The 214,918-nt window shown below is 60.5% G+C and carries 235 protein-coding genes, 11 tRNA genes, 3 rRNA genes, 4 pseudogenes and 1 riboswitch (1 of these 254 only partly in view); of the genes and pseudogenes, 87 read left to right on the top strand and 166 right to left on the bottom strand.

Annotated features, from left to right (window positions below; all coding sequences use genetic code 11):
• A protein-coding gene (locus SynTAK9802_RS01445; RefSeq protein ID WP_255487802.1) for a bifunctional 4-hydroxy-2-oxoglutarate aldolase/2-dehydro-3-deoxy-phosphogluconate aldolase crosses the window boundary here: on the top strand, positions 1-335 show its 3' portion. 310 nt of this gene lie to the left of the window's left edge; 335 of the gene's 645 nt are visible here — the last part of the coding sequence; the start codon falls outside the window, past its left edge; its stop codon occupies positions 333-335.
• Positions 336-397: 62 nt separating this feature from the next.
• Positions 398-859, top strand: coding sequence for a hypothetical protein (locus SynTAK9802_RS01450; RefSeq protein WP_186496958.1), 462 nt, complete (start codon positions 398-400; stop codon positions 857-859).
• 19 nt (positions 860-878) lie between these two features.
• Here the strand turns inward: SynTAK9802_RS01450 and aroC are convergent, their stop codons facing one another.
• The 3 genes from aroC to psbA (SynTAK9802_RS01465) form a co-directional block, all read right to left on the bottom strand.
• Positions 879-1,973, bottom strand: a complete 1,095-nt coding sequence (gene aroC / locus SynTAK9802_RS01455) for a chorismate synthase (protein WP_186496959.1) — start codon at positions 1,971-1,973, stop codon at positions 879-881.
• A 39-nt stretch (positions 1,974-2,012) separates the two neighbouring features.
• Positions 2,013-2,471, bottom strand: a complete 459-nt coding sequence (locus SynTAK9802_RS01460) for a cupin domain-containing protein (RefSeq protein WP_186496960.1) — start codon at positions 2,469-2,471, stop codon at positions 2,013-2,015.
• A 313-nt stretch (positions 2,472-2,784) separates the two neighbouring features.
• The gene (psbA, locus tag SynTAK9802_RS01465) at positions 2,785-3,864 is read right to left on the bottom strand and encodes a photosystem II q(b) protein (RefSeq protein ID WP_006850357.1); all 1,080 of its coding nucleotides are present in this window, start codon (positions 3,862-3,864) and stop codon (positions 2,785-2,787) included.
• 171 nt (positions 3,865-4,035) lie between these two features.
• Here psbA (SynTAK9802_RS01465) and SynTAK9802_RS01470 point away from each other — a divergent pair, with 171 nt between their 5' ends.
• The gene (locus SynTAK9802_RS01470; protein ID WP_186496961.1) at positions 4,036-5,625 is read left to right on the top strand and encodes a photosystem II high light acclimation radical SAM protein; all 1,590 of its coding nucleotides are present in this window, start codon (positions 4,036-4,038) and stop codon (positions 5,623-5,625) included.
• Here SynTAK9802_RS01470 and SynTAK9802_RS01475 read toward each other — a convergent pair.
• The 3 genes from SynTAK9802_RS01475 to SynTAK9802_RS01485 are packed head-to-tail and all read right to left on the bottom strand — an operon-like array spanning position 5,565 to position 8,036.
• Positions 5,565-6,437, bottom strand: a complete 873-nt coding sequence (locus SynTAK9802_RS01475) for a CPBP family intramembrane glutamic endopeptidase (protein WP_186496963.1) — start codon at positions 6,435-6,437, stop codon at positions 5,565-5,567. The two genes, SynTAK9802_RS01470 and SynTAK9802_RS01475, sit on opposite strands and share 61 nt — an antisense overlap.
• 4 nt (positions 6,438-6,441) lie before the next feature.
• A complete protein-coding gene (clpS, locus tag SynTAK9802_RS01480; protein WP_115161566.1) occupies positions 6,442-6,762 on the bottom strand; it encodes an ATP-dependent Clp protease adapter ClpS in 321 nt (106 codons plus the stop codon).
• A gap of 47 nt (positions 6,763-6,809) precedes the next feature.
• Positions 6,810-8,036, bottom strand: coding sequence for an LL-diaminopimelate aminotransferase (locus SynTAK9802_RS01485; RefSeq protein ID WP_186496965.1), 1,227 nt, complete (start codon positions 8,034-8,036; stop codon positions 6,810-6,812).
• 53 nt (positions 8,037-8,089) lie between these two features.
• Between SynTAK9802_RS01485 and SynTAK9802_RS01490 the strand changes: the two genes are divergently transcribed.
• The 3 genes from SynTAK9802_RS01490 (at position 8,090) to SynTAK9802_RS01500 (ending at position 13,556) form a co-directional block, all read left to right on the top strand.
• Positions 8,090-10,753, top strand: coding sequence for a TIGR03960 family B12-binding radical SAM protein (locus SynTAK9802_RS01490; protein WP_186496967.1), 2,664 nt, complete (start codon positions 8,090-8,092; stop codon positions 10,751-10,753).
• 257 nt (positions 10,754-11,010) lie between these two features.
• Positions 11,011-12,951: an Rne/Rng family ribonuclease gene (locus SynTAK9802_RS01495; protein WP_186496969.1), complete on the top strand. Its 1,941-nt coding sequence runs from the start codon at positions 11,011-11,013 to the stop codon at positions 12,949-12,951.
• A 5-nt stretch (positions 12,952-12,956) separates the two neighbouring features.
• The gene (locus SynTAK9802_RS01500; protein WP_115080444.1) at positions 12,957-13,556 is read left to right on the top strand and encodes a ribonuclease HII; all 600 of its coding nucleotides are present in this window, start codon (positions 12,957-12,959) and stop codon (positions 13,554-13,556) included.
• Here SynTAK9802_RS01500 and SynTAK9802_RS01505 read toward each other — a convergent pair.
• Positions 13,503-14,099, bottom strand: a complete 597-nt coding sequence (locus tag SynTAK9802_RS01505) for a DUF1997 domain-containing protein (RefSeq protein WP_186496971.1) — start codon at positions 14,097-14,099, stop codon at positions 13,503-13,505. The two genes, SynTAK9802_RS01500 and SynTAK9802_RS01505, sit on opposite strands and share 54 nt — an antisense overlap.
• A gap of 31 nt (positions 14,100-14,130) precedes the next feature.
• Here SynTAK9802_RS01505 and pheA point away from each other — a divergent pair, with 31 nt between their 5' ends.
• Positions 14,131-14,973 (top strand): prephenate dehydratase, encoded by an 843-nt coding sequence (gene pheA, locus SynTAK9802_RS01510; RefSeq protein WP_186496973.1) that lies wholly within the window; start codon positions 14,131-14,133, stop codon positions 14,971-14,973.
• Between the two features lie 3 nt (positions 14,974-14,976).
• Here the strand turns inward: pheA and SynTAK9802_RS01515 are convergent, their stop codons facing one another.
• From SynTAK9802_RS01515 to SynTAK9802_RS01555, 9 genes are all read right to left on the bottom strand, one after another.
• Entirely contained in the window at positions 14,977-15,909 is a 933-nt protein-coding gene (locus SynTAK9802_RS01515; RefSeq protein WP_186496975.1) for a methyltransferase domain-containing protein, read from the bottom strand.
• Positions 15,909-16,544, bottom strand: coding sequence for an LON peptidase substrate-binding domain-containing protein (locus SynTAK9802_RS01520; RefSeq protein ID WP_115010442.1), 636 nt, complete (start codon positions 16,542-16,544; stop codon positions 15,909-15,911). Before SynTAK9802_RS01520 ends, SynTAK9802_RS01515 begins: the two co-directional genes overlap by 1 nt.
• Before the next feature lie 56 nt (positions 16,545-16,600).
• Positions 16,601-16,921 (bottom strand): 30S ribosomal protein S10, encoded by a 321-nt coding sequence (gene rpsJ, locus SynTAK9802_RS01525; RefSeq protein ID WP_011363346.1) that lies wholly within the window; start codon positions 16,919-16,921, stop codon positions 16,601-16,603.
• Between the two features lie 121 nt (positions 16,922-17,042).
• Positions 17,043-18,242, bottom strand: a complete 1,200-nt coding sequence (gene tuf / locus SynTAK9802_RS01530) for an elongation factor Tu (protein ID WP_115080435.1) — start codon at positions 18,240-18,242, stop codon at positions 17,043-17,045.
• A 44-nt stretch (positions 18,243-18,286) separates the two neighbouring features.
• The gene (gene fusA, locus SynTAK9802_RS01535) at positions 18,287-20,362 is read right to left on the bottom strand and encodes an elongation factor G (protein WP_114987193.1); all 2,076 of its coding nucleotides are present in this window, start codon (positions 20,360-20,362) and stop codon (positions 18,287-18,289) included.
• Positions 20,363-20,451: 89 nt separating this feature from the next.
• Positions 20,452-20,922, bottom strand: a complete 471-nt coding sequence (rpsG, locus tag SynTAK9802_RS01540; RefSeq protein ID WP_006849937.1) for a 30S ribosomal protein S7 — start codon at positions 20,920-20,922, stop codon at positions 20,452-20,454.
• A 41-nt stretch (positions 20,923-20,963) separates the two neighbouring features.
• The gene (gene rpsL / locus SynTAK9802_RS01545) at positions 20,964-21,338 is read right to left on the bottom strand and encodes a 30S ribosomal protein S12 (RefSeq protein ID WP_006850614.1); all 375 of its coding nucleotides are present in this window, start codon (positions 21,336-21,338) and stop codon (positions 20,964-20,966) included.
• 72 nt (positions 21,339-21,410) lie between these two features.
• Complete coding sequence (locus tag SynTAK9802_RS01550; RefSeq protein WP_186496977.1) at positions 21,411-21,737, bottom strand: iron-sulfur cluster assembly accessory protein; 327 nt, start codon at positions 21,735-21,737, stop codon at positions 21,411-21,413.
• Positions 21,738-21,771: 34 nt separating this feature from the next.
• Positions 21,772-23,457, bottom strand: coding sequence for a phosphodiester glycosidase family protein (locus tag SynTAK9802_RS01555; RefSeq protein WP_186496979.1), 1,686 nt, complete (start codon positions 23,455-23,457; stop codon positions 21,772-21,774).
• Between the two features lie 102 nt (positions 23,458-23,559).
• On the opposite strand from SynTAK9802_RS01555, the gene gltB reads away from it, so the two are divergent.
• Positions 23,560-28,161: a glutamate synthase large subunit gene (gene gltB / locus SynTAK9802_RS01560; RefSeq protein ID WP_186496981.1), complete on the top strand. Its 4,602-nt coding sequence runs from the start codon at positions 23,560-23,562 to the stop codon at positions 28,159-28,161.
• A 15-nt stretch (positions 28,162-28,176) separates the two neighbouring features.
• A complete protein-coding gene (locus tag SynTAK9802_RS01565) occupies positions 28,177-28,485 on the top strand; it encodes a YciI family protein (RefSeq protein WP_186496983.1) in 309 nt (102 codons plus the stop codon).
• Here SynTAK9802_RS01565 and lipA read toward each other — a convergent pair.
• Entirely contained in the window at positions 28,463-29,332 is an 870-nt protein-coding gene (gene lipA, locus SynTAK9802_RS01570) for a lipoyl synthase (protein WP_115010447.1), read from the bottom strand. The genes SynTAK9802_RS01565 and lipA overlap by 23 nt on opposite strands.
• Before the next feature lie 86 nt (positions 29,333-29,418).
• Here lipA and SynTAK9802_RS01575 point away from each other — a divergent pair.
• Positions 29,419-29,492 (top strand) — tRNA-Pro (locus SynTAK9802_RS01575).
• A 67-nt stretch (positions 29,493-29,559) separates the two neighbouring features.
• On the opposite strand, the gene cobJ is transcribed toward SynTAK9802_RS01575, so the two are convergent.
• Positions 29,560-31,299, bottom strand: coding sequence for a precorrin-3B C(17)-methyltransferase (gene cobJ, locus SynTAK9802_RS01580; RefSeq protein WP_186496985.1), 1,740 nt, complete (start codon positions 31,297-31,299; stop codon positions 29,560-29,562).
• A gap of 69 nt (positions 31,300-31,368) precedes the next feature.
• Positions 31,369-32,712 carry a hypothetical protein gene (locus tag SynTAK9802_RS12710; RefSeq protein ID WP_186496987.1) on the bottom strand — a complete coding sequence of 448 codons (1,344 nt, stop codon included), beginning with the start codon at positions 32,710-32,712 and terminating at the stop codon, positions 31,369-31,371.
• A 404-nt stretch (positions 32,713-33,116) separates the two neighbouring features.
• Between SynTAK9802_RS12710 and psaA the strand changes: the two genes are divergently transcribed.
• The 3 genes from psaA to SynTAK9802_RS01600 all read left to right on the top strand — a co-directional run bounded on the left by psaA (position 33,117) and on the right by SynTAK9802_RS01600 (position 38,552).
• A complete protein-coding gene (gene psaA / locus SynTAK9802_RS01590) occupies positions 33,117-35,420 on the top strand; it encodes a photosystem I core protein PsaA (protein WP_186496989.1) in 2,304 nt (767 codons plus the stop codon).
• A gap of 22 nt (positions 35,421-35,442) precedes the next feature.
• Positions 35,443-37,656: a photosystem I core protein PsaB gene (gene psaB, locus SynTAK9802_RS01595; RefSeq protein ID WP_114987216.1), complete on the top strand. Its 2,214-nt coding sequence runs from the start codon at positions 35,443-35,445 to the stop codon at positions 37,654-37,656.
• 176 nt (positions 37,657-37,832) lie between these two features.
• A complete protein-coding gene (locus SynTAK9802_RS01600) occupies positions 37,833-38,552 on the top strand; it encodes a DUF3598 family protein (RefSeq protein WP_255487803.1) in 720 nt (239 codons plus the stop codon).
• Between the two features lie 11 nt (positions 38,553-38,563).
• Here the strand turns inward: SynTAK9802_RS01600 and SynTAK9802_RS01605 are convergent, their stop codons facing one another.
• From SynTAK9802_RS01605 to SynTAK9802_RS01620, 4 genes are all read right to left on the bottom strand, one after another.
• A complete protein-coding gene (locus tag SynTAK9802_RS01605; protein ID WP_255487804.1) occupies positions 38,564-39,544 on the bottom strand; it encodes a cupin in 981 nt (326 codons plus the stop codon).
• Between the two features lie 17 nt (positions 39,545-39,561).
• Entirely contained in the window at positions 39,562-42,678 is a 3,117-nt protein-coding gene (locus tag SynTAK9802_RS01610) for an efflux RND transporter permease subunit (RefSeq protein WP_186496993.1), read from the bottom strand.
• 108 nt (positions 42,679-42,786) lie between these two features.
• A complete protein-coding gene (locus SynTAK9802_RS01615) occupies positions 42,787-43,278 on the bottom strand; it encodes a photosystem I reaction center protein subunit XI (RefSeq protein ID WP_011363361.1) in 492 nt (163 codons plus the stop codon).
• Positions 43,279-43,321: 43 nt separating this feature from the next.
• Entirely contained in the window at positions 43,322-43,438 is a 117-nt protein-coding gene (locus SynTAK9802_RS01620) for a photosystem I reaction center subunit VIII (protein WP_006851672.1), read from the bottom strand.
• Positions 43,439-43,528: 90 nt separating this feature from the next.
• On the opposite strand from SynTAK9802_RS01620, the gene SynTAK9802_RS01625 reads away from it, so the two are divergent.
• On the top strand, positions 43,529-43,996 hold the full coding sequence (locus SynTAK9802_RS01625; protein WP_186496995.1) for a HEAT repeat domain-containing protein: 468 nt from the start codon (positions 43,529-43,531) through the stop codon (positions 43,994-43,996).
• On the opposite strand, the gene SynTAK9802_RS01630 is transcribed toward SynTAK9802_RS01625, so the two are convergent.
• Both SynTAK9802_RS01630 and SynTAK9802_RS01635 read right to left on the bottom strand, forming a co-directional pair.
• The gene (locus tag SynTAK9802_RS01630; protein WP_186496997.1) at positions 43,954-44,916 is read right to left on the bottom strand and encodes a glycosyltransferase family 2 protein; all 963 of its coding nucleotides are present in this window, start codon (positions 44,914-44,916) and stop codon (positions 43,954-43,956) included. The two genes, SynTAK9802_RS01625 and SynTAK9802_RS01630, sit on opposite strands and share 43 nt — an antisense overlap.
• Before the next feature lie 60 nt (positions 44,917-44,976).
• The gene (locus SynTAK9802_RS01635; protein WP_186496999.1) at positions 44,977-45,705 is read right to left on the bottom strand and encodes a C40 family peptidase; all 729 of its coding nucleotides are present in this window, start codon (positions 45,703-45,705) and stop codon (positions 44,977-44,979) included.
• Between the two features lie 17 nt (positions 45,706-45,722).
• On the opposite strand from SynTAK9802_RS01635, the gene SynTAK9802_RS01640 reads away from it, so the two are divergent.
• Positions 45,723-46,637 (top strand): serine hydrolase, encoded by a 915-nt coding sequence (locus tag SynTAK9802_RS01640; RefSeq protein ID WP_186497000.1) that lies wholly within the window; start codon positions 45,723-45,725, stop codon positions 46,635-46,637.
• A gap of 16 nt (positions 46,638-46,653) precedes the next feature.
• On the opposite strand, the gene SynTAK9802_RS01645 is transcribed toward SynTAK9802_RS01640, so the two are convergent.
• Positions 46,654-46,742 (bottom strand) — tRNA-Ser (locus SynTAK9802_RS01645).
• Positions 46,743-46,779: 37 nt separating this feature from the next.
• Positions 46,780-47,910, bottom strand: coding sequence for an alanine racemase (gene alr / locus SynTAK9802_RS01650; protein WP_186497001.1), 1,131 nt, complete (start codon positions 47,908-47,910; stop codon positions 46,780-46,782).
• Between the two features lie 69 nt (positions 47,911-47,979).
• On the opposite strand from alr, the gene SynTAK9802_RS01655 reads away from it, so the two are divergent.
• A complete protein-coding gene (locus tag SynTAK9802_RS01655) occupies positions 47,980-48,480 on the top strand; it encodes an HNH endonuclease (RefSeq protein ID WP_114987236.1) in 501 nt (166 codons plus the stop codon).
• 3 nt (positions 48,481-48,483) lie between these two features.
• On the opposite strand, the gene prfA is transcribed toward SynTAK9802_RS01655, so the two are convergent.
• The 30 genes from prfA to rplC all read right to left on the bottom strand — a co-directional run bounded on the left by prfA (position 48,484) and on the right by rplC (position 64,924).
• Positions 48,484-49,581 (bottom strand): peptide chain release factor 1, encoded by a 1,098-nt coding sequence (prfA, locus tag SynTAK9802_RS01660; RefSeq protein ID WP_186497002.1) that lies wholly within the window; start codon positions 49,579-49,581, stop codon positions 48,484-48,486.
• A 15-nt stretch (positions 49,582-49,596) separates the two neighbouring features.
• Positions 49,597-49,848 carry a 50S ribosomal protein L31 gene (gene rpmE / locus SynTAK9802_RS01665; RefSeq protein WP_006851595.1) on the bottom strand — a complete coding sequence of 84 codons (252 nt, stop codon included), beginning with the start codon at positions 49,846-49,848 and terminating at the stop codon, positions 49,597-49,599.
• 11 nt (positions 49,849-49,859) lie between these two features.
• Positions 49,860-50,261 carry a 30S ribosomal protein S9 gene (rpsI, locus tag SynTAK9802_RS01670; RefSeq protein ID WP_006849745.1) on the bottom strand — a complete coding sequence of 134 codons (402 nt, stop codon included), beginning with the start codon at positions 50,259-50,261 and terminating at the stop codon, positions 49,860-49,862.
• Complete coding sequence (gene rplM / locus SynTAK9802_RS01675; protein WP_114987243.1) at positions 50,258-50,710, bottom strand: 50S ribosomal protein L13; 453 nt, start codon at positions 50,708-50,710, stop codon at positions 50,258-50,260. Before rplM ends, rpsI begins: the two co-directional genes overlap by 4 nt.
• Before the next feature lie 155 nt (positions 50,711-50,865).
• Positions 50,866-51,747, bottom strand: coding sequence for a tRNA pseudouridine(38-40) synthase TruA (truA, locus tag SynTAK9802_RS01680; protein ID WP_186497003.1), 882 nt, complete (start codon positions 51,745-51,747; stop codon positions 50,866-50,868).
• A 25-nt stretch (positions 51,748-51,772) separates the two neighbouring features.
• Entirely contained in the window at positions 51,773-52,123 is a 351-nt protein-coding gene (gene rplQ / locus SynTAK9802_RS01685) for a 50S ribosomal protein L17 (RefSeq protein WP_006851925.1), read from the bottom strand.
• Between the two features lie 49 nt (positions 52,124-52,172).
• Complete coding sequence (locus SynTAK9802_RS01690) at positions 52,173-53,111, bottom strand: DNA-directed RNA polymerase subunit alpha (RefSeq protein ID WP_114987249.1); 939 nt, start codon at positions 53,109-53,111, stop codon at positions 52,173-52,175.
• A 47-nt stretch (positions 53,112-53,158) separates the two neighbouring features.
• Positions 53,159-53,551: a 30S ribosomal protein S11 gene (gene rpsK / locus SynTAK9802_RS01695; RefSeq protein ID WP_006850182.1), complete on the bottom strand. Its 393-nt coding sequence runs from the start codon at positions 53,549-53,551 to the stop codon at positions 53,159-53,161.
• Between the two features lie 35 nt (positions 53,552-53,586).
• Positions 53,587-53,952: a 30S ribosomal protein S13 gene (rpsM, locus tag SynTAK9802_RS01700; RefSeq protein WP_186497004.1), complete on the bottom strand. Its 366-nt coding sequence runs from the start codon at positions 53,950-53,952 to the stop codon at positions 53,587-53,589.
• 71 nt (positions 53,953-54,023) lie between these two features.
• Positions 54,024-54,137: a 50S ribosomal protein L36 gene (rpmJ, locus tag SynTAK9802_RS01705; RefSeq protein WP_006850859.1), complete on the bottom strand. Its 114-nt coding sequence runs from the start codon at positions 54,135-54,137 to the stop codon at positions 54,024-54,026.
• A gap of 46 nt (positions 54,138-54,183) precedes the next feature.
• Positions 54,184-54,735, bottom strand: coding sequence for an adenylate kinase (locus tag SynTAK9802_RS01710; RefSeq protein ID WP_186497005.1), 552 nt, complete (start codon positions 54,733-54,735; stop codon positions 54,184-54,186).
• 52 nt (positions 54,736-54,787) lie between these two features.
• Positions 54,788-56,107: a preprotein translocase subunit SecY gene (gene secY, locus SynTAK9802_RS01715; protein WP_186497007.1), complete on the bottom strand. Its 1,320-nt coding sequence runs from the start codon at positions 56,105-56,107 to the stop codon at positions 54,788-54,790.
• A gap of 104 nt (positions 56,108-56,211) precedes the next feature.
• Positions 56,212-56,667, bottom strand: coding sequence for a 50S ribosomal protein L15 (gene rplO, locus SynTAK9802_RS01720; protein ID WP_115010467.1), 456 nt, complete (start codon positions 56,665-56,667; stop codon positions 56,212-56,214).
• 6 nt (positions 56,668-56,673) lie between these two features.
• The gene (rpsE, locus tag SynTAK9802_RS01725) at positions 56,674-57,318 is read right to left on the bottom strand and encodes a 30S ribosomal protein S5 (protein WP_011363379.1); all 645 of its coding nucleotides are present in this window, start codon (positions 57,316-57,318) and stop codon (positions 56,674-56,676) included.
• A 14-nt stretch (positions 57,319-57,332) separates the two neighbouring features.
• Positions 57,333-57,701, bottom strand: a complete 369-nt coding sequence (gene rplR / locus SynTAK9802_RS01730) for a 50S ribosomal protein L18 (protein ID WP_114987264.1) — start codon at positions 57,699-57,701, stop codon at positions 57,333-57,335.
• A 33-nt stretch (positions 57,702-57,734) separates the two neighbouring features.
• On the bottom strand, positions 57,735-58,274 hold the full coding sequence (gene rplF / locus SynTAK9802_RS01735; protein ID WP_114987267.1) for a 50S ribosomal protein L6: 540 nt from the start codon (positions 58,272-58,274) through the stop codon (positions 57,735-57,737).
• A 14-nt stretch (positions 58,275-58,288) separates the two neighbouring features.
• Positions 58,289-58,690, bottom strand: coding sequence for a 30S ribosomal protein S8 (gene rpsH, locus SynTAK9802_RS01740; RefSeq protein WP_006850769.1), 402 nt, complete (start codon positions 58,688-58,690; stop codon positions 58,289-58,291).
• 19 nt (positions 58,691-58,709) lie between these two features.
• A complete protein-coding gene (gene rplE, locus SynTAK9802_RS01745; RefSeq protein ID WP_186497009.1) occupies positions 58,710-59,249 on the bottom strand; it encodes a 50S ribosomal protein L5 in 540 nt (179 codons plus the stop codon).
• A 40-nt stretch (positions 59,250-59,289) separates the two neighbouring features.
• Positions 59,290-59,646: a 50S ribosomal protein L24 gene (rplX, locus tag SynTAK9802_RS01750; protein ID WP_006852039.1), complete on the bottom strand. Its 357-nt coding sequence runs from the start codon at positions 59,644-59,646 to the stop codon at positions 59,290-59,292.
• Positions 59,647-59,648: 2 nt separating this feature from the next.
• Positions 59,649-60,014, bottom strand: a complete 366-nt coding sequence (gene rplN / locus SynTAK9802_RS01755; RefSeq protein ID WP_114987269.1) for a 50S ribosomal protein L14 — start codon at positions 60,012-60,014, stop codon at positions 59,649-59,651.
• Positions 60,011-60,307 carry a 30S ribosomal protein S17 gene (gene rpsQ / locus SynTAK9802_RS01760; protein ID WP_006850241.1) on the bottom strand — a complete coding sequence of 99 codons (297 nt, stop codon included), beginning with the start codon at positions 60,305-60,307 and terminating at the stop codon, positions 60,011-60,013. The genes rplN and rpsQ overlap by 4 nt, the downstream gene beginning before the upstream one ends.
• Before the next feature lie 17 nt (positions 60,308-60,324).
• Positions 60,325-60,534 carry a 50S ribosomal protein L29 gene (gene rpmC / locus SynTAK9802_RS01765; protein WP_115010469.1) on the bottom strand — a complete coding sequence of 70 codons (210 nt, stop codon included), beginning with the start codon at positions 60,532-60,534 and terminating at the stop codon, positions 60,325-60,327.
• Positions 60,535-60,536: 2 nt separating this feature from the next.
• Positions 60,537-61,013 (bottom strand): 50S ribosomal protein L16, encoded by a 477-nt coding sequence (gene rplP, locus SynTAK9802_RS01770; RefSeq protein ID WP_006851743.1) that lies wholly within the window; start codon positions 61,011-61,013, stop codon positions 60,537-60,539.
• A gap of 16 nt (positions 61,014-61,029) precedes the next feature.
• Positions 61,030-61,758: a 30S ribosomal protein S3 gene (gene rpsC / locus SynTAK9802_RS01775; protein WP_011363386.1), complete on the bottom strand. Its 729-nt coding sequence runs from the start codon at positions 61,756-61,758 to the stop codon at positions 61,030-61,032.
• Positions 61,759-61,778: 20 nt separating this feature from the next.
• Positions 61,779-62,144 carry a 50S ribosomal protein L22 gene (rplV, locus tag SynTAK9802_RS01780; RefSeq protein WP_186497010.1) on the bottom strand — a complete coding sequence of 122 codons (366 nt, stop codon included), beginning with the start codon at positions 62,142-62,144 and terminating at the stop codon, positions 61,779-61,781.
• 3 nt (positions 62,145-62,147) lie between these two features.
• The gene (rpsS, locus tag SynTAK9802_RS01785; RefSeq protein ID WP_006849645.1) at positions 62,148-62,423 is read right to left on the bottom strand and encodes a 30S ribosomal protein S19; all 276 of its coding nucleotides are present in this window, start codon (positions 62,421-62,423) and stop codon (positions 62,148-62,150) included.
• Positions 62,424-62,458: 35 nt separating this feature from the next.
• Positions 62,459-63,322 (bottom strand): 50S ribosomal protein L2, encoded by an 864-nt coding sequence (gene rplB / locus SynTAK9802_RS01790; protein WP_006851794.1) that lies wholly within the window; start codon positions 63,320-63,322, stop codon positions 62,459-62,461.
• Between the two features lie 15 nt (positions 63,323-63,337).
• Complete coding sequence (locus SynTAK9802_RS01795) at positions 63,338-63,640, bottom strand: 50S ribosomal protein L23 (protein ID WP_006850625.1); 303 nt, start codon at positions 63,638-63,640, stop codon at positions 63,338-63,340.
• Positions 63,633-64,268 carry a 50S ribosomal protein L4 gene (gene rplD, locus SynTAK9802_RS01800; RefSeq protein WP_114987276.1) on the bottom strand — a complete coding sequence of 212 codons (636 nt, stop codon included), beginning with the start codon at positions 64,266-64,268 and terminating at the stop codon, positions 63,633-63,635. The genes SynTAK9802_RS01795 and rplD overlap by 8 nt, the downstream gene beginning before the upstream one ends.
• Positions 64,268-64,924: a 50S ribosomal protein L3 gene (rplC, locus tag SynTAK9802_RS01805; protein WP_115010470.1), complete on the bottom strand. Its 657-nt coding sequence runs from the start codon at positions 64,922-64,924 to the stop codon at positions 64,268-64,270. The genes rplD and rplC overlap by 1 nt, the downstream gene beginning before the upstream one ends.
• A gap of 381 nt (positions 64,925-65,305) precedes the next feature.
• Between rplC and SynTAK9802_RS01810 the strand changes: the two genes are divergently transcribed.
• The 6 genes from SynTAK9802_RS01810 (at position 65,306) to recA (ending at position 70,572) form a co-directional block, all read left to right on the top strand.
• The gene (locus SynTAK9802_RS01810; protein ID WP_186497011.1) at positions 65,306-65,767 is read left to right on the top strand and encodes an NAD(P)H-quinone oxidoreductase subunit N; all 462 of its coding nucleotides are present in this window, start codon (positions 65,306-65,308) and stop codon (positions 65,765-65,767) included.
• Complete coding sequence (locus tag SynTAK9802_RS01815; protein WP_186497012.1) at positions 65,734-66,765, top strand: LdpA C-terminal domain-containing domain; 1,032 nt, start codon at positions 65,734-65,736, stop codon at positions 66,763-66,765. The genes SynTAK9802_RS01810 and SynTAK9802_RS01815 overlap by 34 nt, the downstream gene beginning before the upstream one ends.
• A gap of 22 nt (positions 66,766-66,787) precedes the next feature.
• A complete protein-coding gene (locus SynTAK9802_RS01820) occupies positions 66,788-68,428 on the top strand; it encodes an AAA family ATPase (RefSeq protein WP_186497013.1) in 1,641 nt (546 codons plus the stop codon).
• A 102-nt stretch (positions 68,429-68,530) separates the two neighbouring features.
• A tRNA-Gln gene (locus tag SynTAK9802_RS01825) sits at positions 68,531-68,602 on the top strand.
• Between the two features lie 9 nt (positions 68,603-68,611).
• A complete protein-coding gene (locus SynTAK9802_RS01830) occupies positions 68,612-69,361 on the top strand; it encodes an HAD family hydrolase (protein WP_186497014.1) in 750 nt (249 codons plus the stop codon).
• Between the two features lie 86 nt (positions 69,362-69,447).
• Positions 69,448-70,572 (top strand): recombinase RecA, encoded by a 1,125-nt coding sequence (gene recA / locus SynTAK9802_RS01835; RefSeq protein ID WP_025362062.1) that lies wholly within the window; start codon positions 69,448-69,450, stop codon positions 70,570-70,572.
• Positions 70,573-70,574: 2 nt separating this feature from the next.
• Here recA and SynTAK9802_RS01840 read toward each other — a convergent pair whose 3' ends face one another.
• The 3 genes from SynTAK9802_RS01840 to SynTAK9802_RS01850 form a co-directional block, all read right to left on the bottom strand.
• Positions 70,575-70,919: a DUF1815 family protein gene (locus SynTAK9802_RS01840; RefSeq protein ID WP_186497015.1), complete on the bottom strand. Its 345-nt coding sequence runs from the start codon at positions 70,917-70,919 to the stop codon at positions 70,575-70,577.
• A 70-nt stretch (positions 70,920-70,989) separates the two neighbouring features.
• Positions 70,990-71,238, bottom strand: a complete 249-nt coding sequence (locus SynTAK9802_RS01845) for a DUF2839 domain-containing protein (protein ID WP_114987291.1) — start codon at positions 71,236-71,238, stop codon at positions 70,990-70,992.
• A gap of 35 nt (positions 71,239-71,273) precedes the next feature.
• Positions 71,274-72,719, bottom strand: a complete 1,446-nt coding sequence (locus tag SynTAK9802_RS01850; RefSeq protein WP_186497016.1) for a helicase — start codon at positions 72,717-72,719, stop codon at positions 71,274-71,276.
• A gap of 83 nt (positions 72,720-72,802) precedes the next feature.
• On the opposite strand from SynTAK9802_RS01850, the gene SynTAK9802_RS01855 reads away from it, so the two are divergent.
• On the top strand, positions 72,803-73,684 hold the full coding sequence (locus SynTAK9802_RS01855) for a prephenate/arogenate dehydrogenase (protein WP_186497017.1): 882 nt from the start codon (positions 72,803-72,805) through the stop codon (positions 73,682-73,684).
• Here the strand turns inward: SynTAK9802_RS01855 and crtD are convergent.
• On the bottom strand, positions 73,668-75,170 hold the full coding sequence (gene crtD, locus SynTAK9802_RS01860; RefSeq protein WP_186497018.1) for a C-3',4' desaturase CrtD: 1,503 nt from the start codon (positions 75,168-75,170) through the stop codon (positions 73,668-73,670). The genes SynTAK9802_RS01855 and crtD overlap by 17 nt on opposite strands.
• Positions 75,171-75,220: 50 nt before the next feature.
• On the opposite strand from crtD, the gene SynTAK9802_RS01865 reads away from it, so the two are divergent.
• A complete protein-coding gene (locus tag SynTAK9802_RS01865; RefSeq protein WP_186497019.1) occupies positions 75,221-76,108 on the top strand; it encodes a fructosamine kinase family protein in 888 nt (295 codons plus the stop codon).
• Positions 76,109-76,111: 3 nt separating this feature from the next.
• Here the strand turns inward: SynTAK9802_RS01865 and SynTAK9802_RS01870 are convergent, their stop codons facing one another.
• Entirely contained in the window at positions 76,112-76,498 is a 387-nt protein-coding gene (locus SynTAK9802_RS01870; RefSeq protein WP_114987298.1) for a CAAD domain-containing protein, read from the bottom strand.
• Between SynTAK9802_RS01870 and SynTAK9802_RS01875 the strand changes: the two genes are divergently transcribed.
• Positions 76,497-77,015: a M67 family metallopeptidase gene (locus tag SynTAK9802_RS01875; protein ID WP_186497020.1), complete on the top strand. Its 519-nt coding sequence runs from the start codon at positions 76,497-76,499 to the stop codon at positions 77,013-77,015. The two genes, SynTAK9802_RS01870 and SynTAK9802_RS01875, sit on opposite strands and share 2 nt — an antisense overlap.
• The gene (gene moeB / locus SynTAK9802_RS01880) at positions 77,008-78,144 is read left to right on the top strand and encodes a molybdopterin-synthase adenylyltransferase MoeB (protein ID WP_186497021.1); all 1,137 of its coding nucleotides are present in this window, start codon (positions 77,008-77,010) and stop codon (positions 78,142-78,144) included. Before SynTAK9802_RS01875 ends, moeB begins: the two co-directional genes overlap by 8 nt.
• A 9-nt stretch (positions 78,145-78,153) precedes the next feature.
• On the opposite strand, the gene SynTAK9802_RS01885 is transcribed toward moeB, so the two are convergent.
• On the bottom strand, positions 78,154-79,302 hold the full coding sequence (locus SynTAK9802_RS01885; RefSeq protein ID WP_186497022.1) for a cob(I)yrinic acid a,c-diamide adenosyltransferase: 1,149 nt from the start codon (positions 79,300-79,302) through the stop codon (positions 78,154-78,156).
• Positions 79,303-79,355: 53 nt separating this feature from the next.
• Here SynTAK9802_RS01885 and larE point away from each other — a divergent pair, with 53 nt between their 5' ends.
• The gene (larE, locus tag SynTAK9802_RS01890) at positions 79,356-80,183 is read left to right on the top strand and encodes an ATP-dependent sacrificial sulfur transferase LarE (RefSeq protein ID WP_186497023.1); all 828 of its coding nucleotides are present in this window, start codon (positions 79,356-79,358) and stop codon (positions 80,181-80,183) included.
• Between the two features lie 16 nt (positions 80,184-80,199).
• Here the strand turns inward: larE and speD are convergent, their stop codons facing one another.
• Positions 80,200-80,667 carry an adenosylmethionine decarboxylase gene (gene speD / locus SynTAK9802_RS01895; protein ID WP_115010551.1) on the bottom strand — a complete coding sequence of 156 codons (468 nt, stop codon included), beginning with the start codon at positions 80,665-80,667 and terminating at the stop codon, positions 80,200-80,202.
• A gap of 31 nt (positions 80,668-80,698) precedes the next feature.
• Complete coding sequence (recF, locus tag SynTAK9802_RS01900; protein ID WP_255487891.1) at positions 80,699-81,793, bottom strand: DNA replication/repair protein RecF; 1,095 nt, start codon at positions 81,791-81,793, stop codon at positions 80,699-80,701.
• A gap of 103 nt (positions 81,794-81,896) precedes the next feature.
• Here recF and SynTAK9802_RS01905 point away from each other — a divergent pair.
• Positions 81,897-81,970, top strand: a tRNA-Arg gene (locus SynTAK9802_RS01905).
• A gap of 17 nt (positions 81,971-81,987) precedes the next feature.
• Here the strand turns inward: SynTAK9802_RS01905 and SynTAK9802_RS01910 are convergent.
• The 8 genes from SynTAK9802_RS01910 to SynTAK9802_RS01945 form a co-directional block, all read right to left on the bottom strand.
• Positions 81,988-82,443, bottom strand: coding sequence for an N-acetyltransferase (locus SynTAK9802_RS01910; protein WP_115160563.1), 456 nt, complete (start codon positions 82,441-82,443; stop codon positions 81,988-81,990).
• A gap of 6 nt (positions 82,444-82,449) precedes the next feature.
• Complete coding sequence (gene ppc, locus SynTAK9802_RS01915; protein ID WP_370586369.1) at positions 82,450-85,479, bottom strand: phosphoenolpyruvate carboxylase; 3,030 nt, start codon at positions 85,477-85,479, stop codon at positions 82,450-82,452.
• Complete coding sequence (gene gshA / locus SynTAK9802_RS01920) at positions 85,476-86,618, bottom strand: glutamate--cysteine ligase (RefSeq protein ID WP_186497025.1); 1,143 nt, start codon at positions 86,616-86,618, stop codon at positions 85,476-85,478. Before gshA ends, ppc begins: the two co-directional genes overlap by 4 nt.
• On the bottom strand, positions 86,615-88,132 hold the full coding sequence (locus tag SynTAK9802_RS01925; RefSeq protein ID WP_186497027.1) for an anthranilate synthase component I family protein: 1,518 nt from the start codon (positions 88,130-88,132) through the stop codon (positions 86,615-86,617). The genes gshA and SynTAK9802_RS01925 overlap by 4 nt, the downstream gene beginning before the upstream one ends.
• A gap of 60 nt (positions 88,133-88,192) precedes the next feature.
• Positions 88,193-88,624, bottom strand: a complete 432-nt coding sequence (locus SynTAK9802_RS01930; RefSeq protein WP_011363412.1) for a photosystem I reaction center subunit II PsaD — start codon at positions 88,622-88,624, stop codon at positions 88,193-88,195.
• 102 nt (positions 88,625-88,726) lie between these two features.
• Positions 88,727-90,076 (bottom strand): sensor histidine kinase KdpD, encoded by a 1,350-nt coding sequence (locus SynTAK9802_RS01935; RefSeq protein ID WP_186497029.1) that lies wholly within the window; start codon positions 90,074-90,076, stop codon positions 88,727-88,729.
• Positions 90,073-91,311 (bottom strand): rod shape-determining protein RodA, encoded by a 1,239-nt coding sequence (rodA, locus tag SynTAK9802_RS01940; RefSeq protein ID WP_186497032.1) that lies wholly within the window; start codon positions 91,309-91,311, stop codon positions 90,073-90,075. The genes SynTAK9802_RS01935 and rodA overlap by 4 nt, the downstream gene beginning before the upstream one ends.
• A gap of 2 nt (positions 91,312-91,313) precedes the next feature.
• Positions 91,314-92,390, bottom strand: coding sequence for an Mrp/NBP35 family ATP-binding protein (locus SynTAK9802_RS01945; protein WP_186497034.1), 1,077 nt, complete (start codon positions 92,388-92,390; stop codon positions 91,314-91,316).
• 115 nt (positions 92,391-92,505) lie between these two features.
• Between SynTAK9802_RS01945 and hemF the strand changes: the two genes are divergently transcribed.
• On the top strand, positions 92,506-93,594 hold the full coding sequence (gene hemF / locus SynTAK9802_RS01950; RefSeq protein ID WP_186497035.1) for an oxygen-dependent coproporphyrinogen oxidase: 1,089 nt from the start codon (positions 92,506-92,508) through the stop codon (positions 93,592-93,594).
• On the opposite strand, the gene SynTAK9802_RS01955 is transcribed toward hemF, so the two are convergent.
• Genes SynTAK9802_RS01955 through SynTAK9802_RS01965 form a run of 3 tightly spaced genes read right to left on the bottom strand, consistent with a single transcriptional unit; the run spans position 93,591 to position 95,416 of the window.
• On the bottom strand, positions 93,591-94,424 hold the full coding sequence (locus tag SynTAK9802_RS01955; protein ID WP_115080361.1) for an N-acetylmuramoyl-L-alanine amidase: 834 nt from the start codon (positions 94,422-94,424) through the stop codon (positions 93,591-93,593). The genes hemF and SynTAK9802_RS01955 overlap by 4 nt on opposite strands.
• Before the next feature lie 3 nt (positions 94,425-94,427).
• Positions 94,428-94,982 (bottom strand): cofactor assembly of complex C subunit B, encoded by a 555-nt coding sequence (locus tag SynTAK9802_RS01960; RefSeq protein ID WP_186497036.1) that lies wholly within the window; start codon positions 94,980-94,982, stop codon positions 94,428-94,430.
• 50 nt (positions 94,983-95,032) lie between these two features.
• Positions 95,033-95,416 carry a helix-turn-helix transcriptional regulator gene (locus tag SynTAK9802_RS01965; RefSeq protein ID WP_115010493.1) on the bottom strand — a complete coding sequence of 128 codons (384 nt, stop codon included), beginning with the start codon at positions 95,414-95,416 and terminating at the stop codon, positions 95,033-95,035.
• 115 nt (positions 95,417-95,531) lie between these two features.
• Between SynTAK9802_RS01965 and SynTAK9802_RS01970 the strand changes: the two genes are divergently transcribed.
• A complete protein-coding gene (locus tag SynTAK9802_RS01970; RefSeq protein ID WP_186497037.1) occupies positions 95,532-96,176 on the top strand; it encodes a ribonuclease D in 645 nt (214 codons plus the stop codon).
• Between the two features lie 9 nt (positions 96,177-96,185).
• On the opposite strand, the gene SynTAK9802_RS01975 is transcribed toward SynTAK9802_RS01970, so the two are convergent.
• A complete protein-coding gene (locus SynTAK9802_RS01975) occupies positions 96,186-96,443 on the bottom strand; it encodes a hypothetical protein (RefSeq protein ID WP_186497038.1) in 258 nt (85 codons plus the stop codon).
• Positions 96,444-96,462: 19 nt separating this feature from the next.
• Positions 96,463-97,683 carry a lipid-A-disaccharide synthase-related protein gene (locus tag SynTAK9802_RS01980; RefSeq protein ID WP_186497935.1) on the bottom strand — a complete coding sequence of 407 codons (1,221 nt, stop codon included), beginning with the start codon at positions 97,681-97,683 and terminating at the stop codon, positions 96,463-96,465.
• Between the two features lie 54 nt (positions 97,684-97,737).
• Between SynTAK9802_RS01980 and SynTAK9802_RS01985 the strand changes: the two genes are divergently transcribed.
• Positions 97,738-97,808 (top strand) — tRNA-Cys (locus SynTAK9802_RS01985).
• An 11-nt stretch (positions 97,809-97,819) separates the two neighbouring features.
• Here SynTAK9802_RS01985 and SynTAK9802_RS01990 read toward each other — a convergent pair.
• Together SynTAK9802_RS01990 and SynTAK9802_RS01995 are read right to left on the bottom strand one after the other, a co-directional pair.
• Entirely contained in the window at positions 97,820-98,278 is a 459-nt protein-coding gene (locus SynTAK9802_RS01990) for a hypothetical protein (RefSeq protein WP_186497039.1), read from the bottom strand.
• Between the two features lie 14 nt (positions 98,279-98,292).
• On the bottom strand, positions 98,293-98,451 hold the full coding sequence (locus SynTAK9802_RS01995; protein WP_170950470.1) for a hypothetical protein: 159 nt from the start codon (positions 98,449-98,451) through the stop codon (positions 98,293-98,295).
• On the opposite strand from SynTAK9802_RS01995, the gene SynTAK9802_RS02000 reads away from it, so the two are divergent.
• Positions 98,450-99,466, top strand: coding sequence for an aldo/keto reductase (locus SynTAK9802_RS02000; protein WP_186497040.1), 1,017 nt, complete (start codon positions 98,450-98,452; stop codon positions 99,464-99,466). The two genes, SynTAK9802_RS01995 and SynTAK9802_RS02000, sit on opposite strands and share 2 nt — an antisense overlap.
• Positions 99,467-99,475: 9 nt before the next feature.
• On the opposite strand, the gene SynTAK9802_RS02005 is transcribed toward SynTAK9802_RS02000, so the two are convergent.
• Positions 99,476-100,108, bottom strand: a complete 633-nt coding sequence (locus SynTAK9802_RS02005) for a histidine phosphotransferase (RefSeq protein ID WP_114987317.1) — start codon at positions 100,106-100,108, stop codon at positions 99,476-99,478.
• A gap of 115 nt (positions 100,109-100,223) precedes the next feature.
• A complete protein-coding gene (purM, locus tag SynTAK9802_RS02010; RefSeq protein WP_186497042.1) occupies positions 100,224-101,261 on the bottom strand; it encodes a phosphoribosylformylglycinamidine cyclo-ligase in 1,038 nt (345 codons plus the stop codon).
• A gap of 320 nt (positions 101,262-101,581) precedes the next feature.
• On the opposite strand from purM, the gene SynTAK9802_RS02015 reads away from it, so the two are divergent.
• The gene (locus SynTAK9802_RS02015) at positions 101,582-102,121 is read left to right on the top strand and encodes a septal ring lytic transglycosylase RlpA family protein (RefSeq protein ID WP_186497044.1); all 540 of its coding nucleotides are present in this window, start codon (positions 101,582-101,584) and stop codon (positions 102,119-102,121) included.
• Positions 102,118-103,635 (top strand): bifunctional pantoate--beta-alanine ligase/(d)CMP kinase, encoded by a 1,518-nt coding sequence (locus SynTAK9802_RS02020; RefSeq protein WP_186497937.1) that lies wholly within the window; start codon positions 102,118-102,120, stop codon positions 103,633-103,635. The genes SynTAK9802_RS02015 and SynTAK9802_RS02020 overlap by 4 nt, the downstream gene beginning before the upstream one ends.
• On the opposite strand, the gene SynTAK9802_RS02025 is transcribed toward SynTAK9802_RS02020, so the two are convergent.
• The 10 genes from SynTAK9802_RS02025 to SynTAK9802_RS02070 form a co-directional block, all read right to left on the bottom strand.
• A complete protein-coding gene (locus SynTAK9802_RS02025) occupies positions 103,619-104,098 on the bottom strand; it encodes a low molecular weight protein-tyrosine-phosphatase (protein ID WP_186497046.1) in 480 nt (159 codons plus the stop codon). The genes SynTAK9802_RS02020 and SynTAK9802_RS02025 overlap by 17 nt on opposite strands.
• The gene (locus SynTAK9802_RS02030) at positions 104,095-104,727 is read right to left on the bottom strand and encodes a HEAT repeat domain-containing protein (RefSeq protein WP_186497047.1); all 633 of its coding nucleotides are present in this window, start codon (positions 104,725-104,727) and stop codon (positions 104,095-104,097) included. The genes SynTAK9802_RS02025 and SynTAK9802_RS02030 overlap by 4 nt, the downstream gene beginning before the upstream one ends.
• Positions 104,727-105,500 (bottom strand): HEAT repeat domain-containing protein, encoded by a 774-nt coding sequence (locus tag SynTAK9802_RS02035; protein WP_186497048.1) that lies wholly within the window; start codon positions 105,498-105,500, stop codon positions 104,727-104,729. The genes SynTAK9802_RS02030 and SynTAK9802_RS02035 overlap by 1 nt, the downstream gene beginning before the upstream one ends.
• Complete coding sequence (locus SynTAK9802_RS02040; protein WP_186497049.1) at positions 105,500-106,093, bottom strand: chromophore lyase CpcT/CpeT; 594 nt, start codon at positions 106,091-106,093, stop codon at positions 105,500-105,502. The genes SynTAK9802_RS02035 and SynTAK9802_RS02040 overlap by 1 nt, the downstream gene beginning before the upstream one ends.
• Before the next feature lie 74 nt (positions 106,094-106,167).
• Positions 106,168-106,656: a phycocyanin subunit alpha gene (gene cpcA / locus SynTAK9802_RS02045; RefSeq protein WP_115010503.1), complete on the bottom strand. Its 489-nt coding sequence runs from the start codon at positions 106,654-106,656 to the stop codon at positions 106,168-106,170.
• Positions 106,657-106,697: 41 nt separating this feature from the next.
• A complete protein-coding gene (locus SynTAK9802_RS02050) occupies positions 106,698-107,216 on the bottom strand; it encodes a phycocyanin subunit beta (protein WP_114987333.1) in 519 nt (172 codons plus the stop codon).
• A 134-nt stretch (positions 107,217-107,350) separates the two neighbouring features.
• The gene (locus tag SynTAK9802_RS02055; RefSeq protein WP_186497050.1) at positions 107,351-108,166 is read right to left on the bottom strand and encodes a phycoerythrobilin:ferredoxin oxidoreductase; all 816 of its coding nucleotides are present in this window, start codon (positions 108,164-108,166) and stop codon (positions 107,351-107,353) included.
• Entirely contained in the window at positions 108,163-108,867 is a 705-nt protein-coding gene (locus SynTAK9802_RS02060) for a 15,16-dihydrobiliverdin:ferredoxin oxidoreductase (RefSeq protein ID WP_186497051.1), read from the bottom strand. Before SynTAK9802_RS02060 ends, SynTAK9802_RS02055 begins: the two co-directional genes overlap by 4 nt.
• On the bottom strand, positions 108,867-109,478 hold the full coding sequence (locus tag SynTAK9802_RS02065; protein ID WP_114987340.1) for a phycobiliprotein lyase: 612 nt from the start codon (positions 109,476-109,478) through the stop codon (positions 108,867-108,869). The genes SynTAK9802_RS02060 and SynTAK9802_RS02065 overlap by 1 nt, the downstream gene beginning before the upstream one ends.
• A gap of 3 nt (positions 109,479-109,481) precedes the next feature.
• Complete coding sequence (locus SynTAK9802_RS02070; protein WP_114987342.1) at positions 109,482-109,697, bottom strand: hypothetical protein; 216 nt, start codon at positions 109,695-109,697, stop codon at positions 109,482-109,484.
• Positions 109,698-110,068: 371 nt separating this feature from the next.
• Here SynTAK9802_RS02070 and cpeB point away from each other — a divergent pair, with 371 nt between their 5' ends.
• The 3 genes from cpeB to SynTAK9802_RS02085 all read left to right on the top strand — a co-directional run bounded on the left by cpeB (position 110,069) and on the right by SynTAK9802_RS02085 (position 111,963).
• Positions 110,069-110,623 carry a class 1 C-phycoerythrin subunit beta gene (gene cpeB, locus SynTAK9802_RS02075; protein ID WP_114987344.1) on the top strand — a complete coding sequence of 185 codons (555 nt, stop codon included), beginning with the start codon at positions 110,069-110,071 and terminating at the stop codon, positions 110,621-110,623.
• Positions 110,624-110,679: 56 nt separating this feature from the next.
• Positions 110,680-111,174, top strand: coding sequence for a class 1 C-phycoerythrin subunit alpha (cpeA, locus tag SynTAK9802_RS02080; RefSeq protein ID WP_114987347.1), 495 nt, complete (start codon positions 110,680-110,682; stop codon positions 111,172-111,174).
• A 171-nt stretch (positions 111,175-111,345) separates the two neighbouring features.
• Positions 111,346-111,963, top strand: coding sequence for a HEAT repeat domain-containing protein (locus tag SynTAK9802_RS02085; RefSeq protein ID WP_114987348.1), 618 nt, complete (start codon positions 111,346-111,348; stop codon positions 111,961-111,963).
• A gap of 111 nt (positions 111,964-112,074) precedes the next feature.
• Here SynTAK9802_RS02085 and SynTAK9802_RS02090 read toward each other — a convergent pair whose 3' ends face one another.
• On the bottom strand, positions 112,075-112,995 hold the full coding sequence (locus tag SynTAK9802_RS02090) for a HEAT repeat domain-containing protein (protein ID WP_114987350.1): 921 nt from the start codon (positions 112,993-112,995) through the stop codon (positions 112,075-112,077).
• 46 nt (positions 112,996-113,041) lie between these two features.
• Here SynTAK9802_RS02090 and SynTAK9802_RS02095 point away from each other — a divergent pair, with 46 nt between their 5' ends.
• Positions 113,042-113,476, top strand: a complete 435-nt coding sequence (locus tag SynTAK9802_RS02095; protein WP_186497052.1) for a DUF2656 family protein — start codon at positions 113,042-113,044, stop codon at positions 113,474-113,476.
• 2 nt (positions 113,477-113,478) lie between these two features.
• On the opposite strand, the gene SynTAK9802_RS02100 is transcribed toward SynTAK9802_RS02095, so the two are convergent.
• The gene (locus tag SynTAK9802_RS02100) at positions 113,479-113,766 is read right to left on the bottom strand and encodes a hypothetical protein (protein WP_186497053.1); all 288 of its coding nucleotides are present in this window, start codon (positions 113,764-113,766) and stop codon (positions 113,479-113,481) included.
• A gap of 137 nt (positions 113,767-113,903) precedes the next feature.
• On the opposite strand from SynTAK9802_RS02100, the gene SynTAK9802_RS02105 reads away from it, so the two are divergent.
• Positions 113,904-115,208: a HEAT repeat domain-containing protein gene (locus SynTAK9802_RS02105; protein ID WP_186497054.1), complete on the top strand. Its 1,305-nt coding sequence runs from the start codon at positions 113,904-113,906 to the stop codon at positions 115,206-115,208.
• Between the two features lie 62 nt (positions 115,209-115,270).
• On the opposite strand, the gene mpeA is transcribed toward SynTAK9802_RS02105, so the two are convergent.
• The 3 genes from mpeA to SynTAK9802_RS02120 form a co-directional block, all read right to left on the bottom strand.
• Positions 115,271-115,768: a class 2 C-phycoerythrin subunit alpha gene (mpeA, locus tag SynTAK9802_RS02110; protein ID WP_043695066.1), complete on the bottom strand. Its 498-nt coding sequence runs from the start codon at positions 115,766-115,768 to the stop codon at positions 115,271-115,273.
• A 39-nt stretch (positions 115,769-115,807) separates the two neighbouring features.
• Positions 115,808-116,353, bottom strand: coding sequence for a bleomycin hydrolase (locus SynTAK9802_RS02115; RefSeq protein ID WP_114987359.1), 546 nt, complete (start codon positions 116,351-116,353; stop codon positions 115,808-115,810).
• Between the two features lie 151 nt (positions 116,354-116,504).
• The gene (locus SynTAK9802_RS02120; RefSeq protein ID WP_186497055.1) at positions 116,505-117,698 is read right to left on the bottom strand and encodes a HEAT repeat domain-containing protein; all 1,194 of its coding nucleotides are present in this window, start codon (positions 117,696-117,698) and stop codon (positions 116,505-116,507) included.
• A 75-nt stretch (positions 117,699-117,773) separates the two neighbouring features.
• Here SynTAK9802_RS02120 and SynTAK9802_RS02125 point away from each other — a divergent pair, with 75 nt between their 5' ends.
• Together SynTAK9802_RS02125 and SynTAK9802_RS02130 are read left to right on the top strand one after the other, a co-directional pair.
• Positions 117,774-118,079 (top strand): hypothetical protein, encoded by a 306-nt coding sequence (locus tag SynTAK9802_RS02125; protein WP_186497057.1) that lies wholly within the window; start codon positions 117,774-117,776, stop codon positions 118,077-118,079.
• A complete protein-coding gene (locus tag SynTAK9802_RS02130) occupies positions 118,079-118,669 on the top strand; it encodes a Nif11-like leader peptide family natural product precursor (protein ID WP_255487805.1) in 591 nt (196 codons plus the stop codon). Before SynTAK9802_RS02125 ends, SynTAK9802_RS02130 begins: the two co-directional genes overlap by 1 nt.
• Before the next feature lie 5 nt (positions 118,670-118,674).
• On the opposite strand, the gene SynTAK9802_RS02135 is transcribed toward SynTAK9802_RS02130, so the two are convergent.
• From SynTAK9802_RS02135 to SynTAK9802_RS02190, 12 genes are all read right to left on the bottom strand, one after another.
• Positions 118,675-118,983 carry a CpeR family transcriptional regulator gene (locus SynTAK9802_RS02135; RefSeq protein ID WP_114987367.1) on the bottom strand — a complete coding sequence of 103 codons (309 nt, stop codon included), beginning with the start codon at positions 118,981-118,983 and terminating at the stop codon, positions 118,675-118,677.
• A 28-nt stretch (positions 118,984-119,011) separates the two neighbouring features.
• Positions 119,012-119,626, bottom strand: a complete 615-nt coding sequence (locus tag SynTAK9802_RS02140) for a chromophore lyase CpcT/CpeT (RefSeq protein ID WP_114987369.1) — start codon at positions 119,624-119,626, stop codon at positions 119,012-119,014.
• A 10-nt stretch (positions 119,627-119,636) separates the two neighbouring features.
• Entirely contained in the window at positions 119,637-120,173 is a 537-nt protein-coding gene (locus SynTAK9802_RS02145; protein ID WP_186497059.1) for a phycobiliprotein lyase, read from the bottom strand.
• Positions 120,170-120,340, bottom strand: a complete 171-nt coding sequence (locus SynTAK9802_RS02150; RefSeq protein ID WP_170950981.1) for a hypothetical protein — start codon at positions 120,338-120,340, stop codon at positions 120,170-120,172. The genes SynTAK9802_RS02145 and SynTAK9802_RS02150 overlap by 4 nt, the downstream gene beginning before the upstream one ends.
• A 121-nt stretch (positions 120,341-120,461) precedes the next feature.
• On the bottom strand, positions 120,462-121,193 hold the full coding sequence (locus SynTAK9802_RS02155) for a phycobilisome rod-core linker polypeptide (protein ID WP_115132300.1): 732 nt from the start codon (positions 121,191-121,193) through the stop codon (positions 120,462-120,464).
• A gap of 106 nt (positions 121,194-121,299) precedes the next feature.
• Positions 121,300-122,946: a phycobilisome rod-core linker polypeptide gene (locus tag SynTAK9802_RS02160; RefSeq protein ID WP_114987375.1), complete on the bottom strand. Its 1,647-nt coding sequence runs from the start codon at positions 122,944-122,946 to the stop codon at positions 121,300-121,302.
• 115 nt (positions 122,947-123,061) lie between these two features.
• On the bottom strand, positions 123,062-123,946 hold the full coding sequence (locus SynTAK9802_RS02165; RefSeq protein WP_114987441.1) for a phycobilisome linker polypeptide: 885 nt from the start codon (positions 123,944-123,946) through the stop codon (positions 123,062-123,064).
• 150 nt (positions 123,947-124,096) lie between these two features.
• Positions 124,097-124,792: a pentapeptide repeat-containing protein gene (locus SynTAK9802_RS02170; RefSeq protein ID WP_255487806.1), complete on the bottom strand. Its 696-nt coding sequence runs from the start codon at positions 124,790-124,792 to the stop codon at positions 124,097-124,099.
• 5 nt (positions 124,793-124,797) lie between these two features.
• Complete coding sequence (locus SynTAK9802_RS02175) at positions 124,798-125,556, bottom strand: phycobilisome rod-core linker polypeptide (RefSeq protein ID WP_186497061.1); 759 nt, start codon at positions 125,554-125,556, stop codon at positions 124,798-124,800.
• 72 nt (positions 125,557-125,628) lie between these two features.
• Entirely contained in the window at positions 125,629-126,204 is a 576-nt protein-coding gene (locus SynTAK9802_RS02180) for a phycobilisome polypeptide (RefSeq protein ID WP_186497063.1), read from the bottom strand.
• Positions 126,201-126,626, bottom strand: coding sequence for a hypothetical protein (locus SynTAK9802_RS02185; protein ID WP_186497065.1), 426 nt, complete (start codon positions 126,624-126,626; stop codon positions 126,201-126,203). The genes SynTAK9802_RS02180 and SynTAK9802_RS02185 overlap by 4 nt, the downstream gene beginning before the upstream one ends.
• Before the next feature lie 109 nt (positions 126,627-126,735).
• A complete protein-coding gene (locus SynTAK9802_RS02190; protein ID WP_115010524.1) occupies positions 126,736-127,392 on the bottom strand; it encodes a TVP38/TMEM64 family protein in 657 nt (218 codons plus the stop codon).
• Positions 127,393-127,511: 119 nt separating this feature from the next.
• Here SynTAK9802_RS02190 and SynTAK9802_RS02195 point away from each other — a divergent pair, with 119 nt between their 5' ends.
• Complete coding sequence (locus SynTAK9802_RS02195) at positions 127,512-127,940, top strand: hypothetical protein (RefSeq protein WP_255487807.1); 429 nt, start codon at positions 127,512-127,514, stop codon at positions 127,938-127,940.
• Here SynTAK9802_RS02195 and SynTAK9802_RS02200 read toward each other — a convergent pair whose 3' ends face one another.
• Entirely contained in the window at positions 127,941-128,180 is a 240-nt protein-coding gene (locus SynTAK9802_RS02200) for a hypothetical protein (protein WP_115160618.1), read from the bottom strand.
• Between the two features lie 215 nt (positions 128,181-128,395).
• Between SynTAK9802_RS02200 and SynTAK9802_RS02205 the strand changes: the two genes are divergently transcribed.
• From SynTAK9802_RS02205 to SynTAK9802_RS02215, 3 genes are all read left to right on the top strand, one after another.
• The gene (locus tag SynTAK9802_RS02205) at positions 128,396-129,829 is read left to right on the top strand and encodes a hypothetical protein (RefSeq protein WP_186497066.1); all 1,434 of its coding nucleotides are present in this window, start codon (positions 128,396-128,398) and stop codon (positions 129,827-129,829) included.
• On the top strand, positions 129,826-130,203 hold the full coding sequence (locus SynTAK9802_RS02210) for a hypothetical protein (protein WP_186497067.1): 378 nt from the start codon (positions 129,826-129,828) through the stop codon (positions 130,201-130,203). The genes SynTAK9802_RS02205 and SynTAK9802_RS02210 overlap by 4 nt, the downstream gene beginning before the upstream one ends.
• 332 nt (positions 130,204-130,535) lie before the next feature.
• Positions 130,536-130,841 (top strand): hypothetical protein, encoded by a 306-nt coding sequence (locus tag SynTAK9802_RS02215; protein ID WP_186497068.1) that lies wholly within the window; start codon positions 130,536-130,538, stop codon positions 130,839-130,841.
• A gap of 883 nt (positions 130,842-131,724) precedes the next feature.
• On the opposite strand, the gene SynTAK9802_RS02220 is transcribed toward SynTAK9802_RS02215, so the two are convergent.
• The 3 genes and pseudogenes from SynTAK9802_RS02220 to SynTAK9802_RS02230 form a co-directional block, all read right to left on the bottom strand.
• On the bottom strand, positions 131,725-131,910 hold the full coding sequence (locus SynTAK9802_RS02220) for a hypothetical protein (RefSeq protein WP_186497069.1): 186 nt from the start codon (positions 131,908-131,910) through the stop codon (positions 131,725-131,727).
• A 127-nt stretch (positions 131,911-132,037) separates the two neighbouring features.
• The gene (locus tag SynTAK9802_RS02225) at positions 132,038-132,424 is read right to left on the bottom strand and encodes a bifunctional adenosylcobinamide kinase/adenosylcobinamide-phosphate guanylyltransferase (protein WP_255487808.1); all 387 of its coding nucleotides are present in this window, start codon (positions 132,422-132,424) and stop codon (positions 132,038-132,040) included.
• Positions 132,411-132,761, bottom strand: a pseudogene (locus SynTAK9802_RS02230) (proton extrusion protein PcxA); the annotation flags it as partial. The pseudogene SynTAK9802_RS02230 and the gene SynTAK9802_RS02225, both read right to left, overlap by 14 nt.
• A gap of 605 nt (positions 132,762-133,366) precedes the next feature.
• On the opposite strand from SynTAK9802_RS02230, the gene pstS reads away from it, so the two are divergent.
• Positions 133,367-134,341 carry a phosphate ABC transporter substrate-binding protein PstS gene (gene pstS, locus SynTAK9802_RS02235; protein WP_186497942.1) on the top strand — a complete coding sequence of 325 codons (975 nt, stop codon included), beginning with the start codon at positions 133,367-133,369 and terminating at the stop codon, positions 134,339-134,341.
• Positions 134,342-134,534: 193 nt separating this feature from the next.
• On the top strand, positions 134,535-135,170 hold the full coding sequence (locus SynTAK9802_RS02240; RefSeq protein ID WP_186497070.1) for a Crp/Fnr family transcriptional regulator: 636 nt from the start codon (positions 134,535-134,537) through the stop codon (positions 135,168-135,170).
• 868 nt (positions 135,171-136,038) lie between these two features.
• On the opposite strand, the gene SynTAK9802_RS02245 is transcribed toward SynTAK9802_RS02240, so the two are convergent.
• Positions 136,039-136,140 (bottom strand): DUF4278 domain-containing protein, encoded by a 102-nt coding sequence (locus tag SynTAK9802_RS02245; RefSeq protein ID WP_186497071.1) that lies wholly within the window; start codon positions 136,138-136,140, stop codon positions 136,039-136,041.
• Positions 136,141-137,547: 1,407 nt separating this feature from the next.
• Between SynTAK9802_RS02245 and SynTAK9802_RS02250 the strand changes: the two genes are divergently transcribed.
• Positions 137,548-137,742 (top strand): hypothetical protein, encoded by a 195-nt coding sequence (locus SynTAK9802_RS02250; protein ID WP_186497073.1) that lies wholly within the window; start codon positions 137,548-137,550, stop codon positions 137,740-137,742.
• 705 nt (positions 137,743-138,447) lie between these two features.
• Here the strand turns inward: SynTAK9802_RS02250 and SynTAK9802_RS02255 are convergent.
• The 4 genes from SynTAK9802_RS02255 to SynTAK9802_RS02270 form a co-directional block, all read right to left on the bottom strand.
• Complete coding sequence (locus SynTAK9802_RS02255) at positions 138,448-138,621, bottom strand: hypothetical protein (RefSeq protein ID WP_186497075.1); 174 nt, start codon at positions 138,619-138,621, stop codon at positions 138,448-138,450.
• Between the two features lie 83 nt (positions 138,622-138,704).
• A complete protein-coding gene (locus SynTAK9802_RS02260) occupies positions 138,705-138,983 on the bottom strand; it encodes a DUF3764 family protein (RefSeq protein ID WP_186497077.1) in 279 nt (92 codons plus the stop codon).
• A 490-nt stretch (positions 138,984-139,473) separates the two neighbouring features.
• Entirely contained in the window at positions 139,474-139,638 is a 165-nt protein-coding gene (locus SynTAK9802_RS02265; RefSeq protein WP_255487809.1) for a DUF3721 domain-containing protein, read from the bottom strand.
• Between the two features lie 404 nt (positions 139,639-140,042).
• Positions 140,043-140,423 carry a hypothetical protein gene (locus SynTAK9802_RS02270; protein ID WP_255487810.1) on the bottom strand — a complete coding sequence of 127 codons (381 nt, stop codon included), beginning with the start codon at positions 140,421-140,423 and terminating at the stop codon, positions 140,043-140,045.
• Positions 140,424-140,714: 291 nt separating this feature from the next.
• Here SynTAK9802_RS02270 and SynTAK9802_RS02275 point away from each other — a divergent pair, with 291 nt between their 5' ends.
• Entirely contained in the window at positions 140,715-140,999 is a 285-nt protein-coding gene (locus tag SynTAK9802_RS02275) for a c-type cytochrome (protein ID WP_186497083.1), read from the top strand.
• Positions 141,000-141,184: 185 nt separating this feature from the next.
• Here the strand turns inward: SynTAK9802_RS02275 and SynTAK9802_RS02280 are convergent.
• Positions 141,185-142,105: pseudogene (locus SynTAK9802_RS02280) on the bottom strand (metal ABC transporter substrate-binding protein).
• A 97-nt stretch (positions 142,106-142,202) separates the two neighbouring features.
• Positions 142,203-142,352: riboswitch (cobalamin riboswitch) on the top strand.
• Positions 142,353-142,469: 117 nt separating this feature from the next.
• Between SynTAK9802_RS02280 and SynTAK9802_RS02285 the strand changes: the two are divergent.
• Together SynTAK9802_RS02285 and SynTAK9802_RS02290 are read left to right on the top strand one after the other, a co-directional pair.
• Positions 142,470-142,994: pseudogene (locus SynTAK9802_RS02285) on the top strand (HupE/UreJ family protein).
• Positions 142,995-143,062: 68 nt separating this feature from the next.
• Complete coding sequence (locus SynTAK9802_RS02290) at positions 143,063-144,646, top strand: iron uptake porin (RefSeq protein ID WP_186497085.1); 1,584 nt, start codon at positions 143,063-143,065, stop codon at positions 144,644-144,646.
• A gap of 38 nt (positions 144,647-144,684) precedes the next feature.
• On the opposite strand, the pseudogene SynTAK9802_RS02295 reads toward SynTAK9802_RS02290, so the two are convergent.
• The 3 genes and pseudogenes from SynTAK9802_RS02295 to SynTAK9802_RS02305 all read right to left on the bottom strand — a co-directional run.
• Positions 144,685-145,355: pseudogene (locus SynTAK9802_RS02295) on the bottom strand (hydantoin utilization protein A); the annotation flags it as partial.
• Positions 145,356-145,662: 307 nt separating this feature from the next.
• Positions 145,663-145,845 carry a hypothetical protein gene (locus tag SynTAK9802_RS02300; protein WP_186497087.1) on the bottom strand — a complete coding sequence of 61 codons (183 nt, stop codon included), beginning with the start codon at positions 145,843-145,845 and terminating at the stop codon, positions 145,663-145,665.
• Positions 145,839-146,423: a recombinase family protein gene (locus tag SynTAK9802_RS02305; protein WP_186497089.1), complete on the bottom strand. Its 585-nt coding sequence runs from the start codon at positions 146,421-146,423 to the stop codon at positions 145,839-145,841. Before SynTAK9802_RS02305 ends, SynTAK9802_RS02300 begins: the two co-directional genes overlap by 7 nt.
• A gap of 197 nt (positions 146,424-146,620) precedes the next feature.
• Between SynTAK9802_RS02305 and SynTAK9802_RS02310 the strand changes: the two genes are divergently transcribed.
• Both SynTAK9802_RS02310 and SynTAK9802_RS02315 read left to right on the top strand, forming a co-directional pair.
• Positions 146,621-146,866, top strand: coding sequence for a DUF1651 domain-containing protein (locus SynTAK9802_RS02310; RefSeq protein WP_186497091.1), 246 nt, complete (start codon positions 146,621-146,623; stop codon positions 146,864-146,866).
• Between the two features lie 675 nt (positions 146,867-147,541).
• Positions 147,542-147,787 carry a hypothetical protein gene (locus tag SynTAK9802_RS02315; protein WP_186497093.1) on the top strand — a complete coding sequence of 82 codons (246 nt, stop codon included), beginning with the start codon at positions 147,542-147,544 and terminating at the stop codon, positions 147,785-147,787.
• Between the two features lie 909 nt (positions 147,788-148,696).
• Here SynTAK9802_RS02315 and SynTAK9802_RS02320 read toward each other — a convergent pair.
• Both SynTAK9802_RS02320 and SynTAK9802_RS02325 read right to left on the bottom strand, forming a co-directional pair.
• A complete protein-coding gene (locus SynTAK9802_RS02320) occupies positions 148,697-149,128 on the bottom strand; it encodes a hypothetical protein (protein ID WP_186497095.1) in 432 nt (143 codons plus the stop codon).
• 640 nt (positions 149,129-149,768) lie between these two features.
• Positions 149,769-149,903 carry a photosystem II protein Y gene (locus SynTAK9802_RS02325; protein ID WP_186497097.1) on the bottom strand — a complete coding sequence of 45 codons (135 nt, stop codon included), beginning with the start codon at positions 149,901-149,903 and terminating at the stop codon, positions 149,769-149,771.
• Between the two features lie 158 nt (positions 149,904-150,061).
• Between SynTAK9802_RS02325 and SynTAK9802_RS02330 the strand changes: the two genes are divergently transcribed.
• Complete coding sequence (locus tag SynTAK9802_RS02330) at positions 150,062-150,364, top strand: hypothetical protein (protein ID WP_186497098.1); 303 nt, start codon at positions 150,062-150,064, stop codon at positions 150,362-150,364.
• Between the two features lie 667 nt (positions 150,365-151,031).
• Here SynTAK9802_RS02330 and SynTAK9802_RS02335 read toward each other — a convergent pair.
• The 10 genes from SynTAK9802_RS02335 to psbB all read right to left on the bottom strand — a co-directional run bounded on the left by SynTAK9802_RS02335 (position 151,032) and on the right by psbB (position 159,182).
• Positions 151,032-151,104, bottom strand: a tRNA-Phe gene (locus tag SynTAK9802_RS02335).
• A 30-nt stretch (positions 151,105-151,134) separates the two neighbouring features.
• Positions 151,135-151,779 carry a ComF family protein gene (locus SynTAK9802_RS02340; protein WP_186497099.1) on the bottom strand — a complete coding sequence of 215 codons (645 nt, stop codon included), beginning with the start codon at positions 151,777-151,779 and terminating at the stop codon, positions 151,135-151,137.
• Between the two features lie 54 nt (positions 151,780-151,833).
• On the bottom strand, positions 151,834-152,109 hold the full coding sequence (locus SynTAK9802_RS02345) for a DUF2470 domain-containing protein (RefSeq protein ID WP_011363472.1): 276 nt from the start codon (positions 152,107-152,109) through the stop codon (positions 151,834-151,836).
• A gap of 180 nt (positions 152,110-152,289) precedes the next feature.
• Positions 152,290-153,528: an FGGY-family carbohydrate kinase gene (locus SynTAK9802_RS02350; RefSeq protein WP_186497100.1), complete on the bottom strand. Its 1,239-nt coding sequence runs from the start codon at positions 153,526-153,528 to the stop codon at positions 152,290-152,292.
• Between the two features lie 4 nt (positions 153,529-153,532).
• Positions 153,533-154,768 carry a methionine adenosyltransferase gene (gene metK / locus SynTAK9802_RS02355; protein WP_114987395.1) on the bottom strand — a complete coding sequence of 412 codons (1,236 nt, stop codon included), beginning with the start codon at positions 154,766-154,768 and terminating at the stop codon, positions 153,533-153,535.
• A 23-nt stretch (positions 154,769-154,791) separates the two neighbouring features.
• Positions 154,792-155,565, bottom strand: coding sequence for an HAD family hydrolase (locus SynTAK9802_RS02360; protein ID WP_186497101.1), 774 nt, complete (start codon positions 155,563-155,565; stop codon positions 154,792-154,794).
• Between the two features lie 5 nt (positions 155,566-155,570).
• Entirely contained in the window at positions 155,571-156,662 is a 1,092-nt protein-coding gene (locus SynTAK9802_RS02365) for a 30S ribosomal protein S1 (protein ID WP_115010536.1), read from the bottom strand.
• Positions 156,663-156,809: 147 nt separating this feature from the next.
• Positions 156,810-157,292, bottom strand: coding sequence for a transcriptional regulator NrdR (nrdR, locus tag SynTAK9802_RS02370; protein WP_115010537.1), 483 nt, complete (start codon positions 157,290-157,292; stop codon positions 156,810-156,812).
• Between the two features lie 213 nt (positions 157,293-157,505).
• Entirely contained in the window at positions 157,506-157,601 is a 96-nt protein-coding gene (locus tag SynTAK9802_RS02375) for a photosystem II reaction center protein T (RefSeq protein WP_011128841.1), read from the bottom strand.
• A 21-nt stretch (positions 157,602-157,622) separates the two neighbouring features.
• The gene (gene psbB / locus SynTAK9802_RS02380) at positions 157,623-159,182 is read right to left on the bottom strand and encodes a photosystem II chlorophyll-binding protein CP47 (RefSeq protein ID WP_114987403.1); all 1,560 of its coding nucleotides are present in this window, start codon (positions 159,180-159,182) and stop codon (positions 157,623-157,625) included.
• A gap of 182 nt (positions 159,183-159,364) precedes the next feature.
• Here psbB and SynTAK9802_RS02385 point away from each other — a divergent pair, with 182 nt between their 5' ends.
• Together SynTAK9802_RS02385 and psbM are read left to right on the top strand one after the other, a co-directional pair.
• Entirely contained in the window at positions 159,365-159,841 is a 477-nt protein-coding gene (locus SynTAK9802_RS02385; RefSeq protein ID WP_115080260.1) for a 2Fe-2S iron-sulfur cluster-binding protein, read from the top strand.
• Between the two features lie 59 nt (positions 159,842-159,900).
• Positions 159,901-160,005, top strand: coding sequence for a photosystem II reaction center protein PsbM (gene psbM / locus SynTAK9802_RS02390; protein WP_025362091.1), 105 nt, complete (start codon positions 159,901-159,903; stop codon positions 160,003-160,005).
• Between the two features lies 1 nt (position 160,006).
• On the opposite strand, the gene SynTAK9802_RS02395 is transcribed toward psbM, so the two are convergent.
• A complete protein-coding gene (locus SynTAK9802_RS02395) occupies positions 160,007-160,855 on the bottom strand; it encodes a universal stress protein (RefSeq protein WP_186497102.1) in 849 nt (282 codons plus the stop codon).
• 82 nt (positions 160,856-160,937) lie between these two features.
• On the opposite strand from SynTAK9802_RS02395, the gene SynTAK9802_RS02400 reads away from it, so the two are divergent.
• The 6 genes from SynTAK9802_RS02400 (at position 160,938) to SynTAK9802_RS02420 (ending at position 164,151) form a co-directional block, all read left to right on the top strand.
• On the top strand, positions 160,938-161,342 hold the full coding sequence (locus tag SynTAK9802_RS02400; protein ID WP_186497103.1) for a thioesterase family protein: 405 nt from the start codon (positions 160,938-160,940) through the stop codon (positions 161,340-161,342).
• 109 nt (positions 161,343-161,451) lie between these two features.
• Positions 161,452-162,246, top strand: coding sequence for a DNA-processing protein DprA (locus SynTAK9802_RS02405; RefSeq protein ID WP_370586370.1), 795 nt, complete (start codon positions 161,452-161,454; stop codon positions 162,244-162,246).
• A gap of 70 nt (positions 162,247-162,316) precedes the next feature.
• Positions 162,317-162,469, top strand: a complete 153-nt coding sequence (locus tag SynTAK9802_RS12740) for a hypothetical protein (protein ID WP_370586386.1) — start codon at positions 162,317-162,319, stop codon at positions 162,467-162,469.
• Complete coding sequence (prmC, locus tag SynTAK9802_RS02410; protein WP_186497104.1) at positions 162,448-163,353, top strand: peptide chain release factor N(5)-glutamine methyltransferase; 906 nt, start codon at positions 162,448-162,450, stop codon at positions 163,351-163,353. The genes SynTAK9802_RS12740 and prmC overlap by 22 nt, the downstream gene beginning before the upstream one ends.
• A 13-nt stretch (positions 163,354-163,366) precedes the next feature.
• A complete protein-coding gene (locus SynTAK9802_RS02415) occupies positions 163,367-163,981 on the top strand; it encodes an L-threonylcarbamoyladenylate synthase (protein WP_255487811.1) in 615 nt (204 codons plus the stop codon).
• Complete coding sequence (locus tag SynTAK9802_RS02420) at positions 163,978-164,151, top strand: hypothetical protein (RefSeq protein ID WP_186494614.1); 174 nt, start codon at positions 163,978-163,980, stop codon at positions 164,149-164,151. Before SynTAK9802_RS02415 ends, SynTAK9802_RS02420 begins: the two co-directional genes overlap by 4 nt.
• A 9-nt stretch (positions 164,152-164,160) precedes the next feature.
• Here the strand turns inward: SynTAK9802_RS02420 and SynTAK9802_RS02425 are convergent.
• From SynTAK9802_RS02425 to ctpZ, 7 genes are all read right to left on the bottom strand, one after another.
• Positions 164,161-164,232: transfer RNA gene (locus tag SynTAK9802_RS02425), tRNA-Thr, on the bottom strand.
• Positions 164,223-164,477, bottom strand: a complete 255-nt coding sequence (locus tag SynTAK9802_RS02430) for a response regulator transcription factor (protein ID WP_186497105.1) — start codon at positions 164,475-164,477, stop codon at positions 164,223-164,225. The genes SynTAK9802_RS02425 and SynTAK9802_RS02430 overlap by 10 nt, the downstream gene beginning before the upstream one ends.
• A complete protein-coding gene (gene minE / locus SynTAK9802_RS02435; protein ID WP_006851856.1) occupies positions 164,474-164,782 on the bottom strand; it encodes a cell division topological specificity factor MinE in 309 nt (102 codons plus the stop codon). The genes SynTAK9802_RS02430 and minE overlap by 4 nt, the downstream gene beginning before the upstream one ends.
• A 4-nt stretch (positions 164,783-164,786) precedes the next feature.
• Positions 164,787-165,599, bottom strand: a complete 813-nt coding sequence (minD, locus tag SynTAK9802_RS02440; RefSeq protein ID WP_006849989.1) for a septum site-determining protein MinD — start codon at positions 165,597-165,599, stop codon at positions 164,787-164,789.
• Between the two features lie 56 nt (positions 165,600-165,655).
• The gene (minC, locus tag SynTAK9802_RS02445) at positions 165,656-166,294 is read right to left on the bottom strand and encodes a septum site-determining protein MinC (protein ID WP_186497944.1); all 639 of its coding nucleotides are present in this window, start codon (positions 166,292-166,294) and stop codon (positions 165,656-165,658) included.
• A gap of 7 nt (positions 166,295-166,301) precedes the next feature.
• Positions 166,302-167,567 (bottom strand): HD domain-containing protein, encoded by a 1,266-nt coding sequence (locus SynTAK9802_RS02450; RefSeq protein ID WP_115132279.1) that lies wholly within the window; start codon positions 167,565-167,567, stop codon positions 166,302-166,304.
• Complete coding sequence (gene ctpZ / locus SynTAK9802_RS02455; protein WP_186497106.1) at positions 167,564-168,841, bottom strand: carboxyl-terminal processing protease CtpZ; 1,278 nt, start codon at positions 168,839-168,841, stop codon at positions 167,564-167,566. Before ctpZ ends, SynTAK9802_RS02450 begins: the two co-directional genes overlap by 4 nt.
• A gap of 67 nt (positions 168,842-168,908) precedes the next feature.
• Between ctpZ and petB the strand changes: the two genes are divergently transcribed.
• The gene (petB, locus tag SynTAK9802_RS02460; protein WP_011363493.1) at positions 168,909-169,565 is read left to right on the top strand and encodes a cytochrome b6; all 657 of its coding nucleotides are present in this window, start codon (positions 168,909-168,911) and stop codon (positions 169,563-169,565) included.
• A 39-nt stretch (positions 169,566-169,604) separates the two neighbouring features.
• Positions 169,605-170,087, top strand: a complete 483-nt coding sequence (petD, locus tag SynTAK9802_RS02465; protein ID WP_006851144.1) for a cytochrome b6-f complex subunit IV — start codon at positions 169,605-169,607, stop codon at positions 170,085-170,087.
• A gap of 76 nt (positions 170,088-170,163) precedes the next feature.
• On the opposite strand, the gene SynTAK9802_RS02470 is transcribed toward petD, so the two are convergent.
• A complete protein-coding gene (locus SynTAK9802_RS02470) occupies positions 170,164-171,621 on the bottom strand; it encodes a glycoside hydrolase 100 family protein (protein WP_186497108.1) in 1,458 nt (485 codons plus the stop codon).
• 683 nt (positions 171,622-172,304) lie between these two features.
• Between SynTAK9802_RS02470 and SynTAK9802_RS02475 the strand changes: the two genes are divergently transcribed.
• From SynTAK9802_RS02475 to rrf, 5 genes are all read left to right on the top strand, one after another.
• Positions 172,305-173,790, top strand: a 16S ribosomal RNA gene (locus SynTAK9802_RS02475).
• 184 nt (positions 173,791-173,974) lie between these two features.
• Positions 173,975-174,048: transfer RNA gene (locus tag SynTAK9802_RS02480), tRNA-Ile, on the top strand.
• Positions 174,049-174,057: 9 nt separating this feature from the next.
• Positions 174,058-174,130: transfer RNA gene (locus SynTAK9802_RS02485), tRNA-Ala, on the top strand.
• A 435-nt stretch (positions 174,131-174,565) separates the two neighbouring features.
• Positions 174,566-177,433, top strand: a 23S ribosomal RNA gene (locus tag SynTAK9802_RS02490).
• 110 nt (positions 177,434-177,543) lie between these two features.
• Positions 177,544-177,660 (top strand): 5S ribosomal RNA (gene rrf, locus SynTAK9802_RS02495).
• The 16S, 23S and 5S rRNA genes sit together here with 2 tRNA genes alongside, the layout of an rRNA operon.
• Positions 177,661-177,761: 101 nt before the next feature.
• Here rrf and mtnC read toward each other — a convergent pair.
• Together mtnC and mtnB are read right to left on the bottom strand one after the other, a co-directional pair.
• On the bottom strand, positions 177,762-178,511 hold the full coding sequence (gene mtnC, locus SynTAK9802_RS02500) for an acireductone synthase (protein WP_186497109.1): 750 nt from the start codon (positions 178,509-178,511) through the stop codon (positions 177,762-177,764).
• Positions 178,511-179,179, bottom strand: a complete 669-nt coding sequence (mtnB, locus tag SynTAK9802_RS02505) for a methylthioribulose 1-phosphate dehydratase (protein ID WP_186497111.1) — start codon at positions 179,177-179,179, stop codon at positions 178,511-178,513. The genes mtnC and mtnB overlap by 1 nt, the downstream gene beginning before the upstream one ends.
• Here mtnB and mtnA point away from each other — a divergent pair.
• Positions 179,179-180,192 (top strand): S-methyl-5-thioribose-1-phosphate isomerase, encoded by a 1,014-nt coding sequence (gene mtnA / locus SynTAK9802_RS02510; protein ID WP_186497112.1) that lies wholly within the window; start codon positions 179,179-179,181, stop codon positions 180,190-180,192. The genes mtnB and mtnA overlap by 1 nt on opposite strands.
• On the opposite strand, the gene SynTAK9802_RS02515 is transcribed toward mtnA, so the two are convergent.
• Together SynTAK9802_RS02515 and SynTAK9802_RS02520 are read right to left on the bottom strand one after the other, a co-directional pair.
• Positions 180,183-181,019 (bottom strand): DNA-formamidopyrimidine glycosylase, encoded by an 837-nt coding sequence (locus tag SynTAK9802_RS02515; protein WP_186497113.1) that lies wholly within the window; start codon positions 181,017-181,019, stop codon positions 180,183-180,185. The two genes, mtnA and SynTAK9802_RS02515, sit on opposite strands and share 10 nt — an antisense overlap.
• 5 nt (positions 181,020-181,024) lie before the next feature.
• Positions 181,025-181,234 (bottom strand): photosystem I reaction center subunit IV, encoded by a 210-nt coding sequence (locus SynTAK9802_RS02520; protein WP_006851563.1) that lies wholly within the window; start codon positions 181,232-181,234, stop codon positions 181,025-181,027.
• A gap of 98 nt (positions 181,235-181,332) precedes the next feature.
• Between SynTAK9802_RS02520 and SynTAK9802_RS02525 the strand changes: the two genes are divergently transcribed.
• Positions 181,333-182,379: a hypothetical protein gene (locus SynTAK9802_RS02525; protein ID WP_170950461.1), complete on the top strand. Its 1,047-nt coding sequence runs from the start codon at positions 181,333-181,335 to the stop codon at positions 182,377-182,379.
• A 69-nt stretch (positions 182,380-182,448) separates the two neighbouring features.
• Complete coding sequence (locus SynTAK9802_RS02530; protein WP_186497945.1) at positions 182,449-183,909, top strand: ATP-dependent DNA helicase RecQ; 1,461 nt, start codon at positions 182,449-182,451, stop codon at positions 183,907-183,909.
• 6 nt (positions 183,910-183,915) lie between these two features.
• Here SynTAK9802_RS02530 and SynTAK9802_RS02535 read toward each other — a convergent pair whose 3' ends face one another.
• Together SynTAK9802_RS02535 and SynTAK9802_RS02540 are read right to left on the bottom strand one after the other, a co-directional pair.
• Positions 183,916-184,929, bottom strand: a complete 1,014-nt coding sequence (locus tag SynTAK9802_RS02535) for a LysM peptidoglycan-binding domain-containing protein (RefSeq protein ID WP_186497114.1) — start codon at positions 184,927-184,929, stop codon at positions 183,916-183,918.
• A 99-nt stretch (positions 184,930-185,028) separates the two neighbouring features.
• Positions 185,029-186,408, bottom strand: coding sequence for an aldehyde dehydrogenase family protein (locus tag SynTAK9802_RS02540; RefSeq protein WP_186497115.1), 1,380 nt, complete (start codon positions 186,406-186,408; stop codon positions 185,029-185,031).
• A 54-nt stretch (positions 186,409-186,462) separates the two neighbouring features.
• On the opposite strand from SynTAK9802_RS02540, the gene SynTAK9802_RS02545 reads away from it, so the two are divergent.
• Positions 186,463-188,124, top strand: a complete 1,662-nt coding sequence (locus tag SynTAK9802_RS02545; RefSeq protein ID WP_186497116.1) for an alpha-amylase family protein — start codon at positions 186,463-186,465, stop codon at positions 188,122-188,124.
• Here SynTAK9802_RS02545 and SynTAK9802_RS02550 read toward each other — a convergent pair.
• Both SynTAK9802_RS02550 and glpK read right to left on the bottom strand, forming a co-directional pair.
• Positions 188,067-189,644 (bottom strand): glycerol-3-phosphate dehydrogenase/oxidase, encoded by a 1,578-nt coding sequence (locus SynTAK9802_RS02550; protein WP_186497117.1) that lies wholly within the window; start codon positions 189,642-189,644, stop codon positions 188,067-188,069. The two genes, SynTAK9802_RS02545 and SynTAK9802_RS02550, sit on opposite strands and share 58 nt — an antisense overlap.
• Positions 189,637-191,142 (bottom strand): glycerol kinase GlpK, encoded by a 1,506-nt coding sequence (gene glpK, locus SynTAK9802_RS02555; RefSeq protein ID WP_186497118.1) that lies wholly within the window; start codon positions 191,140-191,142, stop codon positions 189,637-189,639. The genes SynTAK9802_RS02550 and glpK overlap by 8 nt, the downstream gene beginning before the upstream one ends.
• Before the next feature lie 51 nt (positions 191,143-191,193).
• Between glpK and SynTAK9802_RS02560 the strand changes: the two genes are divergently transcribed.
• Positions 191,194-192,624, top strand: coding sequence for a glycoside hydrolase family 13 protein (locus tag SynTAK9802_RS02560; RefSeq protein ID WP_186497119.1), 1,431 nt, complete (start codon positions 191,194-191,196; stop codon positions 192,622-192,624).
• Between the two features lie 32 nt (positions 192,625-192,656).
• On the opposite strand, the gene SynTAK9802_RS02565 is transcribed toward SynTAK9802_RS02560, so the two are convergent.
• Both SynTAK9802_RS02565 and SynTAK9802_RS02570 read right to left on the bottom strand, forming a co-directional pair.
• A tRNA-Thr gene (locus SynTAK9802_RS02565) sits at positions 192,657-192,728 on the bottom strand.
• 9 nt (positions 192,729-192,737) lie between these two features.
• Positions 192,738-192,819: transfer RNA gene (locus tag SynTAK9802_RS02570), tRNA-Tyr, on the bottom strand.
• Positions 192,820-192,903: 84 nt separating this feature from the next.
• On the opposite strand from SynTAK9802_RS02570, the gene aroQ reads away from it, so the two are divergent.
• Positions 192,904-193,344: a type II 3-dehydroquinate dehydratase gene (gene aroQ, locus SynTAK9802_RS02575; protein ID WP_115010304.1), complete on the top strand. Its 441-nt coding sequence runs from the start codon at positions 192,904-192,906 to the stop codon at positions 193,342-193,344.
• Positions 193,341-194,030: a tRNA-(ms[2]io[6]A)-hydroxylase gene (locus tag SynTAK9802_RS02580; protein ID WP_186497121.1), complete on the top strand. Its 690-nt coding sequence runs from the start codon at positions 193,341-193,343 to the stop codon at positions 194,028-194,030. Before aroQ ends, SynTAK9802_RS02580 begins: the two co-directional genes overlap by 4 nt.
• On the opposite strand, the gene SynTAK9802_RS02585 is transcribed toward SynTAK9802_RS02580, so the two are convergent.
• The gene (locus SynTAK9802_RS02585) at positions 194,018-195,694 is read right to left on the bottom strand and encodes a SulP family inorganic anion transporter (RefSeq protein WP_115080221.1); all 1,677 of its coding nucleotides are present in this window, start codon (positions 195,692-195,694) and stop codon (positions 194,018-194,020) included. The genes SynTAK9802_RS02580 and SynTAK9802_RS02585 overlap by 13 nt on opposite strands.
• Before the next feature lies 1 nt (position 195,695).
• A complete protein-coding gene (locus SynTAK9802_RS02590; RefSeq protein WP_186497122.1) occupies positions 195,696-196,097 on the bottom strand; it encodes a vitamin K epoxide reductase in 402 nt (133 codons plus the stop codon).
• Positions 196,098-196,222: 125 nt separating this feature from the next.
• Here SynTAK9802_RS02590 and SynTAK9802_RS02595 point away from each other — a divergent pair, with 125 nt between their 5' ends.
• The 4 genes from SynTAK9802_RS02595 to SynTAK9802_RS02610 are packed head-to-tail and all read left to right on the top strand — an operon-like array spanning position 196,223 to position 201,069.
• Positions 196,223-197,224, top strand: a complete 1,002-nt coding sequence (locus SynTAK9802_RS02595) for a DnaJ C-terminal domain-containing protein (protein ID WP_186497124.1) — start codon at positions 196,223-196,225, stop codon at positions 197,222-197,224.
• A gap of 39 nt (positions 197,225-197,263) precedes the next feature.
• Entirely contained in the window at positions 197,264-198,265 is a 1,002-nt protein-coding gene (gene hemB / locus SynTAK9802_RS02600) for a porphobilinogen synthase (protein WP_186497126.1), read from the top strand.
• A 4-nt stretch (positions 198,266-198,269) separates the two neighbouring features.
• Positions 198,270-198,668 (top strand): VOC family protein, encoded by a 399-nt coding sequence (locus tag SynTAK9802_RS02605; protein ID WP_115010309.1) that lies wholly within the window; start codon positions 198,270-198,272, stop codon positions 198,666-198,668.
• A complete protein-coding gene (locus SynTAK9802_RS02610) occupies positions 198,631-201,069 on the top strand; it encodes an endonuclease MutS2 (RefSeq protein ID WP_255487814.1) in 2,439 nt (812 codons plus the stop codon). Before SynTAK9802_RS02605 ends, SynTAK9802_RS02610 begins: the two co-directional genes overlap by 38 nt.
• A 22-nt stretch (positions 201,070-201,091) precedes the next feature.
• Here SynTAK9802_RS02610 and SynTAK9802_RS02615 read toward each other — a convergent pair whose 3' ends face one another.
• On the bottom strand, positions 201,092-202,270 hold the full coding sequence (locus tag SynTAK9802_RS02615; protein ID WP_186497130.1) for an ABC transporter ATP-binding protein: 1,179 nt from the start codon (positions 202,268-202,270) through the stop codon (positions 201,092-201,094).
• 58 nt (positions 202,271-202,328) lie between these two features.
• Here SynTAK9802_RS02615 and obgE point away from each other — a divergent pair, with 58 nt between their 5' ends.
• Complete coding sequence (gene obgE / locus SynTAK9802_RS02620; RefSeq protein ID WP_186497132.1) at positions 202,329-203,318, top strand: GTPase ObgE; 990 nt, start codon at positions 202,329-202,331, stop codon at positions 203,316-203,318.
• 93 nt (positions 203,319-203,411) lie between these two features.
• Positions 203,412-203,594, top strand: a complete 183-nt coding sequence (locus tag SynTAK9802_RS02625) for a hypothetical protein (RefSeq protein ID WP_114988937.1) — start codon at positions 203,412-203,414, stop codon at positions 203,592-203,594.
• 30 nt (positions 203,595-203,624) lie between these two features.
• Here the strand turns inward: SynTAK9802_RS02625 and SynTAK9802_RS02630 are convergent, their stop codons facing one another.
• From SynTAK9802_RS02630 to SynTAK9802_RS02645, 4 genes are all read right to left on the bottom strand, one after another.
• On the bottom strand, positions 203,625-203,843 hold the full coding sequence (locus SynTAK9802_RS02630; RefSeq protein WP_114988936.1) for a CP12 domain-containing protein: 219 nt from the start codon (positions 203,841-203,843) through the stop codon (positions 203,625-203,627).
• 138 nt (positions 203,844-203,981) lie between these two features.
• A complete protein-coding gene (locus SynTAK9802_RS02635) occupies positions 203,982-205,883 on the bottom strand; it encodes an ABC-F family ATP-binding cassette domain-containing protein (protein WP_186497133.1) in 1,902 nt (633 codons plus the stop codon).
• A complete protein-coding gene (locus SynTAK9802_RS02640; RefSeq protein WP_186497134.1) occupies positions 205,880-206,518 on the bottom strand; it encodes a DUF2301 domain-containing membrane protein in 639 nt (212 codons plus the stop codon). The genes SynTAK9802_RS02635 and SynTAK9802_RS02640 overlap by 4 nt, the downstream gene beginning before the upstream one ends.
• Positions 206,515-207,489 carry a glutathione S-transferase C-terminal domain-containing protein gene (locus tag SynTAK9802_RS02645; RefSeq protein ID WP_186497135.1) on the bottom strand — a complete coding sequence of 325 codons (975 nt, stop codon included), beginning with the start codon at positions 207,487-207,489 and terminating at the stop codon, positions 206,515-206,517. The genes SynTAK9802_RS02640 and SynTAK9802_RS02645 overlap by 4 nt, the downstream gene beginning before the upstream one ends.
• 70 nt (positions 207,490-207,559) lie before the next feature.
• On the opposite strand from SynTAK9802_RS02645, the gene SynTAK9802_RS02650 reads away from it, so the two are divergent.
• The gene (locus SynTAK9802_RS02650) at positions 207,560-208,474 is read left to right on the top strand and encodes an aspartoacylase (protein WP_186497136.1); all 915 of its coding nucleotides are present in this window, start codon (positions 207,560-207,562) and stop codon (positions 208,472-208,474) included.
• On the opposite strand, the gene SynTAK9802_RS02655 is transcribed toward SynTAK9802_RS02650, so the two are convergent.
• Together SynTAK9802_RS02655 and SynTAK9802_RS02660 are read right to left on the bottom strand one after the other, a co-directional pair.
• Positions 208,471-208,731 (bottom strand): hypothetical protein, encoded by a 261-nt coding sequence (locus tag SynTAK9802_RS02655; RefSeq protein WP_255487815.1) that lies wholly within the window; start codon positions 208,729-208,731, stop codon positions 208,471-208,473. The two genes, SynTAK9802_RS02650 and SynTAK9802_RS02655, sit on opposite strands and share 4 nt — an antisense overlap.
• A gap of 93 nt (positions 208,732-208,824) precedes the next feature.
• Positions 208,825-208,992, bottom strand: coding sequence for a hypothetical protein (locus tag SynTAK9802_RS02660; protein WP_170950919.1), 168 nt, complete (start codon positions 208,990-208,992; stop codon positions 208,825-208,827).
• Between the two features lie 165 nt (positions 208,993-209,157).
• On the opposite strand from SynTAK9802_RS02660, the gene psbA (SynTAK9802_RS02665) reads away from it, so the two are divergent.
• Complete coding sequence (gene psbA / locus SynTAK9802_RS02665) at positions 209,158-210,237, top strand: photosystem II q(b) protein (protein ID WP_006850357.1); 1,080 nt, start codon at positions 209,158-209,160, stop codon at positions 210,235-210,237.
• 156 nt (positions 210,238-210,393) lie between these two features.
• Complete coding sequence (locus SynTAK9802_RS02670; RefSeq protein ID WP_255487816.1) at positions 210,394-210,612, top strand: YqaE/Pmp3 family membrane protein; 219 nt, start codon at positions 210,394-210,396, stop codon at positions 210,610-210,612.
• A gap of 8 nt (positions 210,613-210,620) precedes the next feature.
• Here the strand turns inward: SynTAK9802_RS02670 and SynTAK9802_RS02675 are convergent, their stop codons facing one another.
• The 3 genes from SynTAK9802_RS02675 to SynTAK9802_RS12515 all read right to left on the bottom strand — a co-directional run bounded on the left by SynTAK9802_RS02675 (position 210,621) and on the right by SynTAK9802_RS12515 (position 212,920).
• Positions 210,621-211,694 carry a DUF389 domain-containing protein gene (locus tag SynTAK9802_RS02675; RefSeq protein WP_255487817.1) on the bottom strand — a complete coding sequence of 358 codons (1,074 nt, stop codon included), beginning with the start codon at positions 211,692-211,694 and terminating at the stop codon, positions 210,621-210,623.
• Between the two features lie 151 nt (positions 211,695-211,845).
• Entirely contained in the window at positions 211,846-212,640 is a 795-nt protein-coding gene (locus SynTAK9802_RS02680; RefSeq protein WP_186497138.1) for a prohibitin family protein, read from the bottom strand.
• A gap of 103 nt (positions 212,641-212,743) precedes the next feature.
• The gene (locus SynTAK9802_RS12515; protein WP_255487818.1) at positions 212,744-212,920 is read right to left on the bottom strand and encodes a hypothetical protein; all 177 of its coding nucleotides are present in this window, start codon (positions 212,918-212,920) and stop codon (positions 212,744-212,746) included.
• 668 nt (positions 212,921-213,588) lie between these two features.
• On the opposite strand from SynTAK9802_RS12515, the gene SynTAK9802_RS02690 reads away from it, so the two are divergent.
• Positions 213,589-213,882: a hypothetical protein gene (locus tag SynTAK9802_RS02690; protein WP_115081636.1), complete on the top strand. Its 294-nt coding sequence runs from the start codon at positions 213,589-213,591 to the stop codon at positions 213,880-213,882.
• Positions 213,883-213,888: 6 nt separating this feature from the next.
• Here SynTAK9802_RS02690 and SynTAK9802_RS02695 read toward each other — a convergent pair whose 3' ends face one another.
• Positions 213,889-214,185: a hypothetical protein gene (locus SynTAK9802_RS02695; RefSeq protein WP_115010336.1), complete on the bottom strand. Its 297-nt coding sequence runs from the start codon at positions 214,183-214,185 to the stop codon at positions 213,889-213,891.
• An 80-nt stretch (positions 214,186-214,265) separates the two neighbouring features.
• Between SynTAK9802_RS02695 and SynTAK9802_RS02700 the strand changes: the two genes are divergently transcribed.
• Positions 214,266-214,781, top strand: coding sequence for a hypothetical protein (locus tag SynTAK9802_RS02700; RefSeq protein ID WP_186497141.1), 516 nt, complete (start codon positions 214,266-214,268; stop codon positions 214,779-214,781).
• The last annotated feature ends 137 nt before the right edge of the window (positions 214,782-214,918 follow it).

Consider the following 214,918-nt stretch of genomic DNA (forward strand, 5'->3'; position numbering starts at 1 on the left):
GCCCGGAGCTCGTGGAGCAGGCCAGAGAACTTGGTGTCTTGCTGGTGCCTGGGGTTTTCAGTCCCACCGAGGTTCATCAGGCCATGCGGTTCGGCTGTCGTGTCGTCAAGCTGTTTCCCGCTGCCAATCTGGGGCCTTGTTACTGGAGCCGCTTGCAGGCGCCCCTTGGTCTCCTGCCCTTTGTGATTGCCGCTGGTGGTCTCGATGTAAGCGACCTCCCCGTATGGCTGGAGGCTGGGCATGGCGCCGTGGCTCTGGGCCGCAGGGTGGTGGGATCGCCTCCTGCCTTCCAGGCACTTCTCGATTGGTTGCGTCAATCGACAAGCCAGCGTTGACGCCAACGGCTGGTCGACATGCGTCCAAAATGCTACAGATGAGATAGCTATCCAACTGCGTCATGTCGCAGCTCACGATCAAGCTCAGCGACAAGGCCGATGCCCTGATCGCTCAGCTTCAGAAGGAGATTTTCAATCGTCGGCGCAAGAAGGTTTCGGCTGCTGGAGTAGTGGAGACCCTGGTGGAGAGTGGTGCGAAATCGCAGTCTGACAAGCGTTTTGCCACGTCCTGGACGAACCTGATCAAGGACATTGAAAAGGCGGCCAAGCTCTCCTACGCCCATGGCAGCAAGCCATCCACCCTCAGTGATGAGGAGTGGGCCCTGGTGTTGAGTCATCGCAGCCGTGGGACCACCGGTCGTGCACGCCGGACGGTGAAGAAAACGTTGGCTGCCAAGAAGCCAGCCTCAGCCAAGGCTCAGGCCAGCAAAAAGCCCGCCCGTCGCACCCGGACCCGCAGCGCGGCAAAGACGAAAACGGCCGCAGCGGCGGTGAGCTCCAGCTCAGCGGTGGGTTCCGTCTGAACTGATTGAAGGGTGGTGCTTACCAAAGGCTGCATTGCCCCTGCTGCCTCAGCAGGTGATCAGCCAGAACGAGTGCCACCATTGCTTCCACCATCGGTACGGCCCGCGGCAGAACGCAGGGGTCGTGCCGTCCTTTCCCAGCGAGTGTGGTGGCCTTGCCATCGGAATCGATGGTCTGCTGCTCTTTGCGGATCGTGGCTGTTGGCTTGAAGGCCACTCGGATCACAATCGGCTCACCATTGCTGATCCCTCCTTGGATGCCCCCTGAGTTGTTGGTGGCGGTCTTCAGCCGTCCATCGTCGGTCGGCACAAAGGCGTCGTTGTGCTCGCTGCCTTTCAACAGCGTTCCATCGAAACCAGACCCAATTTCAAATCCCTTGGTGGCCGGCAACGACATCACAGCTTTGGCGAGGTCGGCTTCGAGTTTGTCGAACACCGGCATGCCCAGACCAATGGCGGGATGGCGCACCACGCATTCGATCACCCCGCCGCAGGAATCACCCTCGCGGCCAATGGCTTCGATGCGCTCAATCATCCGCTCGGCGATCGCTGGCTCGGGACACCGAACGATGTTGGCCTCCACATCACTCAGCTGAACCTGCTGTGGGTCGATGCCGGAGGCTTCGATGGTGTGGATCCGCTTCACCCAGGCCAGGATTTCAGTGCCTGCTGCTTGTTTCAGAAGTTGTTTGGCGATCGCGCCTGCAGCGACACGGCCGATGGTTTCCCGCGCTGATGCACGTCCACCACCGCTGCGGGCCTGGATTCCATACTTCGCCTGGTAGGTGGCATCGGCATGGGAGGGCCGAAAGGCGACCGCCATGTCCTTGTAATCCCCGGGCCGTTGGTCCTTGTTCCGCACGACCATGGCAATCGGGGTGCCAAGTGTGGTTTCGCCATCCAGCAGGCCACTGAGAATTTCCACCTGGTCCGCTTCCTTGCGCGGTGTGGTGATGTGGCTTTGGCCTGGCTTGCGTCGGTCCAGTTCGGCCTGAATCGACTCAACGTTGAGATTGAGCCGTGGCGGACAGCCCTCAACGATGACACCCACCCCTCCCCCGTGGGATTCACCGAAGGTGCTGATCCGGAAGAGGTCGCCGAAGCTGCTGCCCATGGCCATTGATCGATGTGGTGAGGCTACGAAGCCATCGGTTCAGATCAGCTCCGGATGGGGCAATTTCGGACGTTCTGTCGCGGGATGCTGCCGGGCCATCTCGAAATCACAGAACTCAAATCCCGGCCCGACACAACAGCTCATCAATGAGTAGTCACCAAGACTCCGCGCCGCCTGCCAGGTGTTGGTGGGAACCACCTGGATGGGGTTGGACGCATGCAAAGCATCACGTCTCAGCCCTGTGCCATCGCCCTGGCATTGAAAGAGCTCCAGCGGGGCCCCGTCAATGTGCGTCCAGACTTCGTCTCCACCGATCACCCGATGCCAGCAACTGACGGCACCGGCGGGCAGCAAAAACAGAATGGCCGTCAAGGCAGATCGCTCGGCACCGTCCTGTCGTTGAACTTGGTCTGGACTGCGATGCAGCTCTCGGTACCAGCCCCCCTCTGGATGGGGCTTTAAGCCGAGGTGCTGGATCAGGGTTTGCGTCTGATTCATTGCAGTCCGGCGCGTTGTCTCATGCTTTTCAGTTGCTGCTAGTCCCAGCCCATCCATAGGACTGCTCAGTCAATGCTCACTAGCAAAAGCGGTTGGTTCTTGCCATGTCGAGGTTGTCTTGCTTCCACATTGCTGAGTCCACCCTGAGGGGTTGGCAACCTCTGCATCGCACCGAGTTGTGCAGAGAGGATCTCAGATGGCTCCTCGCACTTGAGGGTTGATCGGACCCAACAAATTGCATGCACAACAAAAAGCCCCCTCCTAGGAGGGGGCTTTCCGATTCAGTTGATCTGAATCGTTTGTTGATTCCAGATCAACCGATGGCAGGAGCCTGCAGAGCCACAGGAGTGGACTCAGCAGCAGCCAGGTCGAGGGGGAAGTTGTGAGCGTTGCGCTCGTGCATCACTTCCATGCCGAGGCCGGCACGGTTCAGCACATCAGCCCAGGTGTTCAGGACGCGGCCCTGACCATCAAGGATGGACTGGTTGAAGTTGAAGCCGTTCAGGTTGAAGGCCATGGTTGACACGCCGAGGGCAGTGAACCAGATGCCGACAACAGGCCAGGCAGCCAGGAAGAAGTGAAGGCTACGGCTGTTGTTGAAGGAGGCGTATTGGAAGATCAGGCGACCGAAGTAACCGTGGGCAGCCACGATGTTGTAGGTCTCTTCCTCTTGGCCGAACTTGTAGCCGTAGTTCTGGGACTCGCTCTCGGTGGTTTCACGCACCAGGGAGGAGGTCACCAGGGAGCCGTGCATGGCGGAGAACAGGCTGCCGCCGAAAACACCTGCGACGCCCAGCATGTGGAAGGGGTGCATCAGGATGTTGTGCTCGGCCTGGAACACCAGCATGTAGTTGAAGGTGCCAGAGATGCCCAGGGGCATTGCGTCAGAGAAGGAACCCTGACCGAAGGGGTAAACCAGGAAGACAGCGGAGGCTGCAGCGACAGGTGCGCTGTAGGCAACGCAGATCCAGGGGCGCATGCCCAGGCGGTAGGAGAGTTCCCACTCACGACCCATGTAGGCGTAGATGCCGATGAGGAAGTGGAAAACAACCAGCTGGAAGGGGCCGCCGTTGTACAGCCACTCATCGAGGGAAGCAGCTTCCCAGATGGGATAGAAGTGCAGGCCGATGGCGTTGCTGGAAGGAACAACAGCACCGGAGATGATGTTGTTGCCGTAGATCAGGGAGCCAGCGACGGGCTCACGGATGCCATCGATGTCGACCGGAGGAGCGGCGACGAAAGCGATGACGAAGCAGATGGTGGCAGCCAACAGTGTGGGGATCATCAGCACACCGAACCAACCGACATACAGACGGTTGTTGGTGGAGGTGACCCACTCACAGAAGGCCTGCCAGCTGGAAGCGCCGGAGCGCTGCTGGAGGGTGGTGGTCATGAGAACGGAAAGAAATGTTCCCGAAGGAACGGTTTAAGGAAGGGCAGGAGAGCCCTGCCTGATCGGGAGTGTAAAGGAAGTTTGCGCTGTGTGTTGCTGGCTTGATGAAGTTGTTGTGAAGAGGCTCTCCGCCCCTTTGGCGGCAGCGCTTGTTAGCGTCCCGAAAGCCTCATGGCAGCTGACGTGGCACCACAACAAGAACGGGTGTTGCTGGTGCGGCTGCCCTGCAATCCGATCTTCCCGATCGGGCCGATCTACCTCGCCGACCATCTGCACAAATGCTTCCCGGAGATGTCTCAGCGCATCCTGGATCTCGCTGCTCTGCCGGTGCTGGATGTCCATCGCGTGCTGGACGCCACCGTTGACCAGTTCCAGCCGACGCTTCTGGTGTTCTCGTGGAGAGACATCCAGATCTATGCGCCGGTCGATGGGCGGGGGGGCAACCCTCTTCAGAATTCGTTCGAGGTCTTCTACGCCCGTAACCCTCTGAAGCGTCTGCATGGAGCCTTGGGTGGGCTTCAGTTAATGAGCAGTCACTACGGCGAGCTGCGCAGGAACCAGCGTCTGGTGCGTCAAGGCTTGAAACGTGCACGCCGCCACCAGCCGACGGCCAGAGCAGTGCTTGGCGGGGGAGCTGTCAGTGTGTTTTACGAGCAACTCGGCAAATCGCTCCCCAAAGGAACGGTGGTTTCCATCGGTGAGGGGGAGCCGCTGCTCGAGAAGTTGATTCAGGGCCACTCCCTCGAGGGCGAACGATGCTTCGTGGTTGGCGAGAAGCCGCGTTCAGGCCTGATCCATGAGCAGCCGGAAAGTCGGCCCAAAACCGCCTGCAATTACGACTACATCGCTTCGATCTGGCCCCAGCTCGACTGGTACCTCGAAGGCGGTGACTTTTACGTTGGAGTTCAGACCAAGCGCGGCTGCCCCCACAACTGTTGTTATTGCGTTTACACGGTGGTGGAAGGCAAGCAGGTGCGCCTCAACCCCGTGGATGAGGTGGTGAAAGAGATGCGCCAGCTGTACGACCGCGGGGTTCGTGGTTTCTGGTTCACCGATGCTCAGTTCATACCCGCGCGGCGCTACATCGAAGACGCCAAGGAACTGCTGCGGGCGATCAAAGCCGAAGGGCTGACCGGCATTCGTTGGGCCGCCTACATCCGCGCCGACAATTTGGACCCCGAATTGGCTCAGCTCATGGTGGAGACGGGCATGAGCTATTTCGAGATCGGCATTACATCCGGCTCACAGGAGCTGGTCCGCAAGATGCGCATGGGCTACAACCTCCGCACCGTTCTGGAGAGTTGCCGGATGCTGGCGAATGCGGGCTTCCGGGATCACGTGTCGGTGAACTACTCCTTCAACGTGATCGATGAACGACCGGAAACGATCCGCCAGACCGTGGCTTATCACCGAGAGCTGGAGGCCATTTTTGGCGCTGATTTGGTGGAGCCAGCGATCTTTTTCATCGGTTTGCAGCCCCACACCCACCTTGAGCAGTACGGGTTTGATCAGGGTCTGATCAAACCGGGTTACAACCCGATGAGCATGATGCCGTGGACGGCACGCAAGCTGCTCTGGAACCCCGAGCCGATGGGGAGCACCTTTGGCCGGGTGTGTCTTGAGGCCTTTGATCGCAATCCTGCGGATTTCGGTCGCACGGTGATGTCACTCCTCGAAAGGGATTACGGAGTGGCTTCGCTTCAGGACGCTCTTCGTGCTCCGCTGGAGGGCCGCAAGGCGTTGGCAACGGCTGTGCGCTGAATTAGCAGAAGGATCAGCAAACTGAGGATTCCGATGAGTCCGCCCAGAGGATTCGGGGAATGGCCTCCTGGTCCCACTAACCACGGGGGGGCATTGGGCGATAGCTGAAGCAAGCCGTTCTGAAGCAGAAACCATCCAGCCACAAGCCCGCCATGCAGACCGACGCAACCCCAAAGTGACCCCCGGTCCGATTGACGCTGTCTGGCCAGCACCATTCCCAGAAGAAAAAGGCCGATCAGCAGGCCACCCATGGCCACCAGCCCCAGGTTGAAGCGTGTGTGCACAAGGCTGAAGATGCCTGCTTGAGCCCAAGCTGCACGACGCGAGCCAATCATTTCTTGCAGTTCCGTCCAGAGCCAGCTTCGGAAAATCAATTCTTCAGCGAAGCCAACGCCGAGGCAGAGCAACACGGCATTCGTCAGCTGAGTTGCATCCACTTCGCCCCGCCAATTTCCCGATCCATCGATCAGAACAACACTCGTGATCACCATCAGCAGCCCTGCGGCAATGAGCAGACCCTTGAGAAGAGCAGCTGCTGGCGCGGGTTGTTTCTGTGGTTTGGCTTCGCGGATGCCCAGGGCCGCCCAAGGCCGTGATTCGGACCACCGCAAGGCTGCCCATCGGGGCATCACCAGGAGGAACAGCACAAAACTCAGCACCGTTCCGATTAGTGAGAGCTGATCCGTTGGAAGGCCAAGCAGCGTCAGCGGAACAGCGGCAAGCCAGCCCAGTGCATAGAGCAGAGGGATGAACAGAACCGTGGGCAGCCAGGCTGGCTGAAGCAGGAGGAACCTGTTCAGCGGTTGCTGCATCGCTCTAGTTCTCAGGCTCGATGGAGCTGGTCAAGCCTTTTGATTTCAGCGTCTCGCAATAGAACTCAGCCGGTTCGATGTCGCAGACGATCACCAAGCCCACTCCAGTGTTGTGGGCTTCCAGCATCACGGCCATGCAGTCCTGCTCGCTGAGTTGAGGCACAACCTGCTGCAGGGTGGCCACCACGTATTCCATGGAGTTCACCGGATCGTTGTGGAGCAGCACCTTGTAGCGAGGCGAGCGCTTGCGAACCCGTTCCGGCGCTTTGTCCAGAACAGCTGCACCACCTGGTTTTTGGCTGGGAGAGTCCACCGCCATGGCCATTGATCCGAAGCAATTGAAATCTAAAGGCAATGCGAACGGGGAGCGTCTCACAGGGCTTTGATGCGGGCCATGGCCTCATCCACATTGGCCCGGCTGTTGAAGGCCGACAAGCGGAAATACCCCTCGCCAGCGGCGCCGAAACCGCTGCCGGGTGTGCCCACCACGTTGGCTTTGTTGAGCAGATGGTCGAAGAAGCCCCAGGAATCCATGCCCTCAGGGGTCTTGATCCAGACGTAGGGAGCGTGTTCGCCGCCATAGACGGTGAGGCCTGCAGCACTGAGTTCGCGACGAATGATCGCGGCGTTCTCCATGTAGAAGCTCACCAAGGCCTTCACTTCGGCCTGACCGGCTTCGGAGTAAACAGCCTCAGCTCCGCGCTGAATGATGTAGCTCACACCGTTGAACTTGGTGCTCTGACGTCGGTTCCACAGTCCCCAGAGTTCCACCGCTTCGCCGTTGGCCGCTTTGCCTTTCAGCCCTTTGGGCACCACGGTGAAGGCACAGCGGGTGCCGGTGAAGCCAGCGTTTTTGGAGAAGGAACGGAATTCGATGGCACAGTCCCGTGCTCCTTCGATCTCGAAGATGGAGTGGGGGAGTTCAGTGTCCTGGATGAAGGCCTCATAGGCAGCATCGAAGAGGATCAGTGCGCCATTGGCGCGGGCGTAGTTCACCCAGGCCTGGAGTTGTTGCCGGGTGGCGACGGCACCGGTGGGGTTGTTGGGGAAGCAGAGGTAGATCAGGTCGACCGGTTCACTGGGAATCTGCGCTGCAAAGCCGTTGTCTGCGCTGATCGGTAGGTAGGTCAGTCCCGCGTAGCGACCGATCTCTCCGGCTTCCCCGGTGCGGCCAGCCATCACGTTGCTGTCCACGTACACCGGGTAGACGGGGTCCGTGACGGCCACCTTGTTGCCCTCGCCGAGGATGTCGAGGATGTTGCTGCTGTCGCACTTGGAGCCGTCGGAAACAAAAATTTCCTCGGCACTGATGTCGCAGCCTCGGGCTTGGAAGTCGTTTTTGGCGATGGCCTCCCGCAGCCAGCCATAGCCCTGTTCCGGGCCATAGCCATGGAAGCCTTCGGCGGTGCCCATCGCATCGATGGCGGTTTTCATGGCTTCACGGCAGGCCAGCGGCAGGGGTTCCGTGACATCACCGATGCCCAGGCGGATCAGCGCTGCCTCGGGATTGGCGCTGCTGAATGCTTTGACGCGTCGACCGATCTCAGGGAACAGGTAGCCCGCTTTGAGCTTGAGGTAGTTGCCGTTGACCTGAACCACGGAATCGGGAGCTATTTCTGCGGGGCATCCTGCCGTGTCGGCAGCTCCATACGATGACCTCAGGAGTCAGGACATCCGACGTGGTCGTCTCATCCCTGGATCACCCGGTTGATTTTCATGCCCTGGTGGACAGCGGCATCAACAAACCGGCCCGCTACATGGGGCACGAGTTAGGGGTTGAACCACGGGACTGGCAGACAGCGTCGGTTCGCTGGGCGCTCACCTACCCCGAGATCTACGAGGTTGGCTCCAGCAACCTGGGCCACATCATTCTCTATTCGATCCTCAATGCCGTCCCCGGGCAGTTGTGTGATCGCGCCTATCTTCCAGCGGCCGATCTGGCAGGCCGCTTGCGGGAACGTACCCAGGCGTTGTTTGCCGTGGAAAGCCGTCGGCCTTTGCCGGCCTTCGACATCCTGGGTTTCAGCCTCAGTTACGAACTCGGCGCCACCAACATCCTTGAGATGCTGGATCTGGCGCAGGTGCCCATCCGCGCCGCTGATCGGGGCGACTTGCCCCTGAGTGATCCTGCAGCACCTCCTCTGATTTTCGCTGGTGGGCCCACCGCCACCAGCAATCCAGAGCCCTATGCCCCGTTTTTCGACTTCATCGCTCTGGGTGACGGTGAGGAGCTGTTGCCCGAAATCGGTCTGGTGGTGGCGCAAGCCAAAGCGGATGGATTGACGCGATCGCAATTGCTGCGGGATCTGGCCCAGGTTCCCGGCGTTTACGTGCCTGCGCTCTATGGAACGGGCGCCGATGGGGTCACCCTCGAGCCGCTTCATCCTGATGTCCCGGCACGGGTTCTTCGCCGTGTGGCGACACCAATGCCCCACTACGCCATGGGTCTTGTGCCCCATGTGGAAACGGTGCATGACCGTCTCACGGTGGAGATTCGCCGCGGTTGCACCCGGGGTTGTCGCTTCTGCCAGCCCGGAATGTTGACGCGACCGGCTCGGGATGTGGAACCCGAAGCGGTGATCGAGGCAGTGGAGACCGGCATGAAACAAACCGGCTACAGCGATTTCTCGCTGCTCTCCTTGAGCTGCAGCGACTATCTGGCGCTGCCGGCGGTGGGGGTGGAGTTGCGCAACCGCCTGGCGGATCAGAACGTCACGCTTCAACTGCCCAGCCAGCGGGTGGATCGCTTCGATGAAGACATTGCCCACATCCTTGGCGGCACGCGGAAAGCGGGTCTCACCTTCGCCCCGGAGGCCGGGACACAGCGACTCCGCGACATCGTCAACAAGGGCCTCACCGATGATGACCTGCTGCATGGCATCCGCACGGCCATGCAGAACGGATACCGAAAGGTGAAGCTGTACTTCATGATCGGCCTCCCCGGTGAGACGGATGCCGATGTTCTCGGCATTGCCGAGACCTGCGTGATGCTCCAGCAGCGTTGCCGTGACCTGGGTCGGCTGAACCTGAACATCACGATCAGCAATTTCACGCCCAAGCCCCACACCCCTTTTCAGTGGCACAGCGTCTCCACGGCTGAGTTTGAGCGGCGCCAGGTGCTGCTCAAGGAGGCCTTCAGGCGTTTGCGCGGCGTGAAGGTGAATTTCACCGATGTGCGGCTTTCGGCCATGGAGGATTTTGTCGGCCGCAGCGATCGGCGCCTTGCCCCGGTGATCGAGGCGGCCTGGCGAGCTGGTGCCGGCATGGATGCCTGGTTCGAGTCGCTGGATCGCACCTACGCCGCCTGGACCGGAGCCATCGCGGATGCCGGCCTGGAGGGGCGTTACCGGGAGATGGAGGTGGGGGGCTGGAGTGCTGTGGCTGCGCTGGATCGGGAGGATCTGGAAGCGTTCTGTGCTCAGCCGCTCCCCTGGGATCACATCGACACCGGCATCGACAAAGCCTGGCTGGCGGATGATCTGCAACGGGCTCTGGCAGCGGCGGTTGTGCCCGACTGCTCCTTTGATGGTTGCAGCAGTTGTGGGGTCTGCGGCCCGGATCTCGGGCACAACGTGGTGGTTCCCGCTCCTGAGGTGCCAACCCAGGTGCCGACCCAGGCGCCGCCCAGTGAACGGGTGTGCCGGATCCGGGTGCAATTCGCCAAAACGGGATCGATGGCGCTGCTCAGCCATCTTGATCTGATGCGCATGCTCGAGCGGGCCTTGCGTCGCAGTGCGCTTCCGATCAGCTTCACCGGTGGGTTTCATCCACTGCCGCGGATTCAGATCGCTTTGGCACTTCCCCTCGGTGCTGAAGCCCAGAGCGAGTGGATGGATCTGGAATTCACCGAGGCTCTGGATCCCAACCACTTCCGCAAGACGCTTCAGCCGTTGCTGCCGGAGGGCATTCAGCTGCTGGCGGCAGCCGAGGTTCCCGTCAGTGGCAAGAGCCTTTCGCAAGAACTGACGGGGGCCATTTGGTGTTTTGATCTCGTGCCGCAGGAGCAGGCCCCGATGTCATTGGATTGGAATGTGGCGGTGGATCAGCTCCTGCAGGCCACAACCTTGGTGTGGCACGACACCGACAAGAAGGGCCGCCCTCGGGAGCGGGATTGCCGCCCCGCGTTGAAGGCGCTGCAGGTGACGGATCAGAACGCCAATGGATCCGTTCGGCTTCGCTTGGAAGCGGCGGTGGATGAGATGGGCCGAAGCTTGCGCCCTGCTCAGATTCAGCACTGGCTGGCTGAGACCGTTGGTCAGCCCTTGCAGGTGCAACGCTTGGCGCGAGAGGCCCTGCTCCTCAGCGCGCAGTGCTAATTTGGCTACAGAACAGGTGTTTCGTCCGTCGGGACCAACCTTGTTCCGGTCTTGTCTGATCCAACACGGATATCGAGGTCCACATCACGGCTTGCACGGCGGTCTTTTTTGGAACCCCCAAGCCTGAGTCATAGGAGTTTTTGCTCCGCAACCTTTTGGTCTTGCTGACCAGTTCAGATCTTTCCATCAACCCGTGAGGGAGAACCGGCAGGTTCCTCAACGGATTTGGCCCTCAATCGGGCTCAACCAGTCCTCTTATGCCCCAGCAAATTGTCATCGCGGAGCAGCTGCGCATCGCAGCAGTGCTGACCGATGAACGTGTTGATGAACTCATCGTCGCGCAGGGTCGTTATCAGATCGGAGATGTCTATTTAGGAACGGTAGAAAATGTCCTGCCAGGCATTGATGCCGCCTTCGTCAATATTGGTGAGAGTGAGAAAAATGGGTTCATTCATGTCACCGATCTTGGGCCGTTGCGTCTGAAGAAAGGTTCGGCTGGGATCACTGAACTTCTGGAGCCTCGCCAGAAGGTTCTGGTTCAGGTGATGAAAGAACCGACCGGCACCAAAGGCCCACGGTTGACGGGAAATCTTGCTCTGCCAGGTCGCTACCTGGTGCTTCAGCCCCATGGGCAGGGGGTCAACATCTCCCGGCGCATCAGTTCTGATGCAGAACGGAACCGACTGCGTGCCCTTGGTGTTCTGATCAAGCCGCCTGGAGCCGGTCTGCTGATCCGTACGGAAGCCGACGGCATCAGCGAAGAGCTGTTGATTGAGGATCTGGAATCCTTGCTGCGCCAGTGGGAGGCGATTCAGCAAGCCGCTGAAACGGCTGCACCGCCGGTGCTGCTCAACCGCGATGAAGACTTCATCCATCGGATTCTGCGGGACCACATGGGCCCGGATCTGGCCCGGGTAGTGGTGGACGATGCCGCCGCTGTGAACCGTGTGAGCAGTTTCCTTGGTGCCGAAGCCGGCAATGTGCTGGTGGAGGCTCACAGTGAACCCAGCGAGTTGCTGGAGCACTACAAGGTCAATGCCGCCATCCGCGATGCGCTGAAGCCGCGGGTTGATCTGCCGTCCGGTGGCTACGTGATCATCGAGCCCACCGAAGCACTCACGGTGATCGATGTGAACTCGGGCTCGTTCACACGGTCGGCCAATGCGCGCGAAACCGTTCTGTGGACCAATTGCGAGGCGGCGATCGAAATTGCTCGCCAGCTCAAGCTTCGCAACATCGGTGGGGTGATCATCATCGACTTCATCGATATGGATTCCCGTCGTGATCAGCTCCAGCTGCTGGAGCATTTCACGACAGCCGTCCGTGACGACTCAGCCCGCCCGCAGATCGCACAGCTCAGCGAACTGGGCCTGGTGGAACTCACCCGCAAGCGTCAAGGGCAGAACATCTATGAACTGTTCGGTCGGGCTTGCCCCAGCTGTGGTGGTCTTGGCCATGTGGCCGTTCTTCCCGGCAAAGACCTGCTTCAACCTCTGGCAACGGCCACAGGATTGGTTCGCTCGGCGGCCTCTGCCCGCGCCGAAGTTGTTGCGCCAGGAGAGAGCGGTGGCAATGGCCGGCGGCGGCGCGGTGGTCGAGGGCGTGGCAGTCAGGATGCCGTCCTTCCTGTCGAGACGTCCGACACCTCTGCCCCTGAGGTGTCGACCCAAGAGGCTCAGGAGCCAGCGACCGCCCGTCGTCAGGACCCTGAATTGGTTGCCGTCCCGATGACCGACGAGCAACAGCAGTTGTTTGGTTGGCTGGGATTGAACCCTGCCCTGTTGCTGGAGGAGCCCCCTGCATCCGACAACGTCGTGGTCCGGGTTGTGCGTCCTGGCGAGAACGAGCAGGAGGTGCTGGAGGCGGCGCGTCAGCAATTGGCGGCCAGTTCCGGACGCCGCCGCCGTCGTGGCGGACGGGGTGGTCGTTCAGGGTCACGCAACGGGGCGAGTCAGCCCACTACGACTCCTGCCGCTGAGACGCCTGTTGTCGTCACTTCATCTGCTCCGGATGAGTCGGCTCCCCTGATGGTGGAGATCACCCCCTTGGAGGCGGTGACCAACCTGACGATCACCGAACCAGAACCGGCCCCCATCAGTGAACCGGCTGAGCCCGAGCCTGTGGCCGTGGTGGAAACAGCTGAGCCTGATGAGCCTCGCCGTCGCCGTCGCCGCTCCTCGGCTGTCGCCACGGTCTGAGTCGGATGACCGCGCAGGACTCCCTCCCCCTCGGGCGGGACGTGGCTGGTGTGGACGAAGTCGGTCGCGGTTGCTTGTTCGGTCCTGTCTTTGCGGCTGCTGTTGTGCTCGAGACCGCAGCGGCTCAAGAGCTGTTGAAGGCAGGGCTGACCGATAGCAAAAAACTGTCAGCCAAGCGTCGGGCTGCTCTGGTTCCGGTGATCCAGTCGCTGTGTGCGGCATCCGGTCTGGGCCAGGCATCAGCGCGCGAAATTGACGCCTGCGGCATCCGCGTTGCCACGGAACGCGCCATGTTGCGGGCGCTGCAGCGACTGCCGCAGCGCCCTGGGCTCGTGCTGGTGGATGGCAACCTTCCCCTTCGGCTATGGCAGGGCCCGCAGCGCACGGTGATCGCAGGGGACAGCCGATCAGCGGCCATTGCTGCGGCGAGTGTTCTGGCCAAGGAGGCCAGGGATGCACTCATCCGGCGCTTATCGGCTCGATTCCCTGGTTACGGCCTCGAGCGCCATGCGGGCTATGGCACGGCGCAACATCGTCAGAGCTTGATGGCCTCAGGCCCCACGCCCCTGCATCGGCACACGTTCTTGAGGCGTCTGCTCGGTTGAGCCTTGCCCGTCGGTTTCCCGGCACCAGCTTCGGTAGTCGTCGATCAGTTGCTGGCCAACCCGGGCTTTGATGCCAATGAGGATGCCACTCAAGATTGATTCGCCCGTTGATTCCAGCACCCGTTTGGGGATCAGCTTCAGCAGCGATGGCTGGCTGACGCTCACCGACAGATGGGCATGTCCCTGAAGTCCGTCGGGTGTGGACGTCAGCCGTGCTTCAAGGTTCAGGGCGAAGTCATCAACAATCCCCAGACCCTCCAGTTCGCAGTCGAGGGCCTGCATCACCAAGGTGTCGCCTTCCATGTGGATCTGGAGGGACACCACGGGTTTCACGTGGAGCTGGAAGACCTGCAGGCTGGTCACCACATAGCTGTAGCGCCCTGACTGCAGACGGGTGAGCTGTTTGGCATCCAGCAGGGCCCCAAGGACGCGCTCCTCCTCCAGCAGGTAAGTGGGAAGCCGCTCTGCTCCGGTTCGGACAGGCAGATCAAGCTTTTGACTGGCTTCGAAGGCCAGGGGCATGGTCTTCACCTGACGCGGCATGATCTTATCGAGTCCATCCAGTGCGGCTTCGATGCCTACACGTCTCGCATTCCTTGGCCCAGTCGGGACCTATGGCGAGAAGGCCGCCCGGGTGTTGATCGAACAGGACGCTCTCGAGGATGTCCAGCTCGTTCCCTGCGTGGGGCTCCGATCGGTGGTGGAACAGCTGGCCGGAGGGCAGTGTGATGCAGCCGTTGTCCCGATCGAGAACTCGGTTGAAGGTGGGGTGACAGCGACCCTCGATGCGCTGTGGTCCCATCCGGAGCTTTGTATCCGCAGGGCTTTGGTGCTGCCGATTCAGCACGCTCTGCTGGGGAGTGGGCCGCTCAGCAGAGTCACCGAAGTGCTCTCCCACCCGCAGGCCCTGGCCCAGTGCAGTGGCTGGTTGGCCCAGCATCTGCCCGACGCCTTGCAACTGCCCACCTCATCCACGGCTGAAGCTGCTCGCATGGTGGCGGGCAGTCCCTTCCGTGCTGCGATCGCCTCCCAGACCGCTGCCCGGGAACACGGGTTGGATCAGCTGGCGTTCCCGGTGAACGATGTTGCGGGCAACCGCACCCGTTTTCTGCTGCTGCGTCGTGGCCAGCGCAGTGAGCATGGCGATGTGGCCAGTCTGGCGTTCTCGCTGCATCGCAATGCGCCGGGGGCTCTCTTGGAGGCTTTGGCCTTTCTGGCTGAGCGGGGCTTGAACATGAGCCGGATTGAATCGCGACCGTCCAAACGGGAGCTGGGGGAATACGTGTTCTTTGTGGATGTGGATCTTCCGCCGGCTCCGTCAACGGCTCTGGCGGATCTGATCGCCCAGTTGCAGCCTCTTTGTGAGCATCTCGCCCATTTCGGTGCCTACCCCAGCAGCGATTTGAGCGGCTGTTGAGGATCAGCCCTTTCTGATCCGGAAGACGCCGAATTGCATCAGACCAGTAGCGAAGGCCCAGTGCATCAGCAGCAACGTCGGCGTTTCTCTCAGGCCTTGCAGGACCGCTTTCGGTCCCAGGCTGAGCACCGCCCAGGGACGGCGGACGCCCTCGATGATCGAGTCAATCCATGAGGGGAGCGTGGCCTGGGTCCAGTCACCGGTGATGATCTCGCCACGGTTGTGCACGCTGTTGTCGAGGTTCTGGCGGAACCCCTTGATGCTGGCGAATTCAGGGTGGGCCCATTGGTTGAGCAGCTGACGCATCACCCAGCGTTCGGGTCGCGTCATGCCGCCGTCAGATGGATCCCGGCGGTTCCAGTCGGCCACTGCAAGCAGACCCCCCGGTCGCATCACCCGCATCATCTCATCGGCATAACGCTGCTTGTCCGGCATGTGGGGCCCGGCCTCCACACTCCAAACCGCATCAAAGCTCTGATCGGGCAGTTGAAGATCCAAGGCGTCCATCACCTGGAAGCGGCAGCTCAGGCCGGATGGGGTGAGTTTTGTGGCTCGTTCCACCTGGGCAGGGCTGATGCTGATGCCGAGAACGTTCAATCCGTAATCCCGCGACAGGATTCGGGCACTGCCACCGATGCCGCATCCCACATCCAGCACCCGGCTGCCGGCGGGGAGTTGGTCCAGACCGCTCCATCGCACCAGCTCGTGGACGAAGGCTTCCTTGGCTTCGCGGAAGTCGCAGGAGCCTGGCGGGGTTCCGTAATGGCCGAGATGGACATGCTCTCCCCAGAGCTGCTCCAGCAAGCGGTCTTCCGTCCAGGCGTCGTAGGCGGAGGCGACACTCTCCGACGATTCGTAGCGCCGGTCGCGGCGAAGCCACAGCGCAACCCCGGTGGCTCCAACGGCGCCGGCTACCACTAACAGAGATCCCAACATCACTTCAGATCCATCAACACAGTGCGGGCTGCCAGTTGGCGTCGGGTGTGGTCCAACATTTCAAATTGCTGACTCAACCGTTCGTGGGTGTCGGTTAGTTCGAGAAGACTCTGTTGCTCCGAAGCGGCCTGATCCAGATGGGCGCTGATCCAGAAGGAGAGTTCCCGAGGTAGATCAGGCAGATCGTCAGGCAGTTCCACCTCTCGGTTCTGCAGTTTGCTGGTCAGCTGAACGACGTCATTTAAGGCTTCGCTCACCTTGTCCCTCAAGCTGTTGAGCTGGTCGGTGTCGGCCACGGGCTCATCCTCCAGCCAGCTCACCATCCCTGTTCGGTAGGGCGTTTCACGCGTGATGTTGAGCAGCCGGAACCGCTGTTGGCCCAGCGAAACGATGTAGCTGCGACCGTCTTCGGTTGTTTGGTGCTGAAGCACCTCAGCGCAGCAACCGATTTCGGCCATTTCGCCGTTCTCGGGGTTGATGCGAACGATGCCGAATCGTTTGTCGGTCTCCAGAACCGTCTGGAGAAGCATCCGATAACGCGATTCAAAAATGTGCAGCGGCAGGAGCTGCTGCGGGAACAACACGACGTCCGGCAGGGGGAACAGGGGAAGCTCCCTCACAGAAAAATCGGACACGAACGCCGTGTTGTAGGCAACTGAATCCTAGGAAAATGAAGTTCTGATCGAACGGATCAGAGCTTCACTTCGATGTCCACACCACTGGGGAGATCAAGCTTCATCAGTGCATCGATGGTTTTGGCCGAGGGGCTGTAGATGTCGATGATCCGACGGTGGGTGCGGGTCTCGAAGTGCTCGCGGGAGTCCTTGTCCACGTGGGGAGAGCGCAGAACGCAGTAGATCTTGCGTTTCGTGGGCAGGGGGATCGGACCGATTGCGGTTGCAGCGGTGTTATCGGCCGTTTCAATGATTTTCTCGCAAGAAAGATCGAGCATGCGGCGGTCGAACGCCTTCAGGCGGATGCGGATCTTCTGCTGAGCGATGGCAGTGGACATAGGAAGGGAGCGAAAAAGCTTCGAGATCGAAGCAGGACTTCAGTTGTCGAGGTTCTGAGAAATTTAGGAGATGGGGGGCTGAGCCCCTCCATCTCCTGCCGTGTGGTTCAGCTTGCGCTGATCACTCGATGATCTTGGAGACCACGCCAGCACCGATGGTGCGGCCGCCTTCGCGAATAGCGAAGCGCATGCCTTGCTCGATGGCGACGGGGCAGATCAGCTCACCGGTCATCTGGATGTTGTCACCAGGCATCACCATTTCCACGTTGGAACCGTCTTCCGCGGTGAAGGCAGTGATTTGGCCGGTCACGTCCGTTGTACGGATGTAGAACTGCGGGCGGTAGCCAGCGAAGAAGGGAGTGTGACGGCCGCCTTCTTCCTTCTTGAGCACGTACACCTGACCCTCGAACTTGGTGTGAGGGGTGATGGAACCGGGCTTCACAAGCACCATGCCGCGCTCGATCTCTTCCTTCTGGATGCCGCGCAGCAGCAGACCAACGTTGTCGCCAGCCATGCCCTCATCGAGCAGCTTGCGGAACATTTCCACACCGGTGACGGTGGTCTTGCGGGTGTCCTTGATGCCGACGATTTCGATCTCTTCGCCGACCTTGACGATGCCGCGCTCGATACGGCCGGTGGCCACGGTGCCGCGACCGGTGATGGAGAAGACGTCTTCCACTGCCATCAGGAAGGGCTTGTCCACTTCCCGCTCAGGCTCAGGGATGCTGGCGTCAACAGCCGCCATCAGTTCCTCGATCTTGGCTTCCCACTCAGCCTCGCCCTCGATGGCCTTCAGGCCGGAGACCTGAACCACGGGGATGTCGTCGCCGGGGAAGTCGTAGCTGGAGAGCAGTTCGCGGATCTCCATCTCCACCAGTTCGATGATCTCTTCGTCATCGACCATGTCGCACTTGTTCAGTGCAACCACCAGGGCGGGAACACCCACCTGCTTGGCCAGAAGGATGTGCTCCTTGGTCTGGGCCATGGGGCCGTCGGTGGCGGCACACACCAGGATCGCGCCGTCCATCTGAGCGGCACCGGTGATCATGTTCTTCACATAGTCCGCGTGGCCAGGGCAGTCCACGTGGGCGTAGTGACGAGTCTCGGTCTCGTACTCAACGTGAGCGGTGTTGATGGTGATGCCGCGCTCACGCTCTTCAGGGGCGCCGTCGATGTCGGCATAGTTCTGAACTTCAGCCTGACCCTTCTTGGCGAGCACGTTGGTGATCGCAGCGGTGAGGGTGGTCTTGCCGTGGTCAACGTGGCCGATGGTGCCGATGTTGACGTGGGGCTTGTTCCTTTCGAACTTCTCGCGTGCCATGGGTGTTTAAAGAATCGAGGGTTGGATTTGGAGGAGTTTAGAGATCAGGAATTGCCCTGATTCTTGGAAATGATGGCCTCGGCCACATTGCGAGGAACTTCGGCGTAATTGTCGAATTCCATCGAGAAAATGCCCCGGCCCTGGGTCATGGAGCGGAGCTCGGTGGCGTAACCGAACATCTCGGCAAGGGGCACCTTGGCCGAGATTTTGGACGTGCCGTCTTCGACGGACTGGCCCTCAACCTGACCTCGACGGGAGGACAGGTCGCCGATGATCGAACCGAGGAAATCCTCGGGAGCTTCGACCTCGACCTTCATCATCGGCTCAAGCAGCACAGGGTTGCACTTCTTGACGCCGTCCTTGAAGGCCATGGATCCGGCGATCTTGAACGCCATCTCCGAGGAGTCGACGTCGTGATAAGAGCCATGCACCAGGGTGCATTTCACATCGATGAGGGGGTATCCGGCGATCACACCGGATTCGCAGGTCTCCTTCATGCCCTGCTCGGCGGGCTTGATGTATTCCTTCGGAACGACACCGCCCACGATCTTGTTGACGAATTCGAAGCCGGAGCCGGGCTCGCCCGGTTCCATCTCGATCACAACGTGGCCGTACTGGCCCTTACCACCGGTCTGACGGGAGAACTTGCCCTCGCCACCTGCGGAACCACGGATGGTTTCGCGGTAGGACACCTGAGGTGCGCCGATGTTGGCTTCCACCTTGAACTCACGCAGCATGCGGTCCACCAGGATTTCCAGGTGGAGTTCGCCCATGCCGGCGATCACGGTCTGGCCGGTCTCGGAGTCGGTGTTGACGCGGAAGGTGGGGTCTTCTTCAGCCAGAGCAACCAGGGCCTTGGAGAGCTTCTCCATGTCGCCCTTGGTCTTCGGCTCAACAGCCACGGAGATCACCGGTTCAGGGATGAACAGGGTCTCGAGAACGATCGGATCGTCCTGGGTGCAGAGGGTGTCACCCGTGGTGGTGTTCTTCAGTCCGAGCACCGCACCGAGGTCGCCGGCACGCAGTGCGTCGACTTCCTCACGGTCGTCAGCCTTGAGCACCACGAGGCGGGAGATGCGCTCCTTCTCGCCTTTGGTGGAGTTGAGCACGTAGCTGCCCTTCTCGAGGATGCCGGAATACATCCGAACGAAGGTGAGCTTGCCGTAGGGATCTGCCATCACCTTGAAGGCGAGGGCGCTGAAGGGGGCGTTGTCGTCGGACGGACGCACCGCTTCGCTGCCGTCGGGGAGCACACCCTGGATGGGGGGAACGTCGACGGGGGCAGGGAGGTAGTCGATCACAGCGTCGAGCACCAGCTGCACACCTTTGTTCTTGAAGGCGGAGCCGCAGAGCATGGGCACCAGGCCGTGCTTAAGCACGCCCTCACGGATGCCTTTCTTGAGCTCGTCAACGCTGAGTTCGCCGGTTTCGAGGAACTTCTCGATCAGCGCCTCATCGGTTTCGGCGACGGTCTCCATCAAGGTGTTCCGCCATTCGGCCACCTCATCGGCCATGTCGGCCGGCACCTCGGCTTCTTCGATATCGGTGCCGAGATCGTTCTTATAGATGTAGGCCTTGTTGGCAACGAGATCGATGATGCCGCTCAGCTCACCTTCGGCACCGATCGGAAGCTGGATCGGAACAGCGTTGGCCTTGAGGCGATCCTTGATCTGGCCGTGAACCTTGAGGAAGTCCGCACCGGTGCGGTCCATCTTGTTCACGAACACCATCCGGGGAACCGAATAGCGATCGGCCTGACGCCAGACGGTTTCCGATTGGGGCTGAACGCCACCAACGGCGCAGAAGACGGCGATCACACCATCCAGCACGCGCATGGAGCGCTCCACCTCAATGGTGAAGTCCACGTGGCCAGGCGTGTCGATGATGTTGATCCGATGGTCCTGCCAGGACGTCGAAATGGCAGCTGCGGTGATCGTGATGCCACGCTCCCGTTCCTGGGCCATCCAGTCGGTCACGGCGGCGCCGTCATGCACCTCGCCGATTTTGTGAACCACACCGGAATAGAACAGGATCCGTTCTGTCGTGGTGGTTTTGCCGGCATCGATGTGAGCAGCGATACCAATATTTCTGACGCGTTCCAGGGGGAAGTCGCGGGCCACAGGAAATTCTCCGGGGGTGGGGCGTGAAAAGGCGGAGAGACTCTACAGGCCAGCCATGAACATCTGTGTTGATGACTGGCCCGTGAGGCTCAGTAGCGGTAGTGGGCGAAAGCCTTGTTGGCTTCGGCCATCTTGTGGGTTTCTTCGCGCTTGCGAACGGCGTTGCCAGCCTCGTTGGCGGCATCCATCAGTTCGCCAGCCAACTTCTGGGCCATGCTCCGGCCGTTGCGGGCGCGGGAGAAGCTCACCAGCCAGCGCAGAGCCATAGCGGTGCCGCGCTCCTGGCGCACTTCCATAGGCACCTGATAGGTGGCACCACCAACGCGGCGGGCGCGCACTTCCACTAGGGGGGTGGCGTTCTTGACAGCTGTTTCGAACAGTTCGAGCGGATCTCCGCCGGTGCGCTCGTTGATCAGGCCGAACGCGTCGGACAGGATCCGTTGCGCTGTCGACTTCTTGCCGTGCTGCATCAAGCGCACCACCATCATCGTGGCGAGGCGGCTGTTGAACTGCGGGTCGGGAAGAATCGGGCGCTTCTCAGCGGCATTGCGGCGTGACATTAGGGATCAGAACTTGATGGGGATGGGGAGGAAACCGGTGATCACTCCTTCGGAGCCTTGGCGCCGTACTTGGAGCGGGACTGACGTCGGTCTTTCACGCCAGCGGTATCAAGGGTTCCGCGGATGATGTGGTAGCGGACGCCAGGGAGGTCTTTGACACGACCGCCGCGGATCAACACCACCGAGTGCTCCTGCAGGTTGTGACCGACACCGCCGATGTAGGCCGTGACCTCAAAGCCGGAGGTCAGGCGCACACGAGCCACCTTGCGCAGCGCCGAATTCGGCTTTTTGGGCGTTGAGGTGTAAACGCGGGTGCAAACACCGCGACGCTCAGGGCAGGACTTCAAAGCCGGGGACTTGGTCTTGGCCTTGAGGCGTGAGCGCTCAGTGCGGATCAGCTGTTGGATGGTTGGCATCGATGGTCGGTGAGCGGTCGGACTCCCGACCTGATTCGACAATCGACCACGATACCGGGTGACGGTCCCCACTCAAAGGCGGCTGAAGGCGCTGCCGCAGGCACAGGGTTCAACCCCATCGGTGTTGCGGATCAGAAAACCACCCCCACTGAGGTCGCCGCGGTAGTCCAGGCAAAGGCCTTCGAGCAATTTCAGCTGTTCTGCAGGGGCGTGCAGGGTCACGCCATCGGCCCTTGCGATCGCAACGCCGGCCAGATGTCCTGCCCGGATGCGCAGCACATGTTGTGCGCACTCGCCGGGCGTGAGATCGAGATGCATCTGCCCCGGTGTTCCCGCAACGGCCGCCTGTCGCCCTAGCTCGGCAGCAGCAGCAGCGGTCAGCCGCAAATTGGCAGCCATGCTCAGTTCCTCTGGGCCCCCACTGTCGCAGGTCTCAGAGGGGGATGAGCCCCAGGCCGTTGTGGACTCTCGGGGTGCTGCTTCGGCCATTCATCACGGTGCGTCCGGCCACAACGAGGGTGGTGGAGCTGCCGCCATCCATGTTCAGGGCATCGCGCAGCCCCATCTGCTGGGCTGCCAGGGCTGTTTCCACAAGGGTGGGATCACTGCCGGCGGCGCCACGCAAGGTCATCAGCCACTGACCGCTCGGACCCTGAGCCACCACCGTTCTTGGTGCCGCCAAGCTCATGAAGCCAGGGCTGAATCCCTCCTGGCGTCCATTCAGCACCACGTGGCCGTTCTGCATTAGCAGTGGACCGCCGCCCAGAACATTGGGTTGTTGCGCGAGGGAGGAGAGGGATCTTGATGTCACCTGGATCCGATCACCAGGTCGTGCTGGCAGCGGCGTGCGTCCCCGGGCTACCACCAATTCAGCGTCTTTGGGGATCGCGATGCCGCGTTGGAGGCTGCTCTTGTCGACCGTTGCTTCGACGCGGCCGCCGCGAATCAATAGTGCTTCCTCCTCGCCGCTCAGGGCGCGGTAGCGGGGCCCCCATGCAGGCGTGTACAGGCTTAGCCCCTTCTGGACGTAGCCGCTGTTGAGTGCCATGAGGCTCCAACGGCGACCGTTGTTCACCTGCAGCGTCTGATTCAGACGCAGCCGGCCGAACTGCAGATCCCCTGAGGTTCCCCAAGCGATCACACCTCGATTCAGGATCGGACCAGACAGCCAGACCCCCTGATGCCGCACGGCCCCCAAGGGGAGCTGGTTGATCCGGTTGAAAAAGCCTCCGTTCACTGCGACCAGTGCCCCTGCGGGTTGGGAGAGCTGAGGCAGAAAACGCAGACCCTGCTGCTGCTCGGCTTTGACCAGAGGCTGAAGTGTGATGCCGAGACGGCTCAGCTGCCCGCCGGCACGGAACACTTGAATGGGTTTCACACCCACCTTGATGGTGCGTTGCTCCAAGACGAAGCCCCGCCTCAGCCATTCGGCCACAGCTGGGTTGCGGAGAGGAAGACGTGCGCTTTGGACCGGGCGGCGACCACCGGTTTGCACACCATCCAGCACCACCCGCCAAGGGGACGCCAGGCTCAGGCTTCTCAGCTTGGTGGCTTGTCCCTTCAGCACCAGGCCGCCGTGGCGATGCAGCTGTGGCGAGAGCCCCCATGCCTTGAGTTGACGTTGCTGGGTCCGCGACAACTTGAGCTCCAGCAACAGGTCGCCGTTCAAGCGCTGCACCAGGGCGGGGCCGTTCAGGTCCAGCACCAACCGATCGGCGGTTGAACCCTTACCGCGGCGCAGGTTGTTCACCGTTGGTAAGGGCAGCCGAAGCTCCAAAGTGTTTCCCCTCACTTGGGCGCTGACGCCAGTCGCGGCCAGCCAGTCGCTCACTTCGAGGCCGACTTCATCACCGAGTGAACGGGTCGCCAATGCGGTCATTGCGACCGTTCGGCCAAACCATTCCAGTGCCTCTCCATCGAGGCGAGACACCCGCCGGAAACCCAGACGGGATTCCAGAACATCCAAGGGCAGCCAAAGTTCTTCCGGTTCTGCGTCGCTGCCCTTCCAGAGCCAAACCGCTTTGCTGCGCTCTCTCCCGATCAGCACCTCCTCACCGCTCTGGTTCGGCACAGGGCGAAGCTCAGGCGGTGGCGCGGGAAGTGGGGCAAAGGCCAGCATGAAATGCCTTGGCGGAGAGGCGCCTGCCTAGGATCGTCCCTCGAGATGGATTCTGCAGAGCTCGAAGCTGCAGGCCCATGCGATCGTCCGGTTGAGTTCCCTATGTCTGACGCCATCCGTTCCGCTGTCTGGCCTTACTGCGACAGCCCTGCACCCGAGGTTGTTGCGGGCGAGAAGGATGCGTGTGGCGTTGGTTTCCTGGCCCAGCTCCAGGGGCAGGCCAGTCACTGGGTGCTGGAGCAGGCCCTGCGTGGTCTGGGATGCATGGAACACCGTGGCGGTTGCGGGGGAGATGGCGACTCCGGAGACGGCGCGGGGGTGTTGTGTGAAATTCCCTGGTCGTATCTGAAAGCCGTCTGGCCCGAGGCGGCTGCAGCACGGGGCCTCGGCATGATGTTCATGCCGACCGATGCCAGCCGTCGTGCTGAGGTTCGGGGCCTGTGTGATGAAGAGGCCAAAGCCCTTGGCTTGCAGCCTCTGGGGTGGCGAACGGTGCCTGTCGACCCTGCGGTTCTCGGGCCTTTGGCTCGTGCCACAGCCCCCGTGATCGAGCAGTGGGTGCTGAATGGTGATGCCGACGACGCAACCTTTGATGGCCAGCTGCTGCGGTTGCGGCGCCGTATCGGTGCCCGTGTGCGGGCCGCTCTGGGTGCTGAGGTGGCCCAGGACGTTTATGTCGCCTCCCTGAGCAGCCGGACGGTTGTCTACAAGGGAATGGTGCGATCCGAGGTGCTGGCGCAGTTCTACGCCGACCTGCAGGACCCACGATTTGAGGTGAGCTTTGCGGTGTATCACCGCCGTTTCAGCACAAACACCCTGCCGCGCTGGCCCCTGGCTCAGCCGATGCGGCTTCTGGGGCACAACGGCGAAATCAACACGCTGCTGGGCAACCTCAACTGGGCCAAGGCTTCAGAAGCCAGCCTCGAGAACGTCTGGGGTGAGGCGGCTGATGACCTGATTCCGGTGGTGAACCCTGCCTTCAGCGATTCCGCCAACCTGGACGCCACTCTGGAATTGATGGTGCGCAGTGGGCGGTCGATCACCGACAGCCTGATCACACTGGTGCCCGAAGCGTTTCGCAATCAGCCCGATCTCGACAGCCGTCCTGATGTGATGGCGATGTACGAATTCAACGCGGGCATTCAGGAACCCTGGGACGGCCCGGCCCTGTTGGTGTTCGCCGACGGCAAGCGAGTGGGTGCAACGCTCGATCGCAATGGGCTGCGTCCGGCGCGTTGGTGCACCACCGCTGACGGCTTCGTGATCATGGGATCGGAGACCGGCGTGGTGGATCTCAGCGGCAAGACGATTGTTCAGAAAGGTCGTCTTGGCCCTGGTCAGATGGTGGCCGTCGATCTTGAACGCGGCGAGTTGCTCGACAACTGGTCGGTGAAGGAAGACGCGGCGCAGCGCTTCCCCTACGCCGATTGGCTGCAGAAGCATCGCCGCGGCGTGACCCCCCAGCCCTGGACCCAGGACCGGCAGTTGGGTGAACTCGATCTGCTGCGGTTGCAGACCGCGATGGGGTTCACCGCCGAAGACTTCGATCTGATCATCGAGGACATGGCTGCCCTCGGTAAAGAGCCGACCTACTGCATGGGGGATGACATCCCCCTGGCTGTGCTCTCCGACAAGCCCCACCTGCTTTACGACTACTTCAAGCAGCGTTTCGCCCAGGTCACCAACCCTCCGATTGATCCCCTGCGGGAAAAGTTGGTGATGAGCCTGGAGATGCACCTGGGTGAGCGCCGGCCCGCCCTGAAGCCCCAGCCGGAAGCTGCCTCCGTCATCCATCTGGAGACTCCCGTTTTGAACGATGCGGAACTGGCGGCCATCAGTGAGCAGGGTTTGCCCGTCAAGACGGTGTCCACCCAGCTGGCTGTGGAGTCGTTTGCGGGAGGTCTGCAACAGGCCATCGCTGCGCTGTGCAGCGTCGCGGAACAGGCGGTGCGTGACGGAGCGCAAGTTCTGGTGCTGTCCGACCGGGTCGATGGCACGGGGGCGGCTGCCCCGCTGACCCCCACAACGGTGGCGATGCCGGCCTTGCTGGCCGTGGGTGCTGTTCATCACCATCTGCTTCGCCAGAAGCTGCGGCTGCAGTGCTCTCTGGTGGTGGATACGGCCCAGTGCTGGAGCACCCATCACATGGCCTGCCTGATCGGTTACGGCGCCAGTGCCGTCTGCCCCTGGCTCACCTGGGAGACCACCCGCCACTGGCTGGATCACCCCAAGACCAAGAAGCGGATCGAACAGGGCAAGTTGCCCGCCCTGGATGCCAATCAAGCCCAGTCCAACGTTCGTGAGTCGCTGGAGAACGGCCTGCGCAAGATCCTCTCCAAGATCGGAATTTCATTGCTTGCCAGCTACCACGGCGCTCAGATCTTTGAAGCGATCGGCCTGGGAGCGGATGTGGTGGAGACCGCCTTCACCGGAACGACCAGCCGTGTTGCCGGGATGACTTTGGCCGAGCTGGCGAACGAAACGCTCTCGATGCACGCCAAGGCATTCCCTGAGCTCAACCGCAGCAAGCTCGAATTCATGGGCTTTGTTCAATACCGCAGTGGTGCTGAGTACCACCGCAACAATCCCGAGCTGTCGAAAGCTCTGCACAAGGCGGTGGCTCAGGGCCCTGGTTACGACCATTTCTCCACCTACCAGGCCTTGCTGGAGAACCGGCCGGTAATGGCCCTGCGGGACCTGCTGGAGTTCAAGTTGGCTCCCACCCCAGTGCCCCTGGATCAGGTGGAGAGCGTCGAGAGCATCTGCACCCGCTTCTGCACGGGCGGCATGAGCTTGGGCGCTTTGTCCCGCGAAGCCCATGAAGTGTTGGCCGTGGCGATGAATCGCATCGGCGGCAAGAGCAACAGCGGTGAAGGCGGCGAAGACCCTGCCCGCTTCCAGATCCTCAAGGATGTCGATGCCGAGGGCCGTTCCGCCTCATTCCCCAGCATTGGTGGTTTGCGCAATGGGGACACTGCCTGCTCGGCAATCAAGCAGGTGGCTTCAGGTCGTTTCGGTGTGACGGCGGAATACCTGCGCAGCGGCAAGCAGCTGGAGATCAAGGTGGCCCAGGGCGCCAAGCCCGGTGAAGGCGGTCAGCTGCCAGGGCCCAAGGTCGACAAGTACATCGCCTGGTTGCGCAACAGCAAGCCAGGTGTCGCCTTGATTTCACCGCCTCCACACCACGACATCTATTCGATTGAAGACCTGGCGCAGTTGATCCATGACCTGCATCAGGTGCACCCCGCTGCCCCCGTGAGCGTGAAGCTGGTGGCTGAGATCGGGATTGGCACCATCGCGGCGGGTGTGGCCAAGGCCAACGCCGATGTGATCCAGATCTCCGGTCACGACGGTGGCACCGGTGCATCCCCCCTGAGTTCGATCAAGCACGCCGGCAGCCCCTGGGAATTGGGCCTCACCGAGGTGCATCGTTCTCTGGTGGAGAACGGTCTGCGCGATCGGGTTCTGCTGCGCGCCGATGGAGGCCTGAAAACAGGCTGGGATGTGGTGATCGCTGCCTTGCTGGGGGCCGAGGAATACGGCTTCGGCTCGATCGCGATGATCGCCGAGGGCTGCGTCATGGCTCGCGTTTGTCACACCAACAATTGCCCTGTGGGTGTGGCCACGCAGAAGGAGAACCTGCGCAAGCGCTTCACCGGCATTCCTGAGCACGTCGTCAATTTCTTCTGGTACGTCGCCGAGGAAGTGCGTCAGCTGATGAGCCTGCTCGGCGTCACCCGCCTCGAGGAGTTGATCGGTCGCACAGATCTTCTCCAGGCCCGCTCGGTTGATCTGGCCAAGACCAAGGGTGTGGATCTCTCCAGCCTGCTGGCCCCGATCAGCGGTGCCGAAGATCGCTCCTGGCTGCGCCACAGCGACCAGGCCCATGGCAATGGACCGATCCTTGAGGATCAGCTCCTGGCTGACGCTGAGCTGATGGCTGCCTTGGAGAACCACGGTTTCATAAGCCGCAGCATCGAGATCATCAACACCGATCGCAGTGTCTGTGCCCGTCTGGCCGGTGAAATCGCCCAGCGCCATGGCAACCGCGGCTTCAAAGGACAGCTCGATCTCACCTTCCGGGGTGCGGCAGGCCAGAGCTTCGGGGCCTTCCTGGTGCAGGGCATGCAGGTTCGTCTGGAAGGCGAGGCCAACGACTACGTGGGCAAGGGAATGAACAGTGGTTGCATCACCCTGGTGCCATCAGACGGTTGTGCTTCTCCAGGGGATCAGGTGATCCTCGGCAACACCTGTCTCTACGGGGCCACCGGCGGTGAGTTGTTTGCCCATGGCCGGGCTGGCGAGCGCTTCGGTGTTCGCAACAGCGGTGCCCGCACGGTTGTGGAGGGAGCTGGTGACCACTGCTGTGAGTACATGACCGGTGGCGTCGTCGTTGTTCTTGGCAGCACCGGCCGCAATGTCGGCGCTGGCATGACCGGTGGTGTGACCTTCCTGCTGGATGACGAGGGGCGTGTCGCACCTCGGGTGAACCCGGAGATTGTGGAGGTCTGCACCATCACCACCCATGAGCAGGAGTCGCTGCTGAAGGGTCTGCTGGAACGGCATGTGGCGCTCACGGGAAGTGAGAAGGCTGCTGCTCTCCTGGCCGATTGGTCTGCGGCGAAGGGTCGCTTCAAGGTGTTGGTCCCCCCCAGTGAGCGGGAGGCGATGGGATTGGCTGACAAGCAGGCTGTGGCGGCCTAGCGCCGTCCCCAGTCCGTGGCCTGGTTCGTCAAGACCGAAACCTTCACGGCCGTCGCCGCTGCCCTCTCCGTTGAGCAGCGGCGACCCACCCTGGAGGCCCACCGCCATTGGGTTTTAGAGGAAGCTGCAGCAGGCCGCCGTCTACGCAGCGGCTACCTGGTGGATGGCGATCGGCGTCCGGGAGGCGGGGGTTTGTTGATCTTTGAAGCGTCGTCCTATCCCGATGCCCTGGCGTGGGTGCAGAACGACCCGATGATCCGCGATGGCCTCGTGGACTGGCAGGTGCAGGAATGGATCCCCGTCAGCGGGGATGGCTGGCCATGAGCCGTTGCACTTCGCCGGCGTGGTAACTGCTGCGGGTGAGTGGTGTGCTGACCACCTGGAGGAAGCCCAGCTCCTTTTCGCCCACGGTTCTGTAGGTCTCGAATTGCTCCGGGGTGACAAAGCGGTCGACGGCCAGGTGCTTGGGGCCAGGTGAGAGGTACTGACCGATGGTGACGATGTCGACCTTGTGTTTGCGCAGATCCCGGAGCGTCTCGATCACCTCTTCATCGGTTTCTCCGAGCCCCACCATCAGGCCCGACTTGCTGTAGGCCTTGGGCCATTGGTCCCGCACCCGTTGCAGTAGCTCGAGGGAGCGTTCATAGATGCCCTGGGGCCGGGCCAGGCGGTACATCCGCGGCACCGTTTCAATGTTGTGGTTCAACACGTGGGGGGCGGCGGCCATCACCGTTGCCAGGGCATCCCAGTTGCCGCAGAAGTCGGGGATCAGCAGCTCAATCGTGGTGAGCGGTGAGCGTTGCTTCACCTGTTCGATGCAGGCCACGAACTGGGACGCTCCACCATCGGTGAGATCGTCGCGGTTCACTGAGGTGATCACCACGTGCTTCAGGCCCAGACGGGCCACTGCCTCCCCAAGCCGTTGCGGCTCGGTGGGATCGAGCTCGCGCACGCTCTTGTCGAAGTCGATGTCGCAGTAGGGGCAGGCGCGGGTGCAGCCGGGCCCCATGATCAAAAACGTGGCGGTGCCGCCTGCAAAGCATTCGCCGATGTTGGGGCAGCTGGCCTCCTGGCAGACCGTGTTCAGGTTCAAGTCCAGCAGCAGGTCGGCCACGGCGCCGATTCGCTCGCGCTGCGGAGCCTTAACGCGCAACCACTCCGGCTTGAGCACGGCGAAGCATCTTCAATCCATGACCCTAGTCGCTGCTGAGATCCGCCTGGATTTCGCTTCACTGCGATCTTTTAGAATTGCGGTGCCGGGATGTGGCGCAGTTTGGTAGCGCACTTCGTTCGGGACGAAGGGGCCGCAGGTTCGAATCCTGTCATCCCGATTCTTGGTTTGCATGGCACTGCCTGGACTTGATGGAGGCCTGAGCTAGGCCAAAAAAGACCTGGCGCTCATTGGAGACTCGCCCCGGGGTAGCCCCGCGGCGTCACCATCCAGCCATCCTCTGCACGGCTGCTGCTGTTCCCGATCAGAACCAGCGTGAGCATGTCCACGGATTCCGGCTTCAAGCGCTCAAGGCTCGTGAGCTCACGGGATTCCTCTGCGCGGCCCAGCTGCCGCGCGAGCGTCACCGGGGTTGTGGGGGGCCGGTGTTTCAGCAGGATTCCCTTGGCCTGTCCCAGCTGCCAGTCCCGGCCCTTGGAGCGTGGGTTGTACAAAGCGAGTACAAAATCTCCAGCGGCGGCGGCCTCCAGTCGCTTTTCGATCACGGCCCATGGCGTGAGGCGATCGCTGAGGCTCACGCAGCAGAAGTCATGCATCAGTGGCGCTCCGGCCCGGGCGGCGGCCACCTGGAAAGCTGATATGCCGGGATGCACCGAGAAGCTGGGCCGCTCCTGCTCGGGTTGCTGGAGCAGCAGCTCCAGGGCCAATCCCGCCATGCCGTAGATCCCGCTGTCGCCGGAGGAGATCAGAGCAACCTTGGCCCCTTGTTGGGCCAAGCGCAGCGCTTCGGCACAGCGGTCCCATTCCCGGGTGAGCTGGCCATCGAATCGGATCTGATCCGGGCGGCGCAGGGGCTCCAGAAGATCGAGGTAGAGGCTGTAACCAACCCAAGCGCAGCAACGGGAAAGGGCTGCTTTGGCGTCTCCGCTGAGCAGGGACAGATCCCCTGGGCCGCTCCCCACCAGATGCAGCTCGCCCCTCTCTGGAGCGTGGGGGATGGCGGCCTCGGCAATGGCCACGGTCACGGCACCCTGCTCCCCTGTTCCCGAACGGCTGATTCGCTTGGGCTGGATCAGATGGCCTTGTTCGCCCGCAGCCGTCAAGGCCGCTGCTTCAGCCACAGATGCAGTCCCCATTTCCTGGCGCACCACTTCGGAGGGATTGGGCACGTCGATGGATGCAAGGGCGTGCTCCGCAAAGGTTCGGAACGGCCATGCCCTGGTGCGGCTGAGCTCTTGCAGGGCCGGTTCATCGGCTTTCCGCGCTGCGCTGGCGATGCCGGCGATCGCCTCTTCCGCCAGTCCTGCTGTTGCTAAGGCCTCGGCAATGGCCTTCTCCACCAGCGAAACACTGGTGTTGCGCTCACAGCCGATGCCGATCCAGAGCGTTGCTGGATGCCACTGGCAATCACCCTGAAGGCGCGCTCCGATCACGAGATCAGCCGCGTCTGGCACACCATTCGGATCGATGTTGTGCAGCAGGGGATGGCCTTCAGGGCCTCGCCAGGCGGTGGATCCACTGCTCTGGTGAACACTGATGCTGGATCCCTGGGATTGCTGCACCATCAGATCGCGCCAATGGGCCACTGATCCGCTGCGTTTCCAGCCCCAGCCCTCGCCAAAGGCATCCAGGGGGAGACGTCCTCCATGGGCGCAGGCGCCCGTGATCACCGCCTGCCCGCCGAGATCCATGGCGATTTCCCGGGCGCGTTGTTCGGCCCCTGCGGAATGGCCTCCCAACAGCGGAATGATGAATTCTCCTTTCGGGTCAAGCACCAGAACGGCTGGATCCTTCTCCTTGCCTTGGATCCGAGCTGCAATCAGGCGCGTCACTGCTCCCACGGCGCCCACGAACAAAACAACGTTCTCTGCCGTCCAGTGCCCATCAAGGGCGGTGCTGATGTCTTGATCGGCTGGCTTGATCCGGTCGATGTGGCCGCGCAGCAGCAAACGCTCCAACAGCGGCATGGCGCTGGGGCTCAGTCCTAGGCCCAGAGCGGGAGCGGCAGATGTGGGGTTCAGGGCAGGAAATCCGGATCAGGGCTTGCGCAAGCGCCCATCGCTATTGAGCAACTCACGGGCTGATCCTCCCAGGCTGCTGCTTGGCTTCAGCTTGGGTTCCTCGTCGGCTGGCTCCTGAGGCTCCGCTGGCTCACCCGGGGCGGGAGTGGGAGGGGTGGGCCGAGCAGCTTCTGATTTGGATGGCTGTTCAGCAGGTGGCTGCTCAGCAAGCGGCTGTTCAACAAGGGGTGGCTCAGGATCCTGCTCTTCGTTTTCCTCTGGTGCCGCGGGCTCGGGGGTGGCCTTGGCCTTGGTTTCAACCTCGTCCTTGACGACGACCTCTGCATTGAGCTCTGCCTGAGGAAGGTCTCGGGGCTGTTCTGTCTTCTCCTGTTTTTTCTCCTCCGTCTTTTGAGGAGGCTCTGGCGAGGATTCGACCACCTCCAGAACGTCAGGCTCAGGGGAGCCGCTCAGGCGCGCGAGCTGGCTTTCGGTGAGGCGTGGGCGCATCCAGCCCGGCTTGGCACCGGATGCGGCTTTCAGATGAATCAGCTGGTTGTTGAAGACCGGTGTAATTGGCTCGCCCAGCCCATTCAGCAGTTCCATCTGAATGTCATGGCTGCCTGAGCCGTTTGATCCTTTGAGCCAAAGGGCTTCCTGGTGATCAACCAAAAAGCTGTCCCCATCAATGCTGATGCGGAGTCGCCAGCGTCCATCGCCCTCCCGCAGGTTTTGCAGTGGGGCATTCCAGATCAGCCAATCCACCAACAAGGGTTGCAGGCCCTGCTCTCCGGCTGGTGAGACAGGGACCAGCCAGGGGGCATCACGTTCAGGTTGTGTGCCCTGCAGTTTTTGCCAGAGGTGCACGCGTCCCTGGACTGAGGCCCCCGGTGTTTGAACGGCTTCTCCCCAGGGGTAAGAGGCCCAGGCGCTGAACCGGTGACTGCCCGCCTCCAGGTCATCGATGCGGACCTTCAGGCGGTTTCCATCGCTTTTGCTCAGTCGTAGGGGAGCGCGGTTGTCGATTTGGAGCACCACATGGGGCCCCAGGCCCAATTCGGGGTCGCTGCTGAGGGGCCAGTCGTCGATTTCGAAACGCAGCTCAAGGGCGTCAGAAGAAACGATGCTGTCGTTGCTTGGATCGATCAGCCGCAGGGAGGGGCGGTGCTGTTGCAGCTTCTGGCGCAGCTGTTGCACTGCCCCTGGAGGAGCCACTTCCTGGAGTTTCCCGCTGGGGGCTGAACTCGGCAGCGGTTTGGCAGCGGACCCTGCATCGCGATTGAAGAATCCAGGGCGCGCATGAACAGGTAAGCCGGCACCAAGAAGCAGCACTGCTGCCAGCAGAACAGCCCATATCGACTTCAGGCCAGGGCGATGCATCGGGCATGAACAGATCCGATCATTCTGAACAATCCGCCCTTCACTGTCAGAGTTTTAGTTATTTAGGAAGGAAATATGCGTGAAATTGTATTTCTCACTGCCTGAGATCTTTGTTGTTTCGCTGATTCTCAGCCTTCTGCAGACGCCTGTCGCTGACTGGCTCGCCACGGGATTGAACCTTTGTAACTCAGGGCCCTTTAACCCCCTTCTCCGCCCCTATGCTTCCGCCAGCGGTCCCCTCTTTGGGGCCCCAGCTTCAGTGCAGACAAGGGGTTTCGACCTCTTCGCTGTGCTGACGCCCGAACGCTGATTCCTTGCGAATTCGTGTTCGGGGCCCCGATTGGCTTCGGCCCTTCGGAGGGGTGGCCCACCACCTCGAAACCCGTCCCTCGAGGAACGACTCGATGACCATCAGCCCACCTGAGCGTGGGAGTGACGCGAAAAGCCAGGTCGAGAAGGTTGACAATCCAGCAACCTTCGAGCTGTTCGGCAAGCCCGGACACTTCGACCGAGCTCTCGCGAAAGGTCCCAAAACCACCACCTGGGTTTGGAACCTTCACGCCAACGCTCACGACTTCGACGCTCACACGAGCGACCTTCAAGAGGTCTCTCGGCGGATCTTCTCCGCCCATTTCGGCCACCTGGCCGTCATCTTCATCTGGCTCAGCGGTGCCTTCTTCCATGGCGCCCGCTTCTCCAACTATTCCGGTTGGCTTGCTGACCCCACCCATGTGAAGCCAAGCGCCCAGCAGGTCTGGGCCGTCTTCGGCCAAGAAGTCCTCAACGGCGACATGGGTGCCGGTTTCCAAGGCATCCAAATCACCTCAGGCCTCTTCCAGATGTGGCGGGCCTGGGGCATCACCAGCGAAACCCAGCTCATGGCTCTGGCCATCGGTGCCCTGGTGATGGCCGGCCTCATGCTCAACGCCGGTGTTTTCCACTACCACAAGGCTGCGCCGAAGCTGGAGTGGTTCCAAAACGTTGAGTCGATGCTGAACCACCACCTGGCAGGTCTGCTGGGTCTCGGTTCACTGTCCTGGGCTGGTCACGTCATCCACGTGTCCGCTCCTGTCACCAAGTTGATGGATGCCATCGACGCCGGCCAACCGCTGGTGCTGAATGGCAAGACCATCGCTTCGGCTGCAGACATTCCGCTGCCCCACGAGTTCTTCAATCAGGACCTGCTGGCGCAGCTGTATCCCGGCTTCAGTGCTGGTGTCGGCGCCTTCTTCTCCGGCGACTGGGCTGCCTATAGCGATTTCCTCACCTTCAAGGGTGGTTTGAATCCTGTAACGGGAAGCCTCTGGATGACCGACATCGCCCACCACCACGTGGCGATTGCCGTGATGTTCATCGTTGCCGGTCACATGTACCGGACCAACTGGGGCATCGGTCACTCCATCAAGGAGATCCACGAAGGTCAGAAGGGTGATCCCCTGCTGTTCCCTGCCACCAACGGTCACGACGGTCTTTACGACTTCATGACCAATTCCTGGCATGCCCAGCTGGCGGTCAACCTCGCCATCGGCGGTTCAGTGAGCATCATCGTTGCTCAGCACATGTACGCGATGCCTCCGTATCCGTATCAAGCGATCGATTACCCCACCCAGATCGGGCTCTTCACCCATCACATCTGGATCGGCGGTTTCCTGATCGTTGGCGCCGGCGCTCACGCCGCCATCGCCATGGTTCGCGATTACGACCCCGCCAAGCACATCGACAACGTGCTGGATCGGGTGCTCAAGGCTCGCGACGCCATCATCAGTCACCTCAACTGGGTCTGCATCTGGCTTGGAGCCCACAGCTTCGGCTTGTATATCCACAACGACACCATGCGTGCCCTGGGGCGTCCCCAGGACATGTTCAGCGATTCGGCCATCTCCATTCAGCCGATCTTTGCTCAGTGGATTCAGAACGTGCATGCCGCAGCTGCCGGCAGCACGGCTCCCAACGCCCTCGCGGGTGTGAGTGAAGTGTTCAACGGTTCCGTTGTCGCCGTCGGCGGCAAGGTTGCCGCTGCTCCCATGCCGCTCGGCACCGCCGACTTCATGGTTCACCACATTCATGCCTTCACGATTCACGTGACGGTGCTGATCCTGCTGAAGGGTGTCCTGTACGCCCGTAGCTCCCGCCTCATCCCTGATAAGGCCAACCTGGGCTTCCGCTTCTCCTGCGACGGTCCTGGTCGTGGTGGCACCTGCCAGGTCTCCGCTTGGGACCACGTGTTCCTGGGCCTGTTCTGGATGTACAACTCCCTGTCAATCGTGATCTTCCACTTCTCTTGGAAGATGCAGAGCGACATCTGGGGAACGGTGAATGCCGATGGTTCCGTCGCGCACATCACCAACGGCAACTTTGCCCAAAGTGCCATCACCATCAATGGCTGGCTGCGTGACTATCTGTGGGCTCAGGCCGTTCAGGTGATCAACAGCTATGGCTCGAACACAGCCGCCTACGGAATCATGTTCCTCGGCGCCCACTTCGTGTTCGCCTTCAGCCTGATGTTCCTTTTCAGTGGCCGCGGCTACTGGCAGGAACTGATCGAGTCCATCGTCTGGGCTCACAACAAGCTGAAGGTGGCTCCCGCCATCCAGCCCCGTGCTCTTTCCATCATCCAAGGCCGTGCCGTGGGTGTTGCCCATTACCTCTTGGGCGGAATTGCGACCACGTGGGCCTTCTTCCACGCCCACATTCTTGTGGTCGGCTGACCTCACCTGACCTCTCCCTCTAATGGCAACGAAATTCCCTTCGTTCAGCCAGGGTCTGGCCCAGGACCCGACAACCCGCCGTATTTGGTACGGGATCGCCACGGCTCACGACTTCGAGAGCCATGACGGAATGACGGAGGAGCGCCTCTACCAGAAGCTCTTCTCCACCCATTTCGGTCACCTCGCGATCATCGGCCTGTGGGTTTCGGGAAACCTGTTCCACATCGCCTGGCAGGGCAACTTCGAGCAGTGGGTCGCCGACCCCCTGCACGTGCGCCCCATCGCTCACGCAATCTGGGATCCCCACTTCGGTCAAGGCGCCATTGACGCCTTCACCCAAGCGGGTGCTTCCTCCCCGGTGAACATCGCCTACTCAGGCCTTTATCACTGGTTCTACACGATCGGCATGAAGACGAATGCCGAGCTGTATCAGGGTTCCATCTTCATGATGATCCTGTCGGCTTGGGCCCTCTTCGCCGGCTGGTTGCACCTGCAGCCCAAGTTCCGTCCTTCCCTGGCCTGGTTCAAAAACGCTGAATCGCGTCTGAACCACCACCTCGCTGTCCTCTTCGGCTTCAGCTCCATCGCCTGGACCGGTCACCTGGTTCACGTTGCGATCCCCGAAGCCCGCGGTCAGCACGTTGGTTGGGACAACTTCCTCAACGTTCTGCCTCACCCCGCCGGTCTTGGACCCTTCTTCACCGGCAACTGGGGTGTGTATGCCGAAAACCCCGATTCTCTGAATCAGGTCTTCGGTAGTTCCGAAGGTGCCGGCACCGCCATCCTCACCTTCCTCGGTGGTTTCCACCCTCAGACAGAAGCCCTCTGGCTGACGGATATCGCCCACCACCACCTGGCCATCGGTTGCCTCTTCGTGATCGCCGGCCACATGTACCGGACCAACTTCGGTATTGGTCACTCCATCAAGGAGATCCTCGAAACCCACAACCCCCCGAAGGGCACCCCTGGTGACCTCGGCGCTGGCCACAAGGGTCTCTACGACACCATCAACAACAGCCTGCACTTCCAGCTTGGTCTGGCTCTCGCCTCCCTCGGCGTGGTCACCAGCCTCGTGGCGCAGCACATGTACTCGATGCCGTCGTATGCCTTCATCGCGAAGGACTACACGACTCAGGCAGCCCTGTACACCCACCACCAGTACATCGCCATCGCGTTGATGTGTGGTGCCTTCGCCCACGGTGCGATCTTCTTCATCCGTGACTACGACCCCGAAGCCAACAAGGACAACGTCCTGGCCCGGATGCTCGAGCACAAGGAAGCGATCATCAGCCACCTGAGCTGGGTCTCCCTGTTCCTCGGTTTCCACACCCTCGGCCTCTACGTCCACAACGACGTGGTTGTTGCCTTCGGTACCCCCGAGAAGCAGATCCTTGTTGAGCCTGTGTTCGCCCAGTTCGTTCAGGCCGCCTCTGGTAAGGCCATGTACGGAATGGACGTGCTGCTCTCCAACGCCTCCAGCTCCGCCAGCCTTGCTGCCCAGAACATTCCTGGTGAGCACTACTGGCTGGACGCGATCAATGGCAACACCGATGTGTTCCTGCCCATCGGCCCTGGTGACTTCCTGGTTCACCACGCCATTGCTCTGGGTCTGCACACCACCACCCTGATCCTTGTGAAGGGTGCCCTGGATGCTCGCGGCTCCAAGCTGATGCCCGACAAGAAGGACTTCGGCTATTCCTTCCCCTGCGACGGCCCCGGCCGTGGCGGCACCTGCGACATCTCTGCCTGGGACGCCTTCTACCTGGCTGTCTTCTGGGCTCTGAACACCGTGGGTTGGCTGACCTTCTACTGGCACTGGAAGCACCTGGCCATCTGGTCCGGCAACGTGGCCCAGTTCAACGAATCCAGCACCTACCTGATGGGCTGGTTCCGCGACTACCTGTGGCTCAACTCCTCCCAGTTGATCAACGGCTACAACCCGTTCGGCAGCAACAACCTCGCCGTCTGGGCTTGGATGTTCCTCTTCGGACACCTGGTTTGGGCCACCGGCTTCATGTTCCTGATCTCCTGGCGGGGTTACTGGCAGGAACTGATCGAGACCATCGTCTGGGCTCACCAGCGCAGCCCCATCGCCAACATGATGGGCTACCGCGACAAGCCTGTGGCACTGTCCATCGTTCAGGCCCGTGTCGTCGGCTTGGCTCACTTCACGGTTGGCTATGTCTTGACGTACGCCGCCTTCCTGATTGCCTCGACTTCAGGGAAATTCGGTTAATTCCTTGCTGAATTAACCCGCGACGAGTCGTTCCTCGTTTCAAACGTCCCCACTCGGTCCGCCGGGTGGGGTTTTTTGTCGCCTGTTCTTCGGAGTGGTTCTCTTGGACCGGGTTTTTGTTCTCGTCTTGGTCTGGGCCTTGCCTAGCGTCAAGCCTCGATGGGATCTGGCTAAACGTGGGCGAATGGGAGCACCTGCAGCGCAACGTTGGTGAGTGGCGCGGCTGGTTCGACAGCATGGACCGGACGCTTCAACGCACCAAGCGTCAGCCCTCCCTGCTCAGGCTCGAACCGGCACCCTCCGGTGTGCCACTGAATCTGACCCTGCTGCTCTGGCCCGAGGAAGCGGGATCGAGTTCTCCCCATCAACCGCCTGCAGGTGAGCCAGAAAAGCGGATCGTTCAAAGCTTCACGCGGTTGGATCCCGACATGGGGGTCTTCGGCACCGGCAGTTTTTCAAGGGGGACGCTGCACCGGTCCACCTGGGCCAAGCTCTACGCCGAGTTCGGGTTCCTGCATCACCAACGCCGTCACCGCCTGGTGCTGCTGTGGGATGGTGCGGGGCGATTGGATCGGATCGTGCTGATCCGTGAGTTCCTCGCTGGAAGTGCAGCGGTGGAATGTCCCCCCTTGGTGGTAGATCAGCTGATCGGCGATTGGCGTTGCGATCTCCCCTCGCCAGGGGACAACATCTGTTTTGCCGCAGGCGATCTTGATCGCTGGATCTTTTTGCCGGATGGAGGAGCCTTTTTGGCGCCAGCGCAGATTGATCCGCACCAGCCCTTCTGCATCGAAGCGCTTTGGCTGTCGAGTGCAACGCGCCTCGAGCGCATTTCACGTCGCTATTCAGAACACGGTGCCCTGACCTCGGTGAACCACCAACTGCTCACCCGTTGAGCTTGGGTTGGCTACGGGGTGTTGCTTAAATCAGCCCGGCCTCTGTTGTTAAAGGCAATGTCGAGGGTGCGCAGATAGGTGTGCAGGCCGGCATCCTGAATCGGCAGCACGTAGGCGTCGGCTCCGGATTCGTTGTGGTGGGAGTGCCAGTAGCCGGGCGGTGTCACGAAGGCTGCGCCGGCTGCCCAGTCTTCCCGGTGCCCATTGCGGATCATCCCGTTCTCGTCCAGCTCGGTGCCGATCATCGTGTAGCAACCCGGTTGGCAGGCCACCGCAAAATCAAGGGCGATCGACTGATGTCGGTGGGGGCGCTGCACCTGGCCTGCGGGGAGGATTCCCAACATGGCCCAGAGGGTATGGGTGACGGTGCGCGTCTGAGGGAAGGCGTTGTTTCCCAACAGCACACTCACGCGATTGGCGTTGGCTCCGCGGGGATTTCTTGCGATGGCATCTAATTGCGCGCGAGCATCCTCATGGCTGTAGAAGCAGGGTTCGAACACCGGTTTCACGGTGCTCACCCCCAGATAACGAAGCAAGGGGGCATCGTGCACCCAATACAGGCCTGCATGGGTGTCGCTGCTGTGAATGGCTTCACCGCCCGCCGGAAGCACGAACGTGTCTCCCTCGCTCCAGTGAAAAACTTGACCGCAGGCTTCAGTTTGCCCATGGCCTCGGGCCACGAAGAACAACTGACTGGTCGCATCCGCATGGGTGCGCAGGGATCCATGATCCAGTCGGATGAAGTTGCCGCATAGCGATGGACCGGTGGCCGGACCTTCGCAGTGCAAGTCGGCACTTAAATCAAGAGGTTCCAGGGCCGTTCCGGCTTGATCAAAAAAACTGGCCGAAAAGCTGCGGTAGGGGATCGTGCTGATCAGCCCCTGTTGCAGGGGATTGGCTGCTGAGGCGTAATCGAAGAACTGCGCCTGGGAACTGGTTGCCGTTGTCGCCCGTGGGGTGATGGTCATCGTTCCCTTCAGCAGCAGAACCATTGGATCGAGATCGCACCCTACGCGGTGGGCCTTCGATCGCGTTTCAGCATCAGATAGACGGCAGGGACGGCAAACAGGGACAGCAACGAGGCCACCAGCAGTCCGCTGAACACCACGGTGCCAATGCTGACCCTGCTGGCGGCTCCCGTGCCCTGGGCAAACAGAAGGGGCAGGAAACCCGCCAGGGATGTGACTGCTGTCAGCAGGATGGGGCGCATCCGGTTCACGGCTGCATCCACAACGGCCTCGCGCAGGGCCAGGCCTGCTGCCATCCGCTGGTTGGCGAATTCCACGATCAGAATTCCGTTTTTGGCCGCCAGGCTCACCAGCACCAGGAGTCCCATCTGGCCGTAAACATCCAGTGGAAGGCCCCGCAATTTCAAGCCGATCAGAGCTCCGAGCAGGGCCATCGGCACCGTGAGCAGGATGATCAACGGGTCAATAAAACTCTCGTAAAGAGCGGCCAGCAGCAGATAGACCACCGTCACGCCAAGGGCGAACAGCACCCAGGTCACCTGCCCAGCCCGTTGTTCCTCCAAAGCCAGGCCCGTGAAGGCCAGGCCGATGTTGCTGCCTCCAATGCGATCGCCGGCCTGGGTGAGGGCATCGATGGCTTCACCGCTGCTCACCGTTGGCGCCGGGATGGCCGTGATCCGGATGGCCCGGTTGAGTCCGTAGTGGCGAATGTTGTTGACGCCCTCCTCGCGGGTCAGGCTGGCCACGCTGGCCACCGACACCAGCTCACCGCTGCGGTTGCGCGCCATCAGCCCGGTGAGGTCTTCCGGCCGACGTCGCTCGCTGCCTTCCAGCTGCAGAACAATCGAGCGGATGCGACCGTCGTCGTAGGTGTCATCGATGTAGCGGCCGCCGAAGGCGGTGCCGATCTCCCGCAGGGTTGCGCCGTAGTCGAGATCGAGAGCAGCCAGTTGGTCGCGGTCGAGCTCCAGCCGCCAGCGGGGGAAGCTGGCATCAAAGCGGGTGCTCACCCGTTCAAACCGGTCTGTCGCCTTGGCCGTCTGGATGAAATTCTGGGCGACTTGGCCGAATTGCTCCAGGCTGAGTTGCCCTCCGCTGCGGTCCAGCAGTTCCAGCGAAAGTCCTGACTCACCGCTGAATCCCTGCACGGTTGGTGGGGTGATCAGCACGACCCTGGCCTCACCAACCCGTTGCTGAATCTTTCGGTTGAGACGGCGTTTGATGGCGTTGCTGCTCTGCTCTTTGCCAGGTCGATCCTTGCGTGGCTGCAGGCGTAGGTAAAACGAGCCACGGTCTTCTCCGCTCTGTCCGAAGGAGCTGCCGGCATAAAAGTTGCCGGTGCGCACGAGGGGCTCTTCGCTGACGACCCGTCGGATGTCGTCCATCACGGCCACGCTGCGCTCAAGGCTGGCACCATCGGGGAGGGTGAAGTAGCCGCGGATCTGGCCTTGGTCGTCATCGGGGATGAACGCCGTTGGCATCACCGCCAAGCCTGAGGCCGTGATGACAAGGCCGCTCAGCAGCACAAGGGCGATGCGTCGCTTGTGCTGCAGCCAGTGCTCGAGTTGTTTCGCGTATTGGGATTGCAGGATTTGCATGCCCTGCCGAAGCCAGCGGCTGAGCTTGCCGATGGCCCCAGGAAGACGGCCGCCTCCTGGGCCCAGCACCCGGGCGCAGGCCATTGGGGTGAAGCTGAGCGCATTCAGGGTGGAGAACAGGATCGCTCCGCTGATGGCCAGGGCGATCGGTTGATAGAGGCGTCCGATCGATCCAGGAATGAGCAGCACGGGCAGGAACACGGCTGCCAGCACCAATGAGGTGGCCACAACGGCCGTTGCTAACTCGGCCATGGCGTCTTCGGCCGCCTGTTCGGGGGGTGTGCCCCGTTCGATGCGTCCGGCGATGTCTTCACTCACGACGATGGCGTCATCCACAACGATCCCGGTGGCCAGCACCAGGCCAAACAGGATCAGGCTGTTGAGATTGGAACCGCTCAGTTTCACCAGACTGAGGCTTCCCACCAACGCCACCGGCACGGCAAGGCCAGGGATCAGGGCGAGACGCCAGCGGCCCAGAAACAGCACCAGCACCACCAGCACCAGCAGCACGGCATCGCGCAAGGTGATGAAGGTGCGATCGAGGTTGGCCTGAACCGTGTCGGCCATATCCACGATCATTGAGACCTCGATGCCCGGGGGAAAGCTCGCTTCCAACTGCTTCAGCATGCGCTTGATCGCCCTGCTCACCTCCAGGGCATTGGCCCCATCGCGCTGGTAGATGCCCACGGCCACCGAACGCTCGCCAGCCAGATTCATGGCCTTGCGTCCGTAGTTGCGCTGTCCGAGGGCAACCCGTCCTACATCCTTGAGGCGCAGCAGCCCGCCGTTGTCGAGTCGGCGCAGGACGAGATTCTCGAAATCCGATTGGCTGCGAAGACGTCCTTCCGCTTCCACCTGAAGGCTCAGCACTTGGCCCTCTGGAACTGGGGCAGCCCCGATGCTGCCAACGGCAGCCAAAACGTTTTGTTCAGCCAGGGTTCGGCTGACATCGCCAAGGGTGAGGTTGGTCTGTTCGAGGCGTTGCGGATCCAACCAAAGGCGATAGGAGAGTTCACTGCTGCCGAAGATCCGCACATCTCCGATGCCTGGTGTGCTGAGCAGCGCGTCCCGAAGGGTCTGGTCCAGCCAGCCCGTGAGAAAGGTGGGGACGTATTGATCCGGCGGGTGGCTGAACCCCAGGATCATCAACAGGTCTTCCGAGGAGCGCCGCACCTGGAGCCCCTGGCGCGTCACGGCCTGGGGCAGCCGGCGGCTGGCCAGGTTCGCCTCGTTCTGAACCTTGATCGCATTCAGCTCGGGATCACCCGCGTTGAAGCGCAACGAGATGCTGGCGCCGCCCTGCCTGCTGGTTGAGCTGATGCTTTCGACCCCTTCCAGGCCATTCAGCTGTTGTTCCAATACCCGGGTCACGCTCTGCTCCACCACCTCCGGTGAAGCCGCCGGGAAGCTGGCGCTCACACTCACGCGGGTGGGAGCGAGGGGCGGAAGATCCTCCAGTCCCAGGCCGAACAACGCCGTGCAGCCCGCCAAAAGGATCAGCAGGCTGCAGACGACCGTCAGAACCGGCCGCCTAAGAAACGGCTGGGAGATCGACCGCACCGGGGCGTCTCAAATGTGAATGAATCCTGCCAGGAAAAATCCCCCTATCGCCTGGAATCAGGCAACCGGGGGATGAATGGTTTTTGTCAGAGGGTTCAGTGAACTGCTTCAGCCGACGCTCCAGACACCAGCAGCGATCTTGAACAGTTCCTGCACGTGAACGGTGTTGCAGAGGAACCAGGCGAAAACGGCACCGCCGCAACCACCCAGCCAGAACCCACTGGTGAAGTCAGCCCAGCCGGTGCGGGTGAACAGGTCGGCGGGGGGATTCTCAACCGTCACATCTGCAGGGGGGATGTTGGGTTGCTTGCCGGGCTGGTTGTAGAGCAGGAACAGCAGGCTGAGGATGTGCACGGCGCCGATGGCAGCCAGCAGGCCAGCGGTTTGCTGGTATTCCGTGGCACGCAGGGGACCACAGATGGTGAAGGGGCCGTAGAGCAGATAACCGAAGGCTGCACCGGTTTCTAGGCCACGGAAGTTCGGGGAAATTCCGGGGCGGTACAGAGGCAGGTTGTTGATCAGACCCTTGATGAAATAGCCGCTGTTGACGGGTGTCGCAAGGTTGCCGACGCATGGATCAGCAGCAGGAGTGACGGTCATGAGGTACGAGTGCTGAGGGGTTGAAACGGTCCGCAGGTCGCGGTCACTCGGCAGCGGTGATCACTCGACCAACAAGGACGATGAACACTGCGGGGAACACGATTCCGGTGATGGGCACGAAAATCGCAGGCAGCCAGGCAGCAGCGAAATCTCCAGTCATGTCGAGGCCAAAAGCTTCGCAGCTACTGTAAGTAGGACCGTTCTGACGGCCTGCTTTAGGCCCCGACGGCGACATAAAAGTTCAATCCGCATGCAGAACGTTCTCCTTCCCGGTGCCGTCGTGCTGCTCACGGTGGTGCTCTGGTTGCGCAGGAAGCCGGTGAAGCCGATGCTTTCCAGTACGGATGCCAGCCGTGTCGCACAGATCAATCGTGCCCAGTTGGAACTGGTGATTGACCCCGCTGCTGATGGGGAATCCGCCGATGCTTCCCTGGAGTCCTGGACGGCGCCGAGCAGTCCCTTGGAGCGTCTTGCCCTGGAGCGTCGTCTCAAGGCTGATATGGAGGCTGGACTCGAGGAGCGTTTGCGCGCCGTTCGTTTGGCCGCCCGCTGGGGACACCGTTCGGCGCTGCCCCTGCTGCGCCAGGCGCTGCGTGACAGCGATGCGCGTGTGGTGGAAGCAGCTGCTGCGGCGATCGCACCGTTCCGTGGCGCGCCGGCCGCTGCCCCGATCCGTCAGCCGGCTCGGCCGCCGCGCAATGTTTCGCGGATGCGATAAATGGGGCGATCCTGGCTTTCGTGGTAGGTGCGGATCAGCAGTTCGCCCAGAAGCCCGAAGCAGAACAATTGAATGCCAGCCAAGCCAAGCACCACCGCCAGGGTGAGCAGTGGGCGATTGGCAATGTCGCCTCCCATCACCTTGATCACAAGGAGATAGGTGCTGGTGATCAGGCTGGCGGCGATGGCCAGCAGCCCCCCGAAGCCGAACACGTACATCGGCCGGGTCAGAAAACGCTTCATGAACCAGACGGTGAGCAGATCCATCAGCACACGGAAGGTGCGATCGATCCCGTACTTGCTGCTGCCGAACTGACGCGCCCGGTGGTTCACCTTCACTTCGGTGATCCGTGCACCCTCGATGAAGGCCAGGGCGGGAAGAAAGCGATGCAGCTCCCCATAGAGCCGCATGTCTGAGAGCACCTCGCGGCGGTAGGCCTTGAGGGAGCAGCCGTAGTCATGCAGCCGCACACCGGTTACCCGGCCGATCAAGCGGTTGGCGATCCGGGAGGGAAGTTTGCGCTGGAGGGCGGCGTCCTGGCGCTGATGGCGCCAGCCACTGACGAGGTCGTACCCCTCTCGCAGTTTGGCCAGCAGCATGGGAATGTCGGCTGGATCGTTCTGCAGATCTCCATCGAGGCTGACGATCACCTCTCCGCCAGCCACATCAAACCCAGCCGCCATGGCTGCGGTCTGGCCATAGTTCTTGCGCAGCAGCACAGCCACCACTTCGGGCACTTCGGCGCTGAGCTGGGCCAGCACGTTCGCGGTGCGGTCGCTGGATCCGTCGTCGACCAGGACCAGTTCAAACGCCTCGTCGCTTGGACGCAGTGCTGAAAGGAGCTGCTCAACCAGATGAGGCAGGCTTTCCTCTTCGTTGTACAGCGGCACCACCACCGAGAGATTCAGGGGTGCACTCATGCCGGTCGCGCTGCAAGTCGCTCAACTTAAGCAGGGGCGCGGTTCATCCGCCTGCCAGCGTCAGGAGAGATGCGATCCGTCATGGCAACGCACCACACGGCCTGCGCCGCGGAATTCAGCCCTGTAGTGGCAAGCCACCGGGTGTTGATCGCTGCTGTGCAAGCTGTCGATGCCGATCCCATTGCGCCCATGGTCCTGGCCTGAGCTGTGGCGGTAGCGGCCCTCGCTGAGATGGATCCCCACATGGGTGCAACGCTGCCGTGTGCCAAAAAACAGCAGATCTCCAGGGCGCAGCAGGCTGTGATCGTCGGGCAGAGCTGCAACAGGTTGGCAGAACCGCTCCTGTTGATAGGCATCTCGCGGAATCCAAATGTCCTGGCTGGCGAAGGCCATCTGCATCAGACCGGAACAATCCATGTCCGGTTCTGTGGTGCCTCCCCAGAGGTAGACATTGGGACGCTGCTGGGCGGTTTCGCTCCAGGCGAGGACGCCAGGCAGACGTCGTTCAATCTCCGTCGCGCTCAGCGGCGACGGTCGCCAGGCTGCGCATCGCTCAGCTCGCCCCAGAACCGCCTCGAGTTCGAGCCAGCAGCGGTAGCCATCCTCCAGCAGCTGAACAGCGATCCTCTTGGGCTGCCTCTCCAGAATGCGAAAACGGCGTCCACGACAGGCCTGAGTGGTCAGACTCGCGCCGTCAGATCGCGAATAACCATTCACGTCAGCGCACAGCTGCCAACTGGAGCCTGTCTGAATCAGGTCCGGGGCCAGCAGGGTGCCTAACGTCGCCATGGCCCAATCGAATCGCTATGGCGTTCTACCGTCCCGATCCCGCAATGGCGGCTCGGCTTGAGGCGGCCCTCGATGGGCTCGATGCCGACGGTCGCCCGGGGCTGCGCAACAGCCTGGCGATCACCTGGGTGCGGTACGACGAAGCTGCACCGGAGGCGGGTCAGGGCCGTGGTGCTTCCTGGAACCAAGACCGGATCCTCTATCCGGCCAGCGTGGTGAAGCTGTTCTATGCCGTCGCTGTTGAGCAGTGGCTGCAACGTGACCTGATCCCTGAGAGCGACGAATTGCGGCGCGCGATGCGCGACATGATCGCCGATTCCAGCAACGATGCCACGGGGCTTGTGGTGGATCTGCTCACAGGCACCACAAGCGGCCCTGCCCTCCATGGCGAACGCTGGGAGCTTTGGACGCAGCAGCGTCGCTTGATCAATGGCTGGTTGCAGAGCCTGGCCTGGCCGGAACTTGAGGCGGTGAATTGCTGCCAGAAGACCTGGGGTGATGGTCCCTATGGCCGGGAGAAAATGTTCTATGGGGCCGACAACGGCAACCGCAATGGCTTGTCCACGGTTGCGACAGCCCGGATGCTGGAGGCGGTGATGACCGGTGCGGTGGTTTCGCCACCGGCCTGTCGTCGGCTGCAGGGTCTGTTGCGGCGCTCGCTCGATCAAAAGCAGCGTCGCGCTGATCCTGAAAACCAGGTGGATGGCTTCCTCGGCGAAGGCCTACCTGAGGACGCTCTGCTGTGGAGCAAGGCCGGCTGGATGAGTCAGGCCCGTCATGACGCCGCCTGGTTCCAGGCGTCTGAACAGCAGCCGCCCAGCTTGCTGGTGGTGTTCACCACGGGGCCTGATCGCGCCAGGGACGCATCGCTTTTGCCGGAGCTGGCACGGCAACTCAACCTGTTCACCAGCTCAGAGGAACCGGCGGATTGAGATGATGGACTTGGAACGGAGAGGGAGGGATTCGAACCCTCGACAGAAGTTGCCTCCTGTAACTCCTTAGCAGGGAGCCGCTTTCAACCACTCAGCCACCTCTCCAGCGGCGCAACCAGAGTACCAAGTGCTGGGCAGGTGGTCAGACTTCAACGCGGGGCAGACGTCGTTTGAAACCACAGAGGATCTCCCAGGGAATCGAGCCGCAGTGGTTGCTCCAGCTTTGAGGGCTTAATTCCAGGTCGCCGTCCTGGCCCAGCAGAGTGACGATGTCGCCTTGCTCCAGCTCAGCTGCATCGGTGGCATCCAGCAGGAGCTGGTCCATCGTGATGGCTCCCACCTGAGGCAGCTGGCGATTGCGATGCAAGGCTTGGATGTGCCCGCTGAGGGACCGCAGAACACCATCGGCATAGCCGATCCCGACCACCGCAAGCCGCGTGGGGCGCTGGGTGATGAAGCGATGGCCGTAGCTGACTCCAGTGCCGGCGGGCACGTCGCGGATCAGGCTGACCCGGGCACGAACCGCCAGGGCGGGTTGCAGGGGAATGACGTTGCTCAGATGACTGGCGGGGGCATGGCCGTACAGGGCCAATCCAACGCGCACGAGGTCGTGGTGCAGCTCCCGGTTGAGCAGGGTCCCTGCCGAGTTGGCCAGATGGCGGGTGATGCCGGAACCCGCTTGGGGCAGGGCCGAGAGCATGCTCACGAAGCGCTCCTGCTGGAGGCTGGTCAAGGCATCGTTCGGCTCATCGGCACAGGCCAGATGGCTGTAGATGCCCTCCAGATTGAGGTGTTCCAGGCTGTTCAGCTCCGCCGCGGTCTGATGTCCCTCGCTGAGGGAGCAGCCCAGCCGTGCCATGCCGGTGTCGATCTTCAATTGCACGTCGAAACATCGACCGCTCTCGGCAGCCAGAGCGTTGCAGAGCTGGGCATCCCTGAGGCTGCTCAGGGTGGGCATCAACCGCCAGTGCAGGCAGGTGCGCAGGTCCTCCGGTTCATTGAGGTTGCTGAGTAACAGCACTGGTGCTTCCAGGCCGGCCCGCCGCAGCTCAAGGCCTTCCTGCAGCGTGGCCACGCCAAGGCTGGTGGCTCCCCCCTGAAGGGCAGCCCGTGCCACCGTCTCGGCGCCGTGGCCGTAGCCATCGGCCTTCACCACCGCCATCAGTTGGGTACGAGCACCGAGGTGTTGGCAGAGCGCCCTGGCGTTGGCCCGAATCGCTGCAGGTGAAACCTCCACCCAGGCGCGCTGACGTGGATTCAGCTCCGGAATCACAGGCGGTGCTCGGCGCTACCGAGACAGCTTCACATCCCCGATAGCATGACCATGATTGAGTGAGCTGGCATGGGCCAGGTTCTCGTTCTCAATGCGTCCTACGAGCCGCTCAATATCACCACCTGGAGACGGGCTGTGGTGATGATGCTGAAGGGCAAGGCCGAGAGTCTGGAACACGACCCCTGTCGGCAACTGCGTCAGGGTACCCACCTGCCAACGGTGATCCGCCTGCGCCAGTACGTTCGCGTTCCCTTTCGTCAGCTGCCCCTGACGCGTCGCAACCTCTTCCAGCGGGACAACCACACCTGCCAGTACTGCGGCAGTCGTGACAATCAGTTGTCCATCGACCATGTGATGCCCCGCAGTCGGGGAGGTAGCGACACCTGGGAGAACGTGACCACGGCTTGCCTCAGCTGCAATGTGCGCAAAGGCAATCGAACTCCGAAGGAAGCCGCCATGCCTCTGCGCCATGTGCCGCGGCGACCGGCCAGCAGCCTCAGTTTTGAGGCCCGGCGCCAGATCCATTCCGGTCATCACCAGGAATGGGCGAAATACGTGATCGGTGCTTGACCGTCAGGCCTCGGCCTGATCGCTCAGCGCTTCGAGTTTCTGACGTTGCTCTTCGGCGATGCAGGCACCGATCAGGTCCTCCAGCTGGCCCTCCAGCACAGGTTCAAGGGTGAAGTTTCGGCCCAGCCGATGATCTGTGGTTCGGTTGTCCTTGTAGTTGTAGGTGCGGATTTTTTCGGAGCGGTCACCACTGCCAACTTGGGCGCGTCGGTCGCTGCTTTCGCGTTCTGCAGCAGCCGCCTGCTCCCGCTCCAACAATTTGGCGCGCAGGATCTCCAGGGCCCGTTCCCGGTTCTGCAGCTGGGAGCGTTCCTGGGTGCAGAACACGCGGATGCCCGTGGGTTTGTGGAGAAGGTCCACAGCTGTTTCCACCTTGTTGACGTTCTGCCCCCCAGCACCGCCTGAACGCGCTGTGCTGATATCGAGATCCTTCGGGTCGAGCTGAACTTCCACGGCATCGGCTTCGGGCATCACGGCCACCGTGGCTGTTGAGGTGTGGACCCGACCCTGGGATTCCGTGGCCGGGACCCGTTGCACCCGATGCACTCCCGCTTCAAATTTCAGTTGGCTGTAGACGCTGTCGCCACGCACCGACAGGATCAGTTCGCGAAACCCACCCAGGTCGGCCTCGGTGCAGCTGATGGATTGCACGGCCCAGCCCACTTTTTGGCTGTACCGCTCATACATCCGTGCCAGATCACCGGCCCAGAGACAGGCCTCGTCGCCGCCTGCGCCGGCACGAATTTCCAGCATCACACTGCGCTCATCGCGGGGATCCCGCGGCAGCAGAGCCAGGGTGAGCCGCTCGGTCAGCGTTTCGTGCTGTTCTTGGAGGATGGCCAACTCATCCTTCGCCAGCTCCTCCATTGCAGCGTCACCGCGACTGTCTTTCAGCAGCTGACGTGCGGAATCACGCTCGGATTCGAGCTTCTGGAGTTCCTCGAAGTCGAGCACGAGTGGCTCAAGTCTTGATCGCTCCCGTGCGATCGATTCAAGCCGCTTCGGATCAGCGGCCACATCAGGATCAGCCAGCTGCCGCTCGAGGTTGCGGAAGCTGGCTGTGGCTGTTTCCAGCCGTGTGAACAAGGTCGAGGCGTCCATGCCCCGTTCTCACCCTCAGGCCTTGGACTCGGCCTTGGCAGAGTCGGCACCTTTTTTCTTGGTGCCCATGCCGTACTTCTTCATGAAGCGGTCCACACGACCCTCGGTGTCGAGGATCTTCTGGGTGCCGGTGAAGAAGGGGTGGTTGCCGCTCCAGACGTCGACGTGGATTTCCGGCTGGGTGGCGCCTGTGGTCATGACCACTTCGCCGTTGCAGATCACCTTGGCGTCGGGATACCAGGTGGGATGAATGTCGGGCTTTGGCATCGGTAAAAAAATCAGCGCTTGGAGAACTGAGGAGCCTTACGGGCTTTCTTGAGGCCGTACTTGCGGCGTTCCTTGGCACGGGGGTCGCGGCTGAGGTGACCTTCCGTCTTCAGCGGCTTGCGGTTGTCGGCCGACAGTTCGCACAGTGCGCGGGCTGCACCTTGCTTGATTGCGCCGGACTGACCGGTGAGTCCACCACCGTGAACGTTGACGAGGATGTCGTACTCGCTGCTGAGGCCGAGGGTCTCCAAGGGAGCCTTCACCGCTGCGATGTACGAGGGGTTGTAGTTCAGATAGTTGTCACCGGGACGACCATTGATGGTGATCGTTCCATTGCCGGGGACGAGACGAACACGGGCGACAGAGGTCTTGCGACGACCGGTGCCCCAGTAGACGACGGAGTTGTTGCTCATTGGGCGGATGCGGAGGGGTTGAGCTGAAGAGGCTGGGGCTTCTGAGCGGCGTGGGGATGCTCGGTGCCTTTGTAGACCTTGAGCTTGCGGAACATCTGGCGGCCCAGGGCGTTGTGGGGGAGCATGCCTTTGATGGCCTTCTCCACGATCCGCTCGGGGATCCGTTCCTGCAGAGCTTCGAAGGTTTCCACCTTCATGCCGCCGGGACGACCGGAGTGACGGCGGTACAGCTTCTGCTGGGGCTTACGGCCGGAGACTTTGATCTTCTCGGCGTTCACGACGACGACAAAATCACCGGTGTCCAGATGGGGGGTGAAGCTGGGGTTGTTCTTGCCACGCAGCACGGCGGCCACTTCAGTGGCCAGACGGCCGAGGGTTTGATTCTCAGCGTCCACCACGTACCACTGGCGGTCGATCGAATCAATCGGGGGGAGAGAGGTCTTGTTCATCGCGCCGGCATGCCGGTTCGGTTATGTCCCGCCTGAAGAAGCGGAACTGGGCAAAGGGGTCGGTCCAGGACTGGACCTGACGGGGCTAAAGATCGAGCTTACTCTTCGGCCCTCCAGCTCCAGTGAGTTGGGCAGCTTTCGAAGTAGAGGCCCGTTTATCCCGGCGTTGAGGGTGGATCCGCAGGCGGATCGCTCTCGGCCAGAAAAAACCACGGCTGACAATCGTACCAGCCGGCTTTGGTGAAGATGGGCTCGGCATAGCCAGCCCGAAGCAGGCAGAGGCCCGTGGCCGGCGCCGCCTCTTTCACCTCATGGCGTCGTCGTTCCCTCCAGCGCTGTTCAAAGGCGGCAACACTGAGACGGTGCTCGCCAACGGCCACCAACTGGGCCATCAGCAGGCGAACCATGCCGTACAGAAAACCACTGGCCTGAATCTCAACCCGCAGAAGATCGCCTTGGCGCTCCACGAGCACCTCCTGCACGGTGGTTCGGGCATGGGCGCGACGGCTGCCTGCCTTCATGAAGGCGCTGAAGTCGTGCAGACCAAGCATGCTGCTCAAAGCGTCCCGCATGCGGGACTCATCCAGCCTGTGTTGGTAACGGTGCCAGCTCCAGGGGCTTAAAAACAAATTGGGGCGGCGCCCGTTGTGAATCGTGTACCGGTACCGCCTGTAGGTGGCGGAATAACAGGCATGCCAATCCAGGGGACGGGCGACGGATTCGCGCACACGAATGGTGCTCGGCAGGCGTCCGTTCAAGGACGGGGCCCATTTGCGAGCTGGGATCGGCCCACTGCAGTCGAAGTGCACCACCTGACCGGCGGCATGAACGCCGGCATCGGTGCGACCGGCGGCAAAGGTCTGCACCGGTCGGTGCGGATCAAGCTGGGCGATGGCGTCCTCCAGCACGGCCTGAACACTGCGACCGTTGCGTTGGCGCTGCCACCCACAAAACGAAGAACCCTCGTACTGAAGGCTGAGCGCGATCCGCTGAAGGGACGCTGGCTCAGGACCTGCAGACGAGGGTTGGGTGTTCAAACGTCAGAACTGACGTGAGGTCTGATCAGACCAGTTCAATGATGGCCATCTCGGCGTTGTCGCCACGACGGGGAACGGTGCGGGTGATGCGGGTGTAGCCACCCTTGCGATCGCTATAGCGGTTGGGAGCCTTGTCGAACAGGGCATGCACCAGCTGCTTGTCGTAGATGTAACCCATGGCCCGGCGACGGGAGGCGAGGCTGCCGTCCTTGGCCAGGGTGATCATGCGCTCGGCTTCGTCGCGAAGCGCTTTGGCCCGTGCCTTGGTGGTGGTGACCCGACCTTCGCGGATCAGCTGGGTGGTCAGGGCGCGCAGCATTGCCTTGCGCTGGTCAGCTGGACGTCCCAGCTGAGGAACTCGGCATTGATGACGCATGGTTCTGTCGGTGACGAAGACGAAAAAGGACGTTCAGGCCGTTCTGCAGTTATGCAGAAGTGCGGCTCTGGGGGATGGAGATGCCGATGCGCTCGAGGGCTTCGATCACTTCATCAGCGGATTTGGAACCGAAGTTCTTGATCTCCAGAAGATCCTCGTAGCTGAAGCCCATCAGGTCAGACACGGAGTTGACCTGGGCCCGCTTGAGGCAGTTGTAGGCGCGAACCGAAAGGTTCAGTTCCTCAAGAGGAATCTGTGCTTCCGCCGAGGGCTCGGGTTCAGCAGGAACTTCCTCCACGAGAGTGACCGTGGCCAGCGGCTGGAACAGCTCAATCAATTGATTGGCTGATTGAGCCAGGGCGTCGTCGGGGGTAATGGAGCCGTCGGTGACGATCTCCATCCGCAGGCGCTCGCGAGCCGAACCGCCTTCGGCAACGGCGGTTTCGTCGATGGTGAAGTTGACCCGGGTCACGGGCATGAACACGGCATCGATCTGGAGCAGATCGATGGCACTGGTTTCTTCGTTGTGACGATCCACAGGGCGATAGCCAACGCCGCGCTCAACGTGCACTTCCAGCTCGAGGCTGTGGCCGTCGGCCACGGTGGCGATCGGACGATCGGCGTCCACCACCTGCACCTGAGAGGAGAACTGAAGATCTCCGGCCTTCACTTCAGCGGGACCAGCCACCACGAGACGACCGATCTCGAGTTCGGCCGAACGGCTGTTGACGGTGAGCTCCTTGCAGTTCAGCAGGATGTCGAGAACGTCTTCACGGACCCCAGGAACCGTGGCGTATTCGTGATTGACACCGGCAATCCGGATGGCGGTGACAGCACTGCCTTCCAGCCCACCCATCAGCACGCGGCGCAGCGCGTTGCCCAGGGTCGTGGCCTGGCCACGCTCGAGGGGACCGATCAGGAAAACGCCGGACTGGGCGCGATCCTCGGCCACCTGATGCTCAATGCGATCAATCTGGTACTGCAACACGGTCTGAATCGGGGTAAAGGGAGAAACCGGACGGAAATCAGCTCGGTTCAGACGCGGCGGCGCTTGGGCCGGCGGCAACCGTTATGGGGCAGAGGGGTGACGTCGCGAATCAGGGTGATTTCGAGGCCAGCAACCTGGAGAGCACGGATGGCGGTCTCACGGCCTGAGCCAGGACCCCTCACCAGCACTTCGATCTGACGCATGCCTTGGTCAAGGGCGCGACGTGCTGCTGCTTCTGCAGCGGTTTGAGCCGCGAAGGGAGTGCCTTTGCGAGCACCCTTAAAACCACTGGCACCTGCAGACGACCAGGAAATCACTTCACCGGCCGTGTCGGTGATGGACACGATGGTGTTGTTGAAGGTGCTCTGGATGTGAGCGACGCCGTTCGGGACGTTGCGCTTGGCCTTCTTGGGGCCGGATTTTTTGACGGTTTTAGCCATGGCCGTATGCAGTCAGGGATAAGGATGTAGAGGACTTACTTCTTCTTGCCGGCCACAGTCTTCCGCGCGCCGCGGCGGGTGCGGGCGTTGGTGCGGGTGCGTTGGCCACGAACGGGAAGGCTCATGCGGTGGCGACGGCCACGGACGCAGCCGATGTCCTGCAGGCGCTTGAGGGCCATACCCTCCTGACGGCGCAGATCGCCTTCGAGGGTGTACTCCTCCATGGCGTTGCGGAGCTTCTGAAGATCTCCGTCCTCCAGATCTTTCGCCCGGATGTCGGGGTTCACGCCGGTTTTGGCCAGGATGGCCTGTGAGCGGGTGAGACCAACTCCGTAGATGTAAGTGAGGGACACTTCGATCCGCTTGTCGCGGGGAATGTCAACGCCGGCGATCCGTGCCACGTTCGTTTAGTTGAAAAGGACAGATGCCTCCGAAGTCCTGGAGGCGAGGAATGTTTCAGAACAGCGGGGGATCAGCCCTGGCGCTGTTTGTGCTTGGGGTTGGCGCAAATGACCATGACCTTGCCGTGGCGACGGATCACCCGGCACTTGTCACACATTTTTTTCACTGAGCTGCGCACCTTCATGAGGCGTGGCTCTCCAAATTTCCAAACGGTAACGTTAACATGCCGGTCAACCGAGAACGGACTCGATCCGCTTGGTGATCTCCTCGACTGTGCCCTGGGCGGGGACGGAAACCAGGAGACCCTTGTCGCTGTAGAAGCGAATCAGGGGTGCGGTTTTCTCGCGGTAAACCTCCAGGCGATGGCGGATCACCGTTTCGTTGTCGTCGGCGCGACCGCGGGCCAACAGCCGTTCAATCAAAACGGCGTCATCCAGCTCCAGTAGAACCACGGCCTGGATGGGTTGCTGCAATTCGGCCAGCAGGGGTTCGAGTGCTTCAGCCTGGGGCACCGTGCGCGGGAACCCATCCAGCAGCCAGCCATCGGTGGTGAGAGCCTTCATCTGGCTTTCCACAATCGCCAGCACAAGGGCGTCGCTCACCAGTTCGCCGCGGTTCATCACCGCTTCAGCTTCTTTGCCCAGATCGCTGCCGGCTGCTACTTCAGAGCGCAGCAGATCGCCTGTGGACAGATGCTTCATGCTGTTGGCATCGCACAGCCGAGCGGCTTGGGTGCCTTTGCCGGCTCCGGGAGGGCCAAGAAAGAGCAAGCGATTTTTCATGGTTGCGTAAGCGTGAGGTGACGTGAACGGAGGGTGCGCTGCCCAGCAGCGCTCACTGGCGAACGAGGCCTTCGTAGCGTTGTGAGATCACATAGGTCTGCACCTGCTTGGCCGTGTCGATGGCCACACCGACAAGGATCAGCAGTGACGTGGCGCCAAGCCCCTGGAAGGTCTGCACATTCGTGGCGCGTTCGACGGCCGCGGGAATGATGGCGACGGCGCCGAGGAACAGACCACCCAGCAAGGTGAGGCGGTTCTGGACTCCTGAGAGATAAGTGGCCGTGGCGCTGCCGGGGCGAACGCCTGGAATCGCCACACCACCCCGTTTCAGGTTGGTGGCGATGTCAGCGGGATTCACAGTGAGAGAGGCATAGAAATAAGAGAAGCCCAGGATCAACGCAAAAAATGTGAGTGCGTATGGCCAGGGGTTCCCTGCCCCAGGATTCAGGGCACTGGCCGCACGGATCAACCACTCACTCTTGGTGAGGTTGGCGATAGTGACCGGCAGGAAAATCAGGGCTGAAGCGAAAATGATCGGCATCACACCGCCGGCATTCAGCTTGAGCGGTAGATAGCTCTGACGCGTGGGGAGCACACCTGCTCCACCCACCTGGCGCTTGGCGCTGACGATGGGGATACGGCGAGCTCCCTCCTGCACGAAGATGATTCCAACGATCGTGGCCAGGAACACCAGCACCAGAACAATGATGCCCAGCACGGTGTCCCGGTCACCGGTTTGAGCGGCTTCGATCGTGGCGCCGAGGGTGCGCGGCAGGGTGGCGACGATGTTCAGAAAAATCACCAGGGAAGCCCCCTGGCCGATGCCTCGCTCCGTGATCACTTCACTCAGCCACATCACCACCATCGAGCCGGTCACCAGGGCCAGTGCCGTCTGCACCACAAAGGTCACTTCGCTTAGACCTTCCACGGCGTATTGGCGCAGGATCATGGCGAAGACGACGCTCTGGACGAGACCCCAACCGAGCGCCACATAACGGGTGATCTGGGCGATCTTGCGTCGGCCAGCCTCGCCTTCATTCTTCTGGAGGTCTTCCAGCTGCGGCAGCGCTGCGGTCAGCAACTGGAGGATGATCGAGGCGTTGATGAAGGGCAGGATCCCCAGGGCAAAGATGCCCAGGGTGGAGATCCCGCCGCCGGTGAAGATGTCGAGAAAACCGATCAGCTGTCCGCCTTGATCGATGAATTGCTTGAACGCTTCCCGATCGATTCCGGGCATTGGGATGTAGATCCCAAGACGCACCAACAACAGCAGGCCGAGTGTGGTGAGCACGCGACTGCGGAGCCCAGGGTTGGTGATCAGCTGGCCGATCACTTCGGAGGCGTTGGGGTTGCGACCCCGACTGACGAGCATGTCCGGAAGAAAGTGAAGTTGGGCGAAAAGCCAAGAAGCCGCCCGTGGATCGAAATCCAGCGGACGGCTCAGACCCTAGGGCTGACTTGGGGACGAGCCCTTGATTAGTCGAGGATTTCGCAGGTTCCGCCTGCGGCTTCGATCTTGGTGCGGGCCGAGGCGGTGAACGCCGCGGCTTGCACTGTCAGCTTTTTGGCTTTCAGTTCACCGTTGCCGAGCATCTTCAGAGGATGCTTGGGGCTGGTCACGATGCCGTCCTTGACCAGGGAATCCAAGTTGACGGTGCTGCCGTCCTTCAGGTCGTTCAACGCAGAAACGTTGAGCACGGTGAAGAACTTGGGATTCACCAGGGGGAAGTGCTTCAGCTTCGGCACCCGGCGGTACAGAGGCATTTGGCCACCCTCAAAGCCGGGGCGCGTGGGGCGACCCGAACGGGATTTCTGGCCGCGCATACCGAAGCCGCAGCTGGCACCCTGACCAGCGGCGATGCCGCGGCCCTTGCGCAATTTGCGGCGACGAGCGCCCTTGTTGGATTTGAGGGAATCGAGTCGGAGAGTCATCGCGAATCAGGAATAGATCTGTTCGAGGGAGATTCCCCGTTCCTTGGCCGTCTCCTTGTGGGTGCGGAGAAGCGACAGGGCCACCATGGCAGCCCGTGCATTGTTCAGGGGGGTCTTGCTGCCCAGGCGCTTGGCCAGGACATTCTTGATGCCGGCGAGTTCGAGCACTGTGCGGATGGAACCGCCAGCGATCACACCGGTACCAGGGGCTGCAGGGCGGATGAGCACGCTGGCAGCACCATCACGACCATTGGAGAGGGTCGGAATGGAGTTGTGACGGGTCAACGGCACTTTGACGAGGTGCTTCTTGCCATCGGCAACACCCTTGCGGACGGCACCAATCACATCACCGGCCTTGCCGACACCAACGCCGACCTGGCCTTTCTCGTTGCCGACAACCACGATGGCCCGGAAGCTCATCTTCTTACCGCCTTTCACGGTCTTGGAGACGCGGCGGATCTGAACCACTCGCTCTTGCCATTCGGAATCGCGTTCCTGGCCGCGACGGCCACCACGCCGGTCGCCACGACGACCATCACGGTCGCCACGGCCGCGGCGCTGTTCTTGTTGCTGCTGCCCTTCGGCTGCCGCTGGAACGTCGGCCGCGCCCGGCACGGCGTTGGGATTGGATTGGGGGGAGGAATCTGTCATGGGTTGAGCAGGAATCAGAACTGAAGGCCCGCTTCCCGGGCGGCATCGGCGAGGGCTTTAATCCGGCCGTGGTACAGATTTCCGCCGCGGTCGAACACCACCTGCTGGATGCCTTTGGCGATGGCGCGCTTGGCGACCAGTTCGCCGACGGCGACAGAGGCGTCGCAGCTGCCAGCCGGAGCCTTGAGGCCGGCGCGCAGCTCCTTGTCAACGGTGGAGGCGGAGCAGAGTGTGCTCTGGGCCGCGTCGTCGATGACCTGGGCGTAGATGTGGTTGTTGGAGCGGAACACGGCCAGACGCGGACGGTCTGAGGTTCCGGTGATGTGACGACGCAGACGCCGGTGGCGTTTTTGCGTCTGCTGTTTGCGGGACAGTTGGGACATGGTGGGTGAAGGGAAGGAACGTCAGGACAAGGCTTATTTCTTGCCGGACTTGCCTGCCTTGCGCAGGATGCGCTCGCCCTCGTACTTGATGCCTTTGCCCTTGTAGGGCTCGGGCGGACGGATGGCGCGGACCTTGGCGGCTTCGTTGCCCACCAGCTCCTTGTCGATGCCGGAGACGATCACCTTGGTGTTGTTCTCCACCTTGAAGGTGATGCCTTCAGGGGCTTCCATCTCGACGGGATGGCTGTAGCCAGCACTCACCACGAGAGTTTTGCCTTTGACCTGGGCACGGGAGCCCACGCCAACGATCTCCAGGGCTTTGCTGTAACCGTTGCTGACACCCTCGATCATGTTGGCGACGAGGGTGCGGCTCAGGCCGTGGCGCTCACGGGAGATGCGCTTGGTGCTCGTGGGAGAGACCACGATGGTGTTGTTGTCCTGGCTGACGCTGACGCCTTCAGGAAGGGTGCGCTCCAGTTCGCCTTTGGGTCCTTTCACCTTGACGGTGAGACCGTCGAGGGAAACCGTGACCTTTTCAGGGACGGGAACAGGGTTTTTGCCGATTCGTGACATGGTTCAGCTCCGGATCAGTAGACGTAACAGAGCACTTCGCCACCGACGCCCTCACGACGGGCGTCGCGGTCGCTCATCACACCTTTGGAGGTGGAGATGATCGCCACGCCCAGTCCGCCGAGGACTTTGGGCAGGCCGCGAGTGTTCTTGTAGATGCGGAGACCGGGCTTGCTGACCCGCTGCATGGAGCGGATGGTGGGCAGCCTGTGCTTGCCGCTGTACTTGAGGGCGAGCACCAGTTCGGTGCGAACGCCTTCACCCTGCTCGCTGATCTCGGAGATGAAGCCCTCCTGCTGCAGCACCTTGGCGATGCTGCGGGTCATCCGCGAAGCGGGGATCTTGGTGGTTTCGTGACGTTTCTCACTCGCATTGCGAATGCGGGTGAGCATGTCGGAAATGGGGTCGTGGTTGGCCATAGGTGTCGACGGGGAGGGCTCAGTTGCTCTGGAACGGCATTCCCATCTCGCGGAGGAGGGCCCGGCCCTCTTCGTCCGAACGGGCAGTGGTCACGATGGTGATGTCCATGCCCCGGATCGCATCGATCTTGTCGAAGGAGATCTCAGGGAAAATGATCTGTTCGCGCACCCCAAGGGTGTAATTGCCGCGGCCATCGAAACTCTTGAGGCTGACCCCGCGGAAGTCGCGGATGCGGGGCAGCGCAAGGTTGATCAGGCGCTCGAGGAAGGCATACATCCGATCACCACGGAGGGTGACGGCACAGCCGATCGGCATGCCCTGCCGAATCTTGAAGCCGGCGATGGCTTTTTTTGCACGGGTCACAACGACCTTCTGGCCGGTGATCTGCGCCAGCTCATTCACCGAAGCCTCGAGGGACTTGGCATTGGCGGCGGCTTCGCCGAGACCCCGGTTGACGGTGACTTTCACCACCTTGGGGACTTCATGGATGTTGGTGAGGGAGAGATCCTTCTGCAGCTTGGGCTGGATGGTCTCCCGGTAGCGCTTCTTGAGTGACATAACGGGTTGGGGTGCTTCTGGGCGTGGTCAGAAGTCGGGATCAGTCGAGGACTTCACCGGTTTTCTTCAGCCGGCGCTTCTTGGTGCCGTCCTTTTCGACGACGATTTCAACGCGGCTGGCCACCTTTTTGTCGGTGGAATAGAGCATCACGTTGGAGGCATGCAGGGAAGCTTCCTCCGTCACGATGCGGCCGGTCTCGCCCTCCTGGGTGGGCTTTTCATGGCGGGTGCGCATGTTTACGCCCTCCACGACGACACGGTTTTCGTTGGGCAGGGTGCGCAGAACGGCACCGGTCTTGCCCTTGTCCTTGCCGGCGATCACCTGAACGGTGTCACCCTTGCGGATGCGCATCTTGATGCGCTCGGTGGCCTTGGCCTTGGTGGTTGCAGTCGCCATGGTCAGATCACCTCCGGAGCGAGGGACACGATTTTGGTGAAGCTGCGGTCACGCAGCTCACGGGCCACCGGTCCGAAGACGCGGGTGCCTTTCGGGTTTTTGTCGTCGTTGATGATGACGGCGGCGTTGTCGTCGAAACGGATCGAGTTTCCGGTTTCGCGACGCATGGTGGCTTTGGTGCGCACCACAACGGCCTTCACCACGTCGGACTTTTTGACGCCCATGTTGGGGGCGGCATCCTTCACGGCGGCAACGATCACGTCGCCCACGTGGGCATAGCGACGGTTGGTGCCGAGGACGCGAATGCACTGAATGCGCTTGGCGCCGCTGTTGTCGGCAACGGTGAGATAGGACTCCTGCTGGATCACTGCTTCACCTCCTGAGCTTCAGCCTTGTTGGCTTCCTCAGCCGCAGCTTTCGGGCTGTGGCTGAGAACCTCAGCGATGGCCCACCGTTTTTGGCGGCTCATCGGACGGGTTTCAGTGATGCGAACGCGGTCACCGACGCGACAGGTGTTGTCTTCGTCGTGAGCCTTGTAACGGGTGGTACGGCTGACCGTCTTTTGATAGATGGGGTGTGGGAAGCGGCTTTCCACCGCGACCACCACCGTTTTTTCCATCTTGTCGCTGACGACGGTGCCGATCCTTTCCTTGACTGCCATGGTTACGGAGTGGGGGATCAGGAGGCGGTGGAGCGCTGGCGCTCCGACTGCACCGTCAGCAGCTGGGCCAGCTTGATGCGGACCTCTTTGAAACGGTGCGTGTTAGCGAGCTGGCGCGTGGCCTGCTGGAAACGGAGTTGGAACAGCTCGCGGCGCAGGCCGTCGATCTGTTCGTTGATGTCCGAATCGGACAGGCTGCGCACATCGGCGGCGTTGGGACGGGCCATGGTCAGGACTCCACGGTGACGGCTTCAGAAGCTGCCGGAGCCTTGGCACCAGCTGACTTCTCCTGCTCATCCAGTTGGATGAACTTGGTCTTCACGGGAAGCTTGTATTGCGCGAGGCGCATGGCTTCCTTGGCGATTTCGGGGGTGATTTCATCACCGCCCATCTCGAACAGGATCCGGCCGGGCTTGATCACCGCCACCCAGAATTCTGGGTTGCCCTTACCGGAACCCATCCGGGTTTCGGCAGCGCGCATGGTGACCGGCTTGTCGGGGAAGATCCGGATCCAGATTTTCCCGCCACGCTTGACGTAGCGGGTCATGGCACGACGGCTGGCCTCGATCTGGCGCGAGGTGATCCAGCCACATTCCTGTGCCTGCAGCGCGAATTGTCCGAAGGCAATGGTGTTGCCCCGGGTGGCGACGCCGCGCATGCGGCCTCGCTGCTGCTTACGGAATTTGACGCGTTTTGGACTCAGCATGGTTCAGGCCTCCTGTTCAACCCTCGTTTGAGCGGTCTTCGAACTGTTGGGGCCGACGGCTGGCCCGGCGCCGGGGGGCAGCACCCACCGGCATGGGCTGAGCCTGTTCGCTCAGCACTTCGCCCTTGAACACCCAAACCTTGATGCCGAGCACGCCGTAGGTCGTGCTGGCCACCTTGGTGGCGTAGTCGATGTCGGCCCGCAGGGTGTGCAGGGGCACCCGACCCTCGCGGGTCCATTCCGTCCGGGCGATCTCAGCACCGTTCAGGCGACCGGAGACCTGGATCTTCAGACCCAGAACGCCGGCACGCTGAGCGCGCTGCACAGCCATGCGGATGGTGCGGCGGAAGGCCACACGCTTCTCCAGCTGCTGGGCGATGTACTCGGCAAGGAGGAAGGCATCACCGTCGACGCGTTCGACCTCGACAACATTGATCCGCACCTGACGACTGGAGTCGCCGATGGTCTTCTGAATGCCGGAGCGAAGCTCTTCGATGCCGCTGCCTTGACGGCCGACCAGCACGCCGGGGCGTGCGGTCTTGAGTTCAACTTCCAGTTGATCGGCCTTGCGGGCGATCAGCACATCACTGATGCCGGCGGAGCCGTACTTCTTGTGGATGAACTTGCGAATCCGGTCGTCCTCCTGGAGGAGGGCCGGATAGTTCTTGCTGGAGGCGTACCAGCGTGACCGGTGTTCCTGGGTGATCCCCAGGCGCAGACCGGTTGGGTTGATTTTGTGTCCCATTGGGTCAGAGTCCTCGGGGGTCAGGAATCGGTCTGAGCCACCACAGCAATGCTGATGTGGCAGGTCTGTTTCTTGATCTGGTAAGCCCGGCCCTGGGCGCGGGGGCGGTAGCGCTTCATGGAGGGGCCCATGTCAGCGGTCGCGCTCGAGATCACCAGAGATGAGGGGTCGAGACCGAGGTTGTGCTCAGCGTTGGCCACCGCAGACCGGAGCACCTTGGTGATCGGGCCAGTGGAGCGGTAGGGCATGAACTCGAGCATGATCAGCGCGTCGCGATAGGTGCGGCCACGGATTTGGTCGAGCACACGGCGCACCTTTGACACGGAGCCTCGGATGAAGCGACCGTGAGCCTGGGCGGTGGGTGCCGTTTGGGTTGACGATGTCATGGTTTAGCGGCCTCCTTTCTTGTCTCTGATGTGGCCCTTGAAGGTGCGGGTGGGAGCGAACTCTCCCAGCTTGTGGCCCACCATCTGCTCGGTGATGAACACCGGCACATGGGTGCGGCCGTTGTGAACCGCGATCGTGTGGCCGATCATCATCGGCAGGATCGTGGAGGCCCGTGACCAGGTCTTGATCACAGACTTGTCGTCGTTGTCGTTCTGCTTTTCAACCTTGCGAAGCAGGCTGTCGGCAATAAACGGACCTTTTTTGAGTGAACGTCCCATAACGGTTTAAGCAAGCGGATAAGTGATGGTTTGCATCAGGAATCGCGTCCGCCACGGCTCCGTTTGGAGGTCTTGCGACGCTTCCGGAGCACGTATTGGTTGCTGGGTTTGTTCCGCTTGCGGGTCTTGAGACCGAGGGCGGGTTTGCCCCAGGGGGTCACCGGGCCGGAACGGCCGATGGGTGCACGACCCTCACCACCACCGTGGGGGTGATCGCAGGGGTTCATCACACTGCCTCGAACCTGAGGACGGCGACCGAGCCAGCGGCGACGACCAGCCTTACCCAGGCTGGTGTTGCGCATCTCGGAGTTACCGACCTCGCCGAGGGTGGCGTAGCACTCGCGGCGAACCAGGCGAACCTCGGTGGAGGGCAGCTTCAGAGCGACGTAGTCGCCTTCTTTCGCCATCACCTGGGCACTGGCACCGGCGGTACGGACCATCTGGCCACCACGACCGGCGTAGAGCTCAACGCAGTGAACCGCCGAACCGAGGGGCACCGAGGACAACGGCATGGCGTTGCCGTTTTCGATCGGGGCATCAGGGCCTGAGACCACGGTCTGGCCTACCTGAACTCCTGCAGGAGCAAGGATGTAGCGCTTCTCGCCATCGGCGTAGAAGAGCAGTGCCAGACGCGCGTTGCGATGCGGGTCGTAGTGAATCGCGGCCACCTTGGCGGGGACACCGTGCTTGTTGCGACGGAAATCCACCACGCGATAGAGGCGCTTGTGGCCACCACCGCGGTGGCGGCAGGTGATCACACCGCGGTTGTTGCGGCCCTTGCGGCGGTGTTTGGCCACCACCAGGGTCCGCTCCGGCTTGCGGCTGGTGATCTCACTGAAATCAGTTACCACCCGGGTGCGGGTACCGGGGGTGTAGGGGCGGAAATTACGGATTGCCATGACGATTCAGACCCCTCAGGACTCAGGGAAGAGTTGGATCGAGTTGCCCTCCGCCAGGCGCACCACGGCTTTCTTCACCTGGGCACGTTTGCCGGCGAAGCGACCCATGCGACGGGAGCGTCGCGGGGGATTCATGGTGCTGATGCCGGTGACCTTCACATCGAAGAGCTGCTCAATGGCGGCCTTGATGTCGGGCTTTGCGGCGCGGTGGTCCACCTCGAAGGTGTACTGGTTGATTTCGAGGGCGCGGGTGGCCTTCTCGGTGATCAGGGGACGACGGATTACATCCGCCAGGCGTCCTTGGAAACGTTCAGTCATCGCCGTAGACCTCCTGGATGGTTGCGAGAGCTTCCTCGCCCAGCACCAGAGCATTGGCGTGGAGCAGGTCGAAGACGTTCAGCTGATCTGCGGAGATCAACTTGACTTTCTCCAGGTTGCGCACGGAACGGCGCACAACATCGGAGGGGTTCGTCAGAACGATGAGCACCTTGGAGCCGGCAGCAACACCGAGGCGACCCAGAGCATCTGTGATCTCACGGGTCTTGGGGGCCTCCAGCGAAGCACCGAAGTCCTTCACGACGGTCACATCGTCAATGCGGGCCATCAGCGCGGTGCGCAGGGCCAGACGACGCTCCTTGCGGTTCATCGCAAGGTTATACGTGCGGGGCTTGGGTCCAAAGATGATGCCGCCGCCGGGTTTCAGAGGAGTGCGGATCGATCCCTGACGGGCCCGACCAGTTCCTTTCTGCTTGTAGGGCTTGCGACCACCACCGCGCACTTCTGAGCGGGTGAGGGTGCTGGCGGTTCCTTGGCGTGCATGGGCCTGCTGACGCAGAACGGCCCGATGCATCAGGTCAACGGCGGTGGTCTCTTTGGCCACCTTCAGGTCCAGGGTTGCCTTGCCGGCTTCCTTGCCCTGCCAATCACGAACGACACAACTGGCCATCACTTACCTCCTTTGGCGGGCTTGGCGCCCACGCGCAAGGCCGGGCGGATGTTGAGCAGCGCACCAGGTTTGCCGGGCACGGATCCCTTCACCACCAGCAGGTTGTGCTCGCTGTCCACCTTGAGGATGGTCAGGCCGCGGGTGGTGATTTTCTTGCCGCCGTAGCGACCGGCCATCCGCTTTCCGGGATAGATGCGGCCCGGGGTCGTACCGGCACCGGTCGAACCGGGCTCGCGGTGGTTCTTCGAACCGTGGGTCATCGGACCCCGGCTGAAGCCGTGGCGCTTCTGGTAGCCAGCGAAGCCGCGGCCGACGGTGTCACCGCTGACGTCCACCTTTTGGCCGGCTTCGAAATCGCCGACGGTGATGGCGCCACCGAGTTCAAGACCTTCAACGCTGTCGACGCGGTATTCGCGCAGATGACGCAGAAGGCCCTCACCGGATTTGTTGAGGTGACCCTGGGCGGGCTTGTTGATCAGCTTCTCGCGGGTTTCGCCAAAGCCGATCTGCACTGCGGAATAACCGTCAGTGTCGTCGTTTTTGAGTTGGGTGATGCGGCAGGGGCCGGCTTCGATCAAGGTGACCGGAACAGCTCTGCCCTGCTCGTCGAAGAACTGGGACATACCCAGCTTCTTCCCGAGGATGCCGATAGACATGGATGGGGAGGAAGCGCCAGCGTGGACAACCACCAGGCGGAGAACCGCATGGGGTCAGGTGCTGATCGATTGGACGCAGACGTGGTTCGAAGCGGAACTCCCGAAGGAGTGGATTCGAATGGGCTAGCGAACGATTCAGCGAGGCTGGGACTTGCATCTGCACGATGTGCTGTTGCAGTTTCCCGACGGAGATCTCCGAAGAAAGCTTCCGTACTGGCCTGGGGATTCGACGCAATCGTCGAATCTGTTCTGCCGACTGGAGGCCCGGCTAGCGGACGGGCACAGAAACACAGAACAAACAACGAAACTACACCACCGACCTTCCCTCCCCCCTGATCCCTCTGCCTGCTGCCAGAATCTCCTCCAATCCCTGTAGCTGCCATGCCTCTGCTTCTCACCGGTCAGGCATTTCGCCGTGATCTCGAAGCCAATGGCTGCCTGGCGGTGCAGGCTCCGCTTGAAGGCGGTGCAGAAACCCGTCTATTGAGACGTCTGCGCAGCGCCGGTTACAACACCCGCATGACATCAGCCCGTGGTCTTGGTGATCCGGAGGTGTTTCTCACCCAGAAGCACGGCATTCGTCCGCCCCATCTTGGCCATCAAAGTGTTGGTCGTGGTGCTGCTGTGGGAGAAGTGCAGGAGGTGGCTCCCCAGCTCGGCGACCTGTTTGAGGGTGATGCTCCCGTGGCTCTCTGGCTGCTGGAAGGCCAGGTGCTCTCGCGCTCCGAACTTCTTTCGCTCTGCGATCTCTGCAAGCGCGAACCGCGTTTACGCATCATCGTGGAGATGGGTGGTGCTCGCAGCTTGACGTGGGAACCGATGACCACATATCTGAAGGCCTGACGCCTGACGACGCCCTCGTTCAGGGCCGCTGGGTCAAGCTGATCTGTGGAGCAAGCAACCAGGATCTGCCGGCCATTGCCGACCTGACCGCAGTCTTTGCTGCTGTTGGTGTTCATTGCGTTGATGTGGCGGCCGATCCAGCGGTTGCCCTGGCAGCGCGTCGCGGCCTGGACTGGGCTGAGGCGCAAACAGGGCGTCGCCCCTGGCTGATGGTGAGCCTCAGCGATGGCATCGATGCTCACTTCCGCAAGGCCTGGTTCGATCCTGGCCGCTGCCCTGTGGACTGTCCGCGGCCCTGCGAAAGGATTTGTCCGGCGTCAGCGATTCCGCCCGCTGCTGGCATCGACCAGCAGCGTTGCTATGGCTGCGGCCGCTGCCTGCCAGCTTGCCCCCATGGGCTGATTGAGGAGCGCGACCACCGCTTGGCGCCCGAACAGGTGATCTCCCTGCTCCAATCGATTCAGCCCGATGCTGTGGAGATTCACACCGCATCTGGGCATGACGAGGGCTTCGCAACGCTGATCCAAAGCCTTCAGCAGCACAAGGTTCCCTTGCGGCGCTTGGCTGTGAGCTCCGGCTTGGAGGGCCACGGCTTGAAGGTCGATCAGTTAGCTGATTTGCTTTGGCGTCGCTACTCCCGCCTGCGGCAAGCCGGTTACAGACCCCTCTGGCAGCTGGATGGGCGTCCGATGAGCGGCGATGTGGGGGCTGGCACAGCGCGGGCTGCAGTTCAGCTCTGGCGTGCCATGCGAAGTCTGGCCCCGCCGGGCCCGCTGCAGCTGGCCGGTGGTACCAACGCCGCAACGCTGGAGTTCTTGCGTCCGACGGAGCTGCCGGCTGGCATCGCCTTTGGTGGTGTGGCCCGTCGCTTGCTGATGCCTGTGCTGGATGAGGCGCAAACTCGTGGCCTTGCCCTGTGGCAATGGCCCGAGGGTTGGAAGCGTGCCCTCTCCCTCGCGCGTCCATTGGTTGCGCCATGGCTGCAGCGCTCTTGCTAGAAGGCTGAAACGCGCAGATCCCATGGGCACGCAACGGGTCACCGACGATCTGGATCGCCTTCTCGAGCTCCTGCCGGATGCCGTGCAGGAGCAGTTGCGGCCGGAAGAAGCGCGAAAGCAGTTGCTCGAGGTGGTGCTCGATCTGGGTCGGGTTCCAGAAGCTCGTTATCCGGGCCGTGCCCTGGCGTTGGGTTCCACGCCTTTGTCCCGCCAGGATCTAACGGCTGTGGTGGCCAGGCTCGGTCAGTTCGGTGGCGACAACCGGGCGGGAATTGAACGAACGCTTCACCGGATCAGTGCGATTCGCAACCGTCAGGGTGAGGTGGTCGGTTTGACCTGCCGGGTGGGCCGAGCCGTGTTCGGCACCGTTGCCATGGTGCGGGACCTCCTGGATGGAGGGCAGTCCTTGTTGTTGATGGGGCGCCCGGGTGTTGGCAAGACAACGGCGTTGCGCGAGATCGCCAGGGTGCTTGCCGATGAGCTGGAGCGGCGCGTTGTTGTGATCGACACGAGCAATGAGATCGCCGGTGATGGCGACATCCCCCACCCCGCGATTGGTCGGGCCCGCCGCATGCAGGTGGCCAGGCCTGAGCTGCAGCACCAAACCATGATCGAGGCGGTGGAAAACCACATGCCCGAAGTCATCGTGATCGATGAGATCGGCACGGAGCTGGAGGCGCAGGCCGCGCGCACCATCGCTGAACGTGGTGTGGTTCTCGTCGCCACAGCCCACGGCAATGCTTTGGCCAACCTGATCAAGAACCCCACCCTCAGCGATCTGGTGGGGGGCATTCAGGCGGTCACCCTCGGGGATGAGGAGGCCCGGCGGCGGCGCAGTCAGAAAACGGTGTTGGAGCGCGCCGCCGAACCAACGTTTCCGGTGGCGGTTGAAATGCACAGCAGGCAGCGCTGGGCCGTGCACACCGACGTTGCCGCCACCGTGGATCAACTGCTCCGGGGCCTGAAGCCAAGGGTTCAGGAGCGCGAGCTGTCGCCTGAGGGGGGCGTTCAGCTGGTGGACCCGCCTCAGGCTTCCGGTTTGCTGCGGCCTCCGTCCCAGCGGTCGTTTGCGGATCAGCCGGTCTCCGCTCCCGTGCCCATGCCTGCAGCCAGTGCCCGAGGGGCCAGTGCGGCAGAGGAACCACCTCCGCAGGAGACCAGCGCCGAGCATCTGCAGGTTCTCTGTTGCGGGGTTCCATCTCGTGTTGTGGAAGAGGCCATCCGTTCCCACGGTTGGAAGGCGCGGGTTGTGGAGGACTTGAGTGAGGCCGATGTGGTGTTGAGCGTTCGGCTGGGCCTCAGTCGTCAACCATCACTGCGCCGTCAGGTCAGGGATCTGGGGATACCGATCCTGGTGATCAAGTCCGACACCCTGCCCCAGGTGACCCGTGCCATGGCACGTCTTCTGCGCCGTCAGGCCACCGAAACAGCCGCAGAGGTCACTCCGCCGGATCGGGCGTCTCAGGACGATGAATTGGCTGCTCTCGAGGAATGCCGGCTTGCGGTGGAACAGGTGGTGATGCCGCAAGGCAGGCCGGTGGAGTTGCTGCCTCGCAGTGAGCGTGTTCTCCGGATGCAGGCCGACCTTGTGCGCCGTTACCGATTGCGCAGTGATGTCTTCGGTGAGGCTGAAATGTCACGCCTGAGGGTTTTCCCCCGCTGATCGGCCGTCGGTTGGTTCGCTCGGTGGATTGACGAAGGGTTGGCTGCTGTGGGTAACTATGTGTACTCCGGTGATCCGCAGGTCGCGGTTCAAACGGATCAATGGGCCGTCGCCAAGTGGTAAGGCAGCGGGTTTTGGTCCCGCCATTCCTAGGTTCGAATCCTAGCGGCCCAGTTTTTGTCCATGAATGATCGCCCCCTCCTGGTCTTCGACTTCGACGGGGTCATCGTTGATGGCATGGCGGAGTACTGGTGGAGTGCCTGGCATGCCTGTCGTCGTCTTGAGGCTGCTCCAGAGGGCTTTACGCCTGATCAGGTGCCTGACGCCTTCCGACAGCTGCGGCCGTGGGTGCATCACGGTTGGGAGATGGTTCTGCTGGCCGCAGAGCTGCCGGTGCTGAACCTTCAGGTTTGGCTGGAGTCCTATGGGGACGCGCAGGCCTCGGCACTGCAATGGCGTGGATGGCGGCCGGAGCAGCTGCAGGCGGCCCTCGATGACGCCAGGGATCAAGCCGTTCGGCAGAGCCGTTCGGCTTGGTTGGCGCTGCATCGACCTTTCCCCGGCCTGGTGGAGCGGCTGCAGCAGTTGGAGGCTGAGGGGGTGGACTGGTCTGTTCTGACCACCAAAACCCAGGCCTTCACAGCTGAACTGCTGAACAGCCTTGACCTGCATCCTTGGCGCCTGGATGGCCGTGAGGCTGGCGCCAAGCCTCAGGTTCTGCTCCAGCTTCAACAGCAGCGAAGGCTGTGTGGCTTCGTGGAAGACCGCCGGGCGACGCTGGAGGCGGTGCGCTCAACCCCAGGGTTAGAGAAGTTGCCCTGTTTTCTGGTGAGTTGGGGCTATCTTCGCCCCCTGGATCAGAGCGGTCTTCCCTCAGGGATTGCCCTGCTCCATCCAGATCGTTTTCGGGCCCCCCTGGCGCAATGGCCCTGATTCGTTACGGTACGCTTGTACTACCTGAGACGATTCGGCGCTTCTGTGGCATTGGATCTCTCGTTCCTTAGTTTCAGGTCCTTCTCATGCCTGCAGATATGAAATCCGGCGCTTCCGATCCCCGTTCCTCCGGCGAGAGGGACAAGGCGCTGAACCTGGTGCTGGGTCAGATCGAGCGCAACTTCGGCAAGGGATCGATCATGCGGTTGGGCGATGCCTCCCGCATGCGGGTGGAGACGATTTCCACCGGTGCGCTGACCCTTGACCTCGCCTTGGGTGGTGGTTACCCGAAGGGTCGTGTGGTGGAGATCTACGGCCCGGAAAGTTCCGGTAAAACCACGCTCACCCTGCACGCGATTGCAGAAGTGCAGAAGCGTGGTGGTGTGGCGGCCTTCGTGGATGCGGAGCATGCACTGGATCCCGTTTATGCCGCTTCTCTGGGCGTTGACGTCGAGAACCTGCTGGTCTCTCAGCCCGACACCGGCGAGATGGCGCTGGAGATCGTTGATCAACTGGTGCGATCAGCAGCAGTGGATCTGGTCGTTGTCGACTCGGTGGCGGCCCTCACCCCTCGCGCTGAGATCGAAGGTGAGATGGGAGACCTGGCGGTTGGCAGTCAGGCGCGTCTGATGAGCCAGGCGATGCGGAAGATCACCGGCAACATCGGCAAGTCGGGTTGCACCGTCATCTTCCTCAACCAGCTGCGTCTCAAGATTGGTGTGACCTACGGCAACCCGGAGACCACCACTGGAGGCAACGCGCTCAAGTTCTATGCCTCGGTTCGCCTCGACATCCGTCGGATTCAGACCCTCAAGAAGGGAACCGAAGAGTTCGGCATCAGGGCCAAGGTGAAAGTGGCGAAGAACAAGGTGGCGCCCCCTTTCCGCATTGCCGAATTCGACATTCTCTTCGGCCGCGGCATCAGCACCCTGGGCTGTCTGCTGGATCTGGCTGAAGAAACGGGTGTTGTTGTCCGCAAGGGCGCCTGGTACAGCTACGAGGGAGACAACATCGGTCAGGGCCGCGACAACACCATCTCCTGGATGGAGGAGAACCCGGATGCAACAGCCACCATCGAAACGTTGGTGCGTCAGAAGCTGACAGAAGGTTCTGAGGTGAAGGCGAATTCGATGCGCCCCCTAGCCGCCGCTGCAAAGACGGCTGCTGCTGATAAGTCCGCTCCGGCCAAGGCTTCAGAGGCGGCGGCCTGATTTCAGGCGGCCTGGGCCAGGGTCTGCATGGCGTGCACCTGGCCTTCCTGGGCCAAATCGGCCATCCGCTGCAATTCCTGGATGGCTTCTGCTCCCTCCAGCTTCACCAGTTCTCGGCCGTTGCGGGATTCCACCCAGCTGATGCCGAAGTCGGAGACAAGAAAGCGCACCATGTGGCCATCGCCGATGTCGGCCACAAACGAAGCGCCATGGCCATCGCGGCCGTCGCCACAGGAATAACAAGTGGCTGTGAAGCCTGCGCTTTGAAGGCTGCTGGCGAGGGCCTGCAGGCTCATCACCAGGTCTTCAACAACGGATCGATAGTGTTCGGCGAGGCGCGGAAACATAACTGAGTCTCCATTGAGACCCAGTCTAAAGGTTTTCTTTTGTTTTCGTTTGTTGGGTTGAGCCGGTTGCTCAGGGGGTATCCGCCAGCGTCCACCATCCGGCCGCTGGGCCGATGAAGCGCACCGTGATCCAGAGCACCACCATTCCCCCGATTCCAATCCAGGCGCCGCGGGTGGTCACCGCCATGAACTGCTGCGTCTGATTGCGGGTGAGCGGAAGCCAGGACACCACCCGTGGAGAGGTGTCCACGGCTTTGGTGCTGGCTTTGGGTTGACGAGGGGGTAAGCCCTGGGCAGCCCGGCGGCGTGCTTCTCCCATGCACTTCTGAGCGTTGCAGGGAGGCTAAGCGTTGTTCACTCCGGCAGCAGGCGCTGCAATGGAATCCAAGGTTCCAGTCGGTGCAGCACCTGATCACCCCAGCTGCGCCCTCGCAGGCGGCCATCGAGAATGGCCAGGCGACCACCGCTGCGGCGCAGCGGCGCAATGGCGGCAGGAATCAGGCTCAGAGCTTCTGGCAGCAGCAGGGTGCGGAACCAGTCCTCTCCCTGCTGTTTCAGTCGCTCCACCCGAGCCGAGGTGAGCGGACTATCCAGGCTGGCGATGGGGAGCATGCCCACAATCAGCTGTGCTGGGGCCGGCAGTTGCTCCTGATGCTCTAACCACCAGTCCCAGTTGCAGGTCACCACGCCATTGCTTTCGGGTGCTGTCGACTCATGCACCACACGGCGTCCGAATTCCGCAGCCAGGGAGCTGGTTAGCTGCCGACGCAGCTGGTCGTCATTGATCAGAACAAGGGTGAGCCCCGCCTGGCCAAGGATGAGCCTTCTGCTCTCCTCCAGGAGGTGTTGGGCGTAGATCCGGGTGTTCGGCAGCGGCTGGCGACGCGGGGCATAGACGGGGAGCGGTTCATTCAGCTCCCGTTCCCGCAGTGTTGCCCGCACGTCGGGGACAACGCTGGCCTGTTCAAATTCCAGATCAAGCCTGGCGTTGTCTCCATTGCTGCTGAACATCAGGCAGGGGTGATCCAGCAGCACCCCCCGCAGCAGTTGGAGTGGTTCGAGGGGGGCCAGCTTCCAGCGCCACTGGAGCAGCCGGTGATCCAGTTCAGCCCATTGACTCCACTCAGCCGGGTTGATGCTGCGGAGGCTGTTCCACGGTTCAGGGCTGGCTGGCATCAGCTGGAGCAGGTCACGCAGGGCCTGCCCGGCTGAGCCTTCGAGTCGCACGGCGCCATCGGGCTTCGTGGCATCAGCGAACAGCTGCCGGCTCATGCGGTCATGCAGTTCCAGCAATCCGGATTCCGCCTGGGGACAGGCCTGGCGCAGCTCATCCCAGTGCTGATGCTCGATCTCCAAGGTGAGAGCGTTGCGCATCCGCCGGCTCAACTGATCCATCTCCGGGATCAGCAGTTGCCGTTGGCCCAAGTGCCCGTTGCGATGGGCCTGAATCAGCTCGCCCACATCCATCAGCCAGAGCTGTGGACCCTCCGGAGGGGTCGGTCCCTGCCAGCAGGGGAGCCTCAGGCCCTGGTTGCGGAGACGGGGCAATTCCAGCTGGAGCAGACGCCGGCGCTGGGGGGCCGTCAGCACCAGCGCCCCCGCTTCGGGAGCCAGGCACAGCGGCACCAGCAGACCGAGCCACCAGCGTTCGCTGCTGCTGGGGGGGAGCTGAACGAGGGTCGTGTCGCGACGCCTCAGGCTTCGTGCCACCAGCCGGCTCAGGGTCAGGTGGTGGGGCCAGTCCGATTCCTCCTGACGGAGCAGGGTTTTGATCTGGTGGTGGGCCTGGGCTTCCAACATCGTCAAACCCTAAGCAGGGTTCCCCTGGGGATTGGTTCATGGCAATCCATCCATCAACATGGCTTCACGACCCTGCGGGAGAGATGGCGGTGCAACCGGGACGTGTGGGGATCGTTGGCCTTGGCTTGATTGGGGGATCCCTTGGTCTGGATCTGCAGGCGCGAGGCTGGACGGTGCAGGGCCTTGTGCATCGTCAGGCCACGGCGGATCGAGCCATGGCCCGAGGGCTGGTGGGCGCGGTGTCGACCGATCCCAGCTGCCTCTCGGGTTGCGACCTGGTGATCCTGGCGTTGCCCATTCCCTTGCTGCTGAACCCACCGGGTGAGCTCATTGCGGCCCTGCCTGAAGCAGCGGTGATCACCGATGTTGGTTCGGTCAAACAACCTGTGTTGGAGGCTTGGCGCCAGCGGCATCCCCGCTTTGTGGCCAGTCACCCCATGGCAGGCACAGCTCAGGCGGGCGTTGAGGCCGGTGTGCTGGATCTGTTCCGCGGCCGCCCTTGGATCGCGACTCCTGATGCGGCGACAGACCCCGTTGCCCTGGCTCAGGTTCGTGATCTGGCCGTCAGCGTGGGTGGCCATTGGCTGACGGCCACCGCGTCCCAGCATGACCAGGCTGTGGCTCTGATTTCCCACATGCCGGTGCTGGTGAGTGCTGCACTGCTGCGGGCAGTCGGCGATGAACGGGATCCGGAGATCCGTCAGTTGGCCATGGTGCTGGCGTCCAGTGGCTTTGCCGACACCAGTCGTGTGGGTGGCGGGAATCCCGAGCTGGGGGTGGCGATGGCCTCCACCAATCGGGATGCGGTGTTGCGCGTCCTGGCAGCCTACCGCTGGAGTCTGGAGCAGCTCGAAGATGCCGTGCTCCAGCAAAACTGGTCTCAGCTCGCTTTGGAACTGCGCCGAACGCAGGCTCTGCGCCCGGATTTTTTGAGGGCGCCTGGGGAAGTCAGCTCCGAAAACTGAGGGGTTGACCCCGTTCGGCCCTGAGCTGCCGGCAGGCATTGAGGGCTGACAGGCTCACCCCCGCTGTGCCCTCGCCCGGATGGAGGCTGTCGCCGCAGAGCCAAAGCCCCGGCATGGGCGTTCGTCCTGCCAGGCCGAAGGGGCCGAACCGGCTTGGATGCTGTCCAAGGCCCCCGACCATGCCGTTGGGACGGCCCGTCCAGCCGGCGAAGCCCCGTGGTGTTGCCAGTTCAGCGTGCAACCAGGCGTCGTCTTCGAGCGAGAGCCAGCGGTTCAATTCGGCTTGGATCAGGTTCAGCATCTCTGTTTTGCGCTGCTGGTACTCCGGCTCCGGCAAGCGGCACCAGTCACCTGTTGGGGTGAACACGCTGGCAATCAAGGTGGCCTGCCTCTGGGGCGCACGCCCATCGCCCTCGCGGCTGATGGAGACAAACAGAGGCCCTGGGGATGCGCAGCCCCGCTGGAGATGGCCTGGGCAGGAATGTGGCAGTGCATCACGCCGCACCGCTCCGTAAAGCACCAGCGCACCACTCGGTTCATGCAGGTTGTCCAGTCGCTTGCGGTACCCCTGGGGCAGTTGATTCGGTTCGATCAACTCCTGCAGGCACTGGGGCGGCAGGCTGCAGACCACATCACGGCTGCTGCGTTGGTGTTCCCTGCCCTTGCCGGTGCTGATCGTCACCTGCCAACCGGATGAGCTGGGCTGCAGCTTGGTGACCCGATGCTTCATCAGCACCGTTCCGCCGTCGCGCTCAATGGCCGCCACCAGCTGATTGCTCAACACCTGCATCGATCCCTCCAGATGCCAGAGCCCGAGTGGTGCTTGGGCCATCTGCAGGACGGTTGCGCCGTAGAGCGCCGCCGTGCGATCGGCCGGTTCCTGGGAGTACAGCTTCAGCTGGAGGTCGAGAAAGCGCCGCAGCCGTTGATCGTCACCGCAACCGCACAGCCGCAACAGATCGGCGATGGTCAGACCTGTGAACAGTCCCGATGCCAGCGTTGCGGGCCGAAGTGCCCGCAGCAATGTGCCGAGATCCCAGAGGGAGCGCGGCGTCACCACAGGGTCCTGGCTGGCGAACTGCCAGTTGCTGGAATGCAACTGATGGCAAAGGCTCCAGAAGCGCTGGCTGCCTGGGAATTGACGTTCACGCTCGGCGGCCCAGGCGTCCGGGTCATGCCAGAGCGAAATGGGAGGGGAGCCATCGCCCAGGTCGACCACACAACCTGGGTCCAGAAGCTCTGCGCTGGGCAGAGGCATGTCCAGATGCTTCAGCAGTCGCGCATGACTGCCTCCGGGCTCCAATCCAGCCACCTGGGTCGCCCCAACATCGAAAACCCATGGACCACGCCGGAATGTTCCTGCACATCCCCCCGGTTGTTGATGCGCTTCCAGCAGCGTGACCTTGACGCCATCGCGGGCCAGGAGTGCCGCTGCGGTTAAGCCAGCGATCCCACCGCCCACCACGATCACGCTGGAATCGCTCACGACGCCCTGAAGAATCGGGCCATGCTGGCAAGACAGGGGGCCTGCTGAGGATGAACAGCGAACTGCGCCGGGATCTCACCGCGAAGGATGGGCCATTGGCGGGGGCTGTGATCACAGACATCTCCCCCGTTGGTGGGGGTTGCATCCATCAGGCCTGGAAACTTCGCCTCCGTGATGGCCAGGTGTTGTTTGTCAAAAGTGGTGACGCCAGCGCCCTACCCCTGTTTGAGGTGGAGGCGGAGGCCCTCGAGGCCCTGCATGCCCAAGCTGATGCCTCGTTCCTGGTTGTGCCGCAGCCCATCGCTCTGGCAGCACTGCCCCACGGTGCGGTGCTGCTGTTGCCTTGGCTGGATTTTGGTGGCAGCGACCAAACAGCCCTTGGCCGGGGTTTGGCCTTGCTGCACCAGTCGTCGATGGCCTCCAGCCCAGCCCGTTTCGGCTGGCACCGGGATGGCTTCATCGGCGCTGGGTCTCAACCCGGTGGGTGGCGTGATGACTGGGGATCGGCCTTCGTGGAGCTCAGGCTGCGCCCGCAGCTCGACATCCTTGATGGGTTGCAGCAGGATTCAATGGACCTCAATCCGTTGTTGCTGCGCCTCGCCGAGCACTTGAACGAGCATCAACCGTGTCCTGCGTTGGTGCACGGCGATCTCTGGGGTGGGAATGCTGCCATCCTCAGCGATGGACGGGGGAGCATTTTTGATCCCGCCAGCTGGTGGGCTGATCGGGAAGTTGATCTGGCCATGACCCGGCTATTCGGCGGCTTCGGTGAAGCCTTCCGCTCGGGTTATCGGGAGGTGATTCCTGAGGCTTCAGGCGCTGACGGTCGGGTGGAGATCTACAACCTGTACCACCTGCTCAACCATGCCAATTTGTTTGGGGGGAGTTATCTGAGCCAATGCCGAGCCAGTCTCAAAGATCTGGCTCGGCGGCTTTGAGGCTCAGCCCAGGTACTCCTTCCGGAGGGTTTGAACACGCTGAACCAGGGCATTTCGCTTGTCGCTGGTGGTGAGGTTCTTCCAGCTCCATTGGCCCACCACGACCACGCCTAGCAGTTCCAGAAGGCCCGGAACGATCGGCAACAGATTGATCGTGTCGAGGATTCCCTTAATCAGAATCTGGGCAATGATCACGGCGGCAAAGATGCCGACGATCTTGCCGATGCGTCCCATCTGGCTCCAGTCGACCTGATCGAGCGTGTCGTTCACCTTGCCCAGCACGTCGCTGTAGCGCTCAGCGAAGGAGGTGGTGTCCTCCTGCTCAGGGGTTTCGAGGGGCGTCGTCACGGTTGTGGCGGCATCCTTAACTTCAGTGGTGGCGTCACTCATGAGAACGACTAAATCCTTCACAATTTCAGCTGAGCGTATCGGTGCGACGGGGTCTACGCCATCCGTGCTGCAAATTGATCACCGATGCCACACGGATCTGGGCCGGATTTTGTTGGCGCCCCACCCCGAAGAAGGCTGCGCCTTGCTGCTGGGACAACGGACGAATTCAGGCTGTTTGATGCTGACCACGACCTGGCCCTGTTGCAATATCTGGGGACGGGGTGCATCCGGTCAGCAGCCTGTCTACGACCGTCGCAGCAGGTTTTTGGTGGATCCGAGGGAGCAGTTGGCAGCCCAGCGATGGGCGCGGGATCGCCACCAACGTTGTCTTGGGGTGGCCCATTCCCATCCGGCGTCCGCGCCCGTTCCCTCGCCCCGGGATCGGCGCTTGGGACAAACGGAGAGTCTGATGTTGATCCTCTCTGCTTCGCTTGGCCTGCGGGCCTGGTGGCTGCATGGGGACCGCAGTGTGGATGAAATCCCGATCCAGCTCTGGGACACTCAAAGCCATGCATGACCACGCGATGCTGAGTGCTGATGAGCGGGGGCGCTACGACCGCCATCTGATCCTTCCCGAGGTTGGTGCTGCCGGTCAGCTCCGGTTAAGGTCTGCTTCTGTCCTCTGTGTTGGCAGCGGTGGGCTGGGATCCCCTCTGTTGCTGTACCTGGCCGCGGCAGGCGTTGGTCGTATTGGAATCGTGGATGGAGATGTGGTGGAGCTGTCCAATCTCCAGCGGCAGGTAATCCACAGCACCAGCGGGGTTGGCGGCTCCAAGGCCCGCTCAGCCGCAGCGCGGATCCACGACCTCAATCCCCACTGCCAGGTGGAGGTGCATGAACACATGCTGGATGTGGGCAATGCTTTGGATCTCATCGGTGCCTACGACCTGGTCTGTGACGGCACCGACAACTTCCCTAGCCGGTATCTGATCAACGACGCCTGTGTGTTGCTCGGCAAGCCCCTCGTCTATGGCTCCGTGCAGCGCTTTGACGGCCAGGTCAGCGTGTTCAACCGCACGCCGACGAGCCCCAATTACCGCGATCTGCTGCCGGAACCACCTCCGCTGGACGCTGTTCCGTCTTGCTCGGAGGCCGGGGTGATGGGTGTGATGCCGGGGCTGATCGGTCTGCTGCAGGCCACCGAAGCGATCAAATTGATCACCGGCATTGGAGAGTGCCTGGACGGTCGGCTGTTGGTGGTTGATGCCCTGGCGATGCGATTTCGCGAACTCACCCTCCGCGTTGATCCCGACCGACCAAAGGTCGAGAGCCTGATTGACTATCGCCAGTTCTGCCGTCCGGCGTCATCGGAGATGGAAGCCATCACTGTCATGGAGCTGAAGGCCCTGCTCGACTCTGCTCCAGACGAGATTGCGCTCGTTGATGTGCGCAATCCTGCTGAAGCAGAGGTGGCCTTGATTGAAGGAAGCCACTTGGTGCCGTTGGCTTCGCTGGAGAGTGGTGAGGCGATCGATCGCGTTCGTGCATTGGCAGAGGGACGGCGCCTTTTGGTGCATTGCAAGCTCGGTGGGCGCTCTGCGCGTGCGGTTGAGCTGTTGGCTCAGCAGGGCGTTGCGGCAACGAATGTGACCGGTGGAATTGATGCCTGGTCTCAGCAGGTGGATCCTGCAATCCCTCGTTACTGAACCTGAGGGTTAGTAATCCACCCCTCGCTTCAGGTCGACGCCCTGTTCGGCGTAGTGCTTGTGGCACACCATTTCGGAATGGATGCTGGCCAGATCGAAATAGGCCGGAGGGTTCTTGCAGCGCCCCGTGATGATCACCTCGGTTTCCGCCGGTTTGCGCAGCAGGGTTTGCAGGATCGGCTCAACGGGAAGCAGCTCCAAATCCACCGTGGGGTTCAACTCATCGAGGATCACGGTCTTGTAAAGGCCGCTGGAGATGGCGGCCCTTGCGATCTCCCAGGCCCGCTCGGCTTCCACGTAATCAATCGGCTCCTGCTGGCCGCGCCAAACGATGGCATCACGGCCGGAGCGGAGGTGGTCCACCAAATGGGGGTAGCTCTCGCGCAGGGCGGCGATGGCAGCATCTTCGGTGTAACCGCTGCCGCCTTTGAGCCACTGCAGGATCAAGACCCGATGGCTCTTGTCCTGGCTGATGCCCCGCCCGATGGCCTGCAGGGCTTTCCCAAGTGCACTGGTTGATTTGCCTTTGCCTTCACCGGTGTAGATCTCGATGCCGCTGCTCACATTGAGAGGCACCACCCGGTTGTCGTTCATGCCCGGACGGCGATGGGCCCGCATCTCGGAGTGGAGGTCGGCCTCGCGTACCAATGGTGCCGGTGCGGCGCGACCGGTGATGATGATCTCCATCCCTTCCGGCCGGTTGCTGAGGGTGCGGACCACGTCCTCCAGATCCAGCAGGCCGAGATCCAGCACCGGATTCAGCTCGTCCAGCACCACCACCGAGTAGAGGGCACTGGCGATCGCGCCCTTGGCGATCACCCAGCCCCGCTGTGCTTCGTCGCGGTCGAATCGCGTGGCTTCGTCGGCGGTGAAGTGATCGGCCCGTCCGGTGCGCAGGTGGTCGATCAGATGTGGGAAACCCTGCTGCAAAGCTTCGATGGCCGCATCCTCGTCGTAGGCCCGGCCTGGGCCTTTGAGAAAGCGCAACAGCAGCACTCGGGTCTGCCGCTGCTCGCAGATGCCGAGGCCGATGGTGCGCAGCACAACCCCAAGGGCTGCCTGGCTTTTGCCCTTGCCTTCGCCGTCATAGATGTGCAGCTGTCCATGGCTGCGCTCGCGGCTGTCCGCTGCGGTGACAATGCCGATGCTTCGAGGCATGGGGACAGCTCTTACCGTTGGAGCCTACCTAGCTCACCTGGTTTTCCCCGCTGATGTTTCGGTTGCAGGAGCCTTTGGCGGATCGAGAGCAGCAGCTGCTGGCGAACCTGCGGCAGTGGATGGCAGACCAATCTGCCCTTTGTGTGGCCTATTCCGGTGGAGTCGATAGCACCCTGGTGGCGGCGATGGCCTACGAAGCCCATGGCGATTCCGCTCTGGCGGTAACGGGTGTCTCCCCGGCTCTGGCGCCGTATCTGTTGCGGGAAGCCCGTGATCAAGCCTCCTGGATCGGCATCCCGCATCGGGAGTGTGCGACGGCCGAATTGAACGACCCGGATTACAACAGCAACCCCGTGAATCGCTGCTTTGCCTGCAAGCGTGAACTGCACCAGCACCTTCAGCCCATTGCCGCGGCGGCTGGAGATGCGTTGGTGATTGATGGGGTCAATCTCGATGACCTCGGTGATTATCGGCCCGGCATTGACGCGGCCCGACAGGCGGGGGTTCGCTCCCCCCTTGCGGAATTGTCGATCGACAAATCCACGATTCGTTCGCTGTCACGGGCCCTTGGTTTTCCCTGGTGGGACAAGCCGGCGCAGCCCTGCCTGGCCTCCCGTTTCCCCTATGGCGAAAGCATCAGCGCTGAGCGGTTGAAGCGGGTGGGTCAGGCGGAAGCCTGGTTGATTGCCAGAGGATTCAGATCCGTTCGTGTGCGCTCCCATGGGTTGGCGGCACGGATTGAGGTGCCCAGCGAGCAGATCCGCGCTGTGCTCGCGCTGGCGGAAAGCGAGCCTTTGGTTGAGGCTTTTCGCTCCCTTGGCTTCACCTCCGTTAACCTGGATCTTGAAGGTCTGGTCAGCGGCAAGTTGAACCGCCGCTGATTTCGCCTGGGCCGGATCAGCTGGGGAGCTGGCTCGGCGTTTCCACAGGCTCTCTCACCCCAGTGGCAATGGCCGCCGGTGTTTCACGCAGAAAGCTCTTCAGCGCATGGCGTTTCGCTTGAAGCTCACTGCAGAGAATCGCGCAGGCCTGTTCCGGCATGGTGTGGTCACCACAGGTGAACACATCAACCGCGGCGTAGCCGGATTCCGGCCAGGTGTGGATGGAAATGTGGGATTCCGCCAGCAGGGCAAGGCCTGTGACGCCCTGGGGTTGAAATTGATGGGTGATCAGGTTCAGCAGCGTCGCACCAGCGCCTTTGGCTGCTGAGGTGATCGTTGTGCGGATGAATGCTTCGTCGTCGAGCCGGCTCGGATCGCAGTCGTAGAGCTCGAGAATGCAGTGTTTGCCGACCATGTCGGTGGCATGAATCTCAGGTGCCCCCCATCCCGGGTTGGGATGCAGTTCAGAGAGGGTCTGCTCCATCAGGCGATGAGAGAAAAACAGGTCCGCCACCTTATCCGATCTTCAGATCGGGTCTCAGGTCTCTTGCGCCGAGAATTTGGGCCTGTTGCTGCCATCCGCCGCCAAAGCCCTCGAGGTGGGTGGCGCTCACCAGGCATTGATGCGATTCGCCCACGGCCTCAAGTAGAAGCTGCTGGCGGGTTGGATCCAGTTCGGCGAGCACATCATCAAGAAGCAGCAGGGGTGGCTCCCCACAGAGCTGGGTGACCAGCTCCAGTTCGGCAAGCTTCAGGCCTAGCACCAGCGACCGCTGCTGGCCTGCTGAGCCAAACCGTCGTGCCGGGCTGCCCCCCAGCAGCAGGGCGATCTCATCGCGGTGCGGGCCCACGCGGCAGCTGCCGAGCCGTTCTTCCTCTCCCCGCTGCTGGCGCAGTTGCTCCTCGATGGCGAGTCGCCAGGGTTCTTCGGCATCCTCCCCGTCAAGCTTGCTGCCGGGCTTGTAGTGCAGTTCAAGGGCTTCTGTGCCCCCGCTGAGGTGGGCCTGCCAGCGTTGGGCGATCGGTTCCAGCCGATGCAGGGCCCGTTGCCGTCGCCGGTGAATTCGGGTGCTCACCAGTGCCATCTGAATGTCAAAGGCATCAAGCAGTGCATGGCGTTCGCCACTGGAGACCTGCCGCTGGCGCCAGAGCTGGCTGCGCTGCCGCAACAACCGGTTCAGCCGTGCCATCAGATCGGCATACACCGGTTCGAGCTGCAGCACGACGCGGTCCAGCCACTGGCGTCGTAGGGCGGGTTCGCCCCGCACCAGATCAAGATCCAGGGCGCTGAAGCCGATGCAGCGCAGCGGACCAATCAGGTCCAGCTGCCGATCCAGCAGCTTGCCGTTCCGTTTGGCCTGACGGCCACCTTGGCGGCGCAGTTCCAGCTCCAGACGATCCCCATCCCCCACGTCGGCCCGGATCAGGGCCTGTGGAGCGTCCCACTGGATCAGATCGCGATCATTGCTGCAGCGATGGGAGCGCAGGCTGCCCAGCAGCTCAACCGCTTCGAGCAGGTTGGACTTGCCGATGCCATTGGGCCCGATCACCAAAAGGCGTGGCTGCGTCAGTTCCAGCTGCAGAACGGTGTGGTTCCGGAAGCCCTGCAGTTGGAGCCTGTGGAGCCGGATGGGTGCTGGGGCGACCAGTGAGTAAGGTACCCGTATCGGGACGGTTGCCGCTCGATATCACTGAGGCTTAAGGCCGATCAGTGGGCATGTAGCTCAGTTGGATAGAGCATCAGATTCCGGTTCTGAGGGTCGGGGGTTCGAGTCCCTCCATGCTCGTGTTTGAACTCAATGTCTCAGCTCAGGCTGAGGCCCATGGCGCGAATGCCATTGGGATCAATCAGGAAACCCTGCTGTTTGAGAGCTTCCAGCGCATCCGCAGGGGCCGAGATTGAAAGGCTGCAGCCCGGCAGATCCCGGCGCAGAATCTGCAGGGCACGGTGCACCAGAACGGCGAAAAGGGCCCCTTGGTTCGGCCCTGGCTTGGCGGCGAGGTTCCAAAGATTGGCGTTGAGGGCCAGATCACTGGTGGCCCGCACAAATCCGACCAGTTCCCCTGTTGATTCCTCCAGGATGCTGATCTGCCACAGGCTGCGCTGAAGGGCGAGCTCCCAGCGTTCCTCGGGGTGGGTTGATTCCCCGCAGGACATCAGCAACGTGTTGAGCTGCTGGGAGGTGGGAGGTGTTGATGTTTCGAGTCGCGTTCCCTCGGGCAAGGGTGGAATCGAGGGTTGTTGAAGGAACGACAGCACTGTGGATTAGCCGGTGTTGCGCATGCCGGCTGCAATGCCGTTGAGGGTGAGCAAGGCTCCCCGCAGCAGTTCACTGCGGCTGTAGGTGCGGGTGTCTTCGGGGGCGCCTGGCGTCTCACTCATGGGCGGTTGCCTGTTCTGATCCCGCAGCCGCTTCAGCAGCGCAACCTGCAGGAAGCCCAGGGGAACGATGGTGCGGTTCCGCAGATCAACCGACAGCTGCAGCCCTTGATCAGCGCCCAGCAGTCTGTTTTGGCCCGTGATTTCCAGAACCAGTTTTCGGGTGAGTTCGTATTCCTTGGCGATCACCTCGAAGATCGCTTCAAAGGCCTCACGCTGTTCCGGGTGCCCCAGGCTGTTCATGTAGTGATGGGCCAGGTCGAGATCCACCTTGGAGAGGGTCATTTCCACTTTGGAAATGAGCATCCGGAAGAACGGCCAACGTTGATGGAGACGCCGCAGCAGGTCGAGCTGTTCTGAGTCGTCGCCCACTTCTTCCGACAGCGCCGTGCCGAAGCCAAACCAGCTCGGCAAAAGGAACCGACTCTGGGTCCAGCCGAAGACCCATGGAATGGCTCGCAGGCTGGAGAGGTCCTTGGCACCGGTTTTGCGTCGGGCTGGTCGACTGGAGATCTGCAGCTTGCTGATTTCTTCGATCGGTGTGACCTGCTGGAAAAACGCCACCAGGTCAGGATTGTCGTGAACTAGAGCTCGGTAATGGTCCCGTGAGCGGGTGGCTAGGCGACTCATCAGCTGGTTCCAGCTGGGTGTTGCATCAAGCTGGTTGGTCACCAGGCTGTTCTGCACCACGGCCGTGGTGACGGTCTCCAGGTTGTAGAGCGCCAACTCGGGCAGGCTGTACTTCGAGGCCAGCACTTCGCCCTGTTCGGTGATTTTGATTCGCCCCTGCAGTGTGCCGCTGGGTTGGGCCAGGATCGCCTGATAGGCAGGCCCACCACCACGACTAACGGATCCACCGCGGCCGTGGAAGAGGCGAAGCGCCACGTCCTGGCGGCTGGCGAGTTCCTGAAGGGCGATCTGGGCCTGATGAATCTCCCAGTTGCTGGAGAGGAAGCCGGAATCCTTGTTGCTGTCGGAGTAGCCCAGCATCAGCTCCTGCAGCGGCTGCTTTTGCTGCCCCACAACGGGGAGGAGTTCGCGGTAGAGCGGCGTCTTGAACAGACCCTCCATCACCTCAGGGGCCCGTTGGAGATCCTCCACGGTTTCGAACAGCGGCACCACCAACAGGGAGGCCCGTTTGTTGGGAGGGTCTACGAGACCCGCCTCCTTGGCCAGCAGCAGGACCTCCAAGAGATCCGATGCCGTGTGGCTCATGGAGATCACGTAGGAGTTGCAGATCCGCGGACCGAACTCCTCCTGGAGGCGCTGCAGCATTCGGAACACCGCCAGCGTCTCGGCTGTCGCTGCCGACCAGCTGGCGGCAGGCGGGATCAGGGGCCGACGGGTCTGTAGTTCCTGGAGGAGCCATGCCATCCGCTCCGTCTCGTCCATGTCCCCATAGGCCTGGGGCAGTTCAAGGCTGCGGGTGAGCTCGTCGATGGCATCGCTGTGGCGGGTGCTCTCCTGACGGATGTCCAGGCTGGCCAGTGAGAATCCGAAGATGTGCACCTGGTGCAGCAGGGTGTCGAGCTGTTCGCAGCTCAGTTCGGTGCTGACGAGGCTGTTGCGCACCAACTCCAGATCACTGCGGAACTGGTCCACCGAGGTGTAGTGGAGAACCTCAGCGTTACCGAGCCCATCCTTGGGATCGGCCAGCGCCTCACAGGGCATCTGCCAGCCCGCTTCCGACAGTTGGTTGTTGCGGGCGAGGGTGCGCTCCAGTTTTTCGAGCACATAGCAGAGCTTCAGCCGGTAGGGCTCTAATCGGTATCGCGCTGCTCTGCGCTCGTAGATCTCCGGGAACCGGAGCCGATCCATCTCCAGCGACTCCAGCAGTGATGGAGCCACCTGACTCCACTGCATGGAGATGCTCAGCTGCTGGCGGAGCGACTGCACAGAACTGATGTAGAGCTCCAGCATCAGCTGTCGCTGGTAACAGGCGGTTCGCCAGGTGATCTCGGGTGTGACCGAAGGATTGCCGTCCCGATCGGAACCCACCCAGGAGCCGAAGGTGCAGAACGATGCCTGGGGGACCTGGACATCGGGGTAGTGGCGATGCAGGGCGGAGATCAGCCTTCGGCGCAGTTGCGGCATCGCGTCAAACAACACCTGCTGGAAGTAGTGCAGGGTTGAATCCACCTCGTCGATGACGGTGGGCTTGAACTGGTGGAGTTCATCGGTGCGCCACCACAGGCGGATTTCCTCCTCCAGTTGGTCGCGGCAGTCCTCCCGCAGCTGATGCGCCAGAGGGGCGTCGGATTGAAGTTGCTGGAGCAGGTTGGCCACCCGCCTCTGTTTGTGCCGCACCGTGTGCCGCACGATCTCCGTGGGGTGCGCGGTGAAGACCAGCCGGATGTCCAGTTCTCGCAGCAGTTGTTCCACCTGCGCGGGGGGAACGTTCATCCGCCGCAGCCGCTCGAACACCTCTCCAAAGGTGGCTGGATCGGTCTGGTTGGCGAGGGGCGGGGCGAAGGGATCAAAGGCGTCCCGTTGGGCCGCGTCAGCACTGGAATTGGGTCTCAGGCTGTCGAGATAGCTGTCTTCCTCGATCCGTTGCTCAAGGATGTTGATGAGCTGGAAATACAGCGAAAAGGCACGGGCGGCCGAGATGGCCTCCGAAAGGTCCATGGCCTTGATCAGCTCGACGATCGCCTCGCTCGTGCTGTCGCCATCTCGCCCTCCCATCGAGACGGGGTCGCTGAGTTGTTTGAGCCTCAGCAGACGTTCGCTCTGCTCCGGTGGGCACTCGCTGCGCAGCACCGACTTCCAGAGGTCTTCAATCAGGTCCAGGCGGTGCTGAAGAAGCTGTCCTGCGCCGGATCCGCCACCGCTCAAGCGTGCAGTCTCTTGCTCGGAGACAGGGGTGGTGGACTCGGGCATGAAGTCTCCACGCTGCGACGAACTCGACATGATCATCCCAAACAGGCTTCCCCGGTCGAGATCCGTTCTTCCTCCTCCATTCGCTGGATCCCTTCCTGGAGCAGGTTTTCGATGGATTGCCCCTGGCCATGGGCCGCTTCCCAGCGCATGGCCTGGTTGCCATCAACAAGCAGGGAATCCAAGGGCTTCAGGCAGGACCTGAGCTGGAGCGATTCGGCCAGGGGAGTGAGCTGATCAATCAACTCCAGCAGCCAGTCTTTGCAGTTGATGGCACGTCCGTCCTGCCAATGCCGGAGTTCAGCATTCAGGCTGGAGCGGGCCACGGCGGCATCGTTGCTGTCGGCGAGCTGGACCAGTTCAGCGGCGCTCAGCGAACTGCTGCGGAGTGGATCGAGGCTTTCGATGTTGTTTTTGAGGGCCAGAAGCCGCAGCTCCAGCAGACAGGTGATCGCCAGCAGCTGATCGGGATTGGTGACCAGATCACAGATCCTTAATTCCAATCGATTGAGGTCGTAGGGGCGCCGCGGACCGTTGGGCCGAACCGACGTCCACAGGTGACGTTCATTGCGCATGGCACCCGTGGCCAGTTGCTCCTCCACCCACTCGATGTAGTGCTGGTGATTCCTGAAGAGAGGAACCGCAGCGGGGGTGAGCGGGAATTGATGCCATCGCTGGGAGTGGTGGCTTGTGCTCTGCCCATCCAGGAAGGGAGAACTGGCACTCAGGGCAAGCAGCAGAGCCGCTTCGCAGCGCACGAGCCGCACTGCTGCAAACAACCAATTGAGATCGGTGATCCCAAGGTTGATATGGATGCTGGCTGTAACGACCCTGGTGCCGTACAGCTGTTCAATCAGCGCGTGATAGGCGTTCTCGGGGTCAGAGCGTTCGAATCGGCTGCTGTCACCCAGGCTCATGGTGCTGCCGGGGAGAAGCGTCAGCTCCCGCTTCTGCAGCCACTGCCGCAGCGTGCGACGGGGAGCGAGCAGCGCCTCGGGCAGTTCGGCGTAATCCCGGATCGGGTCGGTGACGTATTCGAGGTTGCGACGGTCCGGTTCCGTCACGAAGCCAGGCAGGTCCCTGGCCACGTCGGGGGCGACGCCCACGTTGGCTCCGTTGCTTCCACCGGTGAAAAGTTCAACCTCGAAGCCTTTCAGCAGAAGGGGGTGCGCTGTCATCCCGGCGGATTCAGGCACGCCAGTGCGGTCAGCATTCCCCGGGCTTTGTTGAGGGTCTCCTCAAACTCCGCCGTCGGTTGTGAATCGGCCACAACGCCCGCCCCGGCCTGCACTTTCACCCGGCATCCCCCGCCATCACGAGGTTGCACCACCATGGTGCGGATCGTGATCGCCGTGTTGAGGGCCCCGGCCAGATCAACGGATCCGTACACCCCCGAATAGGGCCCGCGGGCATCGGGCTCCAGCTCGTGGATGAGTTGCATCGCCCGGATTTTCGGTGCGCCGCTCACGGTGCCGGCGGGGAACGCCGCCATCAGCAGATCCCACACGTCGTGCGTTGGACCCAGGCGTCCTTCGACTTGGCTGACGATGTGCATCACGTGGGAGTAGCGCTCGATCACCATCAGGTCTTGCACGGCCACGCTTCCGGGCTGGCAGACCCGGCCGAGGTCATTGCGGCCCAGATCCACCAGCATCACGTGCTCAGCCCTTTCCTTTGGGTCGGCCAGTAGGTCCGCCTCCAGTTCGCGGTCTTCCAGGGGCGTGGCGCCGCGGGGCCGTGTGCCGGCGATGGGGCGAAGGCTGGCGTGGATGCCATCAGCAGCGGGTTCGGCTTGCACCATCACCTCCGGACTGGAGCCAATCAGTTGCCAGTCCCCAAAGTCGAAGAACGCCATATACGGGGAAGGATTCACCATCCGCAAACTGCGGTACAGCTCCAGGGGCGATTGAGGCACCTCAGTTTCCAGGCGCTGACTGATCACCAGTTGGAACACATCGCCGGCCGCGATATGTTCCTTGGCGGTGTCGACGGCGGCTTCGAAGTCATCGCGGCTGCGGCTGGAGCGCACCGCGGGAAGCTCTTTGCTTCTCGCGTCCCAGGTGAGTGGTTTGACGGCCGGCAGAGGTGCGTCCATCCGCTGTCGCAGGGCCTCAATCCGTCCGATTGCGGTTTGCCAGGCCTGCTCCTCATCCGCTCCGTTGGAGAGGTCGCCGAAGGCGACAGCAGTGATCTGTCGTTTCACCTGATCAAAGATCAGGATCGCGTCCATCAACATCCAGATCCCATCCGGGGGATCGGCAGTAGCACGGGGATGAACGGCGACGGTGGGTTCGATCCACTGGATGAGTTCGTAACCCCAAACGCCATAGAGCTGCCCAAGCGGAGGGAGGCCCGGCAGGTTGACGCAGGAGTACGGCGCCAGGCAGTGGCGCAGGGATTCGAATGGATTGCCGTTGAAAGTCTCTTCACGACCGTCTCGCCAGGTGCGCGTCAGACGATCGTTGCGCGCTGACGCCGTCCAGAGCGGATCGCAGGCGATCACACTCCAACGCCCCAAGGTTTCACCACCCTCGACGGACTCCAGCAGCACGCCAGGAGGCCTTCCGTCACCCACCTTGATCCAGGTGGTGAGGGGTGTTTCAAGATCTGCGGGCCAACTCTGAGCCAGAGGAATCAGGTTGGCACCACTGCAAACAGCCTGATGAAAGGCGTCGCGATCGGGACTGAACATGACCTGATCATCGCAGCCGGGACCCGGAGATCATGGCCTCCGGGAGTCGGTTTTGAGAGATCAGGCGTCGAAGGTGTTGCGGCCGCTGAACTTGATGTTGGCCGGGTTGACGTTCTGGCCAATGCGACGGGGGTTGTGGCCCACCATGGGACGACCTTCGTTCACCTTTTCGGAGAACACACCATCCTTGGGATGCAGGAACTCGGTGTCACCACCGGGGTAGATCCGGTAGATCTTGTAGTCCTCGATCCGGGGCTTGAATTTCGTGCGCAGCTGGGTGCCGAGGGCGAGGCACTGTTCCTTGCGAGCGAAATACATCAGGTTCTCGCCTGAGTTCATCAGAGCGGCGCCACCGGTGGGCAGCTCAAAAGCTTGCTCTGTCTTGCTGGTCCAGGTGATTGCGTATTTTTCTTCAGTCTCCGCTGAATTCAGAAGGCCGCCAGTGCTGGCGATGTGCTGGGGAAGTTGACCGTTCAACGCCGTTGCTGCCATGGCTGAAAGAATCCACAAGAGCCGTTATGGCTGGAAAGTAGCACCGTCATTGGGGCCTGTTTTGAGCTCCGACAGCAAGCTTCACACCCGTCAACAAACCCATCACTCTGCGGGCGTATGCACCGGGAAAAAAACGGTGATGTCGCGGTCGCGCCTGGGCTGATAGCGGCCTCCCAGGCTGGCCATCATCTGGCGGGTCGCATCCTGGCTTAACTGCAGGCTCCCGGTGCTGGGATCCCAGCTCAGGACGGTGCCCACGTCCTCGCGTTGGGGAGACGGGCCGGCCTCCGTGGCCTGGCTCCTGTCGGGATGCTCCACATGCAGCTGAAGCTTCACCCGTGGACCGGCTGCCTGGAGGTGAAGCGTGAGCTGACTGCCGGAGGGGAGCCCCCTGGTGCTGCGGTCGATCAGACCCCCCAGCATCGGTTCCAGTCGACGGGAGTCACTGAGGATCGCCGGTAGGTCGGCGCTGAGATCCAGTTCCAAGGCGATCCCGCGACGGTTCAGCTGCTCCGTCCAGCTGGGTGCAAGGGCGCTCAGCATGGCCTGCAAATCCGTGCGGGCCAGATTGGCCTCGTTGGGCTCCCGTTGCAGTTCAGCGGCATGGAAGATCAGGCCAAATCGATCGATCTGCTCGCTGCATTCCACATCGATCTGCCGCAAGCGATTCACAACGACATCAGCAAGATCCTTTCGCCGCAGCAGAGAGCGGATCAGTGTTCGGATTGTGGCCAGCGGGGTGCGCACCTCATGGGTGATCGCTTCCAGCAAATTCAGATCTCCATGGCTGGGCGCTTCCGGTGGGCGCTCAGCCTGGATGGGTTGCAGCATCAGCCCGGGGGCTGTGCCGGTGAGCCGCTCCGTGAGACGGGGCCAGAACTGTTCTGACCAGGCTGCATTGCTCTGCAGGGAGCCGATCGATTCGAGCGCTTTGCGCAGCTGCTCGGCCTGCGCTGGTGACTGGTGCTCCAGCCGTCCTCCCAGCTGCACCAGCACATCACTGAGCGTGGCCGGGTCGCATCGCATCAGCAGCTGCCGCTTCTGGGGCGGCCCATGCAGGGCAAGGGCCACCTGGACCTCGGGTGTGATCACCAGCAGCAGTGGGTCATCTCCGTCGTCGGGGCCTAGGGACAAGCGTTGAAATCCCCGCAGGGAACCGGACTCATCGCTGCTGGACCGTCCTGGCAGTGCCGTTGGATGCGGACTCAGTTGATCCAGTTGATCTGGAGCCCACACCCATCCCTGCAGATGTTGCAGTAATTCCGGTTCGTAGAGGGCTGGCAGGGGGGCAGCCAGCCAGATGCCGCGTTCCAGGCCTCGCTCAAGCAGGTCCTGTTGCAGGGTTTCCAGGGCAGCCCACCAAAGCCGCCGCACACCAATCTCATCGCAGCGGCCCTGGGGCACGTCCTGTGCCAGCCGTTGCCGCAGGTCGGTGAAGGAGGGGCCGGTCAACGGAGGTGCGCCAAGGAGCGACGGCTTTGCCGGACCACCGACAGGCAGAGGCCGAGCGCGATGAAGTTCACCACCATGGCTGAGCGCCCATAACTGAGGAAGGGCAGGGGGATTCCTGTGACGGGGCCCAAGCCGATGGTCATGAAGATGTTGACCACCACCTGGAACATCAGCATCGTGCCGATCCCGATCACCACGAGTGATTCGAAGTCGGTGCGGGCATTGCGTGCGATCTGGAGCAGCCGTGCCATCAACGCGGCAAAGCCAAGAACCACCAAAAGGCAGCCAACAAAACCGGTTTCCTCACCCAGGGCGCTGAAGATGAAATCGGTGTGCTGTTCAGGGATGAAACGAAGCTTGGTTAGTTGTCCTTGAAGAAGACCTGTGCCCAAGACGCCGCCTGAACCGATGCCAACGGTGCTCTGGAGCAGGTGATAGCCCCCGCCCAATGGATCCTGACTGGGGTCGAGGAACAGCACCAAACGGTCCCGTTGATAGTCCTTCAAACCATGCATCCAGAGCCATGGCGTCACAGCAGCCATGGCGCCGTGGATGGCCAGGGTTGCTGTGGCTGCCAGACGTTTCCAGGGCAGGGAGCGGTACGCGAGAACTCCCATCAGCGGGATCCAGAGGGCCATGGCCCAGGGGAGAAGGCCTGAGAGCAGGGCTGTCACCAGCGGTGACAACAACAGAATCACCCACTCGATCGGCATCCCCGACCAATAGAGCATCGTGAGGATCAGGGCGCCGAACACAAGCGATGTGCCGAGATCAGGCTGGATGAACACCAACAGCCACGGCACTGCAATCACCCCGAGCGGGCGCATCAGATCAACCGGTCGTTCCACCGGGTGTCGCGACAGGACTGCTGCCACGAGCAGGATCGCCGCGATCTTGGCGAACTCCGATGGCTGAACATGAACCCCGCCAATGCTGATCCAGCGTTGGGCACCCAGCGCTGTGGTCCCAATCACGCGCACCGCCACCAGGCTGATCACGGTGAGGGCGTAGACGGGAACCAAAAGAGGCCGGAGACGCTGCAACGGCAGCCGTTCCAGTCCCAGCGCCAGCAGAACTCCGAAGGCCGCGGTGATCCAGTGGTGATACCAGTCGGCATAGTCCGCCTGGCGTTGGGTGCTGGCGATCAGCACCCCGGCGATGGTGATCATTCCGAGCGGAACACCCCAGAGCACCCACTCCCAGTGCGATCTGCGGCGGTCACGTCGGCTGAACATCGTCAGACGGGCTGGGTGACGGCCTTGAGCACCGCTTCAGCAAGGCCTTTGAACTCAGCGGCGCTGGCGGAGTCGCTGCGGTTGATCACGATCGGTCGTCCTGTGTCACCGCCTTCCTGCACGGGCATTTCCATGGGGATCTGAGCCAGCAGGGGTACGTCGTAATCCGCAGCGAGTTGGGCGCCGCCGCCACTGCCGAAGAGGGCGTAGCGGCAGTCGGGACGGTCCGGAGGAATGAAGGCGCTCATGTTCTCAACCACCCCCAGAACGGGAATGCCCATCTGCCGGAACATGGCGAGCCCCCGTCGCGCATCCTGCAGCGACACCTGTTGCGGGGTGGTCACGATCACAACGCCCGCCATCGGCACTGCCTGGGCCAGGGAGAGCTGTGCATCACCGGTGCCCGGCGGCAGATCAACGATGAGAACGTCCCTCTCACCCCATTCGGCCTGATACAGGAACTGCCGAATGATGCCGTTGAGCATCGGGCCGCGCCAGATCACAGGCTGGTGATCGTCGATCAGCAGACCCATCGACACCATGGCGATGCCGCAGGTCTCGATCGGGACAATCCGCTGCTGATCGCCGCTGCCCTGCACCTCAGGTGTTTGGTCAGCGACGCCCAGCATGGTGGGTGCGTTCGGCCCGTAAATATCGGCGTCCAGAAGTCCGACCCGCAGGCCGGTCTGGGCGAGGGCGCAGGCCAGATTGACCGCGACGGTGCTCTTGCCGACGCCGCCCTTGCCGCTGCTCACGGCAATCACCTGGCGGACGCCGGGGATCGACTGGCGTTCCGCCGGCTGACCATGGCCGGCCTGGCCAATGCCCCCTTGGCTTGGCGGTTGGCCGATCTCGATCTGCACGTCGTCAATGCCATCGAGCGCCATCAGAGCGCCCCGTGCTTCGGCCACGATGCGGTCTCGCTGGCTTTGGGCGAAGCCTGGAAGGCTGAGGCGAAACACAGCCCGCGGCGGGGTAATGCGGATCTGTTCGATCCAGCCGAGCTCCAGGGCCGTTTTGCCACTGCCGGCATCTTTGACTTGCTGGAGGGCTTGGTTGGCCTGCTCGACCGGGGTCATCCGTTTCATCAAGGCAAGCCGGATCCTAGGGGCGCCGCCCGTGACAGTCCCTGACGGATGCTTGTCCAGGCCTGGGGTGACCTGGTTAGGTTTCGATGTCTTCAGTCTCTGACACATGGTCCGCTCCCTGATTCGCCGCGTCCTCGGACGCCAGGACGTGGGTGTCAGCAAGGCTCGCCTTGAGCTGCCCCCCAGCGATTCCAGAGAGCGGGCCCGGGCGATGGTGATGGGGCTGCAGGACGAAATCTGTGCTGGCCTGGAAGCCCTCGACGGTGAAGGTCGCTTTGTTGAAGAGAGTTGGGTCAGGCCTGAAGGGGGTGGTGGGCGCTCCCGGGTGATGCGTGAGGGGCGCGTCTTTGAACAGGGCGGCGTGAATTTCTCCGAGGTTCAAGGCGAAGAACTGCCCCCGTCGATCCTCAAGCAGCGTCCTGAGGCCAAGGGGCATCCCTGGTTCGCCACGGGAACCTCGATGGTGCTGCATCCCCGTAACCCCTACATCCCGACCGTTCACCTCAATTACCGCTATTTCGAGGCTGGCCCGGTGTGGTGGTTCGGCGGCGGTGCCGACCTCACGCCCTACTACCCGTTCCTCGACGACGCCCGTCATTTCCATCGCACCCACCAGGCGGCCTGTGATTCAGTTCACCCGGATCTGCACAAGGTGTTCAAGCCCTGGTGCGATGAATACTTTTATTTGAAGCACCGTGGTGAAACCCGCGGCGTTGGCGGCATCTTTTACGACTACCAAGACGCCAACGGCACCCTCTACAAGGGTCAGGATCCCTCCGGGCCTGCTGCTCAGGTGTCGGCTCGCTTGGGAGCTCGGCCGTTGAGCTGGGAGCAGCTGTTCTCCTTGGGGCAGGCCAATGGCAGAGCCTTCCTACCCGCCTATACCCCCATCGTGGAGAAGCGCCACCCGATGGCCTACGGCGATCGCGAAAGGGACTTTCAGCTCTATCGCCGGGGACGTTATGTGGAGTTCAACCTGGTGTGGGATCGCGGCACGATCTTCGGCCTGCAGACCAATGGACGCACGGAGTCGATCCTGATGTCTCTGCCCCCGCTGGTGCGTTGGGAGTACGGCTACACCGCCGAGGCCGGATCAAGGGAAGCCCTGCTGACCGAACTGTTCACCAAGCCGCAGGACTGGCTCGGTGACGTCTCGCTGGATGAGCGCTGCCGCCCCCATGGAGCGATCAACTAACTGACGCCTTGAACGAGCGCGTTCACCACGCGCTCAGCCAGGCAATTCACCGTGTGCTCTCTGGAGCGTGGATCCCTCAGTTTCGTCTCGAGAGGGGGCTCCAGCATGGCGATTTCAAGAATTCCGATCCCGCGCCGCGGACCGCCAAGGCCTCCGCGGAACAGGCGTGGGTAGCGCCCAAATGCCTGGGCCAGGCTTTCATCGACGACATTCAGTTCGCGCACATTTGGGAGCACCGGAATCAGGCCGGAACCGAAGCCATGGGGCCGGTAGGCATCGAAATGGATCTCCAGGACGTATTCACCACGCTCTGAAAAGACCTTGGCCTTCGACCAGTTGGTGCTGGGGTCGTCATCGTTCGCGATGCTGATGGACGGCGGGGTGTAGGCGCGGATGTTCAAGCCACGGGCCTGGCCTTGGGTCACCACAGCGGCCTGAACTTCGCGGTTCCAGAACAGCTCATCGCGAATGCCCGGTTGCATCGGCGCTCGCTTCTGCTGATCCACGGCATATCCAGGGGTCCCTGGACTGGCAGTTCCCTGGGAGTCGGCGTGTCCTGCCATGACGACGATTGGCAGGTTGCTCTGCACAGGGCTTCTGCCAACCCAGCTCCCGGGTTTCTTTGTGCGTGGGCCGAGCAAGGGATCTGGCGTGGCGGGCTCAGGACAGGGGGCTGGCTGTTTCGGTGCTGTTTTTTTGCTGGGCTCGGCTGTGCCAAGCCAGTTGTGCTGTTCCGCAGCCTTGGTCATCGCCAGGGTTGCCAGTGACAGGCCTGCGATGGCAAGTCCTGAGGCAAAGCGACGCCGTCGCATCCAGGCCGGCAGACCCATGGTTCAGATGGGGGAGGAGAGCAGGGATCCGTCACTGGCGAGTTGCAGGGTCTCAGCCAGTTCCAGTTCGATGGCGATCAATTCGTCCCGATGAGCCCGCAGACGAATGGCGCTGCCGTCTCCCTCGGGAGCAGGAAGGAGTTGCAGTTCAAGGGCTTCTGTGCGAGCGGCCCGCCGTGTGTAGACAGCTCCTGCCAGAGGGCCGAGGCCGATCAGCAGCAGAGGCCACCAGTGCAGTTGCGGTGCCAGCTGACGCAGGACTAGGCCGAAGCAGGCGGAGCCAATGGCCGCCAGCACTGACAGCAACACCGCAAGGGGTTGGCTGGATGCCACTTTCCCCTTGAAGCGGAGCACCTGGCGCTCAGCATCGCCGCCATCCCGGCTCCAGCCGCGCTCTTCCAGCCAAGCGCTGAGCCCGTCAAGCACGGTGATGGGGGGTTGGGGGGACATCACGTCCACCACTGTGGTTCGGTCTTTGCTGGCTGCACGCAGAAAGAAGACCAGACCAATCGCCAGCAGAACAGTCAGCAGGAGGGTGGATTGGAATCCTGCAGGCATGACATCCCGGTGATGTTCAACCTTTTTAAGCCTTGCGCCGGCTGAATCGCTTAGTTCAAGGCGAACCGGTGGGAGTCCAGCCAGCTGCGCCAGGGCTGCATCAGTCGCTCGGCTTCGCCGCGTGCATCGGATTCAAGGTGCAGCATGCGCCGCGGCCGTCCGCGGCTTGGGCAGCGTTGGGTGTAACTGCTGATCGAGCCCTGTTGCTCAAGGAACTCCAGGGCCTGTTGCAGCACGGTTTCAGAAAGCCGCAGTTGGGGCTCCTCCCGGATCAGTTTTTGCAGGAGTCCGGAGGGGTAGTTGTCGTCTTTGAGCAAGCACTCGAGGATCCAGCACACAGCCAGCTCGAGATCGAGGAACTGCGGCGGCGGCTGATGGAAGTACTGCTCGATGTCTGCCAGACAGGTGCGCGAAGGCTTTCTGCGAGAGAACACAGGCGCGGGACGACTTCACCAATCAAAAGCGATCTCATTTCGAGATTCAAGAGGAGAGTCTTGAGACTTGCTGTGGAGGTGATTGGCCACACTGGCCCTATCCCTTCCTGTAGTCATGGCTGAGAAGTCGTCATCCCCAGCGGAATTCGCCGTCTTTGATCGCGACCTCGATGCAGCTTGGACGGAGCGCTATCTGCAGTCCCCGCGGCTTGCGGTTGATACCGAAGCGATGGGGCTGATCCATGGGCGTGATCGGCTTTGCCTGGTTCAGATCGCCGACGCCGAAGACCGTGTGGCCTGCGTCCGCATTGGCCTGGGCCAGACCGACGCGCCGAATCTCAAGCGCCTGTTTGAGGCGCCCACGGTGGAGAAGGTGTTTCACTTCGCCCGTTTTGATGTGGCTGCGCTTGCCGCCGGTTTGGGGATCGACGTGAACCCCGTGTTCTGCACCAAGGTCGGCAGTCGGCTCGGCCGCACGTACACCCCCCGCCATGGCCTCAAGGATCTGGTGATGGAATTGGTCGGCGTTGAGCTGGACAAGGGCGCCCAGAGCAGTGACTGGGGCCGGGTGGACGAACTCACGGATGCCCAGCTGGCCTACGCCGCCAACGATGTGCGCTATCTGCTGCCAGCCCGTGAGCGCCTGGAGCAGATGTTGCGGCGGGAAGGGCGCTGGGATCTGGCGCAACGCTGCTTCCAGTGCGTTCCGGTGGTGGCCGAGCTGGATCGGCTGCGCTTTCACCAGATCTTTGAGCACTGAGGTTGGGGCTCAGTCTTCCAGTATGAAATTGCCGTCGCCTTCGCTGTTCTCGAGCAACGCGTCCAGCTGACGGGCGTGGTCACCGTTGTCCTTGTCGAGGGCGGCCAGCATGGATTCAGCCATGGCTCGCCGTCGCTCCACATCGCGATGTCCTTCTCGGGCCGCGGCTTGTTCCACCTGGCGCCGGGCACTGGCGAGGCTGATGCTCAGTCGACTCGCCAACTGGGCACAAAGTTTGACGAGGGTGGGGTCTTGAATCGCGGCCATCGCAACCAACCGAAGATCTTCAGTATCCGTTGAAGCGATCCAGGATCAGGCGTGCCAGCTGATCGCTCCCCCCTGCCGGCCCCATCCGCTGCGTGCCGATTCGTCCCAGGTGGGAGCGGAGTGCCCGGTCGTGCAGGAGGAATTCGAGCCGTCTCGTGAGCTCGGATTCATCAGAGCAGGGACGAACCGCTCCCCCCAGCAGGCGGCTCTGACGGCGAGCGAAGCCCGGCTTGAACTGCGGTCCTGGTCCCGGCAGGGACAGGGCCGGAATGCCCAGCCCCACCAGTTGTTCCGTCGCCGTTCCGGCGGTGGCGATGCCGGCTTCTGCCCAGCCGGCCCATTGGTCAAAGCAACCTCGCCCGATCAGCACCAGGCAGGCTCCTCTCACCCAGCAGGCTTCGGCACCCAGTTGGTCTGAAGGCGGAAGGCTGCGTCGAAACCCCAGTTGTTCAAGACTGTTGCTCAGGGCCTCCGCATCGGGTTGGGCGCCCACGGCCACGAGCAGTGCCATCGGCACACGGCCGGGCAGAGCCATGGCACTGCGAACCAACCGCTGCAGGTTTCGCTGGGCCTCCGGCATGCGACTTCCGCAGAGCAGGAGCACTCGGCGGCAGCGGTCCAGGGCCGATGGCAGCGGCTGGACTTGCAGGCCATCCATCATCGGATTGCCCGGCGCAAGGGCGCCCACGCCCTTGCGTTGCAAGCCTCGTGCCGTGAGCCGATCACGCATGGCCACCAGTTGACAACGGCGCGAGCGCATCAGGCGCCATTCCCAGGGATCCCACTCACTGCCTTTGAGCCGGTGGTAGCAGTCGCTCTTGGCCCGTCCGGGACCGCTGAGCCAGGTGTAGTCGCTTTTGGGAGTGCCGATGAAGCCGAAGGGGGCACCACTGCTCCAGGCCATCAGCAGCGGCAGCAAATCACCCACGGCAACGATGGGTTGGCGCTCATGTCCCAGGCGGCGTACCAACTGCCATTGACTCCAGCTCAGGCTGGGGAGTCCAGCCCTGACGTCTGCCAGCAGACCTCTCAGGCTTTGGTTGCTGAAGCCACCACTGGGCAAGGCCGCTTTTGGCCCTAGGCGCGTCAACCATCCCTGCTGAACAGCAGCATCAAACTCCCGTCCGGCACCCACCAGAGGAAGCACGGTCAGAGGGCGTCGCGGAGCGCGCCGATGCACGGCCTGGATGATCCGCAGGGTGATCAGGTCTTCGCCGTGGCCGTTGCAGAGAAACAGCAGAGAGCCAGGGGCATGGCTGATACGATCCCCTGATGGGGACAGCTGTTCCCGGGCGGCGGCATGGCCAAGTGGTAAGGCAGAGGATTGCAAATCCTTTATCCCCAGTTCGAATCTGGGTGCCGCCTTTCAATCCTCATCACAGTTGAGCCTCCGCGCTCATGCCGTCAACGTTGCGTGAGTGACTCTCGCAGCTCACGGTGTTCGCATCAATCCAGCAACGCCCCTGGGCCATACGGGTTGCAGGAAGGCCCTTGGGGAGGCCTCTGGCATCAACGCGAACCCATGACGTGCTGAGCAGGGTTGCGCTCCAGCGGCGTGAATCCACGCGGCAGCCTGAGTTATCGCAACTGAGCGGACTGCCTTGATCTCCATCCAGGCTGACGAAGCTCAACTGGTAGCTGCCCCCCGTTTCTTGATCATCTCCGATGAATCGAAGCCGCAGGCCACGGCTTCCGTTCGCGCTGATCTGCAGGCGCTCGCAGGCCAAAGAACGCCCACCGACGACGATGCGGCAATGCGCAGGCCTGTGCTCCAGACGGCCAAAAGCCTGGGCTGGATTGACCGTTGCTGGCACGGCAAGCAGCAGTGGCGTCATCCAGAGATGAATCATCAGTAATCGCTGTCGGCAACGCACATGCCCAGGCAGCGAATGCCATTGCTGGCGGTTCTGCGGCAGTGGTTGCAGAGAATGCGTTCCGCGTCCGCGGTCGATCCCTCCACTGCTTGATCGGTCGATCGCGCAGGTTCCTGCGCGGGGGATGCAGTCATGACGCAACGGGACGGGCTGGTGGCGATCATGGCTGGCAGCAGCATCGCCCCGTTGAACGGCATCGGTTTCGGCACCTGGGCCTGGGGCAACAAGGCGGTTTGGGGATACGACGCCCAGCGGGACGACGCTCGCCTTCGTGCCACGTTTCGTCAGGCCCTCAGCTCTGGGCTCAACTTGATTGACACGGCGGATTCCTATGGAACGGGGAGCCTGAGTGGACGCAGTGAAGCGTTGCTTGGCGACTTCATGGCCGAGTTGCCAGCCCTGCGTCGATCCCAGTTGACGGTGGCCACGAAGTTGGCCCCATTCCCCTGGCGATGGGGGCGTCGGGGCTTTGATGCCGCCTTTGAGGCCAGTCGAACGAGGCTCAAGGGGCAGCTTCGGCGGGTGCAGCTGCACTGGAGCACAGCGCGCTACGCGCCCTGGCAGGAGACAGGCCTTCTTGATGGCTTGGCTGATCTTGTTCTGTCTGGCCGGGTTGAGGAGTTGGGCCTGTCCAACCTGGGCCCCCAACGCCTGCTGTTGATCCATCGCCGTCTGTTGGATCGGGGCGTTTCCCTACGCAGCGTTCAGGTGCAGTGCTCGCTCTTGGCACCTGCGGATGATCAGCTGCGCGAGTTGATTGCCGTCAGCAGGGAGCTTGGCGTGGAGGTGTTGGCCTACAGCCCTCTGGCTTTCGGCGTGCTCGGTTGTGCTCCCGGGTCTGAGGAGAGGCGTCCTGTCGCCTGGTTGAGACAACGCCTGTTCCAGCGCCTGCTTCCGGCAAGTCTTGAGTTGCGCAGTGCGATGCAGGCCATCGCGATCGATCGCGGGGCATCGATGGTTCAAGTCGCTTTGAACTGGTGCAGAGCTCTCGGCACAACGCCGATCCCGGGGCTGCGAACTCCAGAGCAGGCCAGGGATGTCGCCGCTGCGCTCCAGTGGTCATTGTCACCGCAGGAGTTTCAGCGGTTGGATGCGGCCCGGCTCCATTGCAGCGAGCGGATGCCCGCCAATCCCTTCCAGAGCCGCTGAGTGTTGTGCTCAGGCCTCCGAGGCGGATTCAGGGGCTGGACTCACCACCACCGGGAGGCTGTCGCCGTCATTGCGAATCGGAACGACTTTGTCTTGCGAGGGTTCCAGGCGAGTGGGGGCTGGGGCAGTGTCCTGTTGCTGGGCACAGGCGGCGAGGGCTTCCTGCAGCAAGGAATCAAAGGTTGCCCCAGGCAGTCGATGCCGGGCGACCTCCAGAAAGGTGCGCGGAAGCGATTCGCCAGCAGCGCTCCTCAGAGCGGGGTTGTTCTGGCGATGTTCCTGCTCGTCCTGAATTGCCCGGATGAACCTGCGTGTGACATCGCGCTTGGTGGACGCCTTGATCAGGGTGTCGCGCTCCTGAGGACCATGACTGAGCTCCTGCTCCATGTCTTGAATCCGCCGTTCGAGGCTTTCCAAAACCTCCTGGGCTTCCTTGCCGATGTGAGCCAGTTGCCCATCCGAAAGGTGGGGCATGTCGGCCACGAACACCTTGCCGTGATCCCGGAGCGTGAGAAAAGTTGGTCGTGGACCCTGCCTGTAGCCCTGTTGCCTGTCCTGGCCTGAAGGCAAAGGACGCCTTGGAGGAACAGGACCTGCAGACGATCGACGGCGCGTAATGCGCTGGGGCTTATCAAAAGGCATTGAAAAAGATGTATTGACGCCGCTATCGGAAAAGGTTCCGATGTGCTCCAGGCAGCCTATTCGATCCCTTCTGGGGTGTGGCCGACTGCTTTAAACCTGTCTGAAACTGACGTAATCAGGCGGGAACACCGTCCAGAACAGCGGCGCTGCCTGGGGTGTTGGAGGTCACGTTGCCAATCACCCAAGCCCGATGGTTCTTGCCGCGGCAATGCTCGATCACAGCGGTTTCGCTCCCAGCCGGCACCACCAGGCAGAAACCGATGCCGAGGTTGAACGTGTGCCAAAGGTCTCTTTCGGGAATGTCTCCGGCCTCCTGCAGCCATCGGAACAGGGGTGGTCTTGTCCAGCTGGAGGCATCGATGCGCGCAGAGCAGCCATCCGGCAGGCAGCGCGGCAGGTTTTCCGGGAGTCCTCCGCCGGTGATATGGGCCATGCCGTGGAGCTCGCATCCGCTCTGCAGCAGGTGCTGCACCAGGTCGGCATAAAGGGTTGTCGGCGCCAGCAGGTCGCCGATGAGAGGGCGCTGGTCGTCGCCATACAAGGTGTTCGCTTTGGCGTTGGCCTTCTCCAGCACCTTGCGCACCAGGCTGAAGCCGTTGCTGTGCACGCCGCTGCTGGCCACACCGATCACGCTATCGCCAGGTTGGATGCGCTGGCCGTCAATGAGCTCGTCTTCTTCGACGACGGCCACACAAAAGCCGGCGAGGTCGTAACGCCCCTTCGGGTAAAACCCCGGCATCTCGGCCGTTTCGCCGCCGAGTAGGGCGCAGCCGCTCTGCCTGCAGCCATCGGCGATTCCTTCAACGACCTCGGCCATTGCCGATGGCGATAAGGCCCCGGTGGCCATGTAATCCAAGAAGAAGAGCGGCGCGGCTCCTGAGGTGATCACGTCGTTGACGCACATCGCCACCAGGTCGATGCCCACGCCGTGATGGCTGCCATGCTCCTGGGCCAGCTCAAGTTTGGTTCCGACGCCATCGGTGCCTGAGACCAGAAGGGGCTTGCGTAATCCGGCTGGAAGACGCATCAGCCCGCCAAAACCGCCAAGGCCGCCGATGACCTCCGGTCGGTGGGTGGCTTCCACAGACGCCTTGATGCGTTGCACGAACGCGCGCCCGGCCTCAACGTCAACTCCAGCGCTCTTGTAATCCATGGAACGAATCCGATGCATTGATCCTGCAATGCCGCGGAACCTGTGCTGATTGTCTTGTCGGCACAGTAGTTGATTAGCTGTGCTTATCGGCTGTTCTCTCTCGGCTTATGTCCGGGGGCTTGCGTTCCGGCGTTGATCTGCCAGTCGGCACGCGGTTTAGCGAAAGAGGCGGGCCTGGGTGGCTGTGCCGATCGCTCTGATGGCGCCCAGTTTCTTTCCAAGAGCACCCTTTTTAAGTTCACAACAATCTTTTTTTGTGAGGCCTGCCAACGGCCGAGAACTGCGCGCTCAGTTCCCAGACCTTGGCAACGCCGTTCTGCATGCGAGTCCTCCTGACCTTGGCCACGCTCTCCGGAGCGATCTCAGGCAGTGCGGCCCTCCTGCCGGTCGTGGCCAGTGATCTCCTCTCGGTCAACGGTGCAGAGCCCCTTTACCCTCTGGATCTGGTGGTCGAGCCCCAGGCTTCTGGGCTGCAGGCAACGCTTACTCCGGCGGAGGTCAAACCGGTTCTTGCACCTCCTTCCCCTGAACTTCCCCAGCCGAAGCTGAAGGTCGTGCCCGAGGTGGTGAAGGTCATCACTGGTGAGGCCAGTTGGTACGGCCCCGGCTTTTACGGCAACCTCACGGCCAACGGTGAGGTTTACAAGCGCGGCACGATGACGGCTGCCCACCGCACGCTTCCCTTTGGAACGAAAGTGCGCGTCACCAACCTCTGGAACGGGCGCACGGCTGTGATCCGCATCAACGATCGCGGACCTTTCATTGATCACCGGGTGATCGACCTGGGCCACGGCGCCGCCTCTGACCTGGGACTGACTGCCTCTGGAATTGCCCAGGTCAAGCTTGAGGTGCTCCGCTGAGCTGCGTCGTTCTCTCCACCCAGGCCGAGCTGGAACGCTTCCGGGCCAACCTCGGTGGACCTCTGCAATTCGTGCCCACCATGGGGGGGTTGCACCAGGGTCATGGTGAGCTGATCCACCTCGCTGCAGCACGGGGTCCTGTGCTGGTGAGTGTGTTCGTTAACCCACTTCAATTCGGGCCAGCTGAAGACTTTGATCGCTACCCGCGAACCCTCGAAGCGGATCGCGATTTAGCCGAACGTTGTGGCGCCCATGCCCTTTGGGCTCCGGCGGTCGACATGGTCTATCCCGGTGGACCTCAGTCGGCGGTGTCGCGTTCAGCACCGGTAGACCTGCAGACCCATCTGTGTGGAGCCTCCCGTCCCGGTCACTTTGATGGTGTGGTCACGGTCGTTGCCCGACTGCTGCAGCTGGTGGAGCCGTCTTGCCTTTGGCTGGGTGAGAAGGACTGGCAGCAGCTGGTGATCCTGCGCCGGCTCGTGGCCGATCTTGATCTGGGCGTGGCGGTTCAGGGCGTTCCCACCGTTCGTGAATCCGATGGTTTGGCGTTGAGTTCCCGAAACCAATACCTCTCCTCTGTTGATCGGGCTCGAGCGGCTGCTCTGCCGGCGGCACTGCGTCGTGCCGATCCCAATGATCCCGAGACTTCGGTGCGACAGAGCCTCGCTGAAGCAGGGCTTGAAGTGGAGTATGTAGAGAGGGTCGCCCCCTCCACCCTTCAGCCCTGTGGCGCTGAAACGGCCATCTCACTGTTGGCCGCGGCGGTGCGTTGCGGGACGACCCGTTTGATTGATCACGTCTTCCTGATGACCCGCCAGCCTCTTGTTGCCATCGATGGCCCTGCCGGTGCTGGCAAAAGCACCGTGACTCGGGCCTTTGCTGAGCGGATGGGGCTGGTTTATCTCGACACCGGTGCGATGTATCGGTCGGTGACCTGGTTGGTGCAACAGAACGGTGTGGACCCCCAGGATGCGGCGTCGATTGCACCGCTGTTGAACGACCTCGACCTTCAGCTGCGGTCGCTGCCCGGTGGTGGCCAGCAGGTGTTGGTGAATGGGCAGGACGTGAGTGACGCGATTCGCTCGCCGGAGGTCACCGCGTCGGTTTCGGCTGTGGCCGCCCACCGTTGCGTCAGGCAAGCGCTGACTGCTCAACAGAAAGCGATGGGTGCCAAGGGTGGTTTGGTGGCAGAAGGCCGCGACATCGGCACCGCTGTTTTCCCGGATGCGGATCTGAAGGTGTTCCTTACGGCCACGGTGGGCGAACGGGCCCGGCGCCGGGCTCTGGATTTGGAGCAGCGAGGCTTCCCGGTGCCTGAGCGATCTGAGCTCGAAGCACAGATCGCCGAACGGGATCATCTCGACAGCACCCGTGAGGAGGCTCCTCTGGTGCAGGCGGACGATGCCGTTGAGCTCGTGACCGATGGCATGAGTATCGAGGTTGTGATCGATGCCCTGGTCGGGCAGTTCCGGTCTCGGGTAGCTGAAGAAGCCTGGCCTACGCCGGCGGGCTGAGCTCGTCGAGCAGGTTGGCGCAGGCATCCTCGAGCAGGTCGAGCACATGCTCGAAGCCCGCCTCGCCCCCGTAATAGGGATCCGGCACTTCCGTTTCAGAGAACCGTCCGGCGTAGCTGAGCATGGGCTTGATGCTGGCCGTTGCTCGGGGACCGGCTTCGCGAGCCAGTCCCTGGACGGCCGCGAGATTGTCGTCATCCATGGTCAGCACCAGATCGAAACTCGAAAAATCGTCGAGGCTGATCTGTCGTGCGCGGCTGGGCAGCGGAATGCCGCGGCGGTTGGCGGCAGCCTGCATGCGTCGGTCTGCCGGGTTGCCCACATGCCATCCGCCTGTTCCGGCGGAATCCACCACGAACTGATCACTGAGGCCACGCTTTTCAAGCAGATGCAGGAAGACGCCTTCGGCTGCTGGTGAGCGGCAGATGTTGCCGAGGCAGACGAACAACAGTTTCTGGGTCATCCGGCGTTGAGGCGTTGGAGGGCTTTCAGGGCCCGCAGCTGCACCACCCTGACACCTTCCGCATCGGATGCGAGCTGGTTCAGTGCGGCACGGCCCTGTTCGGCGAGGTGCGCTGACACAGCTGCGCTGTTCAAGCGTTGCTCGAGTCCGTAGGCCGCTGCGTAACGCACCACCCACTCGTCGTCTCGCACGGCTTTGAACAGTCCCTCGAAACAGCGCACAAGCTGATCGTGCGCTGCATCTTCACTGAGCTCCAAGTCCGCCAGGCCACGGGTTGCGGAGCGCCGCACGCTTGGAGCGATGTCGGCCTGAAGGGCATGCTCCAGGAGGTCAAGACCCCGTGGATCCTGCAAGGCGGCAATCACCTTCACCACCCAGGCCCGTGCGCCGTAATTGTGGGCATCCAGGCTCACCAGAAGGATGGGAACGATGTCCCGTCCCAGTTGAATCAGCCCCTGTGTTGCCACGGCTGCCACCGCTGGATTGTTGAATCCCAGCACCTTCACGAGCGGTTTGGCGGCCTCAAGGTCGTTCAGTGCACAAAGGGCTTGCGTTGCTTGAACCAGCTCAGGAGTGCTGGTGGCCCGCTCGAGCGTCTGAAGCGCCTGGTCCAATGCTGTGCTGGTCATCAGAGCAGTCCGTCCATTGCGTCGAGAACGTCATCGGGGTCGACGTTGCGTTCCGCCACCTCTCGGAGTGCAACCAACTTGAGGCTGGGTTCCACCGCAGCCGAGCGGATCGAGGGCACGGCGGCGAGCCAGCCGGTTGCGCCAAGGTCGAGCAGCGCGCCACGGCGCACCAGGGGTTCTGGATGGTTCAGCAGCTTTTTCAGTTCTATCCCCCATTGATCACGACCGGTCAGCTGCAGCAAGGCTCGGCAGGCCGCTGAACGGATCAATGGCCGCGGGTGCTCCGTGAACGGCTGAATTACAGCGAGATTTCTACTGCTTCCATCACCAATGTCACCGAGGGCTTCCAGCAACGCTTCACAGGGTTCGTTGAGCAAGGGGGATGAGGGTTGCTCAGCTCCTGCTCCCTCCAATCCACCGGCAAGCAAGGCGCGGATGCCCTCAACAGCCCCACAGCTGCCCATGGCACCAAGCGTGCGGACCACCTCCTCTCGCACGGTGTAATCGTTGGAGTGCAGCAGCGCCAGAAGAGGTTGTTCTGCTCTTATGTCCCTGAGCAAACCGAGAGCACGGATCGCGTTGAGAGCGACACCGCGCTGTTCTGGATCAATCGGCGTGGCATCCAGTGCTCCAAGAGCCTTAAGCAGAAGAGGGATGGCATCGGGATGCTGGCTGCGCATTTTTCCGAGCCACCAGGCGGCGTAGTACTGCGCCGAAGGGTCCTCCGTCTGGCGGAGGTTTTGGATCACCTGCGTTTCACTCAGCGGTTCCATCACACCCAGGCCGATGCCATGTCGGCTGTCCAGCTTTCAGTTCGTTTGAACCGGAACGGTCCTGCCACCGAGCCCCAGCAACGCTCATTGGTTTCCGGGTCATGACCGCGATCGAGGGTCGCAAGGGAGTCTCCCTGCAAATGAAAGCTGCTCACCAGAACGGTGTCTTTGCCATTCCGTTTCACGATGCATTTGCAGCCTGGTTCCATGGCGCCGTGGTAGCCGTCTGGCTGTTCGAGCACTTGGTAGTGGCACTGATCCAGGCTGATCAGGTCGCTGTCATGAATGGCAAGGCGCAGTTGTGGATCAAACGTGGCTCCGGCGAAGCGTTCCGGATCACGGAAGGTGTGATTCCAGAGCTTGATGGCGCCGGAGGCCTGCTCTTCAGCGCGGATCATGCGCAACCGATAGGGATGCTTGGGATCAACGGCATAGGTCTGTTCAAGCAGAATCGACCCTGGATGGAGCTGTATGAGCGGGCGATACCTCAGAAAGATGTGGGCATAGAGGGGTGGGTTGTCGAAGGCTTGCTGCTGGTTGCTGTATTCGCCGCAGAGCAGGTTGAGAAAACGCCGAACGTTGGGGGTGATCACAGCGCTCTGATGGGGCCGAAAAAGAACAATAAAAAAAGCCCCCCGAGGGGGGCTTGGAACGCAACGTCGGCTGATCAGATCAGGGCGTTGATGGCGTAATCGATGTAGCTGTTGGCTTCGGTAGCAGCGTCGCCGCTGAGGCCGTGGTTGGCCTTGATGTGCTTCAGAGCTTCCACATACCAGGAGGGAGAGAGCTCGAAGGTGCGGTTGATCTCGTCGAGACCGGCGATCAGGTAGTCGTCCATGGGGCCGGTGCCACCTGCCACGAGGCAGTAGGTGATCATGCGCAGGTAGTAGCCCACGTCACGGGAGCACTTGGCTTTGCCTTCAGCAGTGGCGGAGTAGTTGGACCCCTCCATCTGGGTGGTGTAGGGGAACTTGGTGTACACGGCCTGGGCAGCGCCGTTCACCAGGGAATCAGCCTTGCTGGTGAGAGCCTTGGCAGCCTCGAGGCTGGCCTTGGCACGGTTGAAGCGACCGGAGGCAGCCTGAACTTCGGTGTTGCTCAGGAAGCGGCCCTGGGAATCAGCTGCTGCAACAGCTTCGGTGAGGGGAGTTTTCATTGATCGTTATGTGAATGAAAGACGTCGAATCCAGGCGCCGATCAGGCGACGGAGGCGGCGGCGCGGTCGAAGTAGGTGCCGATTTCGCTGCTCAGGGAGGCGCAGTCACCAGCGGCGATGCCAGCTTTGTCGTTGACGATGGCCAGGGCGGCGTCCTTCATCAGGTTCACGCCGGCTGCAACAGAAGCACCGGGGGTGCCGAGGGCCAGGTAGGTCTCACGCAGGCCGTTCAGGCAGCGGTCTTCCATCACGGAAGCGTCGCCGGTGAAAGCGGAATAGGTGACGTAGCGAAGGATGATCTCCATGTCGCGCAGGCAAGCAGCCATGCGGCGGGAGGTGTAAGCGTTGCCGCCGGGGGCGATCAGAGCAGGCTGCTGAGCGAACAGCTGGCGGGCAGCGGAAGCAACGATGGTGGAAGCGTTGCTGGAGATGCGGTTAACGGCATCCAGACGCTTGTTGCTGTCGGAAACCATGGCAGCGAGGGCGTCGATCTCGCTGGTGCTGATGAATTGTCCCCGGGCGTCGGCCTGGGCGACAACCTTGGTGAAGGCGTCGAACATGGTTGTTGTTCCTGTGAACTACGTCTGGAAGGGAATTTCAGACTTGGAGGGATGGCGGAAGGCTATTGCCTCGATCCCGACGTCCGCGATTCTGACCAACTGCTCGGGAGCCTCCCGAAAGCTGTTCATAATGCTTAACTCCCTTGCGGCGACAAGGAAGTGGCGGCGGCTTCTTCGAGGTCAAACAGCACGCCGTGGATGTACGACTCCGTCCATTCGCTGCCGTAGAAGCGCGTCAACATGCCGCGGGCTGGATCTTTCTCGGCGCGATAGGCCGTGTAGCGCTTCTGGCCCGAAAGCAGGAGTGCCGCACGCTCATCATTTACGGCCTGTGCCTCCTCCACCAACGCCAGGTAGAGCTGGAGGTAGTCCGCAAAGGCCGGACGGATCACGCGGTCAATCAGCGCATCGCCTTCTTCCCCCAGCGGGATCCGAGTCCAGAGAAAGGCCGGTGAGAAATACGGCTGTGCCTCTTCAGGGATGGGGCCCCCGTCGGGCAGTTCGGCGCGCCAACGCTCGAACAGGGGCATCAGTCGCTGCCAAACCGGTCCCGTGTGATCGGGATCTGTCTTGTCGACAGGTTGCAGGTCAAGAGCAAGCAAGTGCCCGTTGGGCAGCGTCACCAGATCGGCTCCGAAGAACGGAAGATCAAAACGGCTGTTGGGGTTGATCACGAAATTGAGGACCGATGCAGCGGCACCGGCTTCAACACAGGCACAGCGCACCTGGCGGAGTTTCTCGGTTGAGCAGGCCCAGGTGGCCGTGCTGACGGGGACGGGTTTCGCCTTGGATCCCGTGCTCCCCTCTTTTTGCAGGAATCGTTCTGCCACCGGATAAGGCTTCGGCTGCAGAGGGGCCAGAGCGGCGACGGCGGTGTCGAGAAAAGGCTGCCAGCGCCATCCAGGGATCTGGACGGGTTCAAGACTCGACGTGCGGAGGGGGAGGCTCATGCGGGCTGACTGGCGGGGAAGAGGAATTCGTGCAGGAATCGGTCGGACCAGTCCTTGCCGAAGTGACTGGTGAACAAGCCGTGGGCTGGATCGCGTTCAGCGCTGTAAACGTCGTAGGCGTTCTGGAGGCGTTCCACCTCGGATGCCGCCAATGCCGACTGCCCCTTGGCCTGGTCATGCATCGACCAGTAGGCCGAGAGAAAGCCATCGAAAGCTTGGGGAAGCGATCCTTCCGCTTCGTCGGCACCGCCGCGGCAGAACAGCAACCAAGGGGAGAAGTATTGGTTGGGATCGAAGGAGCGCATGGTTTCCTCCCCGTTCAGCTCGGGGTACTGCTCGTGCAGAGCCCTGAGGCCTGTGAAGTGGCGCTCCAGGTATTCCTTGTCCTGAATCAGCGGTTGAAAGTCGAGAACGGCCACCAATTTCTGGCGGGCGCCGAACCAGAGCAGATCCACCCCCATAAGTGGGTGGTCCAGGCCGTGCTCGGGATAGGCCACTGAGTTGAGAACCTGCAGGCTGTCGCCGGCATCGAGCCGGGTGACGCGCCACCGGCGGAAGCCTGGAACACTCCAGAGCCAGCTTTCGATCTTGCCGCCGCTTTTGCTGGATTGGCAGTGTTGTAATCCTTCGGGCACAGCAGCGGGTTGGCCGCCCCGTTCCTGAATGCCCCGATGCAGTTGGTTGAGAAAGGAATCGAACATCAGTGTGTGGTCTCCAGCACGGGTGAGTCAGCGACCTGGCGGGCCTTGTCGGCCATGGCCTTGATGTCGTCGTCGCTGGGGCAGCGCAGTTCAGTGCAGTACGTCGTCATCGACACGCCATCGAGGCACTGCACGGAACTCACGCGCATGCGCACTTGATCGGTCACGAACCAGCAACGCTCTGTTCCCACATTCGTGTCGTATCGGGTTGTGATGGTGAGAACGCCGTCATCGGCAAAGGTGTAAGTGCTAACCACCGATTTTTTCTCGACGTAACCGACGTCACGAAGCAAAAAGCCCTTACGGGGGTTGCCCTGTTCAGGCACATCGACGATGACTGCGGCGTAGTCATCGTTTCGAACCGCCTTTTTGAGGTTGCTTTCCCACCAGAAGCGGCCTCCACCGGCGGCGCGGTCTGTCGCCACCTGCAGTGCGTCGCAGACCCGCTGCACAACCGGGTCGGAGGCATCGAATGGCTCGATAACCAGATTGGAATCAGCCGCTTCATCGTCCTGATGGTCGAGGTGATGAATCGAGCGGCGGTTCAACCAGGTGCCGCGGCTGGCCTGGAGGAAGTCCGCCATGGTCATTGGCGGCACAAACGACGTCATCGCTCAGGCGTTGGTCATGATCTCTTGCTGCTTGAGCAGTTGCTCCAGCACCTCTTCGAGGCGTTGCAGTTCCGCATGCTCAGCAACAGTGGCGTCGATTCGCTTCTGCGGCAGCTTCAGCTTTTTCCCCATGGCGATCACGTCCTCGCGCAGGCGATTGCGGTACGCCTCGAGTTCGGCAATCGAATCGTTCAGTTCTTGCAGCGTGGGTTCGGCCATCGGTGCTCTGCGGTGGCACGAGGGTAAGCCGCATCAGGGATCTGCTGGTGATGCCTCTAAGGCGACCCACTTATTAATAGATGTGGGTCGAAAAACCTGCATGCAAGCTGGAAAAGCCCTCTGATTCCTCGCCAGATGGCCCTATCGCCGCTGGAGAGTTCTGCATCAACTCGCAATATTTGTCGGCTAAGTGACGAACCGTTGCGTGAACACCCCCCTTCCGCAGGGGTGGCCCGTTGACCCAGTTACTTTTTTAGGGCGCTTCGCAGGCCAAGCCTGAAACGTTCAGCTCGATTCTCTTTTTGAGGAAAGCGCCGTCGTTTCTCACCTGGTAGTCGAGAAGCATTCCCTCCCCCTTGTCTGGCTTTCCAATGCTCGACGCATTCTCCCGTTCCGTCGTCAGCGCTGACGCCAAAACTGCTGCTGTGGGTGCTGGCGATATCGCCGCTCTCCGTCAGTACGTTGCTGAAGGCAACAAGCGTCTGGACGCTGTCAACGCCATCACCTCCAATGCCTCCTGCATCGTGTCTGATGCAGTCACCGGCATGATCTGCGAGAACACCGGCCTGATCCAGGCAGGTGGTAACTGCTACCCCAACCGCCGCATGGCTGCTTGCCTGCGTGACGGTGAAATCGTTCTTCGTTACATCTCCTACGCCCTGCTGGCTGGCGATGCATCCGTGCTGGATGACCGCTGCCTGAACGGCCTCAAGGAGACCTACATCGCTCTGGGCGTTCCCACCCAGTCCGCTGCCCGCGCTGTGGCCATCATGAAGGCTTCCGCCACCGCTCACATCGGCGAGACCAACACCCCGGCTAACGGCGGTTCCAAGTTCCGCAAGATGGAGACCACCCAAGGCGATTGCTCCGCTCTTGTTGCTGAGGCTGCCTCTTACTTCGATCGCGTAATCAGCGCTGTCGCCTGAGTCAATCGGGTTTTCCCATTTCCTCAACATCACCCTCCATCTAAAGGATCTCAACGATGAAATCCGTCGTCACCACCATCGTGACCGCTGCTGACGCAGCAGGTCGCTTCCCCTCCCAGAACGACCTCGAAGCCGTCCAGGGCAACATCCAACGCGCCGCCGCTCGCCTCGAAGCTGCTGAGAAGCTGGCTGCTGGCCTCGACGCCGTGACAAAGGAAGCTGGCGATGCCTGCTTCAACAAGTACCCCTACCTCAAGCAGCCCGGTGAGGCTGGGGAGAACCAGACCAAGGTGGACAAGTGCTACCGCGATCTGGGCCACTACCTGCGCCTGATCAACTACTGCCTGGTTGTCGGCGGCACCGGCCCTCTGGACGAGTGGGGCATCGCCGGCGCTCGTGAGGTGTACCGCACCCTGGGTCTGCCCACCGGTCCTTACGTCGAAGCACTCACCTACACCCGCGATCGCGCTTGCGCTCCTCGCGACATGAGCCCCCAGGCTCTGAACGAGTTCAAGTCCTACCTGGACTACGTGATCAACGCTCTTTCCTGAGCGCCTGTTTCGCGTCACTCATTCATAGGAATCAGGAGGCCGAAAGGCCTCCTTTTTTATGCTCATGTCGACGGATGTCGTTCAACTTGAATGATGTTCATTGGCAGCAGTGCTCCACTTAGGCTGCAAAGAACCCTGATGTTCAGGGGGCTTTGCAGTTTTTAAGTTCTGATGACTTCGCAGTCGCAGGTTGAACGTCCAGATCTGGATGCGTTGTTTGCGGATCTGGCCCATCCCAACCCCCATCTGCAGACCCAGGCCTATTTGGCGATGGTTGACCATTGGCCAAACGAGTCGATGCCACGCCTGATCTCGCTGTTGGATCAACCCGATGTGTCCTTGCGTCGCGCTGCTGTGCGAGGGCTCGGAGCCTTTGGTGCGACAGCACTGCAACCCCTGGCGGAGCTGTTTGAAGCCAGTACGGATGGCACGGTGCGCGCCAGCTGCGTGAAGGCCTACGCCCAGATTGCATCCAACTACCCGGATCAGACCTTCTCTCCTGCCGCGATGGCTGTGCTGGAGAAGGCACTGTCGGACGACTCCCCCGTGGTGTCGCAGTCGGCGGTGATGGCCCTTGGCCAGGTGGGTGTTCAAGCGCTTCCGTTGCTGATTCAGATCTGCAAGGGAGACAACATCGCCCATGTGCAGTCAGCTGCCATGGCGTTGGCTGAAATTCCTGATCCCAGTGCAGAAGCCTGTCTCAGAGAAGTGCTGGCTGATCCCTCCACCGATCCGCTGTGCCGGCAGATGGTGGAAGCTTCCCTCGGCCGGTTGGAGAGCAGCCGCTAGGCAAAAAATACGGGACGGAGGCCCCTCAGCCTTCGTCCCGTAGTTGCGCATGCAGTGCTCGACGCGAACACCACGGATGTGACATTACGTGAACGATGCGTGCAACTGTGTTCAGTCGTCTCTGCTGAGCTGATTCACAGCAAGTTTCAGCACCACAGCGACGGATGGGTCGCTCTCCGTCTCCATGCACTGCTGGAGTAGCCCGATCACGGAAGGGTCCTCCAGTTTCATCAGCGACAACGCGGCATTTTTGCGAACCAGTGCCGCTTCGTCCTGCAGGTTCGGCAGCAGCAGTGGGGTAGCCCATTCGCTTTCGTTGAGCTTGCCCATCAGGGTTGTCGCTTCAGCCCGAACGTCTTCATCTGGATCCCTTAGGGCATTGGTGAGCAGCTGGCGCGCATCCTCATCACCAAGGTTCTGGATTTGATCCCCGAGGGCGGCGATGGCTGCCGTGCGGATCTGGGCATGGGGGGATTGGGCAGCCTTGCGTAAGGCCTCCGGGGCCCGTGCGCCCACGAAAGCCAGGCCCCAGCTGGCCAGGCCCGTCTGCATCGGGGTGCTGCCGGTGTCCACCAGGATGTCGAGCAATCCGTCAACGGCAGCGGGGCCAATGGCGGCCATGGCGCCAACGGCTGATCCCTGGACGACCGGATCGGCATCGTTGAGCAGAGCCTTTAGCAGGAATGGAAGGGCGCGTTGATCGGAAATTAACGTCAGCGTTTTGGCAGCCGCGCGGCGCACCGTCACGTTCTCGTGGTCGCACATCGCGGTGCAAAGGGCTGGAACGGCAGCACCACCAACGGTGCCGAGGCTTTCGGCAAAGGTGAGGCGCAGCAGTCCACGCCGGTCTCCCAGGCCGGCCACCATGCGCTCGATGGCCTGGGTGTCACCAGCGAGACGCTCACCCTGCCGCAGTTGTTGCTTCAGCTCCTCAGCCAGTTGCTCGGCTTCCTCTTCGCTCAGCTGAATCGTTTCAGGGCTGCTTACGGGAGACATCGATTCGGTCACGGCAAGGCTGAAGCAGCCATTCATTATCCGTTTCTCCCATCGCTAAGGTCACCGGATTGCACTGTTTGTTGTGACCCGATTCGTCCTTTCCCACAACCTGCAGATCCAGGATTCCGCCGTGCCTCCTCTTGCCTTTGATGCCCTGGCCAAGGCGTTGGCGGAGCAGTGCGATTCGGTGACAGCGTCGGAAGTGCTCAGCCACCCGCATTGGAAGATCAGCCTGGAGTCCACTTCGACTCCAGGACAGTTGGCTGAAGAGATCAGTCAAGCCTGGCGCAAGATCCGTGCTGATCAGGGTCATTCCATCGACCATGCCGTCATGGCTCTTGGTGGTCGTAAGGATTCCGAGGGAACGCCCGCCGCCCCGCTTCAGCAGGGCGGCTGGGGTGTGGATGTGGTGGAAACCCGCGATCCAGACGGGTTTCTGCAGGCGATCAATTGGAGTGGACTCACGGCCGGCCGGCCGGCCGATGGCATCTTCCAGGTGATTGATCGCCCGGCTTGAGTTCAGCCGCGCTTGCGACGTCCGCCACGTTTGGCTGGCTTCTTGGCAGCAGCTTTGGGAGCCTCTTCTGTAACGGCGGCCACGGGTGCGGCTGCTGGGGCCGGTGCGCTGGCTTCACCGGAGCCGTAGGAGAACGCCACTAGATCAATCGCAAGGCCACGGTTGTGCATCGACTGCATGCTGCGGCAGAGCTGTGCAAACGGCACCCGCACTGAGCGTGCCGTCCAAGGGCGTGAACCGGGCTCAATCCCTGTTCGTACAGCAATTGATGTGGCGAGGGTGGGTCCCATGGCAGGCGATGTGACTGCGTTGAAGATGCCGCAGCTGCCGGGATTTTCGAGCCTTTCGCAATCTTCCTTACGAGAGCAGATCCACGCCCTGCGGCCTGTGGGGTCCTGCAGAATTAACCCCCCAAGAGCGTGCTGCCTTGACCGGAGCTTTTGACAACATCCATCCGGGGCTGTCCCAAGGCGATGCGATCCGCCTGCTGAGCACTCCGCTCGAGGAGCTGGAGTCACAGAGTGATCCCTACATGGCGGCGGCCCATCTGATCAACTTTCCGGGCCCCGAAACGGAAACGGCGTTGATCGCCTTGGTGATGGATCCGGAGCAAGCGCAACCACGCAAATTGGCGCGGCGGAAGGCTGTGGAAGTGTTGGGACGGCTGGGCTGTCAGGAGGCCATGGCTGCCATTGCCAACTGCCTCAACAGCGACGACCCCTATCTGGTTGAGAACTCTGCTTTTGCGCTTCAGCAGCTGAACTGCCAAGACGCCGCCGTTCATGAGGCGTTGCAGCAGCTGTTGTCAGACCCAGCCCAGAACCGACGGGTGTTGATTCAGAGCCTTGCCGCGTTGAACGTCTCCGAAGCGGAGCCGTTGATTGCGAGCTTCCAAACCTCGGACCAGCCTGGGGTCCGCGGTGCGGCCATCAGTGCCAGCATCCGTCTGGGTGGCAGCCGAGACCACGTCTCCGTTCTTGGCGAGCAGACGTTGTTGCCCAATCAGATGGATCGCCAGTCGGCGATTCAGGATGCGATCAATGCCGGAGTAACGGAGCTTCTGCCTCAGATCCTGCGCGCACCTGTTTCGCCGGTGTTTCGGATGCGGGCGTTGCGTGCGCTCTGGCCTGAGGGCCGGCTGCAGAACGATGGTCTTGATCTGATCGAGCTGCTTGATGGCTTGATCGTCGATCGACCGGAAGCCTTGGAACTGGTGCACGCCTACGACCAGCCGCCCTCAGCCGATTTCCTGATTCAGGAATTCTTCGGCACGGATTTCAGTCGCAGTTATCTCGCACTCCAGACCTTGCAGGACCATTCAGCGGAGCAGCTCTGGCCGGCTCTGGAGCAGCGATGGCATGCCGAGGCCCACAACGACTATGGGGCGCATTACTTTTTCATCCGCCTGTTTTCAAGGATCGGTCCCTGGCCTGATGAGGCCCTCAGCCTGATCGAATCCATCCTTGCGGAGGCCATCACCACACGCCGGCCGCAATTCATGAAATCCAAGCCGGCAGCTGTGTTGGCGATGGCCGATTTGAAGCTCGTGAAGGATCCAGACACAACGGTGGCGTCATGGCTTGATCCACAAGTGACGCCGTTCTGGGAAGCCCGCTATGCCGCTGCGATGGTGGCGTCTCCCGCGCAGTTGGCGTCGGCCCTGGATGACCCTGAGCCCTTCGTGGCGATGCGTGCGCGAGCCGCCTGCAACGCCACCGCTGGTCGAGCATGAAAAAAGGGGGCGGATGAACCGCCCCCTGCAATGGAGTTCGAATCGAATCTCTCGGCTGAGAATCAGGCGAGGGAGTTGATCACGTAGTCCAGAGCAGCGTTGTACTCGGTCAGAGCCTGGGGGCTCAGGTCGCGAGGAGCGCAGCCGTCGTTACGCATTTGGGTGAAACCAGCAACGTAGGTGCCGGGGTCGATGCTGAGGGCCTTGTAGACCTCACGCTGACCGTTGATGGCAAGTTCGTCCAGAGGGCCGGTGCCGCCAACAACCAGGGAGTAGTTGATCAGACGCAGGTAGTGGACGAAGTCGCGCTTGCACTTCTCCTTGCCTTCGGTGGCGCACTGGCGGGGCTGACGGCCGGTGGCACCGTTGGGGTACTGGGTGTAGACGGCGTCGACAGCGCGCTGAGCGATGGCGTCATAGTTCTGAGCGATTTTCTCAGCAGCCTCGAGACGGGCGGCTGCACGCTGCAGGGAACCCTGCACAGACTCCAGGTCGGAGCTGGTGGGGAAACGGGAGCCGCTGTCTGCGGCGCCGATGACGGTGGTGAGAACGGACTTCATTGATTTAAAAGAAGGTTGTGCTTGAAAATCTCAGGCGGTTCAGCTGATGGCGCTGATCACCATGTCGAAGTAGGAAGCAGCCTCAGCGGAGAGTGCGTTGCAGTCGCCCTCGGTCACAGGCATCTTGCGCTTCTCACCAGTGGTGTTGTTGGTGTTGGTGATGTGCGCACAGGCGGAGGCCTTCATGATGGCCACAGCGCGGGAAGCGGAACCGGAAGGAACGCCCAGAGCGGCATAGGTCTCGCGCAGACCGTTCAGGCAGCGGTCCTGCAGCACGGAAGCGTCACCAGCCAGCAGGGCGTAGGAGACGTAGCGCATGATGATCTCAGCATCACGCAGGCAAGCAGCCATCTTGCGGTTGGTGTACACACCACCGTTGGGGGCGGTCAGGCCGGTGTTCTCGCAGCAGATGCCTGCAACGGAGTCGGACACCACGCAGGAAGCGTTGGCGGTGATGGCGTTCACGGCGTCCAGACGCTTGTTGCCCTCGGCGATGAATGCCTTGAGGTCGTTCAGCTGAGCGCCACCGATGAAGCTGCCGCTGGAATCAGCGGAAACAGCCTGCCTAGAGAATGCGTCGAGCATAATCAAATGCTTAGGAGAGGGGGGTAGATGCGATGCATCACCCCGGGACCGTACGCCGCCCGCCAAGTCATGGGGGCAATTGCTTCAGGCTTCTCAATACAAATTTGCACTGAAAAAAGAAAGAAAAACAAAAGTGCGGAGCGGCTTCGATTTAAGAGAGAAGGAGTGCCACTTCGCGGCAGCTCCACTGCAGCGGCTGCCAGGGATGGCTGCGGCCAACCTCTTCCAGCAGTGATGTTTGATCCCGCAGCTGTAGTCGCAGGCAGCTCCAGGCGCCAGCGATTCGGGACTTCGCATATTGCGGTGCTGTTTCCGCCAGTGCATCACGCACCAGGTCGCTGCGTTCATGCAGCTCCAGCAGTCCGGTGCAGCTCGCCAGCAGGTAGTGAACGCCGTAGTCGCTGCCGAGGCTGGAGCGCAACGCATCGATCTGATCGAGTTGCGCGGCTCTGGGCATCGCCATCAGAGCTTTGGCGGCGGCGTACTGGCGGGCTTCGTCCCGATGCTGCAGTCCCTCCTTGATCGCTTCGGGTTCGGCAGCGGTTTCGGGGATGCCGTCCAGGTTCAACTGCCTTGGATCGTCCTGAAGCAGCTCCTTCAACAGATCTGTCGCATCAGGATCAACGGCGCCCGTTTGGCGGGTGGCCATCTGAAACGCACTCTTGGCGCGCAGGGGCATCGAGACCGGGCAACGGATCAACGCCGCCAGGGCTTCGATCCGGCCCGCATCTCCCAGATCGATCACGGCGGCCCGTCGTCGCCCGGGGTTGTCATCTCGGAGCTGCTCTACAAGCGGATGAAGACCTTGCTGGTCGCCCAGCACCCGAATGGCATAGGCATGGGCCGCTCCCGCCACCAGGGGATTGCTGTCGTTGCGGCAACGATCAATCTGGCCGCTGGCATCGTTCATGCCCAGGCGGCAGAAGGCCTGAAGCACGGCCCGGCGTTGGTTGTCGGGGCCCTGAAGCGCTTGCAGCAGTGCCGTTTGCTCCTCCTTATTTAGAGGTGTACTCAGCCGGGCGATGGCATCAGCGGCATTGACGACGGTGGGTTCGTCATCGGCCTGTAGGGCAGCAAGAAGAACAGGAAGCGCCGAGCGGTCTTTGCGTCGGCCCAGGGCTTCGAGGGCTTTGCGCCGGGTGATGCGTTCGTAGAGGTCGTCGGAATCGTTGGCTCCGGCTGCCAGGAGTCTCTGAAGGGACTCGGGGGATTGGCAGGCGCCAAGACGGGTTGCGGCGAGATATTTAAGGCCAGGATTCTTGAGCTCGGCGGGCGGCTTGAGCAACGTTTCCATCGCCGTCTCTTCACTCATTCCAGCGAAAAGAGTGTCGAAGCGTTCGCTCATTGCCGATCAAGAATTTGAAAAACCTGAGGATGGTTCATTTGGCTTATGATCCCGTCCAGCTAAAGCTTAAGCCGAATGGCCGTTGCCGAAAGCGCAGCTCAAGAAATTCGTCGATTTGTTGAATTGCATCAATCCGGATCGGCGTTGAATCAAATTGCCTCGCTTGATGATCTCAATGCATTGTTGAAGCAGGTCGAAAGCCCTTTGGCTGCCTCACTTATCCCGCTTGAGCAGGCAACGCGTCCCCCCAAGATTCTGGTGGATTCGGGGGTAATAGATTCAAAGGTGCCCTGGCGAATTCTTCAGTGCCCTGGTGGTCCTTTGGTACTGCAGATGATCTGTGAAAAGGTTAATTTTGCCCTCTGGATTCAGGAGTGTTGATGATGGCCAACTCTGAACTTGAGCGTTTCGTCCAGGCGATTGCGGATGATCACGGGCTAGCCACGGGGATCAAGACGCTCGGCTCCCATTACGACATCGTTGCCTACGCCAACATCCGTGGCTACTCGATCACCTTGGCGGATTGGGGGAGATATCTGGCCATGGATTGGTTGCAGACCTCCGATGGCGATCTGGCCTCTGTTCACCGGGCCGATCCAGCCCATTGGAGCTGGGCATTTCGTCAATTGTCCCGCTGGCGTGCGCTGTTGATGGATGGTGCTGAATCCGAGGGAATGCTTGGCCCTGCAGATTTTTCGGTGACCCGGGATCAGTCCGTTGCCCAGCCGGCTAGCGCCCCGGCACCCAGCCTGACGGATGCAGAGAAAGATGCGGCTTTGGCGTCGTTCATCCAGCTGGTCAAAACACGGCCTGATCTCAAGGACCAGGTGAAATCAGCACGGAACCAGGATGAGGTGATTGGCTTGGCCCAAGCCCAGGGTTTTGCCATTGATTCGCTCACGCTGTTGCGGAGTTGGAGTCAGGTGTCTGACTTCAGCAAACCCACCTGGTTCGGCTGGTTTGATGATTGATCGCTTCAGCTGATCTCCGCGTAGCGGGTGCGTGTGGTGCCGCGTTTGGCCCAATAGGTCACCAGTGACTCACCACCGGGTCTGGGAACTGCTGCTGTAGCACGCAGGATTTTGAAGGTGCGCCTTGGGCCCATCGGCCAGTTGCCGGCAGCTGCAATTTTTCGCACCCGTCCACCGATGGCTTCAATGCAACGCTCGAATTTTTCGAGGTGGGTTTGATCCACCGTTTCAAAGATGAAATCGGTTCCTTCGCAAATCAGATGCTGCGATCGGATCCAGGTTTTCAGTTGTTTCTCGGCCTCAATTGCAGACATCGTCTAGCCGCTCAGACGAGGAGGTTGCTCACCACTGGAGCCAGTTTTGGTCCAGCTCGTTCCCGAGGTGAGCCACACGTTTGAATCGCAGCGGCCCGTGTTCGGAGCCCCAGCGCTGCTCATCCGTGTCGGGGTCAAAGCCTCGATCGCGACTGATCCAGTCTGTTGCGTTGACATCCACTTCGCTGACTAAATACGTCAGCCGGCCATCCCGGGGAACCATGCAGTTCTTGCCAGGTTCCACTTCACCCAGGTAGCGACCGGATTCAACCTCGCGAAAGTGCATCCCACAGCCACAACGTGGCTTCAGAGACTCAGGCTTGAGGCTGTTGAGGAGTTCAGGCCGTTGGCCTGCACCAGCCAGCCGGATGGGATCAGCAAATCCGTAGTTTTCAACGATGAACGTCTCACCCTCGGCCGGGAGCAAACGATGAATGCCTTGGCGGTAGGGCCGCCAAGGATCGTGGTCATAACTTTGCTCTGAATAAAACCCAGGCGCTTTAAGAACATCCCAGGGGAGCGGGCGAAAAAAGATATTGATGTGAGCGAAATCCTTGGGGTTCTCCTGAGATTGTTGGAGATTGCTGTAGTGCCCTGCGAGAGTCTTGGCGAAGAGGAGCACAGCCTCGTTGTTGTCTGACATTGGCGTGGGATCAGCTGCTCAGGCGCCGCACTTCAGAAGCAAAGGACGTTTGCAACACACCTGATCCAGCCGATGTGCGGAGCACCGAAGAGCGGCAGCGAACATGCTCCGAGACAAACCAGATGCGTTCTTCGGCGATGGATTGCTCGTATTGCGTGGTGAGCAGAAATGTTCCGTCGCTGAGAAAGCTGTAGCTGGATTCCGCTGGTGCTGCTTCTGCATAGCCAACACTCCGAAGCAGAACGCCTTTGCTGTCATCGCTTGGAATGGGCACAATCAGGCATGAACCTGATGAGACCTCATTGGGATCATCAGGTTCCCAATCGCTTTCGGCAGCCCAGGTCATTCGAAACGGTGCCGAGACCTCTGATCCTTCACCCAGGCTCGACGATTGAATCAGGTTGTTAATTTCTTTATCGGAAGCGTCAATTCGTGATATTTGAACTTCACTGAGGACTTCTTCAAATTGCTGAAAAGCGAGGGAGTGGCCGGATCGCATTGATCGCCACGTTCCCTCGCTTTGAGCAACAAATTGCTCGATGTTCATTTGGTGCTGGAGTCGGTCTCAGCCTTCAGATCAGGACGGCTGTTCTGCACCATGTTCACCATGGAGTCGATCATCATCGACATGGCAACAGGAACGGAGGACACAGAAGACTGAAAGCCCTGATTCGATCCCGGCTGGCTGTTGGTGGGTTGACGAAGGATGGGCATGATTCAAAAGCTGGCGGTTTCAGGAGATGAAATCTCCCTGGATTCACCGATTGGGTCCAGACGTTTCAGGCACCAATCATGACGGACTGATCCGGCCGCAAGGGCCGGATCAGCACAAGGATTAAGCGTTCGCAATAGAAAGAATGTTTCCACCCTGAGCCTGGATGCTCTGAATGGTGCGGGACAGGGAGGCGTAGCTCACCACCGAGCGCTGGGCAGAGCGACGCACGGCACCAAGCTGAACGCGGGAGGTCCAGAGGATGGTGAAGCGGTTGCCGCCGCCAACCACTTTTCTGGTGCCCGCTGCCGTGGGGTTCGAGTTGGAGGCCAGGCTCACCTGCAGCACAGAGCCTTGATCGGCATCGAAGCCAGCGAAGCCAGGATCCATGGCCTGGTTGCGCTGGTAGGCCACGGTGCTTTCGCCGTCGACGCTCGTTTGGGTACGGGCGTAGGGAACCGAGTCGATCCCGAAGTTGTTCAGATACTCGTCGCTGTAGGTGTAGCTGGCGATTTCGGCTTCGAAACCTTCGTCGGCCAGGCGACGCACGTGCTCACTGATTTCAGCCTGATCCCGGGGAGGACGACCCAGCAGGTGCTTGAAGTTCAGTTCAACGAAGCGATAAGGGTTGTTCGTCTCAAGGAACAGCCGCCGGTAGCTCTCCGACTGAGCCAGTGCTGTGACCAGACCCTGAACAGTGAGGTCGCCGTTGATGAAGAGAGCTTCGATGGAGGGCTGAACGTCCAGCTCCATCAGGTGCCGGTTCCCGAAGACCTGCCGGTACACGGCACGGATGATGTCTTCAGCGTGGCTGCGATCTTGGTTGGCGGGTGTGGCCAGGGTGGCAGTGGTCATTGGTTGAGGGGGGAGGTGCGTCGAAAGGGGCCGGCATCGAAGTGAGAGTGATGGGGCCCCTTGAGGGAGGGTGGTGGTGTGAAGCGGGTCGCGATGACCCGCGCGATCACATCACTTCGGTGATGGAGACGATCCGGCCGCCGCGGGCGTGGATGTACTTCATCTGGCTGCTCATGTCCTTGCCGGAGACGAGGTAGCTCGCATTCGGCGTGCGCTGGCGTCCGCCGCGGGGCTGAGCCTGAACCACGATGCGGAAGCGCTTCGTGGTTGCAGAGGGAGATCCAGCCACTGCGCCATTCCGGTTGGTCCGGCTCGTGGTGGTTCTCCAGCCACTGGGGACGGAGTTGGTGGCCATGGAGGTCACCAGGGATGCGCTGTTGAGCACGGCATCGCTGGCTGCGAAACCTTCAGCCAGCGAGAGGTGACGGTTGAAGGCCACCTGTGCCCGTCCTTCTTCGGTGAGGATGCGCATGTAAGGCACTGTGTCTTCACCAAAGGTGTTCTGGTATTCGGCGCTGTCGAGGTAGCTGTTGATCTCTGCCTCGTAGCCGTCGTTGGCCAGGATCTGGATGTGCTCACTCAGTTCGGCCTGAGACTTGGGTGCCCGGCCCAGGAAGTGCTTGAAGTTGAGCTCAACGAAGCGGTACGGGGCGTTGGTTTCGAAGAAACGGCGGCTGTACTCAGGGGAGAGCGCGATCGCTCGCACCAGTTCTCTTGTGCTGAGATAACCCTCTGCATAACGGCTTTCAGCGGCCATTGCACGCTCCGACTCCATCAGGTGGGGGTTGCCCATCACCTGGCGGTAGGTGGCACGAATCAGACCATTGATCTGATCGGCGCTGTCACCTGGGCAGCGTTGGAACACTTCTTGCTCCCGCTGTCCCAGGCCAAAACCGACGTAGGCGTCGTTGCGGATCGGGGTGGAATCTCCACCATCGCTGCTGGTGCGCTTCTTGGCAGCGAATTGCGCATTGCTGCCCATGCCGCTGGGTTGCGCGCCGCCGGTGAAGCTGGCTCCGGAGGGTAGCTGGATGTAGGCCGTGGTGTTGCGTGCCAAGCCATTGGCAAGCTGGCTGCTGCTGCCGATGGCGCTGTCGCTGATGGCGAAGCCTCGCTCGAGCGTCGCCATGCGGGCGAAGCTGTTGTTGGGAATGCCAGCAGCGGACGTGAAGGAGCGGGTGTAAGGCACCACGTCGTCACCAAACACTTCGGCGTATTCAGCGCCATCGACGATGAAATCGATCACGGCCTCGTGGCCACCGCTCGCCAGCAGTGAAATGTGCGCCGACATCTCGGCCTGATCCACGGGAGGACGGCCCAGCAGGTGCTTCAGGTTCAGTTCGATGCCGCGCTGAGGGGCTACACCCTCGAAAAAGCGGGCTTTGTAGAAGGAGGTTTTGGCCAGGCCGCGAACGAAATCGCGGGTGGTGAGCTCGCCATTGCCGTAACGGGCTTCCAGCTCAGCGGAACGCTCGTTATCCATCACGTGGGCGTTGCCATACACCTGGCGGTACGCAGCACTGATGGCTGTGGCCAGGGCGGCGGAGTCGTCCGGTGCGTAGCGCTGGGCGGTGACGCCATGGGGGCAATCCTCATGATTGCGGGGCCCGATGGCGATCTTCATAGAAGCGCAGGATTGGCGGAGGAATTCGCCGTTGCTCAGGGCTGCTTTTGCGGATGCGTTGCGGGTCCGGCTGAAGGAGACGGGAGCATCGTTGAGGGAGGCGGCGCCGAAGCCTTGTGAGGCAGACATGGTGGGAGGCGGGTGAGGGGAGAAAAGGTGTTGCGGAGTGAGTTCGAATCAGAGGCGGCGATGCGGGGTCATGCGCGAACTCCCGGGCAGCCGCCCTGCTGATCGATCAAGGAACTCAGTTCACAGGCGTGATGCTGGCGATCTTGCCGCCTTCGGCATGGATGCGCTTGAACTGCTCGGAGAGCTTGTCGAAGGGCACGAAGTACACCCGGTTGGAGCGGGTGTAGCGGGAGATCCGGCGCACGTTGTTGGCGCTGTAACCAGTGACTTCCACCCGGTAGGTCTTGCCTTGTTCGCCGGCACCCACGCCATGGCGGGTGGGGGCATCCTGCAGGTTCTTGGAGGGACGGAAGCTCCAGCCGGTGGCTTCTGTGGAGGAGGGGGGCACCACCGCCATCGGGCGGTTCTGGTAGGCGTTACCGCCGAGCTTGCTGCTGATCCCGGAAAGATCGCCTTTCAGGCTGCTGCTGCTGTTGCCACGAAGCAGCTGGAAGCTCCAGGTGAACTCCTGCAGGGTGGTGCAGGATTCGGTCTTCCAGCCCCGCTGGAAGGGAACAGTCCACTCGCCGTAGGTGTCCTGGTAGTCGGCGCTGTCGATGAAGCTGTCGATGTCGGCTTCGTAGCCGTGGCTGTCGAGCCGTTCGGCGTGAGCACGCATCTCATCGAAGTCCACGGGGGCGCGTCCCAGCAGGTGACGGAAGGCCAGCTCGATGTAGCGGTATCGGGAGCAGGCGTCGAAGAAGCGATCGCGGTACAGCTCGCTCTTGGCGATGCGGCGCACCAGCTCTCTCACGCTGATTTCGCCCAGCTTGAACTGGGACTCAGCCACGAGCTGACGCTCGCTCTCCATCACATAGGCATTGCCCAGCACCTGCTTGTAAACGGCGCGGATGATTTGTTCCTTCTTGGCGTCGTCATCACCAGGGATGAGTTCCAGAGGAGCTTCGCTCTCTTGCGAGAAACGCTCGACCCCGAGCAGAGAGGCAGGACCGAAGGGCATGGACAACATGACGTGTGCGTCACGCCATGGTCATTCAGAAGTGGTGGCCTGGAGCGGGTTCTTTATAAAGCTCAATCAAATGTGTCCGAATGTTGCGTGACATGACGATTCGGCCCCCGGTATTCGGGTGGTGGATCGGCGTAATCCGCTTTAGGACAGGGATTCGAGGCTGTCGCGTGTGGTGCTCCGCGTCAGGGGATTCCAGCAGTCGAGTTCTTCGAAGGGGCGGGCCAAGAGCGCATCACGCTGCCCACTGAGCCCTGTGGTGAGGGAGAAATCGGCTCCTTTGATCGATTCCGCGCTCTCCAGCCCTGCTTCGGAGAGGTCGGCGCCGCGAAAATCGGCGAAGTCCAGCTGGCACGTGCCAAAGCGGGTTCCCCGGCACATGGCACCCCGCAGGATCGCGTGACGAAGATCCGATCCCACCAGACGAACATTGTCGAGCAGGGCACCACTCAGGTCAGCTCCGCTGAGATAGGCCCCCATCAGCACGGCACCGCGCAAATCCATGCCCCGCAGGTCGGTGCTGTTCAAGAACACACCACTCAGCCTTGCTTTGGGGCCGACGGCTCCGCTGCTGAGCAGATCAAAGCCCTCCGGAACACGGGTGCTGGCGTCGTAGCGCGCCAGCCGCAGGTCGGCTCCCTCCAGCTGGCAGCTGGAGAGGTCGGCGCCCCTGAGATCGGCTCGACAGAGATTGGCGCCACGCAGGTCGCCCTTTTCAATAGTCACTCCCCTCCAATCGGCCCCCCGAGCATCAACCGCGCCATCCAGTGACCCTGAGGCCAGGGTCTGTTCCGGCGGCTGCCAGGTGTCCAGGTTCAGGGGGTTGGAAAGCGCCGTCAAGGAAGTCAGCTGCGAAGCATCGAGAAGGCGATGGTAAGGACCACACGGCCCAGCTCGAATCCGCCGACAACCGCCAGGCCCAGCCAGAGCTTGAGGGCGAAGGCAGGAGGTTGGCCATTGACCCAGGCCGACGACATCTCCAGCTGCTGCATCTGAGCGGCCTGGTCGCTGGGAGCTCGATCCTGCAAGGCATCGCGCCAGTCGGCCCCGTAGCGCGGGAATTGCTGGTAAATCGGGGTCTCGCCCAGGGATCGACCCGGCAACACCCGCGAGCGTTGCTGAGGAACCAGGTCGTAGCCGAAGCTTTCCATGTATTCAGGGCTGTCGAGCACTGCGTCGACAAAGGCTGTGAAGCCCTTTTCGCCGATCACGATCGACCAGGCGCGGCGTTCGGCGTCGCCATGGGTCGGGCGGCCGAGCACCCGTCCCACCACCTGATCCACCATCCGGTAGTTGGAGCTGCACTGGTAGTAGCCCTGCTGGAAGCGTTCCGAGAGCAGCAGGCCTCGGATGAAATCCCGCACCGTGATGTTGCCGCTGCGGAGTTGTGATTCCAGGAATGGTTCGCGATCACTGCGCATCGCATGGAAGAAGACCTGGCGGTAGGCCTGTTCGATCACGGCATCCATGTCGCTGCGGCTGGTGTCGTCACCTGCAGCAGAGGAGGGATAGAGCTGGCTCTGAACGGTGCTGTTGTCTCCGGCGAGATTGCTCACCCGACCGTTCTGCGAGCTGAGCGGGTACCCAAGGAGCGGGATGGCCATGGCGTGCGCCGTGAGTAGAAATACTTGTCGGAAATCTTCCCTTGAAGAAACTGTTTTCAGGCCGGCCGCTTATCAGCTCTTAACTGCAGTTTTGTTGAGCTGATCGCTCAGGTGTTGGAAGCAGTCGCTGATCAGCTGTCGGTCGTTCGATCGCGAGACCCCGTCCAGCGCAAGCTTTTTGAGCTGAATGAGGGCGATGTTCATCCCCTCGATGGGCACGTTCATTCGTCTGTACAGCTCTCTCAGGGCGGCCATGCCGCTCGGGTTTGTAAAGCAGCTCTGGTTGCAGGCCACCGCGTAGATGACCACGCGTAGAAAGTTCCAGCAGTCCCGCCAGCAGGCCTCTGCCCTGTCCTGCGGGTGAAGAGCTCCGCCCAGTTGCACCAGATGCGGTTGGGTTGCAAGCAGCTGTGCCCGTGCCTGGTTCACCAGCTGATCCGATTGTTGGATCAAGCTGCCGGGGAGAGACTGATCAATGCCGGAGGCCTGGCAGATCTTCGTCAGCTCCTCACTCGTGAGCTGGCGTTGGGCTTGATCAGCACGCTCAAGAATGCTGCGCGTGGCATGCGGCAAATCTTGGTTGAGGCTCAGCCCTTGAACCTGGGCGGTCTGCACCAGGGTCTTGAAGTCGGTGTTTTGAAGGTTCAAGGGTTAATGCTGGCCACCGGTGTTGCGATCAGCCACCCGTGGCGTTCCAGGTAAAAAGCCCACACCAGGTCGTCCCCCAGGCCAGGACAACGGCTGATGGCTGCTTCCGTGAGTTCAGTTGGTACACCCAACTGCGTTAACAGCCAGCCGACGGCGTCTGGGCTTGAGGCCGTCGCTGTACGGATGGCAGATCCCACCACCCAGGTCAGGCGAGTGTCCTTGAGGTCTCCATTGCTTTCTTCGCAAGCCAGCAGAAGGTTGGCCGCCGTGGTGTGTTGATCAAATGTCTCCTGCCAGAGCGCGATGTTTTCATCACGGAGATTGATCCGAAAACAACCGTCCCCCACCGGTAGATCCAGCTCACCGCTGCTGCCGGCCTGGTTCTGCAGGGTGGCAATTCTCGGATCTGCCAGTGCGCTCATCGAGAAACGCCGATCAACTCGAATGTAACCAGTGTCCAGGAATTTCCCCGACCCAGTCAGCGGTTCGTGGGAATCGACATGGATCGGCTGTCATCCCCCAGGGCTCCTGTCAGGAGTGGGTGTTGGAGGGCGCCTCTGAGGATTTCTTTTTCAGCACACCGGTGATGGTGGCCAGAGCAAACATGGCCAGCAGAGCCAAGCCCAGGGTGAGGCTGGCGCCTTGAGCGGCACCAGCTCCAACAGCCACGAGGATCGAATCGCTGATCAGCACGCTGATCAGCAGTGCCGGAGCGAATAGACGCCAGTGGGTGCGGCTGATCCCGATCGCATAGCTGAGGAAATCAAACAGCCCGGTCATCAGCAGGCCTGTCATCAAGAAGAAGTTGCCCTCCAGCTGGTTCTTGCTGAAACCATCGATGCGTTTCATCGCGCTGGCCCCCACCAGACGGCTCACCGGTCCGCGTCCCCAGCGACGGGCAATGAAGAAAGCCGCGCTGCAGAACACCAGGTCCGAAAGGATGATCGTGAGGTAGCCCGCTTTGAAGCCCAGCAGCGAGCCTGCCAGGAGGGAATACACCGAACTCGGCAGCGCCGGCAGGATGATGCTCACCCCCCGCAGCAGGAACAGGCCGAGTGGGGCCCAGATGCCCATGTCATTCACGGCGCTTTGCAGCGGTGCGATGCCATATCGCTGCAGATAAACGACGGCAACAATGAAGATGGCGATCCAGGCGCTGACCTTCAGCCCTGTCTTCAGCCTTGACATCTCTTCAACCGCTCGCAAGCCCTGGGGAATGTAGGCCAGTCGTGGCTTTTCCCAGGGCCGTGGACATGAAGCTCAGCATCGATACCATCAGCGAAATTTCTCAACACGAGGCCAGCCCGGTGACCACCACCTCCCCGCGCACCGCGTTCGAGCAACAGCTGTGCACCCATTTGCTCAGCCTCAGTGAAGTGGTGGAAACGCTGGCGGATCGGTTGATGGAGCTTGAGACGCGCTTGGCGGAGGTTGAGGGCCAGCAGCTGGAGGATGCGGAGATCGCCGCGGTCAGCGATGACGCCGGCGAACTGCTCCTGGCCAGCGAAGAAAAGGTGCGGATGCTTCGGGATCGTCTGAGCCCAGGCGAGGTCGTGGAGCTTCACGCTGATTCCCACGCCGAGGAGGCTTCAGCAGAGCACGATCACGACACCCCAGAAGCTCCTGAAATGGAGATGGACGACGACCGCGTCGAGGACGAGGCCTTAAGTGATGAGCCCCTCAGCGATGACACGGAATATGTGGATGATCCCCAGATCGATCTGCTCTCCGCTTGATCAGGCCAGTTCCAGCAACCTGATCCGGAAGGCGGCCACCTGGCGTGCCATCTCTGGGGAACTGATCAGGAAGGGGTGATCGGCCATCGCCTCGAGCACGGCTTCGAGATGCTCTTCCTGGCTGAGTTCAGCCTTGTTGCTGCTTCGCAGTTGCTTCCAGGTGCGGTCAAACACCATTGCAAAACTGTCGGCGTTGTCGAAAACGCGATCTGTGCCTGCATCTGGAGAGATGAATGACACGGCAGTTTTGGCATCAATGTGATGCCAGGACCCAGATTTGAACTGGGGGCGTTGCGACAATTCGCCCCTTTAAGCGCTCAATCTGTATAGCAGCGATACTAAAAATGCCCTTTTTGGGCGTTTTTGCTTGCTGCTCCCATACCGCTCCCATACCATCGGGATGATTTGCGGTAGGTCCGAACCACTCCTGGAAGGTGTTTCGGTAGGGGAACTCTATGGGACGGTCGCTGCCACAGGAATGGATCGACGGCACCCTTCACACCCTCAACGTGGTGCGCGACCTGGGGGGCAAAGGGAATATCCCCCACACCTCTCTATCGGTCGTCCGTCAGAAACCCAGTGCGAACAGCAGAAAGACCAAGAACCTCCAGTGGCGCTTCCTGCCGGAGAAAGCAGATGACCCTCGTCCTTTTGCTGGCAAAACCAATCGGGGGCGGGGAAAGCGCATCTATATAGAAGGGACTTGCGGGACCACCGACCCCTGGGAAGCAGCAAAGGTCGCGGTCGCTGCCTCTCAAAAGAAGTGGCAGAACCTCCTCTCACAGTCCCAAGTGCGGGAAGTGGAGAAGCAACACGCTCTGTCGGTCTATTGGGAGCGTTGGTATGCCAAGGCGGAACTGGAACCACGGGATAACCAAAACCGCTGGTTGAGCGACAAGAGGAACCTTTGGAACGGGACCACAGGCATAGGCGTTCAACCCTGGGCGACGGTCAAAAGCATTCAGGCGATTACGAGCAACGACTTTTTGGAGTTCTTTCGTCTCGTCAGGGAGAACTGTGAAGCGAAGGGCAACTCAGGAGAAGAGACCAGAAGGCAATACAAGACCCTTATCCGCAACCTGTTCAAAGAGGCGAAGGCAGATTTCCCTGCGCTGTCCTGCCCTGAGTTTCCTGCGATCAAGAAGAGCGTGCGTCAGAAGAGGCACTTCTCCCATCAGGAGTGGGAGCAATTGGTTCGCGTTGCTGCCGAACTGTCGGGTGGTGCTGCTCGCCGGTCTCTGACGGCGGAGGAATATCGGGAACTGCCTTGGACCCCGACGAACCGTCAGAACTCACGCAACTGGGTTGATTTGTATGACGCGCTCCACTTGGAGTGGTTCTATTACCTCCGAAGTGAGGATGCTCCTCGGTTGAGAAGTGAGTGGTTCAGCGAGCGACTGACCGATGCGGGAGAACCTCAGATCATCTGTTTCCTTGAGAAAACGAAGAGCGATAGGGACAAGCACGACACCTATGCCTACCGACCAGATGCGTTGGAGAACGTCCGCCGCATCCTCAAGAGGAAACCCAAGGGTTGGTTGAACTTCCCCCACATCAAGCGGACGGAAGGCAGTGAAAACGAGAGCAACGTTGGAGAGACCATCAACTTCCTTCTCAAGAAGGCATGTGAGAAGGCAGGTATCCCAACCAAAGGGATTGATTGGACCACCTGCCGCCACACCGCGTTCCGATTGACTCTGGAGGATTACCCAGAACTCGGGACCACTCAATACATCCGGGATTTTGCGGACAACGGCCATACGTCACCAAAGATGCTGGAGGAGCGTTATTTGCGCTTTATCCAGCGTGAGAAGACAGCAGCAAAGGCACGTGCAGCAATCACTCCAGGGAATTGGTCAATGGTTCGACGGGTGGAGAACAACCCATGAGAAGTGCAGACGACAACCTCGTTCCATCCGACAAGGACCTGGAGAACCTCCTTCGCAAAGCACAGAAGTCTGCTGCCAAGAAGGAATCGTATAAAAAAACGACCAAGCAGTACTACAGCTCAATCGCTAACGGGATCGTGAGGGAGGTGTTCGAGGACTCCTCCATTGACGACCACTACCTGCTGCTGAAGTGCTTGATGCTGCGTTGTGCCCAAGAGTTCAGCGATCTGCACAGGGAGGTAGGTCTTGAGCGCATGAACAAGCAGCAGTTCGATACTGCTGCTCACTGGATCAGTGATCAAGGAAAGATAGCTGCTGCGGCTGAACTCCTTGCAGGAGTTGAGATGGGAGAAGACGACTGGATGGTGCCTTGAACATTGCTTCTTCGCCTTACAGGCCTGGATAAGAGGTGCGTCCTCTAACGCTGAAGAGATTGGTTTGTATAGGTTCACTGCCTGAGATGAATCGACACGAAGAAGATCAATGGGTAAGTCTGTAGGCTCAAACGTTGCTCTTTTAGTGAAAAAGTGCTATAATCGACTCATCGAAACAAAGGATTCGTCCTTTCCCTCGATATAAATCAAATACCTTTTAACCTCGAACGTCCGCCCTCCTAGGCGCTCTTGCGCGCAATTAATTGCTAGCAATTTTCTTTTGAGATTAAATCGGTAAATTTCGATACCAAGCGTAGTTCTCGCTATTTATTATGCCTAAAACTAATTCCAGGACTTATTGCCTCTGTCTTTATTGTGACTATGACAATAAAACCGAAGATTTAATTGCTGTTTTTGCTGACGAAGAGAAGCGTCAAAAGATCTTTCTTGATGAAAGGGATGATATTGACGATATTATGAAAAGTCTTGGTGATGGTGCTGAATGGCAGGGGAGTAATGGCGGCGTTACAACTACGTGGAATGTAAAAGAGGAATGTATGATCCCTCTAATGCAAAAAATTCAGGATTACAACAGTATAGAAGGTCAGTTGCATATCATTCATATTCAACTCTACTGATTGTTGTTCGTGAATTCGGTATTGTTTTGATTAAAGCATAGACAGTTTTCTGTAGGCATCTCTGACCAGGTTCTTATGGAGTTGCGATCGGTTAAAACCAAAGTGCTCCATTAACTCATATTCCATTCCTATCACCTTCTTTGCTTCTTGTCTTTGATAGGAGATAGTAAAAGTATCTTGCTTGGTTGGTGTCTTAATTGTCATGATTTGGTAAATAGATTTGCTATGTATGATAACAAGGGCATTGGCTCCTCTTGTTGGAATACGTCTTAGATGCACAAGGTATCTATATTTTAAATGACATTCTTTTTGTATTTATGTCTTTTGGTCTTTCAGGTGACTATTTATGGCGACCCTTAAGGGTCTCTAAGTTCTTTAAGAATCCAAAATTATCATGCCCACTCTATCTATAAGAGTTTGGGTATTAAGTATGGATGAATGTTAGTAATCGGTAACAATAGAAGCAATCTTATGGGATACAAGTTTAGAACAGATTTGCATATTGAGTATCCATTCTTTTTGGAGATGTCTCACAAATTGAATGGGGTAAGGCGAAGAGACAACTTCAATGGAAAGGAGACATTCAGGTGTGTGTGCCCAAAATGCGGGAAGCACAAAGCAGTGATGGGTTATGCCCGTAAAGGTGACACTTTTATCCTTGCTTGTCCTGTTGATGGTTGTGATCTCGGGGGGATGACACTCCACGATCTCATCAAGAGGTATGGGGGAGAGTCCATGTTTGAGAGGTGGAGGAAAGCAAGATGGATGACCACTTACACAGAGGACTGGTTGCCTATCAAAAACCGCAAGGGAGATTGAAGCGTTGATTCAGGGATAGAGCAGGTTCATCAGGTTCCCGTAATTTTCGTCTATTGAATGGACTTTATTGCCCTGGATCCACCTCACTGAGTACTGCACCGCCTTCGCTGACGACTCGGGTTTTTCTGCCGATAATCTTGGCGATCCTCTTTGCTTCTTCGCAGGCGATCTCTAAAGACGTTGCTGTGGTGTGGAGATGCCATTCCATAAAGGGATTCAGTTCTTGTACTCGGAACTGCCCGCTTGTCATGTCTTAAAGAGGTCCAACACCTAAGACTCTTAGGAGGGATCCTCGTTGGAAAGAGAACTGGAGTTGAGGGTTGCTCCGCCTACCTCTTGGGACTCTTGTTCTGCTCTGGTCAATTTCTCCACCAGATTCAGAGTGTCGTTAGGAGACAAGTCGCCGTCATCGCCCCACTTGAGACTGGAAATGTCTGGTGGGCAACAAAGCCACCGAGGGCATCAATCAGAACAGATTGCCCGGGAGCCAGGCCGTTGATCACGCTTACCAGCTCTGCCCCACATTCAACAACGCTCCAATGGTCGGGCCGACGCTGCCGGTGGGCCTCCAAACGCTTTTGCCAATCACGGTCATCCGGCCTGGCGGCCGCCGTGGCGATGTAGGTGACAACAGGGTGGTGTTTCAACAGGTGCTCTGCCCAGCGGCTCTTGCCACTGCGGGTTGGCCCACTCACCAGGATCAGCCGGCTGGCCTGGCCGGCAACGGGGGGCTCCACTGAGGAGGAGGGGTCAACCACTGCCATTCATTCCCTTCAGCGTCGCGACGGAAGACGGAGACACACGGTTGAGGTACCTGAAAATCCAATACTTGAAGATCGTCGCCAACACCACCGGGAATGTCGCGATGAAGAGGTTGACGAAACTTTGGCTGGAGGGAAGACCGAAATGCTCGGCAACCCCTTCCAGCAAGACCTGCCAACCTTCCGGGCTGTGGTATCCGACGAAGATGTCGGTGAACAGGATGATGGCGAAGGCCTTGGCGGAATCACTCAGCCCGTAAACCGCCTCATCAACAAATCCACGCAGAACACGCAGTTCATCACGGCTCAGAAAACACACCATGGCGAAAGCGATCAGGCCCACCACTTCCGCCGACACTACCTTCACATCATCGAACTTCAATATCGCGGCAAGTTTCCATACACGTCTCAGTCTGAATGAAGAGCTGGGCTCCGCATGAATCATATCAACGGATTACGGTCTGCTCTGTCTGAGTCTGGATGAAATCCAGCTATCACCTGAGCTCTCGATGGCGATGATGGATGCCATCGGGGCTCGCTACCGCTAAGCAGAGCAGCTTTTGCCCCTGCTGGGTCTTCGTCGAATCGAGGATCGCGTCAGGGGATTTATAGAGCTGATTGCCCAGGACTATGGGATGCCCTGCGAGGATGGTCTTCGCTTGAGCCGGCGCCTAATTCATCAAGATAGTACCAGTGCCTTGAGCACCAACGTGTCACGGCTACGCGAGTTTTTGGCTTGCTTCGTGAAGAGGACTGGTTGAAATTTGATGCCCAGTGTCATCTAGTTCTGATACATCTTCCTGCGAATAAGTAAGTCAATCAGGACTGTTTGGCTGATTTAACGCATTTTTATTCAAAGCTTAATTCTCGTTAAGCGCCGCATAACGACATTCACCGTGTTCATCAACTATACGTGAGGTGCATCAGCCTTCTCTTCCGGTTGTGATTCGCACTGCACAAAAAGCTCTCCTGCTTTCCTCCGCCCTGGCCCTTGTGGTTGGAGTACCTGCTTCAGCTGCTGAAAGGCTGAATGGCGCTGGCGCCTCCTTCCCGGCCAAGATCTACCAGCGTTGGTTCGCCGACCTGGCCAAGGCTGGCGGCCCTCAGGTCAACTACCAGGCCGTGGGTTCCGGTTCCGGCCGTAAAGCCTTCATCGACCAGACCGTGAACTTCGGTGCATCGGATGATCCGATGAAGAAGAAGGACATGGCCAAGGTCACCCGTGGTGTGGTTCAGATCCCGATGGTGGGTGGCACCATCGCCTTCGGCTACAACAAGCCCGGTTGCAACCTGAAGCTCACCCAGGAGCAGGCCGTCAAGGTCGCCATGGGCATGATCAAGGACTGGAAGGAGCTCGGCTGCAAGCCCGGCACCCTCACCTGGGTGCACCGTTCCGATGGCTCTGGCACCACCAAGGCCTTCACCAACTCCATGCAGGCCTTCTCCAAGACCTGGACCCTCGGCACCGGTAAGTCCGTGAAGTGGCCCGCTGGCGTTGGCGCCAAGGGCAACTCCGGTGTGGCTGGCCTGATCCAGAACCGTGAAGGCGCGATCGGTTATGTGAACCAGTCGTACATCAAGGGCAAGGTGGTTGCCGCCGCTCTCCAGAACAAGTCCGGTGAGTTCCTCAAGCCCTCTGTGGCTGCGGGTGCCAAGGCCCTCAATGGCATCAGCCTGGACAAGGACCTGGCTGGCAAGAACCCCAACCCCACCGCCAAGGGCGCATACCCCATCGCAACCCTCACCTGGGTTCTGGCGTACAAAACCGGCAACGGAGACAATGCCAAGGTGGTTCAGGACGCCTTCAACTACATGTTGAGCGACGCTGCTCAGAACAAGGCCCCTTCTCTGGGCTTCGTTCCCCTCAAGGGCGACATCCTGGCCAAGTCCAAGGCCGCTGTCAACAAGATCGGCAAGTGATCTTGGCTTGAATTGGTTTTTCAAAACCAAACATCAACGGGCCCCTCGGGGCCCTTTTTTTATGGGCTGAATGAATCAAATGGCGATCAGTGTTAGAGCCTTCTTAACCGAATCTCTCCCGAATCTCTCCCAGCTCTTTGTTGGGAATCGATGTTGTCCCTAATACAGTTTTTCTGGATTCACGGGATTCCAAATGCTTGCCACTCCGTCGGTTGATCTGAGTTCAACAGCTCTGGGCTTCAAGGCGTTTCTTGAAAGCAGCTACGACAATCGCAATGTTGTTCATGTCACCGCGGGAAGTTTCGTTCCTCTGCTGAAGAACAGTGTTTGGTTTGTGGTGCGCGGCATGGTGAAGCTCGGGGCGCTGTCGGTGCATGGCGACGAGCTGGTGCTTGGCCTGGTGGGTCCCAACGAACCCTTCGGTGCCGCATTCACCAATGTGGAGGCCTATGAGGCTGTAGCGCTCACCGATTGCGATCTGCTCTGCTGCAATCTGGCGGAGTTCGAGCAGTCTCCTCAGTTAGCGCTTGGTTTGGCCAAGGCCATGGCCGCCCGCTACCGCCAGGCGGAGTCGCTCCTGGCCCTGCTGGGGCTGCGTCGCGTCGAAGAACGGGTGCGGGGCTTTTTGGAGCTGCTCGCCAAGGACTTTGGCGAACCCTGTGAGGCCGGTTTGCGGCTCAACCTTCGCTTGACCCATCAGGAGATCGCCAGTGCCCTGAGCACCACACGGGTGACCGTGACCCGCGTGTTGGGGCAGTTGCGGGATGAAGGCTGGCTTCAGATTGATGCCTCCAGGCATCTGGTGGTGACTGGCACCGGTCGCCGTTGAAGGCAAAAAAAAGAGCCGGCAAAACCGCCGGCTCAAACCCTGAAGTGTTCGAGTTCAGGTGGAGGTTCCGCTGATGCTGTCGCTGATGGCGTTTGTGTTGTTGGTGTGCTGGCGGCAACCGGCGTGGAGGCTGGAGCTGTTTTGTGCTGGGGTTGAAGGTTTGTCTCAGCTCGCCTCCCTGTAGGCGATGTGAAACCTCCTCTTAATTCACTTGTGAATTGCTTCGCCAATGCATTTCAACGGCGTATGCCGAGGCCGCGGTGGGAGTTGTATCCGATGCCGGTCATGTGATCGAGCTAGCGGATGGCACTCACCACGGCGCCAGCGTCCTTCTGCTGCGTCGCCTGACAAGCTTTTCGCGTTGTTCCACAGCATCCGCCGCCGAGTCATCGACTCAGGCGGGCGGTGCGGTAATCACTAAACGCTCGTAGACACATTCCCTACGGCAACCAATTTTTCTTTTTTAGTTTTTACCCCGTTGATAAGGAGAGGGATGGCAGCAGCCAAAACTCCCATTGAGAGGCTGGAGTTCGGTCTTCGGTGGGAGGCTTGTCGGCTTGCCTGCTTCTCGTCCATTGGTCACAGCAAGAAAGTTGCCGTCTTGAGCGCAAAACTACAAAAGCTTGAGGAAGACCTACGCAAGGAGAGCTACCAGTTCAGCGATGAAGGTCAGACGGCTTTCCAGTAGTCGCTAATCAGTCAGCAATCTGAGCCAGCTCAATGAAGCCGCTTTCCGAGCCAGCCTAAGGAGATGTCGGTGTTCCCCTTCGTGTTTAGCCCATCTCCTTCTGCCACGTCGGCGCTGACTCGTAGGCAAAAAGAAACCCCCGCCGAGGGCAGGGGCTTGGGATCTTCTGATAAGCCTTGATCACTTGGCGTATGAAACGCCGCGGTAGGTCAGAGCAGGCTTGTAGGAAGCGCCAGCCACTTTCTGCTGGTCGTACTTCTGGCCGCGATAGGTCAGGGTCATTTGTGGTTCCTCAGAAATCCAGGTCCCCGTTCCTTGCCCTGGTGATCTGCGCCTCGCAGGAGCGAGGTGAACGTTGTTGGTAGCGGTTGCTACAGGCCCTTCATAGGGGCAGCGTCAACCCCTCTGTCGTTCAGATGGATACACAGCACTTTTTGGCTGGATTCAGCTCAGTGCCCTCATCCAATTCCAGGCAAGCGGAGCCCCGAGCAATTGAAGCTCCGCTGCACCGCCAGCTCTGCCAGTTGCGGTGCAATTCCGTCGTAACCGCATTGACTTCAACTAAATCGCATGACTTACTACGGAATCGCAGACAGGGTGATCCGCTGCAGCTCTATAGAGCAGATCACCTGAGCCAAGCCCACCACCCTCTCGTGGGGACGTGTCTCTATTGAGGTCATAGCTCTGATGGTCTGGGCTTTGCCATAGCCAGACAGGAGTTCAGTCCACGAGTTCAGTGTCTTTGCGGACAAACCAGTCGTTCTCATCCGCAAATCTCTTATCGATACGGCGCCGAGTCTCAACAACGTGTCGGCGTTGTGCCCACAATTCGCCAACGAACTTTGCGAGTCGTTCCCGGTGACCCACAGATTGCATGGGCACCAAGGGATTTTGCTCCGTTATTTCGGGATATCCAGAGGTCATCTAAATCGGGATGGTTGAATTTCAACCCTTAGCTAGATCTTTGGTTTATGGCCATTACTTAAAAAGAAACCCCGGAGGTGTCTCCGAGGTCGCTAATCCTTTCGGTTGATCCCCATCACCCGACCGGACTGGACAAAACTAGCCTCGTTGGACTCAGAAGTGCCAACAAATCCATATTCCGGACATAGTGCGGTGAAGTTCTGTACCGACTCTTAAGACACCAAATGTGGGGCTAGGCAGTGGCTAAGAGCTGGGCCATATTGTCAGTTCCCCCATCACCTGGCCCGATGTGCGCGTCACACCGGGTTTTTTTATGCCTTGAAGCACTAGTGGTAGTGCTTTTGAGGCATTTTGAAGCTTGAAGCTGCAGGCAGCGCCACTTGGTCTGTGGATAACGCGAGCCAAAAAGAAACCCCCGCCGAAGGCAGGGGCTCCAAAACGTCTCTCGGGAGTGTGACCTTGTTTCCACCCCGTGAGGCGTTTTTCCTCACATATTCACTATCTCTACCCAACTGGCACTGTGACAGTTGTTGGTGGACGGCTTGTCGCTTGTCCTTAGTCAGTTTCTTGAGCTCAGCCATCTCCATGACTCCTCCAGTGGCTGGTTTCGTGCTTCTTCCAGCTACTAACGGGGCCTCGGCTGAGAACGGGGCCTCATCCCATTTCCAGACAGGGTGATCCGGCCAGCCGTCGGAACAGATCACCCGAGCCAAGACCGTCGTTCCCTCGCCGATCTCGTCTCATCTGCACCACTGGCCACGGATCATGAATCGCGACTACATCAACTGGCTGGAGACGCTGCCCTGCAACCAGCGCGCGCCGAAGATCAACACATGGATGGGTGGCTGGGCGCCACTGCCTGAAGAGATTGATTTGAGTTCTTACTCGGATTGGCAGGATCGCGAGAATCAACGCAATCCCAGTGGTCTGATGGCCCGTCTGTGGCGCTTGATCAGGTGAGGTACGGGAAGCCGATCGGCGGTTCCGAGCAACGCGTCCGTAGACCTTTCAAAGATTTTGTTCGGTTATGACAATTGATCTGACAGGCGGCGCCCCAATAGGTTCAGTCATCTCGGAAGGCAAGCATGCTCCTTTTCGTGCTCTCGCCTGTCCATTAAACGTAATAACTACGGTCTCAGGAGAATCCCCTCTGGATTCAGCTCAAAGCCGCCGAGCACGTCGCGCTTAAAAATCCACTCAGGTAGCAGCACTTTCTGAGTGAATGAAGCACATAAAAAAGGCGGGTCGTGCATTACCCGCCTATGAATTTCTCCAGCCGAGCAGTCTGGAGAATGCACAACAGTGCGTTAAGAAAATCTAAAGACATGCGTCGTATGTCCGTGGATGCCTTGAGTGCATTAGGGACTTTTACTTACTTTCTTCTGTTGTGTTTGGGTGGTGTCTCGCCTGTGGCGTTGGGTCAAGCGCTGAATAAAAAAAGAGGCGGGCCCCTCAGCCTCACCTCCCATGCTTGACGCATTTAAGGCACCACTGCCTCTCGTTCACATTGGCGGGTCAGGTGCCGTCATGTGGCCTTCTGTACACCTATTGAGCATTAAGACTCATTGATCCTGATTAAGGGCTGGTTAAAGAGTGGGCCTGACGCGAGCACCACTGCCACGTCTTGGGAGATGGAATGCGCGGGTTCCATCGCCCGCGTCTCCCTCAAGCTTCAACTTCAGTCTTTTCGTCAGCCTTCCGAGGAGCCTCTGTGGAGGTTTGCTCGGCTGTTTCGGCGTTGTGGTGGCAAGCGTTGGCGACGTTGGCGAAGGCAGCCATGACCATGATCGCGATGATCACGGTGCCACCGAAGAAGGCAATGTTCGGATGACGGTTCAAGAGAGGCAGGCCTAAGAGTCCGCTGACCCTATCGGCTCAATTCAGACTCTGGGGACTATGTGGGTCACGAGGTCGGCGTTGGGTCAAGCAAGCCAACGTGTGATCACGGTGCCTTCATAGACATGACCAGAAGCTTCAACAATCGGCTTGGTCTCTGGGTTCGTGAAGATGTTGTAGAGGACGTCCTCGGGTCCTTGAAACATCACTGTCGCTCTTTTGGGGTCGTCCTTGCAGACACCAATGAAGAAGGTCTTGACTCCCATCTCGGCAAACATCGCTTGCTGTTCAGGAGCATTCATATGCGCGCGATATTCCTCAAACGTGTTGCTGAGCTTGAAGTCCAGAACAGTTGTCTCAGTCATGGTTTGAGTGGTTCTAGTTCGCAATAGGATTGTTTTAACCAGCTTCGGAAGCCCAGCCCATCTCCTTCTGCAACGTGGAAGGTCTAGACGCCGAAGAAATTCAGGACTGCTTCTAAGCCTACAAGCCCTAAGAGGAAGGTGCCCGCAAGCAAGGCAAAGTCTTTTTTTGATCTAGCCATGGTTGCAACGATTGTCCCCGCGAATGCCATAAGCAGAAACCTAAAGACAATCGGAAGACTCAGTATTGCGTTCCATGTAGTTCCCGAATGAGTTATGTAAACCCGCTGCAGTGCAGTCACTTAACTGCTTGATACCAACTTTGAGTTACTTAATACTCCTCAAGGAATGTAATTCCGATGACATTGAGGGCTGCTTTGGCGTCAACTCGCCTCAGGAACCCAGCCCATCTCCTTCTGCCACGACGGAGCCCAGAGCTTGTACTTCTTCTTCGTGGGCTCGCCTCACGGGCGTGGCCTACTACGCGGGTGAATTAGTTGTGCCCCTTGTGGCCAGCTTGCTCGTGCTTTTCGCAAACCATCCACATCTCACCCATCTGGTGAGCACCTGTACAACCAAATTCAGGAGCAGCCGCCTCAGCCTCAGCTTGCGTTTTGAACATCGCCTTCTTGGGCTGCTCCTTATTGGAATCACCCATGGAGCACCCTGCGGTAATCATCAAGATGGAGCCGACAAGGAGAAGAACTCGTTTCATGTATCAAGTGCTACGAGAACCCAGTATGCATCCGATTCACGACTTCGTCAGTGAAGTGACCTATGGGAACGGCAGTCACATTGTTATTAGCGGATAGGTGAGGCATGAAATCTTGAGTTCACTCCCATGAAGATGATAGTACTGACTTGGTTCTTTGAGGTGGGTTATTCGACGCCCAAATGGAAGCCGAACCATTCACAGCAGTAGCCAAGTTTTAGAACCAATACGGCTATGACAACAAGGGCAGCTGAAATAAAACTAATTCCTAGAGAGACTTTGTGACGCTTCTCTTCCTGGGCCGATCGGGTCGTCTCGCGAATGTATTGGTTGCTTTTTCCACTGATCCTTCAGAGTGATTCCGGCCTTAAGCGACTTGGCCGGTAAGAGATCAAAAAGTTCTGTTGTTCGTTGGCATCTTTCTTCACGGCGGTGATCAAGTCGTCTCCGGTGTTCCAGACCCAGATCTGTTCGTTGCGGCTACTGTGCTCAACGTTGGTGCTGAGCGGTTGTCCGTGCCGAGCCCGTAGGCCCGCCAGAACCTCTGTCATGTCGTCAATAGCGAACTCGTAGGCCAAGTTCGTCAGCCCCTTTTCAGAGTCCACCTCAAAGATGGCTTGTGAAACGGGCAATCGATCTAACAGCACATCTCGAGCGACGTAACGCCCGGATGCCTCTTGCGTCAGTTGTTGTCCATCGCCCAGATGGCTCGTTAACTGCTCCAGCGGCATTCCCCAGGCCAAACCCTCCACGCAGGCTGAGGCTGGGGTCCCATGAAGGAACACCACAACCACTGCTATCAGGGCAATCAGGAATGATCTCACTGGTAGTCAGGCCCAATGAAGCGTGGAGCCCATTCTGCAGAGAGTCCCTTTGCCTCTCGCTAAATAAAAATTGAAGAATCATGTGCTTTGAATCGATTGCTGGGGCTTCAAGAGCAAGCTTCGTGAGTCAAAACACCTATCCATGCGTCACCTTTTTCTCTCGCGCTGGCCGCTTTGATCGCGTTGTTCGCGCCTTCCATGGTTTCTGCTGCAGATGTGGCCCATGGTGAGCAGGTGTTTTCGTCCAATTGCGCGGCCTGCCACATCGGAGGCGGCAACGTCGTTAACGGTCAGCGCACGCTCCAACAGGACGATCTCAAGGCTTATCTCGCCAACTACAACGATGGCCATGAAGAAGCCATCGCTTATCAGGTGACCAACGGCAAGAACGGTATGCCTGCGTTTGGAGCCAAGCTCAGCGCAGATGACATTGCTGATGTTGCCGCTTACGTCGAATCCCAATCGACTAACGGCTGGTCCTGAGCGAACGAGCCCTTGCTATGGAGATCCTTTTGGAATAACCCCAGTGGGTTTCTGGAGCAAGATTGGGTGAAAGGGCTTAGGTGCTGCCTGCAACGTGTGAAAGCGTCGTTCGTGTTCAGACGAACGACATCCAAATTCTTTCTGGCTAGCGCCCAGCAATCATTCGATTTTTGCTGGGCGAAGGTTCAGTTGCTCACTGTTTCGCCTGCTGATAATCCCTGAATCAACAGTTCGACGTTGTGACGCTGCAGCTTCAGCAGTGATGGAGCCGGTCCATCTTCAGTTGAGAGAGAGTCCACATAAAAGGTCCCTCCGAAACGAGCGCCGGATTCGGCTGCAACCTGTCTCTGATTTTTATCGCTCACTGTGCTTTCACAGAAGATCGCTGGGATCTGGCGTTCGCGCACGGTGTTGATCAAACGTGCCATGCGTTTTGGTGTGACCTGGCTTTCAGCATTTACAGGCCATAGGTAAGCCTCATCAAGGCCGTAATCGCTGGCTAGTTATGTGAAGGCTCCTTCGCAACTCACCAACACACGACGCTTTTTGGGAAGCATTGCGAGTGCGGCCCGCAACTCCTGGTCGAGCTGATTCAGTTTCTGCTTGTAGGAGGAGGCGTTGGTAGCGAATTCATCAGCTCCTGCCGGATCCAGCTCGCGGAACGCTTGCTCGAAGCGATCCACGTAGGCCATGGTGCGCTGCGGCGACATCCAGGCATGGGGGTTGGGCTTACCGGCGTAGGCGTCCTCTTCGATCAGCAGAGGCTCCATTCCATCGGAGAGGGTCAGGGTGGGAATGTTGCCGGCGCTGGCGGTAAATTTCCTCGCCCAAAGTTCGAGCCCCAGCCCGTTCTCCACGATCAGATCGGCATCGCTGGCCCGTTCGATGTCACTGGGTGTGGGCTGGTAGCCATGAATCTCCGACCCCGGTTTCACGATGGATCGAACGGTCAGGCGATCTCCCGCCACGTTGCGGGCCAGGTCTGCCAGCACCGTGAAGGTGGTGAGCACAACAGGTTTTCCAGTGTTGGCTTGGTCTTGGTTGGCAACTTGGCGACATCCACTACTGATCAGCGCCAGAAATACAAGGGTTAGACCTGCACCCATGCGAAGCAAGAGAGTTTTGGCCGAGAGCCTCAAAACTAATGAGGTGGAGCGTGAATAAGTGACTTTTCCATTGGTTTGTGGCACTTGCTGCAGCGCTCTGTAGTGTGAGGGCTCTGGTTTCAGCGGGGATCAGCCGCTGAAGGAAACGGGGAAAGAGCAGTGAAAATCTGCCGCTGTCCCGCAGCTGTGAAACGTCGGCTCTCCGCCCACGTCAGTCAGAACGCCCGCCAGGATTCCAAACGACGAGGATCGTATGAATGCATTCACGAAAGCCAGCCCCATGCTGCGGGCTGGTGTTATCTCCACTGCAGGATTGGTCGCCCTTTCCCTGTTCAGCCCTGCCCATGCCCATCACCCCTTCGGGATGGGAGACAGCACAGACCTTTCCGCTCTGCAGGGATTGCTTAGTGGCATTGGCCACCCGCTGCTGGGTCCTGACCATCTGCTGTTTCTGCTGGCCATCGCCTTCATCGGCCTGCAACGTCCCCGCGCCTGGGTGATTCCTCTGCTGGCTGCTGGCCTGGGCGGCAGTGTTCTGTCGCAGTTCATCCCCCTGCCGGATGCTGTTGCTCCCTAGGCGGAGGCCATGGTCTCCCTCAGCCTGGTGGTGGAGGGTTTGATGGCTCTCACCGTGGCCTCCACCCGTTGGTTGCTGCCGCTGGTGGCCCTGCACGGTTTTCTGCTCGGCAGCACCATCGTCGGTGCGGAACCCACCCCGCTGTTCACCTATTTCCTGGGCCTGCTGATTGGCCAAGGCGCGCTGCTGCTGGTGGTGAGCAGCTGGTCCAAGTCTCTGGTTGAGCGCCTCGGCTCCCAGGGGCAACGGCTTGGCGCCGGCATCTGGATGGGTATCGGCATGGCCTTTGCCTGGGTGGCCCTGATCGACTGATCACGAGCACGCCGTTTCACAGCTTCTGACCCCAGAGATCACCTCTGGGGTTTCTTTTATTTGTACAAATGAAAATTTTCCAGCAACTGCTGGTGGCTCCTGCCGCCCTTGGCCTGATGGCCCCGTTGGCTGTTGTCAACAGCCCAGCAGCCCAAGCCACCGAGCTGAACATCAACGGCGTTTCTGATTACGCGGCTACTGCCAGTGGCAACAGCCTTGATCAGGTCACCAGCGTCACCCAGTTCTCTGACGTCTACCCCACCGACTGGGCCTATCAGGCTCTGGCTGGTCTGGTTGAGACCTACGGCTGCGTCGCCGGCTACCCCAACGGCACTTTCCGTGGCAACCGTGCCATGACCCGCTACGAAGCGGCTGCCCTGCTGAACGCCTGCCTCGACCGGATCACTGAAGTGACCGACGAGCTGCGTCGCCTGCTCAAGGAATTCGAAACCGAGCTGGCCATCCTCAAGGGTCGCGTTGACGGCCTCGAGGCCCGGGTGGGCGAACTGGAAGCAACCCAGTTCTCCACCACCACCAAGCTTTCTGGTCTCGCGACATTTGTCGCTGGAGCCAACCGCTTTATGGGATCTGCCGATCAACTCCGCTCAACGAATAACAGGGACGCGGGCGCAACTGTTTTTAATTACGACCTCCAATTGGCCTTGGAGACCTCGTTTTCTGGCAGAGATCTTCTGAGCACGGTTTTACGCGCTGGAAACATTGGTGCTTCCAGTGTGTTCGGCAGCGGCGGCCCCTCCGCACTCTCTGTTTTGGAGACTGCTTATCAAGCAGATGGAGGGGCCAATGTTTTTGCAATCGACAAGCTGTTTTATTCGTTCCCAATTGGTGACTCCATCACCATTACCGCGGGGCCATTGGTGGGACAGGAAGACATGCTGGCGGTGTGGCCCAGTGCTTATCCCAGTGATCCGATTCTCGATGTGCTGACGCTCAATGGAGCACCTGGCGCTTACAACAAAAACCTGGGTGCGGGTGCAGGCATCTCGTGGTCTGATTCCAGCGGACTGCGGGCATCTGCCAACTATGTCGCTGCCAATGGTGCAACCAGTGACTCTTCTCAAGGCGGCATTGCAACAGATGCGGCCGGAGGAACCGGCACGGTTCAGCTGGGTTGGGAGGCGGAAGGTTGGAATGTCGCCGCGATCTACTCCCAGATCCAGAACGGTCATGACTTGATCGCCTACGCCACACCATTCACGCAGCAGAATCTGAGTGGAAACGGTGTTACCCACGCCTTTGGTCTGGGTGGCTTCTGGGCAACGGAAGAGAGCGGTTGGGTCCCTGCGGTCAGCGTTGGTTGGGGATTCAACAGTAGTGACACCGCCAGCAGCGGTGAGGTGAGCAGCAGTCAGTCCTGGACGGTGGGACTGGAGTGGAATGACGTGTTCCTGGCGGGAAACAATGCCGGAATGGCTGTGGGCCAGCCTGTTTTTGCGACCGATCTGCGTGGTGGCGACACCCCAGCTGATGGTCAGTTCATCTGGGAGTGGTGGTATCAGTTCCAAGTGACCGACAACATCAGCATCACCCCGGCGCTGTTCTATCTGTCGCGACCCATGGGTGATCTCACACCGGATGGTTCAACCTTCCAGCAACTAGGAGGTCTGATCAAGACGACATTTGTGTTCTGACCTAAGGAGCCTCGGCTCCAGAAAACCTCAGAGCAGAACGCCGGGGTCTTCTGGAGCCAGATGGCGCTGGTGACATGGGAAGGGCACCGGTACCGCCAACGAGGAAGGGCAGCAGACGGGCACCACCGCGCTGGGTGAGCAGGGAGACGGCGGCCACGACGGAGACCATGGCGCTGATCGAGCCGACCAGATAAGCGATCAGATAGCCGGCGGCGGCATGGGCCGGTAGGGCCAGGGCGGGGAGCGCCGCGAGGAGATGGCTGGCACCGGCCAGACCGTGGAGCAGGCCGAGGCCGGAGGCGGCATGAACATGACGGCAGTGGTTGCTCTGACCACGCACGTGCAGATGCAGGTGCTGGTGGGTCGTGCTGCTGTCGCTATGGCTATGGCTATGGCTATGGCTATGGCTGTGCAGCTCCAACCCGAAGGCAGTGCGCACGGCGAGTGCACCGACCACCAGCAGGGCGACGCCCACAAGGAACTCCGCCCAGGAGGACATGGCCTCAACGTGGGCGAGGTCCTTGATGCCGATGGCGATCAGGGCGAGAACAATGACCCCGGCGGAATGTCCGGCACCCCAGGCCAGGGCGCTGCGGCAGGCGGCAAGGGGTCGGTTGAGGGAGAAGGGAGCCATCGCCACGAGGTGATCCGCGCCGCCGACGACATGAACAGCGCCTGCGGCCAGTCCGGTGAGAATGGGAACGAACATCGGTGCTGTGAGTTTTCGATCCAGACCCTTGATTCTCTGATATGGGGGGCTTGCCGGGCGTCTTGACCCTGCATGACTCGCCCCGTGATTGGCCCTTGAACTCTGGGTTAGATCAACCCGCCTTCAACGGATTGAACTCCGATAGGACTACTTGTTCCCCGTTCAGCACTCTGCTCTTCCTGCCAATCATCCTGGCGATTCTCCTTGCTTCTTCAGAGGCAACCTCTAACGACGACGCGGAGGCGTGGAAGTGCCATTCCATGGACGGATTCAGTTCTTGGACGCGGAACTGGTCTCCTGCCATCCCTTAGTGGCCCTCCACAACTGTCTCCACCACTGCGTCCTTCACCCTGTCCTGAAAGGTCTTGCCGTCTTGCTCAGGGGCAATCGCATTCGCAGTTGATCTCAGCAGGTCTGCGGTGATCTGCCTTGCCTCTTGGTTGGTGAAGAGGAGGAAGCCAAGACCTACGCCTAAAAGAATCTTCAGCACGACACCGCCTCCTGTTCAGAAATGATGCGACGGATTGTTGAGAGCGCCAGTCCTGTCTGTTCGCGAATGGAGCGATAGGAGCACCCCTCGTCCCTGAGGCGTAGAACCAGGCGTTCCTTTGCTTGATTGGTCTTCGGGCGACCACCCAAGTTCCCGCCTGTTGATCTGCGGTGCTGGATGCTCTCCAGGGTCCGCTCCTGGATCAGCGAGCGTTCTACCTCCGCCAAACCAGAAAGCAGACCAATAAGGACAGGGGCGAATTTCCCCAGACCTTTGGTGTTGACCAATCCATCCAGTGTTCGGACATGTATCCCCTGCTCCTGCAGTTGGTGCAGACGGGAAACCACTTCCACCTGAGTTCTGCCGAGGCGATCCAACTTCACCACCACCAGTTCATCGCCTTCCACGACGGCATTCAGTGCCGCCTGTAGTTGAGGTCGGTCTTTCTCTTTGACCCTCGTGCTGATGGTTTCCTCAAAGACGACCGCGCAACCTGCTTCTCTCAACGCTGCAACCTGAGCGTCTGTCTTTTGGGATGCCGTGGAACAGCGGGCATATCCAACGCTGCGGGCAGTCATTGTTCCAAAAAGGGTGTTAGCGAAACAGTAGCAACCGAACGCCCTTGTTGGAACGGCCTGATCCCAGTTTCTGGCGTTTTCGCTGGTGTTCCTGCAACCGAACGGTTGTTGGAACGCTTGTTTCTTCCGTTTTTCCTCCTTGACCCACCCCCGGGAACCATGAGTAGAACATGTGAACTACTCACCAGGAGGATTCGATGCGAGAGGGATGGTTGATAGACGCCAACGACCATTGGGTCTGGAGATTCCATCGGGACAACTCCGCCTGGGTCAGGGACCCCAAGGTCTTCATTGACCGAGGGCGTCAGATGCCCGAAGGTCCTCCACTGCTCAAGGAGCGTCGTTATCTGCGGAAGGATGCCGCAGAGCAGATGTGGAAGTCGCTTCAGACGCAGGGATGGAAGAAGACGAGACCTCTGTGGGGAGCAACTGCTGAACCATGAACGGGTCTATCTGCTGATGCCTCCTTGTTCCTCTCTTGGTTAGGCAGGAGGCAGGACAGGTCACGCGTATGTGCTGCAACGACCCCAACGCCCCACACCACAAAAACGAAGAGCAACCCAAGGAGACATCCCAGAAGTCATCTCCAAAACAACCAACCCTGTTTCGTGGGGCGCTTTGGATGCCCGTCAGCAAGAGCAAGGTGTGAGGACCTGGGCGTTTGTGCCTTTGAGATACAAAGTTCGGTGTCCCGTAAGCACAAATGCTTATTGGGTGGTGTTAGACCGGTCGTATCGCATGAGAGCGAGGAACCCAGGAGGTCAAGCACTCCTGGGTCTTTTCTTGGAAAACGCTCGCGGCATCCACGGCAGTCCCACTTCATCGGTGAAGGTGGTGGTCGCTTGGCGTCGTCCCGCCCGGCGGCACTTTCAGTTTCCGAAGGAGCGATAGGGATACCGCTGCTTTTTTTGTGCCCTGCGGAACTTCCCTATCTGCTCCCTAGTCGCTCACCTCTTCCAGGAGGAGTGTGGTGGTGCGGAGTCGTGAGACTCACTAACCCTAGGAATAGGCGCTCAGGGGTTTTTTGTTGGGGACCTCAGAAGGGCGGTTATCCCATCAGAAATGTGCTCTCAAGGCACATTCAGGGTCCATAGCGTTTCCTCAGTCATTTCTCATTCATGACCGAAGAGAACACCACCAAGAAAACCTCCAACAAGTGCGGTGGGAAGAACAAAGCGATGCTCGCCTACGGCGTCATTCAAATCTCCGCCACCGTTGTTTCCGCCATTTCCTTGGCGGCAATCGCTCTTGGTCTCTGTGCCGTTAAGCAGGAGAGCAAAGCGTTTAACGGTTGCGTCCAAGAGGTCATCGCTGAGGGCAAGGCCAACTCAGCAGCAGTCCGCTTCTGTAATGGCGGCAACTGAGCGGTAGTTCCACTCATGCCCTGGTGCTTTGACTCGCCTTAGAACAGGGATGAGGTCAGAGACCGATAGGGACTACACAACCAGGTCTCAAGGATCTTCAGGGGGGGGCGAAACGCCCCCCTTCTCAATGGGCTCTTCTGCGGGTGGCGGCGCGAATATCCGTTCATCCCTCGTGAGTGGGTATGGATGAGTCATGAGGTGAACGGTGCGCGTTTTCGCAAACAAAGGATGGTGAGACACTTATTGCGCTCCGCCTTCCTCGAAAATAGAGGTGATGAGTTCCAGTTGGAGCAGCAAAATTATTGCTCCATGGATGGCTGAATTTTGATATATTGGTGATCAGTTAATAATACAGGACATGGAAAGACTTTATGGAGAAGAAAAGAGGAAGGCTTTGTCCGCCTTTTATGATAATTTTTGCGAGGAAATTGAAAAGCTTTTTTTGAGCAAGTTTCAGGAGCTTTCGGGGCTGAATGTTGGCGAAGGAGAGACAACAAGAATTGTTGGTCGACTTTTGAATGCAAAGACGAATGTAGTGGATCAGATTAGAGGATAATTCATGCAAGATCGCATGATAAGATAGGCTGTAAGTTGTATAGTTTTTAGCCTTATAGGATAACTTTCTGGGGTCCAATAGAGCATATTTGTAACAGCAAGAGTAGGTCTACAGAGCTAATTTAACTTAATTAACAATGATCGGCTTAGAGCCTCAAAAACAATTGCAAAAAACTGAGAGGCGGAATTGGTTGCTCAAGTCGCTCGATAAACTCATACGGCGCATTGCCGTGGTGCCGTCTGTGAACAAAACCGTGAACGCCTTGAAAGAGATCGGCGTTGACCTGACCAAAGACTAAACATTTGGTTGACACACTATAAATCTGCTTTAGCACTGTGATTTTTATAGTGGTTTTAACCACGCATAATCCGACCACCCAGGCATTGCGCAGAGATGGTCCAGAAACCCGCCGCTGCTTTCAGAAGTTCTCGATTTGGAGCGAACTCCTCTGTTCGCCAAAAAAGGAGTGCATTGTCCAACCCAACAAAGATCACTCGATTGACATCCTTTGGTTTGGGCACTCGCTTGTGCGGGTTCCATACAAGGTCGTTCTCAAATAACAGAGCATTTCCGGAATTAGCGGCATCCTGGGTGAAGAAGGACCAAGTGGTTTGGCGGTATTTCTTTGGTTTACTGGACATAAATATTCCAAGTCGTTTGTCGTCCTGGATCAGAACTCCTCGAAGTGCCGTAGGAGTTCGCTCTTCCAAACGAATAGAAATGGTGGGAATCTCTTCACTGGTTACTTCGCAGACCAAGGGCAGTGGGACTGCACTCGCAGGCATTGCTGACAGAAGCAGAAGGAGTAATGCCCTCATTCGTCCCTCATCAGACAGGGCATTCTCATGGATTCACCTCAGTTAGGAATTCTCCGTCTTCGGTCAGCACACGGGTTTTCCTGCCGATCATCTCGGCGATCCTCTTTGTTTCTTCAGAGGCTACCTCTAATGACACTGCTCTCGCGTGGAGGTGCCACTCCAAAAAGGGGGCAGTTCTTGGAATTGGAATTGATCTCTTGCCATCTCCTCAGTTGCCTGCAAAGACTTTGTTGATCTAATCATCGAGCATTTTGTTTTCAACGGTAGGTTCTAATCCATCACCTCGCGGAACCATCGCCTTAACCTTACTCTACCTTGTTTTTCTAGGATCATTGCTACCGTCCAACCGCACTTTATTGCGGTAACTGCCTAAGAAGCTTGATGGATTGTCAGGCTCTTCGTTAGGAGTTATGTGCAGTATACCGATTTAGTGGTTAACTCCGGAAAGGGTGAGAAGAAATATTTGAAAACTAGCAAAAGTTTGCAATTTGCTTGCAAATTGGTTCGAGCAAATTTCGCAATAACGGAGCTAATATGTATTATGACTGATGATAGAAAAATAAGACTAGAAGTTTCTGTAAAAATTAAAAAGTGAATAGGGCTCTTATCATGATCTGGTGTTCTTTTTGAAGTTAGCTAGAGCAAGCTGTAACTGACCTAATGCGGCGCGACCAATATTGTAGCCAGCCCATGAGAGCGCTAGAAGGATTGGAAATAGTACAGCAACGACTCGGTAATCCATGAATGTATTAATAGCTTATTCAAGCAATGTCAAAGCCCTTAAAATTTAAAATAAATTACTAGGCACCCGTTGGTCATAAGAGCAAATGGGTTGTAAGATTAATTCAGTTTCGCTTATCATTTTGTATATTCATATTTTACTTAAATTAGTCTTTATGCATGCGTGGTAACGTAAAATCTGATTTTAAAGAGAAAATCTCATGCAATAAACTCTATACAATTCAAATTGATAAAATGATCGAGCCTAATTGGGATTACTTTATTAATGCCCCTTTAGACGAGGGTGTGATTCGCTTCGAGACTAAGGCGGAACGAGCACTGCACGCCATGGTTGTGGCAACTGAGGCTAATTGGATAGAGTGTAAAAGTAGTGAATGTCTTGCGAAATGGTGGCGAGCAAAAAAAGATTTGGCGGCTTATCGGCAAGGGCAAGAAATTAGGCGTAAAAGAGAAATGCTATGACACACATTAAGTGTAAATCCTATATCAATGAATAAGGAAATATTTTTTATAGTGCCTAATGTAAATCTACGCCAACGTCATTCCCGCCCCCCTGGCAGTAATCGTTCTTGGGCTCTGTGTTGTGCCGTAGGGGAGCAAGATTTCAATGGTTGCGTCCAAGAGGTCATCGCTTAGTGCAAAACCAAAGTTCAGAGTTCGCCTCTGCAACGGCGGCGACTGAGCGGTAATTCCGCTCATGCCCTGGTGCTCTGACCCGCCTTAGAACTGGGATGAGGTCAGAGAGCGCTGAAGCAGTAACCAGGTCTCAACGACCTTCAGGGGGGCGCAACGCCCCCCTTCTTAATGCCTGCGGGCGACCGAGCCAGGAACGGTCGTCACTACCTCCTCTGACGGTTCTCCCACTCCTCACAGGAGAAAACCAGGAGCAAGGTGAATGGGTCGAGAAGACGAGGGTTCAGGCCTCTGGGGGGTGAGAGTCCCAGGGGTCTTTTTTTGTGCGTGGGTAGGGGAAATCTGGGGACCTTCCCTTGCCTGACCGATGAGGTGTGCTCCCCTACTGCTCCCCTACCAATTCGGCAAAAGTCAATTAGGTGTTTGGGGCACTAAAAAGGCACGCAATAACACCGGATATGATGCTGTCGCGTGCCTTTTAGGGCGTTTTGGGAAATGCCAGGACCCAGATTTGAACTGGGGACACGGCGATTTTCAGTCGCCTGCTCTACCAACTGAGCTATCCCGGCGCGCCGCCGAAGCGACACGGGAATCTTAAATCACCGCCTGCGCTCCCTTGCGGGGGTTCGTCCCAGGCAGATCAATCCAGCCACGTGGTGGCCATCAGCTTCAAGGGCCTGACGGGCAGCCAAAGCAGTGGACCCGGTCGTGAGGATGTCGTCCACGAGCCAGACCGAGCTGTGGGCCCCTTGTTTGTCCATGGGGAAGGCCCGGAACGCCCCGATCAGGTTGGTTTGGCGTTGGCATCTGTTCAGATGGTGTTGGCTTAACCCGGCACGGGTGCGGTGCAGCAGCTCTGCCGTCGGCCGGCCCAATCCCAGGGCAATGCGCTGCGGCAGGGGGTTGGATCGTTGCCGCTTCCAGCTTGGAATCGGCACCAGCACTGCTGTTGCAGGCAGGGTGAAGCGCTCAGACAGCAGCTGAACCAAGGCCGCAAGCGCTTTGCATTGGTGCGGTTGACGCAGCTTCAGCAGCAGCTGGCGCAAATTGCCTGCGTAAGGCCCGAGAGCACACCACGGCAAGGGCAGCAAGCCCTTGAGCCCCTGACCAGGGAGAGCAAGGGCATCGAGGCACGTGGTGCAGGGAGCCGTCGGCGGCAGCGGGCTGTCCCAAGGTCCATCGCAGATCGGGCAGCGGGGCTCGATCAGAAGGGTTTGGGCAAATGCCAGGAGTGCGCGATGCACAGCAGGTGGGTCGCTGCAACGAGCGTTCCCCTGTTGGGCTGAATCGCTCCGAGATCAGGCGCCTTCTTTGGGCATCGCCCGCAGCATGGCCACCAAGGTGCGGTGGGCGTCTTCGCTGTCGGTGAGGGTGTGATCGAAGGCAATGCTGACGCTGGCGCCATCCACCTCCAGTTCCATGGTTTCTGCTTTCACAGACACCATGCGCGCTGCAGCGGGATTGCTGACGCCGCCGTAGTGCTTGGCGTAGGCGAGCACCGCTTCGGCATGGTCGTCGTTCATGTGTTTGCAGATCCGTGTGCTGACGGCATCAGTGAGGGGGTCTGCAGGCATTGGGATCAAACAAGTGAGTGCAATCTTTGCAGTGATCGGCTCAAGCGAAGCGCTCGATCAACAAAAGGCCGAGGCGAATGCCACTGAACCCCACGTACCCGGCCAGAACGACGAAAAGGCCGATGGCCAGACCATCGCGGAGCTTGGTGGGCATGGGGGTGGGGCGTGATGCCGGAATTCTCACCCGACCAGGCCCTGTTGGGCCAGTCGCGCCACCCCTGCAGCAGGGGGAGTTTGGCAACTCGTCACGGCGCAGCCGAGGCGGCGTTCCCGCAGCCGTCGCCATTGGGGATTGCGCGCTCCACCGCCGATGCTGATGATCCGCCTGGGTGCAGCAGCACCCAGCTCGTTCAGGCGCTGCCAACCCTGCGCTTCGATCTCGGCGAGACCTTCCAGCAGTCCATGCAGATAAAGGGCATCGCTCACCGGCCGTGGTTCAAGCACCGGCAGCACCTCTGGATCATCCACAGGGAAACGTTCCCCCGGGGCGGGAAGCGGCCGCAGGCGGAGTCCGCTGTCGGTGTCCGGGTTGATCTGGCGGCTCAGTTCGCTGAGTTGGTCGTCGCTGTAAAAACGCCGCAGCACACCGGCCCCTGCATTGGAGGCACCTCCACAGAGCCAGCGTCCCCCCACGCGATGGCTGGTGACGCCCGGGGCGTGCAGGGGCGTCTCGGTGAAGCACTTCATCACCAGGGTGGTTCCGAGCACGGTGATCCCATCTCCGGGACCGGGATCGGCGGCGAGAACGGCGGCATTGGAATCCGTTGTGCCGGCAACGACGATCAGATCGTTCTCCAGGCCCAAGGCCTTCGCCTGCTCCGGTGCGATCGTCCCGAGAATGCTGCCGCTGGGACGGATTTTAGGCAGTGCCTGCCGCCAGGACTGTTCGGCAAAACGGGCTGGCCAGCTGTTCGTGATCAGATCCCAACCCAGACGCAGGTTGTTGCCTTCTTCTCCCCAGCGCCAATCGTTCAGCAGCCATCCGCTGATCCAGTCGGCCTGATGCCGCAGCAGGATCGCCTCGCCATGGCAGTTGAGGAGCCGCAAGGCCCGGGCCAGGCTGCTGCTGCAGCTGGCGGCTGGACTACCGGGATCCACCAAAGGCTGCAGGGCTGACTGCAGCTCAGGGCAGCTCTGGGAATAGGCCAGTGCTTCCCCCAGTGGGGAACCATCGTGATCACAGGCCAGCAGCGTGCCGGAGGTGCCATCCACGGCGAGGGCTTGCAGCTGGGATCGCAGCTGGGCTGGGATTGCCCTGATCAGATTTCCACAGCCTTCGCGCCAGCTGTGGGGGTTGGCGAAGTCTCCGCCGTAGGCCTGGGATCGGCTGTCGAGAACCGCGCCGTTAGCGGCAACAACGGCTGTGCGGATTCCGCTGGTGCCCAGGTCGATTCCGAGCACCAGCGGTGAATCCGTCATGGCTTCAGGCCGCGGCGACCTGCTTCAGCTCCTGGCTTTTCGCTGTCACGTCTTCCCAGGGCGCGTTGAGGTCGTTGCGCCCGAAATGGCCGTAAGCCGCAGTGTCCTGATAGAAACGGCCGCCCCGTTGCTGGGGAAGGTTGCGCAAACCGAAGGTCTCGATGATGGCGCCGGGGCGCAGATCGAAGTGTTCCTGCACCAAGGCGGTGAGGGCATCGTTGGCCAGTGCGCTGGTGCCGAAGGATTCCACCAGGATCGACACGGGCTTGGCCACGCCGATGGCGTAGCTCAACTGCACTTCGGCCCGTTCGGCGAGCCCTGCGGCCACAAGGCACTTGGCCACGTAGCGCGCGGCGTAGGCGGCCGAACGGTCCACTTTGGTGGGGTCCTTGCCGGAGAAAGCACCACCGCCGTGGCGGGCATAGCCGCCGTAGGTGTCCACGATGATCTTGCGGCCGGTGAGACCGGCATCGCCCTGAGGGCCGCCCACCACGAACTTGCCGGTGGGGTTCACCAGATACTTGGTGGCCTCACGGGAGGGCTTGAGGGCCAGATCGGCGGTCGCCGGCTCCACCACATGGGTCCAGAGGTCTTCGGTGATGCGCTCGCGGATGCCCTGCTCATCACTGATCCCGTCCACTTCAGCGGTGTGCTGGGTGGAGATCAGGATCGTGTCGATCGAGACGGGCTTGTCGTTTTCGTAGACGACGCTCACCTGGGTTTTGCCATCGGGGAGCAGGTAACCCAGGGTTCCGTTGTGGCGCACTTCGGCCAGGCGGCGCGACAGCCTGTGGGCCAGGCTGATCGGCAACGGCATCAGCTCGGGCGTCTCGTTGCAGGCGTAGCCGAACATGATTCCCTGGTCGCCGGCACCCACCAGATCGAGGGGATCACCGGCGTGGTCGTCGGCCTCGTTTACGCCCTGGGCGATGTCGGGGGACTGTTGGTCGAGGGCCACCAGCACCGCACAGCTGTTGGCATCGAAGCCACCGGCCCGGGCGCCGCTGTAACCGATCTCCTTGATCACGTTGCGCACCAGGTGAATGAAATCCACCTGCGCCTTGGAGGTCACCTCACCGGTGATCATGCAGAGGCCGGTGTTCACAACGGTCTCGCAGGCCACGCGGCTGGCGGGATCCTGGGCCAGCAGAGCGTCAAGAACGGCGTCGCTCACCTGGTCGCAGATCTTGTCGGGATGCCCTTCGGTGACGGACTCGGACGTAAAGACGTAACGGCTCATTCGGCGCTCCAGATCGAGCGACTTTACGCGCCTGTGCTGAGGGCGAGGTCGGTCCAGTTGTGGAGCAGATGCTGGGCTGATGGCAGTTCCGGAGCACGCTTCCAGCCACCGGTGAAGCCAATCACACCGCCGATACCGGCCTCGAGGGCCATCTGAAGGTCGGTCTCCGCATCGCCAACCAAGGCACACCGTTGGGGTGGCAGTCCAAGCCTGTTGCACAGCTCCAGAACGGCCTGTGGATCGGGTTTGCGCGGATGGTCTTCAGCACTCCAGATTCCTGCAATGCCTGCGCCGAGCTGATGGTGAGCCAGGAACTCTTCAATGCCGGAATGGGTGTCGTTGCTGATCACAGCTGCGGTGACGCCCTGCTGGTGCATGTTCCGCAGCAGTTGCCCAGCCCCGTTGATCAACGGGCTTGGGGTTGTGTCGATCAGGCCCTCCTGGTCAACCGCGTCGAAGCAGGTGTGGGCCAGGGAGAGAGCCTGGGGCCATGAGCAGCCCATCAGGCAGAACACCGTTGCAGTCGAGGCGATGTTGTCTTGCCTGGAGGCAACCGCCAGTGTTCCGCCGGGATCGAGCATTCCTTGATCAACACCAAACGCTCTGCGCAAGGTGTGGCTCAGCTCAGAGAGGTTCAGCGCAGGGGCTTGTTCCTGAGCAACCTTGACGGCTTTGTTGATGCGTGCGTCTGCTAAGGCCAGCAGATGTGGCTCGCTATGGGAAAGGGTGCCGTCCTTATCGAACAGCACCCCTTGGAAATTGCCGATGGGATGTCCCTTCAGCAGCAGTTGGGCCATCAGGCTCAGATCATCATGGAGCTGATCGGATCTTCGCCCTCTTCGGCCTGCTCCATCAGCATCTGCTTGTAGCGAGCAGCCATTTCCTCGGCCTTCTCGAACACCTTTTGGGGGTCGGTGAGCATGTCGCCAGGTTCGGGCTCGAGAGCCTTCGTGGACAACGAAATCCGGCCGCGCTCGGCATCCAGATCGATGATCATCACTTTCATCTGATCATTCACGTTCAGCACCGAGTGGGGGGTCTCGATGTGCTCGTGGCTGATCTCGGAAATGTGCAGCAGACCGCTGACACCACCGATGTCGATGAAGGCGCCGTAGGGCTTGATGCCGCGGACGGTACCCACCACAACTTCGCCCACTTCCAGGCGATTCATCTTCCGCTCCACCAGGGCGCGGCGGTGGCTGAGCACCAGGCGGTTGCGCTCCTCGTCCACCTCGAGGAACTTCAGAGGCAGGAAGTCGGCAACCAGTTCTTCCTTCGGCTTGCGGGTGCTGATGTGGGATCCGGGGATGAAGCCCCGCAGACCTTCCACGCGCACCAAGGCACCACCACGGTTGGTGGCAAACACTTCGGAGTAGATGGTGGCGTCTTCCTTCTGGAGCTGGCGGACCCGCTCCCATGCCCGCTGGTACTCGATCCGACGGATCGACAGCGCCAGCTGACCATCTTCGTTCTCCTCACTCATGATGAAGAACTCACGGATCTCACCGGGCTGGAGCACGTCGCTCAGACCCTCGACCCGGTTGATCGACACCTCTTGCAGAGGCATGAAGGCAGCCGTCTTGGCGCCGATGTCGATCATGGCGCCCTTCGATTCCAGGGCGAAGACCGTGCCGTTGACGATGTCGCCAGGCTTGAAGTTGTAGTCGTACTTGCTGAGGAGAGCCGCGAACTCATCCAGGGTGAATCCGGCGTCGTCCAGGCTGCGGCTGGCGGCGCGGCTGGTTGGATCATCCGCAGTGGGGACGTCTTCAGGAATGCTCAGATCCTCACCCTCAAACGCCTGTTCGGCGGCGGCGGTTTCTGCAGAGGCTTCTGTGGCGTTCGCGTCCTGAACCTGATCCTGGATCTGATCTTCTGTCGGAGTCGCAGACATGGGGGGCTGGCGGTCTACCTCAGGTGGGTAGTTCGAAAAAATCGCATGGAACGCCCGCCGACGTTCCACGGAGAACTTCTGAGTTTACAGATACGACCGACAGCTCTTCTTGCGCAGCGATGGCATGCACGGGTTCAACGAACCGATTCAGCGAACAGTGGCCAGATGGTTCTGTTCCTGATCGGCGTTCAGTGTTTCCAGAGTCGAGACGAAGTCGTCGATGCCTCGGAACTGGCGGTAAACGGATGCGAACCGGATGTAGGCCACTTCGCTGATCTGTTTGAGATCCCTCAGCACGAATTCACCGATCTCGGTGCTGCTCACTTCCTTGCCGGTGCGTTGCTGGAGTTTCAGTTCGAGTTCTTCCACGAGGGATTCGAGCCGAGAGGTGTCCAAGCCCGTTTTCTCGCAAGCTCGATTCAAGCCGTGCAGCAACTTGCTGCGACTGAAGATTTCACGGTTGCCGTTGCGTTTGATCACCGTGATCGGAACGGTCTCCACCCGTTCGTAGGTGGTGAAGCGAAATTCACAGTTGAGGCATTCACGCCGTCGTCTCACGCTGCGTCCACCATCCGCTGCCCTGGATTCGAGAACGCGACTATCTGTGTTTTGGCAGGAGGGGCACTGCATCCCCGAGGGCATCAATTAGTTGCACCAACTGTAGACACTGATTTGAGACTTGAGAAGGGCCTCGTGGACATCAGTCTCATTTGAGGATTGCGTCGACGGCTGTTGCTGACGTGAGACTGCTGTGATCCGCTCGCGCGGACGAGACCGGCTTGCGACGGTGGGTGATGGAAAGCATAAAAAAACCCCGCCGAGGCGGGGTTTTGGGAGATCAAATCACTTACCGATTTTCGGCGGATCGCGGAAGGCGATTGCGAAGAAGAGGGTGGCAATCGCAAGGGTAAGGATGAGGACGTAAGCGAAGCTTTCCATCGTGTTGTTCCTAGAGGGCGATCAGTTGAGAGGAGTTCCAGCGGGGGGAACATAGCCCTCGGGCAGGCGACGGGTGGTTTTGTCACCGAGCTTGGCGAAGAGGCCAAACTCCACCTGATCTCCGAGGTCGGGATCAATACCAGCGAACACGTCGCGGTACAGGGTGCGGGCACCGTGCCAGATGTGGCCGAAGAAGAACAGCAGCGCGAAGGTGGCATGGCCGAAGGTGAACCAGCCGCGTGGCGAGCTACGGAACGTACCGTCAGAGTTGTAAGTCTCACGGTCGAAGTCGAAGGCTTCACCCAGCTGAGCCTTGCGTGCAAGGCGCTTCACGTCGGCAGGGTCAGTGAAGGTCTGGCCGTCGAGTGCTCCACCGAACACCTTGGCGGTCACGCCCTGTTGTTCGAAGGAGAACTTGGCTTCCGCACGACGGTAAGGAATGTCGGCACGGACGATGCCCTGCTCATCTTCCAGAACGACAGGGAAGTTTTCGAAGAAGTTCGGCAGACGACGGACTTCGAGGTTGCGTCCTTCTTTGTCGCTGAATGCGATGTGACCAACCCAAGCGGTTGCCAGGCCATCACCGTTCACCATCGGACCCACTCGGAACAGACCGCCCTTGGCAGGGCTGTTGCCGACGTAGTCGTAGAAGGCGAGCTTCTCAGGGATGGCCTCGAAGGCTTCTTCCTGGGTAGCGCCATCGTCCATCGCGGTTTGTACGCGACGGTTGATCTCAGTCTTGAAGTAGCTCTGATCCCACTGGTAACGGGTGGGGCCAAACAGCTCGACGGGAGTCGCAGCAGAGCCGTACCACATGGTTCCAGCCACAATGAAGGCGGCGAAGAACACGGCTGCGATGGCGCTGGCCAGAACGGTTTCGATGTTGCCCATCCGAAGCGCTTTGTAGAGACGCTCGGGCGGACGAGTGGTGATGTGGAAGATGCCAGCAATGATGCCGACGATGCCAGCAGCAATGTGGTGGGCAACGATTCCACCGGGATTGAAGGGGTTGAAACCTTCGGGTCCCCAAGACGGTTGAACCGCCTCGAGATGACCTGTTAGTGCATATGGGTCAGAGATCCACATGCCTGGCCCGAAGACGCCAGTGAGGTGGAAAGCACCAAAGCCGAAGCAGCCGAGTCCAGCGAGAAGCAGGTGGATGCCAAAGATCTTCGGCAGGTCGAGAGCAGGCTCGCCGGTACGGGGGTCCTGCCAGATCTCAAGATCCCAGTAGGTCCAGTGCCAGATGGCGGCAAGCATCATCAGGCCGGAGAAAACGATGTGAGCGGCAGCGACGCCCTCGAAACTCCAGAAGCCTGGATCAACACCCGTTTCACCGGTGATGCTCCATCCACCCCAGCTGCCGGTCACGCCCAGGCGGGACATGAAAGGCATCACGAACATGCCCTGACGCCACATCGGGTTCAGGACAGGATCAGACGGATCGAAAATGGCCAGCTCATAGAGAGCCATGGAGCCGGCCCAGCCGGCTACGAGGGCTGTATGCATGAGGTGCACAGCCAGAAGGCGGCCCGGGTCATTAATGACAACGGTGTGCACCCGATACCAGGGCAATCCCATGGGTCAGGTTCGGGGGACAAGACTGCTTATGCAGTCAGACATGGGCGATCGTAAGGGCTTCAGTCCATGGGGCGGGGGAAAAGTGGCCTGCCCGCAACGGTCAGTGACATGAAAGTCAGCCCCCTGCTGTTCACAAAACGCAATGCTTCAGCCCATGATGGGGGCTGGTTGCTTGTGAGCTCATGCCCGTTATCCGGTTTGTTCGCGAAGGGCGTGATGTGGAGTGTTACCCCGGTGAGAATCTGCGTGAGGTGGCCCGTCGCGAGGGCATCGAGCTCTACGGCCTGAAGGGGCAGCTGGGCAACTGCGGAGGGTGTGGTCAGTGCATCACATGCTTCGTTTCCGTGGTCGACGAAGACAACGCCGATGCGCTGACGGCACGCACTGCCGTCGAAGACAGCAAGTTGCGCCGCCGACCCCAGGAGTGGCGTTTGGCATGCCAGGCCCTGGTGGAGAAGTCCGTCATGGTTCTCACCCGGCCTCAGGTGAGGCTCGCCAATGCCGATTCGAGATTGGCTGCCGCCAGGCAGGCCCCGCTGCCGGCGGGTCCCACAGCATGGCCAGCGCCTCCGGCCAGTGAGCTCGATGAGGAGGAGCAGGATGGGGGCGATGGCGACGGCCGAGATGCCAAGGCTGCTACCGCCGGTGACGAGGCCTAGGGCAGACGCTCCCCAGGCCTCTTGTCGGTGATACCTTCGCCTGGATCCCTCCAACGGCCATGGAAACCAACGATCTCGGATTCGTCGCCAGCCTCCTTTTCATCCTGGTTCCGGCGATCTTCCTGATCGTGCTCTACATCGGCACGCAGAACAACGAGGCCTGATTCAGCCTTGTTCAGGCTCACGCACCAGCAGCACAGGGGCTGGTGCGTGCACTCGGATGTAGTCGCTGACTGATCCACCCAGAAGCTTGTCCAAATCCACCAGTCCTCTGGCGACAAGAGGACGTCGGTCCTGAGAGGCGATGACCACCAGGTCGGCGTTGCATTCCGATGCAGCCTGGCAAACGCTGCGACCGATGTCCTTCCCTTCGGTGTGGATGGCTTTCATGTCGACACCGAAACCCCTGGCCCGCTGAACAGCGGCGTCAAGAACCTCGTCTGCTTTTGTGCGGCCTCCCCGAGAGGGTGCTGACTCCTGGCGTACGACATGAACCCCGGTGAGCGTTCCGCCAGGGATTTCACGCACCAGTTCGCAGGCCGTGCGCAGAGCGTCGTCCCCAACGCCTGTTCCGTCGATCGTCACCATCACGCGGTTGACATGCTTGACGTAGAGGTCATCCCGCACCAGCAGCATCGGCCGCGTGGACAGCTGAAAGACGTATTGGCTGGTGCTGTTGGCCAGGATCGATTGAAGCCGTCCCAGGCCGCGGGATCCCATCACGATCAGGTCGGCCTGAACTTCATCGGCAACCTTGAGCACGGTCTGTTTGGTGTCGCCCTCGCGAATCAAGGTGCTCACGCTTGCCGGGCTCAGGCCCATGCGCGTGATTGCGCTGTTCAAGAGGTTTTCTGCTTCGTCGCGATGGCCGTCGGATTGCGACTTGCTTTGCTCCGACACCACATGCAGCAAATTGATTTTTGCGGCCTTCAGGCTGGGAATGTCCTGGAGCATCCGGATCATTTCCTCGACGTGACCCTTGCCCGAGTCGGCAATCAGAAGGTTCCTGAACACAGGGAGATGAAGCAGCCTCTGCGGAAGCCTATGGGTGGTTGCCTCCGTGGAGAGAGGCTGATGTCACAGCGTTACGCGGATCATGTACACCCTGAACAAGCGTGTGCTGCCACAGCACACCGATTACGCCGGTGTGATGTGGCATGGGGCCTATGTGCAGTGGCTTGAGGAGGCCAGGGTTGAGGCCCTCCAGGCTGCGGGCCTTGGCTATGCCGCCATGACCGCGATGGGCGTCGATATGCCGGTGGTGTCCCTTCACCTGGATTACCGCCAGCCGCTCCGGCACGGCGACGAAGTGTGTGTTGAAAGCCGATGCCCTGGTCAGCAGGGGGTGCGCTGGCCATGGATCTCACGCTTTGTCTGCGGAGACGCGGTGGTTGCGGAGGCGACGGTGAATCTGGTGATGGTGCGTGAGGGGCGCGTACTCAGGCGCGTGCCGGCGCAGCTGCAGGAGGTGATGGATCAGCTGGTGCGCCAATCGCTCTGAATCGAGCCCTGAGCCACCGCTGCCGTGCTAGTGCACATGTACTTGCTCGGGGCTGGTGCGGGGGTGGTGGTGGCTCTGGACCTGTTGCCCTGGCTTGGGCAACGCCCGCATGGCTGATCTGCGCAGGCTTTGCCGCGACCAAGCCATCGGCCCTGATCAGCTCTGGGGGTGGCCGATCGAACGCTTGGGCCAGGCGCTGGCTTGGCCGGCGCACTGTTTGCGCGACGTTGAGCGTTACAGGTTCGAGTACGGGGCTGCTCCGAAGCTTGACGTGCCTGCTTGTGCCCTTTTGCCGGGTGATCCTGGTTGGCTTCTTTGCTTGGATGATGTGCAGGCACCCCCTTCCGGGCTCTACGTCGAAGGGGATCGATCGCTGCTTCGGCACATCCATGCCCGCACAGCCATCGCAGTGGTGGGCACGCGTTCCGCCTCGGACCATGGTCTTGTCATGGCTGAAGAACTGGGCCGTGGTCTGGCCGAGGCGGGTTGGCCCGTCCTTAGTGGTCTTGCGGAAGGGATTGATGCTGCAGCCCATCGCGGCTGTGTGGCCAGAAACGGTGCACCCATCGCGGTGTTGGGGACACCCTTGGACCGTGTCTATCCAGCCCACCACCGATCGTTGCAACAGCAGGTCGGCAGGCAAGGGCTGTTGATCAGTCCGAGTCGGTCCGGCTGCCGTGTGCGCCCAGGGCACTTCGCGGCGCGGAACCGTTGGTTGGTGGCCTTTGCTCAGGCGCTCGTGGTGGTTGGAGTGTCCGCAACGCAGCGGAGCATTGATTTCGGCCCGCTGGGCGAGCCGGATGCAGTGCCACATATGGGTGGTTCCGGGGGATGCCCGCCGTTGGTCCTGTCGTGGCAGCAATGCCCTGCTTCGCGATGGTGCGACTGCCTTGATTCACCCTGAGGATCTGCTCGCTTCCATTGGCGAGGGCCCGTTGAGGTCAGAGGAGTCACGCGGCAAGCATCAACGGTTGATGGAGGCCATTGGCTCAGGGGCGACCTTGGATCAGCTGGTGCTTCGTTTGCAGTGCTCCCCCGCTGAGCTGGCCCCCCAGCTTTTGGCGCTCGAATGTCGGCGCGAACTGCTGTGTGAATCTGGATTGCATTGGCGCAAGCCTCGGCCTTGAGAGACTGCACAACCGTTGCCGGCACTGATGTGTTGCAGTGGCGGCGCCAACAACTCGCCCGGGGTGGCACCGCGGCTGATCTGGATTGGCTGCTTGATCTGGCCGCTGGTCTTCGTTGGGCCAGCCTGCAACGGCTGTTGCTGGACCCCACGCGCACCGTCGCCCTGGAGCAGTCCCTTGAGGTGCTCTCTGAGCTGTGGGAGCGTCACCTTCATGGGAATGTTCCCCTCCAGCACCTGGTTGGGCTCTGTCCCTGGCGGGATGTGCTGCTTGAGTCGTCGCCTGCCGCATTAATTCCCCGTCAGGAAACGGAACTGCTGGTGGATCTGGCCATGAGCCAGTTCAAAGCCACCCCTCCCGCTTGTTGGGCTGACCTCGGCACTGGTTCAGGAGCCATCGCTGTGGCTTTGGCCCGTGCCTGGCCCACGGCACCAGGGCATGGCGTCGACCTCAGTTCCGATGCCTTGCAGTTGGCAAAACGCAATCTTGAGCGTTGCGCCCCGCATCACAACTGTTCGCTGCACCTCGGGTCGTGGTGGTCTCCCCTCAAGAGCTGGTGGGGAAGCCTGGATTTGGTGGTCAGCAATCCTCCATACATCCCCAGTGCTGTGGTTGACGGTCTTGAGGCTGTGGTGCGTGACCACGAACCTCACTTGGCGTTGCTTGGGGGAGCAGATGGCTTGGATGCGATCCGCACGGTGGTGGATGGCGCCCTAATGGGGCTGTCGCCCGGAGGTTGGCTTCTGCTCGAACACCACCACGACCAGAGCGCTCAGGTGACGCAGCTTCTGCGGGATGCCGGCTTGGTGGAGGTCAGAGCGGCCGCTGATCTTGAGGGGACCCTTCGCTTTGCGCTTGCTTGCAAACCTGCCGCATCAAGCTGATGCAACTCCTGCGATGAAGGAAGGATTCATGCCTGCTCCGGTTCTGGCCGCCTCCGACCTGGCGCTGCGGCTTCGTGCCGGTGAAGCCGCCATCATTCCCACCGACACGTTGCCGGGCCTGGCGGTGCTTCCCGATCAAGCCCAGACCCTCTGGCGCTTGAAATGCCGACCAGCCGATAAGCCCCTCATTTTGATGGGTGCATCCGTCAATGACTTGCTCCAAGAGGTTGAGGGGCCCTGCCATCGGGAGGTTGAAGCTTTGGCTGAGCGCTATTGGCCTGGAGCGCTCACGCTGGTGTTACCTGCCCGTGATGGTGGTGCAGGCCGGTATCTCAACCCAGGTGGAACAACCCTGGGCTGCCGCATTCCGGCCTGTGAGCAGACCCGTGCGCTGCTTCAGATCAGCGGGCCGTTGGCCACCACCAGTGCCAATCGCTCCGGTGAACCCGCCAGCATGACCGCAGCAGAGGCGGCTCTGGTTTTCCCTGATGTCGCGCAGCTGGGTCCCCAGCCCTGGCCTCAACCCTCGGGCCAGGCCAGCACGGTGTTGGTCTGGGTGGAGGAAGGACGCTGGCGCCTGGCGCGCCGGGGTGCTGTGATTCCAGCAAGGGTTGAGGTGCTCGAGTGATTTCGCTTGTTGGGCTCTGCCTGCTGGTGATGGCCTTGCTTCATTGGGTGCTGGAACCCCTTGAAGCGGTCTTCACCTGGACGCTTCAACTGAATCTTCTCCCCTGGCTGTTGGGGTTGTTCTTCATCTGGCTGCTGGCAGGCGAATCAGACCGCAGTACGTCGCCCTGATCCAGATCAAGCCGGCTAACGGATTTGAACCGATGGCCTTCGCTTTACAAAAGCGCTGCTCTACCGCTGAGCTAAGCCGGCATGGGCTGCATCGTACCGGCTGCCAGGGGATTCCAGGCGGGGTCTTGATCGCGAATCAGCCAAAGCACCAGCTCGAGTCGATTGCGACATCCGCTTTTCCGGAGTGCCCTGCTGATGTGGCACTCAACGGTGCGATGACTGATCACCAAACGCTGGGCGATGGCTCGGTTGTTGAGGCCTTCGAGCAACAACAGCACCACCCGCTGTTCAGCGGGGGTGAGGAGGTTCGGGATTCGAGGTTTCAAGCTTGAGCAGGTTGCTGCTCAGAGGGTTCCACCTTTGCGGGTTGGGCGATCGGGCGACGGATCGGCAGGTTGGCCACCAGGGCGGTGACGCGATCTTCCGTCTCGAGGCTCACATCACCTTCAGCGAGGTCGATCTCCACGTAGCGAGCCACCACTTCGAGGATCTCGCGCCGCATTTGCTCGAGCAGCTCCGGATTGAGGTCGCTGCGGTCGTGGGCCAGCACCAACTGCAGCCGCTCTTTGGCTGTTTCTGCACTGGCGGGCTGACGGCGCAGGAGTTTGTCGATGAATTCCTTGAGTGTCATCGCCTCAGAAAATCCGGGTTTGCATCAGCTTGCGCATCCTGGCGCGGAGGCCGCGGCGGGCCTGGGAGGGGTCCATCAGAGGAATGTCTTCACCCTGAAGCCGTTGAGCGATGTTGCCGTAGGCCTGGGCCGCTGGGGACGACGAATCACTCAGGGTCAAGGGTTCACCACGGTTGGTGCTCACGATCACCTGTTCGTCTTCAAAAACAAGCCCCAGAAGAGGTAACGCCAGGATGTCGGTGACGTCGTCCACCGAGAGCATTTCCTGGTTCGACATCATCTTCGGCCTCACCCTGTTGAGCACGAGCTGCACAGGCTGCACGCCCTGGGTGTTCAGAAGCCCGATTACCCGATCAGCGTCCCGCACGGCGGCCACTTCCGGGGTGGTGATCACCACTGCTTCTCGTGCTGCGGCCGCGGCATTTTTGAATCCGTCTTCGATGCCTGCCGGGCAGTCGATCAACACGTAATCGAACTGGCGTTCCAGCAGAGCAACGATGGCCTGCATGTCCTTGGGCTTGAGCCACTCGAGCATCCGAGGGTTGCCCGCAGGGAGCAGGGCCAGATTGGGCTCCTGCTTGTGCTTCACCAGGGCTTGCTCCAGCCGGCAGGTCTCGGCCAGCACCTCCTGAGCGGTGTAGACGATGCGGTTCTCCAGGCCCAGGAGCAGATCGAGGTTCCTCAGACCGAAGTCCGCGTCAAGAACCACGGTCTTGGCGCCTTGGCGAGCAAGGGCGATCCCAAGGTTTGCCGTGGTCGTTGTTTTTCCGACACCGCCTTTGCCAGAACAGATGAGGATGGTTCGGGTCGTCGACACCAGGGTTCTGCTTTGGTGCGGCCAGAATAATCTGGCTTTTGGGCCTGACAACGACGTCAACGTTTTTGAAAGCTCTGGATGACGGCGGGTTCAATGGCGATCACGCCATCCTTGAGCTCGGCCTGTTCGGCCAAACCCGCCTGGGGCAGATCCTCGGGGCCTCGGGCGACAACGTCAGCAATTCTCAGTTGCAGTGGCCGCAGCTGCAGGGCAACGATTTTCGCGGTTGTTGACCCCTCACATCCGGCATGGGCCACGCCCCGCAGGCGACCCCACACCAAAACATCAGCGGCTGAACTGATCCGCGCTCCGGGATTCACATCGCCATAGAGAAGGATGGTGCGCTCGCTTTGGAGATGGTCACCGGAGCGCAGGGTTCCGTGGTGAAACAACAGCTCGGAAGGGGCTTTCGCCACAGGATTGGGCTGGAGTTCACGGCTGGACGGCGTGTTGGACCGGCTTGCGTCCAGTCCCAAGGCTGAAGCACTCACGACGGTCTCGGCTGCCTGGCCGGTGATGCGTCCGAGTTGATGGCCTGCCTCGCTCACGGCGGCGCACAAATCAGCGAGGTCGCTGCAGGTCAGGACCCAGTCCCCGCAATCGAGATCAACAATCGGCTGGAAACACCTGCTCAGCAGATCCGGCAAACGATCCCTCCAGTGATCAAGGCGCTGGTCGGGAAGCCTCAAGGTCATGGCTGCTTCACGCTGCTGCTGCTCGGGGCCATTCAACGTCCATCTCCTGCCTGAGTTCGTTGCTGATGTCGCGGGGGTGAATCAACCAGGAGGTTGCCGCCGGGGTCGCCAGACTTGCGACCAGGGGAGAGGCTTTCTCCAGGGCTTGGAGTTGTTGCCCGTCCCAGAGGCGCAAGCCGCCTCGATAGGGGTGGTATCCGCGCAGCTGTTGATGACGCAATCCGCAGCAGAGTTCAGGGTCGTGGCCATGACGATCGGCCAGGCGCCTGGCTGTTGCGAGCAATTGCAGTTGATCCGCCGGGGACAGATGTTCAACGGCCGTTGCTTTGAGCAGGCGTCGATCCAGGAAACGCCCACTCAGTTCAGCCAGGGCTGCTGGCGCTTCGGCTTGCCAACGCTGGAGGTGGTAGCCGGTGCGTTGGTCATCGTTAGCGAGGAAGTCCTCCAAGCGGATCTGGTCTGGTTGCCAGAGCCAGGTGGCCATCACCTCATCAGCCCACACCTGGTCAGGCCCCAGTTGTCGTGCCGTCAGGATCAGTTTTTCCAGCAGCCAGTTGCACACCACATTCAATCGGTGGTTGTAGACGCTCCTGTACATGAGGTTTCTCACCACCAGGTAGTGCTCCACAGCCATCAGACCCTTGGGATGAATGGCCATGTCCCCGTCAGGGGCCAGGGTCAGTGCTCCCAGGATGCGGTCGAGATCCAGTTGCCCGTAGCGCGTTCCGGTGCTGTAGCTGTCGCGCAGGAGGTAATCCAGTCGGTCGCAATCCAGCTGACTGCTGACCAGGTGTTTGATCAGGGGGTGAGGGCTGCGTCCATGCTCCAGCAGGTTCGCCACCTCCTCAGCCGTGCCGGATGCATGGCTCTCCAAACAGTCATGGATCTCTGGGTGATGCCGGATCACCCGCGCTGACCACGCTTCATGGTGCAGGCCAAACATCTCTTCGCCGGTGTGGCTGAGGGGGCCATGGCCAATGTCATGGAGCAAAGCAGCTCCGTAGAGCAGCCCCCGATACGTCTCCAACTCGGGTGCCAACGGCAGCATCCGCTCAAACGCACGGCGTGCCAGATGAAAGACCCCCAGCGAGTGGGTGAATCGACTGGATTCAGCGCTGTGAAAGGTGAGGTAGGCCGGACCCAGCTGGCGGATGCGTCGCAGGCGCTGGAATGGCGCCGTGTCCACCAGGTCCATCACCATTCCCTCGGCTGGGGCTTGGCGGTCAAGACCAATGCCGCGATGCAGAGGGTCGTGATAGGTCCGCTGACTCATGCCTCGGTCTCGTCAGCGGGTTGTTCAAGCAGGGCCTCCATCCATTGCTCAGCTTCCGAGAGCCAGCGATCACCCTCACCGCCGGGGTTCAGGGGTTCCGGATCTGACAACCCACGATCGGGAGCGATGCCTTCCCCTTGAATATCCCGTCCACTCGGTGTCACGTAGCCAGCAACGGTCACGGCGAGGCCGCTGCCATCACTGAGGTTGGTCAGCGTTTGAATCAGCCCTTTGCCGAACGTCTGTCCTCCGAGAAGGGTGGCGCGTTCGTTGTCCTGGAGGGCGCCAGCCAGGATTTCACTCGCACTTGCCGTCCCTCCGTTCACGAGGGTGACCATCGGTCCGTCGTACACCGTCTGGAGACTGGCCTGGATGGTGTCATTGATGCCCTCGCGGTTGCGGGTTTCAACGATGGCGCCACCGGAAAGGAAGTCGTCGGCGACCGCCAATCCAGCGCTTACCAAGCCGCCTGAGTTGTTGCGGAGGTCGAGCACCAATCCTTCGATCTCCTTGTTCTGCAGTTCTGTGAGGGCTTCTTTCACCTGTTCGGGGACCCCTTCGCTGAATTGGGTGATCCGCAGATAGCCAAGGGTGTGACTGCCGCTGCGCAAGCGCCTTGTGCGCACCGGCCTGAGGTCCACGCTGCGGCGTTCCAGGGTCAGCTCGCTTGTTTCTCCGCTGCCGTTGTCCAGCGTCAGCACCACCTGCGAACCCACGTCTCCACGCAGCGCTGCCACGGTTCCCTCCAGACCCAGATCCACCACGTCCTTGCCGTCAACAGACAGCAATTGCGTGCCACTGGTGATCTCCGCCTCGCCGGCAGGTGAACCCTCGAGGGCAGAAATCACCACAACACCATTGCTGCTTTCATCCGGCCCGAGTTGCAAGCCCACACCGCTGAGGCTGCCGTTGGTGCTGTTCTTCAGCGCCGTGTAGTCCTCTGGACGAAGCAGCCGCGTGTAGGGGTCGCCCAGCTGAGCCAACATTGATTCGATGGCTGCATAGGCATCGTTGCTGCTCTCGATGCTGCGTTCCATGGCCTTCTGCCGTTGACGCTTCCAACGCACCGCATCAAGTTGCTCTGGGTTCCAAAAGCCCTGGTTCACAAGCCGCCAGCTGTCCACCACGAGCTGTTGTGTGTCGCTAAGTGCAACGGCTGTGCAAGCGCTGCCCAGCACCAAAAAGCAGCAAAGAGACGCTGCGATCAGTTGCCTCAGCGCCTGAAAACCTCTGCGCCGCAGCCAGTCTGAAAGATCGTTAACAGTTGGATACATCGCGGTGGGTTCGCCTCAGTGGCAGAAGCGTGCTCAGTAGACTTTCGCAACTCGAGCCCGCTTGTGCATGGCGAACTCATCACCGGTTTACGACTGGTTCCAGGAACGTCTGGAAATCCAGGACATTGCTGACGACATTGGTTCCAAGTACGTGCCCCCCCACGTCAACATCTTCTATTGCCTGGGGGGCATCACGTTGGTGTGCTTCCTGATCCAGTTCGCGACCGGGTTCGCGATGACCTTCTATTACAAGCCCACCGTTGCTGAGGCTTACAAGTCGGTCGAATACCTGATGACCGACGTCAGCTTCGGTTGGCTGATCCGCTCTGTGCACCGCTGGAGCGCATCAATGATGGTGTTGATGCTCATCCTGCACGTGTTCCGCGTGTACCTCACCGGCGGCTTCAAGCGTCCCCGTGAGCTCACTTGGGTCACCGGCGTGACCATGGCAGTCATCACCGTGTCCTTCGGTGTGACCGGTTACTCCCTCCCCTGGGACCAGGTTGGTTATTGGGCCGTGAAGATCGTTTCCGGCGTCCCTGCTGCCATCCCTGTTGTTGGCGATTTCATGGTGGAACTGCTTCGCGGTGGTGAAAGCGTTGGCCAGGCCACGCTCACCCGCTTCTACAGCCTTCACACCTTCGTGATGCCCTGGCTGCTGGCGGTTTTCATGCTCATGCACTTCCTGATGATCCGGAAGCAGGGCATTTCTGGTCCCTTGTGATCTGCGTTCCTACTGTTCCCTCAACACCTGGACTAAACGATGCACATTCTCAAGAAGCCTGATCTCTCTGATCCCAAGATGCGGGCCAAGCTCGCCAAGGGCATGGGTCACAACTATTACGGCGAGCCTGCCTGGCCCAACGATCTCCTCTACATCTTCCCGGTGGTGATCCTCGGTACCATCGCCTGTGTGGTTGGTTTGGCTGTCCTGGATCCAGCCATGCTCGCTGACAAGGCTGATCCCTTCGCCACCCCTCTGGAAATTCTTCCTGAGTGGTACCTCTACCCCGTGTTCCAGATTTTGCGGGTTGTTCCCAACAAGCTTCTGGGTATTGCTCTGCAAACCCTGGTTCCCCTGGGTCTGATGCTTGTTCCTTTCATCGAGAGCTTCAACAAGTTCCAGAACCCTTTCCGTCGTCCCGTGGCGATGACTGTCTTCCTGACCGGAACCCTTGTCACCATCTACCTCGGTATTGGTGCAGCTCTTCCGATCGACAAGTCGCTCACCCTCGGACTGTTCTGATCCGTTCTTCGAGTTCAGCTGATGGACCCCGGCTCCCCGAGCCGGGGTTTTTTTGTGCCATGGCTGCGGTGGTTCGTCAGTGACCCATCGATTCGTCGAGGTTGAGCATCAGCACGTCGTCTGGGTTGACGTGGAGAAAGTGGTGCATCAGCAGAAAACCAACGATGGTCCAGGTCTGATACGTGCGTGATTGCTGTCCAACCCAGGTTCCTGTGGGGCCATCGAAATATTCAGCCCACTGCTGACGGGGCAGTTGGTTGAGATGGCTCCAGTAGCACTCGTCCAACAGTGTTTTCATTTGCCCCATCAGCAACACGTCGGCCTGTGGATTCAGCCGTTCGTGCAGAAGGATGGACGCACCAAAAAACCAGAGCAGGCTCGGCCAGTGGCCACCGTTGTGATAACTCCAGGGCCAGTTCTTGGGGTCGGAGCCCGTTTTGTTCTCCCATTCCACGCCCTCCATGGGGGGATGACAGATGCGCATCGGCATCTGGGCCATGAGGTGGTCACGGTTGTGGAGCACCAGTCGGAACAGGGCCCGTTGCTGTGGCGCGGTCAGTAACCCGAACAGTGATGCCAGGGAATTTCCCAAGGAGTAGAAGCGGAAATCCGGTCGTCCGGTCCGCATGTTGCCGATCATGTAACCGCCACGGTTTTCGAGCCAGTCCTGCAACCAGTCGGGGATGACCTGGGGTTGAACGTTGAATTCGTTGTGGTGCTGGTTTTCGCCGTACTGCTCTGTGGGCCGTCGCCGAAGCACTTGCATCGTTTTGCTGGTCACCCAGTAGTGCTTCAGCAGGAACTGCCGCAAGTCATGGGTCCATTGCCGGCTCAGCCGCAATCGTTCCCCCAGAAGAACGCTGTTCTCGTGGCGTTGGCAGAGTTCCATCAGCCCAACGCAGCTGCGCAGCGCTGCGAAGAGCAGCACCTCCACTTCCAGTGGAGCGCCCCACACGTCCATGGGGCGATCAATCATGAACGCGCAGTCGGGAACGAACAGCACCGGTGTGCCTTCGAAGCTGGGGTGAAGAACCAGATCGAGCAGCAGTTGTAAACCGCGTTGCACTTCTGGACTGCGACCGAAGTCGATGTCCCCACTGCGTTTGACGTAGATCCAGCAGAGAATCGGCCACCAGAGGCTTGCATCCACTGAGGTGATGCGACCGATCGAGCGCTGGCCATAGTCGGCAACCAGTTCTCCCTCTTCCTCCACAAAGCTGGTGGGGAAGACACCGCGGGTTTGAACGTTGGTGCTTTGGAGCTGAAGGCTGACGCTCAAAAACTGCTTCACGATGGCGAAGCGGCCTTCCAGCATCAGGTAGATCATCACGGGAACGTTGTCCCGCAGGAAGATCTCGCCGTAGTTGAGGGCGTCGTCAGCGCGGCGATGTTCCATCGCGGCAACGCTGCCGGCGAGTTCCCCCTGGATACCAATCAGCGTGGCTTCGAAGTGTTCCCGTGCTTTTTGCAGCACCTGCTCTTCGTTTGAGTTGGGGCGGAAACGCTGGCTTTGTTCGGTGAAACGCGTTGGCATCGCGGTGACCTCCAACTGAAACGTAGTTCTGGCAATGGGTTTCGCCAGTGGAAGCAACCCTTCAGATCTTCAATGCGGCTTGCCCATTGCGACCTCGGGGGATGTGGTGTTATGTTTTTGTCTTGCGCGGGAGCCGAGAGGCGAGCGCGCAAGCCGAAGCGCTTGAGGCGAAAGTCTTGATGTGTCTGAGGCGGCTTACGGGACCAAGAGGGAGCGATCCCACGGTGTTGTAAGTTCTTCAAGCGGTCGCGAGAGGCCGCGATGACCAACCAACCGATCTCCTGAGAGGGAGTGAGGAACAGTCTGGTCGCACCTGGACAATTGAAAAGTTTAGGAACTGACGCTTTCATCGCGTTTGGTTCTGAGCCGAACCGAGAGGTGAGGTGAGGAGCCGAATGAAAGAGCGATGAAGGTGTGAGGTCCCGTCAAAAAATTTCGTTGCGCTGAAGCAATTCGCTGCAACGAGAGGGTTTTCACGAGCTCTCTTGTTGCCGGTGTGCGAATTGTGGAGCAACAACCGGATCTGAGATCCCGGAAAGTCATTGACAGAGAAATCTAGAGATGCACTCTTAAGAACCCTTTTGTGTCAGCGAAAGGAGGCATCAACTGTTGCTAGTTTTAACTGAGTAATGGGTGACGCAAATCATTTTGAGGGCGTGAAAACGTCTAAGAGGAAATGATCTACAACGGAGAGTTTGATCCTGGCTCAGGATGAACGCTGGCGGCGTGCTTAACACATGCAAGTCGAACGAACCTTCGGGTTAGTGGCGGACGGGTGAGTAACGCGTGAGAATCTGCCCTCAGGAGGGGGACAACAGCTGGAAACGGCTGCTAATACCCCATATGCCGCGAGGTGAAATGAATTTCGCCTGAGGATGAGCTCGCGTCTGATTAGCTAGTTGGTGTAGGTAATGGCTCACCAAGGCATCGATCAGTAGCTGGTCTGAGAGGATGATCAGCCACACTGGGACTGAGACACGGCCCAGACTCCTACGGGAGGCAGCAGTGGGGAATTTTCCGCAATGGGCGAAAGCCTGACGGAGCAACGCCGCGTGAGGGATGAAGGCCTCTGGGCTGTAAACCTCTTTTATCAAGGAAGAAGATCTGACGGTACTTGATGAATAAGCCACGGCTAATTCCGTGCCAGCAGCCGCGGTAATACGGGAGTGGCAAGCGTTATCCGGAATTATTGGGCGTAAAGCGTCCGCAGGCGGCCCTTCAAGTCTGCTGTTAAAAAGTGGAGCTTAACTCCATCATGGCAGTGGAAACTGTTGGGCTTGAGTGTGGTAGGGGCAGAGGGAATTCCCGGTGTAGCGGTGAAATGCGTAGATATCGGGAAGAACACCAGTGGCGAAGGCGCTCTGCTGGGCCATCACTGACGCTCATGGACGAAAGCCAGGGGAGCGAAAGGGATTAGATACCCCTGTAGTCCTGGCCGTAAACGATGAACACTAGGTGTCGGGGGAATCGACCCCCTCGGTGTCGTAGCCAACGCGTTAAGTGTTCCGCCTGGGGAGTACGCACGCAAGTGTGAAACTCAAAGGAATTGACGGGGGCCCGCACAAGCGGTGGAGTATGTGGTTTAATTCGATGCAACGCGAAGAACCTTACCAGGGTTTGACATCCTGCGAATCTCTTGGAAACAGGAGAGTGCCTTCGGGAACGCAGTGACAGGTGGTGCATGGCTGTCGTCAGCTCGTGTCGTGAGATGTTGGGTTAAGTCCCGCAACGAGCGCAACCCACGTCTTTAGTTGCCAGCATTTAGTTGGGCACTCTAGAGAGACTGCCGGTGATAAACCGGAGGAAGGTGTGGATGACGTCAAGTCATCATGCCCCTTACATCCTGGGCTACACACGTACTACAATGCTACGGACAAAGGGCAGCAAGTTCGCGAGGACAAGCAAATCCCATAAACCGTGGCTCAGTTCAGATCGTAGGCTGCAACTCGCCTACGTGAAGGCGGAATCGCTAGTAATCGCAGGTCAGCATACTGCGGTGAATACGTTCCCGGGCCTTGTACACACCGCCCGTCACACCATGGAAGTTGGCCACGCCCGAAGCCGTTACTCCAACCCTTGTGGAGGAGGACGTCGAAGGTGGGGCTGATGACTGGGGTGAAGTCGTAACAAGGTATCCGTACCGGAAGGTGCGGATGGATCACCTCCTAACAGGGAGACAACACAATGATTTTGATGCCTGAGTGCTTTTATTCTTAGGCCGAAATCCTGTCACCTTAGGTCGATCGGTACCTCAGCTTTGAAGTCAAGGATCAGCAGCAATGTTGATTGCTTGATGGAGATTTTCAGTTCCTAAACTTTGTCTAGGTCACACCCCAAAAGGGATGAGACTCCTGGGCCATTAGCTCAGGTGGTTAGAGCGCACCCCTGATAAGGGTGAGGTCCCTGGTTCAAGTCCAGGATGGCCCATTCGGTGTTGGGGGTTTAGCTCAGTTGGTAGAGCGCCTGCTTTGCAAGCAGGATGTCAGGAGTTCGAGTCTCCTAACCTCCACTGACCGAACTTGATTCCCATCTCCAATTCTTTTGGAGTTGAGCTCGATTGGAGTGTGATTTAGATGTGTCCGCTGGATGACCCCAGCTTCCTGTCATTCCAAGTTTTAGGTTGATGCCTTGAATTTGGTTGATAAGATGCTGGGCTCGGATCAAATGATCAAGCAATTGATGATTTGATTTGAAGTTCTAGCAGAACCTTGACAACTGCATAGGTGAGTCTGGAAAAAACAAAGCATCTTACAGATGCATTGTTTTGAATCTGATCTTCTGAGAGGGAGATTGGATCTAGAACAATGAAAATTCTTTTGAGCAAGAGCCGAGACTCTTGAGCGTTCTTTGATTGGTGTCGAGCCAATCAGAGTTTGATTTTGTTTTTAGCAATAAAAACTTGAGAATCTGCTTTCAACGGCGGTAAGCGTTCAGGAGGTTAATTGGTCAAGCTACAAAGGGCTCACGGCGGATACCTTGGCACACAGAGGCGATGAAGGACGTGGTTACCTGCGATAAGTCTCGGGGAGCTGGAAGCACGCTTTGATCCGGGAATTTCCGAATGGGGCAACCCTTAATACGGCCAGCTGAATCCATAGGCTGGCACGAGCCAACCCAGCGAACTGAAACATCTTAGTAGCTGGAGGAAAGGAAAGTAAAAACGACTCCCTAAGTAGCGGCGAGCGAACGGGGAAGAGCCTAAACCGATACTTTCGAGTATCGGGGTTGTGGGACAGCAACGTGTATCAGGGAAGTTAGGAGAAGTGCTTGAATGGCACGCCACAGAGGGTGAAAGCCCCGTAACCGAAAACTGAACTGAGCTAGCTGTATCCCGAGTAGCACGGAGCACGTGAAATTCCGTGTGAATCCGCGAGGACCACCTCGTAAGGCTAAGTACTACTGTGTGACCGATAGCGAAACAGTACCGCGAGGGAAAGGTGAAAAGAACCCCGGGAGGGGAGTGAAATAGAACATGAAACCGTGAGCCTACAAGCAATGGGAGCCCTACTTATAGGGTGACCGTGTGCCTGTTGAAGAATGAGCCGGCGACTTATAGGCACTGGCGGGTTAAACCGGAAATGGTGGAGCCATAGCGAAAGCGAGTCTGAATAGGGCGTTTGTCAGTGTTTATAGACCCGAACCCGGGTGATCTAACCATGGCCAGGATGAAGCTTGGGTGATACCAAGTGGAGGTCCGAACCGACTGACGTTGAAAAGTCAGCGGATGAGCTGTGGTTAGGGGTGAAATGCCAATCGAACCCGGAGCTAGCTGGTTCTCCCCGAAATACGTTGAGGCGTAGCGTCTCGTGCTCCAGCAGGGGGGTAAAGCCACCATTTCGGTGCGGGCTGCGAGAGCGGTACCAAATCGAGATGAACTCTGAATACCCTGTGTGTAGCGAGGCAGTCAGACTGTGGGGGATAAGCTCCATGGTCGAGAGGGAAACAGCCCAGACCGCCAGCTAAGGTCCCCAAATCAACACTAAGTGATAAAGGAGGTGGGATTGCATAGACAACCAGGAGGTTTGCCTAGAAGCAGCCATCCTCAAAGGAGTGCGTAATAGCTCACTGGTCGAGCGATCCTGCGCCGAAAATGAACGGGGCTAAGTGTTGTACCGAAGCTGCGGATTTTTATGGTAGGGGAGCGTTCTATGTGGGGCGAAGCGTTAGCGTGAGCGGGCGTGGACTGCATAGAAGTGAGAATGTCGGCTTGAGTAGCGAAAACATGGGTGAGAATCCCATGCACCGAAACCCTAAGGGTTCCTCCGGCAGGCTCGTCCGCGGAGGGTTAGTCTGGACCTAAGGCGAGGCCGAAAGGCGTAGTCGATGGATAACAGGTCAACATTCCTGTACCGGTCATGTTTTGGGAAGAGGGACGGAGAAGGCTAGCCAAGCCAGATGTTGGTTACTGGTTCAAGCGTTCGAGGCGTTGAGGAGCGGTGAAAACGTTCCGAGCTGAGGCGTGAGTACGAGCTGCTACGGCAGCGAAGTTGGTGACGTCAAGCTTCCAAGAAAAGCTCTATACCCGTTAAGGCATGACTGCCAGTACCCGAAACCGACACAGGTGGGGTGGTAGAGAATACCGAGGTGCGCGAGGTAACTCTCTCTAAGGAACTCGGCAAAATGGCCCCGTAACTTCGGGAGAAGGGGTGCCACCGCAAGGTGGTCGCAGTGAAGAGGCCCTGGCGACTGTTTACCAAAAACACAGGTCTCCGCTAAGTCGCAAGACGATGTATGGGGGCTGACGCCTGCCCAGTGCCGGAAGGTTAAGGAAGCCGGTCAGCGTAAGCGAAGCTGGCGACTGAAGCCCCGGTGAACGGCGGCCGTAACTATAACGGTCCTAAGGTAGCGAAATTCCTTGTCGGGTAAGTTCCGACCCGCACGAAAGGCGTAACGATCAGGGCGCTGTCTCGGAGAGAGGCTCGGCGAAATAGAATTGTCTGTGAAGATGCGGACTACGTACACCTGGACAGAAAGACCCTATGAAGCTTTACTGTAGCTTGGTATTGTGCCCGGGCTCTGAATGCGCAGGATAGGTGGGAGACGTTGATCTCATGGTTGCGGCTATGAGTTAGTCACTGGTGAGATACCACTCTTTCAGAGCTAGGGTTCTAACGTTCACCCGTTATCCGGGGAGCGGACAGTATCAGGTGGGCAGTTTGACTGGGGCGGTCGCCTCCTAAAAGGTAACGGAGGCGCACAAAGGTTTCCTCAGGCTGGTTGGAAATCAGCTGACGAGTGCAAAAGCAGAAGGAAGCTTGACTGTGAGACCTACAAGTCGAACAGGGACGAAAGTCGGTTTTAGTGATCCGACGGTTCTGAGTGGAAGGGCCGTCGCTCAACGGATAAAAGTTACTCTAGGGATAACAGGCTGATCTCCCCCAAGAGTTCACATCGACGGGGAGGTTTGGCACCTCGATGTCGGCTCATCGCAACCTGGGGCTGAAGTCGGTCCCAAGGGTTGGGCTGTTCGCCCATTAAAGCGGTACGCGAGCTGGGTTCAGAACGTCGTGAGACAGTTCGGTCCATATCCGGTGTACGCGCAGGAACATTGAGAGGATTTCTCCCTAGTACGAGAGGACCGGGAGGAACGCACCTCTGGTGTACCAGTTATCGTGCCAACGGTAAACGCTGGGTAGCCATGTGCGGAGTGGATAACCGCTGAAAGCATCTAAGTGGGAAGCCCACCTCAAGATGAGTGTTCCCATGGGGTAACCCAGTAAGGTCACGGGAAGAACACCCGTTGATAGGCTCTACGTGGAAGTCCAGTAATGGATGCAGCGGAGGAGTACTAATAGACCGAGGGCTTGACCAACATTTTGGTTCTTGCCTGAAGACTCATTTCATTGTTTGATTCAGACGTGCAGCGTTAGTTGCAGATCCTATGCAGTTCTCAGGGTTCATCCCTTGAGAATGTTGATCTATCCTGGTGTCCATGGCGGTGTGGTCCCACTCCGATCCATCCCGAACTCGGTTGTGAAACGCATCAGCGGCGACGATATTTGGGGGGTAGCCCCCTGAGAAAATAGCTCGATGCCAGGTAAAACATTCTCCAAATAGGTTGATGATGTGCTGATTGCCGAAGCGATCACCATCACCACCCGCGAAGAAGCCACCTCATCATGAGGTGGCTTTTTTGTTGGCTATTGCTCTGCTGTTATGTGAGCACTTACCTCGCGGAGTGATTGAACCACCTTGTGATCCCGTGGGTCACGGTCAGGGTTGCCGTCGCGAAGGCTGAAGAGGGTATGCATTCCTGCTAAACGAGCGGAATCGCACTCCGCTCCGTTGTCACTCACAAACCAAATCTTGTTGGGCGAGCTGTGGAGCTGCTCGGAAATTCTTATGTAGCTCTCCGTGGATTTTTTAGGGCCTGTACGGGTGTCAAACCAGTGGCTGAAAAATTTTTCCAGGTCACCCGCAGGGCTGTGCCTGTAAAGCAGCTTTTGAGCTTGAATGCTGCCCGATGAATAGACCGATAACGTTAATCCTTGCTTGCGCCATTCCCGAAGGCATTCAACCGTTTCTGGAAACAGTTGAGATTTGAGGTCTCCGTTGTTGTACCCGTGTTCCCAGATCTTCCCCTGTAGGTCTTTGAGTGCTGTCGACTTCTTATCGATACTAATCAAGTGTCTCAGGTATTGAATTAATCCGTCTATCTCCTCTGTTTCCTGCTTTACAACCTGCTGTTTGATCTGCATGCTTTCGGGAGATTCGTCATCCAGCCATTCCTTCTTGGCGGCTTGGATCGGCTTGTTGTGAGGGATTTTGTCCCAGCTTTGTTTGATGTAGTGGCTCAGTTCTTGCTTGGCGAAGGGGAACAAAACGTCGCTGACAAAGCTCACTGGGCATGTTGTTCCCTCGATGTCGAGCAGAAGATGTTGTTGATTCATTATTGATCTCCAATCTGCATTTGGGTCAGTCTCACCTTCAATAGAAATTCCAGGATTTCCAGGTGTCGTTTGCTCGCATCCAGGTCAGTCCCCCACGCGTAAAGGCCGTGCCCGGCCACCAGAAACCCGCAGGGTGAGGTTTCCAACAAGGGTGCGACGGCTTCGCCCAGCTCATCCATCGACTGACTGTTGCTGATCACGGGGATGGTGATGCTGCTGGCGTGGGTGTTGATGCCGACCAGGCCTTTCAGCATTTCCCAGCCCTCCAAGACAATCCCTCCTGTGTTTTCGTAATGGCGGGATAACACCGTTCCGGGAACGGAATGGGTGTGCAGTACAGCTCCCGCTTGGGTTGCTTCAACAATTCGTAGATGCAGCGCTGTTTCGGCACTGGCTTTTCCCTTGCCCGTTAAAACCTTGCCTTGCCCATCCACAACAATCAGCTGATTGGCAGCTACCTGCCCCTTGTTCACACCACTGGGGGCCATGAGCAGCTGCAGGGGCTGATGTTGGAGCACAACGCTGAAATTCCCGCCGGTGCCATCGCACCAGCCTCGTCGGTGGATGCCTTGCATCACCTCCGTTAAGCGCTCGCTCTGGGTTTGGTTTGCGGTCACAATCCGCTCATCCCTCCGTCTTCTATACAGGACACAGAGGCCCACGTGCATTGACGCTTCCCCCCAGTTGCCGCTGGAGCGGTGATCACCTGGAGTTGCTGGATCAGCGACAACTGCCCGGTGGTGTTGTCTTCATGCAATTGCACCGATGGCAGGAGGTTGCTGAGGCGATTACCTCCATGGCTGTGCGCGGTGCACCCGCGATCGGTATTGCGGCGGCCTGGGGAGTTGTCCTGGCTGCACGCTCCGGTGACGACCTCCCCACTGCGATCCGAGGCCTGCAAGCATCACGGCCAACCGCCGTCAATCTCGGCTGGGCCCTCAACCGGATGGAGGCGGCCATGGGTTCCTCCGCTTCGGTTGATGTTGAAGCGCTCGCCGTTGAAGCCGCTGCGCTTCAGAGCGAGGATCGCCTGCTGACCCAGCGGCTGGTGGATCATGGCGTTTCCCTGTTGGCTCAAGGCTGCAGGGTCTTACACCATTGCCACACGGGTGCCATCGCTACGGGAGGCGTTGGTACCGCCCTCGGTGTGATTGCAGCCGCCCATGCCCGTGGCCTGCTCCGTCATGCCTGGTTGGATGAAACGCGTCCCCGCTTGCAAGGGGCTGCTCTTTCTGCCTGGGAATTGGGTTGTCTCGGGGTTCCCTGCACCGTGATTGTGGATGGAGCCAGTGGATTATTGATGCGCCGGGGTGAGGTGGATGTCGTGATGGTGGGCTGTGATCGTGTCGCTGCCAATGGCGATGTTGCCAACAAGATCGGCACTTACAACCTGGCGCTTGTGGCCCGAGCCCACGGCATTCCCTTTTATGTCTGCACCCCTGGCAGCAGCATTGATCGAGCGACGGTTGACGGGGACGCGATCACCATTGAGCAACGCGATGCAGAGGAGATCACCCACGTGAGAGGAGTGGACGTCGCGGCTCCTGGAGCCCAGGCCTGGAACCCTGCCTTCGACATCACTCCGGCTCATCTGGTGACGGGTTTCATCACCGAATTCGGCGTGCTTCGTCCTCCCTATCGGGAGGTTCTCTCTGCGCTTCCGCTGCCCAATCACCTTTGACAGGTCGGACACCAGTGGGTGCTTCGGCCCGACAATTTCTCCCTTTGAATGGGCGTTCCACAGCTGCGGCATGGTTCCCCTCCACGCCGGTAAACCCAGGCCTGGCCGCCGTAGTTGCCATTCACCCCCTCGAGATCGCGGAAATCACTGAAGGTGGTGCCACCGGCTCCGATGCTGATGGTGAGAACATTCACAAGGGCATCCCGCAACCTCTCCAGTTGTTTGAGACTTAGCTGCCCTGCTGCCGTGAAGGGGGCGATGCCTGATGCGAAGAGGGATTCATCCGCGTAGATGTTGCCCGCTCCAGCCACCAGGGCTTGATCCAAGAGCGCTGTTTTGATCGGTCGGCTGCTGCCCTTGAGTTTCTGCTTCAGATAACTGGCAGAGAAGTCGGTGCTGAAGGGTTCAGGCCCGAGTCGCGTTAAGCCTGTGATCACCTCTTCCATCGGTTGGCCCGGAGGAACCCACCACATTTCTCCGAAGCTGCGCACATCCACAAAGCGCAACTCATGCTCTTTTGAGTTCCAGAAGCGAACACGGGTGTGTTTGCACGGTTCTGAGGGCTGCTCATGCCATTGGAATTGGCCGGTCATGCGCAGATGTACACCCCAAACACCGCCTTCGGGCTCCAGGGCTGCCATCAGATATTTCCCTCTGCGCTGCCACTGCCCCACCGTCATTCCGCGGAGGCCAGCAACAAACTCATCAGGACCTCCAGGGCTGGCAATGGCCCTTGGCCTGCAGACTTCAACCTGCGCGATTTTGAAGTCGACAAGACGGTCTGCCAGTCCCCGACGGACCGTCTCGACTTCAGGGAGTTCAGGCAACGGCCTCAGGCCGGCTCGAGTTCCGCTTCGGCGAAATTATTGGTGTTGATACCACCGTCAACGCCCTGCAGGCCGCTGTAGTTGACCTTTTCGAAGCGAACGACAACGGGGTAGCGGATTCCCGAGGTGTCGATGGAGGCAACGGTGCCAACTTCGTTGAACCAGTAGGACTCAGGACGCTTGATGCGCACCTTGGCGCCGCGGGTGATCGCCATCGCTGGGCATAAGGAGATGCAATCGGAGCGTATCTCGTGGAACGGAGGGTGATGACCGCTGCGTCACAGAATGTCGTCCCTTCCTCGTCGGCGTCCCTTTGACCAGTTCCATCGCCCTTGATCCAGATCCGTCGCTGCTTCAGCTGGATTTGCCGGACCCGGAGCAGGACGACATCAGCACGATGGAATTTCTGGCTCGGCTGGAGCAGGCCTGGGCCGTCTGCGACCGCTTTGATCTCCAGACCGAGATCTGGCGCGGTCGCATCCTCCGCGCTGTGCGGGACAAGGAGAAGCGAGGCGGTGAAGCCCGAGGCGCAGGATTTCTGCAGTGGCTGCGGGAGCGGGAAATCAGCAAGACCCGTGCCTACGGCTTGATTCAACTGGCGGAATCCGCCGACAGCATGCTCAGCGACGGCACCCTGGAAGAGAGCAGCGTCAATCAGTTCTCCAAGCGGGCCTTCATGGAAACCGCTCAGGCGGTTCCCGAAGTGCAGCTGATGATTTCCGAAGCCGCCAACGAGGGGCAGGAAATCACCCGCAAGCAGGTGCGCCGCCTCACAGATGAATTCACGGCGGCCACCAGTCCTTTGCTTCCGGAGGAAATTCGTCAGCGCACCCAGGAGAACCTGCTGCCACCCCGTGCGGTGGCCCCTCTGGTGCGGGAACTGGCCAAGCTTCCTGAGCCGCAGCAGGAAGATCTGCGCAAGGTGCTCCGCGATGAGCCTGAACTCGACCGGATCAAGGACGTCACCAGCACAGCACGCTGGATCACCAAGGCAACCGAGTCGGGTGTTGCCGTGCGGGCTTTCCAGCAGGGGGAACTGGACCTGGACCGCGCCATGCAGGAGGCCCAGCGCTTGGATGCCCTCGGCCTGCTGGCTGATGCGGTGGGCCAGGCCCAGGCCCTTGAGTCGGCGGTGCTGAAGCTGCACACCTCCTGGCGGCGCTTGGGGGGGCTTCAGGAGCGGCTCTGGGTTGAAAGCGGAAGCAGCACGCCCTACCTGCGCGATGTGCTGAACGCTCTGCAGACCCTCAGCGGCGCCACCTTGCGGGTGTCGTTGGGAGAGCTCGCGGGTGGCAAGCGGGTGCGGCTCCAGCTGGTGGAGGAGTCCCCCGATCAATTGGATCCGCCACCGCTGGCCTGACTCCAGATCTTGTGCTCGATAATCTGAAGCCTCCACATTTGGTGTGTTCTGGCTTCGCTCGAGCGTGCACTGCAGACCCACTTCGGCTGGGATGGCTTCCGCCCCGGGCAACGGCCCGTGGTGGATGCTGTGCTGGCTGGCCGGGACGCGCTGGCGGTGCTGCCCACCGGTGGTGGTAAGTCGCTCTGCTATCAGCTGCCGGCCTTGGTGCGCGAGGGCCTGGTGGTGGTGATCTCACCGTTGGTGGCGCTGATGGAGGACCAGGTGATGGCCCTGCAGCGACGGGGAATCGCTGCGGCTTGCCTGCATGCCGGACTCGACCCAGCTCGACGACAGCAGGCCCTGGAGCAGCTGCAAGACGCCACGCTGCGACTCCTCTACATCGCGCCGGAACGACTTCAGGGTGAGCAGACCCGGCTGATGCTGGAACGTCATGCCAGGGAGGGCCGACTGGTGGCCCTGGCGGTGGATGAAGCCCATTGCATCAGTGCCTGGGGGCATGACTTCCGCCCCGATTACCGCCGCCTGGGTCAGATCCGCAGCCTCTGCCCGGGAGTCCCGATGCTGGCCCTCAGCGCGACGGCAGCCCCAAGGGTGCGGGCCGACATCATTCGCCTGCTGGATCTGCGTCGCCCGCTCGTGCAGGTGAGTTCGGCCCGTCGGGACAACCTGCACTACACGATGCAGCGGCGCCCCAGGGACCCAATGCCGCAAGTGTTGGAGGCACTGGAGATGTCCCGTGGTGCTGCGCTGATCTATGCCCGCACCCGTCGCTCGGTGGAGCAGTGGGCGGAACGTCTGACTGACCAAGGGGTTGCGGCAACGCCTTATCACGCCGGTCTGGATCCGGAGACCCGCCAGCAGGCTCTGAAGCTGTTTCTTGAGCACGAGCGGCCCGTTCTGGTGGCGACGGTGGCCTTCGGCATGGGCGTTGACCGTGGCGATGTGGGCCTGGTGCTTCATCTCGATCTGCCGGCCACACCTGAGGGCTATTTGCAGGAATCGGGCCGCGCCGGCAGAGACGGCAAGCCGGCCCATTGCCAGGTGCTGTTTTCGCCGGGTGATCGCACCAGCCTGGGCTGGGCCATGCGGGCCTCGACCCGGGGCAGCGATTCCCTGGAGGATCGTCGCCGCTTGGACCTGGCTCAGCAGCAGCTGCGTCGCATGGAGGCTGTTGCTGAGGGTGAAATGTGCCGTGAACAGGCATTGCTGCTGGCTGTCGGCGAGTTGGTGGGTCCCTGTAGTCGCTGCGATCGCTGCGCGGAGTCCCCCAAACGACGCGACTGGTCAGCTCAGGTGGAAACGCTCCTGGCCCATCTGGCCGAGCAGGACGGCACGGAGATGCGTCGCCTTGGAGAGCACCTGGCTCTGCATGAACCTGGACGCCATGACCGCTGGACCTGGTTGGCCCGTCGGCTCGTGCAAGAGGAGTTGATCCAGGAAAGCAACGACGGTGCTCAGCGGCTGTATCTCCGCGAAAGCGGCCGGAGATTCCTGGATTCCCCCTGGCCGCTCGATTACGCCGCCTGATTCAGATCAGACTTTGACCTGACAACGGTCCTTCACCAGGTCTTTTTCGAAGCGGTTCTTCGGTGCTTCCCAGGTTTTCCAGCTCCCATCGGCACCGGTGGCATTGATCTTCTTGGCGGAACAGTTCACAGCCAGATAAAGCGCTTGCCCCTGGGCATTGAGGGTGGGCACCACTTGACTGCCACCCATGGCCTGCCAGTTGCCCCAGTCCACCTGGAGCGGGCCATAGGTGCGCCAGTCAGCCGATTTGGCCAGGGTCTGCTTGGGCTTGGCGGCCTTGACCGGCTTGGTCTTGACCACTGGTTTTTTGGCCTGAACCGGTTTCGTTTGCACTGGCTTGGTTTGCGCTGCCTTGGTTTGGACTGGCTTCGTTTGGACAGCCTTGGCCTTGGCTTGAACCGGTTTCGTTGTTGCCGGCTGCGCCTGAGTGGTGATGGGTGTCTTGAAGGAGGGGTCAGTCAGGTAGAGGCGCGTGCCCACCTCCACTTTGTTGGGGTCACTCAGCTGGTTCATGCTGATCAGGCTGGCCACCGGCAGCTTGTAGGCCTTGGCGATCTGCGTGAGGGTCTGCCCTTTGGCAACAGTGTGTTCCGTAGCTCCCGGGATCGGGCTTACAGCCACCGGCTTGAAGGCCGGACGGGGCATCACGGCATTGTTGGGAAGTCGCAGGGTCTGGCCGACCTCAACGTGGTTGGCATTGCGCAGGTTGTTGAGGGCCATCAGGTCGCGACTGCGGACCTGGTATCGGCTGGCAATGCTGCTGAGGGTTTCACCGCTGTTGACGCGATGGCGGCCCGAGCCTGCCGTCACGGTGGGGCCTGGCACCTGCAGGCGGCTCCCGGCTTGAACAAGGTCTGGATTGCGGATCCCATTCATCCGCATCAGCGTGCCGACGCTCACCCCATAACGGTTAGCGATATCGGAGAGTGTTTCGCCGGACCGCACCGTCACCGAGGCAGCCGTGGCTGACAGGGGGAGCCAGGCCGTTAGCAGCAGGGTGGCAAGAGCGGTACGGCGCATTCGTCTCCGGCAGTTGCCCGCAACATAAGGTGCCTGGGGTAAAGCGCCAGCCCCCCAGAGCACTTGCTGCAGAAGGGATGTGCTGGTGATGCGCGCGCCTTATCCCGCCAGCCGCTTCAGCAGGTTGAGATCCACCTTGTAGGGCGGGTAGCGCAGCTTGAAATCAAAGCGGAAGGGGCGCTTGAGCACCGCCTTGTGGTGGCTGAACGTGTCGAAGCCGCTTTGGCCGTGGTAACTGCCCATCCCGCTGGCACCGACGCCGCCGAAGGGCAGTTGTGGCACCCCGGCCTGCATCACAACATCGTTCAGGCAGACCCCGCCTGAGCTGGTGGTGGTGAGCACCTGCTGTTGCTGGGCCTCACTACCGCCGAACAAGTACAGCGCCAGCGGTTTGGGGCCCTGGCGGATCTCCTGAAGGGCTGTGGTGAGGTCGTCCAGCACCAGCACAGGCAGGAGAGGTCCGAATAGTTCCTCGGCCATCAGCGGATCATTGCGGTCATCCACACGAATCACGGTGGGGGCGATGCGCCGCTGCTCCCGGCTGATTTCACCTCCGATCAGGATGCGCCCATCCGCTCTGGCGGACTCCAGCAGCTGCTCCAGCCGATTGAACTGGCGTTCATTGATGATCTGCCCCAGCTGATTCGAGTTGAGGGGATCGGAGCCATACATCTCCGTTCGGGCCTCCTCCATCGCCTTCAGCAGCGGAGAACGCAGGGCGGGTGGCACCAGCAGATGGTCTGGAGCGATGCAGGTCTGGCCGGCATTGATCCCCTTGCCCCAGACCAAACGACGCGCTCCCACCGTGAGGTCGGCCCCCTCAAGAACGATGGCGGGGCTCTTGCCCCCCAGTTCCAGGGTCACCGGTGTGAGGTGGGCAGCGGCCCCCTCCAGCACCTTTCGGCCGATGCTGCCGCCACCGGTGAAAAAGATGTGGTCGAAGGGCATGGCCACCAGGTTGGCTGCGACGGCACCATCTCCCTGCACCACCTGCACCACCTCAGGCTCGAAGTGCTGAGGGATCAGCCGTGCAATCAGATCTGCGATGGCACTGGCGTGTTCTGAAGGCTTGAGCACGGCCGTGTTGCCAGCAGCCAGGGCACTGATCAAGGGCCGCAGCGTCAGTTGAAAGGGATAGTTCCAAGGTCCGATCACCAGAACGCACCCGAGTGGTTCCGGTACAACCTTGGCCTGGCCGGGGCGCAGTGAGAGAGGCACAGCCACGCGGCGCGGTCGCATCCACCGCTCCAGCTGCCGGCCAGTGAGCTTGAGCTCCTGTCGCAGGGCCACCAGCTCAAAAAAGGCTTCGGTGGGTGGTTTGCCGAGGTCGGCGGCGAGGGCCTCGAGCACCTCCGATTCGTGCTCCTCCACCAGAGCGGAGAGCCGTTGCAATTGCTCTCGACGCCAGGCCAGGGGACGGGTCAGCCCAGCCCCCACGAGCTCCTTCATCCGGCTCAGTTGCGTTTGGGTGAGGGCCACAGGGCTGACGATCAGGCCAGTCGGGTCTAGCAGTGGTGAATCTGCAACCGGGGGATGACCCCAGCGCTTCCGTGGTGGTCAGGGACGGTCATCTACCAGCTGATCGTTCGCAGCTATTCCGATGGGAATGGCGATGGCACCGGTGATTTCAAGGGGCTTGCGGCGCGGTTGCCCTATCTCCGCTGGCTGGGGGTCAACACCCTCTGGCTGACTCCGATCTATCCCTCCCCCCTGCGGGATGGGGGCTACGACATCACCGATTTCACCGGAATCCATCCAGACCTGGGGGATCTCTCCTCCTTCCATCGCTTCCTCACGGCGGCCCACAGCCAGGGCATGCGCGTGATTCTGGACTTGGTGCTGAACCACACCAGTGACCTGCATCCCTGGTTCCAACGGGCCCGCTGGGCTCCCAAGGGCAGTCCTGAACGGGATGTGTACGTCTGGAGCGACGACCCCAAGCGCTACGCCGAGGCACCGGTTCTGTTCCGGCACTTCGAGGCTTCCAACTGGGAGTGGGATCCGGTTGCCGAGCAGTACTACCTGCACCGTTTTCTGCGTCATCAACCCGATCTCAATTACGAGAACCCCTGGGTGCAGGACACGATGCTGGAGGTGGTCGACTTCTGGCTGGATCGCGGCGTTGATGGGTTCCGTTTGGATGCGGTTCCGTTCCTGTTCGAGTCAGAGGGCACCCGCTGCGAGGGATTGCTGGAGACCCACGCCTTCCTCAAGCGATTGCGGGAGCGGGTGGATGCCCATGGCCGTGACGTGCTCTTGCTGGGAGAGGCGATTCAGCCGGTGGAGGAGGCCGCTCCGTATCTGGCGGATGACGAACTGCATGGAGCGTTCAACTTCGTGCTCACCGCCCATCTGTTTGCAGCCATTGCCAGTGGCCGCACCCAGCAGCTCGGGGAGTGTCTGATGCAAGCCGAGCAGGCGGTATCTGGTGCTCGCTGGGCCCTGCCCCTGCGCAATCACGATGAACTCTGGTTGGGGGATGGCCATCTCATCAGTGATGAGGTGATTCAGACCATCCGGGTGGGCCTGCCCCAGGGACAGGGGCACTGGTTGAACTGGGGCATCAACCGACGCCTGGCTCCTCTTCTCAATGGCGATCCACGCTCCAACCGGTTGCTGCATGGGCTCCTCTACAGCCTTCCAGGGATGCCCTGCCTGTATTACGGCGATGAACTGGGCATGGGCGACTGGCCCGGTCTGCGGGACCGTGACCCCAACCGCACGCCGATGGCCTGGACGCCGGCCCGCAACGGTGGCTTCTCCACGGCCCCCGACCCGCTGTTGGTGCTGCCACCGATCACCGCTCCCGGCTACGACTACCGCGTGGTGAATGTGGAGGTGCAGAAGCAGCTGCCGGGGTCGCTGCTGAATTGGCACCGGCGCATGCTCACCTGCCGCCGGCTGCTGCCAGCACTGCGGCATGGAAGCTTCCGCTTGCTCCACAGCCCCCACCCCGGAGTGCTGGTGTATCTCCGCTGCACCGAGGCGATGACGGTGCTCGTGGCCGCCAATGTCACCGCAGCCGGAGCCTCGCTCAGTTTGGATCTGTCGGAGTGGGCTGGTCAGCGCACCCGTGAGGTGATGTGGGGCTGTGAATTCCCGCCCGCTGCGGCGGAGTGGTTCGTGAACCTTCCGCCCTATGGATTCAACTGGTGGTTGATCGGAGAAGTGGAGCCCGCAGCCACGCCCGCCTGATTCAGTAGCTCCTCCACCTGAGGCCTCAGTCGTTCGGCCTCGTTCAAATCCACCATGGCCAGACGGCAGCGGCGGGCCAGCACATCGCTGCTGCTTCGCGCATGTTCCCGCTGAATCGAATGGTCCAGTTCTGCGCCGCAGAGGGGGATCACCGGGCTGAGGGGTTCGCGTCGGCTGGGCTCCGCGGGCTCGATTAAGGCCACTGCCTCCAAGCCATAGGTGCTTTGGAGGTGGGCGACTTGTGAGGCTTTGAGGGCGGTGTCGGGAAGCAGGGCTTCGAGTTGTTGTTTCTGACGGCGGAGCCCGTCCTGGGTGGCTTCCAGCGACTCCGCTGCACCCCGCAAGGGCATTGCTTCAGGGGTGGGTAGCGCCTTTCCTAGCTGGCGTTCCACCGCGGTCAGGGTGTCTTCAGCCATCGGCCGGCAGGTGGTCCATTTGCCCCCCATCACGCTCACCAGGCCGCAGGCCAGGGTTTCCACCTCGTGCTCTCGGACCACACGGCTGCTGTCCATGCCCTGGTCCGCTGGCTTCAACAGCGGCCGTCCCCCCGCCCATCGGCTGCTCACCTGCGGATGCTGGAGCTGGGGAAACCAATCACGCACGTAGTTGAGTAGGTAGGCCTCCTCCTCTGGAGAAGGGGATGTGGCGTTCTCCTTGGTGCAGGCTTCATCCGTCGTCCCCACCAGGGTGCGGCCGTGGAAGGGCAGCATGAACAGCACGCGTCCATCCGCGGTGGATGGCACCAGAAGCCCAAGCCCTTCCGGGCAGAGGTTCTGCTCCAGCACGATGTGGGACCCACGGCTGGTGAGCAGCCTTGGGGGAGCATCAGCCTCCGCCATCTGGCGGATCTCATCCGCCCGGATGCCCGTGGCATTCACAAATGCTGAGGCGCACCAGCGTTCCCGTTGGCCTGTGGCGGATTCACTGATGGCGGCCTTGAGCTGGCCCGTGCCGTCGGTCTCCAGCTCCACCACCCGGCAACGGGTGCGCAGGGTTGTCCCCCGTTGTTCGGCGGTGAGGGCCAACAGCAGGTTGAGGCGTGCATCGTCGAACTGCCCGTCGCTGTAGGCCACGCCGCCTTGACACGGCTTCAGCAGAGGCAGGGCCTGACGCATCTGTTGCTGAGACAGCAGTCGGCTGTGGCCGATGCTCCGCTGGCCGGCCAGGGCGTCGTACATCCCCAGACCAAGTCGGTAGTAGGCCTGTCCCCAGAGCTGTTGTGTGGGCAGGGCCAGCTCGAGTCGTTGGGCCAGGAACGGTGCCTGGGCCAACCAGTGGCTCCGTTCGAGCAGGGCTTCACGCACCAGCCTCAGCTGTGCCAGGTCCAGAGTTTTAAAGGCCAGCTCCAGGTAGCGCACCCCGCCATGGAGCAGCTTCGTGCTGCGGCAACTGGTGCCGCCGCCGATGTCTCCGGCCTCGAGCAGGGCCACGCTCAGCCCCCGTCGTGTTGCCTCATAGGCCACGCTGGCACCGCTGGCACCGGCGCCGATGACCAGCAGGTCCACCTGGTGATCAGCCATGCCACCCCAGGCTTCTGGAGACGGCGTCCTGCCAGCGTGTGCGCCAGCGGTCGCGCTGGGATGCATCCATCTTCGGGTGGAACAATTCCGCTCCGTCCCTCCTTGCGGTTGCGAGCTGCTCCAGGTCGCTGATCACCCCCGCCTGGAGGCCTGCGAACAGCGCCACCCCCCGGGCGGTGCTCTCGAGGCTGGCGGGTCGCCGCACCGTCAGACCGGTGCAATCCGCCTGCGCCTGCAGCAGAGGATCGGAGGCCGCAGCGCCACCATCCACCGCCAGTTCACCCAAGCCGCTCCCGAGGGCCTGTTCGGCAAGCTCCACCAACGTCGCTACCGACAGGGCGATCCCCTCAAGTGCGGCGCGGGCGATGTGACCGCGTCCGCTGTCACGGGTGAGGCCCACCAGAACACCGCGTGCCTGGGGATCCCAGTGCGGTGTCCCCCAGCCGGTGAAGGCGGGCACGAGCATCACCCCCCCTGAATCCGGCACTGAACGCGCCAGCTCGTTCACCTGGGGGGCTTGATCAATGATCTGCAGCCCATCCCGCAGCCACTGGATCACGGTGCCGGCGTTGAACAGACTGCCCTCAAGGCAGAAGCTGGGTGTTCCAGCGGCATCCGTCCAGCCGAGGGTGCTGAGCAGCCCTGCATCTGAGCGGCGGACGACATCGCCGGTGTTGATCACCAGAAAAGCCCCCGTGCCGTAGGTGCACTTCCCTTCTCCGGGCTGCAGACAGAGCTGGCCCAGGGTGGCGGCCTGTTGGTCGCCGAGCATGGCCTGGATCGGCAAGCCTGCAAAGGGAAGCTCCGCAGCCATGCGCCCGAACTCTCCGCGGCAGGGCAGCAGTTCGGGCAGAGCGTTGGCAGGTAGCCCTGTGGGTTGTCGGAAGTCATCCACCCAGCACTGCTGCTCCAGGTCCATCAGCAGCGTTCGGCTGGCATTGCTCATGTCACTGCCGTGGCGCTGTCCGCCGGTGAGGTGCCAGAGCAGCCAGCTCTCCACCGTTCCGAAACAGAGGTCATCGCTGACCGCGGCGGCTTGGGCGTCACCGTAGTGATCGAGCATCCAGCGGATCTTGCTGGCACTGAAGTAAGGGTCGAGCAGCAACCCCGTGCGATGGCACCACTCCTGCTCCAGGCCCTGCTGCTTCCAGGCATCGCAGATGGCGGTGGTGCGGCCGTCCTGCCAGACGAGGGCCGGTCCGCAGGGGAGGCCGCTGCTGCGGCGCCAGAGCACGGTGGTTTCCCGTTGATTGGTGATGCCGCAACTCACCACCGCCTTGCGCTGCCCATCGCTGAGCTTTGAATCGAGCTGCACCAGGGCCTGCCTCTGGCTGGCCCAAATCGCCATCGGGTCCTGTTCCACCCATCCATCGGCGGGGTAGGAAATCGGCAGCGGTGCACTGGCGCTGAGCACCAGATCCCCTGAGCTGCTGAACAGCGCGGCTCTGGAGCTGCTGGTGCCCTGATCGAGGGCCAGAAGAAGAGGCTGTTCAGCCATGGCCAAGGTCTTTCTCTCCTGCTAGCGAGGAGATGGCTGACTGCAAAGGTTTTGGCAGCGACCACGTCGTTTCGCGATCCCCCCGCCTGGGTGGCGGACGCGGTGATCTATCAAATCTTTCCCGACCGTTTCCGCCGCAGTGGCCGCGTTGATGCGCAGCGCCATCTCGCTCTGAAGCCCTGGGGTGCGGACCCTTGCGAGGAGGGATTCCAGGGCGGGGATCTCTACGGCGTCATCGATGCTCTCGATCGGCTCCAAGCCATGGGCATCACCTGCCTCTATCTCACGCCGATCTTCAGCTCAGCCGCCAACCATCGGTACCACGCCTACGACTACTTCGAGGTGGATCCCCTGCTGGGGGGCAATGCAGCACTCAGGGACCTGATCGATGCCGTGCATCAGCGCGGCATGAGGTTGGTTCTGGATGGGGTGTTCAACCACTGCGGCCGCGGCTTTTGGGCCTTTCATCACCTGGTGGAAAACGGTGCGGATTCGCCGTACCGGGATTGGTTCCATGTGCACCGATGGCCCCTGCAGCCCTATCCCGCCCCTGGCGAGGACTGCGGTTACGACGGTTGGTGGGCCTTGCCAGATCTGCCCAAGTTCAACCATGCCAATCCCGGGGTTCGGGAGCATCTGCTGGCGGTGGGCCGTCACTGGCTCGAGCAGGGGATTGACGGCTGGCGTCTCGACGTCCCTGCCGAAGTGCCGGCGGACTTCTGGGTTGAGTTCCGGCAGATGGTGCGGGCGACCAACCCGGAGGCCTGGATTGTTGGCGAGGTTTGGGGTGATGCGACCCCCTGGCTGCAGGGCGACCACTTCGATGGCGTGATGAATTACCGGTTGGGATGGAGCAGCCTTTGCTGGGCCGCCGCTGAAGCGTTGCGGCGGGACTACCACAATTCCGACTATCCCCTCGACCCCCTGGATGGGCAGGCTTTGTTGACCATCTGGACGACCACAACGCGTTCCTACCGGGAGGTGGTGAACAGGGCCCAGATGAATCTGCTCGACAGCCACGACGTGCCCCGTGCACTTCACAGCCTCAACAACGATGTTGCGGCCCTGAAGTTGGCCCTGCTGCTGCTCTTCCTCCATCCGGGAGCGCCGTGCATTTATTACGGCACTGAAGCTGCCCTGGCCGGTGGTCCTGAACCGGGCCCCTCCAGCGGTCCTGGACCGGCCTGCCGTGAGGCCTATCCCTGGGATGTTCCCTGGAGTGCTGATCTGCGCCCATTCATCCAGTCCCTCGCAAAACTTCGCTCTGCCCATGGGGTCTTGCGCAGGGACGGTCTGCGCTGGTCAGCCCCAGGGGCTGACGTGCTGGAGGGCGTTGCGGATGGCCTGCAGGTGGTGATCAACCGCAGTCGCTCCACCCCTGTACCCCTAACCATCGAGTCGGGACAATCCCTCATATGGACGCTGGGGCTTGTTGACAACAGAAGTATCAGCCCGCAATCGGCGGCTGTTCTGGGGTCTTAACCCTTCTCCCCCGGTGCCGTGGGGAGCAAGAAAGCCCTTGTCGAGACTTGAACTCGAGACCTCTCCCTTACCAAGGGAGTGCTCTACCGCTGAGCTACAAGGGCATGTGGGGATGGGCCGGGTTGGATTTGAACCAACGTAGGCAGAGCCAGCGGATTTACAGTCCGCCCCCATTAACCACTCGGGCACCGACCCGAACCACACCGCAAGAACTTACCAGTCGGTGTGTCCTTCCCCACGATCTCGATACGATCTGCCGAGCTGAACCGATCTCCAGCCATGCACGTTCTGCTGCTGAACGGTCCGAATCTGAACCTGTTAGGCCAGCGTGAGCCTGGAATCTATGGCCATTCCTCCCTGGCGGACATCGAAGCGGCGCTGACCCGGGAGGCGGAGCAGGAATCAGTGCAGCTGGACTGCTTTCAAAGCAATTTCGAAGGTGCCCTGGTGGACCGGATTCACCAGGCCATGGGCCGCTGCGATGGGATCTTGATCAACGCCGGGGCCTACACCCACACGTCCATCGCCATCCGTGATGCCCTGGCTGGTGTCGCGATTCCCTATGTGGAACTGCACCTCAGCAACACCCATGCCCGGGAAAAGTTCCGCCATCACTCATTTCTGGCTGAGCGCGCTGTGGGTGTGATCTGCGGCTTCGGACCCGCTAGCTACAGCCTTGCCTTGAGCGGATTGCTCAGCCATCTGCGCCGGAACGCATGACCAGCACTGCTCCAGCACAAACTGTTCCCTCCAAGACAGTTCCTTCAAAGACAGTGGCGTCGATCCGCTGGTTGGCTGCGCCCACCAGCTGGAGCTGGGTGGAGCAGGCCAACGCCAGGCCGATGGAGGTGCTGATCGATCACGCCCACTGCGAACGCAAGGCTGCCGGGGCTGCGGTGCAGATGATGTTCCGCTACCTCTGCGAACCGGGTCTGGGTGAAGCCCTCAGCCCTCTGGCTCGGGAAGAGTTGGAGCACTTTGAGCAGGTGCTGGCGTTGATCAAGGCCCGGGGGCGCTACCTGGAACCGCTGCCTTCCCCGGGCTATGGCGCTGATCTGGCCGGGCAGATCCGTAAAGGTGAGCCGCAGAGAATGCTCGACTCCTTCCTGGTGGCGGGTCTGATCGAAGCCCGCAGCCATGAGCGCATGGCACTGCTGGCGGAGCACAGCCCGGATCCTCAGTTGCGGGAGCTTTACAGCGATCTGTTGGCGAGTGAAGCCCGCCACTTTGGCCTGTACTGGGTGTTGTGTGAGCAGCGCTATCCGCGGGAGCTGATCGTTGAGCGCCTCGAAGTGCTGGCCCTGGCCGAAGTGAAGGCGCTGGAAGGGGAGTTAGAACGCCCTGAAGATGTGCGGATGCATTCCTGTGGTGTGGATGCCCCACAGATCAGCAGTCAGATCAGCTGAGCCGCCTCCTGCAAGGCCTCCAGCCTGGATGGCCGAAGCACCCCCTCCACGCCAAATTGGCGCAGCCGTTGTTCGAGGCTGTGGTTGGCTCCGGCGATGAACAGGGTGCGGCCCGCTGATCGTGCTTCCTCCACCATGCGTTCGATGGCGAGGGTTGCGGTGACACCGATGCGGGACACGTCCGTGAGGTCAAGGATCAGAACCCTGTAGCTCTGGATCAATCCCATTCGGGCACTGATGCCTTTGGCGGCGCCAAAACTCAGAGGGCCGCGCAGACGAAACAGCATCAAGGCCTTGCCGCAGCGCAGGATCAGGGCTTCTTCCTCCGGGGAAAGATTGGCGTGCAGTGCATCCGTGGCATCGGAGGGGTTGTCCTCTTCCATCCCTTCCAGTTGGGACCGCGTGATCGCATCAACGGTCAACAGGTTGGCAACGAACATCCCGACCAAAACGCCCCAGATCAGGTCCCAGAACACCGTCATCAACAGCACGGCGTACATCAGCGCGGCTGTTTTCGCCGACAGGCGATGGGCGCGAAGCAGAAAGCCCCAGTCGATGATGTCGAGCCCGACTTTGATCAGGATTCCCGCCAGCAGCGCCGTGGGGATCTGTGCCGCAAGGGGGCCTGCCCCCAGCAGCACAAGCAGCAGCACCATGGAATGGGTCATGCCCGACCAGGGCGTCTGACCACCGGATTTAATATTGATCACCGTTCGCATGGTGGCTCCGGCACCGGGAAGGCCGGAGAGAAACCCGGCCGCGGTGTTGGCGATGCCCTGGCCGATCAGCTCACGGTTGGAGTCGTGGTTGGTCTGGGTGATGTTGTCGGCCACCAGGGAGGTGAGCAACGAGTCGATCGCCCCGAGCAGGGCGAGAACCATGCCGGCTTTCACCAGCTCCGGCAGGTGCTGACTGAAATCGGGAACCACCAGTTGCAAGCCCCCCTCCGGGATGGCTCCGATCCGGGCGATGGGTTCAAGGCCCAGCTCCAGCAGTCGGTTGTCGTTGAACAGCAGCAGAGATAACGGCGTCACAATCAGCAGTGCCAGCAGAGGCGTTGGCACCCATTGGCGGATCCGCAGGGGGGTCAGAAACACCACAGCGAGTGTCATCAATCCAACGGCGAGCGCGGCTGGATTCCAGCTCGGGGCATCGATCAGCGAACTCAGGGACGCAACCACGCCGCCCCCGGTGCTCACCCCGATGAAGGGTCCAAGTTGCAGCACAAGGATGATGAAACCGATTCCCGACATGAAGCCGGAGACCACCGAGTAGGGCACCAGGGTGATGAAGCGCCCCAGCCGCAATACCCCGAGCAGGGTTTCGAACACACCACCGATCACCACAGCGGCCATCACCAACGGCAGCATCTCGCCGGCATTGAGATCACGACCGATGCCGATGGCGGCCAGGCTGGAGACGATCCCCGCCACAGTGACGCTCATGGGTCCGGTGGGTCCGCTCACCTGGGCGGGAGTTCCCCCGAGCAAGGCCGCCAGGAATCCGGTCACGATGGCGCCATACAGGCCGTAGATGGCGCCTCCTGGCCCCAGGGCGGCATTGCCGAAGGCCAGGGCAAGGGGCAGCGCGACCACGGCGGCCGTCAATCCTCCGAGAAGGTCGCCTCGGATGTTGCGTTGATGCAAGCCATGAATCAGTGCCATCTCAGTTCAGACCACTCCAGCGGCTCAGGGCTTCCAGGGACTGAACTCCCACTTTTCGGCGCCCATCGGGGAGAACCCAGGTGGGATAAGCCCAGATCTCTGCGGCGTTGCAGGCTTCGGCTGGCTCCGGCAGCTGCTTCGGCTTGCGGCATTCCACATAGGTCACGTCCGCTCCGGCCTGTTTGCCAAACAGGTTCATCTGCTTGAAGCAGGCCGGGTAGGTCCAGGCGCCGTAAAACTTGGCCCCCATCGCCTTCAGATGCTGCGTCAGTTCGAGGGCCTGGTGGCTTGAGTCGTGCAGGGGCTCTCCGAGCGTGCTGGCCCAGGGAGCGGCCGAACCAGGCGGGCCACCAACAGCTCCGCCAGCTGCGACCAGCACGGATGCCAGCAGGGATGAAGCCATGCTCCTCATGCTGATGCAGTGGTTGGCCTGAAGCTAGGTCGCACTCAGGCGTTCGGGCTTCCCTCCATGCGGAAGCAACAACGCAAGCCCTGTTGCGGTGAAACTGGGATTACCACTGGATTGGTATGGCAGGCAGCGGATACAAGGACTATTTCCAGGTGCTCGGTGTTGATCGCAGCGCTGATGCCAATGCCATCAAGAAAGCCTTTCGCAGCCTGGCGCGCCAATACCACCCTGACGTCAACCCTGGTGATGCCCAGGCTGAAGCGCGGTTCAAGGAGATCAGTGAGGCCTACGAAGTGCTCTCCGATCCCGAGAAACGGCGTCGTTATGAGCAATTCGGCCAGTACTGGAACCAGGCCGGAGGCATGGGCGGGGGAGCCGTACCCGGCATGGACGTCGACTTCGGTCGATACGGCAATTTCGACGATTTCATCAACGACCTGTTGGGCCGTTTCGGTGGTCCAGGCGGCGGTGGCTTCCAAGGGGGTGGCTTCCAAGGGGGTGGTTTCCCTGGGGGCGGATTTCCCGGCGGGGGATTCGCAGGGGGCGGTTTCCCGCGTGGTGGCCAGGCTTCACGCCCTCCGGTGAATCTCGATGCCGAAGCATCGGTGAATGTGACCTTTTCGGAGGCCTTTCGCGGTGGTGAACGCAGCCTCTCGGTGAACAACGAGCGCGTTCAGGTGCGCATTCCTGCTGGAGTGAAGAACGGCTCACGGCTGCGGTTGAAGGGCAAGGGCAACCTGCAACCGGGAACCGGACGGCGGGGCGATCTCTATCTCAACCTCAAGATTCAGGACCACCCGATCTGGCGCCTGGAGTCGGATCAGCTGCGGGCCGATCTCCCCGTCAGCCTCGATGAACTGGCCCTTGGAGGCATGGTTTCGGTGATGACGCCCGATGGTGAGGCCCAGGTGAGCATTCCGGCCGGCACCGCCCCGGGCCGCAGTCTGCGGCTGAAGGGCAAGGGCTGGCCGTCGAAGACCGGTCGCGGTGACCTCCTGCTCACGCTGACGCTGGCCATGCCTGCCTCGTGGAGTGAGGAGGAGCGTCGATTGTTGGAGCAACTGCGTGCCAATCGCACGGCCCATCCACGTCAAGAGTGGCTTCGTTCGGCGGCCCTCTGATCGAGTGACCCTTACGATCACACCTTGTGTTTGGGTCTGATGGAGCTCACCTACCGCCCCCGTCGTCTTCGGCGTACGCCCGCCCTACGCGCCATGGTGCGTGAGCACAGCCTCTCGGCTGCAGACTTCATCTATCCCCTCTTTGTGCATGAAGGCGCTGAGGTGGAGCCAATCGCTGCAATGCCTGGTGCCAGTCGTTGGAGCCTTGCGGCCCTCACCGGCGAAGTGAAGCGTGCCTACGACCTTGGGGTGCGTTGCATCGTTCTCTTCCCCAAGGTGTCTGAGGGACTGAAGACCGAAGACGGGGCTGAGTGCTTCAACGCCAATGGCCTGATTCCACGGGCGATCCGCCAGATCAAGGAAGCCATCCCCGAGATGGCGATCATGACCGACGTCGCCCTGGATCCCTATTCCTGCGATGGTCATGACGGGATCGTCAGCCAGGACGGCGTGGTCCTCAACGACGAGACGATCGAACTGCTCTGCAAGCAGGCCGTTGTGCAGGCTGAAGCGGGCGCTGATCTGATCGGTCCCAGCGACATGATGGACGGCAGGGTCGGTGCCATCCGTGAAGCCCTCGACGACGAAGGCTTCGAACATGTGGGCATCATCAGCTACACGGCGAAGTACTCCTCCGCGTACTACGGCCCCTTCCGTGAGGCCCTTGATTCCGCTCCCCGTGCCGCCGGCAGCAAGCCGATCCCCAAAAACAAAGACACTTATCAGATGGATCCCGCCAATGCTCGGGAAGCCATCACCGAAGCCCAGCTCGATGAGCAGGAGGGCGCCGACATCATGATGGTGAAGCCAGGTTTGGCCTATCTCGACATCATCCACCGACTGCGCGAAGAGTCGGAACTCCCCATCGCTGCCTACAACGTGAGTGGTGAGTATTCGATGGTGAAGGCCGCGGCGGAGCGGGGCTGGATCGATGAAAAAGCCGTTGTGCTGGAGACGTTGCTGAGCTTCAAGCGCGCCGGTGCTGATCTGATCCTCACGTACCACGCCTGCGATGCAGCGGCTTGGTTGAAGGAGGCTTGATCCGATGGCAACAGCCGATCAACCCAAAGGTGTGGATCGTCTCGGTCACGTTGCGATCCGTGTTGAGAACGTCGATCGGGCTGTTGCCTTCTACACCGATCTGGGCATGCGTCTGGTCTGGCGTGCCAACGACTGGTGCTATCTGGAAGCCGGGGAAGGTCGCGATGGACTCGCCTTGTTAGGCCCGGATTACAAAGCCGCTGGTCCACATTTCGCCTTCCATTTCCGCGATCGTGCGGAGGTTGATGTGATTCACGACCGTCTCAAGGCGCAGGGTGTGCACGTTGGTGCCGTCCATGACCACCGCGACGGCACGGCGTCTTTTTATCTGAAAGACCCGGAAGGCAACTGGCTCGAAATGCTTTATGAACCCCCCGGTGGCATCCCCTCCAACTGCAACTGACTTGAGTCAAGGGGCGGACCGGGCTCAGCAGGAAACCCTTGAACTGCTGGAGTGGCATCGGGTCTGTGACCATCTCAGCGGCTTTGCCAGCACCGGCATGGGCCGTGATGCGGCCCGGGTTCAACCGCTGCCCGCCAGCCTGGAGGAATCGAAACAGCGCCTGGCCGAGACGGTTGAAATGGCGGTGCTCGATGACCTCACTGAGGGGGGGCTCAGCTTCCGCGGTGTGCAGAATCTCGAGCCCGTTGTGCTGCGCTGCAGCAAGGGAGGCGTGGCCTCCGGAGAAGAGCTGCTGGCCGTGGCGGAAACGTTGGCAGCGGCCCGTCGGCTGCGCCGTCAGATCGACGATCCCGAGCTGCGCCCGGTGTGCACCGCGTTGATTGAAACGATGGTGACGCTGCCGGAGTTGGAGCAGCGGCTCAAATTTGCGCTCGAAGAGGGCGGCCGCGTCGCTGATCGCGCCAGCTCGGCGTTGTCGGCGCTTCGGCATCAATGGAACGGTCTGCGCCAGGAACGTCGCGACAAACTTCAGGAGCTGCTGCGGCGCCTGGCCCCATCCCTGCAGGACAGTGTGATCGCCGAGCGTCATGGCCGTCCTGTTCTGGCGGTGAAGGCCGGTGCGGTGAGCCTGGTGCCGGGTCAGGTGCACGACAGTTCGGCCTCAGGCAGCACCCTCTTTGTTGAACCCCGCTCGGTGCTCACCATGGGCAACAAGCTGGCGGAACTGGAGTCCCGCATCCGGGATGAGGAACGCAAGGTGTTGGCGGAGCTGAGTGCTCTGGTGGCTGAAGAGGCGTCCGCCCTCAACCAGGTGGTGGCCGTGCTGCGCGCGCTTGATCTTGCGCTGGCCCGTGGGCGTTACGGCCGCTGGCTTGGTGGCGTTGAGCCTCAGCTTGAGGCGGCAGCGGAGGCTCCGTTTCGCTTTTCAGGTCTGCGACACCCACTCTTGGTGTGGCAGCACAAACGGGCGGAGGGGCCGCCCGTGGTTCCCATCTCGGTGGAGGTGTCGCCGGAGCTGCGGGTGGTGGCGATCACGGGGCCGAACACCGGTGGCAAAACGGTCACCCTGAAAAGCATTGGCCTCGCTGCATTGATGGCACGCGCCGGCATGCTTTTGCCCTGTTCGGGGCAACCTTCCCTGCCCTGGTGTTCCCAGGTGCTGGCGGACATCGGAGATGAGCAATCCCTCCAGCAGAGCTTGTCCACCTTCAGTGGTCATGTGAAGCGCATCGGGCGCATTCTTGAGGTGCTGCAGCGCGGTGGTTCTCCGGCCCTGGTGCTGCTGGATGAGGTGGGTGCTGGAACGGATCCCAGCGAGGGAACGGCCCTGGCCACGGCTCTGCTCAAGGCTCTTGCGGATCGGGCTCGGCTCACGATTGCCACCACCCACTTCGGTGAACTCAAGGCCCTTAAATACGACGACGCTCGTTTTGAGAATGCCTCTGTTGCTTTCAATCCTGAGACCTTGTCCCCCACCTATGAATTGCTGTGGGGAATTCCAGGACGCAGCAATGCACTGGCAATCGCGACGCGCCTTGGGCTCGATTCGGATGTGCTTCACCAGGCCCAGCAGCTTCTGGCCCCAGGGGGTGATGGTGAGGTGAACAGTGTGATCCGTGGCTTGGAGGAGCAACGGCAGCGTCAGCAGGCCGCGGCAGAAGACGCTGCAGCACTTCTGGCACGCACGGAGCTGCTGCACGAGGAGTTGCTGCAGCGCTGGCAGAAGCAAAAGCAGCAGACCGCGCAACGCCAGGAGCAGGGCCGTCAACGCTTGGAGCAGTCGATCCGTCAGGGCCAGAAAGAAGTTCGCACGCTGATTCGCCGTCTGCGGGATGAGCGCGCGGATGGGGAAACCGCGCGAAAGGCTGGGCAACGGTTACGCAGCTTGGAAGACCATCACCGCCCAACCCCTGAACGGCGTGCACCCAAGCCGGGTTGGCGTCCGTCTGTGGGGGATCGCGTGCGCTTGCTTGCCCTCGGCAAGGCTGCAGATGTGTTGGCCATCACCGATGACGGCCTTCAGCTGACGGTTCGTTGTGGGGTGATGCGCACCACGGTGGATCTGGCGGCGGTGGAAAGCCTGGATGGGCGTAAGCCGGAGCCGCCTCCAAAGCCGGTGGTGAAGGTGCAAGCCCGTTCCGTCGGAGGCGGCGGTGCACAGGTGCGCACCAGTCGCAACACCCTTGATGTGCGTGGCATGCGGGTGCATGAGGCCGAAGCGGCGGTTGAGGAATGCTTGCGCAGTGCCAATGGGCCGGTTTGGGTGATCCACGGCATCGGCACGGGCAAGCTCAAGCGCGGCCTGCGCGCCTGGCTGGACACGGTGGCCTATGTGGAACGGGTGACCGATGCTGAGCACGGGGACGGCGGACCGGGCTGCAGCGTTGTCTGGGTGCGCTGAGCTGTTTCAGGCGCTTCAGTGGCTAACGGATGGCTTCACCATCCGCATCAAACAACCGCCAGCCTGTGGGGTCAGGGTCGAGGTGGATGGCATCGCCGGCAGTGATGTTGATCTCCGTTGAAGCTCTGACCTGGATGAGTTGATCACCATCCAGGAGCCGACAGGTGAGGATCTGCTCATTGCCCAGACGCTCGCAATGGCTTAACTCGGCTTGGAGATTCCGGTTTGTTGCCGGTGCCAGATGCCAGTGTTCAGGCCTCAATCCTGCGGTGAGGTGTTGGCCTTCTCGTTGAAGTAAAGGCTCGACCATTGCGCCTTCAACCTGAATGCGCTTGTTCCCCAGAATCAGAGTTGCATTGGGTCCCACCGTGACGGGCAAAAGGCTCATCGCTGGGCTGCCAATGAACTGGGCCACGAAGATGTTGGAGGGCCACCGGTACAACTCCATGGGGGTCCCGAGTTGCTGCAGGCGCCCCTGGTTCAACACAGCGATGCGGTCCCCCATGGTCATCGCTTCCACCTGGTCGTGGGTCACATAAACCGTCGTTGTTCCCAGTTCTCGCTGCAGCTCGACGATTCTTTGGCGCGTGCTCGTTCTGAGTTTGGCGTCGAGATTGCTCAGCGGTTCATCCATCAAAAACACCTCGGGATTGCGCGCCATGGCGCGTCCGAGGGCGACCCGTTGTTTCTGTCCGCCGGACAGTTCCTTTGGCCTTCGATCGAGCAATTCCGTGAGTTCCAGAGATCTGGCAACGGTGTTCACCCGGGCTTCGATTCGTTCTTCTCTGACTGACCGCACCCTCAGTGGTTTGGGTAAGGCGCGCGTGGCTCGAAAGGCCTGATCTTGGATGCGCTGGACGGTTGATCTCGCCTGGCTTCTGCGCAGTCCGAAGCTGAGGTTGTCCCGCACGCTGAGATGCGGGTAGAGCGCATAGCTCTGGAACACCATGGCGACGTTGCGGCGCGCTGGAGGCACATCACTGATGGGCCGGGACCCGATTCTGATTTCGCCGCTGGTGGGGCTGTCGAGACCAGCGAGCAGTCGCAGCAAGGTGCTTTTGCCGCACCCCGAGGGACCGACCAGCACCAAAAACTCGCCATCGTTGATCGTCAGATTCAACTGACGAATCACTTCAACGGGATCATCGCCGCCGCGTGCTGGGAAGGTCTTGCTGAGGTCTTCGAAACGGACGCCGGCCAACGACAGAGCTGCAGCGGCTGAATCTTAGGGTTATGGATTGGATTGAGCCGGCAGCACCGTGCAGTTCATCGATCAGGCACGGATCACGGTCCGAGGCGGGCGCGGCGGCGATGGCATCGCTGCATTTCGCCGTGAAAAGTATGTGCCCGCTGGAGGCCCCTCCGGAGGTGACGGCGGGTGTGGGGCTCCCGTGGTTCTCGAGGCCGACAGCAACCTGCAAACCCTGCTCGATTTCAAATACAAACGCCTGTTCGCCGCTGACGATGGGCGACGCGGTGGTCCGAATAAATGCACCGGTGCATCAGGGAAAGACCTGGTGATCAAGGTGCCTTGCGGCACGGAGGTACGCCATCTGCGCACCGGCATTCTTCTGGGAGACCTCACCACCCCGGGTGAGCGTCTCACCGTTGCCTTCGGTGGGCGAGGTGGTTTGGGCAACGCCCATTACCTGAGCAATCGCAACCGCGCTCCGGAGAAATTCACCGAGGGCCGTGAGGGTGAGGAATGGCCCCTGCAGCTGGAACTCAAGTTGCTGGCTGAGGTGGGCATCATTGGTCTTCCCAATGCCGGCAAGAGCACCTTGATCGCCGTGCTGTCGGCAGCGCGACCCAAGATTGCCGATTACCCCTTCACCACCTTGGTTCCCAACCTTGGTGTGGTGCGCCGTCCCAGTGGAGATGGAACCGTGTTCGCGGATATTCCAGGCTTGATTGAGGGGGCCGCCCAGGGCGCTGGTCTTGGCCACGATTTTCTGCGCCATATCGAACGCACCCGTCTGCTGATCCACCTTGTGGACGCCGGATCCGAGGATCCCGTGGCTGACCTGAACGTCGTCCAGCAGGAGCTGGAGGCCTATGGCCATGGCCTGGTCGATCGACCACGGCTTCTGGTGATCAACAAGCAGGAGTTGGTGTCAGAGCAGGACCTTCCTGAACTCCGCCAAAACCTCGAAACAGCGAGCGGTCGTCCCGTGCTGTGCATTTCCGCAGCGATGGGAACCAATCTCGATCGGTTGCTGGCAGAAATCTGGGCCGAACTCGGAGTGTGACTCGAGGCTCTAGACATTCTTCATGTGATCAGCCACACCGATGCTTGTGGCCTGATCGCGGGGGAGCCATAACGGGAATGTCTCTCCCATGACATGACCTTTTACACCTGTCTGGACAACAAGGGTGACGTGATCGCCCGGTGCCAAACGAAAGAAGATGTTGCTGTGCTTCAACGCATGGGACGCCCGATCGCTGAAGTGAAGGCAATGCGTAAGGAGGAGGCTGTCGTCTGCAGCCTGACCGGCAGCCCCTCCGACTACAACGAGGACTACTGAGCCCTCGTTGGATTGACGTCGCTGGTTGGTTCAGTCGTCGTAGACGCGGCACTCCTCGGCATCGGGATTGGCCTCGCAATGCAGCTCGAGCGACGTGGGGTCGTGGCTGTCGCCGGGGTGGTGTTCCTTGTATTCCTCCAGCGACTTCAGCTCATCGGTGAGGTGACGAACCTTGGCCTCGTCCCCAGCTGCTTTGGCAGCTTCGATGTCGGATTGATCCTTCTGGATGTGTTCGTCGATGGACTTCATGAATTCAGACCGTGGCCTGGCAGCACATTACGGCGATTCATCGGTTTTGGAGTGGTGGAATCCCACCCCATGACCATCCGACAACGTTGATTTGAAGTGGTTGTAGCCGTGGCTACAAGCACAGCTCCAGATCGTTGATCAGGGCGCCAATTCACTGAGTTCCAGCCAGCGATCTTCCGCTTGTTCAATGCGGTTGATGATCTCAGCCAAATCGAGACTCAGCTTGGCCATGTCAGCGCCTTCCCGGGTCATTTGCTGTTCCAGCTCCTCTTTCTTCAGCTCCAGTTCAGGCAGCTGTTGATCAAGCGCCGCAAGCTCCTTGTTTTCCTTGAAGTTTCGCCGCCGCGGGCCGTCGCGCTTGGTCTTGCGGCTGCTCTCTGGTTTTGGTGTGGAGGGTTTGCTCGCCTGGCTTTGGCTGCGTTCCTCCTGGCGTTGCTGCTCCAGAAACGCGCTGTAGTTCCCTTCAAAGCGATTGAGCCGTCCTTGGTCGAAACAGAACAGACGATCAACCGTGCGATCGAGGAAGTAACGGTCGTGGGACACAACGATCACGCAACCTCGGAAGTCCTCAAGAAAATCCTCCAGGACGCTGAGGGTCTGAACATCCAGATCATTGGTGGGTTCGTCCAACAGCAACACGTTGGGCGCCTGGATCAGCATCCGGCAGAGGGTGAGGCGGCGGCGCTCGCCTCCCGAGAGCTTGGCCAAGGGGCTGTGCTGCTGGGCCGGTGGAAACAAAAAGCGTTCCAGAAGCTGGGATGCGGTGACTTGCTCACCCCCCAGATCGATCCGGCTGGCGGCTTCTTCCACGAACTCGATCACTTTGCGATCGAGCCCTTTGCCTTTGTTGAAGTCTTCGGTGTGCTGGTCCAGGTAACCGATGTGAACGGTCTCCCCAAGCAGCAGGCTGCCCTGGGTTGGCTCGCGCCGTCCGGCGATGAGATCAAGCAGGGTGGATTTGCCGCTGCCGTTGGGGCCGATGATGCCGATGCGGTCTTCAGGGCTGAAGCTGTAGCTGAAGCCATCGAGGAGTGGGCGACCGCCCCCGCTGCCATCGGCTGTGACCCCAACGGCTTCCGCTTCGATCACCTGTTTGCCGATGCGCCGGCTGATGCCGGTCATCTCCAGCTTTGCTTTGCCTTGATTGGGTTTCTGCTCGCGCATCGCTTCGATGCGTTGCAGTCGCGCCTTCTGTTTGGTGCTGCGGGCCTTGGGGCCCTGGCGTAGCCAGGCCAACTCGCGGCGAAGCACGCTTTTGAACTTGGCCGCTGAGGCTGCTTCTGAGGCCTCTTCTTCGGCTTTGTGTTGCAGAAAGGTGCTGTAATTCCCCTCATAGGTGCGGGCCTGGCCTCGGTCCACCTCCACCATCCGCCGCGTCACCCGATCGAGCACATAGCGGTCATGGGTGACCAGCACCAGAGCGCCGGGATAGCGATCCAGCCAGCTCTGCAGCCATTCCACGGCAGCGGCATCGAGATGGTTGGTGGGCTCATCCAGCAGCAGCACATCGGGGCAGGCCACCAGGGCTGATGCCAGACCCACCCGTTTGCGGTAACCGCCGGAGAGGTCGTCGACCGGGCGTTGGAGATCGCTGATGCCCAATTTCTGCAGCACTTCCCGGCATTGCTGCTCCAGGCTCCAGGCGTCCTCTTCATCCATCCGTTGGCTGAGCTGACCCAGCTCCGCCATCAGTGCTTCATTGCTGGGGTCTGCCGCGATGGCGTCGCTGAGGGCGCTGAAGCGCACCAGCAGATCCCGTTTGGCACCACAGCCCTCCAGCACCTGTTCCAGCACCGTGAGCCCCGGAGTGATCCGGCTCTCCTGACCCACCAGCTCCACCCGGAGCCGGGGTGAGCAGCGCCGTTCCCCGTCCCCGAGTGGCTCTTTCCCCGCCAGCACCTTCAGCAGGGTGGATTTGCCGGCGCCATTGGGACCGATCAGTCCCAGCCGCTCCCCTTCACCGATGTGGAGATCGAGATCGGAAAAGAGGGTGCGGATGCCGAAATCCTTGGCCGCACCCACCAGGCTGATCAGACTCACGGCGTGCCAGCGGGCAGTTGACCGTCCAGATAAGCAAACACGCTCTTGTCGCCCACATCCGCTGCTGCCTCCATGCCGAATTTGCGCAGGGCCAGCAACACCAGCAGCAACGCTGCACTTTCCAGCAGAGCCAGGCAGAGGGGGCCATTGATCAGACCCACCAGATGCCCCAGCAGCGCTGCCGGCAGCAGCAAGGTGAGGCCGATGGCTTCGGAACGTTGGAAGCAGAAAAACTCCTTGAAGCCGATGCCCGCCAAGGCGGCAAACAGCGGCCCTATGGCCAAGATCCACAGCGGCTGATCCTGGAGGGTTGAGAGCACTTCGGTGGGGCCGGCCTGCAGCGGCAGGGCCCCCCAACCGATGCAACCGCTGAGCCAGAACAGTTGCAGGGCGCGGTGCAAGGGACGGAGATAAATGTGAATCCAGCGCAGGGCCAGGCCCAGGGCTGTGGCCATCGGCAGCACCCAGAGCCATGCCCAGGGGTTATCGGTCTGCCACCACTGCAGCACCCCTGCAGCCAGGCTGAGGCCTGTGATCAACAGGGCGATCCGATAGGAACGCACCTCCTGGCGATCGGCAGCGGTGATCGAGTAGGTGCCGTAAACACCTTCGAAGGTTGGATCTGCGCTGGTCATCCCGACGCTGCCGTGCTGTTCACCAGTGTGCTCAGGTCAGGACCTGCTGGAACGATGCCGCTGGGATTGAGGGGGAACAGGGCACCGAAGTAATCGTGTCGCCAGGCGTTCCCGTCGCAGGTGTCCGCCACGCCCGGCAAAGCGTAAAAGCGTTGTCGCCATGCCCAGAGGTGCGGGTAGTGCCAGAGCGGCTGCCGACTGCAGCCGAACAGGGGCGCATAGACCAGCTCCCAGCGGATCAAGGTGGGAAATAAGCGCACGTCCGCCAGGGTCAGTGCCCTGCCGCACAGCCATGGACCATTGCTTTCAAGGCTCTGCTCCACCGCCGCAAGGGCGGCGAAGAGATCGGCTTCAGCGCGGTCGTAGGCCGCTTGGTTGCGGGCGAAACCGCAGCGGTACACCCCATCGTTGATGGCCGGTTGCAGTCGCTGCTGCCAGGCCTGGATCCTTTCGGTGGCTTCCGCCGGTGCCAGGTCCACAACAGCGTCTTGATGGGGCCAGCGGTTCAACAGCTCCACCAGTGGTGCACTGTCATTGCCCAGCAGGCTGCGCGTCTTCGGATCCACCAGCACAGGCACGGTGGCCCGGTAGCTGGGGGGGGCGCCGCAGTGCTGATACAACTCCAGCAGCGTGTCGCACCCCTCCCAAGCGGGATTGAGGGCCCAGCGTCCAGCGTTGTGATCCGCCTGTGCCATCACGAGGGTGAGGCTGTTGTGCAGATGGCGCAGCTGATGCACCAGCCAGGTGCGGTGGGCCCAGGGGCAACTGCGCCCGATCACCAGGATTGGCCGTTGGTCTGCGCTGCGCTGGAGCAGGTCTGCGGGGTCTAAAGCCGGCGGGCTGAGTGGATCGCTGCTTGGGCGGGTGTAATTGCCGGCCGCATCGGCAGGGCCCAGCCCACCCATGAGCCGTTGCCATTGCCAGCGCCAACTGCGACGGGCGGCCGTGACCACGACAGGTGGGATCAACATGGCGCGGTTTGGATCGCTTCCATCCTCGCTGTGACTCGTGCTTCAGTCGGAACTTGGTTCGCTGTGGTCCATGAGCAGCTGTGGCGTTCTTGTGGTGGCCGGCACCCACGGCAATGAGGTCAATGCCCCTTGGTTGCTGCAGCAGTGGCAGGCCAACCCTGATCTGATCAACGCTGCTGGCTTGGCGGTGCAGAAGGTGATCGGCAACCCGGAAGCGTTGCGCCGCCGCTGCCGCTACGTCGATCGTGACCTCAACCGCTGCTTCCTCCCGGAACAGTTGGAGCAGGGGGCCCCCGGCTTGGAGTTTCAGCGTGCTGGGGAACTCCTGCGCTTGCACGGCCCGACCGGCGAGCAGCCTTGTGCCGTGGCCATCGATTTGCACAGCACCACAGCGGCCATGGGCAATTGCCTGGTGGTGTACGGCCGGCGTCCTGCTGATCTCGCCCTCGCGGCTTTGGTGCAGGGAGCGCTTGGCCTGCCGATTTATCTGCACGAAGCCGATGCTCAGCAGACCGGCTTCCTTGTTGAATCCTGGCCCTGCGGCCTGGTGATCGAGGTGGGCCCTGTGCCGCAAGGCCTGCTCAATGCCCGGGTCGTTGAACAGACCCGTCTTGGCTTGGAAACCTGCCTGAGGGCCTTGGATCAGGCACATCAGGGCTTGGCCCGGCTGCCGGATGCTCTGGTGGTGCACCGTCACCTGGGGAGTCGGGATCTTCCGAAGGCGGAGAACGGAGAGCCTCAGGCCCTTGTGCATCCCGAACTGCAGGGACGCGATTGGCAGGACATCAGCTCAACCCAGGCGATGTTCCGTGCTGCGGATGGCACCAATCGTGGTGAAGCGTGGGTTGAGGGGGAGATTCCGGTGTTTGTGAATGAAGCGGCCTACGCGGAGAAAAGCATTGCTTTCTCCCTCACGCGCCGGGAGGTGTGGCCCGTGCAGCCCACCTGGCTGCCGGCCTTGCAGCAGCTGCTCTCTGCGGCCTAACCGCAGGCCCAAACACCTTTCCCTTCTTGAGAGCAGATCAGATTGCTCGTCTGACCATCGGCCCAGTACATCCGCAATCGGTCGTCCTCGGTGTCGATCCGCAGGGTGAGGGATCGCAGCGGACCGGCCGGGGTTTTGCTGTCGGCATCCCCGCCGGGCGACTTGATTTGTTGCAGCTCCTGCTCCAGCTGGTTGATGCGTTGTTCCAGCTGTTTGATCGAAGCGCTTGCGTTGGGTTTGTCGCCGCTCGAGCTCACCAGTCCACAGCTTGTGAGACCAACCGAGGTCAGCCCAAGACAAATCAGAGGAATCAAACGCTGCATGGGCCTGTGCTGATTGGCCCCAGCCTCTCAACAGAACTGGCCCTGGGCCAGACGTTCACTCCAATACACGGTGGCACCTTGAGCCTCCAGCTCCAGTCGCCTGTGGCGGGCCTGGCTCAGAGGAACGGTTTCCTCCAAGCGGTGGCCGGCTTGCATCCAGCGGATCAGAACCAAAAGCGCCTTGGTGAGTCTCATGAATCTTAAGTCTTTCGAAAGCATCGCTTTCCTCTCCTGGGGCGCTTAAGCGTTGGTTTCGCAATCTGTGGACACACAGCGCAAACTTCCTTTACACTCCCGATCAGGCAGGGCTCTCCTGCCCTTCCTTAAACCGTTCCTTCGGGAACATTTCTTTCCGTTCTCATGACCACCACCCTCCAGCAGCGCTCCGGCGCTTCCAGCTGGCAGGCCTTCTGTGAGTGGGTCACCTCCACCAACAACCGTCTGTATGTCGGTTGGTTCGGTGTGCTGATGATCCCCACACTGTTGGCTGCCACCATCTGCTTCGTCATCGCTTTCGTCGCCGCTCCTCCGGTCGACATCGATGGCATCCGTGAGCCCGTCGCTGGCTCCCTGATCTACGGCAACAACATCATCTCCGGTGCTGTTGTTCCTTCCAGCAACGCCATCGGCCTGCACTTCTATCCCATCTGGGAAGCTGCTTCCCTCGATGAGTGGCTGTACAACGGCGGCCCCTTCCAGCTGGTTGTTTTCCACTTCCTCATCGGCATCTACGCCTACATGGGTCGTGAGTGGGAACTCTCCTACCGCCTGGGCATGCGCCCCTGGATCTGCGTTGCCTACAGCGCACCTGTCGCTGCAGCCTCCGCTGTCTTCCTGGTTTACCCCTTCGGTCAGGGTTCCTTCTCTGACGCAATGCCCCTGGGCATCTCTGGCACCTTCAACTACATGCTGGTGTTCCAGGCCGAGCACAACATCCTGATGCACCCCTTCCACATGCTGGGCGTCGCAGGTGTTTTCGGCGGCAGCCTGTTCTCCGCCATGCACGGCTCCCTGGTGACCTCCTCCCTGGTGCGTGAAACCACCGAGAGCGAGTCCCAGAACTACGGCTACAAGTTCGGCCAAGAGGAAGAGACCTACAACATCGTGGCTGCCCACGGTTACTTCGGTCGCCTGATCTTCCAATACGCCTCCTTCAACAACAGCCGTAGCCTTCACTTCTTCCTGGCTGCCTGGCCTGTTGTCGGCATCTGGTTCACTGCCCTCGGCGTGTCAACCATGGCCTTCAACCTGAACGGCTTCAACTTCAACCAGTCCATCCTTGATGGTCAGGGCCGCGTCCTGAACACCTGGGCTGATGTGCTGAACCGTGCCGGCCTCGGCATGGAAGTGATGCACGAGCGCAACGCTCACAACTTCCCCCTCGACCTGGCTGCTGCTGAGTCCACTCCTGTGGCTCTGCAGGCTCCTGCCATCGGTTGATCTGGAATCAACAAACGATTCAGATCAACTGAATCGGAAAGCCCCCTCCTAGGAGGGGGCTTTTTGTTGTGCATGCAATTTGTTGGGTCCGATCAACCCTCAAGTGCGAGGAGCCATCTTTGCGTCAGATGTTGATGGCTAGACAAGGGAACCCCCGTGCTTCCTCTGACGACCTGCGGAGACATCTTTCGGATCATCATTGCCCTGTTCATTCCCCCTCTGGGCGTCTTCACTCAGGTGGGATTGACGCAGCCCTTTTGGATCAACCTGGTGATCTATCTCTTTGCCGTTGGTGGCCTTGGGTTCCCAGTGTTGTTTGGCATGTGGCCAGCCGCTGTGGTTCACGCCCTGTTTGTCATCCTGACCCGCAAATAAATCGCGTTTCAGCAATCTGGCTCTGAACAGATTTCAGCTACGGCTGAATCTTCTGCTTGAACTTTTGGTTCATCTTCAAGCGCCTGTGGCGGTGCTTGGCTTGTATCCGCTTCGTTGAAGATTTGCTCGAGGTCAACCTCAAGGTCCACTTCATTGCCTTCCACCACGCTCACGTTGATGCGTTGCACCTGCATCTGCAGTTCAAGGCCAGGGAACTGCCCTGAAAGTCTGCTGTTGATCGTGTCTTGAATGTTCTGCACCTGCTTGTAACTCGGCAGCTTGGGGTCGAGTGATCGCACCACCACCAGGAAACTTGGGGTTTGATTTTGTTCCCAGTAGTCAGGCCAGTCGAAGATAACCTTTTCCAGTTTCACGGCGTCGTTGGTGCCAAAGGTCAACGTTTCATTCTTGAGGTAGTAGCGGATCTCCGATTCAATCTGTTTTTGGGCCACCTCCCGATTGAGCTTGTATCGGTATTGCTCATACCTCCCATACAGTTTTTGACCCACCAGCACGGCCAAACCCAATGCCAACAGCACGGGTAAGCGTGAGCGGCGGCGGCGCCCGAGTTTGTCGCGGAAGTACGGCTCACGAATCGCCAGTACCGTGATCCCGCCAATCAGAATTCCAAGCAAGTTGGCGGCATAGAGCAGTGCAGGACCCTGGGCGCTGCTGATGTCTGGCCCGGAGAGCATCAATCCCATCACGCACGCCGGCGGCACCAAGGCCACGGCAATCGCCATGCCGGCCATCGAACTCACGGCACCCGGGTTGACCTTGGCGTAGGTCGCGATGGCACCTGCCGCCAGGGCGATTCCCAGATCAAATGTGTTGGGCTCAAGCCGGGCGACGATCTGTTCTGGCAAGGCCTCGACCACAAGCAAGCCCTGACTGCGTGCCATGAGGCCCAATCCCATCGACAGGATCAAGGTGATCCCTGCTCCGGCGACAAGGGTGATCAGTGATCGTGACAACAGCCTGGCCTGCCCGATCAGAATCGCGAACACCGCCACCCGCAGCGGCATGATCCACGGCGCCACAACCATGGCACCGATGATCACTGCATTGTTGTCGGCGACCAAACCCAGGCTGGCGATCAGGCTGGCGCCAACCGTCAGAACGATGAAGGACTCGTTCAGTCGTGCTTCGCCGTCGTAACTGCGGCGCAGTTCTTCGAGACGATCTTTGTCTTCGAGAAGCGGTTGTTGATCAACAACCACGGCTGGCGTTGGTTCAGCTGCGTCGCCCCACAATTACTGGAGGTGTGCTGGCGTTGCTGCCCGGAAGGGCCGGTACCACCTCCGTTTGCCCATCCCATTTGTCTAGGAAAAGCTTGTAGAGCACCTGATCATCAAGACTGCGGTTGAGGGTGTCGTAGCGAAGGGCTTCCTGCTCAGCGATCTTCACTTCGGTCTGGGCGCGGAGCAGTTGCTGCTCTGCGATCTGTTTCTGTTCAATGGCAGCCCGATATTCCTCGGCGATCTGAAGGCCTGTGAGGTCGAGACCGCGCACTTCCACATAATCAAATTTGTCGAGTTCTTCGGCGACCGTGCGCTCCACCAGGGCGGAGATGTCGTTCCATTCGGTGGCAATGGTGACCAGCTCGTATTGGGAGAAGACCGACTTCAGGGCTTTCAGCAATGACGGCTGAATGATGCGGGGGTAGATCTCGCGATCGTTGCCGGCGATCGTTCTGTAGATCCGTCCGGCTTCGTTGGGGCGAACGGCGTATTTCACGGTTGCGGTGGCTTCGATCACCTGGAGGTCTTTGGTGAGGGTGGCAAATTCCTCCGGTTTGACCTGGGTGCGCACATCAAAGGGATACACCGATTGAATGAACGGCACCTTGAGATTGAGGCCAGGGAGTCTCGAACCTCCGCTCACCTTGCCCAAGGTGGTGACCACGGCAACCTTGCCGGCCGGAACGATGAACAGCGCCTGCCCCAAAAACAGCAGCGCGCTGAGAACGACGGCAACCACCACGGCGAGGCTATTGGCGGGATCGTTGATCCGTCGTGGGGTTTGCATGATGGGCCGAGATCCTGACTCGATGATGTCGGTTTTGCTCGTGCGCCGTTGGCTTAAGGCCCAGTTCTCCGCCAAACCGACATCATCAGGATCCGAAGGATGCCTAGTTCAACCAAAGCGATTTAAAGGTTCTTGGGTATGAATCGCGCATGCTCATCGAGGTCTCGCGGATGAAGGTGATGCACGCCTTGGATCCGTCGAACACTTTCGCTTTGATCATCATCTGCATGGCTTGCTGAAGCGTTTTCCCTTGTCCCAGGCTGGTGTCGATGATCTTCACCGCTTCGGCCGGTTCACAAGGTCCCAGCTCGCGAGCGCCTGCTGAAGACGGGAGCACGCTCAGAGCAATCGCTAGTAGCAGCAATCCGTTCAGGGCACGCATCTGGTCGAGATCTTGTGTTGCTGCACGGAGCCTATGGCGTGGATCTGAGTCTTGCCTGACAAAGTTGTTGGTTTGATTTCACTGGCCTGGGTCATCATCAGACCTGAATCAGTCTCTTCAGTTCACTGAGATGAGTCAGATCCGTGAACAAAGTTGTGCAGATGTGGCTTGCCTCTTCAGCATGGACATGCTCGTTGGCCATGTGAGCTCTGCAGACAGGGCTGCCTTGTCGTGGGAGAAGGCATAAAAAAACCTCCGTTAAACGGAGGAATAAGCCAAGTAATCCCCATCACCCGGCTCTTCAATAAGTGTAGTGCTTCTCGTCAAGTTTGTGCAGCTGATCCACCAGATGTGGTGGATTGAATTTCACAAAATACCGTTTGGCGGCAGCTTATCCACAAGAAGGTGGATAACTTTGGCAGCCTGTGTTGTCGCCATTTCTTCAAAAGGCCTGCAATCACTGGCTCGTTCGGGTAAGCTGTGGATATCCCCATCACCCGGCCGCCCATATGAGGCGGCTTTTTTGTGCCTGGGCTGCCAGTGTGGTCCCGTATTCCACAAGCCCTATGACGGTGAACCGGGAGCAGGCCAGGGATGCGCTGGCGACACTTCTCGAGGTTTTCGCGGGGCCGAACTACTCGGGCGCATTGCGTGATGGTGATCTCACCACCCGCCTTGAACGATGCACGGGCTGGGTGAAGGCTGAAGCCTCTGAGGCGGCATCTCTGATCGAATCATGCGTCCCCCATGGCAAGCCGATGCTTGCTCAGGCTCAGCAACGCCTGGCTGTTCTGGAATCGTTGAAGACGTTGCAGGCGGTTGCCGTCAGCCATTTCGGCCCCCTCGACGATCCCAGCTGAGGCGCGTCAGTCGCGACGCAGCCAGGGCGAAGCATTGCTAAACCAGTCGCCGAGATCATCTTCTGGATGTTCAGGGTCGTCTGGATGACGTCGCCCAAGGTCGAGATCGGCCATCAAGCCGTCGAGGCCTTGTTGTGTGCCTTCCCGTTGAAAACGTTGCGCTCTGCTCACCCACGTGCTCACGCTGCGATCGCGTTCGGCAAATTTTTGAAGGTAGACGCGTTCCTGGAGTGACACGAACTCACCCTGCGCCAGGCGGCTGCAAATGTTTTGCAGTTTCAAGCGTGTCGATGTGGTCAGCATGATCGGTTCACCTTTTTCAGGTGATAGGGAGTTCCGACCCTGCCGTCAGTGGCCCAAGGCACCGTTTGTTGCACGGGTGCATGGGCTGGTTTTCATATCCTGACGGGATGGATCATGAGGAAACCTTGAGCCTGACGCCGATTGCATCGGACTCGCCTTGGCTGGAGCGCTGTGGCACTTTGTTGCGTCCGCAGAGTGATCCTGCCTTGTTCGGTTCAGCGGACGCAGATCTTTATTTCGCTGGAGACGGTCAACCGCGCTTTTACGTGATGCGGATTCGCCGCCGGCCTCCTGTGCTCAAGTCGATGACGCGGCACCATCGCGTGAGTCAGTGTCTGGGGTCTGCCGATGCCCAGCCCTGGTGGCTGGCCATGGCCCCTTCCACGGATTCCGGTTGTCCGCCCCCCGCTTCCTCGATCGCTCTGATCAAGTTTCAGGCCGGAGAAGCCTTCAAGCTGCATCCGGGAACGTGGCATGCAGGCCCTTTTGTTCAGGAGCAATCAGCGCTCTTTTTCAACCTTGAATTGAGAACGACCAACGAAGACGACCACAATTCGCTCGCATTGGCGCAGCTTTTGCGGTTGAACTTGATTTAATTGCCTCTGGCTGTAACGGGATGAACAGCGCAACAGTGATTGCGTGCCCTATATTTAATGTGTAGCAACCGCTACAAACGTTCACTTCGCTACACAGCGAAGCGCAGTTCGACTCAGGGCATGGAACGGGGCCTGAG

It is taken from the genome of Synechococcus sp. TAK9802 (genome assembly GCF_014279535.1).
Lineage (GTDB): Bacteria > Cyanobacteriota > Cyanobacteriia > PCC-6307 > Cyanobiaceae > Parasynechococcus.

What these genes read in the sequence shown, in the direction of transcription:
- SynTAK9802_RS01450 (WP_186496958.1), top strand. Translation starts at nt 398, where the DNA reads ATGTCGCAGCTCACGATCAAGCTCAGCGACAAGGCCGATGCCCTGATC.
- aroC (WP_186496959.1), bottom strand. Translation starts at nt 1,973, where the DNA reads ATGGGCAGCAGCTTCGGCGACCTCTTCCGGATCAGCACCTTCGGTGAA.
- SynTAK9802_RS01460 (WP_186496960.1), bottom strand. Translation starts at nt 2,471, where the DNA reads ATGAATCAGACGCAAACCCTGATCCAGCACCTCGGCTTAAAGCCCCAT.
- psbA (WP_006850357.1), bottom strand. Translation starts at nt 3,864, where the DNA reads ATGACCACCACCCTCCAGCAGCGCTCCGGCGCTTCCAGCTGGCAGGCC.
- SynTAK9802_RS01470 (WP_186496961.1), top strand. Translation starts at nt 4,036, where the DNA reads ATGGCAGCTGACGTGGCACCACAACAAGAACGGGTGTTGCTGGTGCGG.
- SynTAK9802_RS01475 (WP_186496963.1), bottom strand. Translation starts at nt 6,437, where the DNA reads ATGCAGCAACCGCTGAACAGGTTCCTCCTGCTTCAGCCAGCCTGGCTG.
- clpS (WP_115161566.1), bottom strand. Translation starts at nt 6,762, where the DNA reads ATGGCCATGGCGGTGGACTCTCCCAGCCAAAAACCAGGTGGTGCAGCT.
- SynTAK9802_RS01490 (WP_186496967.1), top strand. Translation starts at nt 8,090, where the DNA reads ATGACCTCAGGAGTCAGGACATCCGACGTGGTCGTCTCATCCCTGGAT.
- SynTAK9802_RS01495 (WP_186496969.1), top strand. Translation starts at nt 11,011, where the DNA reads ATGCCCCAGCAAATTGTCATCGCGGAGCAGCTGCGCATCGCAGCAGTG.
- SynTAK9802_RS01500 (WP_115080444.1), top strand. Translation starts at nt 12,957, where the DNA reads ATGACCGCGCAGGACTCCCTCCCCCTCGGGCGGGACGTGGCTGGTGTG.
- SynTAK9802_RS01505 (WP_186496971.1), bottom strand. Translation starts at nt 14,099, where the DNA reads ATGCCGCGTCAGGTGAAGACCATGCCCCTGGCCTTCGAAGCCAGTCAA.
- pheA (WP_186496973.1), top strand. Translation starts at nt 14,131, where the DNA reads ATGCCTACACGTCTCGCATTCCTTGGCCCAGTCGGGACCTATGGCGAG.
- SynTAK9802_RS01515 (WP_186496975.1), bottom strand. Translation starts at nt 15,909, where the DNA reads ATGTTGGGATCTCTGTTAGTGGTAGCCGGCGCCGTTGGAGCCACCGGG.
- rpsJ (WP_011363346.1), bottom strand. Translation starts at nt 16,921, where the DNA reads ATGTCCACTGCCATCGCTCAGCAGAAGATCCGCATCCGCCTGAAGGCG.
- tuf (WP_115080435.1), bottom strand. Translation starts at nt 18,242, where the DNA reads ATGGCACGCGAGAAGTTCGAAAGGAACAAGCCCCACGTCAACATCGGC.
- rpsG (WP_006849937.1), bottom strand. Translation starts at nt 20,922, where the DNA reads ATGTCACGCCGCAATGCCGCTGAGAAGCGCCCGATTCTTCCCGACCCG.
- rpsL (WP_006850614.1), bottom strand. Translation starts at nt 21,338, where the DNA reads ATGCCAACCATCCAACAGCTGATCCGCACTGAGCGCTCACGCCTCAAG.
- SynTAK9802_RS01550 (WP_186496977.1), bottom strand. Translation starts at nt 21,737, where the DNA reads ATGGCTGCCAATTTGCGGCTGACCGCTGCTGCTGCTGCCGAGCTAGGG.
- SynTAK9802_RS01555 (WP_186496979.1), bottom strand. Translation starts at nt 23,457, where the DNA reads ATGCTGGCCTTTGCCCCACTTCCCGCGCCACCGCCTGAGCTTCGCCCT.
- gltB (WP_186496981.1), top strand. Translation starts at nt 23,560, where the DNA reads ATGTCTGACGCCATCCGTTCCGCTGTCTGGCCTTACTGCGACAGCCCT.
- cobJ (WP_186496985.1), bottom strand. Translation starts at nt 31,299, where the DNA reads ATGCCGCTGTTGGAGCGTTTGCTGCTGCGCGGCCACATCGACCGGATC.
- SynTAK9802_RS12710 (WP_186496987.1), bottom strand. Translation starts at nt 32,712, where the DNA reads ATGCATCGCCCTGGCCTGAAGTCGATATGGGCTGTTCTGCTGGCAGCA.
- psaA (WP_186496989.1), top strand. Translation starts at nt 33,117, where the DNA reads ATGACCATCAGCCCACCTGAGCGTGGGAGTGACGCGAAAAGCCAGGTC.
- psaB (WP_114987216.1), top strand. Translation starts at nt 35,443, where the DNA reads ATGGCAACGAAATTCCCTTCGTTCAGCCAGGGTCTGGCCCAGGACCCG.
- SynTAK9802_RS01605 (WP_255487804.1), bottom strand. Translation starts at nt 39,544, where the DNA reads ATGGTTCTGCTGCTGAAGGGAACGATGACCATCACCCCACGGGCGACA.
- SynTAK9802_RS01615 (WP_011363361.1), bottom strand. Translation starts at nt 43,278, where the DNA reads ATGACCGTCACTCCTGCTGCTGATCCATGCGTCGGCAACCTTGCGACA.
- SynTAK9802_RS01620 (WP_006851672.1), bottom strand. Translation starts at nt 43,438, where the DNA reads ATGACTGGAGATTTCGCTGCTGCCTGGCTGCCTGCGATTTTCGTGCCC.
- SynTAK9802_RS01625 (WP_186496995.1), top strand. Translation starts at nt 43,529, where the DNA reads ATGCAGAACGTTCTCCTTCCCGGTGCCGTCGTGCTGCTCACGGTGGTG.
- SynTAK9802_RS01630 (WP_186496997.1), bottom strand. Translation starts at nt 44,916, where the DNA reads ATGAGTGCACCCCTGAATCTCTCGGTGGTGGTGCCGCTGTACAACGAA.
- SynTAK9802_RS01635 (WP_186496999.1), bottom strand. Translation starts at nt 45,705, where the DNA reads ATGGCGACGTTAGGCACCCTGCTGGCCCCGGACCTGATTCAGACAGGC.
- SynTAK9802_RS01640 (WP_186497000.1), top strand. Translation starts at nt 45,723, where the DNA reads ATGGCGTTCTACCGTCCCGATCCCGCAATGGCGGCTCGGCTTGAGGCG.
- SynTAK9802_RS01655 (WP_114987236.1), top strand. Translation starts at nt 47,980, where the DNA reads ATGGGCCAGGTTCTCGTTCTCAATGCGTCCTACGAGCCGCTCAATATC.
- prfA (WP_186497002.1), bottom strand. Translation starts at nt 49,581, where the DNA reads ATGGACGCCTCGACCTTGTTCACACGGCTGGAAACAGCCACAGCCAGC.
- rpmE (WP_006851595.1), bottom strand. Translation starts at nt 49,848, where the DNA reads ATGCCAAAGCCCGACATTCATCCCACCTGGTATCCCGACGCCAAGGTG.
- rpsI (WP_006849745.1), bottom strand. Translation starts at nt 50,261, where the DNA reads ATGAGCAACAACTCCGTCGTCTACTGGGGCACCGGTCGTCGCAAGACC.
- rplM (WP_114987243.1), bottom strand. Translation starts at nt 50,710, where the DNA reads ATGAACAAGACCTCTCTCCCCCCGATTGATTCGATCGACCGCCAGTGG.
- rplQ (WP_006851925.1), bottom strand. Translation starts at nt 52,123, where the DNA reads ATGCGTCATCAATGCCGAGTTCCTCAGCTGGGACGTCCAGCTGACCAG.
- rpsK (WP_006850182.1), bottom strand. Translation starts at nt 53,551, where the DNA reads ATGGCTAAAACCGTCAAAAAATCCGGCCCCAAGAAGGCCAAGCGCAAC.
- rpmJ (WP_006850859.1), bottom strand. Translation starts at nt 54,137, where the DNA reads ATGAAGGTGCGCAGCTCAGTGAAAAAAATGTGTGACAAGTGCCGGGTG.
- SynTAK9802_RS01710 (WP_186497005.1), bottom strand. Translation starts at nt 54,735, where the DNA reads ATGAAAAATCGCTTGCTCTTTCTTGGCCCTCCCGGAGCCGGCAAAGGC.
- secY (WP_186497007.1), bottom strand. Translation starts at nt 56,107, where the DNA reads ATGCTCGTCAGTCGGGGTCGCAACCCCAACGCCTCCGAAGTGATCGGC.
- rplO (WP_115010467.1), bottom strand. Translation starts at nt 56,667, where the DNA reads ATGACTCTCCGACTCGATTCCCTCAAATCCAACAAGGGCGCTCGTCGC.
- rpsE (WP_011363379.1), bottom strand. Translation starts at nt 57,318, where the DNA reads ATGACAGATTCCTCCCCCCAATCCAATCCCAACGCCGTGCCGGGCGCG.
- rplR (WP_114987264.1), bottom strand. Translation starts at nt 57,701, where the DNA reads ATGTCCCAACTGTCCCGCAAACAGCAGACGCAAAAACGCCACCGGCGT.
- rplF (WP_114987267.1), bottom strand. Translation starts at nt 58,274, where the DNA reads ATGTCACGAATCGGCAAAAACCCTGTTCCCGTCCCTGAAAAGGTCACG.
- rpsH (WP_006850769.1), bottom strand. Translation starts at nt 58,690, where the DNA reads ATGGCCAACCACGACCCCATTTCCGACATGCTCACCCGCATTCGCAAT.
- rplE (WP_186497009.1), bottom strand. Translation starts at nt 59,249, where the DNA reads ATGTCACTCAAGAAGCGCTACCGGGAGACCATCCAGCCCAAGCTGCAG.
- rplX (WP_006852039.1), bottom strand. Translation starts at nt 59,646, where the DNA reads ATGGCGACTGCAACCACCAAGGCCAAGGCCACCGAGCGCATCAAGATG.
- rpsQ (WP_006850241.1), bottom strand. Translation starts at nt 60,307, where the DNA reads ATGGCAGTCAAGGAAAGGATCGGCACCGTCGTCAGCGACAAGATGGAA.
- rpmC (WP_115010469.1), bottom strand. Translation starts at nt 60,534, where the DNA reads ATGGCCCGTCCCAACGCCGCCGATGTGCGCAGCCTGTCCGATTCGGAC.
- rplP (WP_006851743.1), bottom strand. Translation starts at nt 61,013, where the DNA reads ATGCTGAGTCCAAAACGCGTCAAATTCCGTAAGCAGCAGCGAGGCCGC.
- rpsC (WP_011363386.1), bottom strand. Translation starts at nt 61,758, where the DNA reads ATGGGACACAAAATCAACCCAACCGGTCTGCGCCTGGGGATCACCCAG.
- rplV (WP_186497010.1), bottom strand. Translation starts at nt 62,144, where the DNA reads ATGACATCGTCAACCCAAACGGCACCCACCGCCCAGGCTCACGGTCGC.
- rpsS (WP_006849645.1), bottom strand. Translation starts at nt 62,423, where the DNA reads ATGGGACGTTCACTCAAAAAAGGTCCGTTTATTGCCGACAGCCTGCTT.
- rplB (WP_006851794.1), bottom strand. Translation starts at nt 63,322, where the DNA reads ATGGCAATCCGTAATTTCCGCCCCTACACCCCCGGTACCCGCACCCGG.
- SynTAK9802_RS01795 (WP_006850625.1), bottom strand. Translation starts at nt 63,640, where the DNA reads ATGACTGAACGTTTCCAAGGACGCCTGGCGGATGTAATCCGTCGTCCC.
- rplD (WP_114987276.1), bottom strand. Translation starts at nt 64,268, where the DNA reads ATGGCCAGTTGTGTCGTTCGTGATTGGCAGGGCAAGGAAGCCGGCAAG.
- rplC (WP_115010470.1), bottom strand. Translation starts at nt 64,924, where the DNA reads ATGTCTATCGGCATCCTCGGGAAGAAGCTGGGTATGTCCCAGTTCTTC.
- SynTAK9802_RS01810 (WP_186497011.1), top strand. Translation starts at nt 65,306, where the DNA reads ATGCCTCTGCTTCTCACCGGTCAGGCATTTCGCCGTGATCTCGAAGCC.
- SynTAK9802_RS01820 (WP_186497013.1), top strand. Translation starts at nt 66,788, where the DNA reads ATGGGCACGCAACGGGTCACCGACGATCTGGATCGCCTTCTCGAGCTC.
- SynTAK9802_RS01830 (WP_186497014.1), top strand. Translation starts at nt 68,612, where the DNA reads ATGAATGATCGCCCCCTCCTGGTCTTCGACTTCGACGGGGTCATCGTT.
- recA (WP_025362062.1), top strand. Translation starts at nt 69,448, where the DNA reads ATGCCTGCAGATATGAAATCCGGCGCTTCCGATCCCCGTTCCTCCGGC.
- SynTAK9802_RS01840 (WP_186497015.1), bottom strand. Translation starts at nt 70,919, where the DNA reads ATGTTTCCGCGCCTCGCCGAACACTATCGATCCGTTGTTGAAGACCTG.
- SynTAK9802_RS01845 (WP_114987291.1), bottom strand. Translation starts at nt 71,238, where the DNA reads ATGGGAGAAGCACGCCGCCGGGCTGCCCAGGGCTTACCCCCTCGTCAA.
- SynTAK9802_RS01850 (WP_186497016.1), bottom strand. Translation starts at nt 72,719, where the DNA reads ATGTTGGAAGCCCAGGCCCACCACCAGATCAAAACCCTGCTCCGTCAG.
- SynTAK9802_RS01855 (WP_186497017.1), top strand. Translation starts at nt 72,803, where the DNA reads ATGGCGGTGCAACCGGGACGTGTGGGGATCGTTGGCCTTGGCTTGATT.
- SynTAK9802_RS01865 (WP_186497019.1), top strand. Translation starts at nt 75,221, where the DNA reads ATGAACAGCGAACTGCGCCGGGATCTCACCGCGAAGGATGGGCCATTG.
- SynTAK9802_RS01875 (WP_186497020.1), top strand. Translation starts at nt 76,497, where the DNA reads ATGAGAACGACTAAATCCTTCACAATTTCAGCTGAGCGTATCGGTGCG.
- SynTAK9802_RS01870 (WP_114987298.1), bottom strand. Translation starts at nt 76,498, where the DNA reads ATGAGTGACGCCACCACTGAAGTTAAGGATGCCGCCACAACCGTGACG.
- moeB (WP_186497021.1), top strand. Translation starts at nt 77,008, where the DNA reads ATGCATGACCACGCGATGCTGAGTGCTGATGAGCGGGGGCGCTACGAC.
- SynTAK9802_RS01885 (WP_186497022.1), bottom strand. Translation starts at nt 79,302, where the DNA reads ATGCCTCGAAGCATCGGCATTGTCACCGCAGCGGACAGCCGCGAGCGC.
- larE (WP_186497023.1), top strand. Translation starts at nt 79,356, where the DNA reads ATGTTTCGGTTGCAGGAGCCTTTGGCGGATCGAGAGCAGCAGCTGCTG.
- speD (WP_115010551.1), bottom strand. Translation starts at nt 80,667, where the DNA reads ATGGAGCAGACCCTCTCTGAACTGCATCCCAACCCGGGATGGGGGGCA.
- ppc (WP_370586369.1), bottom strand. Translation starts at nt 85,479, where the DNA reads ATGATCATGTCGAGTTCGTCGCAGCGTGGAGACTTCATGCCCGAGTCC.
- gshA (WP_186497025.1), bottom strand. Translation starts at nt 86,618, where the DNA reads ATGACAGCGCACCCCCTTCTGCTGAAAGGCTTCGAGGTTGAACTTTTC.
- SynTAK9802_RS01925 (WP_186497027.1), bottom strand. Translation starts at nt 88,132, where the DNA reads ATGTTCAGTCCCGATCGCGACGCCTTTCATCAGGCTGTTTGCAGTGGT.
- SynTAK9802_RS01930 (WP_011363412.1), bottom strand. Translation starts at nt 88,624, where the DNA reads ATGGCAGCAACGGCGTTGAACGGTCAACTTCCCCAGCACATCGCCAGC.
- rodA (WP_186497032.1), bottom strand. Translation starts at nt 91,311, where the DNA reads ATGTTCAGCCGACGTGACCGCCGCAGATCGCACTGGGAGTGGGTGCTC.
- SynTAK9802_RS01945 (WP_186497034.1), bottom strand. Translation starts at nt 92,390, where the DNA reads ATGACCCCGGTCGAGCAGGCCAACCAAGCCCTCCAGCAAGTCAAAGAT.
- hemF (WP_186497035.1), top strand. Translation starts at nt 92,506, where the DNA reads ATGGTCCGCTCCCTGATTCGCCGCGTCCTCGGACGCCAGGACGTGGGT.
- SynTAK9802_RS01955 (WP_115080361.1), bottom strand. Translation starts at nt 94,424, where the DNA reads ATGGGTCTGCCGGCCTGGATGCGACGGCGTCGCTTTGCCTCAGGACTT.
- SynTAK9802_RS01960 (WP_186497036.1), bottom strand. Translation starts at nt 94,982, where the DNA reads ATGCCTGCAGGATTCCAATCCACCCTCCTGCTGACTGTTCTGCTGGCG.
- SynTAK9802_RS01970 (WP_186497037.1), top strand. Translation starts at nt 95,532, where the DNA reads ATGGCTGAGAAGTCGTCATCCCCAGCGGAATTCGCCGTCTTTGATCGC.
- SynTAK9802_RS01975 (WP_186497038.1), bottom strand. Translation starts at nt 96,443, where the DNA reads ATGGCCGCGATTCAAGACCCCACCCTCGTCAAACTTTGTGCCCAGTTG.
- SynTAK9802_RS01990 (WP_186497039.1), bottom strand. Translation starts at nt 98,278, where the DNA reads ATGACGCCACTGCTGCTTGCCGTGCCAGCAACGGTCAATCCAGCCCAG.
- SynTAK9802_RS02000 (WP_186497040.1), top strand. Translation starts at nt 98,450, where the DNA reads ATGACGCAACGGGACGGGCTGGTGGCGATCATGGCTGGCAGCAGCATC.
- SynTAK9802_RS01995 (WP_170950470.1), bottom strand. Translation starts at nt 98,451, where the DNA reads ATGACTGCATCCCCCGCGCAGGAACCTGCGCGATCGACCGATCAAGCA.
- SynTAK9802_RS02005 (WP_114987317.1), bottom strand. Translation starts at nt 100,108, where the DNA reads ATGCCTTTTGATAAGCCCCAGCGCATTACGCGCCGTCGATCGTCTGCA.
- purM (WP_186497042.1), bottom strand. Translation starts at nt 101,261, where the DNA reads ATGGATTACAAGAGCGCTGGAGTTGACGTTGAGGCCGGGCGCGCGTTC.
- SynTAK9802_RS02015 (WP_186497044.1), top strand. Translation starts at nt 101,582, where the DNA reads ATGCGAGTCCTCCTGACCTTGGCCACGCTCTCCGGAGCGATCTCAGGC.
- SynTAK9802_RS02025 (WP_186497046.1), bottom strand. Translation starts at nt 104,098, where the DNA reads ATGACCCAGAAACTGTTGTTCGTCTGCCTCGGCAACATCTGCCGCTCA.
- SynTAK9802_RS02030 (WP_186497047.1), bottom strand. Translation starts at nt 104,727, where the DNA reads ATGACCAGCACAGCATTGGACCAGGCGCTTCAGACGCTCGAGCGGGCC.
- SynTAK9802_RS02035 (WP_186497048.1), bottom strand. Translation starts at nt 105,500, where the DNA reads ATGGAACCGCTGAGTGAAACGCAGGTGATCCAAAACCTCCGCCAGACG.
- cpcA (WP_115010503.1), bottom strand. Translation starts at nt 106,656, where the DNA reads ATGAAAACTCCCCTCACCGAAGCTGTTGCAGCAGCTGATTCCCAGGGC.
- SynTAK9802_RS02050 (WP_114987333.1), bottom strand. Translation starts at nt 107,216, where the DNA reads ATGTTCGACGCCTTCACCAAGGTTGTCGCCCAGGCCGACGCCCGGGGA.
- SynTAK9802_RS02055 (WP_186497050.1), bottom strand. Translation starts at nt 108,166, where the DNA reads ATGAGCCTCCCCCTCCGCACGTCGAGTCTTGAACCCGTCCAGATCCCT.
- SynTAK9802_RS02060 (WP_186497051.1), bottom strand. Translation starts at nt 108,867, where the DNA reads ATGTTCGATTCCTTTCTCAACCAACTGCATCGGGGCATTCAGGAACGG.
- SynTAK9802_RS02065 (WP_114987340.1), bottom strand. Translation starts at nt 109,478, where the DNA reads ATGACGTCGTTTGTGCCGCCAATGACCATGGCGGACTTCCTCCAGGCC.
- SynTAK9802_RS02070 (WP_114987342.1), bottom strand. Translation starts at nt 109,697, where the DNA reads ATGGCCGAACCCACGCTGCAAGAACTGAACGATTCGATTGCCGAACTC.
- cpeB (WP_114987344.1), top strand. Translation starts at nt 110,069, where the DNA reads ATGCTCGACGCATTCTCCCGTTCCGTCGTCAGCGCTGACGCCAAAACT.
- cpeA (WP_114987347.1), top strand. Translation starts at nt 110,680, where the DNA reads ATGAAATCCGTCGTCACCACCATCGTGACCGCTGCTGACGCAGCAGGT.
- SynTAK9802_RS02085 (WP_114987348.1), top strand. Translation starts at nt 111,346, where the DNA reads ATGACTTCGCAGTCGCAGGTTGAACGTCCAGATCTGGATGCGTTGTTT.
- SynTAK9802_RS02090 (WP_114987350.1), bottom strand. Translation starts at nt 112,995, where the DNA reads ATGAATGGCTGCTTCAGCCTTGCCGTGACCGAATCGATGTCTCCCGTA.
- SynTAK9802_RS02100 (WP_186497053.1), bottom strand. Translation starts at nt 113,766, where the DNA reads ATGGGACCCACCCTCGCCACATCAATTGCTGTACGAACAGGGATTGAG.
- mpeA (WP_043695066.1), bottom strand. Translation starts at nt 115,768, where the DNA reads ATGAAGTCCGTTCTCACCACCGTCATCGGCGCCGCAGACAGCGGCTCC.
- SynTAK9802_RS02115 (WP_114987359.1), bottom strand. Translation starts at nt 116,353, where the DNA reads ATGCTCGACGCATTCTCTAGGCAGGCTGTTTCCGCTGATTCCAGCGGC.
- SynTAK9802_RS02120 (WP_186497055.1), bottom strand. Translation starts at nt 117,698, where the DNA reads ATGAGCGAACGCTTCGACACTCTTTTCGCTGGAATGAGTGAAGAGACG.
- SynTAK9802_RS02125 (WP_186497057.1), top strand. Translation starts at nt 117,774, where the DNA reads ATGGCCGTTGCCGAAAGCGCAGCTCAAGAAATTCGTCGATTTGTTGAA.
- SynTAK9802_RS02130 (WP_255487805.1), top strand. Translation starts at nt 118,079, where the DNA reads ATGATGGCCAACTCTGAACTTGAGCGTTTCGTCCAGGCGATTGCGGAT.
- SynTAK9802_RS02135 (WP_114987367.1), bottom strand. Translation starts at nt 118,983, where the DNA reads ATGTCTGCAATTGAGGCCGAGAAACAACTGAAAACCTGGATCCGATCG.
- SynTAK9802_RS02140 (WP_114987369.1), bottom strand. Translation starts at nt 119,626, where the DNA reads ATGTCAGACAACAACGAGGCTGTGCTCCTCTTCGCCAAGACTCTCGCA.
- SynTAK9802_RS02145 (WP_186497059.1), bottom strand. Translation starts at nt 120,173, where the DNA reads ATGAACATCGAGCAATTTGTTGCTCAAAGCGAGGGAACGTGGCGATCA.
- SynTAK9802_RS02150 (WP_170950981.1), bottom strand. Translation starts at nt 120,340, where the DNA reads ATGCCCATCCTTCGTCAACCCACCAACAGCCAGCCGGGATCGAATCAG.
- SynTAK9802_RS02155 (WP_115132300.1), bottom strand. Translation starts at nt 121,193, where the DNA reads ATGACCACTGCCACCCTGGCCACACCCGCCAACCAAGATCGCAGCCAC.
- SynTAK9802_RS02160 (WP_114987375.1), bottom strand. Translation starts at nt 122,946, where the DNA reads ATGTCTGCCTCACAAGGCTTCGGCGCCGCCTCCCTCAACGATGCTCCC.
- SynTAK9802_RS02165 (WP_114987441.1), bottom strand. Translation starts at nt 123,946, where the DNA reads ATGCCCTTCGGTCCTGCCTCTCTGCTCGGGGTCGAGCGTTTCTCGCAA.
- SynTAK9802_RS02175 (WP_186497061.1), bottom strand. Translation starts at nt 125,556, where the DNA reads ATGGCCATCCCGCTCCTTGGGTACCCGCTCAGCTCGCAGAACGGTCGG.
- SynTAK9802_RS02185 (WP_186497065.1), bottom strand. Translation starts at nt 126,626, where the DNA reads ATGAGCGCACTGGCAGATCCGAGAATTGCCACCCTGCAGAACCAGGCC.
- SynTAK9802_RS02190 (WP_115010524.1), bottom strand. Translation starts at nt 127,392, where the DNA reads ATGTCAAGGCTGAAGACAGGGCTGAAGGTCAGCGCCTGGATCGCCATC.
- SynTAK9802_RS02205 (WP_186497066.1), top strand. Translation starts at nt 128,396, where the DNA reads ATGGGACGGTCGCTGCCACAGGAATGGATCGACGGCACCCTTCACACC.
- SynTAK9802_RS02210 (WP_186497067.1), top strand. Translation starts at nt 129,826, where the DNA reads ATGAGAAGTGCAGACGACAACCTCGTTCCATCCGACAAGGACCTGGAG.
- SynTAK9802_RS02215 (WP_186497068.1), top strand. Translation starts at nt 130,536, where the DNA reads ATGCCTAAAACTAATTCCAGGACTTATTGCCTCTGTCTTTATTGTGAC.
- SynTAK9802_RS02220 (WP_186497069.1), bottom strand. Translation starts at nt 131,910, where the DNA reads ATGACAAGCGGGCAGTTCCGAGTACAAGAACTGAATCCCTTTATGGAA.
- SynTAK9802_RS02225 (WP_255487808.1), bottom strand. Translation starts at nt 132,424, where the DNA reads ATGGCAGTGGTTGACCCCTCCTCCTCAGTGGAGCCCCCCGTTGCCGGC.
- SynTAK9802_RS02240 (WP_186497070.1), top strand. Translation starts at nt 134,535, where the DNA reads ATGCTTGCCACTCCGTCGGTTGATCTGAGTTCAACAGCTCTGGGCTTC.
- SynTAK9802_RS02245 (WP_186497071.1), bottom strand. Translation starts at nt 136,140, where the DNA reads ATGACCCTGACCTATCGCGGCCAGAAGTACGACCAGCAGAAAGTGGCT.
- SynTAK9802_RS02250 (WP_186497073.1), top strand. Translation starts at nt 137,548, where the DNA reads ATGAATCGCGACTACATCAACTGGCTGGAGACGCTGCCCTGCAACCAG.
- SynTAK9802_RS02260 (WP_186497077.1), bottom strand. Translation starts at nt 138,983, where the DNA reads ATGACTGAGACAACTGTTCTGGACTTCAAGCTCAGCAACACGTTTGAG.
- SynTAK9802_RS02265 (WP_255487809.1), bottom strand. Translation starts at nt 139,638, where the DNA reads ATGGGTGATTCCAATAAGGAGCAGCCCAAGAAGGCGATGTTCAAAACG.
- SynTAK9802_RS02270 (WP_255487810.1), bottom strand. Translation starts at nt 140,423, where the DNA reads ATGCCGCTGGAGCAGTTAACGAGCCATCTGGGCGATGGACAACAACTG.
- SynTAK9802_RS02275 (WP_186497083.1), top strand. Translation starts at nt 140,715, where the DNA reads ATGGTTTCTGCTGCAGATGTGGCCCATGGTGAGCAGGTGTTTTCGTCC.
- SynTAK9802_RS02290 (WP_186497085.1), top strand. Translation starts at nt 143,063, where the DNA reads ATGAAAATTTTCCAGCAACTGCTGGTGGCTCCTGCCGCCCTTGGCCTG.
- SynTAK9802_RS02305 (WP_186497089.1), bottom strand. Translation starts at nt 146,423, where the DNA reads ATGACTGCCCGCAGCGTTGGATATGCCCGCTGTTCCACGGCATCCCAA.
- SynTAK9802_RS02310 (WP_186497091.1), top strand. Translation starts at nt 146,621, where the DNA reads ATGCGAGAGGGATGGTTGATAGACGCCAACGACCATTGGGTCTGGAGA.
- SynTAK9802_RS02315 (WP_186497093.1), top strand. Translation starts at nt 147,542, where the DNA reads ATGACCGAAGAGAACACCACCAAGAAAACCTCCAACAAGTGCGGTGGG.
- SynTAK9802_RS02320 (WP_186497095.1), bottom strand. Translation starts at nt 149,128, where the DNA reads ATGCCTGCGAGTGCAGTCCCACTGCCCTTGGTCTGCGAAGTAACCAGT.
- SynTAK9802_RS02325 (WP_186497097.1), bottom strand. Translation starts at nt 149,903, where the DNA reads ATGGATTACCGAGTCGTTGCTGTACTATTTCCAATCCTTCTAGCGCTC.
- SynTAK9802_RS02330 (WP_186497098.1), top strand. Translation starts at nt 150,062, where the DNA reads ATGCGTGGTAACGTAAAATCTGATTTTAAAGAGAAAATCTCATGCAAT.
- SynTAK9802_RS02345 (WP_011363472.1), bottom strand. Translation starts at nt 152,109, where the DNA reads ATGCCTGCAGACCCCCTCACTGATGCCGTCAGCACACGGATCTGCAAA.
- SynTAK9802_RS02350 (WP_186497100.1), bottom strand. Translation starts at nt 153,528, where the DNA reads ATGACGGATTCACCGCTGGTGCTCGGAATCGACCTGGGCACCAGCGGA.
- metK (WP_114987395.1), bottom strand. Translation starts at nt 154,768, where the DNA reads ATGAGCCGTTACGTCTTTACGTCCGAGTCCGTCACCGAAGGGCATCCC.
- SynTAK9802_RS02360 (WP_186497101.1), bottom strand. Translation starts at nt 155,565, where the DNA reads ATGGCCCAACTGCTGCTGAAGGGACATCCCATCGGCAATTTCCAAGGG.
- SynTAK9802_RS02365 (WP_115010536.1), bottom strand. Translation starts at nt 156,662, where the DNA reads ATGTCTGCGACTCCGACAGAAGATCAGATCCAGGATCAGGTTCAGGAC.
- nrdR (WP_115010537.1), bottom strand. Translation starts at nt 157,292, where the DNA reads ATGCAGTGCCCCTCCTGCCAAAACACAGATAGTCGCGTTCTCGAATCC.
- SynTAK9802_RS02375 (WP_011128841.1), bottom strand. Translation starts at nt 157,601, where the DNA reads ATGGAAAGCTTCGCTTACGTCCTCATCCTTACCCTTGCGATTGCCACC.
- psbB (WP_114987403.1), bottom strand. Translation starts at nt 159,182, where the DNA reads ATGGGATTGCCCTGGTATCGGGTGCACACCGTTGTCATTAATGACCCG.
- SynTAK9802_RS02385 (WP_115080260.1), top strand. Translation starts at nt 159,365, where the DNA reads ATGCCCGTTATCCGGTTTGTTCGCGAAGGGCGTGATGTGGAGTGTTAC.
- psbM (WP_025362091.1), top strand. Translation starts at nt 159,901, where the DNA reads ATGGAAACCAACGATCTCGGATTCGTCGCCAGCCTCCTTTTCATCCTG.
- SynTAK9802_RS02400 (WP_186497103.1), top strand. Translation starts at nt 160,938, where the DNA reads ATGTACACCCTGAACAAGCGTGTGCTGCCACAGCACACCGATTACGCC.
- SynTAK9802_RS02405 (WP_370586370.1), top strand. Translation starts at nt 161,452, where the DNA reads ATGGCTGATCTGCGCAGGCTTTGCCGCGACCAAGCCATCGGCCCTGAT.
- SynTAK9802_RS12740 (WP_370586386.1), top strand. Translation starts at nt 162,317, where the DNA reads ATGGAGGCCATTGGCTCAGGGGCGACCTTGGATCAGCTGGTGCTTCGT.
- SynTAK9802_RS02415 (WP_255487811.1), top strand. Translation starts at nt 163,367, where the DNA reads ATGAAGGAAGGATTCATGCCTGCTCCGGTTCTGGCCGCCTCCGACCTG.
- minE (WP_006851856.1), bottom strand. Translation starts at nt 164,782, where the DNA reads ATGACACTCAAGGAATTCATCGACAAACTCCTGCGCCGTCAGCCCGCC.
- minC (WP_186497944.1), bottom strand. Translation starts at nt 166,294, where the DNA reads ATGACCTTGAGGCTTCCCGACCAGCGCCTTGATCACTGGAGGGATCGT.
- SynTAK9802_RS02450 (WP_115132279.1), bottom strand. Translation starts at nt 167,567, where the DNA reads ATGAGTCAGCGGACCTATCACGACCCTCTGCATCGCGGCATTGGTCTT.
- ctpZ (WP_186497106.1), bottom strand. Translation starts at nt 168,841, where the DNA reads ATGTATCCAACTGTTAACGATCTTTCAGACTGGCTGCGGCGCAGAGGT.
- petB (WP_011363493.1), top strand. Translation starts at nt 168,909, where the DNA reads ATGGCGAACTCATCACCGGTTTACGACTGGTTCCAGGAACGTCTGGAA.
- petD (WP_006851144.1), top strand. Translation starts at nt 169,605, where the DNA reads ATGCACATTCTCAAGAAGCCTGATCTCTCTGATCCCAAGATGCGGGCC.
- SynTAK9802_RS02470 (WP_186497108.1), bottom strand. Translation starts at nt 171,621, where the DNA reads ATGCCAACGCGTTTCACCGAACAAAGCCAGCGTTTCCGCCCCAACTCA.
- mtnC (WP_186497109.1), bottom strand. Translation starts at nt 178,511, where the DNA reads ATGAATCAACAACATCTTCTGCTCGACATCGAGGGAACAACATGCCCA.
- mtnB (WP_186497111.1), bottom strand. Translation starts at nt 179,179, where the DNA reads ATGCACGTGGGCCTCTGTGTCCTGTATAGAAGACGGAGGGATGAGCGG.
- SynTAK9802_RS02520 (WP_006851563.1), bottom strand. Translation starts at nt 181,234, where the DNA reads ATGGCGATCACCCGCGGCGCCAAGGTGCGCATCAAGCGTCCTGAGTCC.
- SynTAK9802_RS02535 (WP_186497114.1), bottom strand. Translation starts at nt 184,929, where the DNA reads ATGCGCCGTACCGCTCTTGCCACCCTGCTGCTAACGGCCTGGCTCCCC.
- SynTAK9802_RS02545 (WP_186497116.1), top strand. Translation starts at nt 186,463, where the DNA reads ATGACCCCAGCGCTTCCGTGGTGGTCAGGGACGGTCATCTACCAGCTG.
- SynTAK9802_RS02550 (WP_186497117.1), bottom strand. Translation starts at nt 189,644, where the DNA reads ATGGCTGATCACCAGGTGGACCTGCTGGTCATCGGCGCCGGTGCCAGC.
- glpK (WP_186497118.1), bottom strand. Translation starts at nt 191,142, where the DNA reads ATGGCTGAACAGCCTCTTCTTCTGGCCCTCGATCAGGGCACCAGCAGC.
- aroQ (WP_115010304.1), top strand. Translation starts at nt 192,904, where the DNA reads ATGCACGTTCTGCTGCTGAACGGTCCGAATCTGAACCTGTTAGGCCAG.
- SynTAK9802_RS02580 (WP_186497121.1), top strand. Translation starts at nt 193,341, where the DNA reads ATGACCAGCACTGCTCCAGCACAAACTGTTCCCTCCAAGACAGTTCCT.
- SynTAK9802_RS02585 (WP_115080221.1), bottom strand. Translation starts at nt 195,694, where the DNA reads ATGGCACTGATTCATGGCTTGCATCAACGCAACATCCGAGGCGACCTT.
- SynTAK9802_RS02590 (WP_186497122.1), bottom strand. Translation starts at nt 196,097, where the DNA reads ATGGCTTCATCCCTGCTGGCATCCGTGCTGGTCGCAGCTGGCGGAGCT.
- SynTAK9802_RS02595 (WP_186497124.1), top strand. Translation starts at nt 196,223, where the DNA reads ATGGCAGGCAGCGGATACAAGGACTATTTCCAGGTGCTCGGTGTTGAT.
- hemB (WP_186497126.1), top strand. Translation starts at nt 197,264, where the DNA reads ATGGAGCTCACCTACCGCCCCCGTCGTCTTCGGCGTACGCCCGCCCTA.
- SynTAK9802_RS02605 (WP_115010309.1), top strand. Translation starts at nt 198,270, where the DNA reads ATGGCAACAGCCGATCAACCCAAAGGTGTGGATCGTCTCGGTCACGTT.
- SynTAK9802_RS02610 (WP_255487814.1), top strand. Translation starts at nt 198,631, where the DNA reads ATGAACCCCCCGGTGGCATCCCCTCCAACTGCAACTGACTTGAGTCAA.
- SynTAK9802_RS02625 (WP_114988937.1), top strand. Translation starts at nt 203,412, where the DNA reads ATGACCTTTTACACCTGTCTGGACAACAAGGGTGACGTGATCGCCCGG.
- SynTAK9802_RS02630 (WP_114988936.1), bottom strand. Translation starts at nt 203,843, where the DNA reads ATGAAGTCCATCGACGAACACATCCAGAAGGATCAATCCGACATCGAA.
- SynTAK9802_RS02640 (WP_186497134.1), bottom strand. Translation starts at nt 206,518, where the DNA reads ATGACCAGCGCAGATCCAACCTTCGAAGGTGTTTACGGCACCTACTCG.
- SynTAK9802_RS02645 (WP_186497135.1), bottom strand. Translation starts at nt 207,489, where the DNA reads ATGTTGATCCCACCTGTCGTGGTCACGGCCGCCCGTCGCAGTTGGCGC.
- SynTAK9802_RS02650 (WP_186497136.1), top strand. Translation starts at nt 207,560, where the DNA reads ATGAGCAGCTGTGGCGTTCTTGTGGTGGCCGGCACCCACGGCAATGAG.
- SynTAK9802_RS02660 (WP_170950919.1), bottom strand. Translation starts at nt 208,992, where the DNA reads ATGAGACTCACCAAGGCGCTTTTGGTTCTGATCCGCTGGATGCAAGCC.
- psbA (WP_006850357.1), top strand. Translation starts at nt 209,158, where the DNA reads ATGACCACCACCCTCCAGCAGCGCTCCGGCGCTTCCAGCTGGCAGGCC.
- SynTAK9802_RS02680 (WP_186497138.1), bottom strand. Translation starts at nt 212,640, where the DNA reads ATGCAAACCCCACGACGGATCAACGATCCCGCCAATAGCCTCGCCGTG.
- SynTAK9802_RS02690 (WP_115081636.1), top strand. Translation starts at nt 213,589, where the DNA reads ATGACGGTGAACCGGGAGCAGGCCAGGGATGCGCTGGCGACACTTCTC.
- SynTAK9802_RS02695 (WP_115010336.1), bottom strand. Translation starts at nt 214,185, where the DNA reads ATGCTGACCACATCGACACGCTTGAAACTGCAAAACATTTGCAGCCGC.
- SynTAK9802_RS02700 (WP_186497141.1), top strand. Translation starts at nt 214,266, where the DNA reads ATGGGCTGGTTTTCATATCCTGACGGGATGGATCATGAGGAAACCTTG.